At 72.2% G+C, this 225453-nt stretch carries 211 protein-coding genes, 4 tRNA genes and 3 pseudogenes (1 of these 218 only partly in view); 107 read left to right on the top strand and 111 right to left on the bottom strand.

Features of this window, described 5'->3' with window-relative positions; genetic code table 11:
- From VR894_RS09215 to VR894_RS09205, 3 genes are all read right to left on the bottom strand, one after another.
- A protein-coding gene (locus tag VR894_RS09215) for a stealth conserved region 3 domain-containing protein (RefSeq protein ID WP_324651088.1) crosses the window boundary here: on the bottom strand, positions 1-556 show its 5' end (the start). Its footprint begins 1271 nt before the window's first position; the window shows 556 of its 1827 coding nt (coding positions 1-556); the start codon lies at positions 554-556; its stop codon lies off the left edge, out of view.
- A 296-nt stretch (positions 557-852) separates the two neighbouring features.
- Positions 853-1758, bottom strand: a complete 906-nt coding sequence (locus VR894_RS09210) for an NADP-dependent oxidoreductase (protein WP_324651087.1) — start codon at positions 1756-1758, stop codon at positions 853-855.
- Positions 1759-1790: 32 nt separating this feature from the next.
- Positions 1791-3704 carry a cation-translocating P-type ATPase gene (locus VR894_RS09205; protein WP_324651086.1) on the bottom strand — a complete coding sequence of 638 codons (1914 nt, stop codon included), beginning with the start codon at positions 3702-3704 and terminating at the stop codon, positions 1791-1793.
- A 155-nt stretch (positions 3705-3859) separates the two neighbouring features.
- On the opposite strand from VR894_RS09205, the gene VR894_RS09200 reads away from it, so the two are divergent.
- The gene (locus tag VR894_RS09200) at positions 3860-4777 is read left to right on the top strand and encodes a hypothetical protein (RefSeq protein WP_324651085.1); all 918 of its coding nucleotides are present in this window, start codon (positions 3860-3862) and stop codon (positions 4775-4777) included.
- Positions 4778-4798: 21 nt separating this feature from the next.
- Positions 4799-5437 (top strand): NUDIX domain-containing protein, encoded by a 639-nt coding sequence (locus VR894_RS09195; RefSeq protein WP_324651084.1) that lies wholly within the window; start codon positions 4799-4801, stop codon positions 5435-5437.
- A gap of 3 nt (positions 5438-5440) precedes the next feature.
- On the opposite strand, the gene VR894_RS09190 is transcribed toward VR894_RS09195, so the two are convergent.
- Positions 5441-5857 (bottom strand): CBS domain-containing protein, encoded by a 417-nt coding sequence (locus VR894_RS09190; RefSeq protein WP_324651083.1) that lies wholly within the window; start codon positions 5855-5857, stop codon positions 5441-5443.
- Between the two features lie 115 nt (positions 5858-5972).
- On the bottom strand, positions 5973-6620 hold the full coding sequence (locus VR894_RS09185; protein ID WP_324651082.1) for a VOC family protein: 648 nt from the start codon (positions 6618-6620) through the stop codon (positions 5973-5975).
- A gap of 34 nt (positions 6621-6654) precedes the next feature.
- Here VR894_RS09185 and VR894_RS09180 point away from each other — a divergent pair, with 34 nt between their 5' ends.
- A complete protein-coding gene (locus tag VR894_RS09180) occupies positions 6655-7344 on the top strand; it encodes an SDR family oxidoreductase (protein ID WP_324651081.1) in 690 nt (229 codons plus the stop codon).
- On the opposite strand, the gene VR894_RS09175 is transcribed toward VR894_RS09180, so the two are convergent.
- From VR894_RS09175 to VR894_RS09140, 8 genes are all read right to left on the bottom strand, one after another.
- Positions 7328-8302, bottom strand: a complete 975-nt coding sequence (locus tag VR894_RS09175; RefSeq protein ID WP_324651080.1) for an ABC transporter substrate-binding protein — start codon at positions 8300-8302, stop codon at positions 7328-7330. The genes VR894_RS09180 and VR894_RS09175 overlap by 17 nt on opposite strands.
- An 11-nt stretch (positions 8303-8313) precedes the next feature.
- Entirely contained in the window at positions 8314-9123 is an 810-nt protein-coding gene (locus tag VR894_RS09170) for an ABC transporter ATP-binding protein (RefSeq protein WP_324651079.1), read from the bottom strand.
- 1 nt (position 9124) lies between these two features.
- The gene (locus tag VR894_RS09165) at positions 9125-9871 is read right to left on the bottom strand and encodes an ABC transporter permease (RefSeq protein ID WP_324651078.1); all 747 of its coding nucleotides are present in this window, start codon (positions 9869-9871) and stop codon (positions 9125-9127) included.
- Positions 9868-10653 carry an ABC transporter permease gene (locus VR894_RS09160; protein WP_324651077.1) on the bottom strand — a complete coding sequence of 262 codons (786 nt, stop codon included), beginning with the start codon at positions 10651-10653 and terminating at the stop codon, positions 9868-9870. Before VR894_RS09160 ends, VR894_RS09165 begins: the two co-directional genes overlap by 4 nt.
- Complete coding sequence (locus tag VR894_RS09155; protein ID WP_324651076.1) at positions 10650-12125, bottom strand: class I adenylate-forming enzyme family protein; 1476 nt, start codon at positions 12123-12125, stop codon at positions 10650-10652. Before VR894_RS09155 ends, VR894_RS09160 begins: the two co-directional genes overlap by 4 nt.
- Positions 12122-12547 (bottom strand): PaaI family thioesterase, encoded by a 426-nt coding sequence (locus tag VR894_RS09150; RefSeq protein WP_324651075.1) that lies wholly within the window; start codon positions 12545-12547, stop codon positions 12122-12124. The genes VR894_RS09155 and VR894_RS09150 overlap by 4 nt, the downstream gene beginning before the upstream one ends.
- Entirely contained in the window at positions 12544-13572 is a 1029-nt protein-coding gene (locus VR894_RS09145) for a quinone oxidoreductase family protein (protein ID WP_324651074.1), read from the bottom strand. Before VR894_RS09145 ends, VR894_RS09150 begins: the two co-directional genes overlap by 4 nt.
- Positions 13573-13921: 349 nt before the next feature.
- Complete coding sequence (locus VR894_RS09140) at positions 13922-14704, bottom strand: thermonuclease family protein (protein ID WP_324651073.1); 783 nt, start codon at positions 14702-14704, stop codon at positions 13922-13924.
- A gap of 140 nt (positions 14705-14844) precedes the next feature.
- On the opposite strand from VR894_RS09140, the gene VR894_RS09135 reads away from it, so the two are divergent.
- Both VR894_RS09135 and VR894_RS09130 read left to right on the top strand, forming a co-directional pair.
- Entirely contained in the window at positions 14845-15375 is a 531-nt protein-coding gene (locus tag VR894_RS09135) for an acyl-CoA thioesterase (RefSeq protein WP_324651072.1), read from the top strand.
- Positions 15376-15578: 203 nt separating this feature from the next.
- The gene (locus VR894_RS09130) at positions 15579-17723 is read left to right on the top strand and encodes a DEAD/DEAH box helicase (RefSeq protein WP_416380833.1); all 2145 of its coding nucleotides are present in this window, start codon (positions 15579-15581) and stop codon (positions 17721-17723) included.
- Between the two features lie 200 nt (positions 17724-17923).
- On the opposite strand, the gene VR894_RS09125 is transcribed toward VR894_RS09130, so the two are convergent.
- Complete coding sequence (locus VR894_RS09125) at positions 17924-20137, bottom strand: SpoIIE family protein phosphatase (protein ID WP_324651071.1); 2214 nt, start codon at positions 20135-20137, stop codon at positions 17924-17926.
- A 70-nt stretch (positions 20138-20207) separates the two neighbouring features.
- On the bottom strand, positions 20208-20609 hold the full coding sequence (locus tag VR894_RS09120; RefSeq protein WP_324651070.1) for a four-helix bundle copper-binding protein: 402 nt from the start codon (positions 20607-20609) through the stop codon (positions 20208-20210).
- Between the two features lie 284 nt (positions 20610-20893).
- Between VR894_RS09120 and VR894_RS09115 the strand changes: the two genes are divergently transcribed.
- From VR894_RS09115 to VR894_RS09100, 4 genes are all read left to right on the top strand, one after another.
- Positions 20894-22096 (top strand): MFS transporter, encoded by a 1203-nt coding sequence (locus VR894_RS09115; protein ID WP_324651069.1) that lies wholly within the window; start codon positions 20894-20896, stop codon positions 22094-22096.
- Between the two features lie 77 nt (positions 22097-22173).
- Positions 22174-22869 (top strand): dienelactone hydrolase family protein, encoded by a 696-nt coding sequence (locus VR894_RS09110; RefSeq protein ID WP_324651068.1) that lies wholly within the window; start codon positions 22174-22176, stop codon positions 22867-22869.
- 155 nt (positions 22870-23024) lie between these two features.
- Positions 23025-23705, top strand: a complete 681-nt coding sequence (locus VR894_RS09105; protein ID WP_324651067.1) for a hypothetical protein — start codon at positions 23025-23027, stop codon at positions 23703-23705.
- A gap of 187 nt (positions 23706-23892) precedes the next feature.
- Positions 23893-24483, top strand: a complete 591-nt coding sequence (locus VR894_RS09100; RefSeq protein WP_324651066.1) for a M15 family metallopeptidase — start codon at positions 23893-23895, stop codon at positions 24481-24483.
- Between the two features lie 7 nt (positions 24484-24490).
- On the opposite strand, the gene VR894_RS09095 is transcribed toward VR894_RS09100, so the two are convergent.
- A complete protein-coding gene (locus VR894_RS09095) occupies positions 24491-26401 on the bottom strand; it encodes an HNH endonuclease signature motif containing protein (RefSeq protein ID WP_324651065.1) in 1911 nt (636 codons plus the stop codon).
- A 394-nt stretch (positions 26402-26795) separates the two neighbouring features.
- On the bottom strand, positions 26796-28265 hold the full coding sequence (locus tag VR894_RS09090; protein ID WP_324651064.1) for an MDR family MFS transporter: 1470 nt from the start codon (positions 28263-28265) through the stop codon (positions 26796-26798).
- Between the two features lie 503 nt (positions 28266-28768).
- On the opposite strand from VR894_RS09090, the gene VR894_RS09085 reads away from it, so the two are divergent.
- Positions 28769-30199, top strand: a complete 1431-nt coding sequence (locus tag VR894_RS09085; RefSeq protein ID WP_324651063.1) for a glucose-6-phosphate dehydrogenase — start codon at positions 28769-28771, stop codon at positions 30197-30199.
- Positions 30200-30205: 6 nt separating this feature from the next.
- Here VR894_RS09085 and VR894_RS09080 read toward each other — a convergent pair whose 3' ends face one another.
- The 4 genes from VR894_RS09080 to VR894_RS09065 form a co-directional block, all read right to left on the bottom strand.
- Positions 30206-30988: a DinB family protein gene (locus tag VR894_RS09080; RefSeq protein ID WP_416380831.1), complete on the bottom strand. Its 783-nt coding sequence runs from the start codon at positions 30986-30988 to the stop codon at positions 30206-30208.
- Between the two features lie 40 nt (positions 30989-31028).
- A complete protein-coding gene (locus VR894_RS09075) occupies positions 31029-32411 on the bottom strand; it encodes an MFS transporter (protein ID WP_324651061.1) in 1383 nt (460 codons plus the stop codon).
- 62 nt (positions 32412-32473) lie between these two features.
- Positions 32474-33658, bottom strand: coding sequence for a winged helix DNA-binding domain-containing protein (locus tag VR894_RS09070; RefSeq protein WP_324651060.1), 1185 nt, complete (start codon positions 33656-33658; stop codon positions 32474-32476).
- Positions 33659-33708: 50 nt separating this feature from the next.
- Positions 33709-34107 carry a VOC family protein gene (locus tag VR894_RS09065; RefSeq protein ID WP_324651059.1) on the bottom strand — a complete coding sequence of 133 codons (399 nt, stop codon included), beginning with the start codon at positions 34105-34107 and terminating at the stop codon, positions 33709-33711.
- A gap of 95 nt (positions 34108-34202) precedes the next feature.
- Between VR894_RS09065 and VR894_RS09060 the strand changes: the two genes are divergently transcribed.
- Entirely contained in the window at positions 34203-34637 is a 435-nt protein-coding gene (locus VR894_RS09060; RefSeq protein WP_324651058.1) for a nitroreductase family deazaflavin-dependent oxidoreductase, read from the top strand.
- Positions 34638-34677: 40 nt separating this feature from the next.
- A complete protein-coding gene (locus tag VR894_RS09055) occupies positions 34678-35091 on the top strand; it encodes a DoxX family membrane protein (RefSeq protein ID WP_324651057.1) in 414 nt (137 codons plus the stop codon).
- Between the two features lie 16 nt (positions 35092-35107).
- On the opposite strand, the gene VR894_RS09050 is transcribed toward VR894_RS09055, so the two are convergent.
- A complete protein-coding gene (locus VR894_RS09050; protein ID WP_324651056.1) occupies positions 35108-35458 on the bottom strand; it encodes an MFS transporter in 351 nt (116 codons plus the stop codon).
- Positions 35459-35522: 64 nt separating this feature from the next.
- Positions 35523-36548 carry a LacI family DNA-binding transcriptional regulator gene (locus tag VR894_RS09045; RefSeq protein ID WP_324651055.1) on the bottom strand — a complete coding sequence of 342 codons (1026 nt, stop codon included), beginning with the start codon at positions 36546-36548 and terminating at the stop codon, positions 35523-35525.
- 126 nt (positions 36549-36674) lie between these two features.
- On the opposite strand from VR894_RS09045, the gene VR894_RS09040 reads away from it, so the two are divergent.
- The 7 genes from VR894_RS09040 to VR894_RS09010 all read left to right on the top strand — a co-directional run bounded on the left by VR894_RS09040 (position 36675) and on the right by VR894_RS09010 (position 43407).
- On the top strand, positions 36675-37736 hold the full coding sequence (locus tag VR894_RS09040; RefSeq protein ID WP_324651054.1) for a substrate-binding domain-containing protein: 1062 nt from the start codon (positions 36675-36677) through the stop codon (positions 37734-37736).
- A 29-nt stretch (positions 37737-37765) separates the two neighbouring features.
- Positions 37766-38776, top strand: a complete 1011-nt coding sequence (locus VR894_RS09035; protein ID WP_324651053.1) for an ABC transporter permease — start codon at positions 37766-37768, stop codon at positions 38774-38776.
- Positions 38773-39549 (top strand): ATP-binding cassette domain-containing protein, encoded by a 777-nt coding sequence (locus VR894_RS09030; RefSeq protein ID WP_324651052.1) that lies wholly within the window; start codon positions 38773-38775, stop codon positions 39547-39549. The genes VR894_RS09035 and VR894_RS09030 overlap by 4 nt, the downstream gene beginning before the upstream one ends.
- Positions 39546-40190 carry a nucleoside/nucleotide kinase family protein gene (locus VR894_RS09025; protein ID WP_324651051.1) on the top strand — a complete coding sequence of 215 codons (645 nt, stop codon included), beginning with the start codon at positions 39546-39548 and terminating at the stop codon, positions 40188-40190. The genes VR894_RS09030 and VR894_RS09025 overlap by 4 nt, the downstream gene beginning before the upstream one ends.
- Before the next feature lie 80 nt (positions 40191-40270).
- On the top strand, positions 40271-41914 hold the full coding sequence (locus VR894_RS09020) for a DASS family sodium-coupled anion symporter (RefSeq protein WP_324651050.1): 1644 nt from the start codon (positions 40271-40273) through the stop codon (positions 41912-41914).
- 52 nt (positions 41915-41966) lie between these two features.
- A complete protein-coding gene (locus tag VR894_RS09015; protein WP_324651049.1) occupies positions 41967-42278 on the top strand; it encodes an MTH1187 family thiamine-binding protein in 312 nt (103 codons plus the stop codon).
- 94 nt (positions 42279-42372) lie between these two features.
- A complete protein-coding gene (locus VR894_RS09010; RefSeq protein WP_324651048.1) occupies positions 42373-43407 on the top strand; it encodes an NAD(P)-dependent alcohol dehydrogenase in 1035 nt (344 codons plus the stop codon).
- A gap of 101 nt (positions 43408-43508) precedes the next feature.
- Here the strand turns inward: VR894_RS09010 and VR894_RS09005 are convergent, their stop codons facing one another.
- The 7 genes from VR894_RS09005 to VR894_RS08975 form a co-directional block, all read right to left on the bottom strand.
- Positions 43509-44846, bottom strand: coding sequence for an amidohydrolase (locus VR894_RS09005; protein ID WP_324651047.1), 1338 nt, complete (start codon positions 44844-44846; stop codon positions 43509-43511).
- 103 nt (positions 44847-44949) lie between these two features.
- Positions 44950-45423: a thermonuclease family protein gene (locus VR894_RS09000; RefSeq protein ID WP_324651046.1), complete on the bottom strand. Its 474-nt coding sequence runs from the start codon at positions 45421-45423 to the stop codon at positions 44950-44952.
- A 211-nt stretch (positions 45424-45634) separates the two neighbouring features.
- Positions 45635-47524, bottom strand: a complete 1890-nt coding sequence (locus VR894_RS08995; RefSeq protein ID WP_324651045.1) for an NHL domain-containing thioredoxin family protein — start codon at positions 47522-47524, stop codon at positions 45635-45637.
- Positions 47525-47558: 34 nt separating this feature from the next.
- On the bottom strand, positions 47559-48137 hold the full coding sequence (locus VR894_RS08990; RefSeq protein WP_324651044.1) for a M15 family metallopeptidase: 579 nt from the start codon (positions 48135-48137) through the stop codon (positions 47559-47561).
- Positions 48138-48250: 113 nt separating this feature from the next.
- Positions 48251-49138: a mechanosensitive ion channel family protein gene (locus tag VR894_RS08985; RefSeq protein WP_324651043.1), complete on the bottom strand. Its 888-nt coding sequence runs from the start codon at positions 49136-49138 to the stop codon at positions 48251-48253.
- An 81-nt stretch (positions 49139-49219) separates the two neighbouring features.
- Complete coding sequence (locus VR894_RS08980; RefSeq protein WP_324651042.1) at positions 49220-50143, bottom strand: nucleoside hydrolase; 924 nt, start codon at positions 50141-50143, stop codon at positions 49220-49222.
- Positions 50144-50198: 55 nt separating this feature from the next.
- The gene (locus VR894_RS08975; RefSeq protein ID WP_324651041.1) at positions 50199-50987 is read right to left on the bottom strand and encodes a GntR family transcriptional regulator; all 789 of its coding nucleotides are present in this window, start codon (positions 50985-50987) and stop codon (positions 50199-50201) included.
- A 237-nt stretch (positions 50988-51224) separates the two neighbouring features.
- Here VR894_RS08975 and VR894_RS08970 point away from each other — a divergent pair, with 237 nt between their 5' ends.
- The 7 genes from VR894_RS08970 to VR894_RS08940 are packed head-to-tail and all read left to right on the top strand — an operon-like array spanning position 51225 to position 59962.
- A complete protein-coding gene (locus VR894_RS08970; RefSeq protein WP_324651040.1) occupies positions 51225-52427 on the top strand; it encodes an amidohydrolase family protein in 1203 nt (400 codons plus the stop codon).
- Positions 52428-52456: 29 nt separating this feature from the next.
- Positions 52457-54055, top strand: a complete 1599-nt coding sequence (locus VR894_RS08965) for an ABC transporter substrate-binding protein (RefSeq protein ID WP_324651039.1) — start codon at positions 52457-52459, stop codon at positions 54053-54055.
- Positions 54056-54096: 41 nt separating this feature from the next.
- The gene (locus VR894_RS08960; RefSeq protein WP_324651038.1) at positions 54097-55131 is read left to right on the top strand and encodes an ABC transporter permease; all 1035 of its coding nucleotides are present in this window, start codon (positions 54097-54099) and stop codon (positions 55129-55131) included.
- A complete protein-coding gene (locus VR894_RS08955) occupies positions 55128-55925 on the top strand; it encodes an ABC transporter permease (protein ID WP_324651037.1) in 798 nt (265 codons plus the stop codon). Before VR894_RS08960 ends, VR894_RS08955 begins: the two co-directional genes overlap by 4 nt.
- Positions 55922-57646, top strand: a complete 1725-nt coding sequence (locus VR894_RS08950) for an ABC transporter ATP-binding protein (protein ID WP_324651036.1) — start codon at positions 55922-55924, stop codon at positions 57644-57646. The genes VR894_RS08955 and VR894_RS08950 overlap by 4 nt, the downstream gene beginning before the upstream one ends.
- A 50-nt stretch (positions 57647-57696) precedes the next feature.
- Positions 57697-58749 carry an L-threonine 3-dehydrogenase gene (gene tdh / locus VR894_RS08945; protein WP_324651035.1) on the top strand — a complete coding sequence of 351 codons (1053 nt, stop codon included), beginning with the start codon at positions 57697-57699 and terminating at the stop codon, positions 58747-58749.
- 10 nt (positions 58750-58759) lie between these two features.
- Positions 58760-59962, top strand: a complete 1203-nt coding sequence (locus tag VR894_RS08940; RefSeq protein WP_324651034.1) for a glycine C-acetyltransferase — start codon at positions 58760-58762, stop codon at positions 59960-59962.
- A gap of 195 nt (positions 59963-60157) precedes the next feature.
- On the opposite strand, the gene VR894_RS08935 is transcribed toward VR894_RS08940, so the two are convergent.
- Positions 60158-61831: an alpha-amylase family protein gene (locus VR894_RS08935; RefSeq protein ID WP_324651033.1), complete on the bottom strand. Its 1674-nt coding sequence runs from the start codon at positions 61829-61831 to the stop codon at positions 60158-60160.
- A gap of 141 nt (positions 61832-61972) precedes the next feature.
- On the opposite strand from VR894_RS08935, the gene VR894_RS08930 reads away from it, so the two are divergent.
- Positions 61973-62503 carry a class I SAM-dependent methyltransferase gene (locus VR894_RS08930; RefSeq protein WP_324651032.1) on the top strand — a complete coding sequence of 177 codons (531 nt, stop codon included), beginning with the start codon at positions 61973-61975 and terminating at the stop codon, positions 62501-62503.
- Positions 62504-62507: 4 nt separating this feature from the next.
- Here the strand turns inward: VR894_RS08930 and VR894_RS08925 are convergent, their stop codons facing one another.
- The 3 genes from VR894_RS08925 to VR894_RS08915 all read right to left on the bottom strand — a co-directional run bounded on the left by VR894_RS08925 (position 62508) and on the right by VR894_RS08915 (position 65099).
- Positions 62508-63224, bottom strand: coding sequence for an alpha/beta hydrolase (locus VR894_RS08925; RefSeq protein WP_324651031.1), 717 nt, complete (start codon positions 63222-63224; stop codon positions 62508-62510).
- 86 nt (positions 63225-63310) lie between these two features.
- Positions 63311-64273, bottom strand: a complete 963-nt coding sequence (locus VR894_RS08920) for a TIGR03885 family FMN-dependent LLM class oxidoreductase (RefSeq protein ID WP_324651030.1) — start codon at positions 64271-64273, stop codon at positions 63311-63313.
- Positions 64274-64349: 76 nt separating this feature from the next.
- Entirely contained in the window at positions 64350-65099 is a 750-nt protein-coding gene (locus VR894_RS08915; RefSeq protein WP_324651029.1) for a GAF and ANTAR domain-containing protein, read from the bottom strand.
- Between the two features lie 242 nt (positions 65100-65341).
- Here VR894_RS08915 and VR894_RS08910 point away from each other — a divergent pair, with 242 nt between their 5' ends.
- The 4 genes from VR894_RS08910 to VR894_RS08895 all read left to right on the top strand — a co-directional run bounded on the left by VR894_RS08910 (position 65342) and on the right by VR894_RS08895 (position 67944).
- Entirely contained in the window at positions 65342-65710 is a 369-nt protein-coding gene (locus tag VR894_RS08910) for an STAS domain-containing protein (RefSeq protein WP_324651028.1), read from the top strand.
- Between the two features lie 152 nt (positions 65711-65862).
- The gene (locus tag VR894_RS08905; RefSeq protein ID WP_324651027.1) at positions 65863-66282 is read left to right on the top strand and encodes an ATP-binding protein; all 420 of its coding nucleotides are present in this window, start codon (positions 65863-65865) and stop codon (positions 66280-66282) included.
- 28 nt (positions 66283-66310) lie between these two features.
- Complete coding sequence (locus tag VR894_RS08900; protein WP_324651026.1) at positions 66311-67306, top strand: asparaginase; 996 nt, start codon at positions 66311-66313, stop codon at positions 67304-67306.
- Between the two features lie 56 nt (positions 67307-67362).
- Complete coding sequence (locus VR894_RS08895; protein WP_324651025.1) at positions 67363-67944, top strand: CueP family metal-binding protein; 582 nt, start codon at positions 67363-67365, stop codon at positions 67942-67944.
- A gap of 54 nt (positions 67945-67998) precedes the next feature.
- Here the strand turns inward: VR894_RS08895 and VR894_RS08890 are convergent, their stop codons facing one another.
- The 4 genes from VR894_RS08890 to VR894_RS08875 form a co-directional block, all read right to left on the bottom strand.
- Positions 67999-68427, bottom strand: a complete 429-nt coding sequence (locus VR894_RS08890; RefSeq protein WP_324651024.1) for a hypothetical protein — start codon at positions 68425-68427, stop codon at positions 67999-68001.
- Positions 68414-68608, bottom strand: a complete 195-nt coding sequence (locus tag VR894_RS08885) for a helix-turn-helix transcriptional regulator (RefSeq protein WP_324651023.1) — start codon at positions 68606-68608, stop codon at positions 68414-68416. Before VR894_RS08885 ends, VR894_RS08890 begins: the two co-directional genes overlap by 14 nt.
- A gap of 122 nt (positions 68609-68730) precedes the next feature.
- Entirely contained in the window at positions 68731-69630 is a 900-nt protein-coding gene (locus tag VR894_RS08880) for an oxygenase MpaB family protein (RefSeq protein WP_324651022.1), read from the bottom strand.
- A gap of 183 nt (positions 69631-69813) precedes the next feature.
- The gene (locus tag VR894_RS08875) at positions 69814-71331 is read right to left on the bottom strand and encodes an SIR2 family protein (protein ID WP_324651021.1); all 1518 of its coding nucleotides are present in this window, start codon (positions 71329-71331) and stop codon (positions 69814-69816) included.
- Between the two features lie 130 nt (positions 71332-71461).
- Between VR894_RS08875 and VR894_RS08870 the strand changes: the two genes are divergently transcribed.
- From VR894_RS08870 to VR894_RS08840, 7 genes are all read left to right on the top strand, one after another.
- Positions 71462-72250, top strand: coding sequence for an SDR family NAD(P)-dependent oxidoreductase (locus VR894_RS08870; protein ID WP_324651020.1), 789 nt, complete (start codon positions 71462-71464; stop codon positions 72248-72250).
- 52 nt (positions 72251-72302) lie between these two features.
- Complete coding sequence (locus VR894_RS08865; protein ID WP_324651019.1) at positions 72303-73073, top strand: LLM class F420-dependent oxidoreductase; 771 nt, start codon at positions 72303-72305, stop codon at positions 73071-73073.
- Positions 73063-74046 carry a DUF368 domain-containing protein gene (locus tag VR894_RS08860; RefSeq protein WP_324651018.1) on the top strand — a complete coding sequence of 328 codons (984 nt, stop codon included), beginning with the start codon at positions 73063-73065 and terminating at the stop codon, positions 74044-74046. The genes VR894_RS08865 and VR894_RS08860 overlap by 11 nt, the downstream gene beginning before the upstream one ends.
- A gap of 86 nt (positions 74047-74132) precedes the next feature.
- Positions 74133-75758, top strand: a complete 1626-nt coding sequence (locus VR894_RS08855) for a RecQ family ATP-dependent DNA helicase (RefSeq protein ID WP_324651017.1) — start codon at positions 74133-74135, stop codon at positions 75756-75758.
- 323 nt (positions 75759-76081) lie between these two features.
- Positions 76082-77095 (top strand): PHP domain-containing protein, encoded by a 1014-nt coding sequence (locus VR894_RS08850; RefSeq protein ID WP_324651016.1) that lies wholly within the window; start codon positions 76082-76084, stop codon positions 77093-77095.
- Between the two features lie 128 nt (positions 77096-77223).
- Positions 77224-78294, top strand: a complete 1071-nt coding sequence (locus VR894_RS08845; RefSeq protein WP_324651015.1) for a DUF932 domain-containing protein — start codon at positions 77224-77226, stop codon at positions 78292-78294.
- 102 nt (positions 78295-78396) lie between these two features.
- Positions 78397-79365, top strand: coding sequence for a PPK2 family polyphosphate kinase (locus VR894_RS08840; protein WP_324651014.1), 969 nt, complete (start codon positions 78397-78399; stop codon positions 79363-79365).
- A 55-nt stretch (positions 79366-79420) separates the two neighbouring features.
- On the opposite strand, the gene VR894_RS08835 is transcribed toward VR894_RS08840, so the two are convergent.
- Complete coding sequence (locus VR894_RS08835; protein WP_324651013.1) at positions 79421-79864, bottom strand: acyl-CoA thioesterase; 444 nt, start codon at positions 79862-79864, stop codon at positions 79421-79423.
- A 55-nt stretch (positions 79865-79919) separates the two neighbouring features.
- Between VR894_RS08835 and VR894_RS08830 the strand changes: the two genes are divergently transcribed.
- From VR894_RS08830 to VR894_RS08815, 4 genes are all read left to right on the top strand, one after another.
- Complete coding sequence (locus tag VR894_RS08830) at positions 79920-80381, top strand: hypothetical protein (protein WP_324651012.1); 462 nt, start codon at positions 79920-79922, stop codon at positions 80379-80381.
- On the top strand, positions 80378-81325 hold the full coding sequence (locus VR894_RS08825) for a 5'-3' exonuclease (RefSeq protein WP_324651011.1): 948 nt from the start codon (positions 80378-80380) through the stop codon (positions 81323-81325). The genes VR894_RS08830 and VR894_RS08825 overlap by 4 nt, the downstream gene beginning before the upstream one ends.
- Before the next feature lie 72 nt (positions 81326-81397).
- The gene (locus VR894_RS08820) at positions 81398-82735 is read left to right on the top strand and encodes a glutamine synthetase family protein (protein WP_324651010.1); all 1338 of its coding nucleotides are present in this window, start codon (positions 81398-81400) and stop codon (positions 82733-82735) included.
- Positions 82736-82743: 8 nt separating this feature from the next.
- Positions 82744-85785: a bifunctional [glutamine synthetase] adenylyltransferase/[glutamine synthetase]-adenylyl-L-tyrosine phosphorylase gene (locus tag VR894_RS08815; protein WP_324651009.1), complete on the top strand. Its 3042-nt coding sequence runs from the start codon at positions 82744-82746 to the stop codon at positions 85783-85785.
- Between the two features lie 4 nt (positions 85786-85789).
- Here VR894_RS08815 and VR894_RS08810 read toward each other — a convergent pair whose 3' ends face one another.
- On the bottom strand, positions 85790-86230 hold the full coding sequence (locus VR894_RS08810) for a hypothetical protein (protein WP_324651008.1): 441 nt from the start codon (positions 86228-86230) through the stop codon (positions 85790-85792).
- An 82-nt stretch (positions 86231-86312) separates the two neighbouring features.
- Between VR894_RS08810 and VR894_RS08805 the strand changes: the two genes are divergently transcribed.
- From VR894_RS08805 to VR894_RS08790, 4 genes are all read left to right on the top strand, one after another.
- Positions 86313-86993 (top strand): histidine phosphatase family protein, encoded by a 681-nt coding sequence (locus VR894_RS08805; RefSeq protein WP_324651007.1) that lies wholly within the window; start codon positions 86313-86315, stop codon positions 86991-86993.
- Positions 86993-87628, top strand: coding sequence for a GNAT family N-acetyltransferase (locus VR894_RS08800; RefSeq protein WP_324651006.1), 636 nt, complete (start codon positions 86993-86995; stop codon positions 87626-87628). Before VR894_RS08805 ends, VR894_RS08800 begins: the two co-directional genes overlap by 1 nt.
- A gap of 80 nt (positions 87629-87708) precedes the next feature.
- Positions 87709-88206 (top strand): metallophosphoesterase, encoded by a 498-nt coding sequence (locus VR894_RS08795; RefSeq protein WP_324651005.1) that lies wholly within the window; start codon positions 87709-87711, stop codon positions 88204-88206.
- A gap of 286 nt (positions 88207-88492) precedes the next feature.
- Entirely contained in the window at positions 88493-88765 is a 273-nt protein-coding gene (locus VR894_RS08790) for a hypothetical protein (protein ID WP_324651004.1), read from the top strand.
- A 58-nt stretch (positions 88766-88823) separates the two neighbouring features.
- Here VR894_RS08790 and VR894_RS08785 read toward each other — a convergent pair whose 3' ends face one another.
- The 19 genes from VR894_RS08785 to VR894_RS08695 form a co-directional block, all read right to left on the bottom strand.
- The gene (locus VR894_RS08785; protein ID WP_324651003.1) at positions 88824-90824 is read right to left on the bottom strand and encodes a hypothetical protein; all 2001 of its coding nucleotides are present in this window, start codon (positions 90822-90824) and stop codon (positions 88824-88826) included.
- A gap of 1 nt (position 90825) precedes the next feature.
- Complete coding sequence (locus tag VR894_RS08780) at positions 90826-91341, bottom strand: hypothetical protein (protein WP_324651002.1); 516 nt, start codon at positions 91339-91341, stop codon at positions 90826-90828.
- The gene (locus tag VR894_RS08775) at positions 91325-91765 is read right to left on the bottom strand and encodes a hypothetical protein (protein ID WP_324651001.1); all 441 of its coding nucleotides are present in this window, start codon (positions 91763-91765) and stop codon (positions 91325-91327) included. Before VR894_RS08775 ends, VR894_RS08780 begins: the two co-directional genes overlap by 17 nt.
- Positions 91766-91794: 29 nt before the next feature.
- A complete protein-coding gene (locus VR894_RS08770) occupies positions 91795-92208 on the bottom strand; it encodes a hypothetical protein (RefSeq protein WP_324651000.1) in 414 nt (137 codons plus the stop codon).
- Positions 92209-92210: 2 nt separating this feature from the next.
- A complete protein-coding gene (locus VR894_RS08765) occupies positions 92211-92591 on the bottom strand; it encodes a hypothetical protein (protein WP_324650999.1) in 381 nt (126 codons plus the stop codon).
- Positions 92588-92839 (bottom strand): hypothetical protein, encoded by a 252-nt coding sequence (locus tag VR894_RS08760; protein WP_324650998.1) that lies wholly within the window; start codon positions 92837-92839, stop codon positions 92588-92590. Before VR894_RS08760 ends, VR894_RS08765 begins: the two co-directional genes overlap by 4 nt.
- Positions 92836-93138, bottom strand: coding sequence for a hypothetical protein (locus VR894_RS08755; protein WP_324650997.1), 303 nt, complete (start codon positions 93136-93138; stop codon positions 92836-92838). The genes VR894_RS08760 and VR894_RS08755 overlap by 4 nt, the downstream gene beginning before the upstream one ends.
- Positions 93139-93193: 55 nt before the next feature.
- Complete coding sequence (locus VR894_RS08750; protein WP_324650996.1) at positions 93194-94714, bottom strand: hypothetical protein; 1521 nt, start codon at positions 94712-94714, stop codon at positions 93194-93196.
- 8 nt (positions 94715-94722) lie between these two features.
- On the bottom strand, positions 94723-95763 hold the full coding sequence (locus tag VR894_RS08745; protein WP_324650995.1) for a phage portal protein: 1041 nt from the start codon (positions 95761-95763) through the stop codon (positions 94723-94725).
- Positions 95764-95844: 81 nt separating this feature from the next.
- Positions 95845-97200 carry a hypothetical protein gene (locus tag VR894_RS08740; protein WP_324650994.1) on the bottom strand — a complete coding sequence of 452 codons (1356 nt, stop codon included), beginning with the start codon at positions 97198-97200 and terminating at the stop codon, positions 95845-95847.
- 147 nt (positions 97201-97347) lie between these two features.
- Positions 97348-97638: an HNH endonuclease gene (locus VR894_RS08735; RefSeq protein WP_324650993.1), complete on the bottom strand. Its 291-nt coding sequence runs from the start codon at positions 97636-97638 to the stop codon at positions 97348-97350.
- Entirely contained in the window at positions 97638-98567 is a 930-nt protein-coding gene (locus tag VR894_RS08730) for a hypothetical protein (RefSeq protein ID WP_324650992.1), read from the bottom strand. The genes VR894_RS08735 and VR894_RS08730 overlap by 1 nt, the downstream gene beginning before the upstream one ends.
- The gene (locus tag VR894_RS08725) at positions 98564-99379 is read right to left on the bottom strand and encodes a helix-turn-helix domain-containing protein (protein ID WP_324650991.1); all 816 of its coding nucleotides are present in this window, start codon (positions 99377-99379) and stop codon (positions 98564-98566) included. The genes VR894_RS08730 and VR894_RS08725 overlap by 4 nt, the downstream gene beginning before the upstream one ends.
- Complete coding sequence (locus VR894_RS08720) at positions 99367-99558, bottom strand: hypothetical protein (RefSeq protein ID WP_324650990.1); 192 nt, start codon at positions 99556-99558, stop codon at positions 99367-99369. The genes VR894_RS08725 and VR894_RS08720 overlap by 13 nt, the downstream gene beginning before the upstream one ends.
- Positions 99555-99857, bottom strand: a complete 303-nt coding sequence (locus VR894_RS08715; RefSeq protein ID WP_324650989.1) for a hypothetical protein — start codon at positions 99855-99857, stop codon at positions 99555-99557. Before VR894_RS08715 ends, VR894_RS08720 begins: the two co-directional genes overlap by 4 nt.
- Before the next feature lie 181 nt (positions 99858-100038).
- A complete protein-coding gene (locus VR894_RS08710) occupies positions 100039-100230 on the bottom strand; it encodes a hypothetical protein (RefSeq protein WP_324650988.1) in 192 nt (63 codons plus the stop codon).
- Positions 100227-100559, bottom strand: a complete 333-nt coding sequence (locus tag VR894_RS08705) for a hypothetical protein (RefSeq protein WP_324650987.1) — start codon at positions 100557-100559, stop codon at positions 100227-100229. The genes VR894_RS08710 and VR894_RS08705 overlap by 4 nt, the downstream gene beginning before the upstream one ends.
- Positions 100556-101116, bottom strand: a complete 561-nt coding sequence (locus VR894_RS08700; protein ID WP_324650986.1) for a DUF6907 domain-containing protein — start codon at positions 101114-101116, stop codon at positions 100556-100558. Before VR894_RS08700 ends, VR894_RS08705 begins: the two co-directional genes overlap by 4 nt.
- Positions 101117-101118: 2 nt before the next feature.
- The gene (locus VR894_RS08695) at positions 101119-101298 is read right to left on the bottom strand and encodes a helix-turn-helix domain-containing protein (RefSeq protein ID WP_324650985.1); all 180 of its coding nucleotides are present in this window, start codon (positions 101296-101298) and stop codon (positions 101119-101121) included.
- Between the two features lie 103 nt (positions 101299-101401).
- Between VR894_RS08695 and VR894_RS08690 the strand changes: the two genes are divergently transcribed.
- Positions 101402-101941: a helix-turn-helix transcriptional regulator gene (locus VR894_RS08690; protein ID WP_324650984.1), complete on the top strand. Its 540-nt coding sequence runs from the start codon at positions 101402-101404 to the stop codon at positions 101939-101941.
- The gene (locus VR894_RS08685) at positions 101942-103033 is read left to right on the top strand and encodes a tyrosine-type recombinase/integrase (RefSeq protein ID WP_324650983.1); all 1092 of its coding nucleotides are present in this window, start codon (positions 101942-101944) and stop codon (positions 103031-103033) included.
- Positions 103034-103054: 21 nt separating this feature from the next.
- On the opposite strand, the gene glnA is transcribed toward VR894_RS08685, so the two are convergent.
- From glnA to VR894_RS08670, 3 genes are all read right to left on the bottom strand, one after another.
- Positions 103055-104479 (bottom strand): type I glutamate--ammonia ligase, encoded by a 1425-nt coding sequence (glnA, locus tag VR894_RS08680; RefSeq protein ID WP_324650982.1) that lies wholly within the window; start codon positions 104477-104479, stop codon positions 103055-103057.
- 141 nt (positions 104480-104620) lie between these two features.
- Complete coding sequence (locus VR894_RS08675) at positions 104621-104956, bottom strand: RDD family protein (protein WP_324650981.1); 336 nt, start codon at positions 104954-104956, stop codon at positions 104621-104623.
- Positions 104957-105020: 64 nt separating this feature from the next.
- Entirely contained in the window at positions 105021-105746 is a 726-nt protein-coding gene (locus VR894_RS08670) for a DUF4191 domain-containing protein (RefSeq protein WP_324650980.1), read from the bottom strand.
- Positions 105747-105892: 146 nt separating this feature from the next.
- On the opposite strand from VR894_RS08670, the gene VR894_RS08665 reads away from it, so the two are divergent.
- On the top strand, positions 105893-107317 hold the full coding sequence (locus VR894_RS08665) for a protein kinase domain-containing protein (protein WP_324650979.1): 1425 nt from the start codon (positions 105893-105895) through the stop codon (positions 107315-107317).
- A gap of 72 nt (positions 107318-107389) precedes the next feature.
- On the opposite strand, the gene sucB is transcribed toward VR894_RS08665, so the two are convergent.
- Both sucB and lpdA read right to left on the bottom strand, forming a co-directional pair.
- Positions 107390-109279, bottom strand: a complete 1890-nt coding sequence (gene sucB, locus VR894_RS08660; RefSeq protein ID WP_324650978.1) for a 2-oxoglutarate dehydrogenase, E2 component, dihydrolipoamide succinyltransferase — start codon at positions 109277-109279, stop codon at positions 107390-107392.
- Positions 109280-109305: 26 nt separating this feature from the next.
- Complete coding sequence (gene lpdA / locus VR894_RS08655) at positions 109306-110694, bottom strand: dihydrolipoyl dehydrogenase (protein WP_324650977.1); 1389 nt, start codon at positions 110692-110694, stop codon at positions 109306-109308.
- A gap of 135 nt (positions 110695-110829) precedes the next feature.
- On the opposite strand from lpdA, the gene VR894_RS08650 reads away from it, so the two are divergent.
- Entirely contained in the window at positions 110830-111156 is a 327-nt protein-coding gene (locus VR894_RS08650) for an oxidoreductase (protein WP_324650976.1), read from the top strand.
- An 81-nt stretch (positions 111157-111237) separates the two neighbouring features.
- Here the strand turns inward: VR894_RS08650 and VR894_RS08645 are convergent, their stop codons facing one another.
- Positions 111238-112716, bottom strand: coding sequence for a leucyl aminopeptidase (locus VR894_RS08645; RefSeq protein WP_324650975.1), 1479 nt, complete (start codon positions 112714-112716; stop codon positions 111238-111240).
- A gap of 84 nt (positions 112717-112800) precedes the next feature.
- On the opposite strand from VR894_RS08645, the gene VR894_RS08640 reads away from it, so the two are divergent.
- Together VR894_RS08640 and VR894_RS08635 are read left to right on the top strand one after the other, a co-directional pair.
- Entirely contained in the window at positions 112801-113154 is a 354-nt protein-coding gene (locus VR894_RS08640) for a hypothetical protein (protein WP_324650974.1), read from the top strand.
- Positions 113133-113603 carry a hypothetical protein gene (locus VR894_RS08635; protein WP_324650973.1) on the top strand — a complete coding sequence of 157 codons (471 nt, stop codon included), beginning with the start codon at positions 113133-113135 and terminating at the stop codon, positions 113601-113603. Before VR894_RS08640 ends, VR894_RS08635 begins: the two co-directional genes overlap by 22 nt.
- A gap of 48 nt (positions 113604-113651) precedes the next feature.
- Here the strand turns inward: VR894_RS08635 and VR894_RS08630 are convergent, their stop codons facing one another.
- Both VR894_RS08630 and VR894_RS08625 read right to left on the bottom strand, forming a co-directional pair.
- On the bottom strand, positions 113652-114686 hold the full coding sequence (locus tag VR894_RS08630; protein WP_324650972.1) for a quinone-dependent dihydroorotate dehydrogenase: 1035 nt from the start codon (positions 114684-114686) through the stop codon (positions 113652-113654).
- Positions 114683-115270 (bottom strand): DUF3043 domain-containing protein, encoded by a 588-nt coding sequence (locus VR894_RS08625; RefSeq protein ID WP_324650971.1) that lies wholly within the window; start codon positions 115268-115270, stop codon positions 114683-114685. The genes VR894_RS08630 and VR894_RS08625 overlap by 4 nt, the downstream gene beginning before the upstream one ends.
- A gap of 117 nt (positions 115271-115387) precedes the next feature.
- Between VR894_RS08625 and VR894_RS08620 the strand changes: the two genes are divergently transcribed.
- The 7 genes from VR894_RS08620 to VR894_RS08590 all read left to right on the top strand — a co-directional run bounded on the left by VR894_RS08620 (position 115388) and on the right by VR894_RS08590 (position 122463).
- Positions 115388-116137, top strand: coding sequence for an MBL fold metallo-hydrolase (locus tag VR894_RS08620; RefSeq protein WP_324650970.1), 750 nt, complete (start codon positions 115388-115390; stop codon positions 116135-116137).
- A 33-nt stretch (positions 116138-116170) separates the two neighbouring features.
- Positions 116171-117529 (top strand): dipeptidase, encoded by a 1359-nt coding sequence (locus tag VR894_RS08615; protein ID WP_324650969.1) that lies wholly within the window; start codon positions 116171-116173, stop codon positions 117527-117529.
- A gap of 34 nt (positions 117530-117563) precedes the next feature.
- The gene (locus VR894_RS08610) at positions 117564-118691 is read left to right on the top strand and encodes a glycerate kinase (RefSeq protein WP_324650968.1); all 1128 of its coding nucleotides are present in this window, start codon (positions 117564-117566) and stop codon (positions 118689-118691) included.
- A 76-nt stretch (positions 118692-118767) separates the two neighbouring features.
- The gene (locus VR894_RS08605) at positions 118768-119133 is read left to right on the top strand and encodes an iron-sulfur cluster assembly accessory protein (protein ID WP_324650967.1); all 366 of its coding nucleotides are present in this window, start codon (positions 118768-118770) and stop codon (positions 119131-119133) included.
- Between the two features lie 242 nt (positions 119134-119375).
- Complete coding sequence (gene coxB, locus VR894_RS08600; protein ID WP_324650966.1) at positions 119376-120194, top strand: cytochrome c oxidase subunit II; 819 nt, start codon at positions 119376-119378, stop codon at positions 120192-120194.
- The gene (gene ctaD, locus VR894_RS08595; protein WP_324650965.1) at positions 120194-122008 is read left to right on the top strand and encodes a cytochrome c oxidase subunit I; all 1815 of its coding nucleotides are present in this window, start codon (positions 120194-120196) and stop codon (positions 122006-122008) included. The genes coxB and ctaD overlap by 1 nt, the downstream gene beginning before the upstream one ends.
- The gene (locus VR894_RS08590; protein WP_416380830.1) at positions 122008-122463 is read left to right on the top strand and encodes a cytochrome c oxidase subunit 4; all 456 of its coding nucleotides are present in this window, start codon (positions 122008-122010) and stop codon (positions 122461-122463) included. The genes ctaD and VR894_RS08590 overlap by 1 nt, the downstream gene beginning before the upstream one ends.
- Before the next feature lie 545 nt (positions 122464-123008).
- Here the strand turns inward: VR894_RS08590 and VR894_RS08585 are convergent.
- The 5 genes from VR894_RS08585 to VR894_RS08565 form a co-directional block, all read right to left on the bottom strand.
- Complete coding sequence (locus VR894_RS08585; protein ID WP_324650964.1) at positions 123009-123641, bottom strand: superoxide dismutase; 633 nt, start codon at positions 123639-123641, stop codon at positions 123009-123011.
- Between the two features lie 94 nt (positions 123642-123735).
- Positions 123736-125499 carry a cytochrome bc complex cytochrome b subunit gene (locus VR894_RS08580; RefSeq protein ID WP_324650963.1) on the bottom strand — a complete coding sequence of 588 codons (1764 nt, stop codon included), beginning with the start codon at positions 125497-125499 and terminating at the stop codon, positions 123736-123738.
- The gene (locus VR894_RS08575; protein WP_324650962.1) at positions 125496-126590 is read right to left on the bottom strand and encodes a Rieske (2Fe-2S) protein; all 1095 of its coding nucleotides are present in this window, start codon (positions 126588-126590) and stop codon (positions 125496-125498) included. Before VR894_RS08575 ends, VR894_RS08580 begins: the two co-directional genes overlap by 4 nt.
- Positions 126587-127366, bottom strand: coding sequence for a c-type cytochrome (locus VR894_RS08570; protein WP_324650961.1), 780 nt, complete (start codon positions 127364-127366; stop codon positions 126587-126589). The genes VR894_RS08575 and VR894_RS08570 overlap by 4 nt, the downstream gene beginning before the upstream one ends.
- A 55-nt stretch (positions 127367-127421) precedes the next feature.
- Positions 127422-128075 (bottom strand): heme-copper oxidase subunit III, encoded by a 654-nt coding sequence (locus tag VR894_RS08565; RefSeq protein ID WP_324650960.1) that lies wholly within the window; start codon positions 128073-128075, stop codon positions 127422-127424.
- 309 nt (positions 128076-128384) lie between these two features.
- Between VR894_RS08565 and VR894_RS08560 the strand changes: the two genes are divergently transcribed.
- The 3 genes from VR894_RS08560 (at position 128385) to VR894_RS08550 (ending at position 130269) form a co-directional block, all read left to right on the top strand.
- The gene (locus tag VR894_RS08560) at positions 128385-128816 is read left to right on the top strand and encodes a hypothetical protein (protein WP_324650959.1); all 432 of its coding nucleotides are present in this window, start codon (positions 128385-128387) and stop codon (positions 128814-128816) included.
- Positions 128813-129895, top strand: coding sequence for an anthranilate phosphoribosyltransferase (gene trpD, locus VR894_RS08555; protein ID WP_324650958.1), 1083 nt, complete (start codon positions 128813-128815; stop codon positions 129893-129895). Before VR894_RS08560 ends, trpD begins: the two co-directional genes overlap by 4 nt.
- Positions 129896-129987: 92 nt before the next feature.
- Positions 129988-130269, top strand: a complete 282-nt coding sequence (locus VR894_RS08550) for an Lrp/AsnC ligand binding domain-containing protein (RefSeq protein WP_324650957.1) — start codon at positions 129988-129990, stop codon at positions 130267-130269.
- Positions 130270-130358: 89 nt separating this feature from the next.
- On the opposite strand, the gene VR894_RS08545 is transcribed toward VR894_RS08550, so the two are convergent.
- Positions 130359-132131, bottom strand: a complete 1773-nt coding sequence (locus tag VR894_RS08545; protein WP_324650956.1) for a DEDD exonuclease domain-containing protein — start codon at positions 132129-132131, stop codon at positions 130359-130361.
- 87 nt (positions 132132-132218) lie between these two features.
- Between VR894_RS08545 and VR894_RS08540 the strand changes: the two genes are divergently transcribed.
- Positions 132219-132416: a hypothetical protein gene (locus tag VR894_RS08540; RefSeq protein WP_324650955.1), complete on the top strand. Its 198-nt coding sequence runs from the start codon at positions 132219-132221 to the stop codon at positions 132414-132416.
- Between the two features lie 145 nt (positions 132417-132561).
- On the opposite strand, the gene VR894_RS08535 is transcribed toward VR894_RS08540, so the two are convergent.
- Complete coding sequence (locus VR894_RS08535) at positions 132562-134391, bottom strand: AMP-dependent synthetase/ligase (RefSeq protein ID WP_324650954.1); 1830 nt, start codon at positions 134389-134391, stop codon at positions 132562-132564.
- Positions 134392-134519: 128 nt separating this feature from the next.
- Here VR894_RS08535 and VR894_RS08530 point away from each other — a divergent pair, with 128 nt between their 5' ends.
- Positions 134520-135458 carry an ROK family glucokinase gene (locus tag VR894_RS08530; RefSeq protein ID WP_324650953.1) on the top strand — a complete coding sequence of 313 codons (939 nt, stop codon included), beginning with the start codon at positions 134520-134522 and terminating at the stop codon, positions 135456-135458.
- A gap of 28 nt (positions 135459-135486) precedes the next feature.
- On the opposite strand, the gene VR894_RS08525 is transcribed toward VR894_RS08530, so the two are convergent.
- Positions 135487-135966, bottom strand: a complete 480-nt coding sequence (locus VR894_RS08525) for a hypothetical protein (RefSeq protein WP_324650952.1) — start codon at positions 135964-135966, stop codon at positions 135487-135489.
- A 70-nt stretch (positions 135967-136036) separates the two neighbouring features.
- Between VR894_RS08525 and VR894_RS08520 the strand changes: the two genes are divergently transcribed.
- The 4 genes from VR894_RS08520 (at position 136037) to VR894_RS08505 (ending at position 140314) form a co-directional block, all read left to right on the top strand.
- Entirely contained in the window at positions 136037-136915 is an 879-nt protein-coding gene (locus VR894_RS08520; RefSeq protein ID WP_324650951.1) for a lysophospholipid acyltransferase family protein, read from the top strand.
- Positions 136916-137020: 105 nt separating this feature from the next.
- Complete coding sequence (locus tag VR894_RS08515; RefSeq protein WP_324650950.1) at positions 137021-138250, top strand: pyrophosphate--fructose-6-phosphate 1-phosphotransferase; 1230 nt, start codon at positions 137021-137023, stop codon at positions 138248-138250.
- An 86-nt stretch (positions 138251-138336) separates the two neighbouring features.
- Positions 138337-139689: a class II 3-deoxy-7-phosphoheptulonate synthase gene (locus VR894_RS08510; protein ID WP_324650949.1), complete on the top strand. Its 1353-nt coding sequence runs from the start codon at positions 138337-138339 to the stop codon at positions 139687-139689.
- 22 nt (positions 139690-139711) lie between these two features.
- On the top strand, positions 139712-140314 hold the full coding sequence (locus VR894_RS08505) for a molybdopterin-dependent oxidoreductase (protein WP_324650948.1): 603 nt from the start codon (positions 139712-139714) through the stop codon (positions 140312-140314).
- 11 nt (positions 140315-140325) lie between these two features.
- Here VR894_RS08505 and VR894_RS08500 read toward each other — a convergent pair whose 3' ends face one another.
- Complete coding sequence (locus tag VR894_RS08500) at positions 140326-140706, bottom strand: MerR family transcriptional regulator (protein WP_324650947.1); 381 nt, start codon at positions 140704-140706, stop codon at positions 140326-140328.
- Positions 140707-140762: 56 nt separating this feature from the next.
- Here VR894_RS08500 and VR894_RS08495 point away from each other — a divergent pair, with 56 nt between their 5' ends.
- Complete coding sequence (locus VR894_RS08495) at positions 140763-141986, top strand: MFS transporter (protein WP_324650946.1); 1224 nt, start codon at positions 140763-140765, stop codon at positions 141984-141986.
- On the opposite strand, the gene VR894_RS08490 is transcribed toward VR894_RS08495, so the two are convergent.
- The 6 genes from VR894_RS08490 to VR894_RS08465 form a co-directional block, all read right to left on the bottom strand.
- The gene (locus VR894_RS08490; RefSeq protein WP_324650945.1) at positions 141961-143649 is read right to left on the bottom strand and encodes an FAD-binding oxidoreductase; all 1689 of its coding nucleotides are present in this window, start codon (positions 143647-143649) and stop codon (positions 141961-141963) included. The two genes, VR894_RS08495 and VR894_RS08490, sit on opposite strands and share 26 nt — an antisense overlap.
- Positions 143646-144410, bottom strand: a complete 765-nt coding sequence (locus VR894_RS08485) for a lysophospholipid acyltransferase family protein (RefSeq protein ID WP_324650944.1) — start codon at positions 144408-144410, stop codon at positions 143646-143648. The genes VR894_RS08490 and VR894_RS08485 overlap by 4 nt, the downstream gene beginning before the upstream one ends.
- Positions 144407-145231 (bottom strand): SDR family NAD(P)-dependent oxidoreductase, encoded by an 825-nt coding sequence (locus tag VR894_RS08480; protein WP_324650943.1) that lies wholly within the window; start codon positions 145229-145231, stop codon positions 144407-144409. Before VR894_RS08480 ends, VR894_RS08485 begins: the two co-directional genes overlap by 4 nt.
- On the bottom strand, positions 145228-147495 hold the full coding sequence (locus VR894_RS08475) for an HAD-IB family hydrolase (protein WP_324650942.1): 2268 nt from the start codon (positions 147493-147495) through the stop codon (positions 145228-145230). The genes VR894_RS08480 and VR894_RS08475 overlap by 4 nt, the downstream gene beginning before the upstream one ends.
- A gap of 87 nt (positions 147496-147582) precedes the next feature.
- Complete coding sequence (pknB, locus tag VR894_RS08470) at positions 147583-149508, bottom strand: Stk1 family PASTA domain-containing Ser/Thr kinase (RefSeq protein WP_324650941.1); 1926 nt, start codon at positions 149506-149508, stop codon at positions 147583-147585.
- Between the two features lie 73 nt (positions 149509-149581).
- Entirely contained in the window at positions 149582-151036 is a 1455-nt protein-coding gene (locus VR894_RS08465) for a LysM peptidoglycan-binding domain-containing protein (RefSeq protein WP_324650940.1), read from the bottom strand.
- 166 nt (positions 151037-151202) lie between these two features.
- Here VR894_RS08465 and VR894_RS08460 point away from each other — a divergent pair, with 166 nt between their 5' ends.
- Entirely contained in the window at positions 151203-151580 is a 378-nt protein-coding gene (locus tag VR894_RS08460) for an Rv2175c family DNA-binding protein (protein WP_324650939.1), read from the top strand.
- Positions 151581-151609: 29 nt separating this feature from the next.
- On the opposite strand, the gene VR894_RS08455 is transcribed toward VR894_RS08460, so the two are convergent.
- Positions 151610-152689 carry a polyprenyl synthetase family protein gene (locus VR894_RS08455; protein ID WP_324650938.1) on the bottom strand — a complete coding sequence of 360 codons (1080 nt, stop codon included), beginning with the start codon at positions 152687-152689 and terminating at the stop codon, positions 151610-151612.
- Positions 152690-152805: 116 nt separating this feature from the next.
- Between VR894_RS08455 and VR894_RS08450 the strand changes: the two genes are divergently transcribed.
- The 3 genes and pseudogenes from VR894_RS08450 to VR894_RS08440 all read left to right on the top strand — a co-directional run.
- Positions 152806-153981 (top strand): DUF4192 domain-containing protein, encoded by a 1176-nt coding sequence (locus tag VR894_RS08450; protein WP_324650937.1) that lies wholly within the window; start codon positions 152806-152808, stop codon positions 153979-153981.
- Positions 153982-154037: 56 nt separating this feature from the next.
- The gene (locus tag VR894_RS08445; RefSeq protein ID WP_324650936.1) at positions 154038-154451 is read left to right on the top strand and encodes a universal stress protein; all 414 of its coding nucleotides are present in this window, start codon (positions 154038-154040) and stop codon (positions 154449-154451) included.
- Between the two features lie 120 nt (positions 154452-154571).
- Positions 154572-155984: pseudogene (locus VR894_RS08440) on the top strand (RNA polymerase sigma factor); the annotation flags it as partial.
- A gap of 103 nt (positions 155985-156087) precedes the next feature.
- On the opposite strand, the gene VR894_RS08435 reads toward VR894_RS08440, so the two are convergent.
- Complete coding sequence (locus VR894_RS08435) at positions 156088-156876, bottom strand: MerR family transcriptional regulator (protein ID WP_324650934.1); 789 nt, start codon at positions 156874-156876, stop codon at positions 156088-156090.
- An 88-nt stretch (positions 156877-156964) separates the two neighbouring features.
- Here VR894_RS08435 and VR894_RS08430 point away from each other — a divergent pair, with 88 nt between their 5' ends.
- The gene (locus tag VR894_RS08430) at positions 156965-157813 is read left to right on the top strand and encodes a hypothetical protein (RefSeq protein ID WP_324650933.1); all 849 of its coding nucleotides are present in this window, start codon (positions 156965-156967) and stop codon (positions 157811-157813) included.
- 7 nt (positions 157814-157820) lie between these two features.
- On the opposite strand, the gene VR894_RS08425 is transcribed toward VR894_RS08430, so the two are convergent.
- Together VR894_RS08425 and VR894_RS08420 are read right to left on the bottom strand one after the other, a co-directional pair.
- On the bottom strand, positions 157821-158807 hold the full coding sequence (locus VR894_RS08425; protein WP_324650932.1) for a GNAT family N-acetyltransferase: 987 nt from the start codon (positions 158805-158807) through the stop codon (positions 157821-157823).
- A 94-nt stretch (positions 158808-158901) separates the two neighbouring features.
- Entirely contained in the window at positions 158902-159096 is a 195-nt protein-coding gene (locus tag VR894_RS08420) for a DUF7455 domain-containing protein (RefSeq protein ID WP_324650931.1), read from the bottom strand.
- A 218-nt stretch (positions 159097-159314) separates the two neighbouring features.
- Between VR894_RS08420 and VR894_RS08415 the strand changes: the two genes are divergently transcribed.
- The 3 genes from VR894_RS08415 (at position 159315) to VR894_RS08405 (ending at position 163626) form a co-directional block, all read left to right on the top strand.
- Entirely contained in the window at positions 159315-161450 is a 2136-nt protein-coding gene (locus VR894_RS08415) for a DNA topoisomerase IV subunit B (protein ID WP_324650930.1), read from the top strand.
- Between the two features lie 42 nt (positions 161451-161492).
- Positions 161493-162512 (top strand): GNAT family N-acetyltransferase, encoded by a 1020-nt coding sequence (locus tag VR894_RS08410; RefSeq protein WP_324650929.1) that lies wholly within the window; start codon positions 161493-161495, stop codon positions 162510-162512.
- A gap of 61 nt (positions 162513-162573) precedes the next feature.
- A complete protein-coding gene (locus tag VR894_RS08405) occupies positions 162574-163626 on the top strand; it encodes a GNAT family N-acetyltransferase (protein ID WP_324650928.1) in 1053 nt (350 codons plus the stop codon).
- A gap of 151 nt (positions 163627-163777) precedes the next feature.
- On the opposite strand, the gene VR894_RS08400 is transcribed toward VR894_RS08405, so the two are convergent.
- Positions 163778-166234, bottom strand: a complete 2457-nt coding sequence (locus tag VR894_RS08400; protein ID WP_324650927.1) for a DNA topoisomerase (ATP-hydrolyzing) — start codon at positions 166232-166234, stop codon at positions 163778-163780.
- Positions 166235-166433: 199 nt separating this feature from the next.
- Between VR894_RS08400 and VR894_RS08395 the strand changes: the two genes are divergently transcribed.
- From VR894_RS08395 to VR894_RS08375, 5 genes are all read left to right on the top strand, one after another.
- Positions 166434-170144: a fibronectin type III domain-containing protein gene (locus VR894_RS08395; RefSeq protein WP_324650926.1), complete on the top strand. Its 3711-nt coding sequence runs from the start codon at positions 166434-166436 to the stop codon at positions 170142-170144.
- A gap of 263 nt (positions 170145-170407) precedes the next feature.
- A complete protein-coding gene (locus tag VR894_RS08390; RefSeq protein WP_324650925.1) occupies positions 170408-173143 on the top strand; it encodes a GNAT family N-acetyltransferase in 2736 nt (911 codons plus the stop codon).
- Positions 173125-173709 (top strand): DUF5998 family protein, encoded by a 585-nt coding sequence (locus VR894_RS08385; protein WP_324650924.1) that lies wholly within the window; start codon positions 173125-173127, stop codon positions 173707-173709. Before VR894_RS08390 ends, VR894_RS08385 begins: the two co-directional genes overlap by 19 nt.
- A complete protein-coding gene (locus tag VR894_RS08380) occupies positions 173706-174878 on the top strand; it encodes an alkaline phosphatase family protein (RefSeq protein WP_324650923.1) in 1173 nt (390 codons plus the stop codon). Before VR894_RS08385 ends, VR894_RS08380 begins: the two co-directional genes overlap by 4 nt.
- Complete coding sequence (locus tag VR894_RS08375) at positions 174878-175528, top strand: thymidine kinase (protein WP_324650922.1); 651 nt, start codon at positions 174878-174880, stop codon at positions 175526-175528. Before VR894_RS08380 ends, VR894_RS08375 begins: the two co-directional genes overlap by 1 nt.
- A 26-nt stretch (positions 175529-175554) precedes the next feature.
- Here the strand turns inward: VR894_RS08375 and sepH are convergent, their stop codons facing one another.
- Positions 175555-176646 (bottom strand): septation protein SepH, encoded by a 1092-nt coding sequence (sepH, locus tag VR894_RS08370; RefSeq protein ID WP_324650921.1) that lies wholly within the window; start codon positions 176644-176646, stop codon positions 175555-175557.
- A 91-nt stretch (positions 176647-176737) separates the two neighbouring features.
- Here sepH and VR894_RS08365 point away from each other — a divergent pair, with 91 nt between their 5' ends.
- Positions 176738-177616 (top strand): inositol monophosphatase family protein, encoded by an 879-nt coding sequence (locus VR894_RS08365; RefSeq protein ID WP_324650920.1) that lies wholly within the window; start codon positions 176738-176740, stop codon positions 177614-177616.
- Positions 177617-177843: 227 nt separating this feature from the next.
- On the top strand, positions 177844-178143 hold the full coding sequence (locus VR894_RS08360) for a DUF4193 domain-containing protein (protein WP_324650919.1): 300 nt from the start codon (positions 177844-177846) through the stop codon (positions 178141-178143).
- On the opposite strand, the gene VR894_RS08355 is transcribed toward VR894_RS08360, so the two are convergent.
- A complete protein-coding gene (locus VR894_RS08355) occupies positions 178098-178607 on the bottom strand; it encodes a DUF3093 domain-containing protein (protein WP_324650918.1) in 510 nt (169 codons plus the stop codon). The genes VR894_RS08360 and VR894_RS08355 overlap by 46 nt on opposite strands.
- Positions 178608-178699: 92 nt before the next feature.
- Here VR894_RS08355 and dut point away from each other — a divergent pair, with 92 nt between their 5' ends.
- Genes dut through VR894_RS08335 form a run of 4 tightly spaced genes read left to right on the top strand, consistent with a single transcriptional unit; the run spans position 178700 to position 180868 of the window.
- Entirely contained in the window at positions 178700-179185 is a 486-nt protein-coding gene (gene dut / locus VR894_RS08350; protein ID WP_324650917.1) for a dUTP diphosphatase, read from the top strand.
- Positions 179185-179880: a DUF3710 domain-containing protein gene (locus tag VR894_RS08345; protein ID WP_324650916.1), complete on the top strand. Its 696-nt coding sequence runs from the start codon at positions 179185-179187 to the stop codon at positions 179878-179880. The genes dut and VR894_RS08345 overlap by 1 nt, the downstream gene beginning before the upstream one ends.
- Positions 179881-179885: 5 nt before the next feature.
- The gene (locus tag VR894_RS08340) at positions 179886-180158 is read left to right on the top strand and encodes an OB-fold nucleic acid binding domain-containing protein (protein WP_324650915.1); all 273 of its coding nucleotides are present in this window, start codon (positions 179886-179888) and stop codon (positions 180156-180158) included.
- Positions 180155-180868 carry a DUF3159 domain-containing protein gene (locus VR894_RS08335; protein WP_324650914.1) on the top strand — a complete coding sequence of 238 codons (714 nt, stop codon included), beginning with the start codon at positions 180155-180157 and terminating at the stop codon, positions 180866-180868. Before VR894_RS08340 ends, VR894_RS08335 begins: the two co-directional genes overlap by 4 nt.
- Here VR894_RS08335 and VR894_RS08330 read toward each other — a convergent pair.
- The gene (locus tag VR894_RS08330; protein ID WP_324650913.1) at positions 180804-181478 is read right to left on the bottom strand and encodes a TrkA family potassium uptake protein; all 675 of its coding nucleotides are present in this window, start codon (positions 181476-181478) and stop codon (positions 180804-180806) included. The two genes, VR894_RS08335 and VR894_RS08330, sit on opposite strands and share 65 nt — an antisense overlap.
- A complete protein-coding gene (locus tag VR894_RS08325; RefSeq protein WP_324651398.1) occupies positions 181478-182125 on the bottom strand; it encodes a TrkA family potassium uptake protein in 648 nt (215 codons plus the stop codon). Before VR894_RS08325 ends, VR894_RS08330 begins: the two co-directional genes overlap by 1 nt.
- A 54-nt stretch (positions 182126-182179) precedes the next feature.
- On the opposite strand from VR894_RS08325, the gene VR894_RS08320 reads away from it, so the two are divergent.
- The 7 genes from VR894_RS08320 to pflA all read left to right on the top strand — a co-directional run bounded on the left by VR894_RS08320 (position 182180) and on the right by pflA (position 194455).
- Positions 182180-183877, top strand: a complete 1698-nt coding sequence (locus VR894_RS08320) for a hypothetical protein (RefSeq protein WP_324650912.1) — start codon at positions 182180-182182, stop codon at positions 183875-183877.
- A gap of 4 nt (positions 183878-183881) precedes the next feature.
- Entirely contained in the window at positions 183882-185177 is a 1296-nt protein-coding gene (locus VR894_RS08315) for a class I SAM-dependent RNA methyltransferase (RefSeq protein WP_324650911.1), read from the top strand.
- Positions 185178-185337: 160 nt separating this feature from the next.
- Entirely contained in the window at positions 185338-188154 is a 2817-nt protein-coding gene (locus VR894_RS08310; RefSeq protein ID WP_324650910.1) for an aconitate hydratase, read from the top strand.
- A gap of 245 nt (positions 188155-188399) precedes the next feature.
- Positions 188400-189026, top strand: a complete 627-nt coding sequence (locus tag VR894_RS08305) for a DinB family protein (RefSeq protein ID WP_324650909.1) — start codon at positions 188400-188402, stop codon at positions 189024-189026.
- 94 nt (positions 189027-189120) lie between these two features.
- On the top strand, positions 189121-191037 hold the full coding sequence (dxs, locus tag VR894_RS08300) for a 1-deoxy-D-xylulose-5-phosphate synthase (protein ID WP_324650908.1): 1917 nt from the start codon (positions 189121-189123) through the stop codon (positions 191035-191037).
- Positions 191038-191183: 146 nt separating this feature from the next.
- On the top strand, positions 191184-193445 hold the full coding sequence (pflB, locus tag VR894_RS08295) for a formate C-acetyltransferase (protein ID WP_324650907.1): 2262 nt from the start codon (positions 191184-191186) through the stop codon (positions 193443-193445).
- A 107-nt stretch (positions 193446-193552) separates the two neighbouring features.
- The gene (gene pflA / locus VR894_RS08290) at positions 193553-194455 is read left to right on the top strand and encodes a pyruvate formate-lyase-activating protein (RefSeq protein ID WP_416380829.1); all 903 of its coding nucleotides are present in this window, start codon (positions 193553-193555) and stop codon (positions 194453-194455) included.
- Between the two features lie 282 nt (positions 194456-194737).
- On the opposite strand, the gene VR894_RS08285 is transcribed toward pflA, so the two are convergent.
- From VR894_RS08285 to VR894_RS08275, 3 genes are all read right to left on the bottom strand, one after another.
- A complete protein-coding gene (locus VR894_RS08285; RefSeq protein WP_324650906.1) occupies positions 194738-196816 on the bottom strand; it encodes a 3-hydroxyacyl-CoA dehydrogenase NAD-binding domain-containing protein in 2079 nt (692 codons plus the stop codon).
- A gap of 75 nt (positions 196817-196891) precedes the next feature.
- On the bottom strand, positions 196892-198121 hold the full coding sequence (locus VR894_RS08280) for a ribonuclease D (RefSeq protein ID WP_324650905.1): 1230 nt from the start codon (positions 198119-198121) through the stop codon (positions 196892-196894).
- Positions 198122-198206: 85 nt separating this feature from the next.
- A complete protein-coding gene (locus VR894_RS08275) occupies positions 198207-198782 on the bottom strand; it encodes a DUF3000 domain-containing protein (RefSeq protein ID WP_324650904.1) in 576 nt (191 codons plus the stop codon).
- 88 nt (positions 198783-198870) lie between these two features.
- Between VR894_RS08275 and VR894_RS08270 the strand changes: the two genes are divergently transcribed.
- On the top strand, positions 198871-200124 hold the full coding sequence (locus VR894_RS08270) for a hypothetical protein (protein WP_324650903.1): 1254 nt from the start codon (positions 198871-198873) through the stop codon (positions 200122-200124).
- A gap of 94 nt (positions 200125-200218) precedes the next feature.
- Here the strand turns inward: VR894_RS08270 and VR894_RS08265 are convergent, their stop codons facing one another.
- Positions 200219-201352: a cation diffusion facilitator family transporter gene (locus VR894_RS08265; protein WP_324650902.1), complete on the bottom strand. Its 1134-nt coding sequence runs from the start codon at positions 201350-201352 to the stop codon at positions 200219-200221.
- Between the two features lie 56 nt (positions 201353-201408).
- Between VR894_RS08265 and VR894_RS08260 the strand changes: the two genes are divergently transcribed.
- The gene (locus VR894_RS08260) at positions 201409-201777 is read left to right on the top strand and encodes a metalloregulator ArsR/SmtB family transcription factor (RefSeq protein ID WP_324650901.1); all 369 of its coding nucleotides are present in this window, start codon (positions 201409-201411) and stop codon (positions 201775-201777) included.
- A gap of 90 nt (positions 201778-201867) precedes the next feature.
- On the opposite strand, the gene VR894_RS08255 is transcribed toward VR894_RS08260, so the two are convergent.
- Complete coding sequence (locus VR894_RS08255) at positions 201868-202743, bottom strand: putative RNA methyltransferase (protein WP_324650900.1); 876 nt, start codon at positions 202741-202743, stop codon at positions 201868-201870.
- A gap of 134 nt (positions 202744-202877) precedes the next feature.
- Between VR894_RS08255 and VR894_RS08250 the strand changes: the two genes are divergently transcribed.
- The 4 genes from VR894_RS08250 (at position 202878) to VR894_RS08235 (ending at position 206833) form a co-directional block, all read left to right on the top strand.
- A complete protein-coding gene (locus tag VR894_RS08250; protein ID WP_324650899.1) occupies positions 202878-203627 on the top strand; it encodes a YaaA family protein in 750 nt (249 codons plus the stop codon).
- 53 nt (positions 203628-203680) lie between these two features.
- Positions 203681-204661 carry an LLM class flavin-dependent oxidoreductase gene (locus tag VR894_RS08245; RefSeq protein ID WP_324650898.1) on the top strand — a complete coding sequence of 327 codons (981 nt, stop codon included), beginning with the start codon at positions 203681-203683 and terminating at the stop codon, positions 204659-204661.
- A 73-nt stretch (positions 204662-204734) separates the two neighbouring features.
- A complete protein-coding gene (locus tag VR894_RS08240; RefSeq protein ID WP_324650897.1) occupies positions 204735-205802 on the top strand; it encodes a lipid II:glycine glycyltransferase FemX in 1068 nt (355 codons plus the stop codon).
- Complete coding sequence (locus VR894_RS08235; RefSeq protein ID WP_324650896.1) at positions 205799-206833, top strand: lipid II:glycine glycyltransferase FemX; 1035 nt, start codon at positions 205799-205801, stop codon at positions 206831-206833. Before VR894_RS08240 ends, VR894_RS08235 begins: the two co-directional genes overlap by 4 nt.
- Here the strand turns inward: VR894_RS08235 and VR894_RS08230 are convergent.
- From VR894_RS08230 to glgX, 4 genes are all read right to left on the bottom strand, one after another.
- A complete protein-coding gene (locus VR894_RS08230) occupies positions 206823-207308 on the bottom strand; it encodes a hypothetical protein (protein WP_324650895.1) in 486 nt (161 codons plus the stop codon). The two genes, VR894_RS08235 and VR894_RS08230, sit on opposite strands and share 11 nt — an antisense overlap.
- Positions 207309-207378: 70 nt before the next feature.
- Complete coding sequence (treZ, locus tag VR894_RS08225) at positions 207379-209145, bottom strand: malto-oligosyltrehalose trehalohydrolase (protein WP_324650894.1); 1767 nt, start codon at positions 209143-209145, stop codon at positions 207379-207381.
- Positions 209138-211666, bottom strand: a complete 2529-nt coding sequence (gene treY, locus VR894_RS08220) for a malto-oligosyltrehalose synthase (protein WP_324650893.1) — start codon at positions 211664-211666, stop codon at positions 209138-209140. The genes treZ and treY overlap by 8 nt, the downstream gene beginning before the upstream one ends.
- Entirely contained in the window at positions 211663-213783 is a 2121-nt protein-coding gene (gene glgX, locus VR894_RS08215; protein WP_324650892.1) for a glycogen debranching protein GlgX, read from the bottom strand. Before glgX ends, treY begins: the two co-directional genes overlap by 4 nt.
- A gap of 68 nt (positions 213784-213851) precedes the next feature.
- On the opposite strand from glgX, the gene VR894_RS08210 reads away from it, so the two are divergent.
- Entirely contained in the window at positions 213852-214496 is a 645-nt protein-coding gene (locus VR894_RS08210) for a hypothetical protein (protein WP_324650891.1), read from the top strand.
- A gap of 84 nt (positions 214497-214580) precedes the next feature.
- Here VR894_RS08210 and VR894_RS08205 read toward each other — a convergent pair.
- The 3 genes from VR894_RS08205 to VR894_RS08195 all read right to left on the bottom strand — a co-directional run bounded on the left by VR894_RS08205 (position 214581) and on the right by VR894_RS08195 (position 216663).
- Positions 214581-214655 (bottom strand) — tRNA-Val (locus VR894_RS08205).
- A 45-nt stretch (positions 214656-214700) separates the two neighbouring features.
- Positions 214701-215564, bottom strand: coding sequence for an aminotransferase class IV (locus VR894_RS08200; RefSeq protein ID WP_324650890.1), 864 nt, complete (start codon positions 215562-215564; stop codon positions 214701-214703).
- Between the two features lie 4 nt (positions 215565-215568).
- Positions 215569-216663, bottom strand: a complete 1095-nt coding sequence (locus VR894_RS08195) for a chorismate-binding protein (protein ID WP_324650889.1) — start codon at positions 216661-216663, stop codon at positions 215569-215571.
- An 88-nt stretch (positions 216664-216751) separates the two neighbouring features.
- Between VR894_RS08195 and VR894_RS08190 the strand changes: the two genes are divergently transcribed.
- From VR894_RS08190 to VR894_RS08175, 4 genes are all read left to right on the top strand, one after another.
- Positions 216752-216824, top strand: a tRNA-Gly gene (locus VR894_RS08190).
- Between the two features lie 37 nt (positions 216825-216861).
- A tRNA-Cys gene (locus tag VR894_RS08185) sits at positions 216862-216932 on the top strand.
- An 18-nt stretch (positions 216933-216950) separates the two neighbouring features.
- Positions 216951-217022 (top strand) — tRNA-Val (locus VR894_RS08180).
- Positions 217023-217194: 172 nt separating this feature from the next.
- Positions 217195-218412: a tyrosine-type recombinase/integrase gene (locus VR894_RS08175; RefSeq protein ID WP_324650888.1), complete on the top strand. Its 1218-nt coding sequence runs from the start codon at positions 217195-217197 to the stop codon at positions 218410-218412.
- 190 nt (positions 218413-218602) lie between these two features.
- Here VR894_RS08175 and VR894_RS08170 read toward each other — a convergent pair whose 3' ends face one another.
- From VR894_RS08170 to VR894_RS08135, 8 genes and pseudogenes are all read right to left on the bottom strand, one after another.
- Complete coding sequence (locus tag VR894_RS08170; RefSeq protein WP_324650887.1) at positions 218603-218839, bottom strand: helix-turn-helix domain-containing protein; 237 nt, start codon at positions 218837-218839, stop codon at positions 218603-218605.
- 124 nt (positions 218840-218963) lie between these two features.
- Positions 218964-219977 (bottom strand): hypothetical protein, encoded by a 1014-nt coding sequence (locus tag VR894_RS08165; protein ID WP_324650886.1) that lies wholly within the window; start codon positions 219975-219977, stop codon positions 218964-218966.
- Complete coding sequence (locus VR894_RS08160; RefSeq protein WP_324651394.1) at positions 219977-220609, bottom strand: hypothetical protein; 633 nt, start codon at positions 220607-220609, stop codon at positions 219977-219979. The genes VR894_RS08165 and VR894_RS08160 overlap by 1 nt, the downstream gene beginning before the upstream one ends.
- A gap of 2 nt (positions 220610-220611) precedes the next feature.
- The gene (locus VR894_RS08155) at positions 220612-221133 is read right to left on the bottom strand and encodes a single-stranded DNA-binding protein (protein ID WP_324650885.1); all 522 of its coding nucleotides are present in this window, start codon (positions 221131-221133) and stop codon (positions 220612-220614) included.
- A gap of 174 nt (positions 221134-221307) precedes the next feature.
- Complete coding sequence (locus VR894_RS08150) at positions 221308-223074, bottom strand: TraM recognition domain-containing protein (protein WP_324650884.1); 1767 nt, start codon at positions 223072-223074, stop codon at positions 221308-221310.
- Complete coding sequence (locus VR894_RS08145) at positions 223071-223613, bottom strand: hypothetical protein (protein WP_324650883.1); 543 nt, start codon at positions 223611-223613, stop codon at positions 223071-223073. The genes VR894_RS08150 and VR894_RS08145 overlap by 4 nt, the downstream gene beginning before the upstream one ends.
- Positions 223610-224050 carry a hypothetical protein gene (locus tag VR894_RS08140; protein WP_324650882.1) on the bottom strand — a complete coding sequence of 147 codons (441 nt, stop codon included), beginning with the start codon at positions 224048-224050 and terminating at the stop codon, positions 223610-223612. Before VR894_RS08140 ends, VR894_RS08145 begins: the two co-directional genes overlap by 4 nt.
- A gap of 379 nt (positions 224051-224429) precedes the next feature.
- Positions 224430-224510 (bottom strand): annotated as a pseudogene (locus VR894_RS08135) (hypothetical protein); the annotation flags it as partial.
- Positions 224511-225066: 556 nt separating this feature from the next.
- On the opposite strand from VR894_RS08135, the pseudogene VR894_RS08130 reads away from it, so the two are divergent.
- Positions 225067-225369 (top strand): annotated as a pseudogene (locus tag VR894_RS08130) (IS21 family transposase); the annotation flags it as partial.
- Positions 225370-225453: the final 84 nt, after the last annotated feature.

Genomic DNA, 225453 nt, shown 5'->3' with positions numbered 1-225453 from the left:
ACCGAAGCCGTGCAGCGCTCACCCTCCGGGGACGGGCCTGGGCCCGGTGGGAGTCGAGCGGTACCGTCCGCCACGTCCGGTCCAGGCCGGCGGCCAGGGCCGCGCACGCGCGGGAGCGGTCGCCGCGGCGGACGACGACGGCAGCCGGTCTGCCGGCACCGGCGGGCATGACGGTCGCACGGACGCCGGCGCTGCGGAGGACCGCCAGGACGTGTGCGCGCCGGACATCCTCCTCCCTCGCGTGGTCGTACTCCACGACACGACGGGTCAGCCGGCCCGGCTGGGCAGGCGCACGACGGCTCAGTCGCTGAGCCCGGTCGGCGACGCGCGCCAGGGCGGCGCCCAGGCGGCGGGGGAGGGCCGAGACGGCGCGACTGCTGAGCATCGAGACCCGGTCGCGGGCGCGCTGGCGTCGGGAGGTCGTGTCGCGGTAGAGGAGCAGCTCGTTGCCGACGGCGTCCACGGTGTACTTGACCTCGTGGGCGTCGGGCCGACCGCGGTCCTCCACCACGAACGTCGGGTCGAACCCGGCCAGCACTCGGGGACGTCGGTGCACGGCAACCGCCTCTCTGTTCTCAGGTGCGCGCGGTGAGCGGGGGCGTGCTCGAACCGCAGCGCGGTGGGGTCCGGTAGGTGTGCGGAGTCGACCGCAGCTACCAGTGGTCGCGCATCAACGGCGATCGTCTCGGCAGGGGCCGGGAGCGCCGGTGCGGCGGGATGAGCGTCAGTATAGCGTCACGGCAGGGTCACATGTCCCTTTAGGGATGCTATGTCGCAGGTCACCGCGCCGACTCAGGGGTCGACGTCCCGCCGACTCGTGCGTCGGGACAGGACTGAGGGTCGGCTCGCTCGTCAGCCGACCTCGACGACGACCTTCCCCGCCGCGTGGCCGGTCTCGACGGCGGCCAGCGCCTCGCCGGCCCGTTCGAGCGGGTAGGTGGCGGTGACGTGCGGGTCGAGCAGGCCGTGCTGGACGACGCCGGTGATCTTGCTCAGCGCCTCCGGGTCGTGCCGGCGCATCCCGCCCCCGAGCTCGACGACGGCGGGGTCGGCGGCCGACACCACCCGTCCCGGTTCGGTGGCGAGGGGAGCAGCCTGGCGCAGCACCTCACCGCCGACGAGGTCGACGACGAGGTCCACGCCGTCGGGGGCGAGGACGCGGACGCGGTCGGCGAAGCCGTCGCCCGAGGGCACGAAGACCGCCCCGGTGGACTCGACGAGCTCGCGCTTGGCCTCGCTCGCGACACCGATGGTGCGGAGCTGGTGGACCGCGCCGATCTGCGCGGCCATCAGCCCGACCCCGCCGCCGGCGCCGAGCACGAGCATCGTCTGGCCGGCGTCGAGGTCGACGTGGTGGGTGAGGTCGTAGGCGGTCGTGCCCGCCACCGGAAGGGTGGCGGCGTCGGTGAAGGAGACCTCCTCCGGCTTGGTCACCGCCTCGACGGCGCGGACGATGGTGTGCTCGGCGAAGCCGCCGTTGCCGTTCGGCACCCCGGCGAGGACGGCGTCCCCGACCGCGAAGCCCTCCACGCCGTCGCCGACCGCTGCCACGACACCGGCCGCCTCCAGGCCCATCCCCACGGGCAGCCGGCGGCCGGTCCCGAAGAGGCCGGCGCGGACCTTAGCGTCGGCCGGGTTGACCCCGGCCGCGCGCACCTCGAGGAGCAGCTCACCGGCGCGCGGCTGCGGCACGGGCCGGTCCTGGAGCTCCTGGTGCTCGGGACCGCCGAACTGGGTGAAGACGTAGACCTTGGACATGTCGTTCCTCGATTCTCTGCGGAGCTGGGCTGTCAGGCCTGGACCGGGGCGGGCTGGGTGGGCGCGGGCTGTGTCGCCACCGGCGGGGCCGGGCGGCTGCGGCGGCGCAGCAGCCGCATGGCGTTTGCGATGACGACGAGCACCGAGACCTCGTGGACGAGCATCCCGACGGCCATGGTGACACCACCCAGGAGCACGCCGGCGAGCAGGAGGGCAACGGTCGCCAGCGCGATCACGATGTTCTGGCGCATGACCCCCACGGTGCGGCGGGCCAGGAGCAGCGCCTGGGGCAGCGTGAGCAGGTCGTCCCTCATGAGCGCGATGTCGGCCGTCTCGATCGCCACGCCGGTGCCGGCCGCGCCCATCGCCACGCCGATGTCGGCGGTCGCCAGGGCGGGGGCGTCGTTCACGCCGTCGCCGACCATGGCCACGGTGTGCCCCTCCCGCTGGAGCTCGGCGATGGCGGCGAGCTTGTCCTCGGGCAGCAGCCCGGCACGGACCTCGTCCACCCCCACCTGAGCCGCGACGGCTCGGGCGACCCGCTCCGTGTCACCGGTGAGCATGAGGACCTTCCGCACGCCCGCCGCGTGCAGCCGGCGGACCATCTCCGGTGCGTCGACCCGGACCCGGTCGGCGACCGCCACCACCCCGACGACCCGCCCGTCCAGGGCGACGACCACGGGGGTGCGTCCCGCGGAGGCGAGCGCGTCGACGACGGCCGCCGCGCCGTCGTCGTCGGTGATGCCCTCGGCCGCGATCAGGGCGAGGTTGCCGACGGCCACCCGGTGACCGTCCAGGGTGGCGACGATGCCCTTGCCGGGCACCGGCTCGGTGGTCTCGGGCAGGCCGGCGACCGACAGGCCCTCGTCCCGGGCGGCGGAGATCACGGGGCGGGCGAGCGGGTGCTCGGAGCCGGCCTCGGCACGCGCGGCCCAGGACAGCACGGCAGCGCGGTCGAGGCCGTCGTCGAGCACGACGACGTCGGTCAGCCGGGGCCGTCCCTCGGTGAGGGTGCCCGTCTTGTCGAGTGCGACGGCGCTGATGCGGGCGGAGGTCTCGAGGAACTCCCCGCCCTTGACGAGGATGCCGTCCTTGGCGCCGCGGCCGATGCCGGCGACGACCGCCACCGGGATGGAGATGACCAGCGCCCCGGGGCACCCGATGACGAGCAGCGTGAGCGCGAGGACGACGTCACCGGTGACGAGGCCGACGGCGACCGCCAGGACGATGATCGCCGGGGTGTACCAGGCGGAGAAGCGGTCCATGAAGGCCTGCGTCCTCGCCTTGGCGTCCTGCGCCTCCTCGACCCGGTGGATGATCCGGGCCAGGGTGGTGTCGGCGCCCACACCGGTCGCCTCCACCTGGAGGAAGCCGCCGCGGGAGACGGTGCCGGCGAAGACCTGGTCGCCGTCGGACTTCTCCACGGGGATCGACTCGCCGGTGATGGAGGCCTCGTCGAGTGCGCCGTTCCCGCCGATGACGACGCCGTCGACGGGCACCTTCGCACCGTTCTTCACCAGCACGGTCTCACCGGCTACGACGGCGGCCGCGGGCACCTCGGTCTGCTCGCCGTCGCGCAGGACGACGGCGACGTCCGGGGCCACGGCCACCAGCTCCGCCAGCGCGGACCGCGTCCTGGTGAGGGTGGCGTTCTCCAGCGCGTGCCCGATGGCGAAGAGGAACGTCACCGCTGCCGCCTCCCAGTACTCACCGATGACGACCGCGCCGATCGCCGCGACCGCGACGAGCAGGTCGATGCCGATGACCTTGGCCATGAGCGCGCGGACCGCCGTGAGCACGATCTGCCAGCCCGCCACGACGGCCGCGGCCACCATGAGGACGTCGCCCCACGACTCCGAGCCCACGGCGAACGACGCGACGATCAGCGCACCGCTGACCGCCGGGACCGCCCACCTGCCGCTGAGCCACGCCTGCATCTGGTTCATCTCTCTTCTCCTCCGTCCGTGCGGCAGCTGCCACTGCTCCGGACGCTACGGAGAGCGGCCCGGCCGGACCATGACGCCGGTCAATCACCCGCACACGTAGGCTGTGGCCCGGGCGTCAGCGCCCGTCCCCGTCGGCTGGAAGAAGTGGGTGAGGCATGTCGGCCCAGACGAAGAAGAGTGCGACACGCAGCAGGCAGCTCGCCTGGATGGTGCCGGCCGCGCTCGTGGCCCTCGTCCTGGTGGTGCTCCTCGCGCGGTGGGCCCGCGAGCAGCCAGCCGTCGCCGGCTTCATCGCCGACTACCCGGGGACGAGCGAGCTGCCGGAGACCACGCCGGTCGGCCTGCCGGCCTGGCTGGGCTGGCAGCACGTCCTCAACGCGTTCTTCCTCGTCTTCATCGTCCGCAGCGGCTGGCTGGTCCGCACGACGCAGCGCCCCAAGGGGCACTGGCAGCGCCGCAACACCGGCCGGCTGCGGACGAAGGGCAAGCCGGCCCGGATCAGCCTCAACCTGTGGCTGCACCTGGCCGTCGACGTCCTGTGGACGCTCAACGGCGTCGTCTTCCTCGTCCTCATCCTCGCCACCGGGCACTGGGCGCGGATCGTGCCCACGAGCTGGGACGTCTTCCCCCACGCGCTGTCCGTCGCGATCCAGTACGCCTCACTGGACTGGCCGGTGCACGACAGCTGGGTCACCTACAACGCGCTGCAGGTGCTCGCCTACTTCGTCACCGTCTTCGTCGCCGCGCCGCTCGCCCTGGTCACCGGGCTGCGCATGTCGCCGGCCTGGCCGAAGGGCGCGGTGGGCCGGGTGGTCCCGATGAGCCTCGCGCGGGCGCTGCACTTCCCGCTCATGGTTTACTTCGTGGCCTTCACGGTCGTGCACGTCACGCTGGTGCTGGCCACCGACGCCGTCGCCAACCTCAACCACATGTACGCGGCGCGCGACGACGGCGGCTGGCTTGGCCTGGTCTTCTTCGCGGTCTCGCTCGTCCTCATGGTGGGGGCCTGGGTGGTGGCCAAGCCCGTGTTCACCCAGCCAGTCGCCGCGCTCACCGGGAAGGTGACGCGCTAGCTGTAGTCTGTACAGCTCGCGGTGGTCGCGCAGACCTTCTCGCCGGGTCGCTCGTACACCGAGGCACGGGTCGACGCGCTGTGCGCGGAGGGGCTCTACGACTCGGCCACCGTGCGCTGGGCCCCGGTCGGCGAGGGCCTCCTCACCGGGGACCACAGCGGTGCGCGCTACCGCCGCGCGGCCGAGCCCGGGGACACCGCGGTCCACGGGGACGAAACGCCTCGCATGCGGGTGGCCGCCCACGCGATCGTCCGCGACGACGGCGGGTGTTTGCTCCTCATCCGGCCGACGTACGAGTCGGGATGGCTACTGCCGGGAGGAGCCGTGGAGCGGGACGAGTCACCCCGCGGAGTGCGCGCGCGGGAGCTGCGCGAGGAGCTCGGTCGCGACCTGCCCGTCGGGCCGCTCCTCGTCCTCGAGTGGATCGGTCCCCGGCCGGACCTCACCGAGGGGATCATGCTCGTCTACGACGGCCGTGTCGTGCTCGCGGGTACCGGGCTGCGGCTGCCGCCGGACGAGCTGGCCGACTCCCGGTGGGTGGCGCCCGCGGACGTCACCGCGCTGACGGGCGCCGAGCTCGGCCGCCGGGTGGCTGCCGCCCTGGAGGCCGTCCGGGCGGGCACCGTCGTCGAGCTCGAGGACGGCGCCCGCCGCGCCTGAACGTCAGGTGTTCGGCTCCTCGGCGGAGATGTCGGCCAGTGCCGAGGACGGGTCGCGGTCGATCGCGAGGTCACCGATCGACAGGATCCCCACGAGGCTGCCGGCCTGCAGGACGGGGATGCGGCGGACGGCGCGCTCCCGCATGAGCCGTACGGCCTCTGCGGTGTCGGCGTCGGGCGTCGTGGTCACCAGGTCCTGGCTGCAGGCCTGGCGCACCGGGTCCTCGGGCGAGCCGCCGGCGGCGATGACGCGCACGACGATGTCGCGGTCGGTGACGATCCCGACCACCTGGCCGTCGTCGACGACGACGACCGCGCCGACGTCACCGGAGGCGAGGATCTCCGCGGCGTCCCGGACACTGCGGTTCGCCTCGATCGTCGTCGGGTTCGGCGTCATGCTCTCTGCCACGGTTCCGGCCATGGTGTCCTCCAGAGTTCGCGTGTGTGGACACCTCCAGGGTGGGACGCGGGCGGGGCGGCCGCATCCCGAGCGCCGGTGACTGCTCGGCACGGTGGCGCGGCGCTCCGAGGGCCCGTCACGCGGTCTCGAGCACGACCTCGCCTCGCGGGGTCAGCAGCACGGCGCGCAGCGCGTCGCGGTCACCGGCGGTCACCGTCAGCGGTGCGCCGAGGGCCGCGAGCGTCCGTCCGGTCGCCGCGACGTCCGTCGCCGTGACGGAGAGGTCGAGCAGCCTGAGCTCGGGCAGCTCCGCCTGGGCCGGGTGCGGGGTGTCGCGCCAGTCGATGAGGAAGGGCTGGACGCCGCCCTGGCCGGCCGTCATCCGCCAGCGCAGCAGCCGGCCGTCAGGGGTCGTGCGCTCGGTGCTGCGGACCTCGCCGACGTCGACCCCGGCGGCCGCGGCCAGGCGCACCGTCTCGTCGAGGTCGTCCGGGCGCACCGCCCAGGTGTGAAGCGACGGCTCCGTGACATGGCCGACGCCCAGGCTCACTTGATCCGCGGGCAGGTCCTGCGCCGGGTCCGGGCCGATGACCTCGAGGTAGGTGCGGCGCGGGCCGGTGCTGCCCGGCACGCGGAGTGCGAGGAGGTGGTTGGCCGTGCCGAGGCCGGGGTGCGAGCCACCGGGCACGGCCGTCACCCCGGTGAGCTCCGCGAGGCGGGCCACGCCGGCGGCGAGGTCGGGCACGGCCCACAGCAGGTGGTCGAGGGTGGCGGGGATCGTCATGGCGCTCCTTCGGTGGTGCGTAGTCTGGTCATCGATGGCTCCTGAACCTGCCCGCCGCGTCCTCGTCACCGGTGCCGCCCGCGGCATCGGACGTGCCGTCGCCGCCGCCCTGGCCGACCACGACCTCGTCCTCACCGTCCGGCGCGCCGAGGACGTCGAGCGGCTGGGCGCCGAGGTGCCGGCGGCGCAGGTGCTGCTCCTCGACCTCGCGGACACCGCCTCGATCGCCGAGCGCGTCGCCGGGACCGAGGTGGACGCGGTGGTCCACTGCGCCGGCGTCGAGGGGGTGGCGGCGGCCGCCGAGCTCGATCCGGGCCTGCTCGCCGGCGTGCTGGCCGCCAACCTCGCCGGGCCTGTCGAGCTCACCCGCGTCCTGCTGCCCGGCCTGCGCCGCCGCGGCGGTCAGGTGGTGTTCGTCAACTCGACCGCGGCGCTGCGCAGCTTCCCGGGGTGGGGCGCCTACGCGGCGTCGAAGGCCGCGCTGCGTGCGTACGCCGACACGCTGCGCCTGGAGGAGCCGGCCGTGCGGGTGACCTCGGTCTTCCCCGGCCGGACCGACACCGGCATGCAGCACCGGATCCACGCGCGGGCCGGCCGTGACTTCGACCCGGCCACCGCGATGAGCCCGGCGAGCGTCGCGGCGGCCGTGTGCAGCGTGCTCGGGGCCCCCGACGACGTCGAGGTCCCCGAGCTCACCGTCAACCCGGTCACTCACCGGGGCTGATGACGATCTCCTCGTAGTCCGGCTCCTCGCTGATCATCCCGTACTCAACGGCGGCCTCGCCGATCACCTCGATGCTCTCCTCGTCCAGGCCCGGGGCGAAGACGTGGAGGTTGGTCTGCTCGACGAGCTCGGGGTCGAGCTCGAGCTCCTCGACGATGACCTCGCGCACCCGGTCCGGGTTCTCCGTGGCGAACTCGTTGCTCCGGCTCATCGCGCGCTGGAACGCGGCGACGACCTCCGGGTTGGACTCGGCGAAGGCGCCGCTGGTGATGTAGTAGCCGATCGTCGTGTCGGGGAAGGACTCGACGAAGTTGGAGATGAGCGGCTCGAAGCCGTGGCTGTCGGAGATCGCCTTGTGCGGCTCGACCGACCAGATCGCGTCGACGTCCCCGCGTTCGAGGGCGGCGGGCATGTCGGAGTAGTTCATCGGGGTGAACTCGATCTCTGAGGTGTCCACGCCGTTGTTCTCCAGCGCCGCCTTGATGGTGAGGTCGCCGAGGTTGTTCACCGAGTTCACCGCGATGTTCGCGTCGGCGAGGCCGTCGATGTCGGTGATCTCGCTGTCGGGCAGCACGTAGATGCGAGAGGTGTCCGCCTCGGGGTCCGAGCCGACGCCGCAGCAGTTGGCGACGAACTTGACGTCCAGCCCCTGGTCGATGGCCTGAAGGTCGCTCACCGCGTTCGCGTAGCCGATGGGGCTCTCCTGGTTGACGACCGACGGGACGATCGCCGCGCCGGACTCGGCGATCTGGACCTCGACGTCCAGGCCCTCCTCCTCGAAGAAGCCCTCCTCGACGCCGAGGTGCAGGGGACCGGCGTCCATCGTCGGGATCTGCATGACGGTGAGCGGGGTCAGGCCGTCGTCGCCGGCCGCCAGCTCGTCCCCGCCTCCGCCGCAGGCGGCCAGCAGCAGGGTGGCGCAGGCGGCCAGGGCGATGGTGGTGGTGCGTGCTCTCATGGGGTCCTCCGTCAGATGACGTACTCGGGGTTGGTGGGCTCGGTCGCATCGACGTCGCGCACGCGGTTGCGGATCTCGGCGAAGACCTCCGAGCGCAGCCGGCTGAAGCGGGTGAGCTCCTTGGTGGCGATCTGGTCGCGCCCCCGGGGCAGGTCGATGTCGACGACCTTGGTGATGCGGCTCGGCGACTTGGACACGACCGCGACGCGGTCGCTGAGGTAGACGGACTCGTCGACGTCGTGTGTGACGAAGACGACCGTCATCCCGAACTCCTCACGCAGCTTCAGGACGAGGTCCTCGAGGTCCGCCCGGGTCTGCGCGTCGACCGAGGCGAAGGGCTCGTCCATGACGAGCACCTCGGGCCGGTAGGCGATGGCGCGGGCGATCGCCACGCGCTGCTGCATGCCGCCGGACAGCTCACCGGGGTGCTTGCGGGCGGCGCTCTCCAGCCCGACGTCGGCCAGGGCCTGCGTGGTCCGCGCGGCGATGTCGGGCTTGGCCACGCCGTGGGCGCGGAGCGGGAGGGCGACGTTCTTCTCCACGGAGAACCACGGCAGCAGCGAGCGGGAGTAGTCCTGGAGGACGACGGCAAACTCGCGCGGCACGCCGCTCACCACCCGGCCCTTGTACTCGATGCTGCCCGACGTGGGCTCGAGGAGGCCGGCGAGGCAGCGCAGCAGCGTCGTCTTGCCCGCCCCGGAGGGACCGACGATGGTGAAGAACTCGCCCTCGGCGACGTCGAAGGTGATGTCGTCCAGCGCTCGGAAGGACCCGTAGTCCCGGGCGAGGCGGTCGACTCGAAGGATCGGTGAAGGTGTCATCTCACGCTCGGTGGTAGCGGCGGTCGGTGAGGCGCTCGAAGACGCCGAACAGCAGGTTGAGCAGCAGGCCGAGGATCCCGAGGAGGAGGATCGCCGCCCACACGGCCACGAGGTTGAAGGAGCTCTGGGCGGTGTACAGGACGAAGCCGATGCCGGTGTTGCTCCCCGTCATCTCGCTCGTGACGACGAGGATGAGGGCCAGCGGGATAGCGATGCGGATCCCGGCCGCGGCGCGCGGGTAGATCGCCGGGGCGACGACGTTGAGCTGCCGGAACCACCCGGTGATCCCGAAGCTGCGAGTCGTGTCGAGCAGCGTGGGGGGGAGCTGACGGCAGCCGTCGATGACGTTGAGCAGGATCGGGAAGAAGCAGCCGAGGGCGATGATGAAGATCTTCATCGACGTGCCGAGCCCGAAGAGCACCATCGCGAACGGCAGCAGCGCGGTGGCGGGGATGGCCCGGACGAACTCGAAGGTCGGGGAGACCGCCTGGTCCAGCACCCGGACCTGGCCGATGAGCATGCCCAGGCCGATCCCGAGGGCGACGGCGACCCCCAGGCCGACGCCGAGGTTGCGGACGCTGTCGAGGAGGTGCTCGGTGCCTGCCCCGCCGAGCCAGTACTCGACGAGGCTCTCCAGCACCCGCGGCAGCGGCGGGTAGAAGGGGTTGGTCGAGCCGGCCGACGTCACCCACCACACGGCGAGGGCGAGCACGGCTCCGAGCAGGCCGGTCAAGGTGCGGCGGCTCATCGGCGGCCTCCCTGCCAGAGGAGGCGGCGGGTGGCGGCGGTGAAGACGGTGTTGATGGCCAGGCCGACGACGCCGATGACGGCGATGTAGGCGTACATCCGGGTGAGGTCGCCGGCGTTGCGCGCGAGGTTGAGCCCCGAGCCGAGCCCAGGGACGCCGAGGATGATCTCGCTGGTCACGGTGATGATCAGCGCGGTCGCCGAGGCGATCCGCACCCCGGTCACCAGGCCGGGGAGCATCGCGGGCAGGGTGACCCACCGGATGGTCTGGATGCGGGTGAAGCCGAAGGCCCGTGCGGTGTCCCGGGCCACCGGGTCGACCGACGCGGTGGCGTAGATCGCCGCGACGAGCATCTGCCACACCGCCGCGTAGGCGGCCAGGAAGACCTCGCCGTCGCGCCCGCCCCCGATGGTGAGGATGACGAGCGGGATGAGCGCGATCGACGGGATCGGGCGGAGGAACTCGACGACGGGCGTGAGCAGCCACTGCACCCAGCGCACGCTGCCGAGCAGCAGCCCCACGACCGTGCCGAGCGCGACCGCGATGCCCAGCGAGGCCGCCCAGCCGACGAGCGTGCTGCCGATGTCGGCCCACACAGCGGCACCGGCGAGCATCCGCCCCAGGGAGGCGAGCACCTCGGTGGGCGGCGGCGCGTAGCTGCGCGGCAGGACGTCGGTGACCGTGAGCAGCTGGGCGAGCACGAGCAGCCCGACGACGACGGCGGCCGGCAGCACCACCGAGCGCACGCGCGACCCGCGGCGCTGGGCGGTCAGGGCGGTCACGGCCCCTCCAGGAGGCCGGCGGCGCGCTCGGTGAGCTCGGCACGGTCGGCCTTGTTCGTGCTCGAGAGCGGGATCTCGGCGACGACCCACACCCGCCGCGGGTGGGCATAGGGCTCGAGGTGGTCCAGCGCGTGCGCCTTGAGCTCCTGCTCGTCGGCCCGGTGACCCGGGCGCAGGGTGACGAAGGCGACCGGTTTGGCGCCCTTGACGTCGTCGGGCACGGGCACGACGACGGCCTGGTCGACGGCGGGGTGCGCCTCGAGCACCTGCTCGACCGAGCGCGGGTAGACGTTCTCGCCACCGGAGGTGAACATGTCGTCCTCGCGGCCCGCGAAGAAGTAGAACCCGTGCTCGTCCACGCGGAAGACGTCCTTGGTGTGGTGGAAGCCGTCGGCGGTGACGGGCACAGGCACGTCCGGCCGGTTGTGGTAGCCGCTGAGCAGGGCGGGGTTGCGGATCTCCAGCACCCCGTGGCGCTCGACCGGCCGACCGGCGGCGTCGACGAGACGCAGCTCGACGGCGGGGTTGGCGACGCCCACCGAGCCGTCGGGTGTCGGCAGACCGTCGGCGTGCGGGGCGAAGACGACCGGCCCGGACTCGGTCGTGCCGTAGCCGAAAAGGATCTCCGCGTTCGGGAAGACGGTGCGCAGCTGGTCGAAGAGCGCCGGCGCGGCGGGGGCCGAGCCCATGTAGATCCCGCGGACCGAGGACAGGTCGCGGCCCTCGAGCAGCTCGGGCCGCTGGAGGAGCATCGCGAACATCGGGGGGACGCCGCTGAGCTCGGTGACGCCGTGCTCGACGATCGCGTCGACGAAGACGTCCGGCCGGAAGCCGGGGAGCAGGACGATGGTGGCCCCTGATGCCAGCGACCGCTGCGAGTTCGTCAGCGCGTTCATGTGGTACAGCGGCGCGGAGATGAGCACCCGCGTGCTGCCCGGAGGCACGGTGCGTGCGGTCTGGTCGATGACCCACAGGTGGCTCGCCTGGGAGAGCACGACCCCCTTGGGGCGCCCGGTGGAGCCGGAGGTGTAGAGGATCATCGCCGGGTCGTGCGGCTCGGGCACCACGCTGGTGAACGACGCCGCGGGCGCGGGGGTCCCGAGGTCCAGCAGGGCCGCCCCGGTGGACGGGACGAGGGCCCGCGTCTGCTCGTCGGCGAGGACGAGCTCGACCGCGGCGTCCCGCAGCACGTGGCCCAGCGTCTCCACGGGCATCTTGTGGCTCACCGGTACCGGCACGGCCCCGGCGCGCTGGATCGCGTAGAAGGCGACGAGCCACTCGGGGGAGTTGAGTCCGAGCAGCCCGACGGTCTGTCCCGGGCGGACGAGGGCAGCGAGCTGGGCTGCGCGGGACTGCACCGCGGCCTCGAGCTGCCCGTAGGTCAGGGTGGTGCTGCCCTGCGCGGTGACCCCGATGAGCGCGGGGGTGTCGGGGCGGTCGGCCGCGATCCGGTCGCCCTGGTTGCGGCTCACGACGCCGGTCCCGTCACGCTCGGCGCGAAGGTGGCGTAGGTCCCGCGCCCGACGGCGATCTGCTTGCCGGCCTCGCTCAGCACCTCGGCCTCGGCCACCGTGAGCGAGCGGCCGAGCTTGACCGGCCGGGCGACGACGACGAGGTCCCCGGGCGGCGCGGCCCGCAGGAAGTGGGTGGTGAAGTCGATGGTCGGCGCGGGGTCGCCGAGCGACGCGACCAGCGCCCAGTCGGCGGCCAGGTCGAGCAGGGTGGCGAGGATGCCGCCGTGGGTGACCCGCTCGGTGGTGCCGTTCTCCCACTCCGGGCGCCACGTGGCGCCCAGGCGCAGCTCCTCGGGGGACACGGACAGCACCCGCAGCCCGAGCCACCGGTGGAACGGCGCGGCGAGCAGGCGCTCCTCGAGCTCCTCGGCGGTGATCACTCGCCGCTCCCCGGGGTGACGACGATCTTGCCGAGCACCTCGCGGTCGCGGACCTTGCGTAGCCCCTCGACGGCCCGGGACAGGGGCAGCACGTCGGTGACGGACGGGTCGAGCTCACCCGCCGCGATCATGCCGAGCAGGGACTCGAAGTCCTCGGTGGCGAAGCCGTTGGAGCCGATCACCTGCAGCTCGAAGGACCAGATGTAGCGCAGGTCCTCGACCGGGTCGAACCCGGCGGTCGCCCCGCACACGAGGATCCGCCCGCCGAGCTTGGTGCTGCGCAGCGTGGGGTGCCAGGTGTCCCCGCCGGTGAAGTTGACGACGACGTCGACGCCGGTCGCGTCGCTCCAGCGGCTCGGCTTGCCGTGGTGCTCCTTGACCCACTGGTAGAAGTCGACCTCGCGGTAGTTGAGCACCTCGTCCGCGCCGATCTCCAGCAGCCGCTGGGCCTTCTCCTCGCTGCCCGCGGCGGCGATGACGTGGGCGCCCAGCTTCTTGGCCAGGATCACCGACGCCGTCCCGACGCCGCCGGAGGCGCCGAGCACGAGCACCTTGTCACCGGCGTGGATCGCGCCCTTGCCCACGATCATGCGGTGGGCGGTGCCGTACGCGACGGGCAGGGCGGCGGCCTGGACGTCGGTGACGCCGTCGGGGACGGTGATGAGCTGGCGGGCGTCGACGAGGCAGTACTCGGCCATGCCACCGTCGCGCTGCTCGCCCATGAGCTTGCCCTCGTGGTCGAGCGGGTGGACGAGCACCCGGGCGCCCGGCCGCCACCCGGTGACGTCGTCGGCGACCTCCTCGACCACCCCGACGACGTCGAGCCCGATGACGACCGGCAGCGGCAGGGTGATGCCGGGCATCCCGTTGACGGTGAAGATGTCGTGGTAGTTGAAGGAGCTGGCAGTCACCCGGACGACGACGTGTCCCGGGACCAGGTGGGGCCGGGGGTAGTCCTCCTCGAGGCGCAGGGTGTCGAGGTCCCCGTGCTCGCGGAGTACGAGCGCATGCATCGTCGAGGTCACAGCCGATGTCCTTTCTGGGCGAGGAAGCGGTCTCGACCGAAGGGTCGCACGCAGACCGTCGGTCGACGGGGAGGGCGAGTGGCGGCTAGGGCCGACAGGCCATGGCGTGCGCCCGCGCGACGAGGATGTGCCCCCGCGAGGTCAGGTGCAACCGGTACATGGGGACAATATTCCCACAGCGCCGCGCACGGTGAGACGAGGGGTCCAGGCCACGAGACGCTGTGTTGGCCCGCGTCCACCCGTCGGACGGCCCGACGGGAGCGGCCCTCCTCGGGCTACGGGCCTGTGCCTACTCGCCGGTGCGCCCCTGCTGCTCCGCGCGCTGCTGCTCCTCGTGTCCGGCGCCCTCCTACTCGGATTTCGCGACGTGCTCCTCCGCGGCCCGCCGCTCGGCGGTGAGGGCGACCTCCACATCGGCGAGGCGGAGGTCGTAGGACTCGACCTCCCGCTGCAGCGTGGACGTGGGGCCGGCGTGGGCGAGCAGCGGGAAGGCGCTGTCGTCACCGGCCAGGACCTCGGCGAGGACGGAGCTCACCCGCGCGGCGGCGGACGCCGTTGCGGCCCACCCGTCGAGCGTGCCGTGCCCGGCCCGGTCCTCCAGCCGCTCGACCAGTCCGCGGTACTCACGGACCTGGGCGGGGACGGTGCAGGCGATGTCGGCGGAGAAGAGTCCCAGTCGCTCCACCTCAGCGGCCCGTTGCGCGTTGAGGACGTCGTCGTGGAACCGTCCGTTGGGCTCGACGAGCGTCGCGACGCCGAGGCCGTTGCGCGCGATCTCCTCGTTGACGAGCGTGCCGTCCTCGACGACGCCCGCGAGGACGCGTCCGAAGCGGTCGTGCTCCTCCACGTCGTACTCCAGCGTCACCGTGCTGCCGGGTGGCAGGCGCAGCTCGAGGAAGGCGGTGGCCTTGTCGTGGACGCACTCGCCGGGTTCCGGCGTGTCGACGTTGAGCAGGTGCACGCGCTGGTCGTCGCCGGCGACCCGGACGTCGATCGTGTCTCCGTCGACAATGCCGGTGACGACGACGTCGGGAGCGGGGCTGCTCGCGACGGCGACGCCCCCGAGGACGACGAGGCCTGCCGTCACCAGGGTGATGCAGAGCCGGTGGTCGGTGCGGCGCACCTCTGCCATGGGAGAACACCCTTCGATCCGTGCGAGGTCGTGGCCATCCGCGCTCGGGGCTCCTCGCATGCCTGACTATCGGCAGCCGCCCGCAGCGGGTGAGGAGAACGAGGGAAGCGACTGACGTCCGCCGGTGTACGGTGCGAGACGTGTCCCGACAGCTCCACCTGCTCCTGGCGACGGCGCTGCCCCGGAAGAGGACCGGGAGGCACGTGCTCGACCCCTCCGTCACGAGGGTCCGCGTGCTGCCGACCGACCTCGACCTGTACCTCCACGTCAACAACGGCACGTACCTGCAGATGATGGACGTGGCGCGCAGCAACTACATCGCCGACATCGGCGGTTTCCCGCCGCTCAAGGAGAAGGCGTGGTACCCGGTGGTCGCCGCCTCGACGATGACCTACCGGCGCTCGCTGCGGCTCGGGGACCGCGTGCACATCACCACCAGGGTGCTCGGGTGGGACGAACGCGTCGTCTATCTCGAGCAGGTCTTCACCCGGCGCGGCGAGCAGTGCGCGCGCGGCGTGGTGGCCGGACGGTTCCTCACCCGCGGCTCGGGGGAGCGGGTGCCCGCTCCGGCGGTCGTCGCCCGTCTCGCCGGTGAGCAGATCGAGTCGCCGGAGCTGCCCGACGAGGTGCTGCGCTGGGCGCGGGCGGTGGACGTCGCCCACCGCGCGTGACATCGCCCACGGATAACCTGAGCGCGGCGGTGGGCGTGCCGCGGTAGGGTGGCGGTGTCGCGGTGGTCGACCGGGCCGCGCCGGTCTCCGAGTCCGCTGCAGCAGCTCGCATCACGGTGCATTCTCGTGGCCGACGTCCGTCGCCCAGATGTGTCGTGCGGGCGTTCATCGCGACGAACGTCGTCATCCCGAAGGAGACATCGGTGGCTCAAGGAGCCCAGCGCCACGCAGGCGCACGTCGCGGCGCGCCGCGCAACAACCAGCGACGCACGCGTCACCGCGACAACACCGGCATCATCCCGGTGCTCGCCCAGGCCGTCCGCGAGGTCGAGGGTGCGGTGAAGCGCGGCAGCGCGCGTCCCTCCACCCGGACCCAGTTCCAGGCGATCGCGCTCCTCGTGCGCGAGGAGCGCGCGAGGCTCAAGGCGGACACGACGATCAGTGAGTCGCGCCGCGGGGAGGAGCTCAAGCGCCTCGAGGGGATCGCGACGATCCTGGCGATGACCGCCGCCCGGGACTCCAAGCTGCTCACGCTCCTCGCCGAGGACGCCGTCGTCAGCCCCGAGGCCCGCGAGCTGCGCCGCGAGATGCTCGCCGAGGCCGGCATCGACGTCCCGGCGGACCCGGAGCCGGAGCCGGTGGCCGCCTCGGACTCCCCGGTGGTCCAGCAGCGCCAGGTGATCCCGCAGTCGGTGATCTCCCGCCAGATGGCCAACCCCTTCCTCGAGCCGGACTACTCCGCGGTGAAGAAGCCCGCGGCCAAGCCGCGCCGGCTGGCCGGGTGGGAGCTCATCGAGCCGCTGCTGCGGTCCTTCGAGTACGGCGGTGAGTCGGCGTGCATGGCGCTGCCGGCGGCGCCGCCGCCGCGCGTCACCCAGGCCCTGGAGCTCATGCCGCACCAGGCGCAGGTGGTGGCCGCGGCCGCCGAGGGGCACCGCAGCTTCCTGCTCGCCGACGAGCCGGGGCTGGGCAAGACCGCGCAGGCGCTGCTGGCGGCCCAGGCCGCGCACGCCTACCCGCTGCTCGTCGTCGTCCCGAACGTCGTCAAGACGAACTGGGCCCGCGAGGCCGAGCTGTGGACCCCGAACCACCGAGCGACCGTCATCCACGGTGACGGCCAGGACGTCGACGCCTTCGCCGACATCATCATCATCAACTACGAGATCCTCGACCGGCACATCGGGTGGCTGGGCAGCCTCGGACTCAACGTGCGCGGGATGGTCGTCGACGAGGCCCACTTCATCAAGAACAAGAAGTCCCAGCGCTCCCAGCACGTGCTGCACCTGTCCGAGCAGCTCCGCTCGCGTCCCGGTCAGCCGCTGCTCATGGCGCTCACCGGTACCCCGCTCATCAACGACATCGAGGACTTCGTCGCGATCTGGGAGTTCCTCGGCTGGATCGACGAGGAGAAGCCCGTCGGGGACCTCATGCAGGCGCTGGAGGACACCGGGCTGACCCCGGCCGACCGCGGCTTCTACAGCGCGGCGCGCAGTGCCGTCATCGAGCAGGGGATCGTCCGGCGGCGCAAGATCGACGTCGCCGCCGACCTCCCGGCACGCCGCATCGCCGACGTCTTCGTCGAGCTCGACGGCGACGCGGGGCGGTCCATCCGCGACGCCGAGCAGGCACTCGCCCGCCGGCTCGTCACGCGTTACGAGCGTGCCCTGGAGACGAGGTACGGGGAGAACGTCGTCGAGGGCATCGACCACGAGCTCGTCCGCCAGGTCGCGACCTGGGAGGCGACCCGCAAGTCCGAGACGAAGTCCGAGGACAACGTCTTTGCGATGATGCGCCGCATCGGACGCGCCAAGGGCGGGGCCGCGGCCGACTACGCCGCCCAGCTGGCCCGGAACGTCGGCAAGGTCGTCTTCTTCGCCAAGCACGTCGACGTCATGGACGCCGCTGAGGAGATGTTCACCCAGCGCGGGATCGGCCACGCCTCCATCCGCGGTGACCAGACGTCCACGGCTCGGCAGCGCAACATCGACGCCTTCACGAACGACCCCGACGTCTCGATCGCGGTCTGCTCGCTGACCGCGGCCGGGGTCGGGCTCAACCTCCAGGTCGCCTCGAACCTCGTCCTCGCCGAGCTGTCGTGGACCGACGCCGAGCAGACCCAGGCCATCGACCGCGTCCACCGCATCGGCCAGCCCGAGCCGGTGACGGCGTGGCGGATCATCGCCGCCCAGACGCTGGACACGCGGATCGCCGAGCTCATCGGGAGCAAGGCGGGACTCGCCGCGCGGGCGCTCGACGGCTCGGACGAGGAGGTCGTCGCCGACGTCCAGGTCGAGATGCTCGTCGCACTCCTCACCGACGCGCTGAGCCCGGCCACCGTCATCGCCTGAGTCTGCGCCCGCGGTGCACGACGGCGGACCGGCCGGGTCCGTCGTCGTGCGGGCGGGACGACGACGAGCAGGACCAGGCGCCGTCGGCGTGCCGTGCGGGCGGGACGACGACGCAGGGACGGTCGCCGTCGTCGTGTCGTGGTGGGCCGGGTACGCACGTGCCCGGCCGCTCACGGCACCGTGGCCGTGGGGCGGAGTCGCTACTCGCGGCGCAGGACGATCGCCGTGGCGTCGTCGTCCGACCGCGGGTCGCGCACGCGCGCGAAGACGGTGTCGAGGTCCGTGGCGAAGGGCCCGCTGAAGGCCGTGCGGAGCAGCTCCAGGCCGTCGGGCAGCGGGGTGTCACGGCGCTCGATGAGCCCGTCGGTGAAGAGCACGACACCACCCCCGGGCGGGATGTGCATCGTCCCCGGGAGCGGCCGCTCAGGCACGTAGCCGATCGGCAGGGTGCCCGAGGGCGTGGGCCAGGCCGCGCCGTCGGCGGCGCCGATCGCCAGCGGCGGCAGGTGGCCGGCGCGCACGTACTCCATCACCCCCGTCGTCGTGTCGACGACGGCGATGAGGAGAGTGGCCATCTCCCCGGACATGGTCCGCCTCGCGAGCACGTCGAGGCCGATGGCGGCCGCTGCGGGGGAGTTCTCCCGCAGCAGGAGCGCGCGCAGCCCGTTGCGCAGCTGACCCATGGTCGACGCGGCTGACATGCCATGGCCGGCGACGTCCCCGACGGCCACGGCGAGGCGACCGTCCGGGAGGCACAGGGCGTCGTACCAGTCGCCGCCGACGCGTCCGCCGTCGCCCGGTGAGTAGCGCGCCTCGATGGACCAGCCGGCGACCCGGGGCAGCACCGTGGGAAGTGACGAGCGGTGGAGGATCTCCGCCGCCTTGGTGTCGGCGAGTCCGCGCAGGTACAGCGCCTCGACGGTGTGCCGGCGCAGGACGGCGGCCGTCTCGAGCTGCTCCTCGGTCCACGGCAGGCTCGCGCCGCGGACGGTCTCGCGCCAACGCTCGAAGGACTTGCGAGGGGAGAGCCGCACGGAGTCGCCTTCGCGGCGGGCGATCGCCTTGTTGTGCGGGTCACCGCCCCAGTCGACGGTCCGGGCGACCTCCCGCCGGAGCCACACGATGGCGTCCCCGTCCGCGATGTTGATCGCGAGGGCGCCCGCGACGTCGGGCGGCACGTGCGGGGTGTCACGGCTGAGGGAGTCGGTGGCCGCGACCTCGCGGCCGGTGCCGGCGGCCCAGCTGAGGATGGCGTCGAGGTTCGGCGGCGTCTGCCCGGCGCAGGCGGTGCGGCCCTGCGCGCGCACGATGACGCCGTCGGCCTCCGCGATCTCGAGGAGCGCGGGGTGCCGGACGAGCGCCTCGGTCAGCGGGAGGTCCTCGTCGCGGGTGGCGGCCACGAGCCCCGCGAGGTCGCGTGCTGCCCGGCGGGCCGCGGTGATGCGGTCCTCCTCGACCTGGGCGACGAGCCGCAGCGAGAGCACCGACCCGAGGAACTCCGCAGCGGCACGCACGCCGTAGGACGGGGTGTGGGGGCCGGAGTAGTGGTGGCATGCGATGAGGCCCCACAGCGCGCCGTCCTTGAGCAGGGAGATCGACATCGACGCCGTCACGCCCATGTTCTGCAGGTACTCGATGTGGATGGGCGAGACCGACCGGAGCGTCGCGTAGGTGAGGTCGAGCGGGGCAGTGGCGTGGCCCGGCGTCGCGACCAGCGGGCTCGGGGTGTACCCGATGTCGGAGATCAGCCGGATCCAGTTCTTCTCGTACAGGGCACGCGCCTGGGCGGGGATGTCCGTCGCCGGGTAGTGCAGACCGTGGAACGCGTTGAGGTCCTCGCGCTTCGCCTCGGCGACCACCTCGCCGTGGTGGTCGGCGTCGAAGCGGTAGACCATGACCCGGTCGAAGCCGGTGAGCTCCCGGACCGTGCGTGCGGCGACGTCGTAGAGCTGCTCGAGCGAGCGCGCGCGGTTGAGCTCGCCGATGCTGCCCCGGACCCGCTGGAAGGTGTTGGTGTGGCTCAGTGGCCGTGGCCCCTCCGCCGGCTCGAGCTCGACGACGACGGCGTCGGGACGCCCTGGCGGGCGGTGGACGATGGCGTCCCACGGCCGCCCGTCGGGCAGGTGGACGAGCACGGGGTTGCGGTCCCGCACCTCGCCGGGCGCGGCGATGTGGGCGTGAATGGCACGGGCCGCGTCCTCGCCGATCGCCGTGGCGAGGGTCGCACCGAGGACGTCCGTGACGGGAAGCCCCAGGTGGTCGACGGTGGAGGCGGAGCCCTGGACGACGACGTCGCCCTCGAGGACGAGCAGGATTCCCCGCGGCTGGATGGAGCCGGGGATGTGGATGGGCTCCCTGGCACAGTTGTCCAGGTCGACCGGGACGTCCTGCGCCAGCGTCGGCTCGTCGATCATCCGGTCAGTCTGCCAGGCAACCGGTGGCAGCCGAGGCGTCCCCTCACCGCCGGACCAGCCGCGGCGCGGGTCAGCCGATGGCGGCGAGCAGCTGGCTGCAGACCTCCTCGCATGAACGGCAGGCCTCGGCGCAGACCCGGCAGTGCTCGTGGTGGTCGGCGTGGGAGGCGCACTCGGTCCCGCAGGCCCGGCACACCTCGACGCAGGCCTGGAGCACGGCCCGGGTGACGTCGGCGTTGTAGGAGGTCTGCCGCGACAGGACACGCGCCGCGGTGTCGCAGACGTCGGCGCAGTCCAGGTTCGTGCGGATGCACGCGCGGAGCTCGGCGACCATGTCCTCGCTCAGACACGCGTCGGCGCAGGCGGTACAGGCCTGCGAGCACGCCACCAGGGTGTCGATGGTGCGGGCGAGGAGACCGGGGTCGATGCCGGTCTCGGCGGGGGTGGTCCTGAGCATCTCGGCCGTCTTCATCGGAACCTCCAGTGTCATCGGTGCAGCACCGGGACGGGCTGCCGGTACCTCCGACGCTATAAACGCCGGTCCGGTGCCGCACCCTCAGCCGCTCCTTCCGCTCCGGCCGGGGCATGCCGTGACGGATCACTCACCGCGCTGCTGCGGGCAGCGGTAGGTCGTTGCCGCAGGAACTTCTACAGTTGACAGGGAGCACATCCGTCCGGGACGAACGCGGCCCACGCCCGAGCATCCGGCTGCCGCCGACGGATCGGCTCTCCCCACGCCGTTCGGAGGACTCACCCGTGCCCATCGCCATCCTGGCCCTCGCCCTCGGAACGTTCGGGATCGGCACCACCGAGTTCGTCATCATGGGGATGCTGCCCAACGTGGCCGGCGACCTCGGCGTGGACGTGCCCACCGCGGGCGGCTACGTCTCGAGCTACGCCCTGGGCGTCGTCGTCGGTGCTCCTCTACTCACGGCCGCGAGTGTGCGGCTGCCGCGGCGGTGGACGCTCGTCGGGCTGCTCGTCCTGTTCACCGTCGGCAACCTGCTGTCCGCGTTCGCTCCCACCCACGAGGCCCTGCTCGCCACCCGGTTCCTCACTGGGCTTCCGCACGGGGCGTTCTTCGGGGTGGGCGTCCTCGTCGCGGCCTCCCTCGTCACGCCCGACCGGCGCGGGCGGGCGATGGCGACCGTCGTCGTCGGTCTCACCCTGGCCAACGTCGTCGGTGTCCCGGCGGGGACCTTCATCGCCCAGCAGGCGGGATGGCGCTGGACGTTCGCAGCGGTTGCGCTCGTGGGGGCCGTTGCCGCGGTGGCGGTGGCGGTCCTCGCTCCTCGCCGCGACGACGGCGCCGGCACCGGCTCGCTGCGTGCCGAGCTTTCCGCGTTCGCCCGGCCCCAGGTGCTGCTCACGCTCGCCGTCGTCGTCTTCGGGCTCGGGGGCCTGTTCGCGAGCTACAGCTACGTCGCGCCGATGCTCACGGACGTCTCCGGGTTCGCCGAGTCGGCGGTTCCGTGGGTGCTCATCGTCGTCGGCATCGGGATGACGGCCGGTTCCTACACCGGAGGCTGGCTCGCCGACCGGAGCACCCTCGGCACGCTCGCCGGCGGGCTGGCACTCGTCGTCGTGTCGCTCGTCGCCCTGGCGGCGTTCCTCGACAACGCAGCGGCCGCGGTCGCGCTGCTCTTCGTCCTCGGCTTCGGCAGCCTCGGGGCGGGGCCGGCGATCCAGATGCGCATCATCGAGCAGGCAGGCGGCGCGCCGACGATGGTCTCCGCCGGTGTCCAGTCGGCGTTCAACATCGCCAACACGATCGGTGCCTGGCTGGGTGGCGCCGTCATCGCTGCCGGCGCCGGGCTCCGTGCCCCGAACCTCGTCGGCGCCGGCCTCGCTCTCGTCGGCCTGCTCCTCCTCGGGTGCTCGGCAGTCCTCGAAGTGCGGCAGCGCAGGGCCGCGGCCGCGGTGACTGCACAACCGCAGCCGGTGGCGGTGGCGGCCTAACATCGGCTCCTCCGGCCCCCCGGGTAGGGTGGCCCCGCAGCCTGCCCAGGCGCGTGGCGACACGAAGGAGTGCCGGTATGACCGTGGCGACGACGACCGACGTCCGTCTCGGCGACGGCACGATGCCGGCGCACCTCTGGCTCCCACCGGGAGGTACCGGCCCCGGACTGCTCCTGCTCCAGGAGATCTTCGGCGTCAGCGAGTACATCAGGAGCAGGGCGGAGGACCTGGCGAGGCTCGGCTACGTTGTGCTCGCTCCCGAGCTCTACTGGCGCACCGACGGAACCGTGGACGAGTCACGCGCCGACGTCCTCGAGCAGGGCATGGCGCTGCAGGCGCAGCTCGAGTGGGACCAGACGGTCGGCGACTCCGTCGCCGCCCTCGACGCGCTCAGGGCACGCCCGGAGGTGAACGGCGGGACGGGCGTCATCGGGTTCTGCTTCGGCGGGGGAGTGGCGTTCAACGTCGCGGCCGTCGCCGACGTCGACGTCCTCGTCTCCTACTACGGCTCCGCCCTGCCCCAGCTGCTCCCGCTCGCGGACAAGGTCGGTGTGCCGAGCCTCCACCACTTCGGCACCGCCGACGCGTACATCCCGCCCGAGACGGTCGAGGAGATCCGCGCGGCCGTCGCCGGTCCGGAGGTGGAGTTCCACCTGCACGAGGGTGCGGGCCACGCCTTCGACAACCCGCACCCGGCCTTCGTGCACCACGCGGCCCGCGCCGACGCCTGGTCGCAGACTGTGGACTTCCTCGCCCGGCGGCTGCCCGCGTAGACCAGGCATGCGCCGGGTGCGCGTGACGTTGCTCCACCGGCTCCGGTCGAGCTCGGCACGCGCTCACGCCGGTGGATGACGACGACGGCACCCGCCGCCGGCGCCGCATGCTCGCAGCGGGCCCGATCAAGGCCCGGACGCGAACGGAGGCGACCATGACCCAGCGCACCTGTTCCATCACACCCCTCGACGAGGAGCCGCGCGGTGCCGACGTCGAGGCCCGCAGCCGCCGCCCGCACAGCGCACCACCGCCGCGGTCCGGGCAGCCGTGGACCGACGTCGAGTACGAGCAGATCCTCGCGGCTGCGCGTGACGGGGTGACCGACATCGACGAGGTCGCGTCCCGGATCGGCCGAGGGCCGCATCCCACTCTCGCCAAGGCCCGGCGGCTGCTCCCCGTGGACGAACGGGCGGCACCGGTGGACCGCGTGCTCGTGCTGCTACGCACACACCAGGAGGATCCCGGCTACGACTGGCAACGCACCACCCTCGAGGAGCCGCCGCCGCGGCCGGTCATCGCCCCGCCTGCGCTCAGCGGCCTCTCCGGGTTGCAGCCGGACGACCTCGTCACCATCGCTCACGCGCTGGCCTCGTCCATGTCGGTCGCTGACCAGGACCTCCTGGCGCGGGTCGGTGCCGAGGTGCAGCGGCGAGGACTGCGCTACGAGCTCGTGGAACACCGGGCCGGGCGGCTGTACCGGCAGACCGCGATCTCCTGGGAGCAGGCTTTGGACGAGGCCGGCTCCTGGCTGCGCCGTTCCCTGCCGGGGACCGCACTGCCGCAGTGGGACGCGGACAGCTACGGCTGGAGCGTGGGTAGCCCGCCTGACGACTGACCTGAGTCGCCCTCCTGAGGAGGACCGCGCCGGCGCTGCCCTGGCCGCGGTGTGGCGGGCGGTGACGGGCATCGTCGTCCTGGATCCCGGGCGTCGTAAAGCCGGGGCCCGCGCGGCTGGGCTCGGCGAGGCGAACCCCTCATCGCGTCCGGCCACCGGCCGATGGGACCAGGGAAGAGAGGTGACGATGGACGGAATCGGTGGGATCGCGCAACGCATTGCGGGGATCCAGGCACAGCTGACGGCTCTGTCGCCGCCGCGTCCCTCGGTCGCGACCGCCGGTGCCTTCGACCGCGTCCTCACCCAGGCGACCGCGGAGTTCGCCCCCGCGACCGGTGCTCGCCCCGTCGCTCCACCCGCCGTCCTCAACGCCGACGGCGTGCCGGCGGACCTGGCCCAGTACGGCAACGGCAAGGTCCCGCCGCACGCCCTGGCCCCGATCGACGGCACCGGGCACAAGCTGTGGGCGCCGGCAGCCGCCAAGTTCCAGGAGCTGCTCGCCACCGCGAAGGCGCAGGGCGTGGACATCGGGATCAACGACTCCTACCGCACCTACGACCGGCAGGTCGAGCTCGTCGACCGGTTGGGCCTCTACCCGGAGGGTGGTCTGGCGGCCGTGCCCGGTACCAGCCGGCACGGCTGGGGAATGGCCGTCGACCTCAAGCTCGACGGTGAGGCACTGACGTGGATGCGAGCCAACGGTGAGCGGTTCGGCTTCGTCGAGGACACGCCACGGGAGACCTGGCACTGGGCCTTCTACCCGGACCGCGTGAGCTGACACCGGGTCAGAACGGCGGTTCGTCCCCTCCGGACCAGGCAGGAGCGTGCTCGAGTCCCGGCCACGGCTGACCGGTCGCCTCTCCTCGTGGCGCCCAGCGACCGCCGACATCGGTCCCCGCGGAGACCTCGGCGAGGACGGCGTCGACGAGGCTGGCGTCGACCGGCCGACCGGAGCGGACCGCCTCCTTGCCCTTCGTCCGCAGCCCTTCGGCGGTCCGGCGCGGGAGGGTGATGATGGTGCCGTCGGGCCGCCGCAGGTAGCCGTGGCCGGTAGGGGTGGTCCAGGCGTAGGTGCGGTCGGAGGCGTAGGCGACGGTGAACGCCCCGATCGACTTGATCGCGTGGTCTCCCGTGCAGGCCGGTCCGAGGTTGTCCGCGGACGTGACCCCACCGTCCTGCCACTCGTGGATGTGGTCGAGGTCGCAGTTCCGAGCGGGTACCGAGCAGCTGGGCACGATGCACGTGCCGTCGCGTTCTCGAACGTGGTCGGCGATCGCGGTCGGTGGCTGGTAGCGCGTGCGCCCGACGTCGAGCACCTGGGTGCCCGTGGCGTCGGTGACGAGTCGCCGCCACACCCCTCCCGCGCTCAGTGCCCGCGCCACCACAGGTGGGACGGGGCCGTAGCCCTCGAGCTCGGCGACCGGTTCGGGGACACGGTCCACTGCCGTGACGCCCGGGTCCCGGGGGCCCGGGAGCAGCACGGAGATCGGGACGGTGATGCGGATGTCGGACCGCCCACCGCCCAGCATCCCGAGGCGCACCATGGGCAGACCTCCCCCCGGCAGCCGGTGCCCCGGATGGGGCGGCCCGTCCGCGAGCCGGGGCGCGGACTGTACCGGGGACGCCGAGCCGCTCGTCAGTGCTGTCCCTGCCGGCGGTGGTGCTCCGGCAGCCGGTGCTGTGCTGTCGCCGGGTGCCGCTCCACTCGCCGGCGGTGGTGCTTCGGCAGCCGGTGCGGTTCCGTCGACCGGTGCGGTCCCACCCGCCGATGACGACCGACAGTCGCACCTCTCCCTGCAGTCGCAGGTGCACGAGGGCGCCGGGTAGGGGCCGATGTGGCCGAGCGAGAGCGCAGTGTGGCCCATGAGGGCGAGGCTGTCGGCGCGCAGCTGGTCGAGCGTGCGCCGGTCACCGCTGTTCTTCGCGGACCGTGCCGCCGCCTCCAGCGCGGTGTCCAGCGCGATGGCGTCGGCCGCGGGGAGGACTGCGGACATCCGCGCCATCCCGTCCTCCATCGGCTGTGGTCGGTTGACGCACCGCTTCTTGCGCGCAGCGAGGTGACGAGCGTCGGCGGAGTCGGGGTCGACCGCGATGACGGCCCTGGCGAGGTCCTGCTGCACCTGACGCAGAGTGCGTCCCGGGGCCTTGTCGAGCACCTCCAGCTGGGCCGTCACCGCAACCTCGGCGGGCAGGTCGTGCAACGTCGTGACGATCGCCTGGGCCCGCGGGAAGTCGATGAGACCTTCCTCGAGCGCCTGACCCGTCGGTTCGAAGGCGGTCCCGAAGGCGTGGCCGCAGGCAACCAGCTTGACCGCTGCCTGCTTGCTGACCCGCAGACGCATGGCCAGTTCCGGACCGACCACGCACTCGCCCGTGGCCCGGCCGGCGACGATCGTCGGCCAGGTGGGGTTGACGGAGGAGCGCTCGGCGAGGGTCGCGGCGGCGCGGGCGGCCTTGGCCGCCGACCACGCCTCCATCCGCTTGAACGCGGCGACGACCTCGACGAGGGAGAAGTCGTCGACGTCGGCCGGGTCGAGGGTGTCGAGCAGCGTGGCCAGCCGCTCACCGGGGGGCAGGTCCTCGAGGTAGTCGCCCAGGGCGCCACGCTCGGGGAGGAGCTCGGCGAGCTTGAGCTCAGGCCAGTTCGCCGGTTCCGGCTGGTACTTGGGAAGCCCGAACGCCCACCAGTCGAGCATAGGTTCTGGAGTAGCGTCGCCACCATTAACCATCGTGGACCGCGAGAGCCACGGCGAGTCGTCGTTGACGAGGCCCACGGTTCCCTGGCGGACCAGACCAGCAATCCGTGCCTCGGTGACCGACAGAACAGTGCGGGTGGCGGGCTCAGGCCCGCTCCACGTCCCGCCACCGGTCCCGTTGAGGGGCATTGCCGTCACCTCCTGATGACACCCATGCTATCGAACACACGTACGAGTGACAAGGGCTGTGGAGGAGGTAGCAGCGACGTCGCCGTTCGAAGAGCAAGGCCCGTGGAGGAGGTAGCAGCGACGTCGCCGTTCGAAGAGCTAGGCCTGTGTAGGAGGTAGCAGCGAAGTCGCCGTGCCGCCAGCGCGGCGGCACGGCGACGCAGGGTCAGCTCGCGGCGGCTTCCGGCCTCCTCACGAGGAACGAGAACGCGACGGCGACGACCGCCAGGCCGGTGCCCCACAGGAACGCGTCGTGCACCCCTGCGGCCTGGGCGGACACCGGGTCCAGCCCGTCCCGGACCCCGGCCGCGGTCCGGGTGGACATCACGGTGATGAACAGGGCCGTCCCGGCGCCGCCGGCGAGCTGCTGGAGAGTGTTCATGATCGCGCTGCCGTGGGAGTACAGCCGCGGCTCGACGGACCCGAGCGCCGACGTCATGAGCGGCGTCATGAGCAGGCCCAGGCCGAGGCTCAGCAGCACGTGGACCGCGACGACGTGCGACATCGGGCTCTGCGCACTCAGCAGCGTCATCGACCCCAGCGCGGTGGCGACGACGATCGAGCCCGGCACCACGAGGGGCCGCGGCCCGACCCTGTCGAACAGTCGGCCGACGAACGGGGCGATGAGACCCATCGTCAGGCCGCCCGGGAGCAGCACGAGACCGGTCTCGAGCGTCGTCAGCCCCATGACGTTCTGCAGGAAGATCGGCAGCAGGATGAGCGTGCCGAACAGCGCGCCCATCGAGATGAGCATCATGCCGACGCCCACGGAGAAGGTCCGCGAGCGGAACGGACGCAGGTCCAGCAGGGCAGCGTCGGTCCGCTGCAGCCCGACCTGCCGCCACACGAAGACGGTGAGCGCGGCCGCACCCACGACGAGCGGGACGACGGGCGGCACCGCCGCGCGGCCCTCGGTGGACTCGCCGATGCTGCTGAGCCCGTAGATCAGTCCGCCGAACGCGGTCGCGGACAGCAGGATCGACAGCGCGTCGAACGGAACTGTGCGGGGCGTGGTGATGTTCTTGACCAGCGACCCGCCGACGATCAGGGCGAGCGCGGCGATCGGCAGCACGGCGAGATAGATCCAGCGCCAGCCGAAGTTCGCGAGGATGAACCCGGAGAACGTCGGGCCGGTCGCCGGCGCCACCGCGATGACGATCGAGATCAGCCCCATCGTGCGCCCGCGGCGCGCCACGGGCACGAAGGTCATCACCGTGGTGAAGAGCAGCGGCAGCATGACCGCGGTCCCGCTCGCCTGAACCACCCGCGCCGCGATGAGCACCGGGAACACCGGTGCCAGCGCCGCCAGTGCGGTGCCGGCGGTGAACGTGCCCATCGCCGCGATGAACACCGACCGGGTGGAGAACCGGGTGAGGATGAGACCCGTGGTGGGGATGACCACCGCCATCGTGAGCATGAACGCGGTCGTCAGCCACTGCGCCGTCGCCGCGGTCACCGAGAACTGCTCCATGAGGCGCGGGATCGCCACGCTCATGACCGTCTCGTTGAGGATCATGACGAACGCGGCGACGAGCAGGACGCCGATGACCAGCTTGACCTGCGCGGGGATCGTCGCCTCCGCGGAGGCGTCGACCACCGGGTCAGCGGTGGGGTTCTGGCGCTCGTCGACGCTCATGGGCAGCCTCCTGGATCACGGTTCGGACCGGCCGCGACGACCCCCACGGCTGCTGGTCGCCCGTGGAGGCAACCTCGCGCACCGGCGGAGAGTCTACGGTCGGCACCCCGCCCGCTGGCGAGCGAATTGTCCGCCGTCCATCCGTGTGGCGTCGGGTCCGGTCGCGCCGCCGGAGCGGCGGCGCCGTGTCTCAACCGGGGCCGCCACGGATCTGTTCCCGGGCCCGTGCTGGTCAGGGCTCACGACGACGACGCCCCACCCGTGCCGGCACCGTGCCGGCTGCGGGCGTCGTCGGGTGACGGAGCCGACTCGGGTGCGGGGGAGGCGTCGCCTCGGCCGGGAAGCATCACGGCGGTGTGGCGGGAGGTCGTGCGGGCCGCGGTGGAGGCGACCGACTGACCGCTGCGGCCCCGGCGAGCCTGGACGGGTCCGTTCCCGCGTTGCGGTGAATGATGTTGGCGAGGGGCTGCCCAAACGGCGCCCCGACCGTCGAAGGGAGAACCATGGCTGAGCAGGCGCCGTCGACAGGCGAGGAGACCCGCACCCTGCTGGTGCTCGGTGGGAGCGGCGACCTCGCCGGTCGACTCCTCCTCCCGGGCCTCGGGCGACTTCTCGCCACCGGGCGTACCCCGGACCTGCGGCTCGTCGGCTCGGGCGTCGACGACTGGGACGACGAGCAGTGGCGAGCACGGCTGCGGGAGGTGTTCGCCGTCGAGCCGAGCATCGAGATGGCGCCGTGGGAACGGTTCAGACAGCTCGACGGGGAGCCCGGGGCAGCCACCCTGCGACGGCTGGAGCGCGAGTCGGTCTACCGGCAGGCGGACGTCACGCGGCCGGAGGACCTGCGCCGCGTGCTGGCGGAGTGCGAGGGGCCGGTGGCGATCTACTTCGCGCTGCCGCCCGCCGTGACCGAGAAGGCGTGCCTCGCCCTCGAGGAGATCGGCCTCCCCGGGGGCACGCGGCTCATCATCGAGAAGCCGTTCGGGACGGACGGGGACTCCGCGCGCCGCCTCAACGAGGTCGTCGAGCGGCTCGTCCCCGAGACGCAGGTGCACCGGGTGGACCACTTCCTGGGCAAGAGCACGGTCCTCAACATCCTCGGGTTCCGGTTCGCGAACCGGATCTTCGAGCCGGTGTGGAACGCCTCGCACGTCGAGCGCGTCGACATCGTCTACGACGAGAGCCTCGGGCTCGAGGACCGCGCCAGGTACTACGACACCTCCGGCGCGCTGCGGGACATGATCCAGAGCCACCTCCTGCACGTGCTCGCCCTCATCACCATGGACCCGCCGGCCACCCTGGGCGAGCGTGACGTCCGGGACCGCATCGCCGAGGTGCTGCGTGCGACGCGGGCCGGTGACCCGGAGCGGCACAGCAGGCGTGCGCGGTACGGCGCCGGGAGCATCGAGCGCCGCGAGCTGCCCGCCTACGTCGACGAGCCCGGCGTCGAGCCGTCGCGCGAGACCGAGACGCTGGCCGAGGTGACCTTCTTCATCGACAGCTGGCGGTGGAAGGGCGTGCCGTTCACCCTGCGCTCGGCGAAGGGCATCTCCCCGACCCGCAAGGAGGCGCTGGTCACCTTCAAGCGCGTCCCCCACCTGCCCGTCGGGCTCCAGGGCACGTCACACCCGGCACGGCTGCGGATCGGCCTCGGCCCGGAGTGTCTGGACCTGGAGCTCGATGTCAACGGTTCGGACGACCCCTGGACGCTGGACCGCGTGGTCATGTCGACCAGCTTCGGTGAGGGGGAGCTGCCCGCCTACGGCGAGGTGCTCGCCGGTGTCCTGGAGGCCGACCCGCTGCTGTCGGTGCGCGGGGACGTCGCCGAGGAGTGCTGGCGGATCGTGGCGCCGGTGCTCGAGGCGTGGCGCGAGGGACGCGTGCCGCTGGGGGAGTACCCGGCCGGGTCGGACGGCACCGGGCACCACGCCTGACCGGGCTCAGTCCGGCGCGTCGCGGTCGGCAGCGGCGCGGGCGGCGAGGGCGTCGAGGTCGCGGACGGCGTACCGGTGGTGCTCCCACTCCTCCTCGAGGATCGTGCGCAGGCACGAGAGCACCGTCTCCTCGTACTCCGGTGCGTGCGGGTTCCGCCTGGGCTCGGCGAGCTGCTCGGCGGTGACGGTCGTGAGGACGTCCCTCACCATGAGCTGACGCTCGCCCCGGGCCTCGAGGACCTGCTCCCAGGACGGCACCACGGTGGAGAACTCCGACCCGTCGTACGCGGCGGTGTCGCCGTCGTCGTTGGCGAGGCCGGCCGGGTGGTAAGGGCGCTCGCGCTCGAGGACCGCCCGGCCGAGCCACGTGTCGGTCGCCATGACGAGGTGGCGCAGGGTCTGCGCGAAGGACCACTCCCCGTCGACGGACGCGTCCACCGTGCCCGCCGGCATCGCGGCGGCGCGCTCGAGGGTGGCAGCCCACGTCCGTTGCAGAGCCGTCCACGCGGCACGCAGGCCCTCGGGGTCGGCGGCCGTGCGCAGCTCACGCCCGGGGAAGCGGCGGTCGAGCTCGGCGTCGACCAGCGGGACGACGTCCACACCGTTGACGAGGAACCGGCTGCCGCCCTCGAGCAGCCACGGCGAGTCAACCTCCATCCCGGCGACCTCGCTGCCGCGCACGACCACACCGGTGAGGTCGCACGCCACGAACCGGGAACCCCGGAGGTCGCGGCCCCGGAAGGTCCTCCCGCGCAGGCTCTCGGGCCGGCTCTCATCCACGGGAACCATCGTGGCACGGGCGGCGGGCTCGCGGGAGGGGCGCGGCGGCCTACGTGGGCCGCACCTCGCTGCGGAGCCGTCCCGGCACGAAGACCCAGGACACCGCGGCGCCCAGCACCAGCAGGCCCGTGCACCACCACATCGCCTCCGCGTAGCCGGCGCTGTACACCTCCGGCGCGAGGGAGCCCTCACCGGTCAGTCCGACGAGCGCGGGCAGCGCGGCCACGGACAGCAGCCCCGCGGCCCGGGCGACGGCGTTGTTCACTCCGCTGGCCAGGCCCACGTGCTCGCTCGGGGCGGCGGCGAGCACGGTGGCCGTCAGCGGCGTGACGAGGAGCGTGATCCCCGCACCGAAGACGAGGACGCCGGGCAGCACCTCGGCCACGTAGGACGCTCCCGGCGGGATGCCGACGAGCAGCGCGGCACCGCCGGCGGCGATCGCCGGACCGAGCGTCATGAGGACTCGCGGGCCGGTGCGACCGAGCAGCGTCCCCACGCGCGGGGAGAACAGCAGGAGGAGCAGCGTGAACGGGATCGTCGCCGCACCCGCCTCGAACGGGCTGTACCCGGCCACCACCTGGAGCTGGAGGATCAGGAAGAACATCACCGCGCCGAGGGCCGCGTAGATGAGGAACGTCGCGACGTTGACGGCCGAGAACGTCCGGTCGGCTAAGACCTCGAGCGGCAGCATCGGGTGGCGCGTCCGCGCCTCCACGACGACGAACGCCGCCCCAGCCACCAGCCCCACCACCGCGGGCAGCCAGCCGCCCTGGATGAGCGCGACCGTGATGCCGCCCAGGGCGACGACGCCGAGCGCGGCCCCGGGCACGTCGAACCGTCCGACCCGCGCGTCTCCACCGGACTCCGGCACCCGCAGCACCGCGATCGCGATGACGACGACGGCGACCGGCACGTTGATGAAGAACACCCACCGCCACGACAGGGTCTCGACGAGCCAGCCACCGAGCAGCGGCCCGACCGCGCCGGCGACCCCCGACCACGCCGACCAGTAGCCGATCGCCCGCGGGCGGTCGTCCTCGGCGATGAGGGACTGGATGAGCGCGAGGCTGCCCGGGGTGAGCAGCGCCCCGCCGATCCCCTGCAGCCCGCGGGCCACGATGAGCTGCTCGATGCCCTGGGCGAAGCCGCACGCGACCGAGGCGAGACCGAACCACGCGATCCCGACGACGAAGATCCGTCGCCGGCCCAGGCGGTCCCCGAGCGAGCCACCGACGAGGATGAGCGAGGCCAGCGCGAGCATGTAGGCGTTGACCACCCACTGCAGGTGGGCGAGCATCGCGTCGAGGTCGAGGGCGATCGGCCGCAGGGCGACGTTAACGACGGTGCCGTCGAGGAAGGCGATCGCCGACGCCAGCGTCGCGGCGACCACCACCCAGCGACCACCGGGCGACCGGAGCGGGAGACCCTCCACCGCACCATGGTCCCGCCTCCGGCGCCGTCGGAGCGAGCCTTTACCGGCCGCGGCCGGCTCCGCTACGGCAGCCGCGCCTGCCTCATGAGCGCGGAGCTGTAGACGTTGGCGATCCGCACGCCGTCCAGCCAGGCGGTGAGCCGCGTGGCCTCGGCGTCGAGGGCGGCCCGGCCCGCTGCCCCGACGTCCGCCCGCAGGACGACCCGGACCGCGGCGTCGTCGTCCTGGACCCAGGCGCCGACGATGCGCCCGTCCCACCAGGCGGTGGTGCCGGCGTTGCCGTTCGTGTCGAAGAGGTAGGGGACGTCCTCGGGGTCGAGGTAGAAGCCGCGGCCCTTCCAGCCCATCGTCGTCGGGTCGAGGGTGGGCAGCAGCGCCGCCCACGGCTCGGGCGGGGCGACCGGGTCGACGTCGTCAGGCAGCACCCAGCCGACCTGGCCACGGTCGAGCCCGACCTCGACGGCGGCGACGGCCTCGAGGGCGGCCCGGACCGCGCCCTTGGTGGACCCGAGCCACCACTGGACGTCCTCTACCGTGCCGGGCCCGAAGGTGCGCAGCCAGCGGCGCACGAGCTCGGCGTAGCCCTCCTCGGTGGGCAGCGGCCGGGGCTGCTCGCCGAGCCACGAGTCCATGAGCGTCCAGGTGGGGCGACCGAGCCGCCAGTGGCCGGCGTTGGGGCCGCGGACGATGCGGCCCTCGGCGCCGAGCAGGGTGAGGACGCGCGGGGCGATCTGGAAGGTCCCGCCGTACTTCTTGCCGGGGCTCACCGTGAAGGTGCCGGTGAGCTCGGGGACCTGCTCGCGCAGCTCGCGCGCGGCCAGCGGGCCGGTGGTGGCGAGGTGGGCGATGACGGCCCGGGTCGCGGCGTCGACCCAGGCACCGCCGTCGTCGGCGACGCCGTGCCTCTCCACGTCCCGGACGATGATGCGCCGCTGCTCGGCGGCCACCCGGCTGGCTGCGCTGCCGAGTGCCGCGGGGAGCAGGTCGCGGGGGAAGACGAAGAGGGTGCGGCGCATGGCGATCTGCTTGACGAGGCTGCGCTCCTCGTAGAGTGCCCGGTCGACGGACTCCGGGGAGACGCCGTCGGCCCTGGCGCGGACGGCCAGGTGCACCGTCGCCGGCTCGGTGGCGTGCAGCACCGTCATCGCATGGGTCACCGCGACGGGGTCGGTGAGGCGGTGGGCGGGGTGGAGCCCGTGGCGGACAGCGAGCCTGCTTCGGCGCTCGGTGTCGTCGATGTGGCGCATGGGGGTCCACTATGCCCCTCCCCTCGTGCCTGGCGCCTGAGTGTCGCGAGCTAGCGCTCCGGGTCCTCGAGCACCGACATGACGTTGCCGGCCGGGTCGGTGAACCAGGCGATGAGCGGGCCGCCGCCGCGGAAGATGCCCTGCTCGTCGGTCTCCAGCGGAGTCCCGGCGTAGTGCTCGAAGGTGACGCCGCGCCGGCCCAGCTCGGCGACGGCGGCCTCGACATCGGGCACGGGGAAGTTGAGGACGGTGAAGGTGGCCGGCTGGTGGTCGTCCTTCGCGTAGGCGAGCACCTGCGCGCCGCCCGGGAGGTCGACGAACAGGACGCCGGGCTGCCCGGTGTCCGTCACGGTGAGGCCGAGGACGTCCTGGTAGAACGCTCGGGCGCGGTCGGCGTCGTCGACGGAGAAGCCGGAGTAGGCGGTGTCGGTGAACAGTGAGGTAGCCATGCCGGTACTGACCGGCGCCGGGGACGGAAGTGGTCGCGACGGCGGGCCGCAATCTCCCGCGCGCCGTGTCACCGCCCTGGTGTAGAACGGGTGCCATGCCACTTGAGGGGGAGTACGTCCCGAGTCCGAGCAAGCGTGCGCGCGACCAGGTCGCGCTGTACGAGCGCACCGGCGGTGAGCGGGGCGCCACGCTGGGCGGCAGGCCGGTGGTCGTCCTCACCCACCTGGGCGCACGGACGGGCAAGCTCCGCAAGACCCCCCTCATGCGGGTCGAGCACGACGGCGTGTACGCCGTCGTCGCCTCGCTCGGCGGCGCTCCCGAGCACCCGGTCTGGTACCACAACCTCCTCGCGAACCCCCGGGTCGAGCTCCAGGACGGCGCCGCGAGGTGGGACATGGTCGCCCGCGAGGTCACGGGCGAGGAGCGTGAGCTGTGGTGGCAGCGCGCCGTCGCCGCGTTCCCGCCCTACGCCGACTACCAGCAGCGGACCGACCGGGTCATCCCGGTGCTCGTGCTCGAGCGGAGCTGACTCGCGGGCGGTCCGGGGTGGCCCGCCGTAGGCTCGGGCGATGTCGACGCTCCGCACCGCCGCCCGGCTGGCCCTCGGTCTCGCGATGGTCGCCGCCGGCACCGGCCATCTCACCGTCCAGCGGGAGGAGTTCCAGGCGCAGGTCCCGAGCTGGTTCCCGGTGGACAAGGACCTCACCGTGCTCGCCTCCGGCGTCGTCGAGATCGCTCTCGGGGCCGCGTTCGTCGCCCTGCCCCGCCACAAGCGGGTCGTCGGGGCGGTGCTCGCCGTCTTCTTCGTCGTGATCTTCCCGGGGAACGTCGCCCAGTACCTCGAGGGCAAGGACGGCTTCGGTCTGGACACCGACGCGAAGCGCCTCGGCCGGCTGTTCTTCCAGCCGCTGCTCATCCTGTGGGCGCTCTATGGCGGCGGTCACCTGCGCCGTCGGGAGCGCGTGGAGCGTCCCGACGCCTGACCGGCAGTGAGCGTGCCTACCGCCCGGCGCGCCGCGGGAGACCGGCGCCGACGACGGCGGCCAGCCCGAGCAGCACGACGGCGGCACCCAGCCCGAGCACCATCGTCCGTCCACGGCCCAGCCGCTCCGAGAGCCGTGCCAGCGGCAGGACCGCGACGGCGATGGCGAGCGTGAGGACCGACACGAGCAGGCTCGCCCGCGTCGCGTTGACGTCGAGCTCGGCCGAGACCAGCGGGAGGAGCGGCTGGACGACGTAGACCATCGCGAAGGCGGCCATGCCGGTGGCGACGAGCGCGAGCAGGGCGCGTCGGTACTGACGGTCGTGCGGACGCAGACCCGCGAGGGCGGGCGACGGGTCGACGGGCACGCCGTCACTGTAGGCCGGGGTGCCCGGCGCACCGTCGACGCTGCGGACCTACCCGCGTGGGCGGCTACCCGGGCAGCGACGACCCGGGCCACACCAAGCCGCACCCGCACGAGTCGCGGTGCCGCACGCGTGCCGGGACCCGGACCGCACGAGGGGCGCGGCCGGCGCCGGCGACCCGGTCGAGGAGCAGCGCGACGGCCTCGCTGCCGATCCGCTCGGCGTCCTGCGCCACGGTGGTGAGGCGGGGGGAGAACACGTCGGCCCACTCGAAGTCGTCGAAGCCGACGAGTGCGAGGTCGGCGGGCACGGCGAGGCCGCGGTCGCGGAGCTGACGCATCGTCCCGATGACCATGGCGTTCTGCGCCGCGACGATCGCCGTGGGTGGCTGCGACCGGTCGAGCAGACCCGCGACGACGTCGTAGGTCCGCACGGCGTCCGAGCCGCCGTCGACGACGAGCCCCTGGTCGAACGCGAGCCCGGCACGCTCGAGCCCGGTCCGGTAGCCGGTGACCCGCTCGTCCGTCGTCGTCAGCCCTGCCATCCCCGAGACCATGGCGATGCGGCGGTGCCCGGTGCGCGCCAGGTGCTCGACGAGCTCGGCCATCGGCTCGACGTTCTCGGTGCACACCGAGTCGAAGCGGGGGTCGGGTGCACGGTCGACGAGCACCGTGGGCAGCGAGGTGCGCGCCAGGCGGTCGAGCAGCGGCCCGGCTCCGCTCGACGGCGCGAGCAGCAGCCCGTCGAGCTGGTACCCGCGCAGCGCCGTGACGACCTGCTGCTCGGTGCTCGGGTCCTCGTGGGTGTCCGCCAGGATCAGGGTGTAGCCGGCCGCCGACGCCGCTGCCTCGATGGCGTGCACCACCTCGCCGAAGTACAGGTTGGTCATCGCCGAGATCGCGACGCCGATCCGCTGGCTGCGGGCCCGCACCAGCGAGCGGGCCTGGTCGTTGGGGACGTAGTCGAGCTCGTCGACGGCGGCGAGCACCCGCCGGCGGGTGGGCTCCGCGACGAACCGGGTGCTGTTGAGGACGTGGGAGACGGTCGCGGTGGACACGCCCGCGCGACGCGCCACGTCCGTGATGGTGACCACGCTGCCCCGTTCCTCGTCGAGCGACGCAAACGTTACACGTAAACGCTTGCGTCCGACCCGTCGGCACTGGTTCACTCGGGCCACGTCGTTGTGACGCAGGACACACCGAACGCGAGGGAGCGTGCCGTGAACACGAACCGACCGACGACAGGAGCAGCGGGACCCAGGCGACGTGCGGCACTGGCCGTCATCACCTCGGGGGTCCTGCTCGCGGCCGCGGCCTGCGGCTCGGACGCGGAGCCGGGGGACGACGCCGGGACCGCCGGAGCCACGGGCGGTGACGGCGGCGGCGACGTCAGCATCGGTCTGGTGACCAAGACCGAGACCAACCCGTTCTTCGTCACGATGCGTGAGGTCGCCGCCGAGTACGCGGACGAGCAGGGGGTCGAGCTGACCGCCCTGGCCGGCGCCTTCGACGGTGACAACGAGGGCCAGGTCCAGGCCATGGAGGACCTCATCGCCCAGGGCGTCGACGGCATCCTCATCACGCCGAACAACTCCTCGGGGCTGCTCGGGGCGATCGAGCAGGCGCGCGCCCAGGGGATCGTCGTCATCGCGCTCGACACGGCCACCGACCCCGAGGACGCGGTCGACGCCACCTTCGCCACCGACAACCTCGAGGCCGGGCGCCTCCAGGGGCAGTACGTGCGCGCGGCGCTCGGTGACGAGGAGCCGGCGCTCATCATGCTCGACGGCACCGCCGGCGGCACGGTCGACACCTTCCGCCACGACGGCTTCCTCGAGGGCTTCGGCATCGAGGAGGGGGACCCGGCCATCCTGGGCATGGAGAACACCCAGGGAGACCAGAACAACGCGCAGACCGCGATGGAGAACCTCCTCCAGCGCAACCCCGACGTCAACGCCGTCTACACGATCAACGAGCCGGCGGCCCGCGGCGGCTACGCGGCGCTCGAGGCGCAGGGCATCGCGGACCAGGTGGTCATCGGCTCCATCGACGGCGGCTGCCAGGGCGTGCAGGACGTCGCCGACGGGAAGTACGCCGCAACGGTCATGCAGTTCCCCGCGGAGATGGTGCGGCAGGGCATGGACGCCGTCATCGAGGCCGCAGGGGGCGGCGCGGCGCCGTCCGGGTTCACCGACACCGGGAGCGTGGTCATCACCGACGACCCCGTCGAGGGGATCGAGTCCGAGACCACCGAGTGGGGTCTGGAGAACTGCTGGGGCTGAGGCGTCCGACCCGAGCGCCGGGGAGCACCATGACACACACCGCAGCCGCCACCGATCCCGAACCGCCGGCGCGCGTCGTGCGCAGCGAACAGCTCGGCCGCGCGATCCGCAACCCCGTCATCGGGCCCCTCGGGGCGCTCGTCATCGCCGTCGTCGTCTTCACCCTGACCACCGACACCTTCGCGACGGTCGGCAACGCCTCACTCATCCTCCAGCAGTCCATCGTCATCGGGACCCTGGCCCTGGGGCAGACGCTCATCATCCTCACCGCGGGCATCGACCTGGCCAACGGCGCCATCGCGGTGCTGGGGACGATCGTCATGGCCAAGCACGTGGTCGGCGGGGGAGACCCGCTCACGGCCCTCCTGCTCGGGATCCTCATCACGGTCGTCCTGGGCACCATCAGCGGCCTGCTCGTCACCCGGCTCGGGCTGCCACCGTTCATCGTCACCCTCGGCATGCTCACCGTGACGTTCGCGCTCGCGCGCCTGTACGCCGAGTCCCGCAGCTACCCGGTCCAGGACGGTCTGCTCCGGTTCTGGGGGGACGGCATGACCGTCGGCGGGGTGCGGATCACCTGGGGCACGTTCCTGCTGCTCGGCATCTTCGCGGTGTTCTGGTTCGCGCTGAGCCGCACGGCCTGGGGGCGCCACGTCTACGCCGTCGGGAACGCGCCCGAGGCCGCCCGCCTCACCGGGATCAAGACCAGCCGCACGGTGCTGTCGGTCTACGTGGCCGCCGGTGCGCTCTACGGCCTCGCGGCGTGGCAGGCGCTCGGGCGCATCCCGAACGCCGACCCGAACGCCTACCAGATGGCCAACCTCGACAGCATCACCGCCGTGGTCATCGGCGGCACCAGCCTCTTCGGGGGCAGGGGCAGCGTCGTGGGCACGCTCATCGGCACGCTCGTCGTCGGCGTGCTCCGGTCGGGCCTGACCCAGGCGGGCATCGACAACCTCTACCAGGACGTCGCCACGGGTGTGCTCGTCATCGTGGCCGTCTCCCTCGACCAGGTCTCCCGCAGGAGGGCGGCACGATGAGCGCGGAGCCGGTGCTCGTGGCGCGCGGGCTGTCGAAGTCCTACGGGCACGTGCGCGCCATGCAGGACGCGGACTTCGAGCTGTACGAGGGCGAGGTCCTCGCCGTCGTCGGCGACAACGGGGCCGGCAAGTCGACCCTCATCAAGGCGCTCTCCGGCGCCGTCGTGCCGGACGCCGGCGAGATCCGCATGAACGGTGAGACGGTGAGCTTCCGGTCACCGCTCGAGGCACGTGCCCGCGGCATCGAGACCGTCTACCAGGACCTCGCCGTCGCGCCCGCCCTCGACATCGCCTCCAACCTGTTCCTCGGGAGGGAGATCCGCCGCTCGGGCATCGGTGGCCGGCTCTTCCGCATGCTCGACGCCGGCGCGATGCGCACCGAGGCGCGCCGCCAGCTGGACGCCCTCGGGGTGCGCATCCCCGACGTGCGGCAGCCGGTGGAGACGCTGTCCGGTGGCCAGCGGCAGAGCGTGGCCGTGGCCAGGGCCGCCGCGTTCGGCACGCGGCTCGTCATCATGGACGAGCCGACCGCCGCCCTCGGCGTGCGCGAGTCCGGGATGGTGCTCGACCTCATCCGGCGCATCCGTGACCGCGGGCTGCCGGTGGTGCTCATCTCCCATAACATGCCGCAGGTGTTCGAGATCGCCGACCGCATCCACATCCACCGGCTCGGCCGTCGCGAGGCGGTCGTGGACCCCCGCGAGAGCACCATGGCCGACGTCGTGGCGATCATGACGGGCGCCCGCTCGGTGGAGGCCGGTGACGCCGGGTGAGCGGGGGGCAGCCACCTCCCACCGACGTCCTGGACCCCGACCTGCTCGAGCGGGCGAGGGCGCTGGCGGCCGGCGGCGGGCGGCGGGTCCTCGGGATCACCGGAGCGCCGGGAGCGGGCAAGTCCACGCTCGCCCACGCCCTCGTCGACGCCCTGGGGGAGCAGGCGCGGCTCGTCGGCATGGACGGCTTCCACCTCGCCGAGGCCGAGCTGCACCGCCTCGGGCGGCACGACCGCAAGGGGGCGCCGGACACCTTCGACGCGCTGGGCTACGTCGCGCTGCTGCGCCGGATCCGGGCCGCCGACGAGCGGGTCGTCTACGCGCCCGTCTTCGACCGCGCCATCGAGGAGCCGATCGGGTGCGCCATGCCGGTCCCGCGTGCGGTCCCGCTCGTCGTCACCGAGGGCAACTACCTCCTCGTGCCGGACGGTGACTGGGCCGGGGTGCGACCGCTGCTGGACGAGTGCTGGTACGTCGAGCCGCCCGAGGAGCTGCGCATCAGTCGGCTCATCGCCCGGCACGAGAGCTTCGGCCGCTCCCCGGAGGTGGCCCGCGAGCGGTCGCTCGGGTCCGACCAGCGCAACGCCGAGGTCATCGTGGCGACCCGGTCGCGTGCCGACCTGGTGATCGCGGCGCGCTGAGCCACGCAGCAGCGCCGTCACCCTGTGGCGTCCGTCACACGCTACGGTAAGCCCGAGCACGATCGACGAGGGGGCCGATGATGACTCAACCCACCGTTCCGGGCGACCACCTGCGCGGCTACGAGCCGGACCCGCACCGCGGCGCGGAGGTGGAGCAGAAGTCACCGGGGGAGCGCGCCGAGCCGCCCAAGCGCACCACCTGGCGCAACCGCCTGATCGGTCTCGCCGCCGGCCTGGCGGGTGCGCTGCTCGTGTACGTCCTCATGCCCGCCGACGTCGCGCACTCCGCCAAGGTGACCGCGGCCACCGCCGTGCTCATGGGCCTGTGGTGGATGACGGAGGCGATCCCGATCCCGGCGACGGCGCTCGTCCCGCTCGTCGTCTTCCCCATCTTCAACGAGACGACGGCGGAGGACGGCTCCACGAGCCCCGTCACCGTCGACCAGGTCGGGGCCTCCTACGGCAACAACATCATCTTCCTGTTCATGGGCGGGTTCCTGCTCGCCCTGGCCATGCAGCGGTGGAACCTGCACCGGCGCATCGCACTGGTCACCGTCCGTGCGATGGGCACGAGCCCGTCGATGGTCGTCGCCGGGTTCATGGTCGCCACCGCGTTCCTGTCCATGTGGGTGTCCAACACCGCCACCGCGGTCATGATGCTGCCCATCGGGGTCTCCGTGCTGCTCCTCGTGGCCAACCTCAAGGACGAGGTCCCGGCCGGGGCCAGGGGCGCCGACGGGCGAGTCGACATGCAGTCCGACGAGGTCAAGGACCACGTCATCGAGTCGACCTTCGGCACCGCGCTCATGCTCGGGATCGCCTACGCCGCGTCCATCGGCTCACTGTCCACGATCATCGGCACCCCGCCGAACACGCTGCTGGTCGGCTACCTCGCGGACAACCACGACATCCGGATCGGGTTCGGCCAGTGGATGCTCGTCGGCCTCCCGCTGGCGGTGGTGTTCCTCGCGATCTGCTGGTTCCTGCTCACCAAGGTGCTCTTCAAGCCGGAGATCGACCGGATCCCCGGCGGGCGCGACCTCATGACCGAGGAGCTCGCCAAGCTCGGGCCGATGTCCAGCGGCGAGAAGCGGGTGCTGGCGATCTTCGTGCTCGCCGCCGTGTCCTGGGTGTCCATCCCGCTCATCTTCGACGAGCCCTTCATCTCCGACGCCGGCATCGCCATGGTCGTCGGTCTGCTGCTGTTCCTGCTGCCCTCCGGCAGCAGCCGAGGCGTGCGGCTGCTCGACTGGGAGAGTGCCGTCAAGCTGCCCTGGGGCGTGCTGCTGCTCTTCGGCGGCGGTCTGGCGTTGTCCTCGCAGTTCGGGGCGAGCGGACTGACGTCGTGGATCGGTGATCGGGCCGAGGCACTCGGTGGTGCGCCGGTCGTGCTCGTCGTCGTCGTGCTCGTCGCGCTGGTCATCTTCCTCACCGAGCTGACGAGCAACACGGCGACGGCCGCCACGTTCCTCCCGGTGGTGGGCGGGCTGGCCATCGGGATCGACATGCCGGTCATGCTCGCCACGATCCCGGTCGCGATCGCTGCGACCTGCGCGTTCATGCTCCCGGTCGCCACCCCGCCCAACGCCATCGCCTTCGGCTCCGGCTACGTCACCATCCCGCAGATGCTGCGGGGCGGAATCTGGCTCAACCTCATCGGCATCGTGCTCATCACGATCACCGCCATGACGCTCCTCGTGTGGGTGTTCGGGATCGTCTACTGACGACGACGGCGGGGCCGGGTGACGTCGTCGGGCGGCACCTAGCATGGGCCGCATGCTCTTCGCCTTCTCCGTCGCCCCGGCAGTCTCGACCAGCCCGGACGGCTCGGTCTCCGAGGCGGTCGCCGCCGCCGTGCGCGTGGTCCGCGAGTCCGGGCTGCCCCACGAGACCACCTCGATGTTCACCACCATCGAGGGGGAGTGGGACGAGGTCATGCCCGTGATCAAGCGGGCCTGCGACGCCGTCGCCCGGTTCGGCCCGCGGGTCAGCCTCGTCCTCAAGGCCGACCTCCGGCCCGGGTACGAGAACCAGCTCAGCGAGAAGGTCGAGCGGGTCGAGGAGCACCTGGGCACGGCGCAGGGCTGAGCGCCAGGGACCTTCCGCCCGTGCCGGACTGGCCCGGGACTGAGACGCTGCCGGGAAGCCCGGCTCCACCAGCCGGCCACCAAGGAGGTTGAGGATGAAGGCACTGCAGTACCGCACGATCGGCGCAGCACCGGAGGTCGTCGAGATCGACACCCCCGAGCCGGGACCCGGCCAGGTGCGGCTCAAGGTCACCGCCGCCGGGGTGTGTCACTCCGACTCGTTCATCATGAGCCTGCCCGAGGACCAGTACATCTACGGGCTGCCCCTCACTCTCGGCCACGAGGGCGCGGGCGTCGTCGACAAGCTCGGTGAGGGCGTCACCGGCCTCGATGTGGGTACGTCCGTCGCGGTCTACGGACCGTGGGGCTGCGGTCACTGCTACATGTGCGCCCAGGGCAAGGAGAACTACTGCGAGCGCGCCGCCGAGCTCGGCATCGCACCGCCGGGCCTCGGCGCCCCCGGTGCGATGGCCGAGTACATGATCGTCGACAACGCACGCCACCTCGTGCCGCTCGGCGACCTCGACCCGGTCCAGAACGTCTCGCTCACCGACGCCGGCCTCACGCCGTACCACGCGATCGTCGGCTCGCTGCCGAAGCTCGTGCCGGGCTCCGTCGCGGTGGTGATCGGCGCCGGTGGACTCGGCCACGTCGGGATCCAGATCCTGCGCGCCCTCAGCCCGGCCACCGTCGTCGCGCTCGACCTCGCCGAGGACAAGCTGGACCTCGCCAAGGACGTCGGCGCGCACCACGCCTTCCTCTCCGACGAGGACGCCGTGGCCAAGGTCCGCGAGCTCAGCGGCGGGCTCGGGGCGAGGGCGGTCCTCGACTTCGTCGGGGCCCAGCCGACGATGGAGCTCGGTGCCAAGATGATCGCCGTGGGAGGCGACCAGGTGCTCGTCGGAGTGGGCAGCGGCTCGCTGCCCGTCGGCATGCTCGACCGGCCCTACGAGTCCCGGGTGCACGCACCGTACTGGGGCTACCGCCACGAGCTCTTCGAGGTGCTCGAGCTCGCGCGATCCGGGGCGGTCCACGTCGAGACCGAGGTCTTCTCCCTCGACGACGCGCCGAAGGCCTACGAGAAGCTGCACGACGGCACCCTGCGCGGGCGCGCCGTCATCGTCCCGTAAGGGCGCGGGTGGGAGGACGAGGGCGACCGTCCTCCCGCTCGCGCCGGGTGCGGCAGGCCGCCGGACCGGGCCCCGGTCCGGCGGCCTCGCACGTGCGCCGCTCAGTCGAAGTAGTGCGGGACGTCCAGCGGCCCGCCCTGCGCGGCGAACTCCGCGTCGACGGCGTCGCGCAGCTCCGCGTCGCAGAGGTAGTCCAGCGCGGTGAGCGCCAGCCCCACGGCGCCGTCGAGCGCGCCGGTGCGGGCGGCCGGTCCGGCGGCGGCCGCGGCGAACTCCGCGGTGTGCAGCGCGACGTCCGGCGGCGCGATCCGCAGGAGCGGGTGGATGCCGGGGATGCGGTAGCTGACGTTGCCGAAGTCGGTCGAGGCGGCGATCGTCTCGGGGACGACACCCGCGGGCAGCGGATCGCGACCGCGACGCCGCTGGGCCCGCACCCAGCGCCCGGTCAGCGCGTCGTTCGTGCGGACCGGCAGCGAGGGAGGGTGCTGGTCCCAGTCGATCTCCACCCGGGTGCCCGTCATGAGGGCCGCGCCGGCGGCGACGTCGTCGAGGCGTCGGCTGAGGTCCTTGAGGGTCTGCGGGTACTTCGACCGGGCGTAGAGCTGGACGACCGACCGCTCGGTGATGATGCTCGGACGGGTCCCGCCCTCGACGATGACGGCGTGGACCCTGTCGACGGGCGGCAGCTGCTGCCGGAGCAGCCCGACACCCTGGTAGGCGAGGGTCGCGGCGTCGAGCGCGTTGCGGCCCATGAAGGGCTGGGCGGAGGCGTGGGCCGAGACGCCGGTGAAGGTCCAGCGCAGCAGCCGCCGCCCGAGCCACACCTGGTCGGCGAGGTCGTAGCCGTAGGGGTGGACCATGATCGCCGCGTCCACGCCGTCGAGGGCGCCGTTGCGTGCGAGCACCTCCTTGCCGGAGTGCCCCTCCTCCGCGGGCGTGCCGAGGAGGACGACGCGCCCCGCGACGGCGTCGGGGTCGCGCGCGACGGTGCCGGCCAGGGCGAGGAAGGCGCCGACGGCGGCCGCCGCGATGACGTTGTGACCGCAGGCGTGGCCGAGCCCGGGCAGGGCGTCGTACTCGGCCAGGACGGCGATCGTCGGGCCGTCCCGGCGACCGCTGACCTCGGCGCGGAACGCGGTGTCGACGCCGTGGACGCCGGTCTCCGCGGCGATCCCGTGCCGCGCGAGCAGCTCGACGAGGGTGGCCACGCTGCGGTGCTCCTCGTAGGCGGTCTCCGGGTGCTCGTGCAGCCGGGCGACCACGTCGTCGAGCTCTCCGGCCAGCTCCGTCGCCGCCGCCTCGACGGCGTCGGCCAGCGGGGGAGGCGCGCCGGCGTAGGGCGAGTCCGTGACCGTGGCCCGGCTCAGCCGCCCGGCGGTCTCGCCCGCGAGGTGCGTCAGGTACGCCGTGCTCGGCTGGAAGGGCTCGGAGGGACGCATGGCGCCAATGTCGCAGATGACGCCGGAGGTCCCCGGGACGGGGCGGGCGCGTGTCTCGCAGCTCGGGGTCGTCGGCGAGCGACGCGAGATGTGACCTCCGCGCTCAGCAGCCGTTCGACGGGTCGTACAGCCCGCGGCCCGCGTCCCGCGCCTCGTCGTGGGCGGCGACGACCTCCGCGTGGAACCGGTCGTTCGGCTCGACGAGGACGGGCACACCCAGACCCTGCCGGGCGACCTCGGCGTTGACGAGGAGGTCCTCGAGGTAGACGCCGGCGAGCTGCCGCCCGTACTGGTCCTGCGGCTCGACGTCCTGCGCCAGCCGGACCTCGGTACCGGCCGGCAGCAGGTCGGCGAGGAACGCGGCCGCCTCCGCGCCGAGACACTCCGCCTCCGTGTAGGGCCCGTCGGTCTCGGGGGTGTCGATGTTGAGCAGCCGCACCGGGACCTCGTCACCGTCGAGCGCCACCCGGATCGTGTCCCCGTCGACGACCTCCGTCACCGTGACGCGTCGGCCACTGCCGTCCTCGCCCGCCGCCGCGCAGCCCCCGACCCCGAGGAGGAGGACGACGAGCGTCACCGCGCCGCGGCCCACGGCGCTCAGCGGGCGGCGGCCCCGAGGTGCCGTGGCGACCGAGTGGACTCCTGACCCGGCCCGAGGTCGGTGCCGCGCCCCTGCACGTGCGCCGGCTGCCCGCCGGCGGTCGCCGCCGTCCATCCGGCCATCCTCCACCACTGCCACCCGGGCCGCGCCCGTCAGGAGAGGGCGGGGCCGCGGCGCCCGCGTCCCGTCAGCCGTGCAGGTTGAGGACCAGCTCCTCCGGCCCGCCCTCCACGACCCGGACCGGGATGCCCCAGTCCTGAGCGGCGAGGTGGCACGCCGGGAACTCCACGCCGCTGTCCGCGTCGCACGAGGCCGCCTTCGCGGTCACCGACAGGACGGTCCGGCCGTCGTCCTCCGCGCCCAGCGACCCGAGGCCGAGCGTCACCTGGCGCTCGAGCTCGGTCCCGGTCCCGCCGCCGGCGACGAGCGCGTCGGCGGACACGGACAGCTGGGTCGACGGCCCGAAACGGTCGTCGAGCTTCTGACCGGCCGGCGGGGTGAACACCACGCGGAGCGTGAAGCGCGGCGCGACCTCCGTGACGGGCCGGTGCGTGCGGTGGGCGCCGCCGTCGTGCCGGTGCGCGGCGCCGTCGGGCACGGGGACGCGGGTGAGCCGGTGGGCGGCGGACTCGACGACGACCAGGTGCGCGCCGTCGTCGTCCACGAGCAGGCCCGAGGGCTCGGCGAGACCGGTGGCGACGGTGCTGACCTCACCGGTTGCGGGGTCGTAGAGGCGTACGGCGCCGTTGTAGGTGTCGGCGACCGCGACCCGCCCGTCGGCAAGGGCCGCGACCCCGAGCGGGTGCTGCAGGAGGGCCTGCGCTGCGGGGCCGTCGCGGTGCCCGAAGTCGAAGAGCCCCTGCCCGACGACGGTGCGCACCTGGGCGCCCGGCACGTCGACGTAGCGCAGGGCCGAGGTCTCGGAGTCGGCGAGCCACACGCGCCCGTCCTCGCCGACCGACAGCCCCGACGGCTGGGCGAACCACGCCTGGCGCAGCTCCCCGTCCACCAGGCCCTCGTTCATCGTCCCGCCGAGCCGGGCGAGGTGGCCGTCCGCGGGGTCGAAGGTCCACAGCGTATGGTGGCCGGCCATCGCGACGACCACGGCGCGAGCCTCGGCGGACCATGCGACGTCCCACGGGGAGGAGAGCCGGATGCGCCTGCCCGGGCCGTAGTCCTCGGTCGCGGGCTCCTCGCCGGGCAGCACGTTGTTCGGTGCGCCGACCATGAACTGCTCACCGGTGCCGGCGAGCGTCGTCACGGTGCCGGAGCCGAGGTGGACGCCGCGCAGCAGGTGGTTGACCGTGTCGGCGACGACGACGTCGTACCCCACCTGCTGCGCGACCTCCGGGGGCAGGAGGCACAGGCCGTTCGGCTCGCTGAGGCTGGCGGAGTCGGCGGCGCCGTCGTCACGCCCGCGCTCACCGGAGCCGATGGTGCGCACCAGCGTCTCGCCGTCGGGCGCGAGCTCGACGAGCCGGTGGTGCCCGGCGTCGGCGACGAGGAGGTTGCCGGTCGGCAGGGCGAGGGCCTTGGCGGGGAACCTGAGCAGGCCGGAGGTCGGCTCCGGCGGGACGTAGGGGCCGCTGCCCCGGTGCAGGGTGCCCCGGGCCTCGTGCTCCGCGACGAGCTGCTCGACCGCGACGGCGATGTTCGGGGTGTGCCCCTCACCGGCCATGTGACCGACGATGTAGCCCTCCGGGTCGATGAGGACGAGGGTGGGCCAGGCGCGCGCGGTGTAGGCCTTCCACGTCGTCAGCTCGGGGTCGTCGAGGACCGGGTGGGCGACGTCGTAGCGCTCGACGGCGGCGGCCAGGGCGTCGGGGTCGGCCTCGTGGACGAACTTGGGGGAGTGGACGCCGATGGTCACGAGGACGTCGTGGTAGCGCTCCTCGAGCCCACGCAGCTCGTCGATGACGTGGAGGCAGTTGATGCAGCAGAACGTCCAGAAGTCGAGGAGGACGATCTTGCCGCGCAGGTCGCCCAGGGTGAGCTCGCGGCCGCCGGTGTTGAGCCAGCCGCGGCCGACGAGCTCGGAGGCGCGGACACGGGGCTGGGTGCGGGACGTCGGTGACACCCGGACATTTTCACACGCGCCGTCCCGCGTCCGGTCAGCCGAGGGCGGACGCGTCCCGCACGAGCGGTGGGCAGGTGCCGCCGGGATCGGTCAGCGGCTCGACGTGCCACGGCTCGTTCTCGTACACCTGGCACAGGCCGAACCGTGCGCCGTGCTCGGCGAGCCAGGCACGCGCCTCGTGCGGGCCGACGTCGATCGCCAGGCCCTGGACGTGGGCCGACTGCTCCGGTGGCAGCACCCACCGGGTGGCCTCCTCCGGTGAGCCGTGCTCGGTGACCGCATCGTCGAGGAGCCGCTGCTGCTCCTCGGCGGTCCGGGCGCCGGAGGTGACGTGCAGGCTCAGGCCGGCCTCGGCGGCGGCGTCCTGCGCACCGAGGAACCGTTCGGCGAGCTCGGGGGTCAGGCCGGCCAGGCTGTCGGGCGTGAGGTCCACGGTGTCGGCCGCGAGGCCCGGCCAGGACGGTGGCTCGGTGGTCGTCGCACTGGCTCCGCGGCCCGGACCGAGCAGGTGCATGGCGGTGAGGACCGCCGCGGCCAGCAGCACGAGGGCGGTTCCGAGCGCGACGGTCACCCAGCGGGCGGGTGGTCGGTCGGGGGAGTCGTCGGTGCGCACAGGGCCAGCCTGGCGCGAGCGTCACCGTTCCCGCGTCGGCCTGGCGGTGGACACCGAGCAGCCCGCTGTCCGACCACGGTCGTAGACCGCCCCGCCCGTGGCGGCCGTGGTCGTCAGCGGGTGGTGCGCCGCCGACCGCGGCGAGGGGTGCCCTCGCCGGCGTGGGCGAGGGCCTGCTCCAGCCCCGCCGACGCCTCGAGGACCCGGATCTCGGCGGGCATGGCGATGCCGTGCTCGGTGTACGCACCCACGACGGCCGAGATGACCTGCGAGCGCGCCTCCAGCGTCTCGAGCTGCCGCGCTCCCGACCAGAAGCGCAGCTCGAGGTCGATCGTCGAGGGCCCGAGCTGGGTCACCAGCGCCTCCGGTGCGGGGTCCTCCGCCACGGCCGACAGCCCGTGCATCGCGGCCAGCGCGACCTCGCGCGCCTGTGCGAGGTCGGCGTCGTAGGCGACCCCGACGACGACGGCGGTGCGGACCTGCTCGTACCCGGTCTGCACCGTGACCACGCCGTCGTGCACGACGCTGTTCGGGATGACGACGCGGCGGCCGTCGAAGGTGCGCACGATCGTCTCGCGCAGGTTGATGCTCACCACCGTGCCGCGGACGTCCCCGATCGCCACCTGGTCCCCGCCGCGGAACGGCTCCCGGACGAGGAGGATGACCCCGGCGAAAAGGTTGCCCAGCACCTGCTGGAAGGCGATGCCGGCGGCGATCGAGATGACTCCCAGGCCGCCGAGCACGTCGACGGGCCGCACGCTGGGGAAGGCGATCGTCAGTCCTGCACCGAAGCCGATGAGTGTGACGAGCCACTTGGTGAGCATGGCGAACACCGTGGCGAAGCTCGGGCTGCGGCCGCGCCAGCGCCAGTAGGGCCGCAGGGCAGCCTCCAGCAGCCGGCCGAGCACGTACGCGCCGACGAGGACGAGCAGCCCCACCCCCACCTGGGCGGGCTCGATCGGGGGCAGACCCCAGTCGACCTCCACGGTGTGCGGCTCCATCCGGCTCATGATGCCAACGGCGGGCGCGACCCACGAGCGGGACGGCAGCGGACGGCCGCGCCGGTCACGGCACCGGCGGCATCAGAGCAGCGAGGTCAACCTCTCGGTCATGAAGGAGGCGTAGGCCTCGAGGTCCACGTCGAGCAGGACTTCCACCGACGCCGGGCGGCCCATCTTGCGGTCGAAGTCGGCGACGGTCGCCCCCCGGGTGAGCGGGCTGGTGATCTCGATCTCGACCGCCAGCACCTCGCTCGTGAACATGCCGGGTTCCAGGAGGTAGGCCAGGCACAGTGAGTCGTTGAACGGCAAGAAGGACTCGGCAGTGAGCGCCCCGCCCCGCAGCCGCCAGTGGTGGCTGAAGATCTGCCAGAGGAACTGTCCGCCCTCCGACGTGCTGTCCTGGAACTGGAGCAGCGTCTCTCCCCGGAGTCCCGCGTACCTGCACACGTCCATCCCCACCTGCACGACCGGGACGCCGGACCGGTACACCACAGCCGCCGCCTCCGGATCGCTGTAGTGGTTGAACGTGGCCGCCGGCGTGGTGTTGCCCCACGTGAGCACGGCACCGCCCTGGACGATCACGCGCTCGATGTTGGCTGCGATCTCGGGGTCGGTGAGCAGCGCCGCCGCCAGGTTGGTCAGCGGCCCGAGCCCGATGAACGTGACCGGAGTCGGGCTGGACCGGATGAGCGAGGACAGGTCGAGCCGGCTGTTTGCAAGCTCGGGCTTCGGCAGGCCGGCAGTGATTCCCGCCAGGCCGTCGTTGCCGTGGATGTGCGGCGCGTGCACGGCTTCGCGGAACAGCGGACTCGCGGCGCCCACTGCCACCGGTGTCCCGGCGCGGCCGGCGGCGCGCAGCACGAGGTGGAGGTTCTCGGTGGTCCGCTCCAGCGGCACGTTGCCGAACACCGTGGCGAAGTGGTCGACGGGAACGGGATCGCCGGCGAGGGCCGCCAAGATGGTGACTGCGTCGTCAATCCCCGGATCCGTATCGATGATCAGCATGTGGCATTCCTTCACTGGGGTGCTGGGCCGGACTTCGGCGGAGTTCGGTGGGCGTCTAGTTCCCCGCGACGCTCCACGGCGGTCGGATGCTGCGGACGAATGAGTAGGTCAGCAGGTCGGGGTGGTGCAACTCCGCGGAGTGCAGGATCCGCCGTCCGGACAGGGTGACGCCGACGACCTCCCACTGCTTCGCTGCGCCCCCCTCGGTCAGGTCGAGCCACTGCGCCTCCCGCGGGCCGAGCACGCTGACACCGGCGGTGACGACCTCCCAGGCGATGTCCTCGCCCCAGACGTCGCGAGCGGAGTCGAAGACCGAGTCCGTCGGACTGAAGTCGCCCCGGTGTCCGACAGGAAGGGGCAGCGTATAGAGCCCGACCATGGCCGGTTGGTGATCGGCGAACCACCGCAGGCGCACCCGGATGCAGCGGGTCCCGGCACTCATCTCCAGGAGGGTGGCCATCTTCGCGTCGAGCTCTCCGACTCCCGAGCTCATCACCTCGGCCGAGGCTGCGTACCCCATGCGCGCCAGGACCTCGGAGTACTCGACGCGTGCGTCGAAGCGGGAGCTGAGCCGAAGGGCGAGCGGGTCAACGGTCGTCGGAGCGCCTTGGCTCCGTCTGACGATGCCCTGCTGTTCGAGGACCGCCAGGGCGCGTCGCACCTGCTGCCTGGAGCAGCCCAGGCGTTCAGCCAGCGGCAGCTCCCCGAGCAGCGGACGCCCCGCCTCTGCCGCCTCACGGATGCACCGCAACGCACCCGAGAGTACGCGCTCGTCCTCGGTGATCACGGGCCTGGGGACCACCGGCCGGCTGGCGCGACCGGAGGCGGTCAGGGCATCGGTCACGTCGCCCCCTGCGCTGGTACCCGCCCGCCAGGGGGCGTCCTGTCCTCCATGTCGCTCCTTCGTCCGTCGATGGACCACACCGCCCGTGCCCGGCTGCCGGATTGGGGGTTGAACTTGTCACCAAGTATGTGCCACAGTTCACAAACTTGTAAACAAGTGCCGGCCAGCGAGGGAGCCTCATAGGCGAGGTGGACGGCCCGGACGTCGTGCGACTGCCGGATCCAGGAGGGAGAGCGAGTGGCCACCAACGAGGTGCGCGCCGTGGCGCTGTGGGACGGGAAGCAGGCCCACGAGAGCGTCGACCTGGCGTGGGACGGAAGCCGGATCGCGGCTGTCGCGCCGTCGAGCCGGGACGTTCGGGAGCCGCAGCTCAGCGTCATCCCGGGCCTCATCGACACTCACGTCCACCTCGCCGGCTACGCGGGCGGTGGGAGTGCCGACTGGGTCACCTGGCCCCTCATCACGCCATGGGAGGAGCAGGTCTTCCACATCGCCAAGCACGCGCAGGACGCGGCACGCGGCGGCGTCACCACGCTCCGCGACCTCGCCGGTGATGAACGGCAGCTCGCAGTCAAGCGCGCCTTGGACGACGGACTCGTGCAAGGACCCCGGCTGCTGGTCCACGGAGCTGTCGGGATGACCGGAGGGCACGGTGACCTGTTCATCCCGCCTCACTATCCTCATCGCGCGCCTGTCGCCGACAGTCCGGACGAGTGCCGCAAGCTCGTCCGCCGGTACGCCCGCGCCGGCGTGGACGGCATCAAGATCTTCACCAGCGCCGGCGTGCTGTCCATGGGCGACAGGATCGGGTGGCGGAACCAGACACGTGCCGAGATCGAGGCCACCATCGACGAAGCACACGCCCTGAACCTGCCTGTCGCGGCGCACAGTCACACGACAGCCGGCAACGACATCGCCATCGAGCTCGGTGTGGACTCCATCGAGCACGGCACCGGCCTCACCATGGAGCAGGTGCCCAGAATCTTGGACGGCGACATCTCCGTGGCCCCGACACTGATGATCAACAACGCGATAGCCGAGGCTCGCATCCCGGTCAGCGAGGAGGCGCAGCTCAAGGGGATCGACGTCGTCCGTCGCCGGGACGAGACCTTCCCCGCAGCCGGACGCGCGGGGGTGCGCTTCGTCCTCGGGACGGACGCCAACGGCGCGTTCGTCCGGTTCGGGGACCAGATGGAGGAGGTGCGGCTCATGGCCGAGCTCTTCGGCTGGACACCCGCCGAAGCGTTGTGCTCGGCGACCGTACACGCCGCACAGACGGTGCGGCTGGACGCGTCGATCGGCCGGCTCGAGCCCGGCTACGACGCCGACTTCGTCGTGATGCGGGGTCGGCCATGGGAGCGCATCGAGGACCTCCGTACCGAGAACATCGTCGCGGTGGTCTCTCGCGGCATGGTCCTACACGGCCAGCTGGCCGCCTGAGGAACCCAGAGAAAGTGACGTCAAAGATGATGACTACAGCGAACCAACGCATCACCGCGCGCACCGTCACAGTGGTGGCCTCCCTCGCGCTGCTCGCCGCCTGCTCCGGTGGTGACCCGAGTGAGCCTCCCGAGGACGCAACTGCCCAGGCGGGCGGCGACCTCGTGATGGCGGTCCAGGACGACCCGGTGTGCCTCGACCCCCAGCAGGTCACCCTCACCACCGCGCTGAACATCGGGCGTCAGCTCACGGACTCGCTGCTCGACCAGGACCCGGAGACGGGGGAGATCGTGCCGTGGCTCGCGGAGGGCTACGAGACCAACGACGACCTCACCGAGTTCACGTTCACGTTGCGCGACGGCGTCACCTTCTCCGACGACACCCCGCTCACCGCCGAGACGGTGGTGAAGAACTTCGACGCGCTGAGCGAGCTGGGGTCCACGGCCCCTCTCGCCTCGCAGTACCTCGCGGGCTACAGCGGCGCCGAGGCCGTCGACGAGAGCACCGTCCGGGTCACGTTCGAGGCGCCGAACGCCGCGTTCCTCCAGGGCGCCACGACCATCACCCTCGGTCTGGTCTCGGACGCCACCACGGAGCTCAGCGCCGAGGAGCGCTGCCAGCAGGTCGTCGGCACGGGCCCGTTCGTCCTGGACTCCTACACCCCGAACAACTCGGTCGAGATCTCCAAGCGCGAGGGCTACGACTGGGCCTCGGAGCTGCGCGAGCACGACGGGGAGGCGCACCTCGACACGGTCACCTTCCCGGTCGTGCCCGAGAACGGGGTACGTGCCGGTGGTCTGGGGACAGGGGAGTTCGACATGATCCAGACCCTGCCCGCCGTCGACGAGCCGCGCTTCACCACCGACGAGTACCGCATCTACGCCCGCGCCAACCCCGGCGTGGCGCACTCGCTCGTCCCGAACACCGAGCGCCCGATCGTCTCCGACCCGGCGGTCCGCGAGGCGATGATCCTCGGCACCGACCGCGAGGAGTTCATCGCGATCGCCGGCTGGTCGCAGAGCGTGCCCGCCTCGGGCCCGCTCACGTCGGCCACGCCGGGGTTCGTGAGCCAGGCGGAGGCGCTCACCCACGACCCCGAGCAGGCCGCCGCCGTGCTCGAGGACGCCGGCTGGGTCATGGGAGCGGACGGGGTGCGCGAGAAGGACGGCGAGCCGCTGACCGTCTCGGTCACGGCCTTCTACGGCCAGGACATCCTGGAGTCCGTCCAGGCGCAGCTCGCGGAGATCGGACTCGACCTGCAGATCAACTCGGTCACGGCGGGAGAGTTCTTCGGCGCCATCGCCGAGGACGACTACGACTTCCTCGGGGCCGGGCTGACGCAGACCGACCCCGACGTGCTGCGGGCGATGTTCTCGGTCGACGCCGTCTCCCCCTGGGCGGTCGTCGACGACCCGGAGCTGGAGGAGATGCTCCAGGAGCAGACCCGGCTCGCCGACCCCGAGGAGCGGCAGCAGGTCATCGCCGACATCCAGGCGTACCTCATCGACAACGCCTACATCGTGCCTCTCTTCGAGCCGATGCAGGTGCACGCGTCGGTGGCCGACGTGTCCGGGCTGACCTTCGACTCCTCCTCCCGCATCCACCTGTACGACGTGCGGTTCAACTGAGCGGGTCCCGCGGTCCTGCGAACGAGGTGAGGAGGTAGGCGATGTCGGCGACGAGAGCGTGGACGGGCTTCGTGCTGCGGCGGCTCGGGCAGTTCGCGTTCGTCATCCTGGCCACCTACACGCTGACCTTCGCGCTCATCCACTTCCTGCCCGGGGACCCGCTCGTCTCCGCGCTCGCCGCCAAGGGAGGTTCGGGCACGGTCATCGACCCGGCCGAGCTCGATGAGCTGCGCGTGCGGTACGGGCTGGACGGCTCGCTCTGGGAGCAGTACGCCCGCCACCTGGTCGACCTGGCGCGCGGGGACCTCGGCACCTCCATCTCGACCGGTGCCCCCGTCTCGGAGATGATCGCCCGGGCGCTGCCGTACAGCGCCCGGATCGGGGGGCTCGCGCTGCTCCTCGGCGTGCTCGGGGCCGTGGTCATCACCTACCTGGCCTACGTCGCGCCGAAGAAGTGGATGCATCGGGCGCTGCTGCAGATCCCCCCGTTCGGGGTGGCGATCCCCGCCTTCCTCAGCGGCCTGGTGCTGATCTCGATCTTCGCCTTCACGCTCGGGTGGCTCCCGTCCTCGGGTACCCGGGCGCCGGGCAGCATCATCCTGCCGAGCATCACCCTGGCGCTCCCGGTCGGCGCAATGTTCTTCCAGGTCTTCTCCGCGGCCATCTTCGAGGCCGGCAGCAGCCAGTTCACCTTCATCGCGGTCGCCAAGGGCGTGCCGCCGCACCGGATCTTCGTCAAGCACCTGCTCCGGAACGCGGCGCTGCCCTCGATCACCATCATCGGTCTGGCGATCGGCTACCTGGCCGGGGGCACCGCCGTGGTCGAGACCGTCTTCGCCCGGGACGGCATCGGGACGATGACGGTGGACGCGGTGCTCGCCCGGGACATCAACGTGATCCAGGGCGTGGTCCTCATGGTCGGTGCCGTGTACGCCGGCGCCAACCTCGTGGTCGACATCCTGTACGGCGTCATCGACCCACGGATCCAGATCGGCGGGGGCGGCGGGCGGCAGAAGCCGCCGCGCGACGCGGCAGCGGTGGCCGGCACCGTCGAGACCGAGCGGCGGCAGCCATGAGGTACCTGCGCCAGCCGGGCTTCCTGCTCGCCGGGTTCGCGGTCCTCCTCGCCGTCGTCGCCGCGGCGGCCCCCGGTCTGCTCGCCACCCACGACCCGTTCGCCTCGGTGCCCGCCGAGCGGCTGCTCGGCCCGAGCGGCGACCACTGGTTCGGCACCGACAACCTCGGCCGGGACGTGTACTCCCGGGTCGTCCACGGCGCGCGGCTCTCGCTCGTCGCCGCCGCTCTGGCGGTCGCCGTCGGGGTGTGCGCCGGTGCCCTGGTCGGTCTGCTCTCCGGCTTCGTCGGGGGCCGCGTCGACTTCGTCATCATGCGGTTCGTCGACGTCCTCATCGCGGTGCCCGGCATCCTGCTCGCCCTCATCGTCGTGGCGTCCCTGGGGTTCGGCCCGCTGCCCATCGCCATCGGTGTCGGGCTCGGCGCCGCCGGCAGCTACGCGCGCGTCATGCGCTCGGAGGTGCTCCGTATCCGTGGCGAGGAGTACGTCGAGGCGGCCCGCACCCTGGGAGCCCGCGGACCGGCCATCGCGTTCCAGCACGTCCTGCCAAACGCGGCCAGGCCCATCGTCGCCATGGCGGCACTGGAGCTGGGGCAAGCGGTCCTGTCGGTGTCCGCCCTGACGTTCCTGGGGTTCGGGGCTCCACCGCCGTCGCCGGAGTGGGGCGCCCTGGTGGCCGCGGGCCGTGACTTCGTCGCCGTCACCCCGTCCATGAGCATCCTTCCCGGCATCGTCATCCTGGTTGTCGTCCTCGCGGTGAACCGGATCGCTCGATCGATCGGAGACCAGTCATGAGGAATGGACCAGCCGGCCGTACCCGCGCGCCGAGCGACGAGACGGCGGACGTCCTGAAGGTGCGGGACCTGTCCATCTCTTACGCCGGACGCAAGGCGCGCACCAGAGTGGTGCACGAGGCCGCGTTCACGGTCAAGCAGGGCGCGATCGTCGCGCTGGTCGGTGAGTCGGGGTCGGGCAAGAGCACGATGGCGCAGGCGCTCATCCGGAAGCTGCCCCGCGGAGGTCAGATCGACGAGGGGTCGATCGTGTTCGGCGACCGCGACCTGCGCACGCTCTCGGAGCGGGCGATGCGATCGGTGCGCGGGGGGCAGATCGGGTTCGTGCCGCAAGACCCGAGCACCTCGCTCAACCCGCTGATCAAGATCGGCGAGCAGGTCGCCGAGGTGCTGCGCCTGCACCGACGGCTGAGCCGTCGGTCGGCGGCGGAGGAGGCCGTGCGGATCCTCGGTGAGGTCGGGATCGACAACCCGGGCGCCCGGGCACGGCAGTACCCGCACCAGCTGTCCGGCGGTATGCGCCAACGCGTCCTCATCGGGATCGCCTGGGCGTGCGAGCCGCAGCTGGTCATCGCGGATGAGCCGACGAGTGCGCTGGACGTCACCGTGCAGCGGCATGTCCTCGACGCGATGGACACCCTGGTCGAGCGGCACCGGACGGGTGTGTTGCTCGTGACCCACGACCTTGCGGTGGCCGCGGACCGGGCCGACTACGTCCTGGTGATGAGCCAGGGGCGCGTCGTCGAGCACGGGCAGACCGGTGAGATCCTCTCGGATCCGACGCACGCCTACACCCGCGCCCTGGTCAGGGCCGCTCCCGGGCTGGCACCGCGACGCCTGGTCCCGCGCCGTCGTGCGGACGGCCCCGGCTCGCCGGAGCGGGAGTTCGTCGGTTTTCAGCAGCGCGCCGTACGGTCCCCGTCCGCGCCGGACGGACCGATCCTCCAGGTCGAGGGGCTGCGGAAGAGCTTCACGCTGGCAGGGCCCTCGGGTCGGGAGACACTGCGCGCGGTCGACGAGGTGTCGTTCGGTGTTCGCCGAGGATCGACCTTCTCGATCGTGGGGGAGTCCGGCTCAGGGAAGACGACGACCGCGCGGATCGCCGCGCGTGTCGGTGACAAGCCCGATGCGGGCAGGATCGAGTTCGACGGCGAGGACATCACCGACCTGGCCGGTGAGGACCTGCGCCAGCTGCGGCGCCGCATACAGGTGGTCTACCAGAACCCGTTCGGCTCGCTGGACCCGCGGATGTCTGTCGAGCGGATCGTCTCCGAGCCTCTCCGAGCGTTCGGTGTCGGGAGCCGCGCGGAGCGGGCGCGACAGGTTCGAGACATGCTCGGGCACGTGCGGCTCAGCCCGGAGCTGGCCGAACGCCGGCCGGCAGAGCTCTCCGGCGGGCAGCGTCAGCGGGTGGCGATCGCCCGGGCCTTGATGATCGGTCCGGAGCTCATCGTGCTCGACGAACCGGTGTCCGCTCTGGACGTCTCGGTCCAGGAGCAGGTCCTGCAGCTTCTGGTCGACCTCCAGGCAGAGTTTGAGCTCTCCTACCTGTTCATCTCCCACGACCTCGGCGTGATCCGCCAGGTCTCGGACGACATCGCCGTCATGCGCTCCGGGCGGCTCCTCGAAGCCGGTACGACCGAGCACGTGCTCGGATCACCAAGCCACGAGTTCACCCGAGAGCTCATCGCCGCCATTCCCGGGCAAGCTGCGTCGACCTGACCACTGCCCGGAAGGCTCCCCGTCATCGGGGCCCTTTCGAAAGGATCCTCATGCGTGCACTCGTGAAGCCCCACGCGGGGCCCGGACTCGAGCTGAGAGACGTGCCCGAGCCCGTGCCTGGTCGCGGTGAGGTGAAGATCCGGGTCCTACGAGCGGGGCTGTGCGGTACGGACCTGCACATCGAGAGGTGGGACGACTGGGCCGCCTCGGTGCTGCGGCCGCCTCTCGTTGTCGGCCATGAGTTCTACGGCGAGATCGTCGAGCTCGGGGAAGGCGTGCCGACCGGTGACCGCTGCGGCCTGGAGGTGGGGCAGCGTGTCTCGGTGGAAGGGCACGTCATCTGCGGGACGTGTCGTAACTGCCGAGCGGGTCGCCAGCACATGTGCGCGCACACCTCGAACCTGGGGGTCGACCGCGACGGCGGGTTCGCCGACTACGTCGTGGTTCCCCACACCAACGTCTGGGGCCAGTCCGACAGCATCGATCCGGAGCTCGGTGCCCTGTTCGACCCGCTGGGCAACGCGGTGCACACCGCCCTCTCCTTCCCGCTTGCCGGGGAGGACGTGCTCATCACCGGTGCGGGGCCGATCGGGGTCATGGCCGCGGCGATCGCGCGGCACGCAGGGGCGCGACATGTGGTGGTGAGCGACGTGTCCGCGACACGGCTGGAGCTCGCCCGAGGTGCGGGCGCGGACGTGGTTGTCGACGTGCGCAAGGGGCGGATCGTTGACGCGCAACGAGAGCTGGGCATGGTGGAGGGCTTCGACGTCGCGCTCGAGATGTCGGGTAGCGCCGACGCGGTCACCGAGCTCATCGAGAACTGCACGCACGGTGCCAAGGTCGCGCTGCTCGGGCTGCCACCGGAGCCGTTCGCCATCGACTGGAGCACCGTCATCACCCGCATGATTACGATCAAGGGGGTGTACGGGCGGGAGATGTACGACACGTGGTACAAGGCGACGTCGATGCTGATGACATCTCACCAGCTCCGCGATCGGGTGCGTTCGGTGATCACGCACCGCGTCCCGGCCGAGCAGTGGGAGGACGCGTTCACCGCTGTCCGATCCGGCGAGGTCGGCAAGGTCATCATGGACTGGAGCTGAGGAGAGAGAGATGTACCGAGTCAAGGAGCAGCTACGCGCCGAGCTCGACCAGATCGACGCGGACGGGCTGACGAAGAACGAGCGGCTGATCACCACGCCGCAGTCTGCCCACATCGGCACGACGACGGGGGACGCGCTCAACTTCTGCGCGAACAACTACCTCGGCCTCGCCGACCACCCGGACATCGTGGCCGCTGCCCGCCAGGCACTGGACGACTGGGGCTTCGGGATGGCCTCGGTTCGCTTCATCTGCGGCACCCAGACCCAGCACCGCGACCTGGAGAGGGCCATCGCCGACTTCGTCGGGACGCAGGACGCCGTCCTCTTCCCGTCCTGCTTCGATGCCAACGGTGGGATCTTCGAGGTGTTGCTGGGGGCGCAGGACGCGGTGATCTCCGATGAGCTGAACCACGCCTCGATCATTGACGGCGTCCGCCTGTCCAAGGCGCAGCGCTACCGCTATCGCAACCGGGACATGGACGACCTGCGCGCCCAGCTCGAGGCCGGTCGTGCAGCCGGAGTGCGACGCACTCTCATCGTCACGGACGGCGCGTTCTCGATGGACGGCTACCTCGCGCCGCTGCCGGAGATCTGTGACCTCGCTGAGGAGTTCGGCGCGCTGGTCATGGTGGACGACTCCCACGCCACCGGCTTCGTCGGGTCCGGCGGCCGCGGCAGCCACGAGGCGTGCGGCGTCTTCGACGGCGTCGACAACCGCGTCGACATCCTCACCGGGACCTTCGGCAAGGCGCTGGGCGGAGGTTCCGGCGGGTATGTCGCGGCGCACCAGGAGATCGTCGACCTGCTCAAGCAGCGGGCGCGGCCCTACCTTTTCTCCAACGCCGTCGCGCCGTCCGTCGTGGCCGGTTCGCTCAAGGCCCTGGAGATCGCCCGCGACTCGGGCGAACCGCGGCAGGCGCTGCGGCGCAACGCCGCGCTCTTCCGCGAGCTCATGACCGAGGCCGGCTTCGACCTGTTGCCGGGGGAGCACCCGATCGTGCCGGTGATGTTCCCCGGTGAGAACGGGGCACGCGTGGCGTCGCAGATCGCCGATGCCATGCTGGCCAGAGGTGTCTACGTCATCGCCTTCTCCTACCCCGTCGTGCCGAAGGGGAAGGCACGCATCCGGGTCCAGCTCTCGGCCGCGCACTCCGTGGACGACGTCCGTGCATGTGTCCAGGCGTTCACGGCCGCCCGCGACGAGGTCGGCTGACCTGCCGCCCCTGACATCACAACGAGGACGCGGGCGCGGTGGACCGCCGGTAGTCGTGTCCGTCGGGCTCAGCTCGGGCGGCGTCGAGCACTCCGCCGACCCGATCGCGCCGGGGTGCGGGCAAGCGTCTCCTCGTAGCCCAGTGAGATCTCGAGAGTGGGGGTGAGCTGCCGCGGGTCGGGAGGCGATGGAGGGTCACGGCAGCCGGAGCTTGTGCGGCGGGTGCACGTGGAACCACCGGTAGCCGTAGCCGTCCAGGTCCAGCTGCACCGCGCCGTCGTCGTCGGTCTCGTGCTCCTCGCGGCTGAGCAGGCTCTCCAGGACCGACCCGCCCGGGATGTCGAGGCGCAGCGGCACGGCGTGCGCGTCGCCGCTGAGGTTGTGCACGGCGACGACGATGCGGTCCTCCCACGTGACGCAGTGGGCGAGCACCTCGGGGTGCGGCTGGTCGAGGACCTGGAAGCTGCCGCGACCGAGCTCGGGGTGGGAGCGGTAGATCTGCACGAGGTGGCGCACGAAGTTCCACAGCGAGTCGTGGTCGCGCATCTGGTCCCAGGCGTTGACGAACTGCGGACCGTAGCCGTCGGGCACCGGGCGCGCGACGAGCTTGGAGGGCGGGGCGGTGGAGAAGCCGCCGTTCTTCTCCGGGGACCACTGCATCGGCGTGCGCACGGCCATGCGGCCCTCCGCCTCGAGGTCCTCGCCCATGCCGATCTCCTCGCCGTAGAACAAGGAGGGTGTGCCCGGGAGCGAGAACAGCAGCGAGTAGACGAGCCGGACGCGGCGCGGGTCGCCGTCGACCATCGGGGGGACGCGCCGCTTGAGCCCGCGGCCGTAGAGCTGCATGCGCTCCTCGGGGCCGAAGGCGGCGAAGACCTCCTGGCGCTCCTCCTCGGTGAGCTTGTCCAGGGTGAGCTCGTCGTGGTTGCGCACGAACGTCGCCCACTGGCAGTCCTCGGGGATCTGCGGACGCGCGAGCAGGGCCTCGGTCAGGGGCCCGGCGTCCGCGCGGGCGAGGGACAGGTAGAGCTTCTGCATGGTGACGAAGTCGAACATCATGTGCAGCTGCTGCCCGTCGGCGAAGTACTTCACCTGCTCCTCGTGGGGGACGTTGACCTCGCCGAGGAGGATCGCGTCGCCCCGGCGCCGGGAGAGGAACGCGCGGATGTTCTTCAGGTGGTCGTGCGGCTCGGCCATCGCGTCGGCGTCCTGGCCGCTCATGCCGACGTCCTCGAGGAAGAAGGGCACGGCGTCGACCCGGAAGCCGTCGATCCCCAGCTCGAGCCAGAACCCGATGACCTTCATGATCTCGTCGCGCACCTTGGGGTTGGCGACGTTGAGGTCGGGCTGGTGGGAGTAGAAGTGGTGGAGGTACCACTCCTCGGTCCGCTCGTCGTACGTCCAGATGCCGTCCTCCTTGTCGGGGAAGACGGCCATGTCCGACGTGTCCGGCGGGGTGTCCGAGCGCCACACGTAGTAGTCGCGGAACGGGTTGTCCTTCGACTTGCGGGACGCCTTGAACCACGGGTGCTGGTCGGAGGTGTGGTTGATGAGCAGGTCGGTGATCACCCGCATCCCGCGGTCCTTGGCCGTGCGGATGAGCTCGACGACGTCGCCGTGGTTCCCCAGCCGCTGGTCCACCCCGTAGAAGTCCATGACGTCGTAGCCGTCGTCCCGGTCCGGCGTGGGGTAGAAGGGCATGAGCCACAGGCACGTGACGCCGAGCTCGGCGAGGTAGTCGATGCGCTCGACGAGACCGGCGATGTCGCCCACGCCGTCGCCGTCGGAGTCGAGGAAGGTCTCGACGTCGAGGCAGTAGATGACGGCGGTCTTCCACCACTGGTCGGAGGTCTCGGTGATGCGGGTCATCGTGCGGTCTCCCTGGAGGTGGGGGTGGGTCGCCCCCCTGTGTACCGGTGGGGGAGCGCGTCGGCATCCGGTGGGGGACGATCACCACGCTCGCCCTCGTCGCGGGTGCGGACGAGGATCGACGTGCGGGAGAGGTGGCGCGTGGCGGACCGGCAGCGGTGGGCGGTCGAGCTCGTGGCGGCGTCCGGGCCGGAGACGGTGCTGGAGATCGGCTGTGGGCCGGGGGCCGCGCTGGCGCTGCTCACCGAGGTGCTGCCGGCTGCCCGCGTGGTGGGGGTGGACCGCTCGGCGACGGCGGTGGGACGTGCCGCGGCACGGCTGGCCGGGGTGCCCGGCCGGAGCCGGGTGTCGTTGCAGCAGGTGGCGATCGCCGACCTCGACCTGCCCGACGCCGGGATCGACGTCGCGTTCGGGGTGAACGTCAACGTGTTCTGGACGTCCGACGCCAGGCACGAGCTCGCCGCGCTGCGGCGTGTGCTGCGGCCCGGGGGAGTGCTCCACCTCGTGTACGAGCCGCCCGGTGCGGACCCGTGGGTGGTCGGGGGCGTCGAGGCGTCCCTGGCGCGCGCCGGGTGGACGTCGTCCGTGAGCCGGAGGACGGCCGTCACGGTACGCAACGCCATGCCCGCCAGGCGGCACCTGGTGGCCGTGTCCGCCGTGCCTGGCGCCTGAGCGGTCAGCCGCGTGCCTCCATGGCGGGAGCGATGATCTCGCTGGCGTAGCGGTCGAGCAGCACGGCCACCTCGGCGGGGCGGCTGAGCATGGCGCTGTGCCCGCCGTCGATCTCGTCGGGCGTGATCCCGAGCCGCTCGCGCGCCAGGCGGTGCTGGAACTCGCGGGGGAAGAGGCGGTCCTCCCGAGCGGTGACGACCCGGGTGGGGACGTCCGGCCACCTCGTCAGCGGCCACGGCTCCTCGAACGGCCGTCCCGACTGGTCGCGCATCCGCCGGCCGCTCTCGGCGAAGAGGTCCGGTTGGACGTCGTGGCCGTAGAGGACGGCCGGGTCCTCCAGGTCGTTCGGGTCCAGGCCCAGCTCGCGGGCGTGGGCGGCCATCGCTGCCGCCTGACCGGTGGTCTGCCACCACTCACCGCCGGTCTCTCCCGGGCTCGGGATCATCGCGTTGAGCAGGACGAGCAGCCGGACCGGCAGGTGGGTGCAGACCAGGGGCGCGGTGAGCGCACCCATCGACTGCGCGACGACGGCGAGGTCGTCGCTGCCGGGCGGCACCGCCCCGACGACGGTGGCGACGTACGTGCCCAGCCCTGCGGCGTCGTCGTCGGCGGGAAGGTCGACGGGGATGGTGCGGTGGCCGCGGGCCTCGAGCTCGTGCGCGACGAGGTGCCAGGACCACGCCGAGCCGCCGGCGCCGGGGACGAGGACGAAGGTTGCCATGGCCGTACCGACCAGGTGCGTCGGCAGAACTCATCGGCGTGCCGACGAGTCGCGGGCCGTACGTCGGGGTTCGGCCCAGCGGCTGGTCAGCCGCGGAGTGCCGGCAGCAGCTCCCGCTCGGCCAGCTCGAGGAACGGTCGCTGGTCCTGCGCGACGTGGTGGAGGTACACCTCGTCGAACCCGAGCTGCTCGAACTCCCGCAGCCGCTCGACCAGACCCGCCACGGAGTCGGTGACGACGACGGCGTCGGCGATCTTCTCGTCGGGAACGAACTGGCCGATGATGTCGAAGTCCTCGGGGGTGGCGGTGTCGTGGGGGATCGGCTCGGCGAACGGGTGGTTCTGCCACTGGTCACGGGCGATGTCACGCGCCTCGCTCATCGTCGGTGCGATCGAGACGTGCACCTGGAGAGCGAGCGTGCCGGTGCCGCCGTTCTCCCGGTAGGCGTCGACGATCTCGCGCATCGCCCCGAGGTCGGTGTTGATCGTGATGAGACCGTCGGCCCACCGTGCCGCCCGCGCCGCGGTGGTGGGGGACAGCGCCGGGCCGATGAGCCGTGGCGGGTCCTGCGGCAGCGAGTAGACGCGGGCACGCTCGACGACGACGTGCCGTCCCCGGAAGGTGAGCTCTTCACCGGAGTGCAGCCGCCGGATCACCTCGACCGCCTCCTCCAGACGTTCCTGGCGCTGGTCCTTGCCGGGCCACTTCTCACCGGTGATGTGCTCGTTCATGTTCTGCCCGCTGCCGAGGGCCACCCAGAACCGTCCGGGGAACATCTCCGCGAGCGTGGCCGACGCCTGCGCCACGATCGCGGGGTGGTAGCGCTGACCCGGCGCGTTGACGGTGCCGAGGCGCAGGTTCGTCGTCGCCAGTGCGGCCCCGAGCCAGGACCACGCGAAGCCGGAGTTGCCCTGGCGGGTGGACCAGGGGGCGAAGTGGTCGGAGCACATGGCCATGTCGAAGCCCGCGCGCTCCGCCTGCTGCACGTCGCGCAGCAGCTGGGAGGGGGCGATCTGCTCGTGCGAGGCATGAAATCCGTAGGAGGGCATGGCACCTGTGTAGCGTGGGTGCCGCGTGGCGGCACGTCGACCCGGTGCCCCGCACCCGTCCGGGTCGCCGCCGCGGTCAGCCCCGCGCTGCAGGTGGGCCGCCCCCGGCTGCGCTGTCCGTGACGGATGTGACGATCTCCTGCGCCACGACGCGCAGCTTGACGTTGCGGTGCTGGGAGGCCGCGCGCAGCACCGCGAAGGCCTCCTCCGCGCTGCACCGGTTCTGTCCCATGATGATGCCCATCGCCTGGTCGATGACCGACCGCGACGTCATGGCGGCCCGGAGCTGCTCGGTGAGCTCGACGTGCTGGACCAGTCGCACAGCCAGGCTCAGCGCCCGGGAGGCCTCGTCGGCGAACCGCTGTGCCTCGGCCGTCTCGCGTTCGCCGAAGGCGTGGGATCTCCGGGAGTAGAGGTTCAGCGCCCCCACCGCCTGGTCTCCGCCGTCGAGCGGCAGGGAGAGGATCGAGCGGATCCCCATGGCGAGGGCCGGGAGCCGGTACTGCGGGAACTGGTCGTCGGTAGCGAGATCGCCGATGATCGTCGTCTCACCTGTGCGAAGCGAGGTGAGGCACGGGCCCTCGCCCCTCGCGTACTGCACCTCGTCGTACTGCGCTGCCTCGGCGTCGCTGCTGGCCACGGTCATCGCATGACCGTCCCGGGAGACCGTCACGCCCGCGTGGACCTGGCCACTGACGACGGAGGCCGCCAGCTCGGCGAGCTCCTGGAGGAAGCCTTCGACGTCCTCGGTCCCGAGGAGCAGGCTCTGGAGGGTGTCACGCACGGCGGTCTCGGTCGATGTCGCGGTGTGGTCGTGCCGGGCCATGACTCACGGACGATCCCTGGGGTATGGGCCCAGCGTTGTCGTGCACCGGGGACGGCGCGCCGCTGTCGGCGCGTTCGGGGAGACACCAGCATCTCCATCATCACACAGGTCCCGATTCTCTGTCCCGCCGCGTCCGCATGCCTTATGGTTGCCGCAACGGTTCGGACCGGAGCCGCGGCGGATTTCGCCGGCCGGGGTGCTTGCTGCCACCCGGAGACTGCAAGGTCTGGGAGGTGGCGGCCGTGGCACTGGAGCCCGTTCGTGACGCACCGCCGTGGGCGTCCGCAGGGCAGCTGACGGTGGAGGCCGGGGACGGCTTCGGCGGCCCCCACGTCGTGGTCAGCGGGGAGCTCGACGCCAGCACTGCGACCGCCCTGGCAGCGGCCCTGGTTCCGAGCCCCGAGCCCGACGGCGGCGACCTGGTCGTCGACTTCCGGAAGGTCAGTTTCTGCGACGTCGCCGGGCTCAACGTGCTGGCCGAGGTCGGATCCCGCCTACGCCGCCACGGACGGCGGCTCGTCGTCTACGGACCGTGCGCGTCCCTGGAGATCCTGCTCGACCTCGCGGGCTCGGCAGCGCCAGTGGAGCTCACGCCCGCGCCTCCGTCCTGAGCGCGGCCCGTCTCGCGATGCCTCAGCGCTCGCGTACACGTAGCCTGACGGCACAGGGCTCGTGACGTCATCGGCGCGGGAGCCGCAGGCTCACCGGAGGGGAACGCCACGTGCCAGCAGGGCCCAGTTCCCCACCCGAGGAACGACCCCCCGTGGCGACGGACGCGGCGCTCGGACAGTGGTCGTTCTCGCACGTCGGTGACCTCTCCGAGCTGCGCGCGCGGACGGCCGAGGCCGCGTCGGGGGACGGCCTCGAGCAGGCCGGCCGAACCGCGCGACAGCTGCTCGTGCTCGCGGTGAGCGAGCTCGCGACCAACGGGCTCAAGTACGGTGCCCCACCCCTCGTCATCAGCCTGTACCGGACTCATGAGGGCTGGCTGGTCGACGTCCAGGACGGCAACGTCGACGAGGCCCCGGTACCCCGCGACCCCGTGCCTGGGCAGGCGGGCGGCCACGGCCTGCGGGTCATCGGTCGGGCGAGTACGGCCTGGGGCTGGTACCGCGAGCACACCGACGCACCGCGCAAACACGTGTGGGCCCACCTCCCGGCAGCTCCGGACCTCGACCGCTGAACCCGGCGAGCGATGGCATCCTGTCGGGATGCAGCGCACCCTCGCCGTCGGCGCCATGGGCGGGACCATCGGCATGACGGCTCCCGCTCCCGGGGCCGCCGCCCAGCCCCGCCTCGACGCGGACGCCCTCGTCCGGGGCGTTCCCCAGCTCGCCGACCTCGCCGGCCTGCGCACGACGACGGTGTGCACCAAGCCCTCGGCCTCCATCGACCTCGTCGACGTCCTCACCGCGCTCGGGTGGGCACGCGACCAGGTTGACGACGGCGCACACGGCGTCGTCCTCACGCACGGCACCGACACCCTCGAGGAGACGGCCTACCTCCTCGACGTCCTGTGGGACCGCCCGGCACCCCTCGTCGTCACCGGGGCGATGCGGCAGGTCGACCTGCCGAGCACCGACGCCCCGGCGAACCTCATCGCCGCCGCACGCGTCGCCCTCGCGCCGGAGGCCCGGGAGCGGGGAGTGCTCGTCGTGCTCAACGACGAGGTCCACCTCGCCGCCCGTGTCACCAAGCACAGCTCCACCGCGCTGGACGCCTTCGGCTCACCGGGCTTCGGCCCGGTCGGCCGGGTCCACGAACACCACCCCCGCTTCACCGCGCCGAGGACACCACGCCCGCCGGCCCTCCCGGCACCGGGCCCGGGACCCGTCGACGTCGCCCTCGTCGCGGCGCCCCTGGCCGACGACGGCCGGCTGGTGCGGGCCGTGCTCGACGCCGGTTTCACCGCCGTCGTCGTCGAGGGCACCGGGCTCGGTCACGTCTCGGCCGACACGTTCGGTGAGCTCGCGGCGGCGCTGGGACGCGGCGTCGTCGTCGTGGTCGCGTCGCGGACGGCGCGGGGCGGCACCGGCCGGGCAACCTACGGGTACCTCGGGTCGGAGACGCGGCTCATCGAGGCGGGTGCGCTCATGGCGGGGGAGCTGACCGGCCCCAAGGCCCGGCTGCTGCTCCATGTGCTCCTCTCCGCCGGGTACCGGGACGCGCAGCTCGCGGCGGCGCTCGAGCAGCGCTCCCTCGTGTGAGCGCCGTGGGACCAAGGACCCTGCACGCGGCAGCGACAATCACGCAGACTGGACATATGCCTCGAAACCGCACCGCGGCCGCCGCAGCCGCCGCCCTGCTCCTGTCCCTCACCGCCTGCTCAGCGACCGACGCCCCGGGCGACGCGTCCGCGCCGGCTGCCGACGCGCCACTGCTCGCCGCGTACGACCTCGACGGGCTGAGCGGCAAGGAGATCGTCGACCACCTCGACCGTCTCGGTGGTGCCGACCGGCCCGCCGACCTCATGGCCTCGGTCCGAGCCGAGGAGCTCGTCGTCACCGACGGGAGCGAGGAGCTCGCCGTCGAGCTGCCGGAGGAGGAGTTCTACGTGTCCTTCGCGCCGTACGTCGACTCCACCCACGAGTGCTACTACCACTCGCTCACCACCTGCCAGGGGGAGCTCGTCGAGCAGGACATCGACGTCACCCTCACCTCGAGCGACGGCGACGTCCTCGTCGACGAGACGACGACGACATACGCCAACGGGTTCGCCGGCTACTGGCTGCCGCGGGGCTTCGAGGGAACCCTCGAGGTGAGCTACGACGGGTACACGGGCGAGGTCCCGATCGCGACCGGGCCCGAGGACCCCACCTGCATCACCACGCTGCAGCTGACCTGAGCCGGGCAGCGCGCGGGCGCTCGGCAGGCCGTGCGGTCCGCTCGTCGAGCGCCCTCAGCTGCGCCGGTTGATCACCGCGAACGCCACGGCGAGCGCACCGATCTCGGCGAGCAGCAGGACCGCCAGGGCCGCGGACGTGTCGACCCCGAGGGCGACGGCGATCCCTGCGACCCCGGTGAGCGGTAGCGCCAGCAGTCCCAGGACGGCGAGCGAACGGGTGAGCACGGCGTCGTCCCGCTCGTCGCCGGACTGCGTCCAGCCTCGCTCGAAGGTGGTCGTCTGCTCCGGCCGGCGTGCGGTCCGCCACGCCATGACGGCGAAGCCGACCAGTGCGATGCCACCGCCGGCGAGGAAGCCGTTGCCCATGTTGCCCGGCGCGTGCTCGCGCAGGAGCAGTCCGACGCTCACCAGGGCGGCGACGGCGAGCAGGCAGAGGCCGGCGACGAGTGCCTTCTGCCTGGTGGTGAGCTCAGTGACCGGCATGGAAGATCTCCTCGACGTGGCGGTTGAAGTGGCGCGCGATCGCGATCGCGAGGGGGAGTGACGGGTCGTAGCGGCCCGTCTCGATGGAGTTGACCGTCTGGCGCGAGACCTGCAGCGCCTCGGCGAGTGCGGCCTGGGAGAGTCCGGCGGCGAGCCGTAGCTCGCGGACGTCGTTGCGCATCCGGCCTCCAGTGACAAGCCTGCTTGACCATGGAAAGTGTGCTTGACACGCGGCAGGGTGTCAAGGTCCCTTGTCGGGCCGGCGTGCGAGGAGGCCCCTCCGGTGCCCAGCGGGGACGGCCGTTACCGGTGCCCGGCCGCGGAGGCGCCGTCGTCCGCCGGCTCCTCGACCGGTGCGACCCCGCCGAGGACCCAGCGCAGGCTGCCGGTCGCGACGTGGCCGGCGAGCCGCCCGCCTGTTGCGTCGCGCAGCGGGTGGTCGGGGAGGCGCAGCGGCTCACGCGCCCACCGGGGCAGGGTCGCGACCGCCGCGCGCCCGATGAGGGCGTACCCCGCACGTGCCGTCCCGGTCACGGGCGGGCGGTGGAGCAGGAACTCCGCCGCCTCGAGCGCCTCCGGGGTCGACTCCAGCTCGGGGCGGTAGGCCGCGAGGGACTGCTTGAGCTCGGCGTACGACGTCGGCACCGACTCCCCGCCCAGGCGTCGGGCCACCCCCGCGGCCTGCGCCACGTAGGTGTCGGTCTCCGCGGGTGTCAGCGCGCGCGACCCGAAGCGCTGGTGCGCGGTGAGGAAGCTGTCGATCTCGGCGATGTGCACCCAGGTGATGAGGTGCGGGTCGTCGGCGCGGTAGGGACGGCCGTCCGCCGTCGTCCCGCTGATGTGCCGGTGGACCGCCCGGACGACGGCGATGGCGCGCTCGGCGTCCTCGACGCGCGCGTAGGTCGTCTCGGCGAGGAAGGTGCTCGTGCGCGCCAGCCGCCCCCACGGGTCGGTGCGGTAGTCCGAGTGCTGGGCCACCGCCGCCATCGCGAGCGGGTGGAGCGACTGCAGCAGCAGCGCGCGCAGCCCGCCGACGTACATCGACGCGTCCCCGTGCACGCGCTGGATCGGGTCTCCGGCCGCGAACCACCGCGGCCCGGGCTCACCGTGGATGCGCTGGCGCGCCTCGTGCGCCTCCGGACCAGCCACCCGGGACAGGAGCACGTCACTGAGCCGCTTACGCGCGGCATGCACTGGCGTCATGCCCTCCAGTGTGCGGGGGCGCTGCGCCTGCCGCGCGCCCGAGACCCAGGGATGTGAGTCTCGCCCCGAGCCGTGTGCGCACGCGGGCACGACCACTAGTGTCCGGGTGGTGACGGCAGACCAGCAGCGACCGCCCGAGCGGCTCCTGACGGTCTCCGCGTGGGGACGGCTCCAGCTGGACCGCTAGTCCCGGTCGGCGCCGAGCCGGCCGAGCACCTCCCCAAGCTCGCGCCACCCGCCGTCGAGCCGGGCGACCCGGTCGTGGAGCCGCCGTGCGGCAGCTGCGGTCTCCCGCTCCTCGTCGGAGGCGAGCAGGTAGTCGTAGCGCCGGTCGAGCAGGTGGGCGGTGCCTGCTGCGTGCGCGGCCAGGAGGTCGAGCACGATCGCCAGGTCGCGCGACTGCTCCTCGGGCCGCTCGCACGTGGAGGCCGCGACGTACTCGAAGACGCCCTCCCACAGCCGCGCCTTGCCCTCGACCCGCCGGCGGTCCAGGACCGTGCCGAGGGGGGCCCGTGGCTCCTCTCCCGAGGGGCCGTGCTGCCGGAAGTCGACGACCTCGTGCGCCAGCCGGAGGAAGTTGTCGTCGGTGAGCGAGGCGCCGACCACGAGCAGGTGCCGCGTGAGCATGAGCGACTGGACCACCGAGCCCATCGGTCGGGAACGGGAGTCGTAGCGGACGAAGTCGCTGCGGGTGAGGACGATGCTTGCGGGGTCGTTGACGTCGCCGTGCATCTTGAGCAGCCAGGGGCTGTCGCTGCGCGGCTCGTCGTAGGGCAGCACGGGTACCGGACCGGTGCCGCTGATGTCGCGGACGGCCTTCTCGTAGAGCGCGTCGTAGTTCGTCGTGACGACCTCCCGGCAGCCGAGGGCCGCGAGGAGGCTGTGGGTGATCGCGTACCGGCTCACGCGGGAGGACTCCTGCGCGACGGCGTCGCCGAAGTCCTCACCGAGCTCACGGCGGAGCAGCTCGGCACGGTCGAGGGCGGAGGGGACGTCGTCGAGGTCGATGTCGTGGCGCTCGGCGATGGTCGAGATCAGCGCCTCCCACGACGGGAGGCCGGCGGCCATGCTCACCCCGGCACCGATGAACAGCGCCAGCTCCCCGCACCGCGCCCGCCCGGCGAGCTCACGGGCCGCGGCCGCCGTGTCGCGACCGAGGTCCGGCTCGAGGCCCGTCGCGAGCCGGGCGCCCTGGAGGGCGGTGTAGTCCGACGCGCTGGCGGCGACGACGACGACGTCGAGGTCGTGCCGCGAGACGACGTCCCGGCACGTCGCGAGCTGCTGGTCGACGACCGTCCCGGTGATCTCCCCGAAGCCGCCCCCTCCCGTGCCGAGCGTCGGCAGCGCCACGAGCACCTTCTCGCGTCCGGCGCCGGGAGCCGGCCGGGTGGCGGCGATGTCCTCCAGCGCGCCACGCAGCCGGTCCATGACAGCGGCGAGCTCCTCCACGGCGGGGCCGGGGCCGCGGACGACGTCGACGAACCACGCCGGCTGAACCAGGTCCGGCGACCGGCCGCGCCCGAAGCCGCGCTCGCGCCATCCCTCCGGTTCCAGACCTGCGACCTCGTCCTCCGCGACCCCGCCGAGAGCGGCGTGCCACGGGGGCTCCACGACGAAGTCCCGGTCCGTGGGCACGACGATCGCATCGCAGTCCAGGTTCCCGATCCGGCCCTGGACGACGAAGACGTGACCGCCACGCATGCCTCGACGGCACTCGGAGCGATCCTGAATCGCGCATGCACAACCCGTGGACAAGGGTGTGGACAGGATATCCCGCGCGTCCCGGAGCCGACGCGCCTACCCTGTCGCCACCCGACCCCGGAGGACCGCCATGTCTGCCACCGACCGTCGCCCGTTCGCCGTCGTGACGGGAGCCTCGAGCGGGATCGGCCGCGAGGTCGCCCGCGTGCTCGCCGAGGAGGGGTACGACCTGCTCCTGTGCGCGGAGGACCCGGCCGTCGAGGAGGCGCAGTACGACATCCCGGAGCTCGCCGTCGAGTCCCTCCAGGCGGACCTGGCGACCTACGACGGTGTGGAGGACCTCGTCGAGGCGGTGGGGGACCGGGCCGTCGACGCCCTCGTGCTCAACGCCGGAGTCGCCGTCGGCGGGCCGTTCGTGGAGACCGCGCTCGACGACGACCTCGAGCTCATCGCGCTCAACATCACCTCCGTCGTCCACCTGGCCAAGCGGCTGCTCCCGCGGATGGTCACGGCCGGCAGCGGCCGGGTGCTCGTCACCGGCTCGGTGACGAGCATGTTGCCCGGCCCGTACTACGCGACCTACAGCGCCTCCAAGGCCTTCGCGCTCAACTTCGCCCAGTCGGTCCGGTACGAGCTCAAGGACACCGGGGTCACCGTCACGACGATGATGCCCGGCCCCACCGACACCGAGTTCTTCGAGCGCGCCGGGATGGAGGAGACCCGCGTGGGGCAGAGCGACAGCAAGGACGACCCGGCCGAGGTCGCCCGTGACGGCGTCGCCGCGATGCTCGCCGGCAAGGACGACGCCGTCGTCGGGTCCACGGTGCGCAACACCCTCATGTCGCGGGCCTCCAAGGCGCTGCCCGAGCAGGTCAAGGCCGCCACGCAGGCGCGGCTGACGAAGCCGCAGGACGACTGACCGCGAGGCGCGTCGTCCGGCGTCACCTGCTCGGGCTGGCACGATTGGCACCATGACACGACAGGTCAGGATCGCCGTCCAGCTCCAACCGCAGCACGCCGACTACTCCCAGATCCGCGACGCCGTCGCCCGAGCGGAGGAGGCGGGCGCCGACATCATCTTCAACTGGGACCACTTCTTCCCGCTCACGGGCGAGCCCGACGGCAAGCACTTCGAGTGCTGGACCATGCTCGGCGCCTGGGCGGAGCAGACGAGCCGGGTGGAGATCGGCGCGCTCGTCACGTGCAACAGCTACCGCAACCCCGAGCTGCTCGCCGACATGGCCCGCACCGTCGACCACATCAGTGGCGGGCGGCTCGTCCTCGGGATCGGCGCGGGCTGGTTCGAGCGGGACTACGACGAGTACGGCTATGAGTTCGGCACGGCCGGCTCGCGACTGGCCGACCTGTCCCAGGCACTGCCGCGGATCGAGGAGCGCTGGGCCCGGCTCAACCCCGCGCCCACCCGCGACATCCCCGTGCTCGTCGGTGGCGGAGGAGAACGCAAGACGTTGCGCTACGTGGCCGAGCACGCCGACATCTGGCACAGCTTCGCCGATCTCGAGACGCTCCAGCGCAAGAGCGAGGTGCTGGCGCAGCACTGCGCGGACGTCGGGCGGGACCCGGCCGAGATCGAGCGGTCGGTGGCCGTGCGTGGCTCCCCGCGGGACGTCGGTGACGCCCTCGTGGCAGCCGGCGCCACCCTCTTCACCGTGTCCGCCGGCGGCCCCGACTACGACCTCTCGCAGCTGCGCGAGTGGGTCGCCTGGCGCGATGCACGCTGAGCCGCGCGGCGCCCAGCCGCGTCCCGAGGACCACCGCCGTGCCGAGCCGCCCGCGGCGGACACGCGTGGGTCCCAGCCGCTGCACCAGCTCGGCCGCGGCTTCCTCATGGGAGCTGCCGACATCGTCCCCGGTGTCTCCGGGGGCACCATCGCCCTCGTCCTGGGGATCTACGAGCGCCTCGTCGCGGCGATCTACACCGCGGCCTCGGCGCTCGGCGCCCTGCTGCGCGGCGACGTCCGGGAGACCGGGCGCCGTCTCGCGGCGGTCCCGTGGCTGTGGGTCATCGCCCTGGTCACCGGGATCGGTGCCGCGATCGTGCTGCTCTCGGGCTCGCTCGAGCGGCTGCTCACCGAGCGGCCCGAGGCGATGGCCGGGCTGTTCTTCGGGCTGATCGTCGGTGCCGTCGTCGTCTCGTGGCGGCTCGTCAAGCGGCCGGCGCCGCGGCTGGCGGTGGTGGCGGTCGTCGCGGCAGCAGCGTTCTTCCTGTTCCTCGGGCTCCAGGACTCGACCCACGCCTCGGGGACCGAGGCGGTCACCCGTCCCGCCTGGGCGTTCTTCCTCGCCGGGGCCGTGGCGATCTGCGCGATGATCCTGCCCGGGATCAGCGGCTCGTTCATCCTCGTCCTGCTCGGGATGTACACCGAGGTGCTCGGTGCGGTGAACGACCGGCAGATCGGGGTGCTGCTGCTCTTCCTGCTCGGGGCGGGGCTCGGCCTCGCGGCGTTCTCCTCGCTGCTCACCTGGCTGCTCAGCCGCTACCACGACCTCGTCCTCGCGGCGCTCATCGGGCTCATGCTCGGCTCGCTGCGGATCCTGTGGCCGTGGCCGCACGGGCTGGACAGCACCGAGCTCGGCGCACCGGGTGACCCGCTGCTCGGACCGGTGCTGCTCGCGGTGCTGGGGTTCGTCGTCGTCGTCGGGGTGGACCGGCTGGGACGGGTGTTCGCCGACCGTCACGACCGGGCGGCCTGACGCCGGACCGTGGCCGACTGTCGTCGCGGACGTGACGGCAGCCACGTCCGCTTGCCGAGCGTGGCGGTGCGCCGGACCGTTGGGGGATGACGAACGAGCAGCGGCTGCAGCGGATCGCGCGGGAGCAGTTCGGCTGGCAGGACCTGCGCGGCGGCCAGCTCGAGGCCATCGAGGCGGCGGTCTCCGGCCGCGACGTCCTCGCCATCATGCCGACCGGCTACGGCAAGTCCGCCATCTATCAGGTGGCGGGCGTCGTCCTCCCGGGGCCCACGGTCGTCGTCTCCCCGCTCATCGCGCTCCAGGGGGACCAGATCGCGGGCATCACGGAGGCTCCCGAGGCCCCGGAGGCGGTCGCGGTGAACTCGGCGCAGCGCGCCGCGGCGCGTGACGAGGCGTGGCACGCGGTGACGAACGGGGACGCCGAGTACGTCTTCCTCTCCCCGGAGCAGCTCGCCAAGGACGACGTCGTCACGCGCCTGGCCGAGATCTCGCCGTCGCTCGTCGTCGTGGACGAGGCGCACTGCGTGTCGGCGTGGGGGCACGACTTCCGTCCCGACTACCTGCGCCTCGGGCACGCGATCGACCGTCTCGGGCGCCCGACCGTCGTCGCGCTCACCGCGACGGCAGCCCCGCCCGTCCGGGACGACATCGCCGACCGCCTCGGCCTGCGCGAGCCGGTCCTCATCACCCGCGGCTTCGACCGCCCGAACCTCGAGCTGCGGGTGGTCCGCCACACCGACGACGCGGGCAAGCGGCGGGCGGTCCTCGAGGACGCGGCCACGCTGGAGGGGCCGGGCCTGCTGTACGTGGGGCGGCGCAGGGACACCGAGCGGTACGCCGCCGAGCTCACCGAGCGCGGGCTGCGCGCGGAGGCCTACCACGCGGGCCGGCGGGCGGCCGACCGGGCCCGCGTGCACGAGGAGTTCTCCGCCGGCGCCCTCGACGTCGTCGTCGCCACCTCCGCGTTCGGCATGGGCATCGACAAGGCCGACGTCCGGTTCGTGCTCCACGCCGACCCGCCCGGGTCGCTCGACAGCTACTACCAGGAGGTCGGGCGCGGGGGACGCGACGAGGAGCCGGCGCTGGCGCTGCTGCACTACCGCCCCGAGGACCTCGGCCTGCGGAGCTTCTTCGCCACGGCCGGTGCGCGGGACGAGGACCTCACCGCGGTCCTCGCCGAGCTGCGGGCCGCGGGGCGGGCGGTCCGGCCTACCGCGCTGCGCGAGCGCCTCGACCTCCCGGCACGACGGGTCACCGCGGCGGTCAACCTCCTCGAGGACGTCGGCGCGGCGGCACGCACCCGGACCGGGGTGGTGGCGCGCGGGGACGACCCGGTGGGAGACGTCGTCACTCGGGCGCAGGAGCACATGGAGGCCCGGCAACGGGTGGAGCGCTCGCGGGTGGAGATGATGCGGGGGTACGCCGAGACGCTCGCGTGCCGCCGGGAGTTCCTCCTCGGCTACTTCGGGGAGGACTACCCCGGCCCGTGCGGGAACTGTGACACCTGCGCCGCGGGCACCGCGCAGGAGCGCGGCGGTGGGGAGGACGACGGGCTCGGCATGCAGGCGGAGGTCGTCCACGAGCTGTGGGGCCGCGGGACCGTCATGCACGCCGAGGAGGACCGCCTCACCGTCTTCTTCGCCGACGAGGGCTACAAGACCTTGTCGAAGGCGGTCGTGGAGGAGGAGCACCTCCTCCACAGCACCGAGTAGCCCCCGCCCGGGCGCCACCGGCGCCGGCAGGTGGACGCCCCTCGTGCCACCGACAGGCGGACGCCTCCTCATGTCGCCGACAGCCGGACGCCTCCTCATGTCGCCGACAGCCGGACGCCCCTCATGCCGCCGACAGCCGGACGTCTCCTTGTGCCGCCGACAGCGGAGTTGTGTCCGCGAACCGGCGGCCGCGCCCCACACGCGGTCGGCCCGTCGTCTCCGCCGACAGCCGGATCGTGGGGCCGGTCGGCGCCTGCGGTCGTGCCAAGGGCGGGACCGACACCGGCGAGCACCGGCGCAGCGCCCGCCGTAGCCTTCCGGGGATGGACCCCGCCGCAGCACTCAAGCGCGTGGCCTACCTCCTCGAGCGGGAGCGGGCCGAGGCCCGGCGTGCCACCGCGTTCCGCAAGGCCGCCCGCAGGCTCGAGGAGCTCGCGCCCGCCGAGCTGGAGCAGCGGCTGGCCGCAGGGACGCTCACCGAGCTGCGCGACGTCGGCTCCAGGACGGGCGCGGTGGCGATGGAGGCGGCACGGGGTGAGGTCCCCGGCTACCTGAGCACCCTCGAGGAGCGCGCCGGCGGGACGCTCGCCGAGGGCGGGGAGACGGTGCGCGGCTGGCTCCGCGGGGACCTGCACTCCCACTCGGAGTGGTCCGACGGTGGCACCCCGATCATCGACATGGCCCGCGCCGCAGTCGAGCTCGGCTACGACTACCTGGCGATGACCGACCACTCACCGCGGCTGACGGTGGCACGCGGGCTGAGCCCGGAGCGGCTGCGCGAGCAGCTCGACGCCGTCGCCGCGCTCAACGCGGACCTCGCCCCCTTCCGGATCCTCACCGGGATCGAGGTGGACATCCTCGAGGACGGCGAGCTCGACCAGGAGCCGGAGCTGCTCGCCCGCCTCGACGTCGTCGTCGCCAGCGTCCACTCCAAGCTGCGGATGGACCGGAGGGCGATGACCCGGCGGATGGTCGCGGCGGTGGAGCACCCGCTCGTCGACGTGCTGGGCCACTGCACCGGCCGGCTCGTCACCGGGGGGCGCGGCACGCGCCCCGAGTCGGAGTTCGACCCCGAGGCCGTCTTCGGCGCCTGCCTGGACAACGACGTCGCCGTCGAGATCAACTCGCGGCCCGAGCGCCTCGACCCGCCCATGCCGCTGCTCGAGCTGGTCGTGGACCTCGGCTGCCTCGTGTCCATCGACACCGACGCGCACGCTCCGGGCCAGCTGGAGTTCCTCGACCACGGCTGCGCCCGCGCCCAGCAGGCGGGTGTCCGGCGTGACCGGGTCGTCAACGCGCTCCCCACCCCCGAGCTCCTGGCCTGGACCAACCGGTAGCGCGCCCCCACCCCCCTCTCTCGCCGAGAGCGGGGTACTTGCCGAGCCTGTGGACGACGACCGCGTCCACACCCGCGTCCTGGCGTGTCGGTGGTCGGTGCTTGGCTCTGGTCAAGGAGGGCAGAGCAATGACGACCGAGACCCTGACATCACTGAACACCAACACGCTCATCGGCAACACCAGCCACCGGGGTACCGCCTGGCACTACCGGGCCGAGGAGCAAGGAGAGGAGTCCAACCACTACCCGGGACCCGTCCCGCCGGATGACGTCGCCCGGCGGCTGTTCGGCTGGAAGGCACTGTCGCTGCCGATCGCCGTGGAGCGCCCCGCCGACATCCTCACGATGACCCACCGCGGTGACGACGGCATGCCCATGCGGTGGGTCCAGATCGACGGACGCCAGGCCATCGCCCGCAGCGACGAGGACGACGGGCACGTGCTGGGCGTCTTCACCGACGCCTACGAGCCGCACCAGTACACCGAGTACCTGCTGACCGCGGTGGGCAACATCCTGGACGACTCACTGTCGATCAGCTCGGCCGGCGTGCTCCGCGGCGGGGCGGTCGCGTGGGTGGAGGTGAGCGTTCCCGAGTCGATCACCACACCCGAGGGCGTGGAGTTCCGGCCCAACCTGCTGGCGACCACCACGCTCGACGGGTCCCTGGCCACGACGTACAAGCGCACGGTGACCGACGTCGTGTGCGACAACACCCGCGCGGCGGCTCTGCGGGAGGACGGCGAGACGCTGAAGATCCGGCACTCGCGCCACTCCCGGCTGAGGCTCGCCTCGGCCCGGAGCGCGCTGAGCGTCGTCCACGGGCTCGCCGACTCCTTCGCCGCCGAGGTCGCCGAGCTGTGCCGCATCGAGGTCGACGCCCGGACGTGGGACCGGTTCCTCGACTCGTGGGTGCCGCTCGCCGACCCCGACGGCGCGCCCCTGTCACGCCGTCGGCGCCGGCTCGCCGAGGCAAAGCGGGACATGCTGGCCGAGGCCTACGTGCACGACAGGCGCGTGGCGCCCTGGGCCGGCACAGCCCACGCCGTGCTCCAGGCGGTGAACACCTACGAGCACCACCACAGCCCGACGACGTCGTCCCGGTCGGACCGCAACATGAGGCGCGCGGTCACCGGTGCCTACGAGCGGCTGGACCGGCGGGCATGGGACGTGCTCGAGAAGGTGCTCGCCGTATCGGGCTGACGGCGGTTGCGCGGCAGGGGGGGCGTCCCCGCGCCCTCAGGAGGGGCACACCCGGCGGCGAGCCGTTAGCGTGCCCGGAACACCCCGAACGGAAGGACCGGCATGGCACGCAAGACGAAGGACGGGTGGAGCGAGCATCCCGCACGGCTCCTGCGCGTGGATGACGACTTCTCGCTCGAGCAGCTCGACCGGCGCAGTACTCCCGGGTGGACGGGCACGAAGCAGCAGGGCAAGGAGGCAGCGAAGGCGCGCGGACCGCTGCTCTCCGAGCTGCAGGAACGGCTGTTCGCCCACGGACGCACCGGCGGCACCCGCTCGGTGCTGCTCGTCGTCCAGGGCATGGACACCTCCGGGAAGGGCGGGGTGGTCCGGCACGTCATCGGGATGGTCGACCCGCAGGGAGTTGCGCTGCGTGCCTTCGGTCGCCCCACCGAGGAGGAGCTGCGCCACCACTACCTCTGGCGCGTACGCAAGGCGCTGCCCAGCGGCGGGTACATCGGGGTCTTTGACCGCTCCCACTACGAGGACGTCCTCGTGCCCAGGGTCGAGGGGCTGGTCGAGCCCGAGGTCTGGGACAAGCGCTACGAGGAGATCAACAAGTTCGAGCGGGAGGTCGTCGACTCCGGCACGACGGTCATCAAGGTGGCGCTGATGACCTCACGCGAGGAGCAGGGGCTGCGGCTCATGGAGCGCCTCCAGCGCGTCGACAAGCACTGGAAGTTCGACCCCGCGGACGTCGACGCCCGGCGCACGTGGGACGACTACCAGGAGGCCTACGCCGACCTCTTCGCGCGGACGAGCACCGAGGTCGCCCCCTGGTACGTCATCCCGGCCGACCGCAAGTGGTACTCGCGCCTGGCCGTCACCGAGCTGCTCACGCGAGCGCTCATCGACCTCGACCTCTCCTGGCCCAAGCCGCGGTGGAAGGTGGAGACCCAGCAGCGCCGCCTCGCCGAGACCATGGAGGAGGCGACGCTCGCCGAGGCCGAGCGGTCCGCGAAGAAGGTCAGGAGGAAGGTCGAGGAGGACGAGAAGGCGTTCGCCGCCGCCGTCGCCCGGGCGAGAACCTGAGCTCGCCGATGCACGGGTGCCCCGGCGACGTCCCGACAGATTCCTGCGAGCGGCGTCAGCGCGCCCGGGGCTCGTGGACGTCCGGTCGCAGCCGCTCGGGGATCCGGTCGCGCTCGTAGGTGATCGTCGTCTGACCGTGCGGGGCGGGGCTGCCGTCGTCGGACAGGTTGACGAAGACGATGGAGTCGATGGTGAGGATCCGCCGTCGGGTGAAGAGATTGCGCACCTCGGCGCGCATGGTGAGCGACGTGGTCCCGAACCGGGTGGCGAGCAGGCCCATCTCGACGATGTCCCCCTGCTCCGCCGAGCTGAGGAAGTTGATCTCCGACATGTACTTGGTGACCACCCGCTCGTTCCCGAGCTGGATCATTGCGTAGATCGCCGCCTCCTCGTCGATCCACCGCAGCAGGCTGCCACCGAACAGCGTGCCGTTCGCGTTGAGGTCCTCCGGGCGGATCCACTTTCGCGTGCGGAAGCTGATGTCGTCGTCGGAGTGCATGAACCTCAGCGTAGGGCGGCGCGCCGACCGCGCACCTGCTGCCATACTCGGGCCCATGCCGTCCCCGCCGCCCACGGTCACCCCCTCCGCGGCCGCGCTCACCGCGGGACGCCAGGTCTGTGCGCGTCTCGACCCGCTGATGACCGCCGTCGGGTCCCAGGCCGGCTCGGTCGGCTACGGCGCCGACGAGGTCGGGGTGGTGTTCTGCGCGCAGCATGCGGAGTTCCGCTCCCGGTTCCCGGGTGTGGCACCGGACATCGACCAGCCCGACGACAATGCGTGCACGGACCTCAACGTCTACGTCGACGTCCGGAACCAGCCCCGGCTGGCCGAGGTGCACCTCGACGGCCACGGCGTGGACACGCTGCTCGCCGACGTCGGCCGCGACGACCTCGTCACGGCGGCGCACGCCCTCGGCCGGCGCACGGTTCGCACGGACCTGGACCGGCTCCACGGCCTGCTCCTCGAGATCTTCGGACGCGCCGCGTCCCCTGCCGCTCGGAAGGACTGGGAATGACGACCAACCACCCCGGCCCCCTGCTTCTCCTCGACTCCGCCGCGATGTACTTCCGCGCCTTCTTCGCGCTCCCGGAGTCGATGACGGCGCCCGACGGCACCCCGATCAACGCCGTGCGCGGCTTCCTCGACGCCATTGCGCGGCTCGTGGTCGCGCACCGGCCTTCCCGCGTCATCGCCTGCTGGGACGACGACTGGCGCCCGGCGTTCCGGGTCGCGGCCATCCCGTCCTACAAGGAGCACCGGCTCGCGGGCGACGGCGGCGAGGAGGTGCCCCCGGGCCTCGCCGTCCAGGTACCGGTCATCGTCGACGTGCTCACCGCGCTGGGCATCACCCGCCTCGGCGCCCCCGGGTACGAGGCCGACGACGTCATCGGCACGCTGGTCACCCGCGAGGTCGCCGCCGCGGACCGGGCACCGGAGGTGCTCGTCATGACCGGTGACCGCGACCTGTTCCAGCTCGTGGACGACGCCGCCGGCGTCACGGTGCTCTACCCCCTGCGTGGCCACAGGGAGCCGCAGCGGATCGACGAGGCGTGGCTGCGGGAGAAGTACGGCGTCGCCGGGGGACAGGCCTACGCGGACATGGCCACGCTGCGTGGTGACCCGAGCGACGGGTTGCCGGGTGTCGCGGGCATCGGGGAGAAGACGGCGGCCACGCTGCTCGCCCAGCACGGCACGCTCGCCGGGGTCGTCGCCGCCGCGCAGGACACGGGCTCCTCGCTCACCCCCACCCAGCGAAAGCGCATCCTCGCCGCGCACGACTACCTCGCCGTCGCGCCGACGGTCGTCCAGGTTGCCCGGGATGCGCCCGTCGCGGACGAGCGCGGTGAGCTCCCGGCCGCCCCGGCCGACCCCGACACGCTCCTCGAGCTCGCCGAACGCTGGGGGATCGAGTCGCCGCTCAAGCGGCTGGTCGACGCGTGCTCCGAGGTCGCGGGCTGACGCGGCACCCGTGAGCCGGGGCGGGAACTGTACCCTCGGCGCAGAGGGGTGACGACGAGAGGACAACCGCCGATGGACAGGCAGCAGGAGTACGTGCTCAGGGCGATCGAGGAACGCGACATCCGGTTCATCCGGCTCTGGTTCACCGACGTCCTCGGCGTGCTGAAGTCCGTGGCGATCGCCCCGGCCGAGATCGAGGCGGCGTTCGCCGAGGGCATCGGCTTCGACGGCAGCGCCATCGAGGGACTCACCCGGGTCTACGAGGCGGACATGCTCGCCAAGCCGGACCCGGCCACCTTCCAGCTGCTGCCCTGGCGCGGGGACGAGCAGGGTGTGGCACGCATGTTCTGCGACATCCTCACCCCGGACGGCGAGCCCGCGCGTTCCGACCCGCGCAACGTCCTCAAGCGCACCCTGGAGAAGGCGGGCGACGCGGGCTTCACCTGCTACACCCACCCGGAGATCGAGTTCTACCTCTTCGAGCAGCAGCAGAGCCCGGAGGACCCGCTGGTCCCGATCGACACGGCCGGCTACTTCGACCACGTCGCCCGCGGCACCGCGCACGACTTCCGGCGTGACACCATCACCCTGCTCGAGTCCATGGGCATCTCGGTGGAGTACTCCCACCACGAGGCCGGCCCGGGCCAGAACGAGATCGACCTGCGGTACGCGGACGCGCTGTCCACCGCGGACAACATCATGACCTTCCGGACCGTGGTCAAGGAGGTCGCCCTCCAGCAGGGGATCATGGCCACGTTCATGCCCAAGCCGCTCATCGGCGCGCCGGGCTCGGGCATGCACACCCACTTCTCCCTCTTCGAGGGCGACCACAACGCCTTCTACGACCCGGCAGGGGAGTTCCAGCTCTCCTCGACGGCGCGGTCCTTCCTCGCGGGCCTCCTGCACCACGCCGCCGAGGTCACCGCCGTCACCAACCAGTACGTCAACTCATACAAGCGCCTGTGGGGCGGGCTCGAGGCTCCCAGCTACGTGTGCTGGGGCCACAACAACCGGTCGGCGCTGGTCCGGGTCCCGATGCACAAGCCGGACAAGGGCCCCTCCACGCGCGCCGAGTACCGGGCGCTCGACTCCGCCGCGAACCCCTACCTCGCGTTCGCCGTCCTCATCGCCGCGGGGCTCAAGGGTGTGGAGGAGGGGTACGAGCTGCCCGAGGGTGCGGAGGACAACGTCTGGGCGCTGTCCGACGCCGAGCGCAAGGCCATGGGCATCAAGCCGCTCCCCGGCAGCCTCGAGCAGGCGGTCGAGGCGATGGAGTCCTCCGAGCTCGTCGCCGAGACCCTCGGGGAAGACGTCTTCGAGTTCTTCGTGCGCAACAAGATCCAGGAGTGGACCGAGTACCGCGCACAGGTCACGCCCTACGAGCTGCGCAGCCTGCTTCCCGGTATCTGAGCCAGCCCGTGCGCGCCACTCCCACTCAGGAGCTGCTCCGCCTCGGCTTCACCGACGCCCGGCGTGCCGAGGGCATGCTGGCCGACCCGGTCCTTGCCGACGTCGTCGCCCGCGCCGAGGACGCCGGCGCACCGTTGCCGGTCGCCCTGTCTCGTGTCGCCGACCCGGACCTCGCGCTCCTCACCCTGCTGCGTCTCCTCGAGGCGTGGTCCGCCGACGACGGCGTGACCGACCTTCCCGCGGTCGTCGCCACGGACGGGACGCACCGCCGTCGGCTGCTCGCCGTCCTCGGCAGCTCCAGCGCCCTCGGCGACATGCTCGTCTCCCGACCCGGGGACGTCGACCTGCTGGCCGACGGCGACGGCACGGGCATCCTCGAGCTCACGGAGCAGGACGAGCGGCACCGCGCCCTCGCGGCCGTCGGCGCGGACCCCGCGGGCCCCGTCCCCGTCGCCACCATCAGCGGCACGGCCGGCGTGGAGGCCCTGCGCCGCTGCTACCGACGCCGGCTCCTCGAGGTGGCGGCCGCGGACCTCACCAGCCCGGACCCACTCGCCGCCTTCCCCGCCGTCGCGGCCGCCCTGTCCGACCTCGCCGCCGCGGCCCTCGAGGCCGCCCTCGCGGTGGCCCGCGCCGACCTGCCGGACCACGGCCGCGGGACCCGGCTCGCCGTCATCGGGATGGGCAAGACGGGAGGTCGGGAGCTCAACTACATCTCCGACGTCGACGTCGTCTACGTCGCCGCCCCCGAGGAGGGGGTGGAGGAGGACGAGGCCGTCGCCGTCGCCACCCGGCTGGCCGGGGCACTCGCCCGCAACGTCAGCGGCGCCGTCGGCTCCGAGCCGCCCCTGTGGCCGGTCGACGCCAACCTGCGCCCCGAGGGCCGGGACGGACCGCTCGTGCGGACGGTGTCCTCGCACGTGGCCTACTACGAGCGCTGGGCCAAGACCTGGGAGTTCCAGGCGCTGCTCAAGGCCCGCCCGATCGCCGGGGACCCAGCGCTCGGCGCCGAGTACGTCTCCGCCGTCGGCCCGTTCGTGTGGGCGGCGGCCGGGCGGGAGAACTTCGTCGAGGACTCCCAGGCGATGCGGCGTCGCGTGGAGGACACCATCCCGGCGGCGGAGGCCGAGAGGCAGCTCAAGCTGGGCCGGGGAGGGCTACGGGACGTCGAGTTCACCGTCCAGCTCCTCCAGCTGGTCCACGGCCGCACCGAGCCGGCGATCCGCACCGCAGGGACGCTGGAGTCCATCGCCTGCCTCGCTGCGACCGGTTACGTCGGCCGGGACGCGGCCACCCGGCTGGACGAGTGCTACCGCTTCCTGCGGGTGCTCGAGCACCGCATGCAGCTGCACCGCCTGCGCCGTACCCACGTCATCCCCACCGACGAGGCGGACCTGCGGCGGCTGGCGCGGGCCCTCCCGGGTGACGGGCTCCACAGCGCCGAGACGCTCGAGCAGCGCGTCCGCGGTGTCCGGCGCGAGGTCCGGGCGCTGCACGAGGACATCTTCTACCGGCCGATGCTGCCCCTCATCGCCCGGCTGAGCCCCGAGGACGCACGGCTCAGCCCGGAGGCGGTGCAGCAGCGGCTCGCGGCGATCGGCTACCGCGACCCGGCCGGCGCCGTGCGTCACCTCGACGCGCTCACTTCCGGCGTCACGCGCACCGCCGCCATCCAGCGGCAGATCCTGCCCGCCATGCTCGGCATGTTCGCGCGCGGCGCGGACCCCGACGGCGGCCTCCTCGCCTTCCGCAAGGTGTCCGAGCGGCTCGGCCGCACCCACTGGTACCTCCAGATGCTCCGGGACTCCGGGCTGGCCGCGCCGCGGCTCAGCTACCTCCTGGCGACGAGCAGGTACGTCTCCGAGGGCCTGGAGGCGCTGCCCGAGGCGGCCGCGTGGCTGGGTGAGGACGAGTCGCTGCGCCCCCGGACGCCCGAGCAGCTCGGCCGGGAGGCCTCGGCCCTGGTCGCACGGCGACCCGACGCGACCGAGGGGGTCCGCGCCGTGCGGTACCTGCGGCGCCGCGAGCTCCTCCGGGCGGCGATCGGGGACGTGCTCGACGGCGTGCGTGACGGCCGCGACCGCACCATCCTCACCGTCGCCGCCGATCAGGCGCTCCAGACCACCCTGGACGTCGCGTTGCGCCTGGCATGTGCCGAGCACGCCCTCGAGGACGCCCCGCTCCGCTTCGGCATCATCGCCATGGGACGGCTGGGCGGGCGGGAGATGGGCTACGGCTCGGACGCCGACGTGCTGTTCGTCCACGAGCCGCGCGCCGGGGTGGCCGACGACGACGCCCAGCCCTTCGCCGTCGCCGTCGCCGGGCACGTGCGCGCCCTCCTCGGTGACACCGGCCCCGAGCCCGCCCTTCCGGTGGACTCGGCCCTGCGGCCCGAGGGCCGCAACGGCCCGATGGTGCGCTCGCTCGCCTCCTACGCCCAGTACTACGAGAGGTGGGCGGAGCCCTGGGAACGGCAGGCGCTGCTGCGGGCCAGACCCGTCGCGGGGGACCCCGACCTGCTCGACCGCTTCGCGGCCCTCATCGACCCGTTCCGCTACTCGCCCGACGGCGTCAGCGAGCGCGAGCTGCGGGAGCTGCGGCGCATCAAGGCCCGGGTCGAGTCGGAGCGGATGCCCCGCGGGGTCCCGGCCAGCCGCCAGCTCAAGCTCGGCCGTGGCGGCCTGTCCGACGTCGAGTGGACGGCCCAGCTGCTCCAGCTCCAGCACGCCGGCCGGGTCCCCGAGCTGCGCACCACCGCGACGGTCGACGCCCTCCACGCGGCGCGGGACGCGGGCCTGCTCGCCGACCGTGACACCGACCGGCTCGTCACCGCCTGGACGCTCGCCTCGCGGGTGCGGGCCGCGATCGCGCTGGCCACCGGCCGGGTCAGCGGCGGGAGGATCGACGTCCTGCCGCACGACCCGGTCCAGCTCGCCGGGGTGGCGCGGCTGCTCGGCTACGGGCCGGGGCAGACGGCGGAGTTCGAGGAGGACTACCTGCGTGCGACTCGGCGGGCGCGTGCCGTGGTGGAGCGCGTCTTCTTCGAGTGAGGTGTCACGTCCACTCCGCGACCCGCCCGGCGTGACGGACCAGCTCGTCGAGGACCTCGAGGTCCAGGGCCGCGGCGGAGGCGAAGGAGATGCTGGCCGAGCCGACCTTGGTCCTGCCCAGCCGCTTGCCGTAGGCCTTGGAGAGGTACGCCCCGTCCTCGGCCGCGTTGACGTAGAGGCTGAGGTAGTTCTGCTGCCGGGCCAGGCCGACGAGGAACCACTCGACGCTCCTGCCACGGGGCCGGGGCTGCACGGTGGCGCCGTACCCGATGATCGACTGCTCCGTGCCGCCCCAGAACACGCCCTGCCACAGCACGCGGGTGGCGCCCGGGAGGGCCGCGGTGATGACGCCGTCGAGGGTCGCGAGCGAGCCGTCCGGGTCGTTGGCGGCGATGAACTCCTCGACGGGGGTGGAGGTGCGGTGCATGGGGGTTGAGTCGGCCATGGCGCCAACCTACTCGGCGCGGACACGGCAGCCGGCCCGCTCCGTTCGCCCGACCTTCGCCCGGCTGGGTCATCATGGATGCATGCGTCTCATCCTCATCCGCCACGGCCAGACCAGCTCGAACGTCGCCGACCTGCTCGACACGGGCGATCCCGGGGCGGACCTCACCGACCTCGGGCGGCAGCAGGCAGCTGCCGTGCCACGGAGCCTGGCCGGGGAGCGGATCGACGTCGTCTACGCCTCCACGCTCGTCCGGACCCAGCAGACGGCCGAGCCGCTGCTCGCCGAGCGTGGCCTGGAGCTGCGCGTGCGAGAGGGCATCCGCGAGATCCGCGCCGGGGACCTCGAGATGCGAGGTGACGAGGAGTCGATCCGCGCGTACGTCGGCACCATCTTCAGCTGGGCGGACGACCCCCGACGTCGGGTCCCGGGCGGGGAGAACGGGCACGAGGTGTGGCAGCGCTACGACGACGTCGTCGCGGAGGCCCACTCCGACGGCGTGGAGACGGCCGTGCTGTTCAGCCACGGCGCCGTCATCCGCTCGTGGACCGCGGTGCGCGCGGAGAACGTCACCGGCGAGCACGCCGCCTACCACCCGATCAGCAACACCGGCGCCGTCATCCTCGAGGGCAGCCCCCGCGAGGGCTGGTGGGCCCACCTGTGGGAGGGCCGGCCGCTCGGCGGGGACAGGGTCGCCGCTCCCGCGACCGACGGCCCCGCCGCCGACCCCGCGCCCGCAGAGGCCGTCCCCAGCGAGCGCTGATGCCCGTCCGCGCCGGGCGTCCCGACGTGCTCACCGTGGATCGCTACCGACCGGCTGACCGGCCGGCGCTGTACGACGTGTGCCTGCGCACGGGCGACTCCGGCGCGGACGCGTCGCACCTGTACGAGGACGGTGACCTGCTCGGGCACGTCTTCCTCGGGGCGTACCTGGCCCTGGAGCCCGGGCTGGCACGAGTGCTGCGCCGCCAGGACGGGTCCGCCGTCGGGTACTGCGTCGCCACGGCCGACACCCGCGCGTTCGAGGAGCGGTGCGAGCACGCGTGGTGGCCCGAGCTGCGCTCCCGCTACGACGCGCCGACGGACGACGACGAGTCGCCCGACGCCGGCATGGCCCGGCTCATCCACCACCCTCCGCGTACCGACGGCCCGTGGCTCCCCGAGTTCCCGGCTCACCTGCACGTCGACCTGCTCCCGGAGGCGCAGGGCGGCGGCCACGGGCGCCGCATCCTCGAGAAGGTTCTCGACGCCGTGGCGCAGACCCGCGCGCCCGGCGTCCACCTCGGGGTGTCCGGCCGCAACGCACGGGCCGTCGGCTTCTACGAGCACCTCGGCTTCGCCGTCCTCGAGCGAGGCCCGGAGGGGATGACGATGGGCATGACGCTGCCGCGGCGATGACGTCGGGTCCGGGCACGCCGCACGGGACCCGGACGGGCGCCGGCGAGATCCCGGCCACCGCAGCATGAGACGGTGAGCCGATGCGCGTGCTCCTTGTCGCCGACACCCACGTCCCCCTGCGGGCGAAGCAGCTGCCCGGCCAGGTGTGGCGAGAGGTCGAGCGCGCGGACGTCGTCGTCCACGCGGGGGACTGGGTCGTGCCCGAGCTGCTCGACGAGCTCGAGGAACGCTCGGCCGCACTGCTCGCCTGCTGGGGCAACAACGACGGCGCGGAGCTGCGCCGTCGTCTTCCGGAGGTCGCCACCACGCAGCTCGAGGGGGTGCGCATCGCTGTGGTGCACGAGACGGGCCAGTCCCGCGGGCGGGACGCACGCGTGCGGGCGGCGTTCCCGGACGCGCAGCTGGTCGTGTTCGGTCACAGCCACATCCCCTGGGACACCACCCATGAGGGGCTCCGGCTCCTCAACCCCGGCTCCCCGACCGACCGGCGGCGTCAGCCGCACTGCACGTACATGACGCTCACGCTGGCGCAGGGTGACGTCTCCGACGTCGAGCTGCACCAGCTGCCGCGGCGATGACCTCACGAGGAAGCGACCCAGCGCCCGGCGCGAGGGACGGCCTCGTGCCGGGCGCTGGGTCGTTGGCGACCGGTCGTGCTAGATGTCGAAGTACATCTCGAACTCCACGCCACTTATGGACGATGGTGGGCGAGCGTTGACTTCCGCGAGATAGCGGGGTTTCGGTTGTTGGATGGCGATGGCGTTGCCGTGGCTCTGGCGGGCTTCTTGCGGACTGAGTGCGGACTCGTGGCGCTGCGTACCGTTTCGCGGCTAGTCGCGACTCACCCATGGGACGATCACACGCATGATTGACACCAAATTCGAGACCGTCATTGACAACCTCCGGCTGGAGGAGGTGGCCCCTCTGGCCCACATCGGCGCAAAGTTAGGGCTCGACACTAGCTTTTTCGGCGAGCAGGGCGGCACCTACTGCATGACTTTCGCAGCCGACGATTGGGATGTCCTGAAGGCGGCAAAGGCAATGCTGGTGATCTACGCCGTGGGTAGCGGCACCGGTAGGGCGCCGACCCTTGACCAGGAGGTCGCTAGCCTCATCGAGCTCAACAAGTTGTCATAGCCGTTGGTTGCGGTCCCCTGGCGAGGGACTGGCCTCCGCCCGCCAGGGGTCCGCGGTCTTAGGCCAGTCCAGACATGCGGCTGAACATGCTGCTCTGGTGTTCGCGCTCGAGGATCTCGTCCTGAGCGACCACGCGCATGCGGTCGGTGATCTGCTCGTCGCCGAGGTAGACGGTGAGGTGGATCGGCGGTAGTTGTGCGGGAGCCTGTGCCGGGGTGATGCCCTGGCCCTCGTTGAGTGCCTGGAGGACGCCGGGGCCGATGCGCTGGGTGGCTTGGGCGTCCATGACGAACTCGCCGGGTGACAGCGGTGTCATCACCATGTCTTCGACGTCGGAGCCGCGGCCGGTGATGTAGCGGCCGGAGGCGGCTCCGGGGACCTGCCCGCCGGAGTTCATCGCGGCGTTGCCGTACTGCTGGATGGCGACGGCGGCGGTGACGGTGCGGCCGTCGATGGTGTTGAGGGTGCGGTCCAGGGCCTCGAGGCGAGACATGGCTTCGCCTGTGTGCAGGACTGCGGTGGTGGAGATCTCGCCGGGGACGAGGCCGTACTCGTCGGCGAGTCGTTCGGCGGCCGCTCGGGTGAGGCCCATCTGTTCGGCCACGCGGATGAACTCGTCCCGTGCCGTCTGGGTCTTGTCCCGCAGCTGGTCGGTGCTGGCGCCCTGCTCGCGGGCTGCCTCGACCATGTCCCAGCCGGCTTCGGCGGTGCCGATGAGGGTCTCGTTGGCCTTCTGTCCTGCGTCTGTGTAGAGGTCCAGGGCGGTGCCGCCGTCGGTGACGGCGTCGGTCTGGGCGCGGGTGGCCTCGGTGGAGGTGTCGATCAGCTCGTTGAGCTCCTCCAGGGCGGTGGCGTTGTCCATGGTCTGCTGAGCCCAGGCGGCGTTGGCCTCGGCGGCGGACATGTTCATGTCGGCCTCCTCCTGGAGCAGGCCGATCTTCTCTTCCATCTGGTCGTTGTAGGCGTGGATGGCTGCCTCGGAGCCCTCCAGTGCTTGGCGGTGCAGCTCCTCGATCTCGACGGCGTTGGCGGTCGCGTCGGTGGCGTCCTCGAGCTTGCCGCGGTAGTCCTGGAGCGCGATGACACCGGCTTCGACGGCGGCGTCCATCGGGTCCATGCCGTCGTCGTGGAGGCGCTGGGCCTCGGCTGTGGCGGAGGCGAGTGCGGCGTCGATCTCACCGAGGGCCAGGGCGGCGTCTTGCGAGGAGCCGGCCATGCCCCTGAACAGGGTCTCGTAGGTCAGGCCGAGTTTCTCGGCGTCCTCGGCGATGACCTCGGCGTTGGTGCGCGAGGCTTCCTGCCAGGGCTCGAACCACGACTTGGGGTCGGCGATCTCGTTGCCGAACTCCCGGAACTGTGCGCCCCAGTCGATCTCGTTGATGTTGCCGCCGGCCTCGTTGATGGCGTCGGCAAGGGCGATGACCTGTTCCTTGACCTCGGCGGCCTTGTCCGCGGACTGCTGGAGGAAGGCCACACCGAGGCCGATGCCGGCGGCGACGAACGCGCCACCGACCATGCCCGCGGGTCCGAGGTCGGCGACGATGCCACCGAACGTGCCCTGGATGCCGTCGAGTAGCCCTTCGAGGGAGCCGTCGAAGGAGGACATGGTCTCGGAGAAGTTCTGCCCGGCTTCTTGCTTGAACGTGTCGGAGGCTCGTTCGCCCTCGTCCATGCCGCGTTTGATGTTGCGGCCCAGGGCGTCGCCGGTCGTCTTGGAGTCTGCGGTGACCTTGTCGAAGGACTGGCGGAACTTCTTCTCGCTGCCGTCGGCGGCCTTCTCCAGGCCCTCCCCGGCGTCCTTGGCGTGGTCCTCGACGCGGTTGAGCTCGCGCTTGGCGGTGTCTTCGACGTCCTTGAGGGCACGTTCGGTGTCCTTGGCGCCGTCCTCGATGCCGTCCTTGAGGCCGTCGCCGGCCTTCTTGCCTGCCTGCTCGCCCTCCTTGGCGACGTCGTCGAGGGAGTCTGCGACCTCGTCCAGGGCGCGGCCGATGTCGTCGGTGCCGCGAATGAACTTGGAGACGTCGGAGACGAAGTCAATCTGGATGCCCTTGCCGGCCATCTCAGGCTCCCTTCTCGGCGGCCTCGTGGTACTTGCGGACGATCATCTGCACCCACAGGGAGACCATGCGGGGGCCGATCTCGGCGAACGCCGGGTAGACGGTGCGGCCCTTGCGGGTGCGTGGCGGCAGGTGGCGCATGGTGCGCCGCTCCACGACGTGGTAGCCGGTGCGGGTGCGGTTCTTGCGCTCATACCTGGAGTAGGCGTTGCGGTCGGCGCCGAACTCCCAGCCGGCGTAATCGACTGCTGGGATGATGCGCTTGCCGTCTCCCACGCCACGCTTGGAGTTGGCGGCGTGCGCACGGGGCGGGTTGCCACCAGCGATGCGCACGCCCTTGTTGAGGACCCGTTCGGACATGATGCTGGTGCCGCCGAGGTTGGCCTGGACTAGGGACTTCCAGACGGGGTTCATCGTCTGTCGGGTGGCCTGGTTGATGTCCTTGCGCAGGTCCCTGTCCGCGGCCTTCATCGCGAGGACGGCGGCCTGGAGCTTGCGACCGTCACCCACTGACAGCATCGCCTCCCACCTCCTTCCAGTCGCCCACGATGGGCTCCTCGAAGCACGGGAGTGTGACGATGGCGGTGAGGTGCTGGTTGGGTACGCCGCCGATCTGGGCGGGGAGGACCATGACCTCGGCCTGCACTGCCCTCGTGCCGTCGTTCTTGTTGGGCACGAATGTGATGGTGCGGGTCTGGGCGGCGTGCTCGAGCAGGTACAGGGTCAGGCTGTCGGGGGTGGTGAGGTCCTGAGCGAAGCCGATGGTCACGGTCCAGGCCACGCCTTCGAACATCGGGGTTGGTGACTGGCACAGCTCGTCCACCCAGGACCAGCGGACCTGGGGGGTGAAGATGACCTGCGAGATCGCCTGGCTGTAGTCGTCCTCGGCGACGGTCAGCGTCGCGTCCTTCAACGTGATGGGCTGTAGTCCGACGACGCTCACCGTCGCCTCCCCTCGGTCTGCTCAGTGGGTCAGGGCGTGGGGTCGGCGAACGAGGGGCGTCCGTCGACGGCAAGGCTCACGCTGGAGGTGGCCAGGTCCGCGCCGGCCGTGCCACCGATGTCACCCGGGGACATGACCAAGGTGGCGGTGACCGTGGGGCCGGCGGCGACGGGGGTGAAGACGACTTCCTTCTTCTCCCCGTCGTGGTCCAGGAGGTAGCGCAGGAGGCCGGTGGGGGCGAGGTCCTGGGCGAAGGCGAGGGTGCAGGACCACTCGGCCTTGGACTGGTCCTTGACGACGTTGCCGCCGATGCCGCGCCACGTGGCCGTGGACGTGGAGGGCGTGAACTGCACCTGGCTGATGGCCGCGGTGTACTCGTCGGCCTCGATGGACAGGGTCGCGTTCTTGAGGGAGTACGGGGTGGTCAGGTCGATGACAGCCATGGTCAGGCTCCTTCGGGTTCAGAGATGGTGGCCACCGCGGTGACCTGGATGTTGTAGCCGTGGAAGGCGTCACCGAGTACGCCGCGGCTGGCTTCGGTCCACTGCACCCAGGTGACGGGCTGTAGTGCGGCGAGGACGTCTTCGAGGGCGTCGTCGAGCTCGTCGTCGGCACGCTCGGGGTCCTGGGGGCCGACGAGGAGCCACACCTCCAGGCCGACCGCGACGCGGGTGGGGCCGAACTCCTCGCGCCGCTGGATGGACTGCTGCCACACCGCGACGGTGGGGCGCGTGATACCCGACGGCATGAGCGCCGATCCGGTGACCCGGTAGCCGGCGGGCAGGTTCGCCTTGAGGTCGGCGACGAGGCGGGTGCGTGCACTCATCTGGCCACGCCCCAGGTCGGGGCGAGGTACTGGCGGGTGTACCAGTCCAGCGGCACCTTCTGCCCTGCCGCGGCGACGACGGCAGTGTGCCGGTCGGTCGCAAGCTGGAGCCGAGCATCGCTGACGTGCTTGGTGCCCACGTGGGCCTTGATCTGCCGCTGGGCGACCTTACGGGCGTCAAACGGCTCAGGGGTCTCCTGGGGGCCGTCCAGCGGGCTCTGGTCGGTGGTCTTGCGCCTGGGGCTCATCGGACGCTCAGCCGTCCCTTCTTGGGGCGTAGGAGATTTCGGACAACCCAGTCCATCGGAAACACGGTGACGGTGAAGCCCTCGGCGCCGATCTGGTTGTTGTCGCCTGCGAGCGCCGAGCGGTACAGGGCGCGTGCCTGCATGGCCTGGGCCAGACGCCAGTTCTCCGGCACCACAGCGGCCTCGTCCAGCGCGGGCGCGTACTCCTCGCACTGGACGCGGGCGGAGGTGAGCAGCCCCTCGACGTCGTAGTCCTCGAGGTACGGCGCGTCAGGCCAGTACGCCTGCAATTCGGTCACTGTCAGCCACCCAAGGGCCATGGCTGCTCACCTCCTCCCGTCGCTGTCGTGAGGGTCAGACCCCGGCCGTGACGAGGGCCAGGCCCTCGGCGTCGTGGACGTTGACGGCGTAGTAGCCGAAGACGCCCTCGTCGATGCCGCCCTTGGCGATGTCCTGGGCCTCGACGCGGATGGGTGCGCCGCCGCCGAGCTCGTGGACGGTGACGCTGTCCTTGGCTCCGACGAGGGTGCTGCCGGCGGTGAGGGCCGCGGAGGGGACCACCCGGAACGTGGACACGGTGCCCTCGTCCAGGCCCAGGGCCGCGTTGAGGTAGGCCAGGGTGTCCTCGTTGCGGGTGAGCATGACCTCGCGCCAGATGTCGGCGGCGACGACCGCGAAGGACGGGACGGTGTCGGTGGCGGTGAGGACCGCGAGGGCGCCGTCGACGATGGACGTCATGCCGGGCGACACGTCGGTGGGAACGGTGCCGCGGGTCACCGGGGTGGCCGCGGCGAGGATGTCGGCGAGGACCTGGGCGTCGGAGACCTTGGCGTAGGACTCGGTCATCGCGGCGAAGTAGGCGGAGAAGAACGCCTCGTCGTTGAAGTCCCGGTACTTGCGGTCGATGTCGTGCGCGCCTGCGATGCGCTCGGCGTCGATGTCCACCTGCTCGGTGGAGACCGGGTTGGAGGGCACGTCGGTCTTGTTGCCGGCGTAGGGCGCGACCTCGGGCTTGTTGACCCAGCGCCAGCCCTTCACCTTGTAGGAGGTGAGGTCGGCGTGGTTGAACAGCGGGATGATCTTGCGCTGGTAGGCGCGGCCGTTCCACAGCTCCCCGACGTACTGCGGGACCTCGGTGCCGGGGGTGTTGGCCGGGACGATGTCGGAGAGCGCGGCGAGCATGCGGCGCTCCCCACCCTCCCGGTGCGCGGTGGCGAGCATCCGGAACAGCTCGTTCGGGTGCTGGACCTTGGTCTCGGTGCGGGACGCGGCGAGTCCCCCGACGGGGGCCGTTGCGGTCGCGGTGCTGTCGGCCATGGTGGCCTCCTCCTGGGTCTCGGGCTCGTCGCCCTCGGTGTTGTCCTCGATCACGTCGAGGGCGGTCTGTAGTGCGTCCTTCACCGCGTCCGTGGCGGCCTCGGGGAGTTCCCCGACGTCGGCGGCCACGAGCTGGGCGGAGGGGAACGCGGGCGCCACCACGGCGGCGGCACCGGACAGGACGCCGGCCATGAGCTGGCCGGAGCGGGTGACGATGTCGTCGACCTCCACCGAGACACCGGCTCGCAGGCCCTCGGCTGCCTCCTCCAGGAGGTCGTCCCCGGCCCGGGTGCGGGCCACGCGGAACGTGGCCTCCAGGCCCGTGTCGGTCTCGCTGATGGCCACGCCCTTGCCCACGGGCCGGGTGCGGTCGTGCTCGAGGTTCAGCGTCAGGGCGGACGGGTCGTCGGGGACCTTCACGGCGCCCTTCGACGCGGTCAGGCGGCCCATGTTCGTCCGGCCGGTCTCCCCGTAGGGCAGCAGCCGGTAGGTCAGCGTGCGGTCCTCCACCGAGGCGGTCAGCAGCGTGCCTGCCGCCTTCATGGTCGTGGTGCTCATCGTGGCTCCTAGTCCTCGTGTGCCGGACCCTGGACCGGCTGGGTCGGGGTGGACAGGTACTCGACGTCGAACGCGGTACGGGTGCCCGCGGGCACGACGTCATCCATGGACAGGCGCGCCTCCACCGGGGTCGCCCAGAACGCCAGGGACAGGTCGACGAGCTCGTTGCGGCTGGTCTCCTTGGTGGAGTACGTCAGCGACGCGGTCGCCGTCGACCCCTCGAGGAGCGCGGCGGGCAGGTTGAGGAAGTTGGCGAAGTCCAGACGCGAGGCGTTGCGGCCCTCGACGTACAGGTCGGTCTTCACGTCGCCGAGGACCTTGGCCTCGATCTCGGCCGGCGTCAGCGCGGTGCCGCCACGCTTGCGGGCCTCCTCCCACTGCGCGACGAGGGCGTCCTGCTCGTCGTCGGTGAGGTTCGCGTTCGGGTCGGTGATGTGCAGCTCGAGCATCGGGATAGGTGTCTCCACGCGCTGGGACCACGCCCGCGACATGTTCCGCGCCGCACGGATGTCGTCGGCGCCGATCTCCAGGAGCCCGTCCTGCGGTCCCTCGATGAGGATGACTTCCTCCGAGGACACGGGCTTGCCGTTGACGAGGATGCGCAGGTCCGGGTCTACCTCCCACCACTCAGGGGGGACACGTGCCGCGTCGAGGATGCGGTCGCGGGTGCCGCGCTGCACAGCCCACAGGGAGGAGCCCTTGAAGATCAGGTCGTCCAGCGTCCACAGCATCCGGGTCCGCGGGGAGACCGCGGTGTCGGTGCGGTACATCCACACGTCGGGGTCGACCATGGCGTCACCGCGGAACTTGGCCAGCGGCTGCCGCGACAGGGTCCCGCAGATGAGGGCGCGGCCCTTGGCCACGGCCGGGACCTTCATCGCCTCGGCGCGGGTCACCGTCTTGACGTCACCGCCGAAGATGTCGGAGAACGCGATCTTCGTCAGCTGGGTGGTCTGCCACGGTGAGGCGATCGTGGTGACAGGATCGGAGGAGGGCGCGTGGGTGCGGGCGACGTCACGGGCGAACCGGAATGCGTCCCACAGAGCCATGCGCCCTCCTACGGATTGACCACCCTCACCACTGCATAATCATACCGCGTAGTGCATATCTATGCGAGGACCCGGGGTGTGTCACGACGCCAGGGAGGAACGGATCGCCAGCGGCCGGCGCTCCGGCGTGGAGTCGAACTCCCACAGCGCCAGGGACGCGGCCACCAGCGGGGAGATGTCGTTCGCCGACGCCTTGCGGGCGAAGTACCGACCGCCCTCGCCCTGCCGCCACGCCGCGCCCTCAGCAGCCGACGTGAGCGAGCCCTGACCGAAGTGCCGCAGTTCCCCGTCGGCGAGTGCCGAGACGATGCGCTGGGCCGCGGCCTGCGCCTCCTTGGCGGTTCCCGGCACCAGCTTCACACCGCGCAGTCGGGCGATCTCCTCCGCCGGCCCGTGGTTCGCGCCGATGCTGTCGTACCTCACCGGCACCCTGTACGTGCGGGCCAGCCGGTGCACGAACCGCGCCAGCCACGACACGCCCTGTCGATGCTCCAGGACCCCGACGTATGCCAGGCCCTCACCATCACGCCACGCCGCGAGAACGGCCGCCGAGGACCCATCCGGGGCACAGTCGAACGCGAGGGCGAACCGCTCCGGGCGCGGCACCTCCGGGACCTCGCCGGCGGCCCACGCCTCCATGTCGATCGCCGAGGACGACGCATCGAAGGGGAACCGGCACAGGTACTCCCGTTCGAACGTCGGCAGGTCCATCTTCCGGAACCGCTGCTGCATCTTCGCCATCGTCGTCAGCGTCCCGATCCCCGGGTGCACCCGCCGCAAGACGTCCTCGTTCAGCACCGCCGGTCCGTCCGGACCATCGGGGTACAGCACGCTCTCCTCATCGTCACGGATCGCGTACTCCACGATGCCCGTGCCCGGCTCCCCTGCCCTGCCCTCCTCGAGCGTGTCCCACAGCAGACCCGCCCGGGTCTTCGCCGGCGTGCCCACGATGATCGCCTGCCCCAGCGGACGGGTGTCCAGCAACGGCAGCGCGCCAGCCAGGAGGTCCTCCGACTTCACCGGGTCGAGCTCGCCCGCCTCGTCGAACAGCATCGCGTCCGCGGCCTCCTGCCGGAACGCATCCGCACGCGGCGGCACCACCCACAGCAGCGACCCGTTGGAGAACTCCAGCGCCTCGTCGCCATTGGCCCACCGGATGTTCCCCGTCCCATCCTCGAAGCCACGGCCCTCCAAGACGCGCGCCATCTCCCGGAACTTCCGCCGCGCCCGCGTGCCATCCTGCGCTGTCGTGACCACCCGGTAGTCCGGGATCGTCGCACACCTGCCGATGAGCGTGGCCCAGATCGTCGTAGTCTTCGCGGCACGCCGCGGGACCAGGCCGGCCACCGTCGGGTACATCGGCATGCCATCCACGTCCCGCGCTTCAAGCACCCCCGCCAGGACCTCACCCTGCGGAAGCAGGTCGAAGCCGATCATGCGCGAGCCAACGCGAGCAGCCTCAAGGTCCACTTCAGCGGGTGTCGGGGACAGGTGCGTCGGCTCAGCCACGGCAACCGCCACGGAGGGGGAGAAAGAGAGGGGACGACGAGCGCGGACTGTCCCAGCGATTCAAAAACGGTCGGGTCACCATTTCAATCTCCGTTCTTCGAGGCGGCGGGTGGCGACGGGCTCGCGTCTGCTGTTGGTGATCGCGGCTCCGGTCTTGCCGCCTGCGCTGGTATTGCAGCGAGCGTGAGATACCCACTGGTTCGCTACGCCGTGGTCTCCTCCCATGGCGCGGTCGATGATGTGTTCGACGTGCCAGTTGTGTTCGGGCAGGACGGGCTTGCCGCAGCGGTAGCAGGGCAAGGGCAGGCGGGCGCTCCAGTGGGCGCGTGCGGCACGGACAGTGGTGCCGGCCCATCGCTTACCCATCAGCTCGCCTTCCGCTCTGCTCGGCGGGTTGCGCGGTAGTGCTTCTCGCACAGTGACCGGGCCTTGACTGGGGCGCCACAGTCGGGCACCTGGCAGCCTGTTGCGTGTGCGTAGGCCCGTGCCTGCCACGTGCCGGCGGCGATGCCCTCTCGGCGTGCCCGGTCGTAGTGCTGCTTGCACCAGCCGCGGGAGTAGGCGACGAGGGGGCAGTCGTCCTCGCTGCATGTGGCGGCACCGTCGGCTCGGCCCCAGTGCTTCATGTGCTGGCGGTAGTGGCGGTCGCAGTAGCCGCGCTTGCCGGTGGCGGCGTGGGTCATGCACCCGGGTTCGATGCAGTAGATGGACTCGGTGGTGTAGCTGGGTCCGCCGTGTTCGGCGATGTGGCGTTCGGCCCTGTCGAGCTGCTCGGTGAGGTGGAGCATGCGGAAGTAGACATGCTCGGGGTCCCCGGTGAAGAGGTCGTGGCCGTGTAGCCGTACAGGTAGCCAGTCGTCGCCGTTGTCCTCGGTGAGGCGCTCGAGGGACTGCTGACCGTGATGGGCGGCCTGGGCCTCCTCGGACTTGCCCACCATGTCTCGGAAGTGGAAGCGGGCTTGGTCCTTGAGGGAGACGGTGAGCCAGGTGCGCCACCGTCGGGTGAGGTCGTCGGCTGGGACGGGATCGGAAGGTGCCCAGGTTTGGGCGAGTTCGACGGCGCGGACGATGAGCCAGTCCTCGAGGTCGGCGCGTAGGGATACGTCGTGGTGGGCGGCGTAGTACTTGGCGCCGACGATGCGGAACACCATGTTGCAGACGTCGAGGGTGGCGTGGGCGAGCTCGTCGCCCCAGGTGAGGAGCTGCTGTCGGGCCTCTTCGGCCGTGAGGGGCTGGGGGCTGGTGTAGTCCTCGATCAGTTCGTCAAGGGTCCGGGTGCTGTGTCGGCGGCTCATTCGGGCTCCTTGAACTGGATGTCGCAGACTCGGCAGCGGAAGGTCGTCGGGAGGCTGTTGCCGCACTGGGTGCAGCTGTACCCGGTGCTCTCGTCGTCGAGGAGGCCGATGGGGAAGGAGTCGTACTGGGTGCCGATCTCGCAGGCCTTGAGGTACTCGCTGAAGGTCCTGTTCCAGTCCTTGCGTTTTTCGTGTGCCATCTGGAGTGTGAACTCGTCGGTCGCGTCGGACAGGTCGACGCCGAGGTTCTCTGCCTGGACGAGGTGGCTGTGAGTGGGGTGCCAGGAGTTGGGTAGTCCGATGGGTGTCGCGGTCGCGGCGTAAGCCGTGACCGAAGTAGAAGATGATGAAGGACCTGATGTAAGGACCTGATGGGGGGGCACTGGGTGTACCCCTTCGGCTGCACCGGATGTACCCCTTGGGTGCATGGGATGTACCCCTTCGACCTCGTATTCGGTGAGTCCTCCGTGAGTGCTCACTGAGCCGTCACTGTCCAGGCCGCCGGAAGGGGGCCACTGGATGTCCCCCTTGGGAAGGGTGACGGCGTAGACGTTCGCCGCTCCCTTCCGCACCTGGTTGCCGCCGGCCTCGACGAGAATCAGATAGCCCTTGTCGATCAGTGACGTGGCGGCTCTCTTGATGGTGCGAAGATCGAGGTGCGTGTCGGCGACGAGTCGCGTCCAGCCCGGGTGCGCGTTCTGCATGTGCCTGTCGGTGTAGGTCGCCAGGGTTGAGAGCACCATGTACTCGGTGGGCGTCAGGTCGGCGCCGCGTAGAGCCTTCTGCCAACCCAGCTTTGTCATCGTGGCCATGAGGTGACCGCCTTGCTGATCTCGTCGAGGTCGATGTGGACCGCGCCGTCGTCGTCGGCGTGCTCTGCGATCCATTGGGCGACTAGGAGTTCGTCGTGTCCGAGTCGCGGGTCGGCGGCTACTGCCGCGAGCCACTGTTTCCGCGCTCGTGACAGCAGCCGCCTCTCCGCTCGGTTCACGCCGCGGCCTCCTCGGGGGCTGGGATGCCCTGCCAGACGCGGCAGACGCCGCCTGAGCGGGTTGGCCTGCGGGACTGGTGGTAGCCGATGGGCTGGATGAGTCCTGACGTGTAGGCGGCTCGGAAGAGGGCGCCCCAGCGTGCGGGGTGGTCGGGGTCGGGGACGCCGAGCTCGGTGATGTCGAAGGCGTCGAACGGCTGACCTGACTGTGCCCACCAGCGGAGGGCGCGTTCGGCGCTGTCACGCCACCAGTCGTCGGCGTTCTCTTGGACGGTGCCGAGGTCCTTGGTCGTTGCCATGGTCACCGTCCCCGGTTCGCTTGACGGTCTAGCTTGAGCAGGGCGACTTCGTAGGCCCGTTCGTGGTCGTCTGCGCAGCGGGGGCAGCGGCTGGGGGAGATGGTGCCGCCGTCTACGCGGCAGTACTTCCCGTCGAGCGTGCGGATGTGCTGCGGACGGCCTATGAAGGCGTAGGGACGTGTCATCGGTGGCCTCCTGCGTGTGAGTGGAGTGCGAGTGCCCAGACGATGAGGCTGCCGACGATGAGGTTGGAGCCGAGCTGGCCTTGGACGAGGGACGCGGCCTCGAGGTTCGTGGCGCCGTTGTTGAACACGAAACCGGCGACGAGCATGAGCCCGCCGAGGACCCACAGCGCGATCGTGGAGCGGTTCATCGGGCGCCCTCCTGCTCGATGAGCGCCTGCTTCTCCTGCTCGATGAGATCCTGCTCGATGAGCTCGAGGGCGGACTCGATCGCGGCAACGACTCTGCGTGCTTTGTCCGGGCCAGCGTTCTGCATGTTGAAGTAGATCGCCGGCTCCCGGTCGTCGTCGCCGGCCCCGGGTCCGGTGTGGGACTCGAGCGTCAGGTTCGTGGTGTCCCATCGCTCAAGCAGCGGGTGCCAGGTCTTGGTGATCTCGAACTTCCGCATGTGCTTGGTCACGTAAGGGGTGATCTCCCAGCAGTCTTCGCACCAGGAGGGGCACTGGATCTGCGCGCTCATCGACCCTTCTCCTGTCCGTCGATCAGTTCGGCGTGTTCGAGGAGCCGGGTGGCGAGCTTCCGGGCGACGGACGGGGTGAGCAGCGCCCGGTTCGCGGAGTCGGTGTCGATCTCCAGGACGACGAACGGACCGCGGTGAAGCGGGTCCTCGTCCGCGTCGGTCTGCTCGGCGAGCACGTAGGCGATCCGCTCTTCCGTGTGCTCGTAGGTGCGCACGCCGTGCACAGGGACGGAGAGCGTCCAATGGCACCGCCACACGTCGGGCGTACCCTCGTCGTGGATGTCGGCTCCGGCGGCCCAGGGCGGCGCGGTGGGCGTGTGGGCGGTCTGCGATAGGGTGGACATGACTTCTGCTCCTTCTTGAGGGTTGGGGTTGTGGTCGTTGCCCTCGGGTCCGTTGCCGCGGATTCCGGGGGCGTTCTCATGGCCGCGCAGCGTGTTGCGGGCGTCCGCCTTAGACGGGAAGCCGCCGAAGGTGACGGCCCCGCAGTCGGGGTGCTCGCACGCGGCCGCGTAGCCGTTGCCACGCTCGAACGTGACGATCCTGTGGGCGGTCATGGTCAAACCGCCCGCTCGTACTGGCGCTGAAGCCAGTTCTCGACGTCGTCCTCGGAGTAGACGACGCGCCGGCCGAGCTTGAACGACCTCGGCCCTTCGCTGCCGTTGTGGCGCCACCACCTCAGGGTGGCCTCAGGGACTCGGATGCGCTCCGAGACCTCCCTGATGGTCAAGATCTTCATCGCCTCGCTCCCAACTGTCGGTTTCGTGTTTGCGTGCCAACACGAGAACGGTAGCACACGGATCGTGTTGGCGGGCAGTGCTGAAATGTGGGAGTGTTGGCCCGTGGCAGAAGATCTGGAGTTCGCGGAGTCGGATGATGAGCGCTTCGCAGCGAACGTCCGCCGTCTCCGCGAGCGTCAAGGGTGGAGTCAGGCCGAGCTGGCGAAGCGGCTGCGGGAGGCTGGCTACGACCAGTTCCACGCGACAACGATCTCCCGCATCGAAAACGGCGAGCGGGGCGTTCGGCTCAGCGAGGCGCGGGCGATCTCCGTGATACTCGGTACGGCTTTGAGCGTCATGCTGGAGCCCTCGGGTGACGCCAAGGCCATCCAGGACTTCGTCGACACGTGGCAACGGTTCGTGAGAGCCCGGCAGCGCCTGGCTGCCGCCACCCTCGACTTCAACGACGCAAGGTCGTTGCTGCGTGACCAGTTGCGCGAGATATCTCCCGTGGTCGACCGCGGCATCGAGTGGTTCGATCCGGAAGCTGGCTCCGCCCTACACGACAAGATCGAGACGATCGGGAAAGTGCTCGAGGTAAGCGCCGAATCGGTCGTCCGCGATGCTCAGGAAGAAGAGTACGGCGAGGGGGCCGGCGAGTAGATGGCGTCAATCCAGAAGCGCCCTAACGGCAAGTGGCGTGCCCGCTACCGGGATGCTGCTGGCAAGGAGCACGCCCGCCACTTCTCGCGCAAGATCGATGCGCAGAGGTGGTTGGACGAGGTCACCGCTGACGTCGTGACGGGCCGGTACGTCGACCCGCGGACTGCGCGTATGACGTTCTCGGAGTGGGCGGAGACGTGGCTGCGTGGCTATGAGGGGAAGCGGCCGTCGACGGTGCGGCAGGCGCGGGTGCATCTGCGGCTGCTCGAGGCGGAGTTCGGGGACATGCCGCTGGCGTCAATCAGGCCCTCGCACGTGAAGGCGTGGACAGCGAAGCTCGCGAGCGACGGGCGTGCCCCGTCCTATGTATACGCGGTGTACCGGCGTCTGGCGCAGGTGATGGGCGACGCTGCCCATGACGGCATCATCCCGCGGTCGCCGTGTTCGAGGCGGACGTCCCCGCAGCAGGGCGAGCAGCGGCCCTACGTGGCCACTGAGGCGCAGGTGTGGGCGCTTCACGACTCGATGCCCGCACACCTGGCGCCGGCCGTCCTGCTGGGCGCCTTCGCTGGTCTGCGGGTGTCTGAGGCCGCGGGCCTGCGAGTGACTGACATCGACTTCATGCGGGGGACGGTGACGCCTGCGGTGCAGCACGGGGACGCGCCGTTGAAGACGAAGGCGTCAGCGGCGTCTGTGCCGATCCCTCAGGACCTCGCGCTGATGCTCGCAGCGAGCGTGGAGCGGGCGACGGACTTGGCGGGGGACAGGGCCACGCACGTCGTGACGAACGAGCTCGGGCGCCCGACGTCGCCATGGGCGATTGAGAGGGCTATCCGGGCCGTCCGTGAGTCGGTGCCTGGGTTGCCCGTGGGCTTCCGGCACCACGACTTGAGGCACTTCTACGCCTCGACGCTGATCGATGCTGGCCTGTCGGTGAAGGTGGTGCAGTCGTGCCTGCGGCACAAGTCCGCGACGACGACGCTGAACACTTACGGGCACATGTTCCCTGACGCGGACGAGTCCGCACGAGCGGCCATCGCTGCGGCGTTGACTGCTCGTGCGGACTCTGTGCGGACTGAGGCCGCTACCTAGTCCGTTGACCTGCGGTGATGTCTAGATGTCGAAGTACATCTCGAACTCGTGCGGGTGCGGGCGCAGCCGCAGCGGGTCGATCTCCTGGGTGCGCTTGTACTCGATCCACGTCGAGATGAGGTCCGGGGTGAACACGTCGCCCTCGGTGAGGAAGTCGTGGTCGGCCTCGAGCGCGAGGAGCGCGCCCTGCAGCGAGTCCGGCACCTGCTCGATCTGCGCGTGCTCCTCCGGCGGCAGCTCGTAGAGGTCCTTGTCGATCGGCTCCGGCGGCTCGATGCGGTTCTTGATGCCGTCCAGGCCCGCCATGAGCATGGCGGAGAAGGCGAGGTAGGGGTTCGCCGACGGGTCCGGCACACGGAACTCGATGCGCTTGGCCTTGGGCGAGGTGCCCGTCACCGGGATGCGGATGCACGCGGAGCGGTTGCGCGCCGAGTACACGAGGTTGACCGGCGCCTCGAAGCCGGGCACCAGCCGGTGGAAGGAGTTGACCGACGGGTTCGTGAACGCCAGCAGGGCCGGCGCGTGCTTGAGCAGACCGCCGATGTACCAGCGGGCGAGGTCGGACAGCCCGCCGTAGCCGCGCTCGTCGAAGAACAGCGGCTTGCCGTCCTTCCACAGGCTCTGGTGGGAGTGCATCCCCGAGCCGTTGTCACCGAAGATCGGCTTCGGCATGAACGTCGCCGTCTTTCCGTGCTCCCACGCCGTGTTCTTGATGATGTACTTGAACTTCATGACGTCGTCGGCGGCCGCGCGCAGCGTGTCGAAGCGGTAGTTGATCTCCTGCTGACCGGCCGTGCCGACCTCGTGGTGGGCGCGCTCCACCTGCAGCCCCACCTGCTGGAGGACGGTGACCATCTCGTCGCGCAGGTCGGCCATCTGGTCGTTGGGGGAGACGGGGAAGTAGCCGCCCTTGTACCGGGTCTTGTACCCCTGGTTGCCGCCGTTCTCCTCGCGGCCGGTGTTCCACGCGGCCTCGTTGGAGTTGATGAAGTAGAAGCCCGAGTGCTGGTTCGTCGCGAAGCGCACGTCGTCGAAGATGTAGAACTCGGCCTCGGCACCGAAGTACACGGTGTCGGCGATGCCGGTGCTCCGCAGGTACGCCTCCGCCTTGGCCGCGATGTTGCGCGGGTCGCGGGAGTACGCCTCGTCGGTGAAGGGGTCGACGATGGAGAAGTTGACGACGAGCGTCTTCTCCTTGCGGTACGGGTCGACGAAGGCGCTGCTGACGTCCGGGATGAGCTTCATGTCGGACTCGTGGATCGCCTGGAAGCCACGGATCGAGGAGCCGTCGAACATGAGGCCGTCGGTGAACGCGTCCGCCGCGAAGGACTCGACGGGGATGTTGAAGTGCTGCATCACGCCCGGCAAGTCGCAGAATCGGACGTCGACGAACTTGACGCCCTCCTCGCGGGTGAAGGCGATGGCCTCCTCGGCACTACTGAACATGAACGGCTCCTCTGGCTGGCGTGGGGTCCGGGGACCTGCGCGGTCCGGCAGCGACGACGCTAGCCGCGCTCCGTTTCGGCTCGGTCACCCGAATGTGTCCGGCATGTTACGCGCCGGGCGTCGGGCGACGACGACGGGGCACTACCGGCGGACGATGTCCGTGCCGGCCCACACGTCGTGCAGTCCGCGTCCGTCCAGCCCCCACACGACCGCGGGGATGACGAGGCAGAGGCTCGCCGTGCGGACGAGCACCTGCGCCGGGCGCGCGACGCCGCCGTCGACGGCGCGGACCCGCAGGCCGAGAAGGGTGTGACCGATGGTCGCCCCGCGGGTGGCGAGCAGGATCCAGGTGATCGCGGCGAAGACACCGAGCACCGTGAGCGGGTGGTCGTTGACGAAGCCGTAGGAGATCGCCGTGGCGATCGCCCAGTCGACGGCAACGGCGAGGACCCGGCGTCCGAGTGGTGCACGGGTCATGGTCGCTTGCGCAGGCACTGCTCGAGTCTATCGCCGGCGCGCCCCGCCTCAGCACCCGGCCGGCTCAGCGGCCGCGCATGCCCTTGCGGTCCGGGCGGGCACGCAGCGGGTCGACGCCCTTGGGGATCGGCGGACGCGAGGACTGGAGCGCGCGCAGGCGCTTGGAGACCGCCGCGACCTCCGCCTTGGTCAGCGTCGGACGCAGCTTCTGGATCTTCTTGACGAGCTTCGGCAGCGGCGTCTGGCCCTCCTCGCGGCCGACCTCCACGAGGTGGACGGTGACGTTCGGGGCGACGCGGGCCACCTTCCTGCGCTCGGACTCGAGCAGCCGCTTGACGCGGTGGCTGGGGCCCTCACCGATGAGGACGACGCCCGGCCGGCCGACCGCACGGAAGACGACGTCCTGGTGCCGCGGGTCGATCGCGACGGGCTGCTCCTCGATGTTCCACCCGCGCCGGATGGTGCCCAGCGCGGAGCCGGCGGCTCCGGGGGTGCCCTCGATCCGCGAGTACGCCGCCCGCTCCGCACGGCGCGAGAGCAGCAGCATGACGACGATGAGCGCGATCGGCAGGCTGAGGAGCGTGACGTACACCGGGTGCCCGACCGCGAAGCCGATCGCGAGACCCACGACGAGGATCCCGACGAACGCGCCGAGGAGCCACCAGACGATCGAGGGCTGGGCCTCGCGGGTCATCTGGAAGACTTCCCACAGCTGGTGGTACCAGCGCTTCTTCTTCGGCTTCGGCGCGGCGCCCTCGACGGCGTCCTTCTTGGTTCTCTTCAGGGCCATGATCGGCAATCCTACCGGCCCCCACCGGGCCCTCGGGCGGTGCGTCACCTCATCCGGCCGTCCACAGGTCCGGGTCCCCGTGGCGCGGGCGGCAGAGCCTGTGGACAACCGCAGCAGGTGGGCACGTGATGCACTTGGCTGTGCGCATGGGACGACGACGGCGCACCCGGCCCGGGACGGCGACGGACCCTGCGGGGCCGCCGGAGCTCACCGGCCACGACATCGTCGGCCCGGTCGGCTTCGGGGCGAACGGGGCGGTGTGGGCGGCACGTGACCGGGCCGGCCACGACGTCGTCGTCAGCGTGCTCCCGCTCCCCCCGGGGGAGGCGGGTACCGCGCGGCTGCGCCGGCTGGCTGCCCTGCGGCACGGCACCCACCCGCACCTGGCGCGCATCCGCCAGGTCGTGAGCCTGGGGGGCGGCAGGTGCGCCGTCGTCAGCGACCGGGTCCCCGGACCGACGCTCGCCACCGTCGTCGCCGCCCGCGGGCGGCTCGCGGGTCCGGAGCTCGCCGCCCTGCTCACCGGCGTGGGCAGTGCGCTCGGGCACCTGCACGAGCGGGGCGTCGTGCACGGCGACGTCTCGCCGGCGAACGTCGTCGTCACGGACGACGGCGTGCCCGTGCTGGTCGACCTCGCGGGCCACGGGCACGACCTGGGCACGCCGGGCTTCGTGCCGCCGGAGTGCAGCCGCGGACGGGCCGCGGGAGCACCTGGTGACGTGTGGACGCTCGCCCGACTCGTTGCCTGGGCCGCCGGCAGCGCGCCGAACGTGCTGCGGCTGCTCGGCGAGGCGCTCGACGTCGATCCGGCGAACCGGCCCGCGGCCCGTGACGTCGCCAGCCGAGCGCCGGCCCTCGGCGCCTGCCGCGCCATCTCCGTGCCGCCGGCGGGCGTGCTGGCGCAGGCGCGCATGCGCGACGACGCCGCCCCCACCCGCCGTCGACCGGGCACGCGCCCCCGGGGTCCCGGCCGTGCCGCACGGCCCGTCACCCGTCCCCGGGTACCCCCGAGACCCGGACCGGCGCGGGCCTCCCCGGCGGCCGCCCGCCACGTCCGCGGCCGGCCGGTGCCCTCGGTGTGGCTGGGAACGGCGGCGAGCATCGGGGTGGCGGCACTGCTCGCCGGGCTCCTCGCGTGGCCGGCGCCGGGCGACCGCGCCGGTGGGGCCGACGTGCGCGCGGACACCGGGCAGCCCGGGCCCGCCGAGGCCGTCGTCGAGCTGCTCGCGCGCCGCGACGGAGCACTCGTGGCGGGTGACGCCACGGCCCTGGCCGCCACCACCGTCCCGGGTGGCCCGGCGGCCCGTGCGGACGTCGCGCTGCTCGAGCGGCTGGAGTCCACGGGCACCACGCTGCGGGAGCTGCGCACCGAGGTGGCGCGGATCGACGCCGTCACGCCGCTGGACGACGGCACGGCCGTCGACGTCGTCCTGGTCCAGGGCGCGCACGACCGCGTCGTCGCCGGCGCGCGCGCGACCGTGCCCGCCCAGCCAGCAGCGTGTGCGCGGCTCGTGCTCCGGGAGGGAGTGCCGGGCACGTGGCAGATCGTCGACAGCGGCCCGTGCCCGTGACATCGCCGCCGTCCCCGAGAACGTCGTCGGGGCCCGCACCGGTACCGGTGCGGGCCCCGACGGGGGGAGGTCCTACAGGCCGAGCTCGGCCTCGAAGGCGCCCTCCTCCAGGCGCTTCTTCACCGCCGTCATGAACCGGCCGGCGTCCGCACCGTCGACCACGCGGTGGTCGTAGGTGAGGGGCAGGTAGACCATCGAGCGGATGCCGATCGTCTCGTTGCCGTCCGCGTCCGGGACGACGACCGGCCGCTTGACGATGGCACCGAGCCCGAGGATGGCCACCTCCGGCTGGTTGATGATCGGGGTGTCGAACAGCGCACCGTTGGACCCGAGGTTGGTGATGGTGAAGGTCGACCCGGACAGCTCGTCCGGCTTGACCTTGTTGTCCCGGGTGCGGGCGGCGAGGTCGGCGACCCGCTTGGCGATGCCGGCGAGGGTGAGGTCCCCGGCCTCCTTGATGACCGGGACGAGCAGCCCGCGCTCGGTGTCGACCGCGATGCCGATGTTCTCGTCACCGTGGTAGACGATCTGGTCGCCGTCGATCGAGGAGTTCAGCTTCGGGTGCGCCTTGAGCGCCTCGGCGGCCGCCTTGATGAAGAACGGCAGGTAGGTGAGCTTGACGCCCTCCCGGGCCTGGAAGCTGTTCTTCGCCTGCGCGCGGAGCTTGGCGATCCGCGTGACGTCGACCTCCACCACCGTGGTCAGCTGCGCGGAGGTGTCGAGCGACTCGTTCATCCGCTTGGCGATGACCTTGCGCAGGCGCGACATCTTCTCCGTGGTGCCGCGCAGCGGCGAGACCTCGGGGATGGTCGGCGTCTTGGCCGGGGCGGCAGCGGGGGCCTCGGCTGCGGCGGGCTGCTGAGCCGCCTGCGCCGCCTTCTCGGCCGCCTCGAGGACGTCCTCCTTGCGGATGCGTCCACCGACGCCGGTGCCCTGGAGCGAGTCGAGGTCGACCCCCTTCTCCTTGGCGAGCTTGCGCACGATCGGCGTCACGTAGGACGTCTTGGCGGTCTCCGCCGCGCTCGGGCGCGACGGTGCCGGCGTGGTCGAGGCCTCCTGGGGCGGGGTCTGCGGCTGCTCCGTGGGCTCCTCCTGGGCGGGCGCGGCCTCCTCGGAGGGGACCGCGGACCGGGCGGCACCCTGGTGCTGCTCGGCCCGCTGCTCGGAGGGCTGCTCGGCCTCCTTGGCCTGCTCCTGCTCGTCCTGCGGGGTCTCCTCCGCGGCGGACGGGGTGGGCTCGCTGTCGGTCGTGGCGGAGCTGTCGTCGCCGGTCTCGCCGCCGATGACGGCGAGGTCGGTGCCGACCTCGACCGTCTCGTCCTCCTGGACGAGGATCTTGCTCAGCACGCCCGCGTAGGGCGAGGGCACCTCGGTGTCGACCTTGTCGGTGGAGACCTCGAGCAGCGGCTCGTCGACCTCCACCTGGTCACCCTCACTCTTCAGCCACCGGGTGACGGTTCCCTCGGTCACGGACTCACCGAGGGCGGGCATCTGGACGGCCTGTCCGCCCGAGGAGTCCGAGGAGCCCGAACCCGCCTGCTGCTTCGCCTCCTGCGCGACCTCCTGCTCGGAGGGCTCCTCCTCGGAGGGCTCCTCCTCGGAGGACTGCTCCTCGGCGGGCTTCTCCTCCTGCTCCTGCGCGGGCTCGGGCGCCTGCTCCTCGGCGGGCTCCTCCTGCTCCGCGGGCTGCTCCTCCTCGGAGGACGAGGTGTCGCCACCGCCCTCACCGGAGCCGATGACGGCGAGCTCGGCGCCCACCTCGACGGTCTCGTCCTCCTGGACGAGGATCTTCTCGAGGACCCCGGCGAACGGGGAGGGGACCTCGGTGTCGACCTTGTCGGTCGACACCTCGAGCAAGGGCTCGTCGACCTCGACGCTGTCGCCCTCGCTCTTCAGCCAACGGGTAACGGTTCCCTCGGTGACGGACTCGCCCAGTGCGGGCATCTGCACGGAGTCGGACATGACCAGGTGTCTCCTTCGATCGAGGGTCAGTTGTGGGAGTGCAGCGGCTTGCCCGCGAGGGCGAGTGCTGCCTCGCCGAGGGCCTCGTTCTGCGTCGGGTGGGCGTGGATGAGGGAGGCGACGTCGTCGGGGTAGGCCTCCCAGTTGACGATGAGCTGCCCCTCACCGATGAGCTCACCGACCCGGGACCCGATCATGTGGACGCCCACGATGGGGCCGTCCTTCTGCCGGACGAGCTTGACGAAGCCGGCGGTCTGCAGGATCTGGCTCTTGCCGTTGCCGGCGAGGTTGAAGTCGACCGTCTCGACGCCGTCGTCCCCGTGCTGCTCCTTGGCCTGGGCCTCGGTGAGTCCGACGGACGCGACCTCGGGCTCGCAGTACGTGACGCGCGGGATGCCGGACTCCACGATCGCCGGCGGGTTGAGGCCGGCGATCTCCTCGGCGACGAAGACGCCCTGCTGGAACCCGCGGTGCGCGAGCTGCAGTCCCGGCACGATGTCGCCGACGGCGTAGATGTTCGCCACGCCGGTGTGCAGGCGCTCGTTGGTGAGGACGAAGCCGCGCTCCATGGGAACGCCCTGCTCCTCGTAGCCGAGGTTCGCCGTCGCCGGCCCGCGGCCGACCGCGACGAGCAGGAGGTCGGCCTCGTAGGTCTTGCCGTCCTCGGTGCTGACGACGACGCCGGAGTCGTTCTGCTCGACGCCGGAGAACCGGGTGCCGGTCGCGAAGGCGATCTTGCGCTTGCGGAAGGCGCGCTCGAGCGCCTTGGACAGGGCGATGTCCTCGTTCGGGACGAGGTTCGGCAGCGCCTCGATGATGGTGACGTCCACCCCGAAGGACTTCCACACGGAGGCGAACTCCACCCCGATCACGCCGCCGCCGAGCACGATCGCGCTCTTCGGGACCTCGTCGAGGGTCAGTGCCTGCTCGCTGGTGATGACCCGCCCGCCGATCTCGAGCCCGGGCAGGGAGCGCGCGTAGGAGCCGGAGGCCAGGACGATGTTCTTGCCGCGGTAGGTGGTGCCGTCGACCTCGACGGTGTCCGTGCCGGTGAGCGTCCCCCAGCCGGTGATGTAGTCGATCTTGCCGGCCTTGACCAGGCCCTGGAGGCCCTTGTACAGGCGTCCGACGACGCCGTCCTTGTACTTGTTGACGGTCGGCATGTCGATGCCCTCGAAGGAGCTGTTCACCCCGACGGCGGCGCTGTGGTTGATCTCGTCGGCGACGGCGGCGCTGTGGAGGAGGGCCTTGGTGGGGATGCACCCGCGGTGCAGGCACGTCCCGCCGAGCTTGTCGGCCTCGATCAGTGCGATGGACAACCCGAGCTGGGCGCCGCGCAGCGCGGCCGCGTAGCCCCCGCTCCCGGCTCCCAGGATGACCAGGTCGTAGACGGTGTTGTCAGGGCTGTCGGTCACAAACCTCTCCTCGAGCGCACATCGACCCGGGGCAGGCTGCCCCGGTGCTTGCGCACCATCTTGTCATCGTCCGGACCGCAGGGACCACCGCACACGGTGTCCGGCCCGTCACAGCGGGACCGTACGCTTGGGGCCATGCGGCTGTTCTCCCGACGCAAGAGCCAGGGCACGTCGAGCCCCGAGATCCCCTCCGCGCAGCGCCGCGCCGAGGTCACCGCCTACTTCCGGGACTTCGTGGCGACCCGTGAGGGGGTCGAGGCCTACATCGAGCCCCCGACCCCCAACGACCCGACGACGATGGTGCTCGTCGCACGGACGGGGGAGTGGACCCGCCGGCGGGTACCGGACGAGAAGGCGGCGCGGACGCTGGCCCGCGACCTGTCCATCCCGGTGTACGACGTCAACCTCACCGGCTACCCGTCGAGCATGCGCCGCTGGAGCGCCGCCCAGCGACGGAAGTAAACAACTCCGCTCTCGGCGAAGGAGGGGACGGCGCGCGAGCGCGCGCGCCCACCTTGTCGCCGAGAGCGGAGTTGTTGCGGGTCAGCGGGTGGCGGCGCGCTCGAGGACGGTGAGCAGCGTCCGCAGACCGGTGCCCGTGCCGCCCTCGGGGGTGTAGCCGCGCGGCTTGCCCTCATTGAAGGCCGGCCCGGCGATGTCGAGGTGCGCCCAGGGCGTGTCGCCGACGAACTCCTTGAGGAACAGGCCGGCGACGAGCATGCCGCCGAACCGGTCACCCATGTTGGCGATGTCGGCGACCTGCGACTTCATCGACTCGGCGAGCTCGGCCGGCAGCGGCATCGGCCAGAACTGCTCACCCGACGTCGTCGCCGCGGTCACGACCTCCTCGCGGACGTCCTCGGTGCCCATGACGGCGCCCACCTGCGAGCCGAGCGCGACCATCTGCGCACCGGTGAGGGTGGCGATGTCGATGATGAGGTCGGGGTTCTCCTCACCGGCGGCCACGAGCGCGTCGGCCATGACGAGCCGGCCCTCGGCGTCCGTGTTGAGCACCTCGACGGTCTTGCCGCCGCGGATGGTGATGACGTCGGAGGGACGCTGCGCCGAGCCGGACGGCATGTTCTCGGCCAGGGCCAGCCAGCCGGTCACCTTGACCGGCAGCTCGAGGGCGGCAGCGGCCAGCACGGTGTGCAGCACGGTGGCGGCACCCGCCATGTCCATCTTCATCGTCTCCATGCCCTTGGCGGGCTTGATGGACAGGCCACCGGAGTCGAAGGTGATGCCCTTGCCGACCAGCCCGACGTGGGCCTTGGCCCGTGCCGGCGAGTAGCTGAGCTTGACCAGCCGCGGGGGGCGCGCCGAGCCCTTGCCGACCCCGGTGAGGCCTCCGTAGCCACCGGCCTCCAGGGCCTTCTCGTCGAGCACGGACACCTTGACCTTCGCGCCCTTGGCCGCGGCCGCCGCCTCCTCGGCGAAGGACTGGGGGTAGAGGTCCGCCGGGGAGGCGTTGACGAGGTCACGCACGCCGGCGACCGCGTCGGCGACGACGACGGCCCGGGCGTGGGCGGCCTTGGCCTCCTTGGACCGGGCGATGTCGGTGACGAGCTCGAGTCGGGCGACCGGTGCGCGGTTCCTCGCGCGGTAGCGGTCGAAGCTGTAGGCGCCGAGCAGCGCGCCCTCGGCGACGGCGCCGACCTGCGCGGCCGTGGCCGCCGGCAGGGCGAGGGCGACGTCGGCGGTGCCGGCCAGCGACCTGGTCGCCGCACCCGCGGCCCGGCGCAGCGCCTCGAGGTCGGGACCGGCGTCGTCGACGGGGCCGACACCGGTGAGCACGACGACGTCGGCGGCGAGCTCCTTGCCGGCTGCGACGCGCACCACCTCGTCGGCCTTCCCGGAGACCCCGAGCGGCCGGAGGAGGCTCTGGAGCGTCGAGACGGTCGCGGACGGCAGCGGTGCGCCGGGGACCAGGACGGCCTCCTCGCCGCGCTGTCCGACGGCGACGACGACGGCGTCGGCCGGGATGCGAGCAGTGTTCTTCGTGGTCAGCGTCAGTTCAGTCACGCCACCGATGCTATCCGTCCGTGCCGCACCCTGGCCCGGTCGGGCGCGGCGTCCGCCCGGTGCGGCCGCCGTTAGGATGACGCGGTGCTTCCCGTCGTCGTCCTCGTCTCGGTGCTGTGTGCCGCGCTGGGCGTCTGGGCGACCGTCTTTGCGGTCGTCGACCGGGCCGTCGTCCTCCGGCAGCTCATCGCCGGCGGGGTCGTCGAGGGCGCGCTCGTCGTCCAGGGCCTCGCCATCGCCGTCCTCCAGCTGGGCGGCGCGGAGGTCGCCGACCCGGTCACCCTCTGGGGCTACCTGCTCGTCGCCCTGCTCCTGCTCCCGGGTGCCGCGGTCGTGGCGTTCGTCGAGCGCACCCGGTGGAGCTCGATCGTCCTGGCGGTCGCCGCCACGACCATCATCGTCATGGAGTTGCGGATGTGGCAGTTGTGGCAGGCATGACCGACGGGCCGTTGCACACGGCGTCCGCGACCGACGACCGGCCGCCGGCGCGGGGTGCGGGCCTGCTCGTCGTCGCCGTCTACGTCGTCTTCGCGCTGGCCGCGTCGGCCCGCGCAAGTGTGCAGCTCATCCGCGACGCCGCCGAGGCACCGCTCGCCTACGGGCTGTCCGGCTTCGCGGCGCTCGTCTACGTCCTCGCCGCGATCGGGCTGGCGCACAACGGCCGGCGCATGCGCCGCCTGGCCTGGACGGCGGTCACCATCGAGCTCGTCGGCGTCCTCGTCGTGGGTGTGCTCAGTCTCGCCGCACCCGAGCTCTTCCCGCGCGACTCCGTGTGGTCGCGCTTCGGCAGCGGCTACGGCTACATCCCGCTCGTGCTGCCGGTCCTCGGCCTCGTCTGGCTGTGGCGTTCGAGCCCCGGACGGGTGGCCCGCGCGAGCGAGCGCTGACGTCTGCGGCCGGGCCCCGGCCCGAGAGGGGCCGGGCGGGACCGGCCGTCAGCGCGCGAGCCGCCGGTTGAGCGCGCCGGGCCACGTCGGCCCGTTGTAGACGAAGCCGGTGTAGGCCTGGAGCAGGTCGGCGCCCGCGGCCAGCATGGCCCGCGCCTGCGCCTCGTCCCCGATCCCGCCGACGCCGATGATCACGGGGCCGGGACCGAGCCGGGCGCGGAGCAGCCGCACGACTTCGACGGCGCGCGCGTGGAGCGGCCGGCCGGAGAGCCCGCCGGGACCGTGGTCGTGCGCGATCGTCGTGTTCGTGGCGACGACCCCGGCGAGGGACAGCTCGGTGACGAGGTCCGCGACGGAGGCGACGTCGTCGTCGTCGAGGTCGGGCGCCACCTTGACGAGGACCGGGACCCGGCGCCCGGCCGCGGCGTCGGCCTGCCGCTGCACCGCCGTCAGGATCGGTCGCAGCGTGTCGACGGCCTGGAGGTCCCGCAGGCCCGGGGTGTTGGGGGAGGAGACGTTGACGGTGAGGTAGTCCGCCCAGCGCGCCAGCAGCCGGGCCGAGGTGGCGTAGTCGCCCACCGCGTCGTCCACCGGCGTGACGCGGGACTTGCCGATGTTGACGCCGACGACGACGGAGCGGCCGCGCCGCGAGCCGCGCAGCTCGCGCAGCCGTTCGGCGGCGGCGTGCGCCCCGGCGTTGTTGAAGCCCATGCGGTTGCGCAGCGCCTCGTCCTCAGGGTGGCGCCACAGCCGCGGTCGCTCGTTCCCCGGCTGGGCGTGGGCGGTGATCGTCCCGACCTCGACGTGCCCGAAGCCGAGCATGTCCATCCCCAGCACCGTGCCGGCGTCCTTGTCCATGCCGGCGGCCAGGCCGAGCACGCCGCGGACCGGTCGCCCCAGCCCGGTGGCCACGGCCGTGGCGGGGCGTCGCCCGAGGGTCGCGCGGACCACGCGGGGCAGGACCGGGACCGCTGCGGCCCCGCGGATGAGCCGCAGGGCGAGCTCGTGGGCGCGCTCGGCGTCGACGCGGACGAGCAGGGTCCGGAAGGCGAGCCGGTACAGCCCAACCCCGGGCGCCGTCACGCGGGCTGCTCGCCGCGCTTGACCTGGGGCTTGGGAGCGCGCAGGAAGCGCGGCTGGAAGAGCCGGCTGAAGGCGTAGATGCCGGTGAAGCGGGGGATCTGGTCCTCGTCGAAGCGTGCCCGCAGCTTGCGCCTGATGATCATCGCGTAGCCGATCGCGAACGCCAGCGAGATGGCGAAGGCGACGTACATGACGATCATGCCGATGACCGCGACCTCGGGGAACATCGAGGCGAAGAACAGCAGGACGATCGAGGCCATCGCCAGCGGCAGGAAGTACTCGCTCGGGCTGAAGTGGCTGTCGACGTAGTCGCGCACCCAGCGCCGCACCGGTCCCTTGTCGCGGACCGGCAGGTAGCGCTCGTCACCGGTGCGCATCGCCTCCTGCTGCTTCGCGTACATCTCGTTACGGCGCTCACGCATCTCGCGCTTGGCCGCCTTGCGGTCCGTGGGGACGAGCGGACGCTGGTTGCGCGCCTCGGCCTCCCGGCGCTTGGGGGTGGGGCGGCCCTTGCCCGCGGCTGGGTGCTCCTCCGGCGCCACCGGGCCAGGCGCTGGGGTCTCCTTCTTGCTGCGTCCGATCACGCCTCGAGGGTAGTCGACGCACGGCCCCTCGCGGCCCGCGTGCAGGGGCGCGGGCCCGGCGGGATAGTGGACGGGCGCCGGGCGACGGTCCGGCGCCGACGAGAGGAGCCCCGGTTCATGAGCGCCACCGTCCGTGAGGTCGCCCCCGGCGTGCACCTCGTCTCGCACGCCCACGTCAACTGCTACCTCGTCGAGGACGACGACGGCGTGACCCTGGTGGACGCCGGGCTGCCGTCGGTCTGGCGACCGCTGGGGTGGGCGATCCGGGCGATCGGCCACCGTCCGCGCGACCTTCGTGCGCTCGTGCTCACCCACGCCCACTTCGACCACGTCGGCGTGGTGCGCCGGCTGCAGCAGCGCCTCGCGCTGCCCGTGTGGGCGACCGCGGAGGAGCACAGCCTCGTCTCCCACCCGTACAGCTACGCCCACGAGAACCCGCGCGCCCTCTACCCGGTGCGTCACCCCGCCGCGGTCCCGATCCTCACGCGCATGGCCCTCGCGGGCGCGCTCACCGTGCGCGGCGCCACCGGCATCCGGACCCTCGCGACCGGCACCACCCTCGACGTGCCCGGACGGCCGGAGGTCCTCGCCACACCGGGGCACACCTACGGACACGTCGCCCTCCACCTACGCGACCGCGACGTCGTCATCTCCGGTGACGCCCTCGTCACCCTCGACCCGTACACGGCCCGCACCGGACCCCGGATCATCGCCGGTGCCGCGACGGCGGACTTCACCATGAACCTCGCCACGCTGGACGCCATCGCCGGCACCGGTGCCGGAACCGTCCTGCCCGGGCACGGTGAGCCGTGGACCCAGGGTGCGGCAGCCGCCGTCGAGCGTGCCCGCGCCGCCGGCACGGCCTGACCCACCGCCGTGCGGCGCGGTTAGGCTGCCCTGGTGACCATCGAGGACCTCTCCACCCGCACCGCCGCCGAGTTCCCCCGCATCCGCCGCGACCTCGAGTCGCTCGTGCGCATCCCGAGCGTCTCGGCGCCCGCCTTCGACCCCCAGCACCTCGAGGACAGCGCGGCCGCGGTCGCCGAGCTCCTCCGCGGGGCCGGCCTGCCCGAGGTGGACGTCGTGCGCGTCACCGGGGCGGACGGCCGCGCCGGGGCGCCCGCCGTGCTCGCCCACCGGCCTGCTCCCGCAGGGGCGCCGACCGTGCTGCTCTACGCCCACCACGACGTCCAGCCGCCCGGCGACCCCGCCGGCTGGACCTCGCCCCCCTTCGAGCCCACCCAGCGTGGCGAGCGCCTCTACGGACGCGGCGCCGCGGACGACAAGGCCGGGATCATGGCCCACGTGGGCGCGCTGCGCGTGCTGGGGGACGAGCTGGGCGTCGGTGTCACGGTCTTCAGCGAGGGGGAGGAGGAGATCGGTTCGCCGACCTTCCGCACCTTCCTGGAGACCTACCGGGACCGGCTGGCCGCCGACGTCATCGTCGTCGCGGACTCCTCGAACTGGAAGGTCGGCGGCCCCGGCCTCACGACGTCGCTACGCGGCCTGGTCGACTGCACCGTCGACCTGGCCGTCCTCGACCACGCCGTCCACTCCGGCATGTACGGCGGGCCCGTGCTCGACGCCGTCACGCTCCTGTCCCGCCTCATCGCCACCCTGCACGACGACGCCGGGGACGTCGCCGTCGCCGGGCTCGTCGCGGACGACCACGCCGCGGTCGACTACCCCGAGGAGGACCTCCGTGCCGACGTCGGGGTCCTCGACGGCGTCCGGCTGGCCGGCTCGGGCCCGCTCGCCGCGCGCCTGTGGACCAAGCCGGCGATCTCCGTCATCGGGCTGGACGCGACGAGCGTGGACCACGCCTCCAACACGATCATCCCGGCGGCGCGGGCCAAGCTGTCCATGCGCATCGCTCCCGGCCAGGACCCGGCAGCCGCGGAGCGCGCCCTCCACGACCACCTCCGCGAGCACGCTCCCTTCGGGGCCCGCGTGACGGTGACCGCGGGGGAGACGGGCCAGGCGTTCCAGGCGCCGGAGGACTCGGCCGCCATGCAGTCGGCTCGCTGGGCCTTCGCGACCGCGTGGGGCACCGTGCCCGTCGACCTCGGCGTCGGGGGCTCCATCCCGTTCATCGCCGACCTCGCCGAGGTGTACCCGGAGGCCGCGATCCTCGTCACCGGGGTGGAGGACCCGGACTCGCGGGCGCACTCGGAGGACGAGTCGGTGCACCTCGGGGAGCTGCAGAAGGTCGTCCTCGCCGAGGCGCTGCTCCTGTCCCGTCTCGCCGACCGGCTCTGAGGATGGTCACCACCGACCGGGGACGGGAGCGCGCGTGCGGCTGCTGGTGAGCCCCGGACCGTTCTCCGGAGCGCTGAGCGCCGCGCAGGTCGCAGCCGCCGTGCGCCGCGGGTGGCTGCGCACCGCCCCCGACTCCGACGTGCGGGTGCTGCCCATGTCGGACGGCGCCGCCGGCCTGCTCGACGCCGTCCACACGGCTCGCGGGGGGCGCCTCGTCTCGGTGACCGCTCGGGGACCCCTCGGTGACCCGGTGCCGGCGACGCTGCTCCACGTCCCCGGAACGGCCGGAGGCACCGCCTACCTCGAGGCCGGCCAGGTCCTCGGGCGCCAGCTCACCCCGCCCGGTCAGGAGCTGACGCACGCCGAGCGCGGCACCAGTGCCGGCCTGGGTGAGCTCCTGCTGGCGGCGCGGGACCTCGGGGCCGGGCGCCTCGTCGTCGGGCTCGGGGACAGCGCGCCGCACGACGGCGGGGCAGGCCTGGTCCGCGTCCTCGCCGGGGTGGGCGACGACGCCGACATCGACGCGGCCACGCTCGCCGCCGCGCACCGCGTGCTGGACGGCAGCGAGGTGGTCGTCGCGGCTGCGACGCAGGTCCCGCTCCTCGGCCTGCACGGCGCCGGGGCGCTGCTCGGCGAGCGGATCGGGCCGGCCGAGGCCCAGCGGCTCGACACGCGTGCGGGTGAGCTCGCGGCCCGGCTCGAGCGACTGGGCCGCGAGCTCCCCACCCGGACGGCGCTCCTCCCGCTGCCGGGTGGGCACGGGCACGGCTCTTCCACCCGTCCGGGCCGCGCGGACGGCACCGGCGCCGGGGGAGGGGCCGCGTACGCCCTGTCCGTCCTCGGTGCGCGGCTGCTGCCCGGACCGGACGTCGTCGCGGCGGCCATCGGCCTCACGGACGCGGTCGCCGAGGCGGACGTCGTGCTCACCGGGACGTCGGTGCTGGACGCCCCCGCCGTCGACGCCTCCGTCGTCGCGACCGTCGGCCAGGCCGCCATGGCGCTGGGCCTTCCCGTCGTCGTGCTCGCCGAGGAGGTCCACACCTCGCGCCGCGAGGTCGCCCGCTCGGGGATCAGTGCCACCTACGAGACCGGCCGCGGCGACCTCACGGCGCTGGAGGCGTGGGCCGAACGTCTCGCGCGCACGTGGGCACGCGGGGCGTAGGCTGGTCGGGGAACAACCGCGGACCATCCGTGGTTGCCCCGATTGACCCACACCGACCACCCGCGGAGATTCCAGCATGAGCGAGACGACGGCCACCACGCCCACCGAGGTCCCGACCCACGAGGTCGAACTCACCGACGTCGCCGCGCAGAAGGTCAAGACGCTCCTCGCGCAGGAGGGTCGTGACGACCTGCGGCTGCGCATCGCCGTGCAGCCCGGTGGCTGCTCGGGCCTCATCTACCAGCTCTACTTCGACGAGCGCCTCCTCGACGGCGACTCCGTCCGCGGGTTCGACGGCGTCGAGGTCGTCGTCGACCGCATGAGCGTGCCCTACCTCGCCGGCGCGACCATCGACTTCGCCGACACCATCGAGAAGCAGGGCTTCACGATCGACAACCCCAACGCGGGCGGCTCGTGCGCCTGCGGCGACTCCTTCCACTGAGTCCGCCACGCCGGAGTCCCGGCGTGCGTCGAACGACGCGACGGCCCGCTGTGAGCGGGGGTACACCCACCCCCACGGCGGGCCGTTTCGCGTACCAGGGCGGTGTTCACGGTAGGCTGGCTCGCGGGACGTAGGTCCTGTCTGAAATGCCCTAATGCATCGTGTCGGAAGGTCAACAAGTGCGATCACCGTCCTCCGGTAGCCGCTCGTCCCGCGGGTGGCGACTGGTAGCCCTGGGCCTTGTGGCGGCCCTCACCCTTGCCGGCTGCGCCGAGCTCGGTGCGCCGAGCAACGGCTTCCTGCCCTCCCAGCCGGGCCTGACCGACAAGACCGGGTCGATCATCGACCACTGGAACGGGGCGTGGGTCGCCGCGCTCGCCGTCGGGGTGCTCGTGTGGGGCCTGATCATCTGGTGCGTCATCGCCTACCGGAAGCGGAAGAACGACAGCTCGCTGCCCGTCCAGCTGCGCTACCACATCCCGCTCGAGCTCATGTACACCGTCGTGCCGATCCTCATGATCGGGGTGCTGTACTTCTACTCGGTCCAGGTCACCGACGAGCTGACCGACGTCACGGCCGAGCCGGACCTCACCATCGAGGCCTACGGCAAGCAGTGGAGCTGGGACTTCAACTACCTCGACGACGAGGTCTACTTCGAGGGTGGGCGCATCGAGCTCACGGGTGAGGGGGGCGTCGAGGAGACGCTGCCGACGCTCTACCTGCCGGTTGGGGAGACGGTGGAGTTCGTCCTGGAGACCCGCGACGTCAACCACGCGTTCTGGATCCCGGCCTTCCTCATGAAGATGGACATGATCGCCGGCAAGACGAACTCCTTCCAGGTGACGCCGCAGGAGATCGGCAGCTTCCAGGGCAAGTGCGCCGAGCTGTGCGGGGAGTTCCACTCGGAGATGCTCTTCAACGTCGAGGTCGTCGACAGGGAGACCTACGACGCCGAGATGGACGCGTTGCGCGAGGCCGGCAACGTCGGCCGGCTCGGTGAGGAGTACAACCGCGTGTACGACCAGCGCGGCTACCTGCAGGACGGAACGGGGAACAACTGATGGCGACCACGCACGAGGCACAGACCGAGCTGGTCCCGGGACTGCGGCCGGAGCGCCAGAGCATGGGCCGCACGGTCGTCAGCTGGCTGACCTCGACCGACCACAAGGTCATCGGCTACCTCTACCTCATCACCGCCTTCGTCTTCTTCATCATCGGCGGCATCCTCGCCATGGCGATGCGGCTCGAGCTCTTCGGGCCGGGCATGGACCTGTTCCAGTCCAAGGAGCAGTACAACCAGTTCTTCACCATGCACGGCACGATCATGCTGTTCCTGTTCGCGACGCCGCTGTTCACGGGCTTCGGGAACGTCTTCGTGCCGCTGCAGATCGGTGCCCCGGACGTCGCGTTCCCACGGCTGAACATGTTCAGCTACTGGCTGTTCACCTTCGGTGGGCTCATCGCGCTGGCCGGCTTTCTCACCCCCAAGGGCGCGGCGAGCTTCGGCTGGACCGCGTACACACCGCTGTCGCTCGCGCCCTTCTCGCCGGGCAACGGCGGGGACCTGTGGGTGCTGGGCATCGCCCTCACCGGTTTCGGCACGATCTTCGGCTCGGTCAACTTCGTCGCCACCATCATCACGATGCGCATGCCCGGCATGACGATGTTCCGGATGCCGATCTTCAGCTGGAACATCATGATCACCTCCCTGCTGGTGCTCATGGCCTTCCCCGTGCTGGCGGCCGCCCTGTTCGGCCTCGCCTTCGACCGTGTGCTCGGCGGGCAGATCTACAACCCGGAGAGCGGCGGGGCGCTGCTGTGGCAGCACCTGTTCTGGTTCTTCGGGCACCCCGAGGTCTACGTCATCGCGCTGCCGTTCTTCGGCATCGTCAGCGAGATCCTGCCGGTCTTCGCCCGCAAGCCGATCTTCGGCTACAAGGGCCTGGTCTTCGCGACCATCGCGATCGCGGCGCTGTCGATGACGGTGTGGGCCCACCACATGTACACGACCGGTGGCGTGCTGCTGGACTTCTTCGCCCTCATGACGATGCTCATCGCCGTCCCGACCGGCGTGAAGTTCTTCAACTGGATCGGCACCCTGTGGCGGGGCAAGCTCACCTTCGAGACGCCGATGCTCTGGTCGCTCGGCTTCATGGCGACGTTCCTCTTCGGCGGTGTCACCGGCATCATCCTGGCGAGCCCCGCGATGGACTTCCAGGTGCACGACTCCTACTTCGTCGTGGCCCACTTCCACTACACCGTGTTCGGCACCGTGGTGTTCGCGATGTTCGCGGGCTTCTACTTCTGGTGGCCGAAGATGACCGGCCGCATGCTCAACGAGCCGCTCGGCAAGGTGCACTTCTGGATGCTCTTCTTCGGCTTCCACGGCACCTTCCTCATCCAGCACTGGCTCGGCGCCCAGGGCATGCCCCGGCGCTACGCCGACTACATGGTCGAGGACGGGTTCACGCTGATGAACCAGGTCTCGACGGTCGGCGCCGCCCTGCTCACGCTGTCCACGCTGCCGTTCCTGTGGAACGTCTACATCACCGCGCGGGGACCGCGGACGGTCTTCGTCGACGACCCGTGGGGCTTCGCGAACTCCCTCGAGTGGGCGACGAGCTGCCCGCCGCCACGGCACAACTTCACCTCCTTGCCGCGGGTGCGGTCCGAGCGCCCGGCCTTCGACCTGCACCACCCGGAGGTCGCCGCGATGGACCAGGCGGCCGTGCCGGACCAGGGTGTGCTCGAGCAGGTGCTGGGTGACGCGCAGCGCACCGGTGGCGGCGGCGAGGCGGCTCAGCCCGAGCCCGGCCGTACGTCCACCGCCGTGCTGGAGCGCGACGAGGACGACGACGAGAAGGGTCAGGCCTGATGGCACACGAGAAGGACCGCGCACCGGGGGAGCCGTCCGCGGTGAACCCCACGCCGATGCGCGTGGAGAAGTGGACGTTCCTCGCGGGTGTCGTCTTCTTCCTGCCCGTCGCGCTGCTCTACGGGTTCTGGAGCAGCTGGGAGCCCGTGGGCACGGTGGCGCTCCTCCTGCTGGTCGGCCTGTACGGGCTCGCCGGCGGCTACCTGGCGCTGCTCGCCCGCCGCGTCGACCCGCGCCCCGAGGACAACCCGACGAGCGACGTCGACGAGCACGCCGGTGAGATGGGCGTCTACTCCCCGCACTCGTGGTGGCCCCTCGTGCTCGGTGTCGCGGCAGCACTGGCCTTCGCCGGTATCGCCGTCGGCTGGTGGGTCTTCGGGATCGGTGTGGCCGTGGGCGTCGTCGGCCTCATCGGACAGACCTTCGAGTTCTCCCGAGGGCCGCACGCACACTGAGGCGCCCGCACAGCCGTAGCGGAAGGGCGGTGCTCCCGGCAGGGGGCGCCGCCCTTCGGCGTCTCCCGGCCCGTGAGGCGCGCTCCGCGCGCATGTGTGGCCGAGGGGAGGCGACGGTCGCCCCGCGGCGTCAGGAGGCCGCAGAGCGTGTGTGGTCCGGGTCCCGGGAGGACCCGAACCACACACGATCGGCGATCGGCCGGCGGGCCGGGCGAGGCGCGGCCTTCGGTGGAGCGGGCCGCACGCCCACTGGGGCGCCCGCACAGCCGTAGCGGAAGGGCGGTGCTCCCGGCAGGGGGCGCCGCCCTTCGGCGTCTCCCGGCCCGTGAGGCACGCACCGGCCGCATGTCTGGCCGAGGGGAGGCGACGGTCGCCCCGCTGCGTCAGGGAGCCGCAGAGCGTGTGTGGTTCGCGTCCTGGGAGGACCCGAACCACACACGATCGGCGATCGGCCGGCGGGCCGGGCGGGACGCGATCCCGGCGGCAGCGCGAAGGCCCGGCGCCCCAGGAGGGGGCACCGGGCCTTCGCGGCGGCTGCGGTCGGCTCAGACGACGGCAGGGACGATGAGTCCCGCGGTCTGGGTCCGCGCACGCTCGAGGCGCGCGGCGACGTCGCGCCAGTTGACGATGTTCCAGAACGCCTTGACGTAGTCGGCCTTGACGTTGAGGTAGTCGAGGTAGAAGGCGTGCTCCCACATGTCGAGCATGAGGATCGGGGTGAGCCCGAGCGGCACGTTGCCCTGCTGGTCGAACAGCTGGAAGATCGAGAGCTTCTGCCCGATGGAGTCCCACGCCAGCACGGACCAGCCGGAGCCCTGGATGCTCGTGGCGTTGGCGGAGAACTGAGCCTTGAAGCCCTCGAAGGACCCGAGCTGGTCCGTGATGGCCGCGGCGAGCTCGCCCTCGGGCTCACCGCCGCCCTCGGGGGAGAGGTTGTTCCAGAAGACGGTGTGGTTGACGTGCCCGCCGAGGTTGAAGGCGAGGTTCTTCTCGAAGAGGTTGATGGCGGCGTTGTCACCACTCTCGCGAGCGGCAGCCAGCTTCTCCAGCGCGGTGTTCGCGCCGTCGACGTAGGTCTTGTGGTGCTTGTCGTGGTGCAGCTCCATGATCTTGCCGCTGATGTGCGGCTCCAGGGCGCTGTAGTCGTACGGGAGCTCCGGCAGGGTGTACACGGTCATGTGTCCTCCTCATGTCGTCCCGGTGCGGTTCCGCACCGGCTGCTGCGAGCCCGTGCCCGGCGTGACGCCGGACACGGGCCTCTTCATTGCCAACCTACGACGACGCGGGGTTGTTCCGCTCGTCGCGTCCGGCGGTGACAGCGGCCTTCTCCTGCTCGGGGCGCTCGAAGGCGTCCTGCAGCCCGCTCGACTCGACCATCGCGGGAGCGCCGTTGCCGCTGCCGTTGCCGTTGCCGTGCGCCCCGTGGGAGGCGTTCGCGGCCGCGAGCTCGGCGGGGGTGGCGGGCTGGACGCGGTCCTCGTAGAAGAAGCGCGAGATGCGCTGCATGCCCTTGTCCCTCTGGTACCCGGGCCGGCGCACGCCGTTCTCGTCCTCGGGCGGCCCGATCTCGAGCATCCGGTCCGCCTCGTGCTGGACGAGCAGCCAGCGCTCCTCCTGGGAGAGGGGCTGGTGGACCTCCATGTACTGCCCGGACGGCATGCGCACGATGCGGCCGGTCTCGTGGCCGTGCAGCGCGAGCTCGCGGTCACGCCGCTGGAGCGAGAGGCAGATCCGCTTGGTGAGCCAGAAGGCGAACACGGGCGCGATGAAGAAGGCGGCACGCAGGAACCACGTGATGCCGTTGAGCGAGAGCTCGAAGTGCGTGGCGATGAGGTCGTTCGCGCCTGCCACGTTGAGCACCATGAACGCCGTGATGATCGAGACGCCGGTGGCGGTGCGGATCGGGGCGTTGCGCGGGCGGTCGAGCAGGTGGTGCTCGCCGCGGTCCTTGGTGACCGCAGCCTCGATGAAGGGCCACAGCGCGATGGTCGTGAAGAGGATGCCCGGGATGACGACGCCGGGGATGAGCACGTTGAGCGACAGCACGTAGCCACCGATGACGAACTCCGGCCAGCCCGGCATGAGCCGCAGCGCCCCCTCGAGGAAGAGCATGTACCAGTCGGGCTGGGCACCCGCACCGACGGGGGAGGGGTCGTACGGCCCGTGGATCCACACCGGGTTGATCGACACGAGGGCGCCGAGCATGGCGAGGAAGCCGAAGACGATGAAGAAGAACCCACCGGCCTTGGCCGCGTACACCGGGAGCACCGGGTAGCCGACGACGTTCTTCTCCGTCTTCCCGGGCCCGGGGTACTGGGTGTGCTTGTGCACGACGACGAGGATGAGGTGGACCGTCACCAGCGCGATGATGAGGCCGGGCACGAGCAGGATGTGCACGGTGAACAGCCGCGGGATGATGTCGGTCCCCGGGAACTCCCCGCCGAAGAGGCCGAGGGAGACGTACGACCCGAGGATCGGGATCGCCCGCGCCACGCCGTCGGCGATCCGCAGACCGTTGCCGGAGAGGACGTCGTCGGGCAGCGAGTAGCCGGAGAACCCGGCGAGGAGTCCGAGGATGAGCAGCGTGAAGCCGATCAGCCAGTTGAGCTCGCGCGGCTTGCGGAACGCGCCGGTGAAGAAGACCCGCAGCATGTGCGCGACGATCGCGGCCATGAACAGCAGCGCCGCCCAGTGGTGGATCTGCCGCATGAGCAGGCCGCCGCGGACCTCGAAGGACAGCCGCAGCGTCGAGGCGAAGGCCTCGGACATGCCGACGCCCTGCATCGCGACGGGCAGCTGGTCCTCGGGGTAGGTCACGTGCCCCATGCTCGGCACGAAGAACATCGTGAGGAACAGGCCGCTGAGGATGAGGACGATGAAGCTGTAGAGCGCGACCTCACCGAGCAGGAAGGACCAGTGGTCCGGGAAGACCTTGCGCGCGAACTCCTTGACGGCCTTGCCGATGCCGGTGCGCCGGTCGAGGTAGTCGGCGGCCGGTGCCGCCTTGCTGGGCTTCCGGGCAGTCGTTGCGCTCATCGGTTCTCATCCAATCGCTCGCGCTCCCAGAAGCTCGGTCCGACCGTCTCGTGGAAGTCGGAGCGGGCGACGAGGTAGCCCTCGGTGTCCACGGTGATCGGCAGCTGGGGGAGCGCACGGTTGGCCGGGCCGAAGACGACCTTGGCCTCGTTGGCGAGGTCGAAGGTCGACTGGTGGCAGGGGCACAGGAGGTGGTGGGTCTGCTGCTCGTAGAGAGCCACGGGGCAGCCGACGTGGGTGCAGACCTTGGAGAAGGCGATGATGCCGTCGTAGCTCCAGTCCCGGCGCTCGGGGGAGATGTTGAGCTGGGACGGGTCGATGCGCGTCATGAAGACGACCGCCTTGGCCTTCTCCTCGAGGTAGTGCTCCTCATCCGGCAGACCGTGCGGGATCACCTGGAAGGCGGACCCGTTGGTGACGTCGGCGGCGCGGATGAGCCGGTTGTCGGGGTCGACGGCCAGCCGCCGACCCATGGTGCCGTCGGGCAGCCGTCCCCCGGTTCCCTCGGGGACGTCACCCCACGCGGTGTGACGGAAGCGCCGGGTGTCCCACGTCTCCGACAGCTCACCCACGAGCGGCACGACGAAGGGCAGCGGCGCGAGGGCCGCGGCACCGACGAGCGCACCCTTGAGGACCGGCCGGCGCGCGATGTTGGACTCGTCGACGCCCGTCTCGAGCATCGTCACGGCCTCCTCGCGGACCTCGGGCGAGGAGTAGGCCGGCTTGCGCTTCTCGACGTACTCCTCGTTCGACATGAGCGCCTTGGACCAGTGCACCGCGCCCAGGCCGATACCGAGCATGCCGAGACCGAGCCCCACGCCCAGGACGAGCGTCGAGAGGCGCACGTCGACGAGCGTGGTGCCGACCGGGATGAGGAAGAACCCGACGATCCCGCCGAGCGAGGCGAGGACGGAGACGAGGAGCAGTGCGACGACCTGTCGCTCGGCGCGCTTGGCCGCCTTGGGGTCGCGGTCGGACATGCGCTCCGGGTGCGGGGGCAGTCCGGGGTTCTCGAAACGGTCGGGGACGTCGGCGACCGGCGCGCCGTCCGCGGCGCTGGTCAGCTCCCCAGAGGGACGATTCGTGCTCACGAGGACCTTGCTCCCATCCACACAGCAATACCGATGATGCCGCCGATGCCGACGATCCACACCCAGAAGCCCTCGGACACGGGGCCGAGGTTGCCGAGCGTGATGCCGCCCGGGCTGACCTCGCGCTGCTCCATGATGTAGGCGATGACGTCACGGGCGCCCTCGTCCGTCACCGACGCCTCGTTGAAGATCGGCATCGACTGGGGACCGGTCCGCATGGCCTCCCAGATCTGGGTGGGGGTCGCGTCGTCGAGCGGCGGGGCCACCTTGCCCTCGGTCAGCGCACCGCCGGCGCCGACGGCGTTGTGGCACATCGAGCAGTTGGTGCGGAAGAGCTCCATGCCGCTGGCGGCGTTGCCCTCCTCCGGGTCGACCTGGTCGCTGGAGGGGATCGAGGGGCCCGGGCCGAGGCTGGCGACGTAGGCGGACAGGGCCGCGGTCTGCTCCTCGGTCATGAGCGGGTCCTTGCGCTCGGCCTGCGGGGAGTTGTTGGCCATGGGCATGCGGCCGGTGGACACCTGGAAGTGCACCGACGCCGCACCCACGCCGACGAGCGACGGCGCGAGGTCGGTGCCCTGGGCGTCCAGGCCGTGGCAGGTCGAGCAGTTCGTGCGGAACAGCGCCTCGCCTGTCTCGATCTCCTCCTGGCTGGCCGTCTGTGCGGTGGCCGGCTCGGAGATGACGGCGGAGTACGCCACCCCCGTCAGGATCAGGGCCAGGAGCAGGAGGACCACCGGTGCGAGCCGGTGCCTTCTGCTGGCGGCGAGTGCCTTCACGGTGTTGTGTCCTTGTCTAGCGTGTGCGGGTGGACGGGGCAGGTCGCCTACGTCCTCAGCCGAAGAGCTCGAGGAAGTAGATGATGAAGAACATGGCGACCCAGACGACGTCGACGAAGTGCCAGTAGTAGGACACGACGACGGCGCCGGTGGCCTCGAGGTGGCCGAAGCGGTTCGCGGCGTAGGAGCGGCCGAGGATGAACAGGAATGCGACGAGGCCGCCGAGCACGTGCAGGGCGTGGAAGCCGGTCATGATGTAGAAGACCGACCCGTAGGGGCTCGAGGAGACCGTGAGGCCGTGCGAGACGAGCTCGGCGTACTCGAAGGTCTGCCCGGAGACGAAGAACGCCCCCATGATGAACGTGAGGACGAACCACTCCTCCATGCCCCAGCGGCGGATGTCGAGGAGCGAGCCGGTGCGGCGCGGCTGGAAGCGTTCGGCGGCGAACACGCCCATCTGCGCGGTCACCGAGCTGGCCACGAGGACCAGGGTGATCGTCAGCGCCCACGGGATGTTGAGCAGTGAGTAGTTCTCCGGCCAGATCTCCGCGGACACCGACCGGTGCGTGAAGTACATGGCGAAGAGTCCGGCGAAGAACATCAGCTCGCTGGACAGCCAGACGATGGTGCCCACCGACACCGAGTTCGGTCGGTTGACGTTCACCTGGGGGGCGCTCAGAGCAGCCGTAGTAGACGACACGCTTGCCATTATGGCCTGAAACTAGGTGTAGGTGCCCACTCCGTCGGTGCGCGATTCGCACAGGCGTCCACCCTGAGGCTAGGACTTCCGCGCCAACCCGCGCCTGAGCCTTTGGTCCCGAGCCGGAGTCGCCGCAACACGCCGGATCCGGGGATGTCTGTTTCGTGCGATTCGCCCCATCTCGACGTCGTCGTGTCGGCGCGTGGACCGTGACGGCACCGGGCCGGGACGGTGTCCGCGCCGGAGGCCGACCGTGACTACCATGCGGGGAGGACACCGTCTCTCGCGGTGTGTCCAGAGCGATCTTGGAGGACGACGATGACGCCCGCGCAGCCCGACGCCGCCGCGACCACAGCCACTGACGTCGTGGACGTGCTGCTCTACAGCGACGACGTCGCCACGCGTGAGCAGGTGCGCCGGTCGGTCGGCCGGCGGGCAGCCGCCGACCTGCCTCGCATCCGCTGGACGGAGACGGCGACCCACGAGGCCGCGGTGGCCACGGCGAAGCAGGGTGGGTTCGCCCTTCTCGTCCTCGACGGCGAGGCGGCCCGGGCCGGTGGGATGGCGGTAAGCCGGCAGCTGAAGAACGAGATGTACAAGTGCCCGCCGGTCCTCGTGCTCACGGCCCGCCCTCAGGACGCGTGGCTGGCGACGTGGGCCCAGGTCGACGCGATCGTCGAGTCACCGCTCGACCCCATGCGGATCCAGCAGGAGGTCGCACGGCTGCTGCGCTCTGGCGGCGCCCTGTGACGGCCGACGCCGACGGCGTCGAACCGGTCGTGCCCACCTGGGCCGACCTCATCACCTCGCTCATGGCGGGGGAGCACCTCAGCGCCACGCAGGCCGGCTGGGCGATGGACCAGGTGATGTCCGGTCTGGCCAGTCCCGTCCAGCTGGCCGGGTTCCTCGTGGCGCTGCGCGCCAAGGGAGAGACGGTGGCGGAGCTCACCGGGCTGGCCGACGTCATGCTCGAGCACGCCGTCCCGATCGACGTGCCCGACGACGTCGTCGACATCGTCGGGACGGGTGGCGACCGCGCCCGCACCGTCAACATCTCGACGATGTCCTCCCTCGTCATCGCCGGCGCCGGCGTTCCCGTCGTCAAGCACGGCAACCGCGCCTCGAGCTCGGCCAGCGGGTCCGCGGACGTTCTGGAGCGGCTCGGGGTGCGCCTGGACCAGAGCGTCATGGAGGTCGAGGCGACCTTCCGTGAGGTCGGCATCACCTTCTGCTTCGCCCAGACCTTCCACCCCTCGATGCGGCACGCGGCCGTGGCGCGGCGTGAGCTCGCGGTCAGCACGGCCTTCAACGTGCTCGGCCCGCTGACCAACCCGGCACACCCGCGCGCGGCGGCGATCGGCGTGGCCGACCGGCGGATCGCGCCGCTCGTCGCCGGTGTGCTGGCCCGGCGCGGCACCCGTGCCCTCGTCTTCCGCGGTGAGGACGGCCTCGACGAGCTGACGACGACGGCGCCCAGCAGGGTGTGGTCCGTCGCCGACGGTGAGGTGACCGAGCAGGTCATCGACTCGCGCGACGCCTTCGGCCTCCCCGGGGCGACCCTCGCGGACCTCCGCGGGGACGACGCCGTCTTCAACGCCGGGGTGGCCCGCGACCTGCTCGCCGGGGCGACCGGGCCGGTCCGGGACGCCGTCCTGCTGAACTCCGCGGCGGCACTGGTCGCCCACGCCGGTCTGCCCGGCACCGCACCCGCCGACGGTGACCTCGTCGCACGGCTGCGGGCCGGCATGGATCTCGCTGCCGCCGCGATCGACGACGGGCGGGCACGGGGCGTGCTCGAGCGGTGGGTGGCCGCGAGCGCGCGGCGCTGACAGCAGCTGGAACAACGGGCGGCGCCGGACCGGCCGTCCGGGAGATGATGAGGCCGGCGGCGCCCGCCGGCCATCGAGACGAAGGAGACCCCATGCTCACCGCCATCGTCCTGATCGACACGGACGCGAGCCGCGTCCCGGAGGTCGCCCGTGAGGTGGCCGAGCTCGAGGGGATCAGCGAGGTCTACTCGGTCACCGGTGACGTCGACCTCATCGCCATCGCGCGGGTCCGCCGCCACGAGGACCTGGCCGACGTCGTCGCCGACCAGGTGGGCAAGGTCCAGGGAGTGACGAACACGCGCACGTACATCGCCTTCCAGGCCTACTCCCGGCACGACCTCGAGTCGGCGTTCGCCATCGGCCTCGGCGACTGACGACCCCGCCACGGCACACCTCCGGGTGCGTTCGGGCGGACCCAGGGCCGAACGAGGGCACCCGTCGCGGCGGGCCGGCGGTGTGGCGCTCAGGCGGTCGGTGGGAGCGGGTACTTCGCCGCGCCGTCCAGCGGCCAGGCGAAGGGCTCCTCGCCGGGGTCGTGCTGCACGAGCCGGGTGGCCGGGTTCTCGATCCAGTCCGCGAGGAGCTCGGTCTCCTCGGCCGTCGCGGCACCCAGCGCGGCGGCGGGCGGCGCGACCTCCTCGCCGGTGGCCACGAGCGAGTCGATCGCGGGCATCGGGTCGACCCCACGGGGCACGGTGCAGGTGCCGGCCAGCCGCCCGTGGCGGACGAGGACCACCTCCCACCCGCCGTCCTCGAGTCGTCGCGCCGCGACGAGCTGGGGGCTGCGCCACAGCGGTCGCAGCCGCTGGCTGCGTCGGGCGGCGACGAGGAAGGCACGGAGCCGGTCCCGCTCGGTGGCGGCTTCCTCGTACCGCTGCTGCGCCGCGAGCGTCCCGATCCGGGTGCGGAGCGCGGCGACGACCGGTCCCGCGGCAGCGGCCAGGCCGCCCCGTGCGGCCCGGACGATGCCGGAGTAGGTCTCGACGCTCTGGCCGCCGGTGCACGGCGCACCGCAGTGGCCCATCTCCGCGAGGGCACAGGCCCGCGCCTCGGGGTTGGGGACGACGGGGAGCCGTTGCGTGCACCGGCGGAGCGCGAACGCCTCCTCCAGGGCCTCGAGAGCCGACTGTGCTGCCGCGCGTGAGCTGAACGGACCCAGCGCGTCGGTGCCGCGCTCGGCGGGCACGCTGCGGACGATGGACAGGCGCGGGAAGGGCTCGTCGGTGAGGCGGACCCACGGTCGCTTGTGCGGGCGGCGCGACCGTCGGTTGTACGGCGGGTCGAGCTCGGCGATGAGCCGGAGCTCGCGGACCGAGGCCTCGAGGTCGGTGGCGCAGGGGATGACGTGGACGTCCTGCGTGAGGTCGAGCATCTCCCCGATGCGCTTGCGCTTCTCCCCGGCCGTGAAGTACGAGCGCACCCGTCGGCGCAGGTTGACCGCCTTGCCCACGTAGAGGACCTCGCGGCCCGGGCCGAGGAACTGGTAGACGCCTGGCCCCGTCGGCAGGGTGTCGGCGAGGGTCGACTTACGCCGGCGGCCGTGGGGGACGGGGTCGGCGATGGTCGCCAGGTCCTCGAGGTGGGTGGCGCCGAGAGGCGCGAGCCGGCCGAGGAGGGCGTGGAGCACGTCGACGGTGGCGCGCGCGTCGTGCAGCGCCCGGTGGTCCGGGCTGGTCGTCGCGCCGAAGAGGGCGGCGAGGGTGCCGAGCTTGTGGTTCGGCGCCTCGTCCTTGGTCACGACCGTGCGCGCCAGCGCGACGGTGTCGACGACGGCGGGGGAGGGCCACGTGAGGTCGAGCCGGGTGGCCGCAGCGCGCAGGAACCCGACGTCGAACCGGGCGTTGTGGGCCACGAGGACGGTCGTCGGCCCGAACCCGGCGAACTCGAGGAAGGAGGGCAGGACCTCGCCGATGCGGGGGGCCCCGACGAGCATCGCGTCGGTGATGCCGGTGAGCACGGTGATCATCGGCGGCACCGGGCCGCCGGGGTCGACGAGGGTCTGGAACTCGCCGAGCACCTCCCCGCCCCGCACCTTGACCGCGCCGATCTCGGTGATCTCGCACTGGGTGGGCGAGCCGCCGGTGGTCTCGAGGTCGACGACGACGAAGCTCACCTCGGACAGGGGCACACCGAGCTCGTCGAAGCCCACCTGGAGCGGTGTCCCTGTTCCCGCCCGGGTCGCGTCCTCGAGGCCCAGCCGCCTCCCGGGGGCCGGTGCAAGCAGGTTCGCAGTCACGTGAGCGACCGTACGTCGAGGCACCGACATCCCCACCGGCGGCGCACCGGCGGCGGGGATGTCGGTGGTCGGTCCTACGGTCGCGTCATGATCATCGACTGTGGTTCGTGCACCATGAAGCACATCGCCTGCGACGACTGCGTCGTCAGCTTCCTCACCGACCCGTCCCGTGGTCCCGCACCGGAGCCCCGGGACATCGGGGAGGACGAGCGGACGGCGTTGGCCGTCCTCGCCGACAGTGGGCTCGTCCCGCCCCTGCGCCTGCGCCGGACCGGCGCGGGCTGAGCCCGCGCCGGACCCGTCGTCGGGTGGCTGCCGGTGTCGGTCGCCCGGCGTTGCCGGCCAGGGGTGTGCCGCCGCCGTGGCCGGTCGTCAGCGTGCGTGCCGACGTGGCCGGCGGTCAGCAGGTGCCCGCCGGCGTGACCGGTCGCTAGGAGGTGTGTGCCGAGATGGCCGCCGGCTCGGCGTAGATGGCGTCGATGATGTCCGCGTAGTCCGTGAGGACCGCGTTGCGGCGCACCTTGAGCGACGGGGTGAGGTACCCGTTGTCGATGGTGAAGTCCTCGTCGAGGATGACGAACTTACGGATGGACTCCGCGCGGGAGACCTTCTTGTTCGTCCGGTCGATCGCCATCTGGAGGTGCTCGCGGACCAGCGGGTCGTCCTTCGCCTGCGCGACGGTCATCGGCTCCTTGCCGTGGTTCTTCAGCCAGCTGGGGAGCATCTCGGCGTCCAGCGTGATGAGCATGCTGATGAAGTGGCGGCGGTCTCCGATGGCCAGGCACTGGGAGACCAGCGGGTGCGCGCGGGTGGGGTCCTCGAGCTGGCTCGGGGCGACGTTCTTGCCGGCGGCCGTGACGATGATCTCCTTCTTGCGCCCCGTGATCGTGAGGTAGCCGTCCTCGTCGAGGGTTCCGACGTCCCCGGTGTGGAACCAGCCGTCGGAGAAGGCCTCCGCCGTCGCCTCGGGATTGTTGTGGTAGCCGCGGAACACCGGGATGCCCGTGGCGAGGATCTCCCCGTCCTCGGCGATCTTGATCCCGACGCCGGGCAGCGGGGTGCCCACGGTCCCGATCTTCACCCGTCCCGGCCGGCCGACGGTGACCGGCGCGGTCGTCTCGGTCAGCCCGTAGCCCTCGAGGACGACAAGGCCCAGACCCCGGAAGAAGTGCCCGAGGCGCTCGCCCAGCGGGGCGCCGCCGGAGATGGCGTAGACGGCCCGGCCGCCGAGGACGGCGCGGATCTTCTTCAGCACGAGGGCGTCGGCCACCTTGTGGAGCGCCTTGAGGCGCACCCCGGGGCCGCCCGGCTCGTCCAGTGCGCGCGAGTAGGCGATGTTGATCTTCGCTGCCCAGCGGAAGATCTTCACCTTCCCGCCGGCCGCGGCCTTCTGCTCCGCGGCGTTGTACACCTTCTCGAACACGCGCGGGACGGACAGGATGAAGGTCGGCTGGAAGGTCCCCATGTCGGCGACGAGGTCCTTGCTGTCCGGCGTGTGCCCGAGGCTCACACCGGCCGCGATGACGAGCACCTCGACGAAACGCGCGAACACGTGGGCAAGCGGCATGAACAGCAGCGTGCGGGCACCTGGGTAGTCGAGGACCTCGTGCAGGTCCTCGATGGAGTTGCGGCACAGCTCGACGAAGTTGCCGTGGGTGAGCACGGCGCCCTTGGGGCGGCCGGTGGTGCCCGAGGTGTAGATGATCGTGGCGACGTCGTCGAGGCCGACCGCGGAGTGCCGGGCGGCGAGGTCGGCGTCGGTGACCTCCCGGCCGAGGGTGATGAGCGTGTCGAGGGCGCCCTCGTCGATCGTCCACACGTCCTTGAGCTCGGGCAGGCCGCCGTTGTCCGCGCGGGCCTCGGCGACGACGGCGGCGTGTGCCGGGGTCTCGACGATCGCGGCGACGCAGTGGGAGTCGCCGAGGATCCACGCGCTCTGGTCGGCGGAGGAGGTCTCGTACACGGGGACCGGGACCGCCCCGGCGTGCCAGATCGCGAAGTCGAGGATCGTCCACTCGAAACGCGTGCGCGACATGATCGCCACGTGCTCGCCCGGGCCGACACCGGCGGCCATGAGGCCCTTCGCGACCCCCTCGACGAGCTCGAGGACCTGGGCCGTCGTGTACTCGCGCCAGACCCCGTTCTCCTGCTTCTCGATGAGCACCTTCGACGGGGAGGACGTCGCCTGGGTGATGAGGAGGTCACTGATGCTCGCTGACGCTTCGGACGTCACGGCAAGGGGGACATGGAACTCGTCCATACTGGCTCCAGTGGCAGCGGTTGGAGGGATGACTACTGCTCAACGATATGGCAGATCTGGGCGAACAGACGCAGGTCCACATGGGAAACTTCGTGTTGGCCGGCGTGACGACGGGACGGGAGTGATCGGTGACGACAATCGGTATCGACATCGGTGGGACGAAGATCGCCGCCGGTCTGGTGGACGAGGACGGCCGCGTGCTGGCGCAGACACGCCGCGCGACCGACCCGCAGGACCCGGAGGCGATCGAGAGCGCGGTCATCGCCGCGGTCGCCGAGCTCCGGGCCGACCGGGAGGTCGCCGGGGTCGGTGTCGCTGCCGCCGGGTTCGTCAGCCCCACCCGTGACGGGATGCGGTTCGCGCCCAACATCGCGTGGCGCGACTACCCCCTGCGTGAGCGTCTCGCCCGCGGTATCGACGTCCCGATCGTCATCGAGAACGACGCCAACGCCGCCGGGTGGGCGGAGTTCCGCTTCGGTGCGGGGCGTGACGCGCGCTCGATGGTCATGCTCACGCTCGGGACCGGGCTGGGCGGCGCCATCGTGCTCGACGACAGGCTGCTGCGCGGTGCCTTCGGTGCTGCCGCCGAGCTCGGTCACATGCGCGTCGTCCCCAACGGCCACTACTGCGGCTGCGGCCACGAGGGCTGCTGGGAGATGTACGCCTCCGGGCGGGCGCTGACCCGCGCGGCGCGGATGGCGCTCATCACCGACGAGGACCGCGCGGGCCGGCTCCGTGAGCTCGCGGCCGCCGACGGCGCGCGCGTCAAGGGCCAGCACGTGACCGCCGCGGCAGCGGAGGGCGACCCGCTCGCCCGGGACCTGGTGGCCGAGCTCGGCCGGTGGGTGGGAGCCGGGATCGCGGACCTCGTCGCCGTGCTCGACCCCGAGCTGTTCGTCATCGGCGGCGGTGTCGCCGACACCGGTGACCTCGTGCTCGAGGCCGCCCGCGCCTCGTTCCGGGCAGAGCTGTCGGCCCGGGGCTACCGCCCCGAGGCGCAGATCCTGCTCGCCGAGCTCGGTAACGAGGCCGGGATCGTCGGTGCCGCCGACCTCGTCCGGCACTGAGGCGGCCGGGGCGCGGTGACGCGACCGGTCAGACGACCGCGCCGTCGTCGTAGTCGTCGGCGTCCCGGCGTGCCGGCATGCGCCACAGCAGCAGGCCGATCCCGACCGCGAGGGCGGCCACGGCGGCCAGCCAGACGATGCCCGGCGCGCCACGCCAGGCGAGCACGCACACGACCATGAGCGTCAGCCCGCCGAGGACACCAGCCCAGCCGAGCACGACGACCGGCTCGGCCCGTGACAGCGGGTCAGGGTCGGGCTGGACGAAACCGTCGACGACGTCGCGCGCCGGGTCGTCGTCCTCCGTCTCCGCCGTGGGCGTGTAGTCGCGCGGGCCGGGGGACGGGGCTGCCACCTCCGGTGCGGGGCCGGGTGCCGGGGAGTCGGCGTCGTCCTGGGCCGGGGGCAGCCGGAGCTCTCCCAGCCGGGACGTGAGGTCGGCCCACTGCGCGTCGAAGTCGTCGTCGGGTGGGTTGCCGCTGTCCGCGGCTCCCCGGGTAGGACCAGCCATGGAGAGCACTCTAGAGTGCTCGGGAACGCGCGGCTGAGCAGACGGCCGGCAGAACTGCGGAGGGTCACGGGTGTTCTACGGCTTCATGAAGGCGACGCTCGGCACGACGCTGCGTGTCTTCTACCAGCCGTGGATCCGCGGTACGGAGAACGTCCCCGAGGAGGGCAGCGCCATCCTGGCGAGCAACCACCTCGCCGTCATCGACTCGTTCTTCCTGCCGCTCATGCTCCGCCGCCCCGTCGTCTTCCTCGGCAAGCAGGACTACTTCACCGGGCGTGGCGTCAAGGGCAGGCTGGTGGCCGGCTTCATGCGCGGGGTGGGGACGATCCCCGTCGACCGCAGCGGCGGCCGGGCCAGCGAGGCGGCCCTCAACACCGGCCTGCGGCGGCTGCGTGAGGGCGAGCTCTTCGGCATCTACCCCGAGGGGACCCGCAGCCCCGACGGCCGGCTCTACCGGGGCAAGACCGGCGTGGCCCGGCTCGCCCTCCAGTCCGGTGCCCCCGTCATCCCGGTCGCCATGATCGGCACGAACATCGCTCAGCCCATCGGCACCCGCATCCCGCGGCTGCACCCGGTCGGCATCGTCATCGGCGAGCCGCTCGACTTCAGCCGGTACGCCGGGCTGGAGGACGACCGCTTCGTCCTGCGGTCCATCACCGACGAGATCATGTACGAGATCATGCGCCTGTCCGGCCAGGAGTACGCCGACGTCTACGCCGCCAGCGTCAAGGCGCGCGCGGCCGCCGGCCGGGCACCCGCCACGCCCCCCGTCACGGCACCGGCCGCGCCCGGTGGACGTCGGGTGCCGGGCACGGGCGTGCCGGAGCCCACCGAGCAGGAGCTCGCCGAGGGCAAGGAGCGCCTGGAGGCGGCGACCCAGGACGGCCCGGCCGTGGCCGGGGACGTCACGGACGGCGACGACGCGGGGGAGCACCCGCCGTCGTCGTGAGCGGTCCCGGAGGAGTGCGCGTGGCCTCACTACACTGGACCCAGCACGCGAGCACCGAGCTCGCCGGCCGCCGCCAGGTGGCCGCCGTTCGATGAAAGGTTGCCGATGTCCGTACGCCGTGTCGCCCTGCTCACCGCGGGAGGCTTCGCCCCCTGCCTGTCCTCCGCCGTCGGAGGTCTGATCGAGCGCTACACCGAGGTGGCGCCGGACGTGGAGATCATCGCCTACCAGTACGGCTACCACGGCCTGCTGACCGGGACCAAGATCGTCATCGACGACGACGCCCGCGCCAAGGCCGGCGTGCTGCACGACTTCGGCGGCAGCCCGATCGGCAACAGCCGCGTCAAGCTGACGAACACCAAGAACCTCGTCGAGCGCGGCCTGGTCCAGGAGGGCCAGGACCCGCTGCAGGTCGCGGCCGAGCAGCTGCGCGCCGACGGCGTGGACGTCCTGCACACCATCGGTGGCGACGACACCAACACGACCGCCGCCGACCTCGCCGCCTACCTCGAGGACAACGGCTACCACATGACCGTGGTGGGCCTGCCGAAGACGATCGACAACGACATCGTCCCCATCCGCCAGTCCCTCGGCGCGCACACCGCCGCGGACCAGGCCAACCGCTTCGCGCAGAACATCATCGGTGAGCACCGTTCCAACCCGCGGATGCTCATCGTCCACGAGGTCATGGGCCGGCACTGCGGCTGGCTCACCGCGGCCGCCGCCCGTGACTACCACCAGTGGGTCGCCGAGCGCCCGGAGTGGAACCCGAGCGCCGGGCTGAGCAAGGAGCGCTGGGACGTCCACGCGGTCTTCCTGCCCGAGATGAAGCTCGACCTCGAGGGCGAGGCCCGGCGCCTGCGCGGGGTCATGGACGAGATCGGCAACGTCAACATCTTCCTGTCCGAGGGGGCCGGGGTGCCCGAGATCATCGCCGAGCTCGAGGCCAAGGGCGAGGAGGTCCAGCGCGACCCCTTCGGCCACGTCAAGCTCGACACCATCAACCCCGGTCAGTGGTTCGCCAAGCAGTTCGCCGAGCTCATCGGCGCCGAGAAGGTCATGGTGCAGAAGTCGGGGTACTTCTCCCGCTCGGCCCCCGCCAACGCCAAGGACCTCGACCTCATCCGCACGATGGTCAACCTGGCCGTCGAGAGCGCGTTCAACGACGTGTCCGGGGTCATCGGGCACGACGAGGAGAACGACGACGAGCTGACGACCATCGCCTTCCCGCGCATCGCCGGCGGCAAGGCCTTCGACATCACCCAGCGCTGGTTCACCGAGCTCATGGCGAGCATCGGCCAGGACGTCACCCCGGCGGACGCCGCCGCGCACTGACTCCCGGGCACGCCGCCGGTCCGCACCGATTCCCACGGTGCGGACCGGCGGCGTTCCACGTTCCGGACCTCCCGTATCCTCGACGGGTGAGTATCGAGGCTGATCCCGCGGTCCTGCGCGGGCTGGACCACTGGCGCGACCTTCCTGCTTCCCAGCAGCCCGAGTGGCGCAGCGCCGAGGAGCTGCAGGCGGTGACCGAGGAGCTGTCGGTGTCGCCGCCGCTCGTCTTCGCGGGCGAGTCGGACAAGCTGCGCGCGCTGCTGGCGCAGGCTTCCCGTGGCGAGGCGTTCCTGCTCCAGGGCGGCGACTGCGCCGAGACCTTCGCGGAGTCGACGGCGGACAACATCCGCAACAAGATCCGCACCATCCTCCAGATGGCGGTCGTCCTCACCTACGGCGCGAGCATGCCCGTCATCAAGATGGGGCGCATGGCCGGGCAGTATGCCAAGCCGCGGAGCAACACGATGGAGCTCCGCGACGGCGTCGAGCTGCCCGCCTACCGCGGGGACGCCGTCAACGGTCACGCCTTCACCCCCGAGTCGCGGGTGCCGGACCCCCACCGCCTGCTCTCCGCCTACCACCGCTCGGCGACGACCCTCAACCTCATCCGTGCCTTCACCGGTGGCGGGTTCGCCGACCTGCGCCTCGTGCACGAGTGGAACCGCGGCTTCACGAGCAACCCGGCCTACAAGCGCTACGAGGCCCTGGCCGCCGAGATCGACCGCGCCGTGCGCTTCATGGCTGCGGCGGGCGCCGACTTCGACGCCCTCAAGACGGTCGACTTCTACTCCAGCCACGAGGCGCTGCTCCTCGACTACGAGCGTGCGATGACGCGCATCGACTCCCGCACCGGCCTGCCGTACAACACCTCGGCCCACTTCGTGTGGATCGGGGAGCGCACCCGGCAGCTCGACGGCGCCCACGTCGACCTCCTCTCCCGGGTGCGCAACCCCATCGGGGTCAAGCTGGGCCCGACGACCACCCCGCAGACCGCGCTCGAGCTCCAGGAGCGGCTCAACCCCGAGGGCGAGCCCGGCCGGCTGACCTTCATCACCCGGATGGGCGCGGAGAAGATCCGCGATGTGCTCCCGGGCCTGCTGTCCGCCGTCGCGGCACAGGGCGGCCCCGTGACCTGGGTCTGCGACCCGATGCACGGCAACACCTTCGCCTCTCCGAACGGCTACAAGACGCGCCGGTTCGACACGGTGCTCGACGAGGTCAGGGGCTTCTTCGAGGCCCACGAGGAGGCCGGCACCGTTCCCGGCGGCCTGCACGTCGAGCTCACCGGTGACGACGTCACCGAGGTCCTCGGCGGTGGTGAGGAGATCGACGAGGGGGCGCTGAGCCGGCGCTACGAGACGCTCGTGGACCCACGCCTGAACCACCAGCAGTCGCTGGAGATGGCCTTCGCGGTCGCGGAGATGCTGCGGGGCAGCTGATGAGCACGGCACGGGGGGCGTGATGAGTACCGCGGGGGCGATCGAGGTACCGCCGGAGCGCAGCCTGCCTCCGGGGCAGCATCTCGTGGCGCAGGCGCCGATCATGCACTACGGGCCGGTCCCGCGGCCGCGGCCGGACCGGTGGGACTTCACCGTCGGCGGTCTCACCCGTGCCGGCGTCGAGCGGCGCTTCACGCTCGAGGAGGTCCTCGGGATGCCGCGGGTCGACGTGCTCGCCGACCTCCACTGCTCCTCGCGCTGGAGCACCCTGGACGAGCCGTGGTCCGGTGTCGCCGCGCGGGCGCTGGTCGAGGCCGTCCCTCCCGCCGACGGCGTGGAGGACGTCCTCGTCTTCGCCGAGTACGGCTACAGCGCCTGCATCCGCGTCGAGGACCTCATGTCCGCGCGCGCCGTGCTCGCCACCCACCACGACGGTGAGCCGCTGACCCAGGAGCGCGGTGCGCCGCTGCGGCTCATCATCCCGCACCTCTACTCGTGGAAGGGCCCCAAGTGGGTGCGCGGGTGGAACTACACGGCGGGCCCCGAGCGCGGTTTCTGGGAGGAGCGCGGCTACCACGTCCGCGGGGACGCGTGGCGCGAGGAGCGGTACGCCTACCAGGAGTGAGGGCGGCGCCCTCAGCGGGCGGCGTCGAGGACCGAGCGGTGCTCGGTGCGGGCGAGGAAGTCGCGGATGGTGTCGCGGCTCCTGGTGAGGCACGCGATGCGTCCCTCGATCTCGTCCAGCTCGGCGGCGAGCTGCTCGGCGACGCCCCGGGTGCACGTCTCGACGAGCGCGTCGCACCGGGCGCTCTCCAGCTCGAGGATCGCCCGGACCAGCCGGGTCGGAACCCCGGAGCGCACCAGGCCCGCCACCCGCTCCACCCGCTCGACGTCCTGCTCGGCGTACTCGCGGTAGCCGTTGTCCGCGCGGGCCGCGGAGATCAGGCCCTGCTGCTCGTAGTAGCGCAGCAGCCGGGGCGCGACACCGGTGCGGCGGGCGAGGTCACCGATCTTCACGGTACGGCACTCCAGGGCTTGACATTGACATTAATGTCAGACTTTACGCTCCGTCCATGGACGAGACAACAGTCACCCGCACCGCCCGTCCCGCGCACGGGAGCACCCGGCTGCCGTGGCCGGCGCTGGTCACCATGTCGCTCACCGTGTTCGTCGTCGTCAGCGGGGAGATGATGCCGACCGCGGTGCTCCCGGCCCTCGCCGCCGACCTCGGGGTCTCCCTGGCGCGTGCGGGGCTGCTCGTGTCCGCCTGGGCGGCCACCGTCGTCGTCGCGAGCTTCCCGCTCACCCGCCTGACGGCCCGGCACGACCGCGCGACCGTCGTCGCCGGCGCACTCACGGTCGTCGCGATCGCCACCGTGGTCACTGCCGCGGCGGACTCCTACGGTGCCGCGCTGGGGTCGCGCCTCGTGGCGGCCGCGGCCACGGGCGTCCTGTGGTCCACGGTCAACGCCCACGCCGCCTCGATCGTCCCGGAGCGGGCCATCGCCCGGGCGACGTCCGTCGTCCTGTTCGGGGGCACCTTCGGCACCGTCGCCGCCATCCCGGCCGGGAACGCGATCGCCGCCGCCGTCGGCTGGCGGGTGCCGTTCCTCCTGGTCGCCGGTCTCGCCCTGGCCACCGCGGTGGCCGTCGTCGTCGTCCTCCCGCGGTACCCGGTCCTCACCCACGACGACGCGGCGGGCTCCGCGGCCCGGGCTCCGAGCCGGCCGCTGTGGCCCGTCCTCGCCACCGCGAGCCTCGGTGGCGTCGTGTTCATCGCCCACTTCATGAGCTTCACCTTCGTCGCGGAGCTCTTCGCGCCGAGCCGGGTGCCCACCCCGGTGCTGCTGCTCGTCTTCGGCGTGGTCGGTGCGGGCGGGGTCGTGCTCGTCGGCGCGAGCAGCGACCGCTACCCGGCGGCCGTCCCGGTCGCCATCTCCGTGGGCATGGCCGCCAGCCTGGTGAGCCTCGTCGGACTGGGCCGGAACGCGGCCCTGGACGTCACCGTCGTCGTGGCGTGGGGGACCGTCGTCGGAGCGGTCGGTCCCGCGGTCCAGGCGCAGGTCATGCGCCTGGCGGGGACCCGGCACCGCGCGACGGCGGGGGCGCTCATGCCGGTGGCGATGAACCTCGGCATCGCCGTCGGGGCGGCAGCGGGCAGCGGCGCCGTCGACCGGTGGTCGCCGGCCGCCCTGCCACTGCTCTCACTGCTCCCCGCGGTCCTCGCCGTCGCGGGCTTCCTCGTCGTCGCCGGCGCTCAGCGCTCGGTGCTCACCACTCCCGGTGCGCGGGGATGATCGTGCCCGGGTTGAGGTTACGACCCGGGTCCACGCCCTGGAGCAGCGCCACCTGCAGGTCCACCCCGGCGGGGGAGATGTCCTCCTCGAGCCAGTGGGCGTGGTCGGTCCCGACGCCGTGGTGGTGGGAGATGGTCCCTCCGTTGTCGATGAAGGACTGCTGGATCGCCTTCTTCACCACCCAGTACTGGCGCAGCTGCTCGTCCATGTCGGCGCTGCGGGAGACGAGGGCGAAGGTGAAGTACAGGCAGGCACCGGAGTGGTAGCTGTGGGACAGGTGGCACATGACGTAGCCCCGCACGCCCAGCGCGTCGAAGGCCTCGCGGGCCGCCCGGATCGTGCGGTGGTAGACCTCCATGAGGCGCGACCACGGCATGGCCGTCTCCGAGACGTCGGCGAGGGCGCCGATGTCCAGAAGGAAGTCGCGGATGTAGGGGGTGTCGAACTTCTTCTGGTCGTACAGCGCACCGGGGCCCTTGCCGAGCTTGATGCCGCCGTGCTCGCGCACGATCCTGCCGACCGTCGCCTTGTCCGCCTTGACGCGGGCGCTGCCGCCCTCGTAGCCGACGTAGCTGAGGCAGACCTTGTCCAGGTCCCAGCCGCGCTTGTCCAGGAACCCGAAGAGCCCGTCCTGGACGAGCTTCTTCCTGCCGGTGGACGCCTTCTGGGTGGAGAAGGAGAACGCCGTCTCGTTGCCGTCGGACACCCGGGTGACCGATGGGCGGGCGTCGGAGACGGAGATCGCGTGCATCGCCTGGATGGCGCTGCCCCAGTTCGGGAAGAGGTAGGCGACGATCTCGCGGTTCTCCGGGAGGCGGTGGACGTGCACCCAGGCCTCGGTGATGACGCCGAGACGACCCTCGGAGCCGAGGATCATCTCCCGGACGCTCGGGCCGGAGGAGGTGCTCGGCAGTGGCCGCAGCTCGACGACCCGGCCGGGCAGGACGACGCGCATGCCGCGGGTGATGTCGGCGATGTCCCCGTACTTGTCGGACTGCATGCCCGAGGAGCGGGTGGCGATCCAGCCGCCGAGCGTCGAGTGCTTGAAGCTGTCGGGCTGGTGCCCCATGGTCCAGCCGCGTGCAGTCAGCTGGTCCTCGAGGTCCGGGCCGAGCGCACCGGTCTGGACCCGGGCCAGCCCGGCGTCCTCGTCGATCTCCAGCACACGGTTGAGGCGCCCGAGATCCAGCGAGACGACGGTGCGGGACTCCTTCGGGGGCGGGGTCAGCGACCCGGAGATGTTCGAGCCGCCCCCGAACGGGATGAGGACGCCGTCGGCCGCGACGACGGCGTCGACGACGGCGCGCACCTCGTCCTCGCTGCCCGGGTAGACGACGACGTCGGGGACGCGGGGCAGGTACCCGGCGCGGATCCGGACGAGGTCGACCAGCCCCTTGCCGTAGGTGTGGACCACGCGGTCGAGGTCCTCGATGACGACGTGCTCCTCACCCAGGGCGCTGCGCAGCACCGAGCCGAGCTCGGCCGGCAGCTGGGAGGCGGGGACGGAGAGGTCCTCGAAGGATGGTGGGGGAGTGCCCGGTACCGAGAGGTCGATCCCGATCTTGTCCAGGACGAACGGCGCCATGTTGGGCTTGTCGCTGTAGTTGAAGGCGATGCCCTCGACTCCCCAGCCCCACCACTTCTGGTGTGTCACTCCCGTCACGAAGCCTCCTCCTGGGAGCGGCCACCGTGGCCGCCTCTCCTTGTGTCGCCGACGACGTACGGCGTCTGCATGGTCATCATGGTGCGGATGTGCCCGGCGACCCGGTCACTGAACTCGCGGGCGCTCTCGCCGGCCGCCGGCCGCATGGGGCGGCCGATGAGGACGCGGACGGGCGGGCGTCCGGGGGCGGGCCAGAAGCGCCCGACGGGCATCGCGTCGTGCGTGCCGACGAGTGCCACGGGGACGCACGGGACGCCCACGGTCATGCACAGCACAGCCGCGCCGGGCTTGAAGCCACGCATGACGCCGTCGCGTGAGCGGGTGCCCTCGGGGAAGAGCATGACCGGGAGCCCGCTGCCGAGCAGTCGCTGGGACATCCCCTTGCCGCGGCCGCCGCTGCCTGCCCGGTGGACCGGGTAGGTGTTGAAGAAGAGCGAGGTCGCCGCCTTCATCCACCAGCGCGAGTAGAAGTAATCTGCGGCGGCGCCGACCGCGAGCTTCTTCGTCAGCCGGTAGGGCAGCTGGGAGATGAGGACCCCGGTGTCCAGGTGGCTGCAGTGGTTGGCGACGAGGACGAACGGGCCGTTCAGGCCCTCGACGTTGTCGGCGCCCTCGACGGTCGTCGTCGTCACCGCCGAGACGACCGGGCGCAGCATGAGGCGCTGCGCGACGAAGCGCATCATCCGGTGCCAGCGTGCGTGGTAGCGCCCCACCTGCGGAGTCGCGCCGTCGCGGTCGCGTGCCTGCTTCCCCCCGGTCACGAGCGTCCTCCCCTGATCATCGCGGTCGCGCGGCGCACGACCGGCCGCGGGGCGTGCGCGGCGAGGAATGCCAGCACGCCGAAACGCTTGGAGGGCACCGAGCGCACCTTGCCGCGCTCGACGTCGTCGAGGGCGGCGGCGACGACGCTGTCGGCCTCGAGCCACAGGAAGTCCGGGATGGCGGTGGTGCGGATCTGCGCGCGCTCGTGGAACTCGGTGCGGACCCACCCGGGGAGCAGGGAGGTGGCCTGCACGCCGGTCCCCGCCAGCTCGATGGACAGCGACTCGGAGTAGGTGTCGACCCAGGACTTGATCGCCGAGTACGCACCCATCGGGACGCGTCCGGCCACCGACGCGACGTTGATGATGGCACCGTGCCCCCGCGTGACCATGGACCGGCCGGCCGCGTTGCCGAGGACGAGGACCGCGCGGACCATGACGTCCAGCGAGCGGTGGTGCTCGGTGAGGTCCTCGGCGAGGAGGGGCACGTGGACACCGTGCCCGGCGTTGTTGACGAGGACGTCGACGGGCGAGGCGTCGTCGCTCAGCCGCGCGGCGACGGCGTCCACGTCGTCGCGCGTGGCGAGGTCGGCCACGAGCGTCTCCACCTCGACACCGTAGCGCCACCGCAGCTGGTCGGCCGTCTTCTCCAGCCGCTCGGGGTTGCGTGCGACGAGGACGAGGGACAGTCCGCGCGCCGCGAGGGCGCGCGCGAACTCCAGGCCGAGACCGGACGTGCCGCCGGTGACCAGGGCCCGTCCACGCAGCACGGACGACGGCGCGCCGGGTGCCGTCAGGGGACGCCGAGGGGTCTCGCTCACGGCTGCACCGCCTCCTTCAGGCTGCGCAGGACCGGTGCGAACCGGCCCTCGACGGGTGTCGTCCACGAGTGCACCGGCCAGCGCTGTGTCCGCGCGTAGCGGTAGAGCTGGGCGTCCGGGTTGACGACGTTCGGGTTGCCGACCACCTCGAGCCAGGGGCGGTCGGCGTAGCTGTCGCCGTACGCGTAGGACCCGGTGAGGTCGAGCCCCTCGTCACGGGCGTAGCGGGTGAGCCACGTGGCGCGCGACTCCCCGACGAGGGGTGAGGCGAGCAGGTGCCCGGTCCAGCGGCCGTCGTCGTCCTTCTCCATCTGCCCGGCGACGACGACGTCGAACAGCGGCGCGACCGGCTCGACGAACACGTCGATCTCCCCGGTGACGAGCACGGTGCGGTGCCCGGCGCGGCGGTGCGCGCGGATCTGCGCGGCCGCTTCGGTGAGGACGTCGCGGCGCAGCGACTCCTGGACCCGTTCGGCGATGGCGGCCCGTAGGTCGCCCTCGTGGGTCCCGGCGTAGCGGCGCATGAAGGTGCGGATGAAGTCACCGCGGTCGCGCATCTCGGCCTGGAGGTAGCGGGGGCCGAGGGCGACGAGGTTGCCCAGCGCCTTGGGCCAGCCCGCGGGCGGCTGCGTGGCGAGCTCCACCCACAGGTACTGCTCGACGAGTGTCGCGGCGATGACGGTGCGCTGGAGGTCGAAGACGGCGACGACGTCGGCGCGGTGGGGCAGCTCGGCCGGGCGACCCGTGCCGGCCTTGGGACGCTCTCCCCGCATGAGGCCCGGGACCCCGGGGATGTGGACCTCCTGGAGGTACTGGCGCCAGTCGATCTCGGTGACGTCGAAACCGTGCTCGAGCTGCCGCTCGGCGGGCAGCGACGCGTGCAGGGCGCGGGTGCGGGCGTCGTCGAAGATGACCTCGATCTGCGTGTACGGCTGGTAGAGCGAGGTGAACTTGCGCAGGGTGTCGAGGTCGCGCCGCGCCTTGTACAGCGTGGAGATCCACTCCCGGGTCCGGGGCCGGGCGGGAAGCCGGCCCACGGCGCGGTCGGCGAGCCCGACCGCCCGCTCCCGGCGGCGCAGCGCACGCTCGACGGCTCCGCGGTGCGGGAAGGACCACGACGGCACCGTGACGTGCGAGCCGCTCGAGTCACGCAGCGGGTTGGCCGAGAAGTACTCCTTGACGTACTCGTAGAGCTTGCCGAAGCGCAGCGGGTTGGTGATGCCGGAGGACACCTGGAAGTAGTTGGCCTCACCCGCCTCCGGGTCGGTGGCCGCGGCGGCCAGGATCGCGTTGACGACGAAGTCCACCGGGATGACGTCGAGGACGGTGTCCGCCAGCGCGGGGAACTCCGGGAGCAGGCCGCGGCCGTAGGCGGCGATGAGCGGGTCGGCGACCTTGAAGCCGTCGATCCAGCCGGGGTAGGGGTGGCGCAGCGAGGACTCGATGATGGTCGGGCGCACGACCGAGAGCCGGTGCCCGGCGCCCTGCCACAGGTCCTCGGCGACCCGCTCGCCCATCGCCTTGGTGAAGGTGTACACGTCGGTCCACCCGAGCGACATCGCCCGGGTGCGGGCGTGGGAGACGAGGGTGTCACGCACCCATGCCGTGCGGGCGGCCTCGGCCGCGGCGGCGACGGCGCGCGGGCCCGCGCGCCGGTGCTCGGCCTCGGCCTGGCGCAGCAGCGGCTCGAGCACGTCGGGGCGGCGCGAGGCCTCCTCCGCCGACTCCCGTGCCGCCAGCGCGGACCGCAGCTCCGCGGCGTAGTCGACCTCGTGGTCCAGGCTCCGCTCCTCGGCCACGCCCTTGCGCAGCCCCGCGACGTAGCTCGTCGAGACGTGGACGACGTGGGGGTCGGAGCCGGTGGCGAGGAGACGCTCGTAGAGACGCTGCGGCCCGGCGACGTTGACGCTGAAGGCCTCGTCGACGGGCAGGTCGAAGGAGACGCTGGAGGCGGAGTGGATGACGACGTCGAGGTCCTCGGGCAGCTCGGGCACGTCCTCCAGGTCCCCGGAGACGACGGTGACGCGCTCGGCGAAGGCCGTCAGGGCGTTCTCCTCGCCCACGGACTCGCGCCAGCTGCGGAAGACCGGCTTGCGCAGCATCTTCTCGGCGCGGCGCTGCGCGGTGAGGTCCCCTCGGGGGCGCACGAGGATGCTCAGTCGCGTCGTCGGGTAGGCAGCGAGGAGCTTCTCGACCACGGCCTGACCGACGAACCCGGTGGCGCCCGTGACGAGGACGTGCGCGTGCTCCAGCGGTGAGTGCATTTGCCGAACTCTAGCGCCGACCGGGCTCCGACCTGAACACCGCGGGGCGGCTGGCGAGCCGTGTGGCGCCGTTCCCGGGACGTCGGCTCAGACGACGGTGAGCGTGACGGTGGTGCCCGGGACCGCCATCTCCCCGGCACCCGGGGACATGCTGCGCACGGTGCCGAAGATGCCGCCGAGCACCCGCTCGACCTCGACCTCGAAGCCGGCGGCGCGCAGCTCCTGGGACGCGGCGTCGACCTGTCGACCCACGAGGTTGGGCAGCTCGACGGGCTGCGGCCCGAGCGAGACCGTCACGGTCACCTCGTCGCCGCGGTAGAGCTGCACCCCGTCGCCGGGCGACGGCGCCTGGCTGATCACCCGGCCGGCGGGCACGCTGGCGTGGTAGCTCTCCTCGACGACGGTCCCCAGCCCGGCGGCGTCGAGGTCGGCGGCCGCGGTCTCGGCGTCCGCACCGACCACTGAGACCAGCTCGACGGGCTCCCGGCCGGCGGACACGACGAGGTCGACGGGCTGGTTGTACGGGATGACCTCCTCCGGGGCGGGGCTGGCGGAGATCACCTGTCCCTGCGGGACCTCGTCGTCCCACGGCGTCTGGACCTCCCCGACCCCCAGCTGGGCCTCCTCCAGCGCCTCGGTGGCCTCGTCCTGGCTGAGCCCGACGACGGGTGGGACCGTCACCATGAGGATGCCGCGCGACACGTGCAGGACGACCGTGCCGTCCTTGCGTACCTGGTCGCCGGGCTCCGGGTCGGCGGCGACGACCTCCTGCTCGGGGGCCGTGTCGTGGTGCTCCCGCTCGACGCGGAGGTCGATCCCGGCGTCGGTGAGCACGCCGACGGCCTCGTCCTCCGACAGGCCGACGACCTCCGGTACCGCCACGTAGGCGCCGGGGCCATGGCTGAACCACCACCAGGACCCTCCGCCCGCGACGGCGAGCAGCAGCAGGAGCATGGTGAGGGCGAAGACGCGTCGGCGACGGCGCCGCCGGCCACGCCCGCCCGGCACGGCGTCGGGCCCGGCGGGCCCCGGCGCGATGGCGCCGATCGGCAGCGCGACGGTGCCCCCGCTGACCGGCGTGACGTCGGTGGCGGCAGAGTCGCTCCCGGCGTCCGTCTCGGACGGCTCGCAGGGCTCGACGTCGGCACGGCGGGCGAGGGTGGCGTCGTCGAGCGCTGCCCGGGTGCGGCGCAGGAGCGCGAGCGCGGCGTCGGCGTCGGTCGGCCGGTCCTCCGGGTCGCGGGCGGTGAGGGCCGCGACGAGCTCGTCGACCTCGGCGGGCAGCCACTCCAGCCGCGAGGACGGCACCGGGACGCCGTCGTTCACGTGCTGGAAGGCGACGCGGATCGGCTGGTCGGCGACGAAGGGCGGGCTGCCGACGAGGAGCTCGAAGAGCACGATCCCGACGGCGTAGACGTCGGCCCGCGCGTCCGCCACACCGGAGGTGACGATCTCGGGGGCCAGGTATGCCACGGTCCCGAGCACCGTCCCGGTCGACGCGGCGGTGGCCTCGGTGACGGCGCGGGCGAGCCCGAAGTCGGTGACCTTGGGCCGGCCCTCGGGCTCGATGAGCACGTTCTCGGGCTTGACGTCGCGGTGCACGACACCGGCCCGGTGCGCGCACGCGAGGGCCGCGAGGACCCCGTCGACGACCTCCAGGGCCCTCCCGAGGGGGAGTGCGCCGGCGCGCCGCAGCTCGGCACGCAGGTTGTGCCCCTCGATGAGCTCCATCGTGAGGTAGCTGGCGTCCTCGGCGGTGCCCTGGTCGTAGATCGCGACGATCCCGGGGTGGTTGAGACGCGCGGCCGACCGCGCCTCCCGGCGGAAGCGGGCGACGAAGTCCGAGCTCTCCGCGAGGTGCGGGTGCATCACCTTGAGCGCGACCGTCCGGTCCAGTCGACGGTCCACCGCCCGGTAGACCGTCGCCATCCCGCCGCGCGCGACGCGCGAGCGGACCTCGTACCGGCCGTCGACGAGACGGCCGAGGAGAGGGTCGCTCACGGTGCGCTGCACGGGGCCGAGTCTAGAACCGCGGGGCGCCCCGGCCCGGCAGGCGGGCCGGTGAGGCGCCCCGCGGCGGCGACGGTCAGAACTGCCGCATGAGGTTCTTGATGCCTGCGACGTAGTTGCGCGTGTCGGCGTACATGCCGTTGCGCCGCACACCGGCCAGGCCCTGGTAGTACCCGGCGACGGCCTGGTCGAGGTTGTCGGCCGTGCGCACGAGCTGGCGCAGGATGGCCACACCGGCGGTCACGTTGTCCTGCGGGTCCAGCAGGTTGAGCCGGCGCCCGACGAGCTCGGAGGCCCAGTCCCCGGAGCTGGGGATGACCTGCATCGCGCCGACGGCGTTGGCGGGGGAGACGGCGCGCGCGTCGAAACCGGACTCCTGCTGCGCGATGGCCAGCGCGAGCGCCGGGTCCACGCCCATGCGGACGGCGGTGTCGCGCACCATGGCCCTCATCCGGTCCCGCGAGGGGACCTCCATCGACACGAGCGTGGCCTTGTTGGTGTTCGCCGCGGAGACGACGTCGCGTGCGTAGGTCCGGCCGAGGAAGGTGTCACCGACGAGCTGGCCCGCGGGGCTGCTCGCGCCGCCCGTGCTGCCCGGGATGGCCAGCTGCTGACCGACGTAGATGAGGCTCGCGCTGCGCAGGTTGTTGCGCTTGACGATCGCGGAGACGCTCGTGCCGTAGGTCGTGGCGAGGACGGAGAGGGTCTCACCGGAGCGCACCACGTGGGTCCGGGCGCCGGCGGCCGGGTTGCTCACCGGGGTCGTCGCGGGGGTGGCGGGGCGGCTCGCCGGCGCTCCGCCCGAGGTGCCCGGGATGGTGAGGCGCTGTCCGATGTGGATGAGCCCGGCGTTGCGCAGTCCGTTCGCGGACACGATCTGGGCGACGGTGGTGCCGTACTGCGTGGCGAGCCCGGAGACGGTGTCGCCGGAGCGCACGACGTGCGCCCGTGCCGCCGTCGGGCCGCTCGAGGAGCCGCCGCTGCTCGGGGCGCCGCCGGAGGGGCCGGCACCGCTCGCCGGTGCCGTGCCGGGGATCGTCAGCCGCTGTCCGACGATGATGAGGGCGCGGGAGCCGAGCCGGTTCGCCGAGACGATCTGCGCGACGGTCGTGCCGTACCGCTTGGCGAGCGCGGAGACGGTGTCTCCCGCCGCGACGGTGTGCGTCGTCGCGGCGGCCGGGCGTGCGGGTGCGGGTGCGCCGCCGGAGGACGGCAGGCGCAGCACCTGCCCGGCCTTGATGAGGGCCGCGGGGCCGAGGTTGTTGGCGGCGACGATCGCCGAGACGCTCGTGCCGGCCCGCGCGGCGATGGCACTGACCGTGTCGCCCGCGCGGACCTGGTAGCTCGACGCCGGCAGCGCGCGGTGCGGCGCGGGCAGGGCGAGTGCCGTCGCGCCTGCGGTGGCCGTCGTGACGGGTGCCATCGTCGCGGCGCCCGCCGGGACGGTCATCGCGGCGACGGTGGTGGCAGCGAGTGCCAGTCCCACGCCGGTGCGGCCAGTGGTACGGGTTGCCCGGGTGCGAGCCTTCATCGATGTCCTCCGCGACGGGTCGTGTCGGCGTGTTGCCGCGCGCGACCACAGTGACTGGTGTTAATGGTGGGACGAGTGTGATCGCTGTGACAGTAGCGTTATCGCGCTGAGACGTAAAGGCGGACCGGCGACGGCGGACCGGCGGCTGTCTCAGTACGCTGCTGGGATGACCGTCAACGACCCTTCAGGCACCCGCTGGTACTCGCTCCCGGAGGTGGCCGAGCTGCTCGACGTCCGGCTGCGGGACGTGCGGACGCTGCTGCGCGACAACGCGCTCGCCGGCACCCGGCGCGGTCAGGAGGACGGGCCCTTCCTCATCCCTGGGGACTTCCTCCTCACGGCCGACGACGGCGCCGCCAAGCCGGGTCCCGTGCCCTCGCTCCGGGGCACGCTCATCCAGCTCACCGACAGCGGTTTCACGACCGAGGAGGCCGTGCGGTGGCTGCTCACGGAGGACCCCCAGCTGGGGACCACGCCGATCGGTGCGCTGCGCGCGCGTCGCATCCACGAGGTCCGTCGGCTCGTGCAGACGGTCGCCATCTGAGGGCCCGGCAGCTGAGCGCCCGGCGGGCGTCAGGCGCTGCGGGCGGTGAGCATCCGGGCCAGCTCGGTGAGCAGCTCCCGGCTCCGCGCCGGTAGCCCGAGCTCGGCCAGGACCGCCAGGCCCTCGTCGAGGTGTGCCTCGATGAGGGCCTGGTGCGCGGCGACGGCCCCCGTGCTCTCGAGGATCTCCCGGACGGCCGCGACGTCGTCGGCGGACAGGTCGGCGCGGCCGACGTCCCGCTCCAGGCGCGCCCGCTGGGTGGCGTCGGCTGCGCGCCTGGCCAGCGCCAGCAGCACGGTGCGCTTGCCCTCGCGCAGGTCGTCACCGGCGGGCTTGCCGGTGACCTCCGGCTCGCCGAAGACACCCAGGACGTCGTCCCGCAGCTGGAACGCCACGCCGAGCGGGAGCCCGGCCCGGCGCAGACCGGCGAGCGCGTCCTCGTCCGCCCCGGCCAGCGCCGCCCCGAGCACCAGCGGGTGCTCCACGCTGTAGCGCGCGGACTTGTGGCGCACGACCGTCAGGGAGCGCTCGACGTCGTCGTCGGTGTCCCAGGGGAGCACCTGGGACCGGACGTCGAGGTACTGGCCGACGGCCACCTCGGTGGTCATGAGGTCCCAGGTGGCACGGGCGCGACGCGACGCGTCGGCGTCGACGTGACTGCGCGCGAGGTCGAGCTCGACGGAGGAGATCGACAGGAGGAGGTCACCGAGGAGGATCGCGCCCGCCGAGCCGTGGTGCTCGGGGTCCCCGAGCCAGCCGCGCTCGGCGTGCTCCGTGGCCATGCGGCGGTGGACCGCTGGGATCCCGCGCCGGGTGAGCGAGCCGTCCATGAGGTCGTCGTGGGCGAGCGCGGCCCCCTGGAAGAGCTCGAGCGCGCTTCCCGCGAGCACGGGTGGCGACCCCGCTGCCACCGGCTCGGCGGTGAACGCCGTCCAGCCGGCGGCACAGAACGCCGCGCGCAGTCGTTTGCCGCCCCCCAGCAGCGCGTGCCCGGCGGCCAGCAGCTCGTCCACCCCCTCCAGGGAGTGGAAGGACGCCGTGTGCTCCCGCAGTGCGGTCGACACGCGTTCGCTCACCTGGGCGGCCAGGCCGGGTACGGGTGCTGCCATGGCCGCCACCCTACGGCGACGGGGGACTGCTCCCCAGTCGTCGTCACCGTGCGGGCCGTCCACCTCCGGGGCGGTGCCCCACGCGGACGGCGCCGGCGCGGGTGTGGCATGACGGCATGGAGACCCCAGCGAGGATCACGATCAGTCGGGCCGAGGATCTCGTGGCCTACCTGCCCTACCAGCTCGGCTTCCGGCCGCGTGACTCCGTGGTGCTCCTCGGCCTGGGCCCAGGCCGCCGGCTGGGGATGGTGTCGCGGGTGGACCTCGCCGACCTCGGCCACCCGCGGCTGGGTCCCGGCATCGTCCGCGAGATGGCCGCGCTCATGGCCGACGACGGGTCCGCCGACGTGTTCGTCGTCCTCTACAGCGACCTGCCCCGCGGGCAGCTGCACCGTGACCCCGTCGTCCGTTGCGCCCTGGACAACCTCCGGGCCCTGACGGGGTGGTGCGACCCGCCCGGGCCGTGGGTGGTCGGTACGCGCACCTACGGCTGCTGGGGCCTGGACGAGGAGTGTGCCCACGCCACGGGCGCGGTCGCCGAGCTGGAGCAGGGTCCGCTCGCGGCGACCATGGTGCTCCACGGCTTCAGCGTCGCTGCCGACCGCGCCTCGCTGACCGTGCCGCGGGGTACGGATCCGGGACGCCGGCGCACCGCGACCCGCGCCGCGCGGGAGGCCCGTCGCCGCCGCGCGGAGGTGCAGGCACGGTGCGGCGGGGGAGCGGCGAGTCCCGGGGCGGCCTTCGGCGCGGTGGGTGCCGTGCCCGCCGTCGACCAGCAGGAGATGGCGGAGTGGCGGGAGGCCGAGCGGCGCCGGTGGGTGCGGCTGGTCGCGCTCGCCCGGGCGGGCTCCCCCCTGCCCGAGGCCGAGCTCGGGCGACTGGCAGTGGGTCTGGAGGACAACGCGGTTCGTGACGGCGTGCTCTGCTCGTTCGTCCGTGAGCTCCCTCGGCTGCCCGACCCGGCGGCGGCCGCGCAGACGCTCGACCTCGCGATGCTGCCCGGTGGCCCCCCGCCGGAGAGGGACCGGGTCGAGCCGGCCAGCGCAGTGCTGCGCGCACTGGTGGCGTGCACACCCCAGCGCTCGGGTGCCCTCGCGCTCGGGCTCCTCGCCTGGGTCGCCTGGTGGTGCGCCGACGGCGCACGCGCCGACGTCCTCGCCCAGCAGGCGCTGCGGGCCCGACCGGGGACGCGGCTCGCCGAGCTCGTCGACCGCGCGCTGGCCGCCCACCTGCCACCCGGATGGGCCCGCAGCACCGCCGAGGACGCAGCCCGAGGAACGGTCATCCGGTAGCGTCACCCCCAACCGAGCACGGGACGTCCGGCGGGAGCCGGGGGATGGAGCGCTGGATGACGGTCGTCGTTGGCTATCTCGCCACCCCCGAGGGTGAGGCGGCCCTGGAGACCGGCGTCGCCGAGGCCCGCCGGCGCGAGGCGCGTCTCGTGGTCGTCATCTCCCGCCGCTCGCGGCACGAGCAGCACGCCGACGTCGACTCCGAGCTCGACGCCCTGCGGGACCGGCTCGACGACGCCGACGTCGCCTACGACGTGCGTCAGCTCGGCCGGGGCAACGACGTCGCCGCGGACCTCGTCGCGGCCGCGGAGGAGACCGACGCCGAGCTCATCGTCATCGGCCTGCGGCGGCGCTCGCCGGTCGGCAAGCTCATCCTCGGCTCCAACGCACAGCGGATCCTGCTCGACGCCCAGTGCCCGGTCCTCGCCGTCAAGCCCGCCGCGTCACCGAGCGACCAGTCCGGCTTCTGACGCCGCACCCAGGGGGAATGAACCCGCCCGTCGCGCCGTTGTGACGAGTGGCTGAGGCCAGCAGCGCTGATTTCGTGTGCTCCGGGGTCCACAAAGTGGGCCGGCCGGTTATAATTGTAGACAGCGCACCGGTCAGCAGCCGGAACCCACACCCCCTCCGAAAGGCTCTCTGTGTCGTCGCACGCCCGAAACACCTCCAGCCGTACGCACGCTGCGAGCGCCACCACCGGCCCGAGCAGCACCGCGTCGGTCGAGGAGAAGCCGAGCACCCGCAGCACGACCGCCACGAAGCCCAAGGCCAAGGCGGCGGGATCGACCGCCGCGAAGAAGACCTCGCCCGCGAAGAAGCCGGCCACCGAGTCGGCCACGGCCACCACGGCGAAGAAGGAGACCGCGACGAGCACCGCGACGAAGCGCACCCCCGCGAAGACGACCAAGAAGGCGGCGAGCGGCCGTGCGACGGCCGCCAAGGCCGAGCTCAAGGCCGTCCCGGACGTCGCGGACGCCAAGGAGACCGAGGAGGTCGACGCTCCCGAGGTCACCCCTGAGTCCGGCAAGGAGTCCGGCTTCGTCGTCTCGGACAACGACGACGACGACGCCCCGATCCAGCAGGTCGTCACCGCCGGCGCGACCGCCGACCCGGTCAAGGACTACCTCAAGCAGATCGGTAAGGTCGCCCTCCTCAACGCCGAGCAGGAGGTCGAGCTCGCCAAGCGGATCGAGGCAGGCCTGTTCGCCGAGGAGCAGCTGGCCAAGGACGAGGTCAGCGGCAAGCTCAAGCGTGAGCTCGAGTGGATCGCCAACGACGGCCGGCTCGCCAAGAACCACCTCCTCGAGGCCAACCTCCGCCTCGTGGTGTCGCTGGCCAAGCGCTACACCGGCCGCGGCATGCTCTTCCTCGACCTCATCCAGGAGGGCAACCTCGGCCTCATCCGGGCGGTCGAGAAGTTCGACTACACCAAGGGCTACAAGTTCTCCACGTACGCGACGTGGTGGATCCGTCAGGCGATCACCCGCGCGATGGCCGACCAGGCCCGCACCATCCGCATCCCGGTGCACATGGTCGAGGTCATCAACAAGCTCGCGCGGGTGCAGCGTCAGATGCTCCAGGACCTGGGCCGCGAGCCCACCCCGGAGGAGCTGGCCAAGGAGCTGGACATGACGCCCGAGAAGGTCGTCGAGGTCCAGAAGTACGGCCGCGAGCCGATCTCGCTGCACACGCCGCTGGGTGAGGACGGGGACAGCGAGTTCGGTGACCTCATCGAGGACTCCGAGGCGGTCGTCCCGGCGGACGCGGTGAGCTTCACGCTCCTGCAGGAGCAGCTGCACCAGGTGCTCGACACCCTCTCCGAGCGGGAGGCCGGTGTCGTGTCGATGCGCTTCGGCCTCACCGACGGGCAGCCGAAGACCCTCGACGAGATCGGCAAGGTCTACGGGGTCACCCGGGAGCGCATCCGGCAGATAGAGAGCAAGACCATGTCCAAGCTGCGCCACCCCAGCCGTTCGCAGGTGCTGCGCGACTACCTGGACTGACCCCGCCCCCACCCCCACCCCCAGCGCCGAGAGCGGAGTTGTTTCACGAAACAACTCCGCTCTCGGCGTTTGAGGGGGGCGCCGTTGGGGGAGGGGTCGCCTGCTACGCCTTGTCGACCTGGCGGTCGGCGTTGGCGTGGATGGCGTCGCGCACGTACCGGGCCAGGCCCGGCCGGATGTCCTCGTACGTGGCGGTGAACCGCGGGTCGGTGACGTACATGTCGCCGAGGTGGCGGTGGAACTCCGGGGTGAGGTCGTAGAACCGCTCGTGGATCTGCAGCCGGGCCCGCTCGGCGGCGTCCATGGCCTGCGGGCTGGTGGCCGGGAGCCCCGCGTCCATCGCCGCGACGAACGCCGCGTTGACGGCGTCCGACTCCTCCTTGATCTGCTCCCAGTCCGCCTTGGTGTACCGCGAGGTGCGGGCCCGGGACTGCTGCCAGGCGGCCGTGTCGCCCCAGCGCTCGCGCGCCTCCTCGGCGTACTCGTCGCTGAAGCCGTCCCCGAAGAGCTCGCGCTGCTCCGCCTTGCTGAGGTTGACGCCGTTCATCTCTCTCTCCAGTGCTCGGTCGATGGCCGTGACGAGGTGGTGCATCTCGTCCAGCCGGGACATGACCGTGGCGCGTTGCCGCCGCAGGTGGTCCACCAGCGCGGTGCCGTCGGTGAGCAGGTCGGCGATCGCGTCGAGCGGCAGCCCCAGTCGCCGGTAGACGACGACGTTCTGGAGCCGGGTGACGTCCGCCTCGGTGTAGAGGCGGTAGCCCGCGCTCGTGCGCTCGCTCGGGCGCAGCAGCCCGATCTCGTCGTAGTGGTGCAGCGTCCGCACCGTCACGCCGAACTGCCGTGCCACCTGGCCCACCGTGAGCACCGTGAGAACCCCTGCCGTCTCGGTCATGTCGTCCACCGTGCCGCCTCACGCCGCGTGAGGGTCAAGGCCATTGTCGCTCGTCCTCGCCGCCGCGGACGGCCGCTAGTCTCGTGCGGTGACCGAATCCCAGCAGCCCGCGTCCCTCCCCCTCGGCCTGGCGCCGGGCGACCTGGCGACCGCCGCGATGACCGGGCTCCTCACCCTTCCCGACCCGGCGCGCCGCAGCCCGCTCGGCCGGTTCGCGCTCCGGAGCGCTGCCGCCGGCACCGTCGCGGTGGGCACGTGGGTGGCACTGGGGCAGGACGCGCGGTCGGACGTCACCGGCCGAGTCGCGTTCACCGTGGGCGCCGCCGGCCTCATGTACGGTCTGGCCGAGCTCGGCGAGGCGATGGACGGCGCGGTGCACCGCCGGCTTGTGCGGAGCGGCGTACGGCGGCCGCGGGTCGCCATGGCGCTCGCCGGCGTGGGGCTGGCGCTCGCGATGTCCGTCCTCGAGCGACGCGAGGACGACGGCGAGGTGCACGACCATCTCGACGAGCCGGTCCTCGGCGAGCTGCCGGTGCCCGTGCGCGCGCTCATCGGCGCGATCCTCGAGCAGACCGAGGACCACGACTCCCTGCGGCTGCGGGCCCAGCTCGCCGTCGCGGGGGAGGCGCGCTGGGGCGAGGAGCCCGACTCCCACGTCGTCGACCTCGTCGTGCCCGACGACGTCCCGCTCGCCGTCCCCCACGCCTTCACCTTCCCGGTGAGTGCCCGTTTCGTCTCCGCGCGGGGCGTCCCGTGCACGGCACGGCTCATCGTCGCGGACGGGCGCCTGTCCGTGCTGGTCGTCGACGTCGACGACGAGGCGTGGGAGCCCGTCGCCGCTGACTGGGACGCTCAGGGCGGGGACCCCGACCCCCTCGCCGACATCACCGTGCCACGCGTGGAGGACGTCACCTTCGTCACCGAGGGACACTCCTGAGCCGCCGTCACACGTCCTTGCCGTAGGCGAACGACCGCCGGGACTCCCGGTAGCCGAGCGCCGTGTAGAGGTCCAGCGCCCGGTTGGGGTTCTCGACGTCCACGCCGAGGTCGGCGCGCTCGATGCCGTCGGCCTGCAGGGCCCTCATCGTGGCGGCGAGGAGGGCGGAGGCCACGCCCTCGCGCCGCCAGGGCCGGCGCACGCCGAGCAGGTCCGTCCAGCCCGCCGAGTACCCCTGCGCAGCCCAGTCCTGCTCGTACGCCGACGTGAGGCTGTACCCGACGACGTCCTCACCGTCGAGGACGGCGAAGCTCCAGCCCGGGCGGAAGTAGCGGCCTCCCACGCTCTGGCGTTCCCAGTTCTCCCGGTCCCGGGGCTCGCTGCCCCAGTGGTCGGCGAAGGCCTCGTTGTGTGCCAGGCGCATCCGCTCGCTCAGCGCCGGCTCGTAGGGAACCAGCCGCAGGCCCTCGCGCAGCGGCGCCGGGGCTACGTCGTCGTCGAGCGGCCGGGTGAGCTCGAGGTACACCCGCAGCCGGCGGAACCCCGCGCGGTCGAGCAGGCGCTGCGTGGCGGCGAGCCCGTCGTCGACGTGGACGAGCACCCGTCCGGGGCCGGTGGAGCCGGCCGCGGCGATCTTCTCCCGGCCGAGCCGCTCCTGCCAGGACAGCAGCTCGCGGCCGATCCCGCGGCCGCGCCACCGGGGGTGGACCCCACCCCAGCAGAACGCCCGGATGGTGCGCACGTCGCCCGGGAGCACCTGGACGTGCCCGAAGGCGCGGGGGACGCCGTCGTCGTCGACACCCAGGGTGCTGTCGCGCGCCGGGTCCTTCCACGAGCCGTCGAGGAGCTCGTCGTGGAGGTCCTCCTCGGTGTAGCGCTCGGCGGGGTCGTCGACCGCCTCGATGGCCTGCACGAGCCGGTGCCACTCGGGGACGTCCCCGGCGGTGATCGGACGCCAGCGCAGGCCGGCGACGGCGGAGGGGGCTGCGGTCATAGGCGGGAGGGTACGGCGCAGCGGCACCCCGGTCACCCGAATAGACGACGGCGCCGGTGCCCCGTGGGGACACCGGCGCCGTGCGTCGTCGGGGTCAGCGCGCTGTCTCGTCCTCGGTGAGGCGGTGCGTCTCGTCCTGGATGGCGGTCGCGACACCCTCGAGGGCCTCGGCGTGCTTGCGGGCGTGGTGGGCGCAGAAGAGCAGCTCGCCCACGGGCAGCGCCACGCGGACGTACGCCTGGGCGTTGCAGCGGTCGCAGCGGTCCTGTGCGGTCAGGGGGGCGGTCATCGTTGCGTTCACACCTGCATACAACCACGAACCGGACAGAAACTTCCCGCGCTGGGGCCGCCTTTCGCTGCCAGCGGACCGGCGAGCACCCGGCTGTGAGCGCCACCACGCGTCCGTGCCCGCGGCGCTGCTCCCCACCGCGCGCCACCCGGGCGTGATCGCCACCGCGCGCGGGTGGGTTCCGCGGAACGGGGCCGCGGCCTTCGTATGATCACAGGGTGCCTCCCAAGTCGACCGCGTCCCCCGCCCAGTACACCGCCCGTCACCTCTCCGTGCTCGAGGGGCTGGAGGCGGTGCGCAAGCGCCCCGGCATGTACATCGGCTCGACCGACTCGCGCGGGCTCATGCACTGCCTGTGGGAGGTCATCGACAACGCCGTCGACGAGGCACTCGAGGGGCACGGGGACGCCATCGACGTGCTGCTCCACCCGGACGGCTCGGTCGAGGTGCGTGACAACGGACGTGGCATCCCGGTCGACACCGTCGACTCCGTCGGGCTGAGCGGCGTCGAGGTCGTCTTCACCAAGCTCCACGCCGGTGGCAAGTTCGGCAACGGCTCCTACGCCGCGTCCGGCGGGCTCCACGGCGTGGGGGCCTCCGTCGTCAACGCCCTGTCCGCACGGCTGGACGCCGAGGTCGACCGCGGCGGCAAGACCTACCGGATGACCTTCCACCGCGGCGAGCCCGGGACCTACGACGACCGCGGCGGCGCCGGGCCCGACTCCCCGTTCAGGCCCTTCGTCGAGTCCAGCGAGCTCGCCGTCGTCGGGAAGGCGCCGCGGGGGCGCACCGGCACCCGGGTGCGGTACTGGGCCGATCCGCAGATCTTCCCCTCCACCTCCCACTTCTCCTACGACGAGCTCGTCACCCGTGCCCGCCAGACGACCTTCCTCGTGCCCGGGCTGACCATCACCGTCCGCGACGAGCGGCGGATGCCGGGAACCCCCGGTGAGGACGGACCGGTGGAGGAGGTCTTCCGCCACGACGGCGGCGTCGTCGACTTCGCCGAGTTCCTCGCCACCGACCCCGCCATCTCCGACGTGTGGCACCTCACCGGCAGCGGCACCTTCACCGAGACGGTCCAGCACCTCGACTCCTCCGGGCACCTGCGGCCCAAGGAGGTGGAGCGGACCTGCGAGGTCGACATCGCGCTGCGGTGGGGTCAGGGCTACGACACGACGGTCCAGTCCTTCGTCAACATCATCGCGACCCCCAAGGGCGGCAGCCACCTCGCCGGGTTCGAGCAGGGGCTCGTGCGCACCGTGCGCAAGCAGATCGAGGCCAACGCCCGGCGGCTCAAGGTCACCGGCAAGGACCCGAAGATCGAGAAGGACGACGTCCTCGCCGGGCTCACCGCCGTCGTGACGGTCCGGCTGCCCGAGCCGCAGTTCGAGGGGCAGACCAAGGAGATCCTCGGGACCGCGCCGGTGCGCGCCATCGTCGCCGGTGTCGTGGACACGGAGCTCACCGCGATCCTCACGTCGAGCAAGCGGCAGGACAAGGCGGAGGCCGCCTCGGTGCTGGAGAAGGTCGTCGCCGAGATGCGCGCCCGTGTCCAGGCGCGCCTCACCAAGGAGATCTCCCGGCGGAAGAACGCGCTGGAGAGCTCGCGGCTGCCGGCCAAGCTCGCCGACTGCCGCACCGACGACATCGAGACCTCCGAGCTCTTCATCGTCGAGGGTGACAGCGCGCTGGGAACCGCCAAGCTCGCCCGCTCGAGTGAGTTCCAGGCACTGCTGCCGATCCGCGGGAAGATCCTCAACGTCCAGAAGGCCTCGCCGGCCGACATCCTGCGCAACGCCGAGGTGGCCTCCATCATCCAGGTCATCGGAGCGGGCTCGGGCCGCACCTTCGACCTCAACGCCGCGCGCTACGGCAAGGTCATCCTGATGACCGACGCCGACGTCGACGGCGCCCACATCCGGACCCTGCTCCTCACCCTGTTCTTCCGCTACATGCGCCCGCTCGTCGAGGCGGGGCGCGTCTTCGCCGCCGTGCCGCCGCTGCACCGGGTCGAGATCGCCGGCTCCGGCGGGAAGAAGGGCGAGAAGGTCTACACCTACTCCGACGCGGAGCTCGAGCGCCTGCTGCGCAAGCTCGAGCGGCAGGGCAAGCGCTACAAGGAGCCGATCCAGCGGTACAAGGGGCTGGGGGAGATGGACGCGGACCAGCTCGCCGAGACGACCATGGACCCCGCCCACCGCACGCTGCGTCGGGTGAGCATGGCCGACGCCGAGGCGCTGGCCGAGGCCGAGCGCGTCTTCGAGCTCCTCATGGGCAACGACGTCGCCCCGCGCAAGGACTTCATCGTCGCGGGCGCCGCCCAGATCGACCGCGAGCGCATCGACGCCTGAGCCGCGCCCGGATGCCTCCTCCCAGCCGTTTAGGATTCCGCTATGCCCGACCTGCTCCCCGACCGCGCTGCGCCGCCCGCCGAGGCGACCATCCCCGGCGCACATCTCGGCCTCACGTGGCGCCCGCTGACACCCGACGACTCCGACGCCGCCATGGCCCTCGTGGAGCGGTGCGAGACGGTGGACCAGCCCGTGCTGCGCACGAGCCGGGCGCGCGTGGAGGAGATCCTCGCCCGCCCGTCGACCGGGATGAAGGCGGACAGCCTGGGCGGTTTCGACACCGGGAACGAGCTCCGGGCGGCCGCGTTCGTCTACTCGCCCCGCGGTGACGAGACCCACGCCCGCGTGTTCATCGCCGCCTCCATCGACCCGTCCTGGCGGGGCCGGGGCATCGGGCGCGCGCTGCTCACCTGGCAGGACGACCGCGCGAGGCAGATCCTCGCCACGCTGGACCCGGAGCTCCCCGGCCGCATCGCCGCCTACGTCGACGAGCACCTCGAGGACCGCCGCCGGCTCTACGCCGCGGCCGGGTTCAGCCCCAAGCGGACCTTCCGCGAGATGCGGCTGCCGCTCACCGAGGAGCCGCAGGCGGTGGGCGTGCCCGAGGGCTACGAGATCCGGCAGTGGTCGCCGGAGATCGACGGTGCGGTCCGCCGGGCCCACAACGAGGCGTTCCGTGACCACTGGGGCTCCCAGCCCGTCGACGAGGGCACCTGGTCGGCGCAGCTGCGTGACCTCGAGCCGTCCTGGAGCATGGTGGCCGTGCACGTGGACTCCGGCGAGGTCGCCGGCTACGCGCTCACGGCACGGCACGAGCACCAGTGGGAGGCGCTCGGGCACAGCGAGGGGTTCACCGAGCTCCTCGGCGTGCTGCGGGAGCACCGCGGCTCGGGGGTGGCCCGCGCGCTGCTCGTCTCGGTGCTCAGTGCGCTGCACCGCGACGGCGTCGACGTCGCGGCGCTGGACGTCGACATGGAGAACCCCTCGGGGGCCTACCACTTCTACACGCGGATGGGCTACGAGCCCCGGACCGCCCGGATCCTCTACACCATCGAAGTGTGAGGAAGCCCGCCCGGAGCGGCAGGCGGTAGGCCTGGCAGGGACGAGCACGTATCGTCGGACCATGCTCGAGGACTTCGACGACGGCCCGCGCCCGCCCGCGCCCGGCACCGGGGGCGCCGTGGCGGGTGGCCTGGGCGCACTCGAGCTCCCGCACGGGCACGAGCTGCGCTGGCAGTGGCTCACCCTCGCCGAGAACGACGCCCTCGTGGCACTCCTCTCGCGCATCGAGGAGCACGACGACCCGCCCTACCGCACCACCGCGGAGGAGTCCGCCGAGACCTTCGCGCGGGTGAGCGCCGACGTCGGCACCGCGAAGGTGATCGGCATGGACGCCGACGGCGTGCCTCGCGCGTACGCGATCCTGCGTGTGCGTCCCACGGCGGGGACGTGCCGCGCGCTGTGCGACGGGGGCGTCGACCCCGCGTGGCGGCGGAGGGGGATCGGCACCACCCTCCTCGAGTGGCAGCTGCGCGCCGCCCGCGCGATCCTCGACGAGGCCGGGCGCCCCAACGCGTTGGCGGTGGTGCACGTCGAGGACAACATGAGCGACGCGCAGGACATGCTGCGGCTCGCGGGCTTCCTCCCGACGCGCTGGTACACCGAGATGCGCCGCGACCTGTCGCTGGAGCTGCCGGACGTCCGTCCGAAGGGCAAGGTGACGATCGAGCCGTGGGATCCCGCCCTCGACGACGCCGTGCGCCGCGCGCACAACGACGCCTTCAAGGACCAGTGGGGAGGCGAGCTGCACACCCCGGAGACGTGGCTGCAGGGGCGCACCTACTTCGCGCCGGCATGGAGCTTCGTGGCACTGGACCGGACGAGCGACCGGGCCCGGGTGGCTGGCTACCTCATGTCGGGGCGGTACGAGGGCGACTGGGCCGCCCAGGGCTGGAGCGAGGGGTACACCGAGATCCTCGGGGTGCGCGAGGAGTGGCGCGGCATGCGGGTGGCGACGGCACTGCTGGTCCGGGCCATGCGCGCATACGCTGCCGACGGGATGCAGTACGCCGGGCTCGGCGTCGACTCACCGGAGCCCGGTGGGGACTACGGCCTCTTCGGTCAGCTCGGCTTCGAGCCCACCCGCGGCTCGCTGATGTTCACCCGCACCGTCTGAGACAGCACCCCCTCGCCGCGCCGCACCCGGCGCGCCGCCGGGCGCCCAGCGCTGGGTCGCGTGCCGTGAACGGATACAACTCCGCTGTCGGCGCAGGTGATCCCGCTGTCGGCGCGGGTGATCCCGCTGTGGGCGCAGGGGAGGGGTGGTGTCAGCCGATGGCGGCGATGGGGGCCGGGAGCGGCCGGCCCGAGCCGTCGCGCCGCTCGTCGACGTCGGGCAGGTCGACCGGCTGACCGCCGGAGCCCACTGCGCGCAGCGGTTCGAGCCCGACCCACGCGGCGGTCAGCGTGTCCTCGCCGCGCAGGAAGCGGTGTGCGCGCACCCCGCCGGTGGCCCGCCCCTTGCCGGGGAACCGGTCCAGCGGGGTGACCTTGGCGCTGCCCGCCTCGGTGCCCGGCAGGGCGGCGGAGGACCCGGCGACCGTGACGACGAGGCTGCGGGAGACGTCGTCGGGGTCGACGGCGCTGAAGCCGACCACCCGGGCGTCCTCGGGCAGCTTGATGCCGGCCATCCCGCCGGCGCCGCGCCCCTGCGGACGGACGGTGCCGGCAGCGAAGTGGAGGAGGTGCGCCTGGCTGGTGACGAGGACGAGCCGGTGCTCGTCGGGCGCGTGCGCCACGCCGACGACCGCGTCCCCGGGCTTGAGGGAGATGAGCTCCCACGCGTCACGGTTCCCGGGACGGTCGCTCGTCGCGACCCGCTTGACCGTGCCCGCGGCCGTGGCGAGCGCCAGCGGCGGGGCGTCGTCGTCCAGCCGCGTCAGCCCGACGACGCGCTCGCCCGGCTCGAGCTGGACCAGCTCGGCCATCGGCGTGCCGCCGGAGAAGCCGGGTGCGGAGTCCGTCGCGGGGAGCCCCGGGGCGTCGAGCACCGAGAGCTTGACGCACCGGCCGCTGCTGAGCACCACGCCGACGTCGCCGCGGGTGCGGGCCGGGACCGCCGAGGCGATGGCGTCGTGCGCCACCCGTGGCCCCTGGCGCGGTGGTTCGTGGGCTCCGCGGGCGATGAGGCCGGTGCCGGACAGCGCGACCCAGCACGGCTCGTCGGGGATCTCGAGGGGGACGCTCGTGCCGCCCTTGCGGGCGGACGCGGCCGAGCCGGTCGCGGGCCCGCCGGCGTGCTCGAGCAGGACGGTGCGACGGGGAGTGCCGTGCGTGGCGGCGACCTCGGCGAGCTCGTCGCTCACCACCTTCCGGAGCAGGGCCTCGTCGCCGAGGATGGCGCGCAGCTCCTCGATCTCCCGGAGGAGGTCGGCCAGCTCGCCCTCGAGCTCCAGCCGGCTGAACTTCGTCAGCCGGCGCAGTCGCAGCGCGAGGATGTACTCGGCCTGCGGCTCGGAGAGGTCGAAGACCATCATGAGGCGGGTGCGGGCGGCATCGGCGTCGTCGGAGGACCGGATGACGGCGATGACCTCGTCGATGTCCGCGATCGCCCGGATGAGCCCCTCGACGAGGTGCGCACGTTCGGTGCGCCTGTCGAGCCGGTGGCGCGTGCGCCGGCGTACGACCACGAGGCGGTGCTCGACGTACACCGACAGGAGCTCGCGCAGGCCGAGCGTCTGCGGCTGGCCCCCGACGAGCGCGACGTTGTTGATCCCGAAGGACTCCTCCATCGGCGTGTAGCGGTAGAGCTGCTCGAGCACGGCCTCGGGGTTGAACCCGTTCTTGACGTCGATGACGAGCCGCAGCCCGTGGGAGCGGTCGGTGTAGTCGGCGACGTCCGTCACGCCCTGGAGCTTCTTGGCGTCGACCGCCTCCTTGATCTTGACGATCACCCGCTCGGGCCCCACCTGGTAGGGCAGCTCGGTGACGACGATCGCCTTGCGGCGGGCGGTGACGTTCTCCACGTGCGTGGTGGCCCGGGTGCGGAAGGAGCCGCGTCCGGTGGCGTAGGCGTCCCGGACGCCCTCGAGCCCCACGATCTTCCCGCCGGAGGGCAGGTCCGGCCCCGGCACGAAGCGCATGAGCTCCTCGAGCGTCGCGTCCGGCTGGGCGATGAGGTGGCGCGCCGCGGCGATGACCTCGACGAGGTTGTGGGGCGGCATGTTCGTCGCCATCCCGACGGCGATCCCGGAGGCACCGTTGACGAGCAGGTTGGGCATCGCGGATGGCAGCACCGAGGGCTGGGTCAGCTGGTTGTCGTAGTTGGGGACGAAGTCGACGACGTCCTCGTCCAGGTCCGCCGTCATGAGCATGGCGGCCGGCGCCAGCCGGGCCTCGGTGTAGCGGGGCGCCGCCGGCCCGTCGTCGAGCGATCCGAAGTTCCCGTGGCCGTCGACGAGCGGAACCCGCAGCGAGAAGTCCTGGGACAGGCGCACCATGGCGTCGTAGATCGCGGTGTCGCCGTGCGGGTGGAGCTTGCCCATGACCTCGCCGACGACGCGCGCGCACTTGACGTGGCCGCGGTCCGGGCGCAGGCCCATCTCGTCCATCTGGTAGAGGATCCGGCGCTGCACGGGCTTGAGGCCGTCCCGGGCGTCGGGCAGGGCGCGCGAGTAGATGACCGAGTAGGCGTACTCGAGGAACGAGCCCTGCATCTCGCTGGAGACGTCGATGTCGACGACTCGCGACGGCACGGGAGGCGGCGGGGTGCTGCGACGTGGCATGTGCTCCATTCTCACCCCGCCGGGCCGATCGGCCGTGCAGCGGGCGGCGCCGTGTCCCCAGCGGTGACCCGACGGGGCGGGGGCAGGGGGCTGGCCGGGCCGTCGGGGCTCTGGTACGTTCGATGGCACGCCCGATGTAAGCGTTTCCGCACAGTCGCGGACACCGGGGCGGACAGCACAGGACACGACGAGGAGTCTCATGCGACTGTCACGCAGATCACCCGTACGCCCGGCACTGGCCACGCTGGCCGTCGCCGCACTGGCCGTGGCTGGGCTGGCCCCGGCGGCCTCCCTCGCCGTCGCGGACGAACCGGAACCCGGCCAGGTCCTCGACGTCTCGACGATGGAACCGGGCGTGTACGACGCGCCCGTCACCGTCGGCGTCTTCACCGTCACCGCGACGGGGGACAAGACCGTCGAGGTGGACGCCAACGCCAAGACCGGCGCCAACGGCGCCGACTTCACCCAGCGCCTCAAGCTGGGGGGTGCCGGCGAGGCCGACTTCCGGTCCGTCCGGTTCGCCACCCTGGGCGCCGCGACCCTGGACGTGCACGCGCTGAGCTCGAGCTCGAGCTCCGACCGCGCCCTCGCGCTGTACGCCGTCGGGACCGGCGCCGTCGTCGAGGAGGTTCCCGCGTTCGGGGACCCGGGTGACGTCATCCCGACGCAGACCATCGAGGTCCCGGAGGCCGGCGAGTACTACCTCGCCTCCCCGTCCTCCGGCGTCAACATCTACGCCCTGGAGCTGCGGGCCGGGGAGGCTCCGGAGCGGCTGCCGTGGCAGGAGGTCGCCGCGCCGCAGATCGACGGCGTCGCGGTCGACGAGTCCGACCCCTCCCGCCTCGGGGTCGACTACACGGGCGTCGTCGGCGCCGACGGGGGCGACTACGCCAGCGCCACCCTGCTCGACGAGGCCGGTGACGTGGTCGACACCGCGATGAACGCCGCGGCCGGTGGGTCCGGCACGCTCGCGCTGACCCCGCCCGCCTCCGGCAGCTACAGCGTCCAGGTCGCGCTGCACCGGCAGGGCGAGGAGCCGTTGAGCTCCGCGGCCGTCGACGCCCCGGCCTTCACGCTGCCCCTCGGCGCCAGCGAGGTCACCTCGGTGCTCACCAGCGCGGTCACCGGCGGCTCCGCCACGGTCACCGTCGAGTGGACCGAGGTGCTCGAGGCCGAGGCCTACTCGGTGGCCTACCGCGCGGCCGGCGAGGAGGACCTCGTGACCGCCGCCGCCGACGTCACGGGCCTGGAGGCCGAGATCTCCGGGCTGGTGCCCGGGGAGGACTACGAGGTCGTCGTCACCGCCCACCGCGGCGAGGAGACCACGACGTCCGAGCCCTACCCGGTGACGGTGTCCGGCGAGGTGGAGCGCTGGCTGCTCGCCCACGCGGGCGTCGGGTCGGGCGGCTCGGTGACCGAGCTCGAGGACGGCGCACTCCGCTTCGACACGCGCGACCACAACGGCAAGATCGCCGACTCCGAGGACGGCTTCCACTACTACTACACCGAGATCGACCCGGAGACGGAGAACTTCACGCTCTCCGCCACCTTCACCGTCAACGACGCCGAGTCCAAGGACAACCAGTCCGGGTTCGGGGTCGTCGCGGTGGACACGTTCGTCCCCGGAGACGCCTCGGCCCGCTACTTCAACTCCGCCGGCTCGATGGCGGCGAAGTACGTGCGCGACGTCGACGGCACCACCGAGACCCGCTACGGCACCCCCGGCGGCAAGTTCGTCACCGGCTACACCGAGGCGCCCACGGTCTCCTCGCCCGACCGCGACATGTCCACGTCCGAGCCCTTCGACTGGGACTACCGCGACGGCTACACGGAGGGCACGAACGCGAACCCGCCGCGCTTCCAGACCGGTGACGTCTACGAGCTCACCCTGCGCCGCTCCAACACCGGGTTCCACGCGATCTGGCACCGGGACGGCGAGGTGGAGGAGATCATCACCTACGACCCGGACCTGCTGCTCCAGCAGACGGAGGACTCCTTCTACGCCGGCGTGTTCGTCACCCGCAAGATCGACGTGACCGTGAGCGACATCGAGCTCACCACGATCCGTCCGGAGGACGACGAGGAGGCGGTCGACCCGCCGACGACGTACATCGAGCCCACGCTGGGCGCGGACGTCACCCGCACGACCCCGCACCGCTCCCTCGAGGTCCCGCTGGTGAGCAACGTCCACGGCACCGCCGTCGTCACCGACGCCGACGGCGAGCCCGTCGGGGAGCCGGTGACGGTCGCTCCCGGCGCGCGCCCGACCGTCACCGTGCCCCTGTCGCCCGGCGTCAACGAGCTCACCGCCCGGCTCACGCCCGCACCCAGGGAGGAGCAGGACCTCGGTGAGTACGAGGACCTCGCCTCCTACGACGACGTCGAGCTGCCGCTGCGGATCACCGTCGCGAGCTACGGGGAGGCCGGCCAGGCGATCCACGTCGCGCCGGACGGCACGCCCGACGCGGACGGCACCCCGCAGGACCCGCTCGACCTCCACACCGCGGTCGGCTTCGCGCAGCCCGGTCAGCAGGTCGTGCTGGGGGAGGGGACCTACCGGCCCGACCGGGCCGTCGTCATCGAGCGTGGCAACGACGGCACCGCGGTCGCGCCGATCACCCTGATGTCGGCGCCCGGCACCCGGGCGGTGCTCGACCTGTCGGACTCGGAGACCGGCGGCATCCTGCTGCGCGGTGACCACTGGCACCTGTACGACCTCGAGCTCACCGGCTCCCAGGGCTACCACAAGCCGCTGCTCGTGCAGGGGCACCACAACGTCGTCGAGCGCATCGAGTCGCACCACAACGGCGACACCGGCGTGCAGATCTCCGGCAGCTCCGACGAGCCGCCGAGCATGTGGCCCTCGGACAACCTCGTGCTCTCCAGCGTCGCGCACAACAACGCCGACCCGCTGGGCAACGACGCGGACGGCTTCGCGGCCAAGCTCACCGTCGGCGAGGGCAACGTCTTCCGGTACAGCATCGCCCACCACAACATCGACGACGGCTGGGACCTGTACGCGAAGTCGACCGAGGGCCCGATCGGCGTGGTCGTCGTCGAGGACTCCGTCGCCTACCGCAACGGCTGGCTCGAGGCCGACGAGGAGCTCGAGACGGTCGGTGAGGGCAACGGGTTCAAGCTCGGCGGGGAGAGCATGCCCGGGCGGCACCTGCTGCGGAACTCGGTGTCCTACGACAACCTCGCCAAGGGGGTGACGAGCAACTCCGGCCCGGACGTCCGCGTCCACGACGTCACCGCCTACCACAACGGCCAGGTGAGCGAGGAGGACGGCCGGATGAACCTCCAGCTGACGACCGCCGCCCCGACGACCGACTACGAGGTCTCCGGGTTCATCTCCTACCGGGGGCGGCAGGCCGACGACATCGAGCTCAAGGAGCAGGAGGACACCATCACGACCGACGAGAGCAACTACCTCGACGGGCGTGACGTCACCGACGACTGGTTCGTCAGCCTCGACCTGTCGATCGTCCCGCGCATCGCCGAGGACGGCAGCATCGACATGGGCGGGCTGCTCGAGCTGACCGACGCCGCGCCGGCGGACACCGGTGCGCGTCTGGCGGCGAACCCCACGCCTACGCAGATCGAGCTCCTCCCGCCGGTCGGTGCCGGTGACGGGAACGGCGACGGGAACGGCAACGGGAACGGGAACGGGAACGGCAGCGGCAACGGGAACGGGAACGGGAACGGCAACGGGCCGGGCAACGGGAACGGGAACGGCAACGGGCCGGGCAACTGGAACGGACCGGGTGCGGGGAACGGACCGGGTGCAGGGAACGGCCAGGGCACGGCACTGCCGGTCACCGGGGCGCCGGTCCTCGTCCTGGCGGCGGTGGCCGGCCTCCTGATGCTCGGCGGCGTGGGCGTCGGCGTCGTGCACAGGCGGAGCTAGCGCGCAGCGGGGCCGCGCGGGATGCCGCCGGCCCCGCCGCGCGGCCGGCTCCGCCGCGCGGCCGGCTCCTCCGTACCGTGAAGGGTTCGGGTCCCTCCAGGGCCCGAACCCTTCACGTCGTCGCGCCGCCCACGCGCGTCGTCCCGGGCCCGGGTCCGGTCGCCGCGGTGCCGGCAGGTCGCGGGTGCACGGCACGCCGGGCCGCCGGGCACCCCGCGCCGGCCGGCGGGCGTGGCGCGTGCCCGGCGAACTAGGGTGGGACCATGAGCGAGGACGTCACCGGCCCCGCGACGCCCCCCGAGGACCCCCCGCCCTACCCGGCGCACTGGGAGGCCGACGTCGTGCTGCGGGACGGGATCCCCATGCACATCCGGCCGATCACGCCGGAGGACGCCCCGGCCCTGCAGGAGCTGCACCAGCGGCAGTCCCCGCTGTCGCAGTACTACCGCTTCTTCGCGCCGATGGCCCGGCTCAGCGACAAGGACCTGCACCGCTTCACGCACGTCGACCATGACGACCGCGTCGCCCTGGTCCTCACGAGCGGTGAGCGGATCCTCGCCGTCGGACGGTACGACCGCATCGAGCCGGACGTCGCCGAGGTCGCCTTCTACGTCGCCGACTCCGAGCACGGCCGCGGGCTCGGCTCGGTGCTCCTGGAGCACCTCGCCGCCGCCGGCCGCGAGCGAGGCGTCGCCCGCTTTACCGCGGAGGTGCTGCCCGCCAACGCGCGGATGATCCGCGTCTTCCGCGACGCCGGGTACGAGGTGCGCCAGGAGCTGGACGACGGCGTCCTCCACGTCGACTTCCACATCGAGGAGACCGGGCGCTCCTGGACCGTCATGGCAGAGCGTGAGCAGCGGGCCGAGTCGCTGAGCATGCGCACGATGCTCTCCGCGGGATCGGTGGTAGTGGTCGGCCTCGGGGGGCCCGAGCAGGTCTTCGCCGAGCGCGCCGCCGCCACGATCCGTGCCGGGGACTTCACCGGGCCCGTCCACGTCGTCGGTCTAGACGACGCCGCGGCGTACCCCGCCCTGGTGGACCTCGCTCGCGACCTCACGGAGTCCGGCCGGGCCGGGCCCGAGCTCGCCGTGGTCGCGGGGGAGCCCGACGCCGTCGTCGCGGCGGTCCCCGACATCGCCGCCCTCGGCGCGCACGCCGTCGCCGTCCTGTCCGGCGGCTTCGCCGAGGAGGGCCCCGTGGGCCGGCAGCGGCAGGAGGAGCTCGTGCGTCGGACGCGCGCGGCCGGGATGCGGCTCCTCGGGCCGGCCTCCTACGGGCTGGTGGCCAACGGGCAGGCGGGTCGCCTGGACGCCACCCTGCGCCAGGGCATCGGCCGGGGCGGCGTGGCGCTGTTCACCCAGTCCGGTGCCATCGGCAGCGCGCTGCTCGCCGCCGTCCAGCAGCGCGGGATCGGGCTGCGCAGCTTCGTGTCCGCCGGGAACCGCGCCGACGTCTCCGGCAACGACACCATGCAGGCGTGGCAGGACGACCCGGAGATCGCCGCCGCGGTCATCAACCTCGAGTCGGTCGGCAACCCCCGCAAGTTCTCCCGGATCGCGCGCAGGCTCAGCGCCACCACGCCGCTCATCACCGTCGCCAGCGGCCGGACCGGCCAGCAGGTGCCACCGGGACACACCGTGCGGACCACCCGCGAGCCCCAGCGGGTGTTCGGGCAGATGCTCGACCAGGCCGGGGTCATCCGCGCCCGCACCACCCAGGAGATGCTCGACCTCGCCCAGCTGCTGGCCGCTCAGCCGCTGCCCCGCGGCCCCCGCACGGCGGTGCTGAGCAACTCCGGCGCCCTGACGAGCACCATCGCCGGGACGGCGCGCAGCCACGGGCTGCGACCCAAGGTCTCGGGAGCCGGGCTGCACGCACTGGCGGGCGCGGAGGACTACGCCCGCGAGCTCGCGCGGCTGCGGGAGGACGACACGTGGGACGCGCTCGTCGTCGCCCACGTCCCGCCGTTCGGCGGGGGAGACCCGGGCGTGTGGCGGGCCGTGGCAGCCGCGGCCGCCGGGGAGCAGCGGCCGGTCCTCGCCGCCGTCGAGGGACTTCTCGGGCTGACCCCGGAGCTCACCGCCGAGGGCAGGGTGGTGCCCGCCTTCGCCACCCCGTCGGACGCCGTCGCGGCGCTCGCGGGTGCCGTGAGCCACACGCGGTGGCGCCAGGGGGACCGCGGCGAGCTCGTCGACCCCAGCGGCCTGGCACCGGCACGGGCCCGGGAGCTGCTCGCACCCGTCCTGCGCGGGCTCGACACGGGCGACGTCGTGCGCCTCGAGCAGGATGCCGTCGCGGAGCTGCTCGCCTGCTACGGCCTCACCCTCGTGCCCTCCCGCGCGGTGACGAGCGCCGAGGAGGCGGTCGCCGCCGCCGAGGAGCTCGGGTGGCCGGTGGCCCTGAAGACCCGCGACGAGATCCTGCGGCACCGCGCCGATCTCGGTGGCGTCCGGCTGGACCTGCGGACCGCCGCGGAGCTCACGTCCGCCATGACGGTGATGGCCCGTGACCTCGCCGCCGTGGGCCGGGAGCCGAACGGCTTCGATGTCCAGGTGATGGCCCCCTCCGGTGTCGCCTGCGTCGTCCGCGGGACCGAGGACGAGCTCTACGGTCCGGTCGTGTCCTTCGGCCTCGGAGGGGACGCCGTCGAGCTCCTCGACGACGTGTCCTACCGGATCCCGCCGCTCACCGATGTCGACGTCGCGCAGATGATCCGCTCGGCCAAGGCCTCTCCCCGGCTGTTCGGGCACCGGGGCCTGCCGGTCCTGGACGTCAGGGCGCTGGAGAACGTCGTGGCGCGGGTGTCGGTGCTCACCGACGACCTGCCCGAGGTGCGCCAGCTGCTCCTCAACCCGGTGCTCGTCGGTCGCCGCGGCGCCGCCCTGCTCAGTGCCGTCGTCGAGGTCGCGCAGCCCGGCCGCGCCGACAGCGGACGTCGCGTGCTTCCCGGTGTCGGCGCAAGTGGTGCCAAGATGGACCAGTGGACCGCCGCAACGTGAGGAACGACCTGCAGGCCCAGCTGAGTGCTGACCTGGACCGTGCCGGGTACTACCCGCGACTCGTCCAGGGCGTGCTCGACATCGCGCTCGCCGGCGAGGAGGTCCGCGCCTACCTCGTCCACCCCGAGACGACGTTCGACTCGCGCGAGGTGCGGCGCCACCTCACGGCGCTGGCGCTCACCCCCACCCGGCTCGTGATGGCGCACGTCGACGACGTCCCCGGGAACGAGGTCCCGTCCGCGGCCGCGACCACCGAGGCCGTGCCCATCGACCGGATCGCCTCGGTCGCCCTGACCCACGGCGTCAGCGACCCCGCGAGCACCCACGGCGGCCTGCGGTCCGACGAGCTGACCATCGCCGTCACCTGGGGAGGCGCGCAGCAGGTGGACCTCGCCCCGGCCGGGTGCAGCGACCCCGAGTGCGACGCCGACCACGGCTACACCGGCCTGCTCACCCCGGAGGACGTCGTCGTGCGGGTGAGCGCGCAGGCAGAGGGCAGCAACGCCCTGGATCAGGCCCTCGACTTCGCCCGGGCGCTGTCCGCCGCCACGGTGGCGGCGTCGTGATCGAGCCGCCCAGCGACCTCCGGCTCCCCGACTATCAGGGCGCCAGCCTGCGTGCCGTGCTGCCGGCCGCGCTCGACGCCGTCGGCGCCCCGACCACCAGCGGGGGTCGCACCTCCGCCGAGGACAGGAGCACCCTCGGGCTGCCGCAGGCCCCCAAGGTCTGCGTCGTGCTCGTCGACGGCATGGGTGCCCACATGCTCGCGGCACGCGGCGGCCACGCACCGTTCCTCCGCTCACACCTGCCGGACGCGCTGACCCTCACCAGCGGCTACCCCTCGACGACGGCCGCGAGCCTGACGATGTTCGGCACCGGGTCCTGCCCCGGGCAGACCGGCATGCTCGGCTACACGGTGCGCAACGACGCGGACGGCTCGCTCCTCAACCTCGTCAGCTGGGAGGAGGCCACCATCTCCCCGCGCGAGTGGCAGCCCCAGCCCACGCTCGTCGAGCAGCTGGGGACGACCTCCTGGGGGCGGCGCGTCGCCAGCGTCGGACCGGCGCGCTTCGTGGGCTCGGGCCTCACCGAGGCGGCCCTGCGCGGTCCCCGCTTCGTCGCCGCGGACTCCCTGGCCGACCGTGTGGACGCCACCTGCACCCTGCTGAAGGCCCGCGACACCGACCTCGTCTACCTCTACTGGGGGGACGTCGACAAGATGGGCCACCAGCACGGCTGGGGGTCGTGGCAGTGGGGGGAGGCCGTCGAGCTCGTCGACGCCGAGATCTCCCGGCTCGCGCGGCTGCTGCCCGCCGGGACCCTCCTCCTCGTCACCGCCGACCACGGCATGGTCGACCTCGGACCCGACTCCCGGATCGACGTCGCCACCACACCCGAGCTCGACCGGGACGTCGTCCTCGTCGCCGGTGAGCCGCGCGCCGTCCACGTGCACGTCGAGGCGGGTACGGCCGGCGCCGTCGCGGACCGCTGGCGTGACGTGCTCGGCGACTCGGCCTGGGTGCTGCTGCGGGAGGAGGCCGAGCAGATCGGTCTGTTCGGGACGCTCAGCGAGCGCCACCGGACGACCGTCGGTGACGTCGTCGTCGCCACCCGGGGCACCCGGGCCGTGGTCGACTCACGGACCCAGACGCCGTCGTCGATCGCCCTCGTCGGGGTGCACGGCTCGCTCACCCCCGCCGAGCTCGAGATCCCGCTCCTGCGCGTGGTGGTGTAGTGGCCGAGCTCGTCTTCTTCGCCGGGACGATGGACTCCGGCAAGTCCACCCTGGCCCTGCAGATGGACTACAACTACCGCCGCCGCGGCCTGGAGGGGCTGATCTTCAGCCGCAACGACAGGGCGGGGCTGGGGGTGCTCTCCTCGCGGCTCGGTCTGGCAGTCGCCGCGGTCGAGGCCGACGACGCCACGGACTTCTGGCAGGAGGTCGTCGACCGGCGCACGCACGGTCGGCGGGTGGACTACCTCGTCTGCGACGAGGCCCAGTTCTACAGCGAGGACCAGGTGGGCCAGCTGGCGCGGCTGGTGGACGACATGGACGTCGACGTCTTCGCCTTCGGGATCACCACAGACTTCCGCACGCGCCTGTTCCCGGGCTCCGCCCGGCTGCTCGAGCTGGCCGACCGCGTCGAGCAGATCCAGGTGGAGACGCTGTGCTGGTGCGGACGGCGTGCGACCCACAACGCACGCACCGTCGACGGCCGGATGGTCACCGAGGGCGAGCAGGTCGTCGTCGGCGACACCGAGGCGGAGACCGCACCCGGCGCCGGCGTCGGCTACGAGGTCCTGTGCCGGCGCCACCACGTGCGGCGGATGACAGCGGTCGTCGCCGGGGCCGTGGAGCTCAGCCCACCGACCCTGCTCGAGTGAACGGGGTCGCCGTCAGGCGGTCAGGGTCACTCCGGCTTCGCGCCGAAGACGATCTCGTCCCAGCTGGGGACGCTCGCCCGCCGCCCGCGGCGCCGCTTGGCGTCCTTGGACTCGGGCTCCCGGCGCTGTGCCGGGAGCTGGGCGCGGCGCTCCGCGGGAGCGGCCGGTTCCTCGGCCGCGGGCTCTGCGGACGGCGGCGCCTCGGCGGCCGGCGCGGGGCGGGCGTCGCGTGGCATGGGGAGGACCTGCGCGTCGACGGCCTCGTGCTGGCGGGACGCCGGTGGGTGCGCGGCCGGCGGCAGACCCCAGTCGTCCTCGTCCTCGGCCTCGGCCGGGTCGAGCTCGGGACGGGTGCCGCGGGTGGCGCGCAGCTCGGCGAGCAGGTCGTCGGTGCTGGCAGCGGGCAGGTCGCCGAAGCCGAGGTCGTCGCTCTCCTGGTCGGCCGCGTCCTCGGTGAGGTCGGCGTCGACCGCGGCGAGGGCGGGACCGAGGTCACCGTCCGCCTCGACGTCGTAGAACCGTACGGGGGTGAGGTGACGGTGCGCGGGGGCGGCAGGGCCGACGTCCGTCTCGGACAGCCAGCGGGCCTCGTCGTCGACGGCGTGGGTCGTGCGGGCGGTCATGTCGACCTCCCAGCGCGCCTCGCGGCGCCTGTCGCCGGCAGCGAACCGGGCGATGAGCTCCCACGGCCGGTCGAGGTTGCGGACGGCGTCCCAGCTGATGTCCGGCTCCCGGACTCCGCGCGTGGCGAGCCGGTCGAGGACGAGGTCACCCAGCGGAGGGGAGTCCTCGGCGCGCCCGACGGTGAACCGGCGGGCCTGGTCGACGACCCAGTTGCGTTCGGCGAGGACCGGGCCCTCGTACCGCTGGACGTGCTCGACGGGCAGGCCGGCAGCCTCCGCCACGTCCTGCGCCGTGGCGCCGGCGCGGATCCGCGCCTGGATCTCCTTGGGCCGCAGCCCGCCACCGGCACGGATCTGCTCGAGCTGGGGCCGGTCGCGCCGGACGGCAGCACGCAGCGCGTCGTCCACGGGCAGGCGGTAGCGCTGGCCGTCCGGACCGGCGAGCGTGAGGTGCTCGCCGTCGCTGTGCAGCCCGACGAGTTCGAGCTCTAGCATGTCGTCCCCCTTCGAGGTATGTACCGAGGGTGCCACCGCTCGCGGCCCAGATGCCGGATTGCGGCCGGTGTGTTCGCCCGACCCTGACAGCATGGACCACGCCCGCGCCACCGGCCGCCAGGCGCCCCGGCGTGCCACGACCCAGGAGGACGTCACCATGACCGACCCGGACGCCGTACCCACCGAGCTCATGCGGACCGCCGAGCTCGTCGCACGCGAGGCCGGTGACCTCGTCCGCGAGGCGTTGACGGGCACGGTCGCGGCCGCGGAGACCAAGAGCAGCGGCGTGGACCTCGTCACCGAGGTCGACCGGGCCGCGGAGGCGCTCATCCGCCGCCGGCTCGCGGAGCTGCGCCCCGACGACGGCGTCCTCGGTGAGGAGGAGGGCAGCCTCGCCGGCTCCTCCGGACTCACCTGGGTGGTCGACCCCATCGACGGGACCACCAACTTCGTCTACGGGCTGCCCAGCTACTCGGTGAGCGTCGCCGTCGCCCGCGCCGAGGGGGAGGACCCGTACGGCTGGCCGCTCCTCGCCGGTGCCGTCCACGCCCCGGCGACCGGGGAGACGTGGACGGCGGCCGCCGGGCACGGTGCCTTCGCCGACGGCCGGCGCCTCACCGTCACCGGCGCACCCGCCCTCGCGACGTCGCTCCTGGGGACCGGCTTCGCCTACACCGCGGACCGTCGCTCCGGCCAGGCCCGCATCCTCACCGCGGTGCTGCCGACGGTGCGGGACATCCGCCGGCTCGGGTCCGCCGCCGTCGACCTCTGCCTCGTCGCCGAGGGGCGGCTGGACGTCTTCTACGAGCAGTACCTCAACCCGTGGGACATGGCCGCCGGGGCGCTCGTCGTCACCGAGGCGGGGGGCGTGGTCCACCGTCTCGGCTCCGGCGAGGACGGGCTGACCGTCGCCGGACCCGCCGCCCTCGTCACGGAGCTGCTCGAGGTGCTCCGTCCCGCCCTCGGCTGAGGGGTCGGCACGGCGAGATTCCGGTCACATGCCGCCCGCCCGCGAACCGCGGCATTCCGCGGATCCGCGGACGTCCTGCCCACCGAGGCCCCGGTCCACCGCGACGTGCCGGGGCTCGATGGTGCACAATCCGGGTGCCGCGGGAACAAAGAGAGGCGCTTTGCGTTCCTGAGGTACGGCACGATCCGTGCCCCACACGACGAGACGAACCGGAGCGTGACGTCTACATGGCGACCGACTACGACGCGCCACGCAAGAACGAAGAGGACCTGTCCGAGGACTCGATCGAGGAGCTCAAGGCTCGCCGCGCGGAGAGCAGCTCGCCCGCGGTCGACGAGGACGAGGCGGAGGCCGCTGAGGGCTTCGAGCTGCCCGGCGCGGACCTCAGCAACGAGGAGCTCTCCGTTCGCGTGCTGCCGAGGCAGGCCGACGAGTTCACCTGCTCGCGCTGCTTCCTGGTGCACCACCGCAGCCAGCTGGCCTATGAGGACGGCGGCCAGCTCGTCTGCTCGGAGTGCGCTGCCTGACCTGCTCGTCCGAGCGCAGCAGCAAGCTCCGTAGGGCGCCGGCTGGCCACGAGCCAGTACGGCGTCGGGTCATCCGGGTCGACGACGGCGACGCGCACAGCCTGCCGCACCCACGGGCGGTGGCAGAGGTACGCGCGGGCGTCGGCCTCCGGACCCATCGCAGCTCTCATCGCATCGGCGTCGAGCACCTCGGCCGTCCCGAGGTGCTCGACGCCGATCCGTGCGTTCCCGGCCCGGAACGTCGGGCCCTCCCCGACGGCGGGCTCGCCGAGGTCGACGACGACGAGCGGGGCCGTCGCCACGAGCGCGCCGACGAGGGCCGCCACCGCGAGCGCGCCGACGACGTACCCGGCCACCTCGTGGAAGGGCCAGACGAGGGCACCGACGACGACGCCGGCCAACGCAGCCAGCACGAGGTTGACCGGCCGCGGCCGCAGCCGCTCACGGAAGATCGAGGTGTCCACGGCACCAACTCTGCCACCACCCGCCGTCCCACCCCGCTCCGCGCCGGGCAGGTGGGCCGTGCCGCCCCGCGGAAGTCAGTACAGTCGCGTGCGTGACTGACTACGACGTGGTCGACGTGCCGCTCCAGCGGCTCGACCCCGACCTTCCCGTCCCCCGCTACGCGCACCCCGGTGACGCCGGGGCCGACCTCTGCGCGCGGCACGACGTCGAGATCGGCCCCGGGGAGCGCGCCGTGGTCCCGACCGGGGTCGCGATCGCGCTTCCCGAGGGCTGGGCGGCCTTCGTCCACCCGCGCTCCGGGCTGGCGGCCCGCCACGGGGTCACGGTCGTCAACGCGCCGGGTACGGTGGATGCAGGATTCCGCGGTGAGATCCAGGTGATCCTGCTCAACACGGACCTCCGGCAGCCGGTGCGGCTCCTTCGCGGTGACCGCATCGCACAGCTGGTCGTCCAGCGTGTGGCGCAGGCACGGTTCACCGAGGTCGAGGACCTGTCCGAGTCGGTACGCGGCGCGGGCGGACTCGGGTCGACAGGTGGCTGGGAGGCCACCGGAGCAGCAGCGGGAGGCACGAACTGATGGCGCTCTTCTCACGACGACGCGCGGCGGAGCCGGACGAGCCCGGGACGACGGACCCGGAGCCGGCGGCGCCGGAGCCCGCGCAGGAGCACGGACCCTGGGACGTCGCCGACGTGCCCGAGCTCGGGCAGCGGCTCGACCTCGGGGCGCTGCGCGTCCCGGCGCGCCCCGGGCTCAAGGTGCGGATGGAGCTGGAGAAGCGGACACGGCAGGTCGTCGCGGCGAGCGTGTCGATCTCCGGGTCCGCGCTGCAGGTGCAGGCCTTCGCGGCACCCCGCTCGGGTGGGCTGTGGGAGGAGCTGCGCCCCGAGATCGTCGCCTCGGTGACGAAGCAGGGCGGGACCGCCGACGAGGTCGACGGCCCCTTCGGGCGCGAGATCCTCGCCCGGCTCCCGGTCACGACCCAGGACGGCCGCATGGGGCACCGTCCGGCGCGGTTCATCGGCGTCGACGGCCCGCGGTGGTTCCTGCGCGGGGTGCTCAGCGGGAAGGCGGCGATCGACCCCGACGCCGCGAAGGAGCTCGAGGACCTCTTCGCCGACGTCGTCGTCGTCCGTGGGCAGGAGGCCCGCCCGCCCCGCGACGTGCTGGCGCTGCAGATGCCGGGCAAGGCAGGCCCGGCCGAGGCGCAGGAGGCGGAGGGCTCGTCCCTCGACCCGCTCACCCGCGGGCCGGAGATCACCGAGATCCGCTGATCGTCGTGGCTCAACCGGTAGCGGAGACCCGTGCACGGCAGCGCACCCGCGTCGCGGGTGCACTCGTGGCCGTCACCTACCGTCCCTCGGGCACCAGCCTCGTCGCCCGGCTGCACGACGGGACGGGGGAGCTCGACCTCGTGTGGCTCGGCCGGCGCCACATCCCCGGCATCACCCCCGGACGGCGGCTGCTCGCCGAGGGCGTGGTCTACTCGGGGGACCACCGACCGACCATCTTCAACCCGGCCTACCGGCTGCTCCCGGAGGACTCCCCATGACCACTGGCTCCACCGACCCGGACGCCGTGCCGGAGGCCGTCCCGGAGGCGGTGGCCCGCTCGCGGATGAGCCAGCTCGCCGGGGAGGACTTCTCCCTCGCCGAGGCCATCGGCGGCGTACGTGGGCTCGTCGAGTCCGTCGCCCCCGGGCTGGTCTTCGTCGTCGTCTACCTCGCCTCCGGGCAGGAGCTGGTGCCGCCGCTCGTCGCGTCGCTCGCCGTGGCGGTCGTCCTCGTCGTGGCGCGCCTCATCGGCGGGACGCCGGTGACCCAGGCGCTCGGCGGGATCCTCGGTGTGGGGATCGGTGTCCTGTGGGCGTGGCGCTCGGGACAGGCGCAGGACTACTTCGCCTTCGGCCTGTGGACCAACGCCGTGTACAGCGTCGCCCTGCTCGTCAGCGTCCTCGTGCGCTGGCCCGTCGTCGGAGTCGTCGTGGCGCTGCTGCGCCTGGAGGGATTCGCCTGGCGCACCGACCCGGCCCAGCGGCCCCGGCTGCGCCGCTACGTGGCCGCGACGTGGCTGTGGATCGCGCTGTTCGTCGCCCGCCTCGCGGTCCAGGTGCCGCTCTACCTCGACGCATCGACGGCGTGGCTGGGCACCGCCCGGCTCGTCATGGGGGTGCCGCTGTGGGCGCTGGCCCTGTGGCTCACGTGGCTCCTGGTGCGGGAGCGACCAGCTCCTGCAGTGCCGCCGGGTCCGCCTGCCCGCTGAGCACGAGGACCAACCGGTCCCCGGCGACCACCTGCTCGTCGCCGTCGGGTGGGATCGCCTCCCCGGCGCGGATGATGGCAGACAGGAAGCAGCCGGGTCCCCAGTCCACCTCCCGGGCCGTGCTGCCGGCGACCGGTGAGCCGGCGGCGAGAGTGACCTCGTGCAGGCTGGTGCCCGAGCCGTGGAACGTGAAGATCCGTACGAGGTCGCCGACCGACACGGCCTCCTCGACGAGGGCCGTCATGATCCGCGGCGTGGACACCTGGACGTCCACCCCCCACGCGGAGTCGAACATCCACTCGTTCTTCGGGTTGTTCACGCGCGCCACGACGCGGGGCACCGCGAACTCGGTCTTGGCGAGCAGCGAGACGACGAGGTTGGCCTTGTCGTCCCCCGTCGCCGCCACGACGACGTCGCAGGAGTCCACGCCCGCCTCGGCGAGGCTGGAGATCTCGCACGCGTCGGCCAGCTGCCACTCGGCGTCGGCGACCGACGCGACGCGCATGGCGGCGGGCTGCTTGTCGATGAGGGTGACGGTGTGCCCGTGGGCGAGGAGCTCGCGGGCGATGGACCGGCCTACGCTCCCGGCGCCGGCGATGACGACCTGCATCAGGAGACCTCCGGGGGTGCGGCCGCGAGCACCCGACGCGCCGCCTCGATGTCGTCGGTGCGGGTGAGGACGTGGAGGAGGTCACCGTCCTGCAGGACCGAGCCCTCCTCGGGCAGGAGCGCGGTCCCGCCGCGGGTGAGGTAGGCGGTGCGCGCACCCGACGCGGCGTCGAGGACGGTCAGCGGACGGCCCACCCAGCCGCTGTGGACGTCCATCTGCACGAGGGAGACGTGTCCGGAGGCGTCGCGGAAGTCCGCCGCCGCGCCGGGCATCATGCGGCGCAGCACCTGGTCCGCCGTCCACCGCACGGTGGCGACGGTCGGGATGCCGAGCCGCTCGTAGACCTCCGCCCGACGGGGGTCGTAGATGCGGGCGACGACGTTCTCCACGTTGTAGGTCTCCCGTGCCACACGGGCGGAGAGCACGTTGGAGTTGTCGCCGTTGGAGACCGCCGCGAAACCGTAGGCGTCCTCGATCCCCGCCTGGGAGAGCGCGTCGCGGTCGAAACCGAGCCCGGTGACCCGCTGGCCCGAGAACTCCTCCGGAAGCCGGCGGAAGGAGTCGGGGTTCTGGTCGAGCACGGCGACGGAGTGACCCTGCTGCTCCAGCTGGGTGGCGATCGTCGCGCCCACCCGGCCGCAGCCCATGATGACGAAGTGCACATCGGCACGCTATCGCGCTCCGCCCTAGCATGAGTCCCCGTGAGCCATGACCCCGCAGCCTTCCACCGTGCGCTGCTCGCCGGGTCCCGTCCGCTCCGGCGTGAGTGGCACCCGGTTCCCGTCGCGGCTGCGGCCGTCCTGTGCGGCGACGCCGTCCTCGGCACCGGCTGGCCCCGGGAGGCCGTCGGCTGGGTGGTGCTCACGCTCCTCGGCGGGGTGGCGCTGCTGCTCCTCGGCCTGCGACGCGTGCCGGAGCGCCCCGCGCTGCGTCGTGACCTGGGACCGTTGGGCACGCCGCTGGCCGCGGCCGCCATCCTGCTCGGCCGGGTCCTGCTGATCGCGGCGTGCGCCTCGCTCGCCGCGACCCTGGTGGGCCTCGTGGCCCCGGTGCCGACCGGAGGCGTCCCCGTGGTCGCCGTCCTGCTCCTCGCCGTCGTCGGCGCGGCCCGACTCGTCCGGTGGGGCTGGGCCCGTGGCCGGGTGCTCGCCGTTGCCGAGTGGTGCGGCGTGCTCGCGCTCGCGGCGACGGTGGTCGCGGGGGCGCTCGTCGTCGGGACGCACCCGCGCGAACCCCTCCCTCGCACGGTGCTGACGGGCCAGGACGTCCTGGCGGTGCTCGCGGCCGGTGCGCTCGGTGGTCTGCTCATCCGTCCCGCGCTCGAGGGCACCCGCCGCGGGTCCGAGCAGCAGGCGGGGCAGCGGGTCCTCGGCGCGGTGGCGGGTGTGCTGGGCCTCCTCGCGGTGGCCGCTGCGGGCGCCGGCGGCACGAGCGACGCGGCGCGCGGTCTGACCCGTGTGGTGGCTGCCGCGGGGCCGGTCCCCGGTGCGGTGCTGGCCGTGCTCCTCGCCGTCGTCGTCCTCGTGGGCGCGGCGACGGCGCTGTCCGCCCCGCCGCTCCGGTGGCGCTCCGGCGGGCGTGCCGCGCAGCTCGGCAGGCCCGCGGACGAGGCCGGCACCGTCGCTGTCACGCTCTCGGCCGCGGTCGCCGTGTGGCTCGCCGCGGGCGACGTGCCCGTCCTCGTCGCCTGCTACGCCGTCACGGTCCTTCTGCTGGCCGTCCTCGCCCTCGGCACGGGTCGTCGCCTGTGGCGTCGGGCGCTGGACGCCATGTACCAGCCCGCCGCGCGCCGGCGGGCGTGGCAGGGACGGACCGTCACGGGTGTCGGCACGGTCGTCGCGAGCGTGCTGCTCCTGCTCGCCGCCGTGCGCGGCTGGGCCGTCGTCCCGGCACTCCTGCTCCTGTCGGCGATGATGTGGGGTGTGAGCCGACACGACCGCGAGCTGGACGCCCGCCTCGTCCCCGAGGGTGAGGACCGGGCGCTGCCGACGGTCGTGCGCGCGTTCGTCGTCGCCGCGTCGCTCGACCGGCCCGCCCTGCGCGCCGTGACCTACGCCCGGGCACTGCGGGCGACGTCCCTCGAGGTCCTCACGGTGCCTCCGGACGACCGCGCAGCGGCGACCGTGCGTGACCAGTGGGCCGCGGCCGAGCTGCCCGTGCCGCTCGTCGAGCTCGCGGCCCCACCGGGTGAGGCGGCCACCGCGGTCGTCGAGCACGTCGCCGCGGCCCTGCGCGCCGAGCCGTCCGGCCTGGCCGTCGTGTACGTGCCGGAGGTGTGGGCCAAGTGGTGGTGGCGGCGGCTGCTCGTCGGGCGCGAGTCCCGACGGCTGCGCAGGCGGCTGGTCGCCCTGCCCGGGACCGTCGTCACGACGGTGCCGTGGACCACCGAGGAGAGCTGATCACATGGATGTCCTGAGCCGCGTCACGGTCGGGCCGCCCGCCCACGGGGGGCACTGCGTCGCGCGTGTCGAGGGCCGCGTCGTGTTCGTCCGGCACGCCGCGCCCGGTGAGGTGGTCGACGTCCGCCTCACCGACGCGGGCGAGGGGCGGCGGTTCTGGCGGGGCGACGCCGTCGCCGTCCACGAGCCGTCCCCGGACCGCGTGCCCAGCCGCTGGCCGGAGGCCGGGCCGGGGGGAGTCGGCGGGGGAGAGCTCGCGCACCTCACGCTGCCCGCCCAGCGCCAGTGGAAGGCCGAGGTCGTGCGCGACACGCTCCGCCGCATCGGGCACCTCGAGCTCACGCACCTCGCCCCGTTCACGGTCCACCCCCTGGGCGACGACGACGCCGGGGACGGCCTGGGCACCCGCACGCGCATCGACCTGGTGCTCGACGGCGAGTCCCGGGCGGGCATGTTCCGCTACCGCACCCACGACGTCGTCCCGCTCGGCGAGATGCCGCTCGCCGTCCCCGCGGTCACCGAGCTCGAGCTCTTCGCGCCCGGGCGCTGGGAGGGGCTGCGGCCCGGCACGCGCATCGACGTCGTCGCCCCGAGCGGCGGCCCCGTCGTCGTGCTGTGCGACGGCCGGCCGGTCGACCCGCAGCACCCGGCCCGCTCGCTCCGGGCGTCCGGGGAACGCCGGGGACGTGGTCGGGGACGGAGCGCGCCGGCGCGGGTCGCGGTGCACGAGCAGGTGCCCTCGTCCGTCGGGGACCTCGCCTACCGCGTCGATGCCACGGGGTTCTGGCAGGTGCACCGTGACGCGCCGGCCACCCTCGTCGAGGCCGTCCTCGCCGCCGTCCGGCCCGAGCGCGGACAGCGCGTCGTCGACCTGTACTCGGGCGCCGGCCTGTTCACGCTGCCGCTCGCCCGGGCGGTCGGCGAGGAGGGACGCGTCGACGCCGTCGAGCTCAACGAGCGCGCCGTCAAGGATGCCCGCCGCAACCTCCACGCCCAACCGCAGGCGGTGCTCCACGTGGCCGGCGTCACCGCTCCCGTCGTCGACGGGCTCGCCGGCCCGGCCGACGCCGTCGTCCTCGACCCGCCGCGGTCGGGTGCCGGCACGGACGTCATGACGTCGCTGACCCGCCTGCGCCCGCGCCGCCTGGTGTACGTCGCCTGTGACCCGGCCGCGCTCGCGCGTGACCTGGGGACCGCCGTCGAGCACGGCTACGACGTCGTCTCGCTCACCGGCTACGACCTGTTCCCGCACACGCACCACGTCGAGTGCGTCGCCGTGCTCGAGCCGCGGGACGGGTAGCGGACCGCCCGCGCCACGCCACGCCGTGGCGTGACTTCGCCGCCCGGACAAAGTATCTTGATGTCGAGATAACCTGTGGGTGGTGGCTGCTGCGACGGCACCACCCGCGTGGGACGATGGCCGACAGGAACGCAGCAGCGAAGCGGCAAGAGGAGCAGATGTGAGCGTCGACAGCTTTGGAGCCCGCTCCACCCTCACGGTGGGCGAGAAGAACTACGAGATCTACCGACTGGACGCGGTCGAGGGGCTGGAGCGGCTGCCGTACAGCCTCAAGATCCTCGCCGAGAACCTCCTGCGCACCGAGGACGGCGCGAACGTCACCGCCGACCATGTCCGCGCACTCGCCGGGTGGGACTCGCAGGCGGACCCGGACACCGAGATCCAGTTCACCCCCGCCCGCGTGGTGATGCAGGACTTCACCGGTGTGCCCTGCGTCGTCGACCTCGCCACCATGCGCGAGGCGATGGCCGACCTCGGTGGCGACCCGACGAAGATCAACCCGCTCGCGCCCGCCGAGCTGGTCATCGACCACTCGGTCATCGTCGACGTCTTCGGCAACTCGCAGGCGTTCTCGCGCAACGTGGAGATCGAGTACGAGCGAAACGGCGAGCGGTACCAGTTCCTCCGCTGGGGCCAGACGGCCTTCGACGACTTCAAGGTCGTCCCGCCCGGCACCGGCATCGTCCACCAGGTCAACCTGGAGTACCTCGCCCGCACCGTGATGACGCGGGACAACGACGGCGTCACCGTCGCCTACCCGGACAGCTGCGTCGGCACCGACTCCCACACCCCGATGGTCAACGGGCTCGGCGTGCTGGGCTGGGGCGTCGGCGGCATCGAGGCCGAGGCGGCCATGCTCGGCCAGCCGATCAGCATGCTCATCCCGAAGGTCGTCGGCTTCAAGCTCACCGGGTCCATCCCGGACGGCGCGACCGCCACTGACGTCGTCCTCACCATCACCGAGAAGCTGCGCGACCACGGCGTCGTCGGCAAGTTCGTCGAGTTCTACGGCGAGGGCGTCGCCGAGGTCCCGCTCGCCAACCGCGCGACCATCGGCAACATGAGCCCGGAGTTCGGCTCGACCGTCTCGATCTTCCCCGTCGACCAGGTCACCCTGGACTACCTCACGCTCACCGGCCGCGACGAGGACTCGATCCGGCTCGTCGAGGCCTACGCCAAGGAGCAGGGCCTGTGGCACGACCCGTCGCGTGAGGTGCAGTACTCGGAGTACGTCGAGCTCGACCTGTCGAGCGTCGTCCCGTCCATCGCCGGACCGAAGCGTCCGCAGGACCGCATCGCGCTGAGCAGCGCCAAGGACCAGTGGCGCGCCGACATCAAGAACTACATCGTCAACGGCAACTCGATCGAGAAGAGTGAGCTCGACGAGGAGCTGATGGACACCTTCCCGGCGTCCGACGCGACGACCCCCGACCCCACCCACCACTCCTCGGAGCGGGGCCGGCCCGTCCACTCGGCCGCCCCGCCGCACGGGTACGAGCGTCCGAGCAACCCGGTCCGGGTGACCATGGAGGACGGCACGGACGTCGAGCTCGACCACGGCGCCGTCGTCATTGCCGCCATCACCTCGTGCACCAACACCTCCAACCCCTCGGTCATGCTCGGCGCGGCCCTGCTGGCGAAGAAGGCGGTGGAGAAGGGCCTGAAGACCAAGCCCTGGGTCAAGACCTCGATGGCACCCGGCTCCCAGGTGGTGTCGAACTACTACGACAAGGCCGGCGTGTGGCCCTACCTGGAGAAGCTCGGCTACCACCTCGTGGGCTACGGCTGCACGACGTGCATCGGCAACTCCGGCCCTCTCCCGGAGGAGATCTCCGAGGCGGTCAACGACAACGACCTCGCGGTGGCCGCCGTGCTGTCCGGGAACCGGAACTTCGAGGGCCGGATCAATCCGGACACGAAGATGAACTACCTGGCCTCCCCGCCGCTGGTCATCGCCTACGGCCTGGCCGGCTCGATGGACTTCGACTTCGCGAACGAGCCGCTGGGACAGGACACGGACGGCAACGACGTCTACCTCAGCGACATCTGGCCCAGCCCCGCCGAGATCGACGCCGTCATCGCCAGCTCGGTCAGCCAGGACATGTTCGAGGACGACTACGCCGACGTGTTCGCGGGCGACGAGCGGTGGCAGTCGCTGCCCACCCCGGAGGGTGACACCTTCGCGTGGGACGAGGAGTCCACCTACGTCCGCAAGCCCCCGTACTTCGAGGGCATGGGCGCCGACCCCGAGCCGGTGGAGGACATCTCCGGTGCCCGGGTGCTGGCCAAGCTCGGCGACTCGGTCACCACCGACCACATCTCCCCGGCAGGCGCGATCAAGCCCGACAGCCCGGCGGGCACGTACCTCGCCGAGCACGGCGTCGCCCGCAAGGACTTCAACTCCTACGGCTCACGCCGCGGAAACCACGAGGTGATGATCCGCGGCACCTTCGCCAACATCCGGCTGCGCAACCAGCTGCTCGACGGCGTCGAGGGGGGCTTCACCAAGAACTTTCTCACCGGTGAGCAGGAGTCGATCTACGACGCCTCGATGGCCTACCAGGAGGCCGGCGTCCCGCTCGTCGTGCTCGGTGGCAAGGAATACGGCTCCGGGTCCTCGCGAGACTGGGCCGCGAAGGGCACGACGCTGCTCGGCATCAAGGCCGTCATCGCCGAGAGCTTCGAGCGGATCCACCGCTCCAACCTCATCGGCATGGGTGTGCTGCCGCTCCAGTTCCCCGAGGGCGAGAACGCCGACTCCCTCGGCCTGGACGGGACGGAGACCTTCGCGATCTCCGGGATCACCGAGCTCAACGAGGGCCGCACGCCGCGCACGGTCCACGTCGAGGCGAGCAAGGAGGACGGCTCCACCGTCGAGTTCGACGCGCCCCTGCGCATCGACACCCCCGGTGAGGCGGACTACTTCCGCAACGGCGGGATCCTGCAGTACGTGCTGCGGAGCCTCGTCAAGGCCTGACCCAGCCCGTCCCGCACTCCGGTGAGAGCCGGGTTCCTCGGGGCACCGCCCGGTGCCCGCAGGAACCCGGCTCTCGTCGCGTGAGCTGCCGTGGCCACGTCGGCAGGCACGCTCCCGTCGGGAGCCGGATGCCGCGCACGTCGCGTGTGCCGGCCCGGCGGACCAGAACCCTTCCGACCGCGGGACGGCGGCCCTATCGTGGGGGCGAGCCGGCACGAGCCGGGCCGCGACGACGAGGGGGCGACATGGCTGTCGAGGGCGACTACGGGCCCGCGGAGTTCGACTGGTCGATCCTCGGTGTGCCGACACCCAAGGCGACGGTCCTGGGTCAGCTCGGCTTCTCCTGGATGAAGCTCAGCGCCCGCCTCGCGACGGTGACCCAGGAGGAGTTCCACTGGGAGCCGAGCGCCGGCGCGCTGCGCGTCGTGCACCGTGGCGAGGAGCGGACGGCGCGGACCCTCGGGACGGGTGCGTGGGTCGCCGAGTGGCCGGACGGCCCGGACGAGCCCGGCCCACGGACGATCGCCTGGCTCGTCGCCCACCTCACCGAGGCCTTCGCCGAGCGCTGGGAGTGGACCTTCGGGGAGCGGCAGTGGCGACGTGCCGACGTCGAGCTCCACGGAGAGGTCGGTCCCGCCCGGTCCGCCCTCACCCACTGGGTGGAGGCCTGGCGCGACGGAATCGCAGCCCTGCCGGACGACGAGCTCATGACCGTGGGGCTGAGCCAGGCCACCGAGGTCGACGCGGGGGCACCCTTCGCGCACCTCGTCCTCCACATGAACCGCGAGCTCATCCACCACGGGGCGGAGATCTTCGTCCTCACCGACCTGCGCCGCACCTCCGGCGCGGGGGAGGGCCCGCGGCCCGGGTGAGGAGGGAGGCGCTGCTCACGGCCGGCGTCCTCGCGCGGGGGCGTGGCGCGTCGTAGGGTGAACCAGCGCCTGTCGCCGATCGGAAAGGGGCGCGATGAGCCAGCTCGGACGCATCCGCAGGCCCGCGGACCTCAGCTCCCTCACCACCGCGGAGCTCGAGGTCCTGGCCAAGGAGCTGCGTGACTACCTCGTCGACTCCGTGTCCAAGACCGGAGGACACCTCGGACCCAACCTGGGTGTCGTCGAGCTGACCCTCGCGATCCACCGCGTCTTCAAGTCCCCCCGCGACCGCGTCGTGTTCGACACCGGCCACCAGGCCTACGTCCACAAGCTGCTCACGGGCCGGCAGGACTTCACCGACCTGCGCAAGCGGGGCGGCATCTCGGGCTACCCGAGCCGGACGGAGTCCGAGCACGACATCGTGGAGAACTCCCACGCCTCGACGGCGCTGTCCTGGGCGGACGGCATCGCCCGCGCCCACGAGCTCACCGGCCAGCGCACCAGGCACGTCATCGCCGTCATCGGCGACGGGGCCCTCACCGGTGGGATGGCCTGGGAGGCGCTGAACAACATCGCCGAGGCCCAGGACCGTCGGCTGATCATCGTCGTCAACGACAACGGCCGCTCCTACGCGCCGACGATCGGTGGCCTGGCCCACCACCTCGACGCCCTGCGCACCGCGCGCGGCTACGAGAAGGTGCTCGGCTGGGGCAAGCGAGCCCTGCAGCGCAGCGGCCCGCCCGGCCGGATGACCTACGACGCCCTCCACGGCCTGAAGAAGGGTGTCAAGGACGTCCTCGCGCCCCAGGGCCTGTTCGAGGACCTGGGCATCAAGTACATCGGCCCGGTCAACGGCCACGACCTGCCCGCCATGGAGTTCGCGCTGCGCCGCGCCAAGGCCTTCGGCAGCCCCGTCATCGTCCACGCCATCACCGAGAAGGGCCGCGGCTACAGCCCGGCCGAGGAGGACATCGCCGACCGGTTCCACGCCGTCGGCGTCATCCACCCGGAGACCGGCCTGCCCGTCGCCCCCTCCCGGTTCGGCTGGACGTCCGTCTTCGCCGAGGAGATCGTCCAGATCGCGCGGCAGCGCAGCGACGTCGTCGCCGTCACCGCCGCCATGCTGGCGCCGGTGGGGCTGGCACCGCTCGCCGAGGAGTTCCCCGACCGCGTCGTCGACGTCGGGATCGCCGAGCAGCACGCGCTCACCTCCGCGGCCGGGATGGCCTTCGCCGGGCTGCACCCCGTCGTGGCGCTGTACGCGACCTTCCTCAACCGCGCCTACGACCAGCTCCTCATGGACGTCGCGCTGCACCGCGCCGGGGTGACGATCGTCCTCGACCGTGCCGGCATCACGGGAGACGACGGCGCGAGCCACAACGGCATGTGGGACCTCGCGCTGCTGCGCACCGTCCCCCGGCTGCGGCTGGCCGCGCCGCGCGACGAGCCCACCCTCCGCGCCGAGCTCCGCGAGGCGATCGACGTCGACGACGCCCCCACGGTCGTGCGCTACCCCAAGGGCGCGCTGCCCGACCCGCTCGCCGCCGTCGGGCGCGAGGGCAGCGTCGACGTGCTCGCCCGCACCGCCGGTGACGGCGGGCCACGGGTGCTCGTCGTCGGTGTCGGCGTCATGGCGCACACCGCCGTGTCCGTGGCCGAGGCGCTCGAGGCCCAGGGCATCGGCTCCACGGTCGTCGACCCGCGGTGGGTGCTGCCGGTGAGCGCCGACCTCGTCGGGCTGGCCACCAAGCACGACCTCGTCGTCGTCGTCGAGGACGGGCTCGGGACCGGTGGGGTCGGCAGCGCCGTGCGTGACGCCCTCGCGGAGGCCGGCCACACCCTGCCGGTCCAGACCCACGGGCTGCCCCACGAGTTCCTCGACCACGCCAGCCGCGCGCAGGTCGTCGCCCAGTACCACCTCCAGGCGCAGGACGTCGCCCGCCAGGCCGCGGGCGCCGTCGTCGCCCTCGGTCCGGTCGCGGAGACGGTGGAGCCCGAGGCCCGCGGCTGAGCGCGCAGCCAGTGCTGCGCGTCACACCCGTCTACCCTCGTGTGAGACGGCTTACGTAGGTACTCGGGCCTAGGTCCCACGGCCGGGAGCCGATCGGTCCGTACGGTGAAACCACCGGCAGGAGCCGGGCTCAGAGGGAGGCAGCAATGGCCACGACAACGATCCACCAGGCCCAGCAGTCCACGGGCGCATGGCGGGGTTTCGCCCCCGGTCCGTGGCAGGAGTCCGTCGACGTCCGTGACTTCATCCAGCGCAACTACACCGCCTACGACGGCGACGACGCGTTCCTCGCCGGGCCCACGGAGCGCACCACCCACGTGTGGCAGACGCTCGCCGCGATGTTCCCCGAGGAGCGGGAGAAGGGTGTGTACGACGTCGACGCGACCACGCCGTCGACCATCACCGCCCACGCGCCCGGGTACATCGACGAGGACCGCGAGCTCATCGTCGGCCTGCAGACCGACGCCCCGCTCAAGCGGGCGATCATGCCCTACGGCGGCTGGCGGATGGTCGCCACCTCGCTCGAGACGTACGGCTACGAGGTCGACCCGACCCTGGAGACGGTCTTCTCCACCTACCGCAAGACCCACAACCAGGGCGTCTTCGACGTCTACCCCCCGGACGTGCGCCGCGCCCGCAGCGCCCACATCGTCACCGGGCTGCCCGACGCCTACGGCCGCGGCCGGATCATCGGCGACTACCGCCGCGTCGCGCTCTACGGCGTCGACGCCCTCATCGAGGCGAAGCAGGCCGAGCGCGCGGTGCTCGACGCGCAGCGCTCGGTCGAGGACGTCATCCGGGACCGCGAGGAGAACTCCGAGCAGATCAGGGCCCTCCAGGAGCTCAAGCAGATGGCGGCGTCCTACGGCTACGACATCTCCGGGCCCGCCCGGACCGGCCGCGAGGCCGTCCAGTGGCTCTACTTCGCCTACCTCGGCGCGGTCAAGGAGCAGAACGGGGCGGCCATGTCCCTGGGCCGCACCTCGACGTTCCTCGACATCTTCCTCGAGCGGGACCTCGCCGACGGCGTGCTCACCGAGAGCGAGGCGCAGGAGATCATCGACGACTTCGTCATCAAGCTGCGCATCGTCCGGTTCCTGCGCACCCCCGAGTACGACGAGCTCTTCTCCGGCGACCCGACGTGGGTCACCGAGTCGATCGGCGGCGTGGGCAACGACGGCCGGCACCTGGTGACCAAGAACTCCTTCCGGATGCTCCAGACGCTGTACAACCTCGGCCCCGCGCCCGAACCGAACCTCACGGTGCTGTGGAGCGACGCGCTGCCCGAGGGCTTCAAGCGGTTCTGTGCGCAGGTCTCGATCGACACCTCCGCCATCCAGTACGAGTCCGACTCCCTCATCCGTGAGCAGTGCGGTGACGACGCCGGGATCGCGTGCTGCGTGTCGGCGATGGCCATCGGCAAGCAGATGCAGTTCTTCGGCGCCCGCGTGAACGTCGCCAAGGCGCTGCTCTACGCGATCAACGGGGGCCGTGACGAGAACAGCGGCAAGCAGGTCGCGCCGGTGAGCGAGCCGGTGACCGGCGACGTGCTCGAGTACGAGGACGTCCTGGCGAAGTACGACTCGCTGTTGGACTGGCTGGCCCAGACCTACGTCGACGCCCTCAACTGCATCCACTACATGCACGACAAGTACGCCTACGAGCGGCTGGAGATGGCACTGCACGACGGCGGCGTGCTGCGCACCCTGGCCTGCGGCATCGCCGGCCTGTCGGTGGCCGCCGACTCGCTGTCGGCGATCCGGTACGCCACCGTGCGTCCCGTGCGCAACGAGGACGGGCTCGTCGTGGACTACGACGTCGAGGGCGACTTCCCGACGTTCGGGAACGACGACGACCGGGTCGACGACATCGCCGTCACCCTCGTCGAGCGGTTCATGGAGAAGATCCGCCGCCAGCCCACCTACCGGGACGCCGTGCACACCCAGTCGGTGCTCACGATCACCTCGAACGTCGTCTACGGCAAGCACACCGGGAACACCCCGGACGGGCGCCGTTCCGGTGAGTCCTTCGCGCCGGGTGCGAACCCGATGAACGGACGCGACACCCACGGCATGCTCGCCTCGGCGCTCTCGGTGGCCAAGCTGCCGTACTCCGAGGCACAGGACGGCATCTCGCTGACGAACACGGTGGTGCCGTCGGGGCTGGGGCGCACCAAGGACGAGCAGGTGACCAACCTCGTGGGCCTGCTGGACGCCTACATGGTCTCCCAGGGCTTCCACATGAACGTCAACGTCCTCAACCGGGACACCCTCGAGGACGCCATGGAGCACCCCGAGAACTACCCGCAGCTGACGATCCGCGTCTCCGGGTACGCGGTGAACTTCGTCCGGCTCACCCGTGAGCAGCAGCTCGACGTCATCTCGCGGACGTTCCACGGCAGCGTGTGACCGGCCGCTGAGCTCCCCGGTTCTCCTCCGACCTCCCTCCTCGGGAGGGCGTGAGGTGAGGAGAACCGGGGAGCTCATCCACGACGGACCGCGACGGAAGGAGACCGATGAGCAAGGAGCAGTCGCTCGTCAGCGGGGTCGTGGCGCCCGACGGGATCAACGGCGAGTACGTCGCGGTGCCGGAGGACGCGGTTCCCCGGCTGCGCCGTTCCGCGGGCACGGCAGGCCTGGCGCACGTCGAGGACATGTCACGCAGCGAGCACCTCGCTGCCGTGCGCGCCGGGGACATCGGCTCGCTCCACTCCTGGGAGCTCGTCACGGCGGTCGACGGTCCCGGCACCCGGATGACGACGTTCCTCGCCGGCTGCCCGCTGCGGTGCCTCTACTGCCACAACCCGGACACGCTGCGCATGCGCGACGGCGAGGCGGTCCACGTCGACGAGCTGCTGCGGCGGGTCCGCCGATACGTCCCGGTGTTCAAGGCGACCGGCGGGGGGCTAACCGTCTCCGGCGGCGAGCCGCTCATGCAGCCCGCGTTCCTCACCCGGCTGCTCGAGGGCGCCAAGGAGCTGGGCGTGCACACCGCGATCGACACCTCGGGCTTCCTCGGCTCCTACGCGAGCAGCCGCCTGCTCGCCGCCCTGGACCTCGTGCTGCTGGACGTGAAGTCCGGCATCCCGGAGACCTACAAGCGCACGACCGGGCGGGAGCTGCAGCCGACCCTCGACTTCGGACGGCGACTCGCGGACCTCGGCAAGGAGATCTGGGTCCGTTTCGTGCTCGTCCCGGGCCTGACCGACGCCGTGGAGAACGTCGACGCCGTCGCCGACTACGTCGCGGGCCTCGCCTCGGTCAGCCGCGTGGAGGTGCTGCCCTTCCACCAGATGGGCCGCGACAAGTGGCAGCGCCTGGGCATGACCTACCAGCTCGACGACGCCGAGCCCCCCTCGCTCGAGCTCGTCGACCGGGTCCGCACCCAGTTCCGTTCGCGCGGCCTCACCACCCACTGACACATCACGCCGAGAGCGGGATTGTTGCAAGGGCGCACGGACACAAGTCCGCTCTCGGCGTGAACGGGGGAGCGTGAGGGGGTGCGGCACCGCCACGGGCGCCTCCCATGCGCCGAGAGCGGGATTGTTGCAAGGGCGCACGGACACAAATCCGCTCTCGGCGTGAACGGGGGAGCGTGAGGGGGTGCGGCACCGCCACGGGCGCCTCCCATGCGCCGAGAGCGGGATTGTTGCAAGGACGCGCGGACACAAGTCCGCTCTCGGCGGGAAAGCGGGTGTGGGTTACGGGAGGCTGGCGATGCCGGGGGCGAGGAAGCGGCGGCCGGTGGTGGCCTCGCTGGCGCCGGAGCGGTCGAGGTAGGGCGCGATACCGCCGTTGTGGAGCGGCCACCCGGCTCCGAGGACCATGCCGAGGTCGACGTCCCGGACGTCCGCGACGACACCGTCCGCCAGCAGGAGCCCGACCTCCTCCGCCAGCGCGTGCTGGACACGCCGCAGCACACCGTCGGCGTCCAGCGGCTCGGGCAGCGGGCGGGAGCCGAAGAACTGGTCGAGGTCCTCCCGGACGGCCGAGGCGGCGCCGGGCCACTCGTCGACGGTGAAGCGCTCACCCTCCTCGACCATGCGGGCGAGACCGGGGGAGTCGGGGTAGCGGTCCCCGAGGGAGCGGCGCAGCTCGTCGAGGACGTGCATCGCCACCGCCGGCCCGACCAGCTGGATGAGCTGGAAGGGCCCCATCGGCAGCCCCATCGAGCGGAGCGCGCGATCCGCGTCCGCCACGGAGGTGCCCTCCTCGAGGGCGCCGAGCACCTCGCCGAGGAGCCGGATGAGGATCCGGTTGACGAGGAAGCCGGGGGCGTCCTGGCACGCGATCGCGCTCTTGCGGGCGCCGGCGGCCACGGCGAAGGCCGTCGCGTAGGCCGCGTCGGACGTGTGCGGGGTCCGGACTACCTCCACGAGCGGCATCTGGGCGACGGGGTTGAAGAAGTGCAGCCCGACGACCCGGTCCGGGTGCCGGAGCCCGCCGGCCATGTCGGTGACCGACAGTGCCGAGGTGTTGGTGGCCAGGACGCAGTCGGGCCCGACGACCGGCTCGACCTCGGCGAAGACCCGCTGCTTGACGGAGAGGTCCTCGAAGACCGCCTCGATGACGAGGTCGCACCCGGCGAGCTCGGCGAGGTCCGCGGTGGCACTGATGCGTGCCTGCAGCTCGCCGGCGGCCGACTCGTCGATCCGGCCGGAGCGCTGCAGCCGGGCGACCTGGCTGCGGACGTGGTCGAGGCCCGCGGCGGCGCGCTCGTCGTCGAGGTCACGCATGACGACCGGGACCCGCAGGGTGCGGGCGACGAGCACCGCGAGCTGGCTGGCCATGAGCCCGGCGCCGAGGAGGCCGACCCGCCGCACCGGACGGGCGAGTGACTCGTCGGGCGCGCCCTGCGGCTTGCGGGCCCTGCCGCGGGTGAGGTCGAAGGCGTAGAGCGACGCCCGCAGCTGGTCGGACATGATGAGCTCGGTGAGGGCGAGGTCCTCGGCCGCGAAGCCCTCCTCGCGGGACGCGGTGCGCGCGGCGGAGACCAGCTCGAGGGCGCGGGCGGGCGCGGGTGCTCCGCCCTCGGCGCGGAGAGCGACGGCGTCGCGACGGGCCGCGACCGCGGCCTCCCAGGCGGCGGCGTCGGCGGTGTGGTCGGTGCGCGCGGGCTCGATCGCACCGGAGAGGACCTCGGTGACCCACGCGAGCGCGCCGTCGCGGAAGTCGTCCTCACCGGACCGCTGGACGCTGTCGACGACACCCAGGTCGAGGGCCTGCTGCGCCGTGAGGGTCCGCTGTCGCGCCGGGTTGTCGATGATGACGCGCAGCGCCTCCTCCGGGCCGATGAGACGGGGAAGCAGGTAGCAGCCGCCCCAACCGGGCACCAGGCCGAGGCCGGTCTCCGGCAGCCCGAGCGGGGCGGCGTCGGAGGTGACCACCCGGTAGCGGCAGGCGAGGGCGAGCTCGAGCCCGCCCCCGAGGGCGAGACCGTTGACCAGCGCGAAGCTCGGCAGGTCCTGCAGCGTCGCGACGATGCGGTGCCCCGCCTCGGCCACGCTCCGGGCGTCGTCCTCGTGCACCATCGCCCCGACGGCGCGGAGGTCGGCACCGGCCGCGAAGCAGCCGGAGGTGCCCGTCACGGCGACGGCGGTGAGCTCGCCGGACTCCACGCGGGCGGCGCACGTCCGCAGTGCCTCCTCCAGGGCGGCGATGCTCTGCGGGCCGAGCGTGGCCGGCCGACCGCCGGGCCCGGTCAGGGTCACCAGCGCGAGTGTCCCGGTGGCCAGCGCGACGTCCTCGACGGCGATGGTGGTGGTGGACTGCGATGTCATCGTCACTCCCTCGTGATGCGGGTACCGACGACCGACAGTACCGGGTAGTGCGGTGGCGCGTGCACCACCCGGCGCTCAGGAGGTGCGCAGCGCCGTCGTGAGCGGCTGGAGGGTCAGCTCGATCTGCCACGGGCGGGCCCCCTGGGCCTCCAGCGCCGTTCGGACCGACGCCTCGTCGACGACGTCGGGCGGTGTCCAGGCGAGCTGACGCTGGGTCGCGGGAGCGAGCAGGTTCTCCTGGGGGAGGTCGTGGGCCTCGGCGAGCGACCGGATGGTGGCGCGCACCGCCTCGAGCCGCGCAGCCGCCTCCGGGTGCTTGTCCGCCCACGCGCGCGGCGGCGGCGGTGTCCCGGTGCCGGCCGCCAGCCGGCGAGGTGGCAGCTGGTCCGCGGGCAGCGCCAGCGCACGCTCGACGGCGGCCCACCAGTACGCGCTCGAGCGGCGGGTGCCCTTGCCGGAGAACTCGGGCAGCGCCACGAGCGCGCGCTCACTGCGGGGAAGGGCCATCGCGGCGGCGACGATCGCGCGGTCGGGCAGCACCCGGCCGGGGGAGCGGTCGCGCGTGCGGGCGAGCTCGTCACGCGCGTGCCACAGCTCCCGGACGACGGCGATCCCGTGTGGGCTGCGGACGACGTGCATGCCCGACGTGCGCCGCCACGGGTCGACGCGGGGCGGGGGCGGTGGCGCGAGACGGACGGCCTCGAACTCCTGCCGTGCCCACTCGAGCTTGCCGGCCTCCTCGAGGGCGTCGGCGAGGAGGTCGCGCAGCTCGACGAGGAACTCGACGTCGAGGGCGGCGTAGCGCAGCCAGTCCTCCGGCAGCGGGCGCTGGGACCAGTCCGCGGCCGAGTGCTCCTTGGCCAGCGAGTAGCCGAGCTCCTCGGCGATGAGGGCGCCGAGACCGACCTTGCTCCGTCCGAGGAGGCGCGCTGCGAGCTCGGTGTCGAACAGGCGGGAGGGGTGCAGGGCGAGGTCGTGGAAGCCGGGGAGGTCCTGGTTGGCCGCGTGGAGCACCCACTCGGCGTCGCTCAATGCGTCGTCGACCTCGCTGAGCTCACCGACGGCGATGGGGTCGATGAGGACCGTGCCGACGCCCTCACGGCGGAGCTGGACGAGGTAGGTCCGCTGACCGTAGCGGTAGCCCGAGGCGCGCTCGGCGTCGGCGGCCACCGGACCCGTGCCAGTGGCGAGTGCCCGGGCGGCGCCGGTGAGCCCGGCCCGGGTGGTGATGACCGGGGGCGTTCCGTCGCGCGGTGCGGTCACCGGCACCAGCGGCGTGGTCTGGGCATCGACGGACTCGGTCATGGGGGTCACGGTATGCCGGTGCGGGCGCCGCGGCCCGAGCGGCACGCGGCGAGGGCCGTGGGCGTGACGAAGACCGCTCCGCTCGCTACCTGCGTGGCGCGAGTGCGGTGACGCCGTCCGGTAGCGGCTCGAGGCCCGAGGCGGAGCAGGCGAGCGCGGTCCACGCGTCGAGGTGCGGCCCGAGGTCCGTGGTGTTGGGCGACCAGGAGGCACGGATCTCGATCTCCACCTCGCGGCCGTGCAGGGACAGCCCGCCGAAGCTCTCGGACAGCACCCGGGTCACGGTGCCGGACAGCGAGTGGTACCCGGCGCCCGCCGAGGCGAGCGCGTCGGTGAGCCAGGCCCAGCCGACCTCCCCGAGGAGCGGGTCGGCTCCGAGCTCGTCCTCGAGCTGGGCGCGGGCCATGATGATGACGCGGAACGTCCCGTCCCAGGCGCTCTGCCCGTCGGGGTCGTGGAGGACGACGAACCGGCCGCTGCCGAGGAGCGTCTCGGGGTCGGTGGTCGGGTTGACCTCCGCGGTCAGCGCGAGCGCGAAGGGCGCGATGCGGGTGGGCGCCGGGATCTCCTCCAGCCGCACCTCGGACCGCTGCCGTCGCCCACGCAGGCTGAGCAGCGCCTCCTCGAAGTCCGGCGGGACATGCGCACCGTCGCTGTTCACACCGTCAGGCTAGGACCGCCGGCTCCGATCGGGGCCGTGGCGCGCCGGATAGACTCACCGCGCCCACCACCCACCAGGAGGAGTGCCCGTGGCCGACTTCCGACCCGTCCTGCTCGGCACCGACCTGGGTGTCTACTCGATCGCCCGGTCGTTCCACGAGGCCTACGGGGTGCGGTCGATCGTCGTGTCGAACCAGCTTCGCGGCCCGATCGACCACTCGCGGATCATCGACAACGTGCTCGTCGGCGCGGGTGCGGACGAGGAGCAGACGGTCGCCGCGCTCGTCGACGTCGCGCGCGGGAACGCCGGCACGCCGCTCCTCCTCATGGTCAATGCGGAGCACGAGGTCGAGCTCCTCGCCCGGAACAGGGCCCTGCTCGAGGAGCACTACGTCATCCCGTTCGCCGCCGACGACGTCCTCGCCGCCGCCGCGGACAAGGAGGTGCTGGCCCGCGTGTGCGAGCGCCTCGGCATCGCGACGCCCGCCACGCAGGCGGTCGACCTCGCCGCCGCCGACGACGCCGGATGGTCACCCCCGCGACTGGGGCTCACCTTCCCGGTGGTGCTCAAGCCCGCCGTGAGCGCCGAGCACCTCCTGCTCTCGTACGCGGGCAAGCGCAAGGTCTACACCGCCGACACCCAGGAGCAGGCGGACGCCGTGCTGCGCCGCCTCGCGGGTGCCGGGCTCCGGGACGTCGTGCTGGCCCAGGAGCTCATCCCCGGTGACGACACCCAGGGACGCACGGTCACCGGCTACGTCGACCGCTCCGGTGAGCTGACGCTCATGGCTTCCGGCCGGCTCCTGCTCCAGCTCCACGCCCCGACGATGATCGGGAACTCGGCGACGATCCTCACCGAGGCGCAGCCGGAGGTCGAGCGGCAGGCGGGAGCGATCCTGCGCGAGCTCGGCTTCACCGGCTTCGCGAACTTCGACGTCAAGGTCGACCCGCGTGACGGCCGCGCGCACTTCCTCGACCTCAACCCGCGGATCGGGCGACCCAACTACTACCTCAACGTCGCCGGCCGGAACCCGGCCCGCGCCGTCGTCGCGGACTTCCGCACGGAGCTCGGCATCTCAGGAGCGTCGTCGCCGCTGTACCGGCCCGAGCAGGATGTCGGGGTGTACTCCTACCTGCCGTGGCGGCTGGTGCGCCGATACCTCACCGACCAGGAGCTGCGCCGCCGGGTCGGGCGGGTCCACCGGACGAAGCGCTTCACCCATCCCCTGGCCTACCCGCTCGACCGCGACCCGCGCCGCACGCTCTACCGGGCGGCGTCGACGGTGAACCTGGTCCGCGACTTCCGTGAGCACTACCCGGAGCCGACCGCCACGGGGCTGTAGGGCCGCGGTCCGACGGCAGGGGCGCACGACGTGGGCCTGGGAGCGCGGTGGGACGCGCGGACCACGTCCAGCGGGTCCCGGTCGTGCAGTGCCGTCACGCGGTTCGTGGGTCCACCGGGTGCTGCGACCCTCGCGCTTCCGGGTGGACCCGGACGACGGCGCGGTCCAGGTGCGGGACCGTCCCCCGCAGGTGGTGGTCCACGGCGTCGGCGATGTCGTCTCCCGCGCGGACGGACAGGTTCGGGGCGACCGTGACGTTCAGCTCCGCCTCGAGGCGGTGGCCGAGCCAGCGGGCGCGTACGCCGTCCACCGCGACCACTCCGGGTATCGCAGCCGCGGCTGTCTCGACGAGGTCGAGGGTGCCCGGCTCGACGCCGTCCATGAGCCGGCGCAGGACCGTGCGCATCGAGCTGACGAGGACGGCGATGATGACCGCGGCGATGACGAGCCCGACGACGGGGTCGACCCACGGCAGCCCGGCCCAGGCGCCCACGACGCCGATGACGACGGCGAGGGAGGTCAAGGCGTCGGTGCGGGCGTGCTGGCCCTCGGCGACGAGTGCGGCGGACCCGATGCGCCGTCCGGCGCGGATGCGGTAGATCGCCACCAGCTCGTTGCCGGCGGCCCCGACGAGTGCTGCCGCGAGGACCCAGCCCAGGTGCGTCATGTCCCGCTGGGTCGTCAGCGCTCTCAGCGACTCCCACACGATGAGCGCGGCAGACATCGCCACGACGGCACCGATGAGCAGCCCGACGAGGTCCTCGGCCCGTCGGAACCCGTAGCTGTAGTGGCGGGTCGGGGCACGCCGACCGAGGCGGAAGGCGATGATGAGGGGGATCGTCGTGGCGAGGTGCCCGAGGTTGTGCAGGGTGTCCGCGAGCAGGGCGACCGATCCGCTCAGCCACACGATGACGACCTGGAGCAGCGCCGTGGCTCCCATGCCGCCGAGGCTGACCCAGGCGGCCCGGATCCCGATGGAGCTCGTCTCGTCGGCAGTCTGGATCGCGGCGGTGTGGTCGTGGCTGTGCGGGACGAGCGCGTGCCTGACCCGTGCCCAGACGCCGCGCGGGCCGGGTCCGTGCTGGTGGGGACGTCCGTCGTCGTGACTGTGACTGTGGCCGCCGGCGTGGCCGTGGCCATGGCCGTGACTGTGGCCGTGGTCGTGGCCGTCGTCGTGGGGGTGGCCGTGCCCGTTGTCCGGCCGGTGGGTCTCACGTGTGCTGCTCACGGTGACAACATATCTGCACAGATATGCAGGTAACAAGCCTGGCTAGACTCGGGGCCGTGCACGACGAGCCCGTCCGTCCCGTTCCCGACGACGAGCACGCCCGCATCGCCACGGACGCGTTCCGCATGCTCTCCGACCCCACGCGGGTGAAGATCCTGTGGGCGCTGTTCCAGGGGGAGTCCAGCGTCAACGCCCTGGCCGAGGCCGTCGGAGCCGCCCCGACGGCGGTGAGCCAGCACCTGGCCAAGCTCCGCCTGGCCGGGCTGGTACAGAGCAGGCGCGAGGGCACCTTCGCGTACTACACGGCCACCGACGCGCACGTGTACCGCCTCCTCGCCGAGGCCCTGTCCCACGCCGAGCACATGACCGGCGCCGCCGTGGGACGTGACCCTCACAGCTACCGTGCCCAGGCGCCGCGCACCTGACCGGCCAGTCCCCACGTCGGGTGCCACGATGCGCCCGGCTCCCGGGACTCCGGGGTCCGCGCGGCCGCACCGCGCCGGGGCCTGTGACGTCTACCGCGGAGCTGGGACGCGCCCGGCGCGGTAGCTCGTCACGGTGACGGACACGGTGACACCCACCGGCTCGGTCAGGCCGGTGACGGCGGCGGTGAGCGCGGCACGGTCGACGTGGTGGGCGCTGGGGCCCATGAGGACCTCGTGCGTGACATCGGCCCGGCTCATGTCCGCGCGGTAGCGCAGCACCTGCTCGTCCACGGCCGTGAACTCGGCGAGCTGACGGGTGAGCCGCTCGGCCTTGTCCGGGGCGACGGCGAGCATGCCGAGCGGCCCGACGAGCTCCCGCAGGTGGTCCTGGTCGGGGGCGACGACGACCAGCCGCCCCTCCTCAGCGAGGACCCGGGCGATCTCGGGTGCGTTGCGCGGACCGAAGACGCTGAGCACCGCGGCGGCCGAGCCGGTGGCGACGGGAAGGCGCTGCCACACGTCGGCCCGCACCGCGGCCATGCGCGGGTGTGCCCGCGCGGCGCGCCTGGCGGCGTAGGTGGAGAGCTCGAGGTCGACGCCGACCGCTGACGGCAGGGTGTCGAGCACGGCCGCGAGGTAGTACCCCGTGCCACCGGCGAGGTCGAGGAGGAGTGGAGCGCCGTCGTCGGTGACGGCGGGCACTGCCGCGACCGCCTGGGTGAGTGCCTCGGCGATGGGGGCGTAGTGCCCGTGCTCGAGGAACGCGGCGCGGGCCGCCACCATGTCCGCGGTGTCACCCTGCCCGGCCCGGCCACCGCCACGCAGGAGGGTGAGGTGGCCCTGGCGTGCCAGGTCGAAGCGGTGCCCGCCCGGGCAGCGCACCGTCCGTTCCTCCCGGGTCAGGCTCTCGGTGCACACCGGACAGCGGAGGGAGGGCAGGACGAGGTCGATGCGCGGGGTGTCCATGTCGGCCGCCAGCCTATGCGCAACAATCCCGCTGTCGGCGACGGGGGTGGCTCGGTGTCGCCTCGGCTGCGTATCCGCAACAATCCCGCTGTCGGCGACGGGGGGTGGGGCTTGGTGTCGCCTAGGCTGGGTCGGTGCTCATCCTCCTGCCGCCGTCGGAGTCGAAGTCCACCCGCAGCAGGGGGAAGCCGGTGGACCCGGCCGGGCTGAGCCACCGGGAGCTGGTCGGACCCCGTCGGACGGTGGCCGGCGAGCTGGCCGCGGTCAGCGCCCGACCGGACGCGCACGAGGTGCTCGGCGTCAGCCCGGGAGTGGCGGACGAGGTCGCCCGCAACACCCGGCTCGACACCGCCCCCGCCCTCCCGGTGCGCGACCTCTACACCGGCGTGCTGTACGACGCGCTCGACCTGGACGGGATGGACGCCGCGGCCCGTCGCCGCGCCACCCGGTGGGTCCTCGTCGTCTCGGCGCTGCACGGCGCGCTGCGGCTCTCGGACCGGGTCGCGCCCTACCGCCTGGCGATGAACGTCACCCTGCCCGGCACCGGTCCGCTCGCGCGCTTCTGGCGCACGCACCTCGACGGGGTGCTGACGACGACGGCGGGCACCGGCGTCGTCGTGGACTGCCGTTCCTCGACCTACGCCGCCGCCGGCTCCCCGCAGGGACCGGCGGCGAAGGACTGGGTCCAGGTCCGCGTCCCCGGAGCCAGCCACATGGCCAAGCACACCCGCGGCCTCGTCGCAGGACACCTGTGCCGCACCGGCGTGACGCCCCGGACCCCCCGCGAGCTGGCCGACGCGCTCGCCGGCGACCTCACCGTCGTCGCGCTCCACGAGCCCGCGCGCCCGGGCAAGCCGTGGGTGCTGGACGTGACCGCGGAATAGTTCCCCACCGCGCGGGTTGGACAGGTGTAGGACTACCTGACGAAAGGCGCCCGATGCCCCTCCCGCTCTCCATCCTCGACCTCGCCACCGTCGGCCGCAGCCAGACTGTCGCCGAGTCCCTCGCCGGGACGGTGGCCCTTGCACGCAAGGCCGAGGAGACCGGCTACACGCGGGTCTGGTACGCCGAGCACCACAACATGGCGGGCATCGCCTCAAGCGCGACGTCGGTCCTCATCGCTCACGTCGCCGCCCACACCCGCAGCATCCGGCTCGGCTCCGGCGGCATCATGCTGCCCAACCACTCGCCGCTGACGATCGCCGAGCAGTTCGGCACCCTCGCCACGCTCCACCCCGGTCGCATCGACCTCGGCCTCGGTCGCGCGCCGGGCACCGACCAGAACACCATGCGGGCACTGCGCCGGGACGCCTCCTCCGCCGACACCTTCCCCGAGGACGTCCTCGAGCTCCAGGGCTACCTCCGCGGGCAGTCCCGCATCCCCGGCGTGGACGCCTACCCGGGCAAGGGCACCGACGTGCCCCTCTACGTCCTGGGATCCTCGCTCTTCGGTGCGGGTCTCGCCGCCACCCTCGGGCTGCCGTACGCCTTCGCCTCGCACTTCGCGCCCGCCGCGCTCCACGAGGCGATCGCGCTGTACCGTCGCGAGTTCGAGCCCTCGGCGCAGCTCGACACGCCGCACGTCATCGCCGCCTACAACGTCGTCGCGGCCGACGACCAGGCGGAGGCCGAGCGCCAGCAGCACGAGATCATGCGCAGCCGGGTCGCCCTGCTGCTGCGTCCAGGCACCGAGTACACCGACGAGCAGGCCGACGCGCTCCTCGCCTCACCGCAGGCCCGGCACCTGCACCAGATGATGACCTACAGCGCCGTCGGGACCCCCGACGTCGTCCGCGCCAAGGTCGCCGAGTTCGCCGACCGGACCGGCGCGGACGAGCTCATCATCGCCCACCAGAGCCCGACGGTGGAGGAGCGCCTCAGGTCCGTCGAGCTGCTCGCGGAGGCCTATCTCTCCTGAGGCACGGGGCCCCGCCTGCCGCGCGCCCCACCGCCCAGCACCTAGGGTGGGGGGCGATCTGAAAGGGGATGACGTGGAGCGCAGCATCAGGCTCGTGCCACTGGACGAGGACGGGTTCGCCGCGTTGACGACGGACGTCGTCGTGCCGGTGGAGCAGTCCCTCGCCTGGGACGACTACGACCGTGCGGTGCCCGGGCGCCGGCCGTGGAAGCGCTTCGCGTGCTACGTCGACGAGGAGCCGGTCGCCGTCCTCGCGCTGTCCGAGTACCTCGGCCGAGGCTTTCGCTACCTCTGGGCCAAGCACGGTCCCGTGTGGCTCGTCGAGCCCACCCCCGAGCTCGAGTGCGCGCTGCGGGAGCGGCTCGTCGCCGGTGCCCGTGCCGTCGACCCCAGGCTCGTGTTCGTCCGCCTGCACGCCACCCACCCGGCCGAGGACCTCCACGAGCTGCTCCAGTCGGTGACCTACGACCGCACCGTCATCGTCGAGCTCGGCGGACGCACCGACGACGAGATCCTCGCCGGCATGAAGAAGCGCGGACGACGCGACCTGCGCAAGGGCCTGCGTGAGCAGCCGGTCGACTGCACCGAGGAGACCGGCCTCAGCGCCGAGGACTTCACCGAGCTCTACGAGGTCCTGCGCGAGACCGCCGAGCGCGACGGCTTCGGCGTCCACCCGATGGGCGTCTACACGACGATGCTGGACGCGCTCGGCCCACAGCACGCCCGCCTGTTCGTCGGCCGGCACGACGGCGAGATCCAGGCCTGGGTCATCGTCACCGTCAACGACGGCGCGGCCACCGCGTACTACGCGGCCAGCACCGCCAGCGGTCGGGCGTACGACGCGCCGACCCAGCTGTACTGGCACATCATCCGGACGCTGCGCGACGAGGGCGCACTCACCTTCGACTTCATGGGCGTCGGCTCCCCGCTCGCGCCGTCGCTGGAGGCGCTGACGACGATGAAGACCAAGTTCAACCCCGAGGTCGCCGAGGTCCCACCGGCGTGGGACACCCCGGTGCGCCCGTTCGCCTACGCCGCCCTCGTCAAGGCACTCGCCGCGAAGCGCGCCACCCTGGCCGGGGCCCGCCGCGCCGTGCCCGCGGTACGCCGCGCGACCGGCCGCGAGGAGGGAGCAGCGTGACCCTGCGCCCCGTCGACGACACCACCTACCTCCGCCTCGCCGCAGGGACCCCGCTGCCGATCGAGCAGGCACCGGTCTGGGCCCGGTTCGACGCCGTCGTCGACGGCCGGGACCACTGGGGCCGTCTCGTCTACCGCGACGACGACGGCACGCCCGCCGCCGTCGTCTCCTTCGCCGTCGTCCGAGGGCCGGGTGGCTTCCGGTACCTGTGGGCGAAGAACGGGCCGGTGTGGCTCGTCGAGCCGACGCCCGAGCGTGAGGCGGACCTGCGCGGCCGGCTCGCCGCCCGGCTCGCCGACATCGACCCCCGGCTGGTCTTCGTCCGCCTGCACGCGACCCACGAGGCGCCCGACCTGCGGCCGGTGCTCCAGGGGATCACCTACGACAGGACCGTCGTCGTCGACCTCGACCGCAGCGAGGAGGACATCTTCGCGGCGATGAAGCAGCAGGGGCGCCGGGCGATCCGCAAGGCCCTCAAGGACGAGAGCCTCACCGTCGCCGAGGAGACCGGCCTGGACGAGGCGGCCTTCGCAGAGCTCTACGAGGTGTTCGTCGAGACGGGGGAGCGGGAGGGCTTCGGCCCCCACCCGGCGCGCCGGTACCTCGACATGCTGGCCACCCTCGGCCCGGAGCACGCGCGCGTCTTCGTCACCCGCCGTGAGGGCAGGGTGCTGGCCTGGGCGTTGGTCCTGGTCAACGACGGCGCCGCGCTGTACTCCGTCGGTGCCTCCAGCGCCGAGGCGCGCCAGGCCTACGCCGCGGACCTCCTGCACTGGCACGTCATCCAGACGCTGCACGCCGACGGGGTGCGCTCCTACGACCTCGCCGGAGCGGGCTCGGACCGCTTCCCCGGGCTGTCCGGACTCACGCAGTTCAAGACGAAGTTCGAGAAGGAGATCACCGAGGTCGCTCCCGCCTGGGACGTGCCGCTGCACCCCCACGGCTACGACGCGCTCGTGCGGGGCCTGGCCGCCAAGCGGTGGGCCGCGGCCACGGCCGGAGAGATCAGGGCGCGCCTGCTCAGCCGATGATGCTCGAGCCCGTGTAGAGGTGCAGGACCGGGAGGCCCAGGGCCTCGCGGGCACGGGAGGCCCAGTCGCGGCGGAACGTGTCGTCGAGCATCTTCGGGCGGGTGACGACGACGACCTCCGCGGCGGAGTGGTTGTGCACCGCCTGGGTGAGGGCGGGCAGCGGGTCGTCCTGGACGACGACGCCGTCCGCCGTCGCCCCGGCCGCCTCGAGCCGGGCGAGGGACAGGCGCAGCGCCTCGGTCGCCTCGACGCGCGCCTCGGCGTCGTCCGGGTCCGGCTCGGTGATGTCGTGCCACAGCCGGCGCAGGTTGAGCAGCCCGAGGTCGTTGATGACCTCCTGGACCACGTTGTGGTCGGTGTCCGCGGGCACGAGCACCTGGAAGCGCACGTCGCGGCTGGCGTAGTGGTCGACGACCTGCCTCACGTCGGTGTCCAGCAGCGTGTCCTCGGTCAGCACGATGACGGTCTGGGTCACGGGTCCTCCTCCTCGTTGCGGTGTCTCGACGCTACGTCGTTCGCGTCGGCGCGGCTCCCCGACGAGGCGCTCAGCGGCAGATGACGAGCACGTCGTGGGCGGGCAGCGTGACGACGTCGCCGGCCACGTCGGCCTTGCCGCTCCACCCCAGGACGACGTCGGACACCGCCCCGCGGAGCGGCACCTGTCGTGGCTCGTCGGCGAAGTTGACGACGACGGCGTGCGAGCCGCGGTACATGACGAGCCAGTCGCCGTCCTCGCCGGCGATCACCGCGGTGTCGGCGCGGATGCCGCTGGCGAAGTCCGGCTCGCGGTGCCGCAGGGCGATGACGTCGCGGTGGAAGCCGAGGAGCCGGGCGTGCCGTTCCTGCTCGTGCTCGGACCAGTCGAGCTTGCTCGCCAGGAACGTCTCGCGGGCCTGCGGGTCGGGCACCTCGACGTCGCCGCCGTAGACCTCCTCCCAGCCGTGGGAGGCGAACTCCTCGGTCCGCCCGGTGCGGATCGCCTCGGCGAGCTCCGGCTCGGCGTGGTCGGTGAAGTACTGGAAGGGCGTCCGCGCGCCCCACTCCTCGCCCATGAACAGCATGGGCGTGTAGTGCCCGAGCAGGGTGACCGCTGCGGAGATGGCCAGCTGCCCGTCGTCGAGCACCCGGCCCGGCCGGTCCCCGGTCGCCCTGTTGCCGACCTGGTCGTGGTTGGAGGAGAAGACGACGAAGCGGCGCCCGTCGACGTCCGCGGGCACCGGGGCACCCCAGACCTTGCCGCGGAACTCGGAGTAGGTCCCGGCGTGGACGAAGACGTCCGTCAGCGCGGTGCGCAGCGTCTCGGTCGTCCCGAAGCTCACGTAGTACCCGTGCCGCTCGCCGGTGAGGCGGGCGTGGAGGGCGTGGTGGACGTCGTCGTCCCACTGGGCGGTCATCCCGAGCCCGCCGTCGGCGGTCGGCGTCACCATCCGGGCGTCGTTGAGGTCGGACTCGGCGATGAGGGAGAGGGGCCGGCCGACCTCCTGCTCGAGCGTGGCGACGGCGTCGGACAGCTCCGCCAGCAGGTGGGTGGGGGAGTCGTCGATGAGGGCGTGGACCGCGTCCAGGCGCAGCGCGTCGACGTGGAAGTCGCGCAGCCAGCGCAGGGCGTTGTCGATGACGTACCGCCGTACCGGCCCGGCGTCGGGGCCGTCGAGGTTGACCGCGGTGCCCCACGGGGTCTCGTGGCGGTCGGTGAAGTACGGGCCGAACTCGCCGAGGTAGTTCCCGGACGGGCCGAGGTGGTTGTAGACGACGTCGAGGCACACGGCCAGTCCGCGCGCGTGGGCGGCGTCGACGAACCGCTGCAGCGCCTCCGGTCCGCCGTAGGCGTGGTGGACGGCGTAGAGCGCGACGCCGTCGTAGCCCCAGCCGAACTCCCCGGGGAAGGCGGCCACCGGCATGAGCTCCACCATGTCGACGCCGAGCCCGGCGAGGTGGTCCAGCCGGTCGATCGCCGCGTCGAGCGTGCCCTCGGGGGTGAAGGTGCCCACGTGCAGCTCGTAGACGACGGCGCCCAGGCTGGAGCGTCCCGTCCAGGACGAGTCGCTCCAGGTGAAGGCCGTCGCGTCGAAGACGCGTGAGGGCCCGTGGACGTCGTGGGGCTGCCACGCACTGCGGGGGTCGGGCCGGCCGGGGCCGCCGTCGACGTGGAGGAGGTAGTCGGTCCCCGGTGCCAGCGGCTCGGGCGCCTGCCACCAGCCGTCCTCGCGCGCCACGAGCCGGACGCGCTCGCCGTCCTCGCCCGGACCGGTGGGCAGGCTGAGCTCCACCGCGCGTGCGGCCGGTGCCCAGACGGTCAGGGGCTCAGTCATCGGCTCGCTCCAGGAGTGCGACGGGGTGGGGGTCGAGGAGGTCGGCGAGGCGGCACGACCCGCCGGGGACCTCCCGTCCGGTCAGGACGTCGCGCCAGTGGCCGTCCGGCAGCACGACCGTGTGGTCCCCGAACCCGCCGACGGCCTCCAGGCCGCGGGCGAGCCGGGTGACGACCGTGACGGCACGCGGGCCGGTGTCGTCGGCGCGGGCGAAGGCGATGCTGTGCCCGGTCGACGTCGGCAGCGGCAGGTACTGGGCCTGCGCGCCGACGAACGCCGCGGCCTCCCGGCGCCGCAGCCGCAGGGTGCGTGCGGTGAGGGCGAGCTTGACCTCGTCCAGGCCGGTCGGTGTCGCCCCGGCGTCGAGGCGCTCGAGCTGGCGGGCCAGTACACCGAAGTCGACGGGGCGACGGTTGTCCGGGTCGACGAGGGACGTGCGGGTGATCTCGCTGCCCTGGTACACGTCCGCGACGCCGGCGATGGTCAGCTGCACGAGCTTGGCGCCCAGGACGGCCGCGCGCACCGCGGCACCGGTCGTGCGGCCCCACTCGGTGAGCGCGGTGGCGACCTCCGGGTGGTCGAGCAGTGCGGCCGCGTAGTCGAGCAGCGCCTCCTCGCGGGTGGTGTCGGGGTCGGTCCACGTGGTCCACGACTTCTGCTCGCGGACGGCCTTGGTGAGGTAGCCGCGGAGCCGGTCGGCGTCCATCGGGTCCTGCTCGGTCCACGTGCCGACGAGTGTCTGCCACAGGAGGTTCTCCGCGCGCCCGTCCAGGCCGGTGGGCCGGACGTCGGCGGTGGCCTCCCGGAGCCGCTGGAGAAGGTCCAGCCACTCCTCGGCGTACTCCGACAGCACCCCGATGCGGGCCCGGACGTCCTCGCCGCGCTTGGTGTCGTGGGTGCTGCCCGCCGTCATCGTCGCGGGGTGGGCGGCGAGGGTCTGTGCGGCCCAGGCGTGGAGCTCGTCGACGCTGATACCGAAACGTCGGGGAGCGCCACCGACCTCGCACAGGCTCACGAGGTGGGTCCAGCGGTAGTAGGCGGTGTCCTCCACGCCCTTGGCCATGACCGCGCCGCACACCTGCTGGAAGCGGATGATGACCTCGGCGCGGTGCGCGTCGTGGATGCGGCCGGCACTGCCGACCTCGTGCCCGAGCAGCAGGTCGACGACGACGTCGAGGGTCTCGTGCCGGTCCTCGTCCAGCCGCGTGCGGGCCTCCTCCGCGGCCGCCCGCACGACTCGCTCGCTCAGCGGGGGAGCGGGCTCCCCGGGCACGACGTAGGCCCGGTAGCGGTCGAAGGCGACGAGCAGCTCGACGACGCAGTCCTCCAGCGAGCGGTAGGTGTGGTCGCGCAGCCGCACGTCCTCGTCGCACAGCTCGCGCAGCAGCGTGGCGAGCCGGTGGACCTCCGCGTACAGCGAGGTGCCGATGATCTGCCGCTTGGACTCCGCGATGAGCCCGGTGAGCTCGCCGCGGGCGTCCCCGGCGAGCTCGGTCATCGCCGTGCCGAGCCCGCCGGAGCCGGCGGGGTCGGTGAGCACGGAGTTGATCCGCCAGGCGGCGTCGTAGCCCGTCGTGCCCGCGACCGGCCAGTCGGGTGGCAGCAGCTCGTCGTCCTCGAGGATTTTCTCCGCGACGACCCACGCACCGCCGGTGGCCTCGTGCAGCCGCTGGAAGTAGCCCCGCGGGTCGGCCAGGCCGTCCGGGTGGTCGATCCGCAGCGCGTCGACGTGGCCGGAGTCGATGAGCTCGAGGAGGAGTGCGTGGCTCGCGTCGAAGACCTCCGCGTCCTCCACCCGCAGCGCCGCGAGGGTGTCGACGTCGAAGAACCGCCGGTAGTTCAGCTCCTCGTCCGCCACCCGCCAGTACGAGAGGCGGTAGAACTGACGCTCGAGGAGCTCGGCGAGGGGCAGGTGCTCGGTGCTGGGCCGCACCGGGAAGGTGTGCTCGTAGTAGCGCAGGACCGGCTGCTCGCCGAGCTCGGGCTCGGTCGGCACGACCATGTGCTCGACGCGGAGCTCGCCGGCGGCCAGCACCGCGCCGACGCGTTGCCCGAGCACGGGCATGAGGATCCCGGGACGCTCGGACTGCAGGTCGACGTCGAACCAGCTCGCGTAGGGCGACTCGGTCCCGTCCTTGAGCACCGACCACAGCGCGCGGTTGTGCCAGGCCGGGGTGGGCACGGCCATGTGGTTGGGGACGACGTCCACGACGATGCCCAGCCCTGCCGCGTGCGCCGTCGTGCACAGGCTCTCCAGCGCCTGCCTGCCGCCCATGACGGAGGAGATGCGGGAGTGGTCCACGACGTCGTAGCCGTGCGTGGAGCCGGGTGCGGCCTCCAGCACGGGGGAGAGGTACAGGTCGGTGACCCCCAGGTCCCGGAGGTAGGGGACCTGCTCCTCGGCCTGGGCGAAGGTGAGGTCGGGGCCCAGCTGGAGGCGGTAGGTGCTCACCGGGAGCCGGCGGCCTGGCGCCGGGAGGTGGGCGGATGCTGCGGTGGCGGGTGTCGAGGCGTCACTCATGCCTCGTCCTCCTTGGGGCACACGAGGATGACGGTGTTGTGGGGGAGGACCTTGACCGTGTCTCCCGGCTCGTACTCCCCGTTGTCGCCCGCGGTCGGGTCGGTGTTGATGGCGGTGCGCCACACGCAGCCGTAGGTGTCGTCGGGGATCGTGAAGGTGACCGGCTCGGCGGCCGCGTTGAGCATGACGAGCAGGTTGTCGTCGGTGACCCGCTCGCCACGCCCGTCGGGCTCGGGGATGGCCAGGCCGTTGTAGAAGATCGAGATGGAGCGCGCGCTGGACTGGTCCCAGTCCTCGTCCTCCATGGGCTCGGCGGAGGGCTTGAGCCAGGCGATCTCCCCGATGTCGGACTGCCCGCCGTGGCCGGGGTCGCCGGCGAAGAAGCGCCGACGGCGCAGCACCGGGTGGGCGGCGCGGAAGTGGACCATGCGCTGGGTGAAGTCGAGCAGGTGCTCCTGCTCCTCGGTGAGGTCCCAGTCGACCCACGCCAGCTCGTTGTCCTGGCAGTAGACGTTGTTGTTGCCCTGCTGGGTGCGGCCCAGCTCGTCACCGTGGGCGATCATCGGCACGCCCTGGGAGAACAGGAGGGTGGCGAGGAGGTTGCGGTGCCGACGCAGCCGGAGCGCGTTGACCTCCGGGTCGTCGGTCTCCCCCTCGGCCCCGCTGTTCCACGACCGGTTGTGGCTCTCGCCGTCCTGGTTGCCCTCGCCGTTGGCCTCGTTGTGCTTCTCGTTGTAGGAGACGAGGTCCCGCATGGTGAAGCCGTCGTGGGCGGTGACGAAGTTGATCGAGGCGACCGGCCGGCGGCCGGAGTGCTCGTAGAGGTCGGCCGAGCCGGTGATCCGGCTGGCGAGCTCGGCCAGCGTCGCCGGCTCCCCGCGCCAGTAGTCGCGCACGGTGTCGCGGTAGCGCCCGTTCCACTCCGTCCACAGCGGCGGGAACCCGCCGACCTGGTAGCCGCCCTCGCCGAGGTCCCACGGCTCGGCGATGAGCTTGACCTGGGAGATGACCGGGTCCTGCTGGATGATGTCGAAGAAGGACGAGAGCCGGTCGACGGCGTGCAGCTCGCGGGCCAGGGTCGAGGCGAGGTCGAAGCGGAAGCCGTCGACCCGCATCTCGGTGATCCAGTACCGCAGCGAGTCCATGATCATCTGCAGCGTGTGCGGGGAGCGCATGAGCAGGGAGTTGCCCGTGCCGGTCGTGTCGAAGTAGTGGGCCTTGTCGTCCTCCACCAGGCGGTAGTACGAGGCGTTGTCGATGCCCTTGAAGGACAGCGTGGGGCCCAGGTGGTTCCCCTCGGCCGTGTGGTTGTAGACGACGTCGAGGATCACCTCGATGTTGGCCTCGTGCAGGGCCTTGACCATGGTCTTGAAGTCCTGCACCTGCTGTCCGCCGCCACCCAGGGAGCTGTAGCCGTTGTGCGGGGCGAAGAAGCCGATGGTGTTGTAGCCCCAGTAGTTGCTCAGCCCCTTCTCCTGCAGGTGGGGGTCGTTGACGAACTGGTGGACCGGCATGAGCTCGATCGCCGTCACGCCCAGGGCGGTGAGGTGCTCGATGACCGACGGGTGGGCGAGGCCGCCGTAGGTCCCGCGCAGCTCCTCGGGGACGTCGGGGTGGAGCTGGGTCAGGCCCTTGACGTGCGCCTCGTAGATGACCGAGTCGTGGTACTCGTGACCCGGCGGACGGTCGAACTCCCAGTCGAAGAACGGGTTGATGACGACCGACAGCATCGTGTGGGGGGCCGAGTCGTCGGTGTTGCGCTTGGTCGGGTCCTCGAACTGATAGGAGTACAGCGACGGGTCGGCGGTGATGTTGCCGTCGATGGCCTTCGCGTACGGGTCGAGCAGCAGCTTGGAGGGGTCGCACCGGTGCCCCTGCTCGGGGTCGTAGGGGCCGTGGATGCGGTAGCCGTACCGCTGGCCCGGCTGGGCCGATCGCAGGTAGCAGTGCCACACGTGCCCGTCGACCTCGGTGAGCTCGATGCGCTCCTCGGATCCGTCGTCGTCGACGAGGCAGAGCTCGACGCGCTCGGCGACGGAGGAGAAGAGGGCGAAGTTGGTGCCGGTGCCGTCGAACGTGGCACCAAGGGGATAGGGACGTCCAGGCCAAGGCTGCATGGGCGATAGGTTCTCATCACTGTGGCGATTCGGCCCGCAGAAGAGGCGACGGCGTCCGGAGGCTAGACATGATCGATCTGTCGCCGGGGTGGCAGGTGGCCCTGGAAGCGGTCGGGTGGATCGGCTCGGGCGTTGTCGTGTGGTCGATGATGCAGCAGCGGATCCTGCGGCTGCGCCTGTACAACCTCGTCGGCTGCCTCATCCAGGTGCTCTACAACGGGGTCCTCGGGGTGTGGCCCGTCGTCGCGCTCAACGTCGTCCTCGCGGTCGTTCAGGTGGTGAATCTCACCCGCCTGCTCAGGGGCCGGGACGACCCGGCCACGTACGCCGTCGCCGGGGTTCCGGCGGACGGTCCGCTGCTCGGGCAGGTGCTCGAGCGGCACCGCGAGGACGTCGCACGCTTCCAGCCGACGTTCACCGCGCCGTCCCGCGACGCCGAGGCGTACCTCGTGATGTCCGGGGACGAGGTGGTCGGCTGCGTCGTCGTGCACGACGAGGGCGACGGTGTGGCCCAGATCGAGCTCGACTACGTCACCGAGCGGTACCGCGACTTCACCCCCGGCCAGTTCGTCTTCCGACGCAGCGGGGTCCTCGCGGAGCAGGGGTACCGGACGGTGGTCGCACCGTCGGACACGGTGGACCCGTACTACGGTCAGATCGGCTTCGAGCGGCGCGGGGACCGGTACGTGCTCGACCTGGAGCCGGCCGCCTGACGCGCGAGCGTCCGTCGGGCGGGGGAGCCGGCCGCGAGACGACGAGACCCCCGACCGGGTTCCGGTCGAGGGTTCGTGTCGTGCTGGTGGGCGATACTGGGTTCGAACCAGTGACCTCCTCGGTGTGAACGAGGCGCTCTACCACTGAGCCAATCGCCCGCGAGCACCGATGCTAACGCACCGGGCGACCTGCTCCCAAACGGCTCACGGGTCGAGGTCCTCGGCGACCCGCTCCGCGAAGACCTCTTGCATCCGCAGGGTGACCGGCCCGGCCGCCAGCTCACGCCCGTCGATGGTGTCCACCGGGACGATGCCGCGGGTGGCCGACGTCACGGCGGCGTGCCGGGCGGTGCGGAAGGCGTCCAAGGGGATCGTCGTCTCGCGGACCGGCAGGCCCGCCGCGAGGCCCCACTCCAGGACGAGCTCCCGGGTGACGCCGGCCAGGCAGCCCGATGTCAGGGGCGGGGTGAGCAGCTCGCCGTCCGCCTCGACGAAAAGGTTGCTCCACGACCCCTCGCACAGCTCCCCGCGGGTGTTGCCGATCGCGGCCTCGGTGCCGCCGCGGCCGCGCGCGTACTCGAGGGCGAGCACGTTCTCGGCGTACGACGTCGACTTCACGCCGACCAGTGGTGATCGTTCGTTGCGGACCCACGGCACGACGACGACGGCGGTGCGCACCCGGGCGGGGGCGGCGCCGGGGGCCGGGTGGGGGACGGCCTCGTCCTCCGCCGTGATCAACAGGGTCGGCGGGCCGTGCCCGCGGCCCGGGCCACCCTCCGTGGCGCCGGCCGTCCACGTCATGCGCAGCCGCCCGGTCGTGCCGTCGAGGCGCGCGGCGAGGTCGAGGGCGGCACGGGTGATGACGTCGGCCGGCGGCACGGCGAGCCCCACCAGGGCAGCGGAGTGCTGCAGCCGCGCGAGATGGCGGCGCAGCGCGAACGGGCGCCCGTCGACGATGACGCACGTGTCGAAGACGCCGTCACCGACCAGCAGGCCGCGGTCGAGAGCCGTGACGACCGGCTCGTGCGCGGCGTGGACCTCCCCGTCGAACCACACCAGGGTGCTCATGACCTCAGCCTGCCACCGTCGATGCCAGCCTGACGAGCCGCGCGGCCTTGAGCTCGGTCTCGCGCCACTCCGCGTGGGCGTCGCTGCCCCACGTGATCCCGGCACCGGTCCCGAAGTGCAGCGCGCCGCCTGTTGCCCCGTGGCCGGGTGTCCACCAGAACGTCCGGATGCCCACGGCGAGCTCGGCACGGCCTGCGTCGGCGTCGACCCAGCCGACCGCGCCGCAGTAGGGGCCGCGGGCGGTGGGCTCCAGCTCGGCGATGAGGCGCAGCGCGCTCGACTTCGGCGCACCGCTGACCGACGCCGGCGGCAGGGTCGCGTCGAGGAGCGCGGACCAGCCGTCCGGGTCGAGCGGTGCGCGCAGCGTGCCCGCCACCCGCGACACGAGGTGGACCAGCCCGGGGTGCTGCTCCACCGCGCACAGGTCGAGGACCTCGACGGAGCCCGGCAGGCACACCCGCTGCAGGTCGTTGCGCACGAGGTCGGTGATCATGAGGTTCTCCGCGTGGTCCTTGGCTCCCAGGTCCTCCGGCCGTGTCGCCGTGCCCTTGATCGGACCGGAGACGACCCGACCGTCACTCACGGACAGGAAGAGCTCGGGGGAGGCGGAGACCACCCAGGCCGACCGCTCGGCGGTACCCGCGGGGACGTGGAGCATCCCGCCGTACGGCGCCGGGTTGCCTGCCGCGAGGACGGCTGCCAGGGCCTCGGCATCCGGTTCGCCGTCGTCGCGGCCCCACGGTGCCGACAGCACCCGGCAGATGTTGGCCTGGTAGACCTCGCCCTCCCGGACGGCCTCCCGGACCCGGTCGACCGCCGCGACGTAGCCGCTCTCGTCCAGCGAGCTCTGCCAGGCCGATGCCGCGGGGCCGTGCCACGCGGAGGTGGTCCTCCTCACACCCGGGCCGTCCCGGACGACGTCGGCGAAGCGCCAGCCGGTGATCTCACCCTCGAACGACGCGACGACGGCCCACCAGCCGGACCTCAGTGCCTCAGGGTGTCTGCGCAGGTCAGCGCACTCGACGACGGTCGTCGCACGGACTCCGGCGAAGTGGGCGCGGGCACCCGTCGACGCTCCCGGAGCCGTGGTGGGGGTCACGGACGCCACGCTAGTCGCCGAGTTGGACTCACGGCCGTTCCCTCGGCTAATGTTGTCAACGCAGCACGGCGGGAACGTCAGGTTGCATGCGGATGTGGCTCAGTTGGTAGAGCATCACCTTGCCAAGGTGAGGGTCGCGGGTTCGAGTCCCGTCATCCGCTCGGAGGCACCACCCCCCGGTGGGCAGATTGGCCTCAGGGTGGCGTGGCCGAGAGGCGAGGCAGCGGCCTGCAAAGCCGTATACACGGGTTCGAATCCCGTCGCCACCTCGGTATGGAGCAAGGCAAGGGCGATTGGCGCAGCGGTAGCGCGCTTCCCTGACACGGAAGAGGTCACTGGTTCGATCCCAGTATCGCCCACTAGATCGATGGGGCCCCTGACCAGCGAAAGCGCAGGTCAGGGGCCCTTCGCGTGTCCGCCCCAGATGGACCTGAGAGGACCCGAATGCCCCCTGTGGGCCTCCCGGAGGCCCACCAGAGGCCCACGGACTGGTGATCGACAGACACCTAGCCCGTGGGAGGCGAGAAGCCAATGGCAACAGGAAGCAGGCGAGGGTTCGGCAACACCGAACGTCGCAAGAACGCGAGGACCGGCAAGACGACCGGATGGCGTGCGCGGTACTTCGGGCCCGACGGAGGCCGGTACCACCAGACCTTCACGACCAAGCTCGACGCCGAGGCATGGTTGCACTGCGAGGAGGCGCTGATCGCGCGTGGGGAGTGGCTCCCGCCCGACCAGCGGGTGTCGCGCGTCACGGTGACCCTCAACGAGTACATCGCCGCCAACCTGAGCCTTCGCGATCTCGCCCCTCGCACCCGCGAGGAGTATGAGAGCTACGTGGAGCGGTTCCTCGCCCACGACGAGCTCGGCAGGAAGTCGCTGAGGGCGATCTCCGCTCGCGACATCACGTCCTGGTACACGAGGCTGCAGGACCAGACCGGCAAGACGATGACCGCGCGTGTGTACGGGTTTCTGTCCTCGGTCTTCAACGCCGCGGTCCGCGACCGGCTGATCGACCACAACCCGTGCACAATCCGGGGTGCCTCCGAGGCGCCGCGCAGGTCGAAGAAGACCATTGCCACCCCTGAGCAGATCGCCGAGGCGCTGCTTCACCTCGACGAGCGGTACCGGGCCATGATTCTCCTGGCAGCCTGGTCGGGCCTGCGATCCGGAGAGTTTCGCAACCTCCGTCGGCGAAACATCGACCTCGTCGGCCGCAGGGTCGTCGTCGATGAGCAGATCCAGAACCTGCGCGGCCAGGGCAAGGTCGTGCGGGCGGTCAAGACCGAGGCCGGTGCGCGGATCGTTCACCTGCCGGCATCGGTGACGAAGGTCCTCGCGACACACATGGCCGCGTTCTCCCAGGCCGGTCCCGACGGGCTGGTCTTCCCTTCCCACGTCGGCACGCCGATCTCTCAGTCAGTGCTTCACGAGGTGTGGGATGAGGCGCGACGGGCGATCGGCCGGCCGGACCTGCGCATCCACGACCTGCGTGCGACCGCAGCGACTCAGGCGGCACGCACCGGGGCGACGATCGCGGAGCTGCAGGCGCGACTGGGGCACACCACACCCAACGCGGCCATGAAGTACCAGACGGCCGCCGCGGCGCGCGACGCTCACATCGCCGACGCGCTGGATGACTTCATCCTGGTGCCGATCGACCTGACGGCGCCGAAGAAGAAGTCGCACGCGCCTCATGGCAGGAAGAACTCACAACCGAACGCCACCGGTGACAACCAGTCCAAGTGAGCGCCACGGGTCGTGTGGAGGCCCACAGTTTCGACGGGCGTAGGCCCACGGCGTCGGACTCTGACGGACAACGGACGGCCGGTGACGCGGCACGTGACCAGGACCGATGCAGGAACCCGTTGGTCGTGTGGGCCCACGGGCCGGATCCGTAGGCCCACAGGAGTCCCGCTACGACCAGTGTCGCCCACTCTCAGGCAACGGTCCGCGTCGTGGTGATGGTCGTTATCAGGCACCGGGCGACCTCGTCGAGGTCGACCCGGACCATCCGGCCAATGCGATATCCGGTGAGAGTGCCGTCGGCGATCCGCCGGCGCAGCGTCTTCGGGTGGACGCCGATATGTTCGGCGGCGACTGCCAACGAGACGAGGTTGGCCGGAAGCGCAGCGTTTCGGACAGTGGTGGTCTTCGAGGACCGCATTGTGCTCATCTCCTATACGGGTCGGGAACCTGATCGGACGCCGGTGCTCAGCCCGGGGCGTTCGAGGAAGGTCGCACGCAGGACGGAGAGGCGGCTCCCCGCCCGGCGAACCCTTCTCGGGTGTCGTCGACGGTCATCGGTCGAGCCCGGTGCGGCGGTGGATGTGGCGGGGGTGGGGGCGTGGCGGGGTGGCTGCTGCCTGGCTGTCGCGCTGGCGGATCAGCTCGGCGACGGACGGCTCCTGCGGCCTCGGACGGATCGCGTCTGGCGCATAGGCCAGGCCCGTGCGGAGCCCGTGAGCGGTGACGTTGCCGAGGCCTTCGGCGAGGTCACGGTCGAGTCGGTCGGGTGTGCTGGAGACGGTGACGGCGGCGGGTCCCCAGGCGAGAGGGTCGGCGCCGACGGTGCCGAGCACTTGGCCGATGTTGTTCTCGAAGTAGGTGTTGATCTCCACGTCGCGGTCGTCGACGTGGATGGTGGTGGTGTGCTCGAAGTCCTGCGACCGGCTGCTCTGACCGTCGGGCCGGTGCCGAAGGACAAGCAGGTCGGTGGGCAGGTCCAGGCCGGGGAGCCCGCGGTGGGCGCCGGCCGGGAGGCGGACCGCACCGAGCAGGTCGGCGACAAGGTGCAGGTGCCGGCGCGCTTCGGGGAACGGCTGGTCCATCAGGTCGTGGGAGGCCAGGAGGATCGTGTACCCGCCGGGGCGGGTGAGTCTGTGCAGAGTGAGGGCGAGCTGGGCTTGTACGGCGCGCCGAGCGACGACATGCTGGGGGTCTTGGAGGCGCACGTCGTTGTAGGGCAGGGACGCGATCACCACGTTGAACCGGTCGTGCACCTTCGGAAGGCGCCGCTGCACCGAGAACCTGGTGCCTGGGGTGTGGGCATCGGTGATGTCCGCGACCACGGACAAGGACAAGGAGCCGTCTGTGTGCGGCAGCCCGATGAAGGTCGCGGCGCCGTCACCGACGGCCAGCACCTGCCCCTCGGTGAACCCGAGATCGCGCAGCATGGTCCACAGGTGGGTCGCCATGATTCGGTGCGCGTGCTGGGCGGAGGTCGAGGCGTGGTCCTCGAGAGCGATGTGGTCAGCCGCCACGCGCAGGGCGCGCCGGTCTTTCCCGTCGTCGCCGTAGGGCTCCCGGTTCATCACACACCTCGCCATTCCCCGGCAGCGCGGGTTCTGCGGGCCGCGCGTGCCATGGTGGCGCGGCGGAAGTCGAGGTCGGCGGCGACGAACCCCGCGAAGTCGGCCTGCCGGTCGGTGATGGGCTTCTCCTCGGCCGGGGCTACGGCGGGCTCGCCGGGCCAGGAGGTGGCGCGGGTGGGTCGGTCGCGGTCCAGGCGGGTGCCGCAGGTGGCGACCCACTCGCGCAGGCGCTCGCGGGCGTCGGCGAAGTCGGCGTGCCAGGCGAGGGGTCCTGAGCCGGAGCTGCCGGGTTCGTAGCACGCCAGCCGGTGGGTGTGGAGGGCGGAGAGCTCTTCCACCAGCTCGGGATGGCGGTGCCACAGTGGCGGGACCACGGTCGGTGGCAGCCCGTAGGTAGTGCGCAGCCAGGTGACGAACTCGTCCAACGCCCGCCACTGAGCCTCAGCCTCGGCCGCGGTCAGCCTCCGCCACTCGACCGGCTCGACCGGCCCGTCCCAATCACCCGAGCCGCCGAGACGGTCGAGGCCATCGGCGAGTTCGGCCTCAAAGATCGCGAGCTGCCCGTCAGAGAAGGGTTCTGCGGGCACGTCGACCGGCTCGGCATCGAACTGCCAGGGCACCTCGCCGTCCATGATCACAACCCGATTCCTTGGCCGGTCGAGGTGCCGGAGCGCGGCGCGGTCGAATACGTTGCACCGGCTGGCGGTGTCGTGGGCACGCGCTGTGTGTCGTGGGGCGGCGGGGTTGTGGCACCGGCCGCGGCCTGGTCGAGCTGGTAAGGAGTCTGCCGTGCGGTGGCGGGGGTGCGGTCCACCTCGTAGGCAGTGCGCGCCAGGTCGTGCCCGATCTTGCGGGCGACGAACGCCTCGCGTTCGGCGGGCCGGGCGGGCGGCTCGGCGGGTCGGGTGTCGACGTACCCGTGGGCGACGAACTGGTCACCCTTGCGGAACCGCGCCGCGGCCCGTTCGGCGGTCTTGCCGAAAATCAGGAGGTCATGGAACGAGTTGTCGAGCTTGGTGAAGGTCCCGTCCTGCTCGCGCCGCCAGTGCTCAACTCCGGCGCGGAAGTGGACACGGGTGATGCCGGCGTCGGTGAACGAGACGTCCGCGTCACTGGCGATGAATCCCGCCAGGGACTGTTGTACCGGGATGGTCATGACGAGCCACGGTCCTCATGTCGGGCGGGGCCCTCTGTCTGGGCGACCGCTTCGACAACCAGGTGTGCGAGGCTCGACACGGCCCCTTTCAATGGTTGGAGTCGTGGGCTCACGAGCACGGCCTCCCTTCGCTGCGCGGAGATCCGTGCCTGCTCGACACTGTTGACCGCGAGGCTAGGCCCGGCGCAGGGTCTGTTCGATCGCTGCGCGGTCGGCGGCGAGCTGCTTGGCGTCCGGGCGGCTGGTCCAGGCGTGGAGGTCGGTGACGAGTGGGGGTGCGGAGCGTAGGAGCACGAGGGCTGTGCCGAAGGGCAGCATCCGGATGGTCTCGGGTGGCATGACTGGGACGCGGCGCACGGATCGTTGGACGGAGCGAGAACCGTGGTCGCCGGTGGAGGTGGAGTGGGTGATCTCGTCGCGTTCGCCGAGGAGGGCGGAGACGTCCTGGAGGTCTTTGGCGACTGAGGCTCCGCCGAGGACGACTTTGACGATGGAGGCGTCCCAGATCGCTCCGGCGTTGTGGTCGCCCCACCTGGCGCGGGCTTGGGACAGGGATTGCAGGACGGGCATGGTGGTGATCCCGGTGCCGCCGCCTTCGGCCATGAGCACGGGCAGGGACGGCAAGGGGGAGAGGTTGCCGATCTCGTCGAGCGCGAGGAGCAGTGGTGGGTCCAACCGGGCGCCCGGTGAGGCGGCGGCCAGCGCGCGGGCGGTCTCGACGAGGTCTTCGAGGAAGGCGGCGACCAGCGACCAGGACGCGGAGGCGCCGGCTCCGGTGGACAGCAAGTACATCGTGCCGTTGTCGCGCAGGAACGTGGCGGGGTCGAACGACTCGCCCGGCCCGGGGGAGACGGCGTCCATGACGCGCGGGTCCGCCAGGCAGGTCAGTGCGAGGGAGACGCCCATCCAGATCGAGTCTCGGGTGCGGGGGTCGGAGTGGATGGTCGATTCCAGCGACTCGGCCCAGCCGGGTGCGGCGTGGGGCTGGGAAGACAGGATCGCGACGGCGTCGGCTGCGGCCGAGGGGGACAGGGACCAGGCAAAGAGGTCGCGCGGTGAGCAGTGCCCCAGGGCGGCGGCGTGCAGGAGGGCTTGCAGGGCGGTGCGGGTCTTGCCTTCCCAGAACCCGCCGGACTCGACCCCGCCGGTGGACAGCCCGGTGGCCGAGCTGAACCCGGTGGCGCGAATCATCGCGGTGAGCGGGTTCTCGCACCCGCGCACCGGTGACCAGCGCAGCCCTGTGGGCAGTCCTTCGGCCAGGTGCTGGGGATCGAAGACGGCGACCGGGCCGCGCCGCTCGCGGGCCTTCATGGTGGCGGTGAGGTTGTCCGGGCGGGTGGAGGTGGTGATGACGGCACCGGGCGCGTCGAGGATCGCGTTGATGACCAGGTGCAGGCCCTTTCCGGATCTGGGCGGGCCGAGCACGAGCACGGAGTCCTCCACCGAAGCCCACACGTCTCGCCCCTTGGCGGAACCAAGCAGATAGCCGACGTCGGACGGCGCGGGCTTGCTCAGCGAGGGCCGCAGCGCTCCGGAGCGGGCGAGCAGTGCCCTGGTGGATGCCACCTTGGCGACATCGCGGCCGGTGGCGGTTCCCACGAGCCGGTGCGGGTCACGCGAGACCCGGGTCCTGTCGCGGCGGGACAGGCGCCACACCGCCCAGGCCGACGCGCCGAGGCAGGTGAGCAGGGCGCCAACGACCGCCCAGTACAGCACCGGGTTTAACCCGGGTGCGTCAAGGGCGGCGCCCGGGTTACCGGGAGAGAGCAGCACTCTGATCCCCGCCGCGAAGCCCGACGTCGGTGGGTCGATGCCGGTGATGTAGGCGGCGGCCGTGCCGGCCACCCGCAAAAAGGCGGCGATGGCGACCGCTGCAACGAGGATGATCAACCCGACGTTGGTCAGCTCGTCGCCGCCGCGAGGCGAGGACGGGATGCTCACGCCACACCCTCGGCGAGCACATCCGCGGCGGGGTCGTGGATCACCAGGGTGCCCGAGGTGCGGCCGAGCAGCACAAGCGTCGACGGGAGCCGCTCCAGGAGCGGGGTGGGCAGAGGGAGGTCTGCCCGGCCGTCCGCATCGGCCTCACGGGTAGCGACGACGACGGCGATGCACACCTGCTCACCTGGCAGGAATCCCTGACCGACGATCCCGAACGGGACCTCGACAAGGGGCACGGGCACCACCTCGGAACGTGGGACCGCGGCCGAGCCCATGACCGGCTTTGAGCTGGGGAAGGGGTCGGCTTCGCAGATTTGCGTGTAGATCCCCCCTTCGGGGTTGACCGCGACCACGTGCACGGCCTCGCCGAGCTCGAGCGCGACCAGGCGGCCCACGTCCCGGGGGTCACGCGCGTTAATCGGCACCGGCGCCTCGGGCAGCTCGTACGGCTTGCCGGCCACCGTCACCGTCGGGGTCCAGTCCGGCTGGTAGTCAATGCGCACCTTGGTCAGCTTGGTCTGTGGGTCGTTGCGGTTCACCGGGTCACAACCGCCGCTCGTGTGCTGGGTCCGCGCCGTCTGGCCGGCCGGGTGGTCTCGCGCTCTCGCGCGGCCCGCTGGTCGCGGGCAGCGGCGATGCCGGGCGGCTCACCGTTGCTGATCTGGTGGGTGTTGAGCGTGTCGAGGATTGCGGTCGCGGTCTTGCGGGCGCGTTCCGCCGTGGCCGTGACGACGTCGAACGCGGTCTTGTTCGGTACCGAGCTGGCCCACGACGTCACGTACGGCACCGAGTACTGCGAGGTGTCCAGGCCGTGAGCAGCGCCGATCATCAGGGCGACCGTCTCGGCCTCGACCTCGACGACGCCGCGATGAGCGCGAGCGTCGGCCGCGTCGGGGGAGTGGAGCCGCACATGTCCCAACTCGTGCGCCAACGTCTTGACCTGCGCGGCGTCGTCCATGTCGCCGCGGACGGTCACGGTCTTCGCAAAGGTAGTCGGTCAGGCCGTTCGCCCCTGCGATGTCGGCCGATGTCGGGGCTCGACGAAGGGTGTACCCGTCGCCGGCAACCTGTGCGGCCAGCCCGTCCCACAGTCCCGCCGGTGCCTCACCGCGCAGGAGTTGTGGCACCGGCTGTTGCGGGATCGGGTCGCCCTCGGTCTGGCTCACGTCCCACACGTAAACGGGCTTAGTACCCTTCAGACGCTCGCGCACGACCTCGCCCGGCCCCGGCCGCTCACCGCGGGCCAGAAGCCGCCACGGCCCGCCCGCGGGGTTGTCGGTTGCGTACCTCGCGGTGACTGGAGCCAGGATCACGTAACCGGACTGCCCCTTCATCACCTGCCGGCCCAAGTGCTGCCACTGCTGATATCCGGCGACGAGTGCAGGTTCCGGCGAGGGCACCCGCCCAGCCCGATATGCCGAAGCATGCTGGACCATGATCAACAGCGTGTTGTTGAACGAGCGGGTGCGAAACCGCGCCGCAAACTCGATCGCCCGTCGGAAGCCGTCACCGCTGGCCATCGCCTCGACCGCGCCGGCGAGGCGCGTGTGCGCCTCCTCGAGCTTCGCATCCCGGGCCGCGGCCACGGCCCCAGCGTCCGCTTGAGTCCACCGTCCCATCCCGCACCTCCAGCCAGTGTTCGCTGGCTAGGTGCGCGATCGCCGCCACGCATCCCTCCACCCGAGTGACAGCGCCTCAGAACGCATATGCGTCGCCGGTGCCTGCACACGTCCTGGCGACACGTGGGTAGCCCACAGAGGGCCCCTTCACCGGACACTCCACCGGACGGGTCTTACGCGAGTGACGGCGGCCGCGGGAGACTGCCCGGAGGCGGCCAGATAGCTGCCCGGTGGCGGTCGTGAGAGTTGCCCGCTGGCGGTCATGGGATCTGCCCGACACGACATTCCTGCCCTGCCGCGCTGACGCGGTTCGGGGCCCCTCCTCGGGTGCGATGGCGGTGCTGAAGCGCCCATCGCCCCGAGGAGGGACAACGTGAAGTCTGCCGAGGAGATCATGGAAATTCTCGAAGCGTTTGATCTGACTGGTTCGTACAGGGACGCCGGCGAGCTCGCCGGGGTCTCGCACCACACCGTCGCCCGCTACGTCACGGCTCGTGACGCGGGTCGGTTGAGCGAGAGGCCGGCTGCTCGGCCGCAGCTGATCGATGAGTTCTTGCCCAAGGTCGAGGAGTGGGTGGATAAGAGCAAGGGCAAGATCCGCGCCGATGTGGCTCACCGCAAGCTCGTCGCTGTGGGGTTCACCGGTTCGGAGCGGACCACCCGTCGGGCGGTCGCGGCGGTGATGAACCGTCACGGCTTCTCTGCCGCTTCTATGCGGGTTGCGGCTCTTGGTTGACTGCAGCGTAGTGGGCTTGCTCGT

This window comes from Georgenia sp. H159 (genome assembly GCF_035607575.1).
Classification (GTDB): Bacteria; Actinomycetota; Actinomycetes; order Actinomycetales; family Actinomycetaceae; genus Oceanitalea.
This window is presented reverse-complemented; position numbering and strand designations above follow the sequence as displayed.

Bases quoted from the DNA above. Each gene is read 5' to 3' on its own strand.
- VR894_RS09210 (WP_324651087.1), bottom strand. From the start codon at position 1,758: ATGTCCAAGGTCTACGTCTTCACCCAGTTCGGCGGTCCCGAGCACCAG.
- VR894_RS09205 (WP_324651086.1), bottom strand. From the start codon at position 3,704: ATGAACCAGATGCAGGCGTGGCTCAGCGGCAGGTGGGCGGTCCCGGCG.
- VR894_RS09200 (WP_324651085.1), top strand. From the start codon at position 3,860: ATGTCGGCCCAGACGAAGAAGAGTGCGACACGCAGCAGGCAGCTCGCC.
- VR894_RS09190 (WP_324651083.1), bottom strand. From the start codon at position 5,857: ATGGCCGGAACCGTGGCAGAGAGCATGACGCCGAACCCGACGACGATC.
- VR894_RS09185 (WP_324651082.1), bottom strand. From the start codon at position 6,620: ATGACGATCCCCGCCACCCTCGACCACCTGCTGTGGGCCGTGCCCGAC.
- VR894_RS09180 (WP_324651081.1), top strand. From the start codon at position 6,655: ATGGCTCCTGAACCTGCCCGCCGCGTCCTCGTCACCGGTGCCGCCCGC.
- VR894_RS09175 (WP_324651080.1), bottom strand. From the start codon at position 8,302: ATGAGAGCACGCACCACCACCATCGCCCTGGCCGCCTGCGCCACCCTG.
- VR894_RS09170 (WP_324651079.1), bottom strand. From the start codon at position 9,123: ATGACACCTTCACCGATCCTTCGAGTCGACCGCCTCGCCCGGGACTAC.
- VR894_RS09165 (WP_324651078.1), bottom strand. From the start codon at position 9,871: ATGAGCCGCCGCACCTTGACCGGCCTGCTCGGAGCCGTGCTCGCCCTC.
- VR894_RS09140 (WP_324651073.1), bottom strand. From the start codon at position 14,704: ATGGCAGAGGTGCGCCGCACCGACCACCGGCTCTGCATCACCCTGGTG.
- VR894_RS09125 (WP_324651071.1), bottom strand. From the start codon at position 20,137: ATGATCGACGAGCCGACGCTGGCGCAGGACGTCCCGGTCGACCTGGAC.
- VR894_RS09120 (WP_324651070.1), bottom strand. From the start codon at position 20,609: ATGAAGACGGCCGAGATGCTCAGGACCACCCCCGCCGAGACCGGCATC.
- VR894_RS09110 (WP_324651068.1), top strand. From the start codon at position 22,174: ATGACCGTGGCGACGACGACCGACGTCCGTCTCGGCGACGGCACGATG.
- VR894_RS09105 (WP_324651067.1), top strand. From the start codon at position 23,025: ATGACCCAGCGCACCTGTTCCATCACACCCCTCGACGAGGAGCCGCGC.
- VR894_RS09100 (WP_324651066.1), top strand. From the start codon at position 23,893: ATGGACGGAATCGGTGGGATCGCGCAACGCATTGCGGGGATCCAGGCA.
- VR894_RS09095 (WP_324651065.1), bottom strand. From the start codon at position 26,401: ATGCTCGACTGGTGGGCGTTCGGGCTTCCCAAGTACCAGCCGGAACCG.
- VR894_RS09090 (WP_324651064.1), bottom strand. From the start codon at position 28,265: ATGAGCGTCGACGAGCGCCAGAACCCCACCGCTGACCCGGTGGTCGAC.
- VR894_RS09085 (WP_324651063.1), top strand. From the start codon at position 28,769: ATGGCTGAGCAGGCGCCGTCGACAGGCGAGGAGACCCGCACCCTGCTG.
- VR894_RS09080 (WP_416380831.1), bottom strand. From the start codon at position 30,988: ATGGTTCCCGTGGATGAGAGCCGGCCCGAGAGCCTGCGCGGGAGGACC.
- VR894_RS09070 (WP_324651060.1), bottom strand. From the start codon at position 33,658: ATGCGCCACATCGACGACACCGAGCGCCGAAGCAGGCTCGCTGTCCGC.
- VR894_RS09065 (WP_324651059.1), bottom strand. From the start codon at position 34,107: ATGGCTACCTCACTGTTCACCGACACCGCCTACTCCGGCTTCTCCGTC.
- VR894_RS09060 (WP_324651058.1), top strand. From the start codon at position 34,203: ATGCCACTTGAGGGGGAGTACGTCCCGAGTCCGAGCAAGCGTGCGCGC.
- VR894_RS09055 (WP_324651057.1), top strand. From the start codon at position 34,678: ATGTCGACGCTCCGCACCGCCGCCCGGCTGGCCCTCGGTCTCGCGATG.
- VR894_RS09035 (WP_324651053.1), top strand. From the start codon at position 37,766: ATGACACACACCGCAGCCGCCACCGATCCCGAACCGCCGGCGCGCGTC.
- VR894_RS09030 (WP_324651052.1), top strand. From the start codon at position 38,773: ATGAGCGCGGAGCCGGTGCTCGTGGCGCGCGGGCTGTCGAAGTCCTAC.
- VR894_RS09020 (WP_324651050.1), top strand. From the start codon at position 40,271: ATGACTCAACCCACCGTTCCGGGCGACCACCTGCGCGGCTACGAGCCG.
- VR894_RS09015 (WP_324651049.1), top strand. From the start codon at position 41,967: ATGCTCTTCGCCTTCTCCGTCGCCCCGGCAGTCTCGACCAGCCCGGAC.
- VR894_RS09010 (WP_324651048.1), top strand. From the start codon at position 42,373: ATGAAGGCACTGCAGTACCGCACGATCGGCGCAGCACCGGAGGTCGTC.
- VR894_RS09005 (WP_324651047.1), bottom strand. From the start codon at position 44,846: ATGCGTCCCTCCGAGCCCTTCCAGCCGAGCACGGCGTACCTGACGCAC.
- VR894_RS08985 (WP_324651043.1), bottom strand. From the start codon at position 49,138: ATGGAGCCGCACACCGTGGAGGTCGACTGGGGTCTGCCCCCGATCGAG.
- VR894_RS08980 (WP_324651042.1), bottom strand. From the start codon at position 50,143: ATGCTGATCATCGATACGGATCCGGGGATTGACGACGCAGTCACCATC.
- VR894_RS08965 (WP_324651039.1), top strand. From the start codon at position 52,457: ATGACTACAGCGAACCAACGCATCACCGCGCGCACCGTCACAGTGGTG.
- VR894_RS08960 (WP_324651038.1), top strand. From the start codon at position 54,097: ATGTCGGCGACGAGAGCGTGGACGGGCTTCGTGCTGCGGCGGCTCGGG.
- VR894_RS08955 (WP_324651037.1), top strand. From the start codon at position 55,128: ATGAGGTACCTGCGCCAGCCGGGCTTCCTGCTCGCCGGGTTCGCGGTC.
- VR894_RS08950 (WP_324651036.1), top strand. From the start codon at position 55,922: ATGAGGAATGGACCAGCCGGCCGTACCCGCGCGCCGAGCGACGAGACG.
- tdh (WP_324651035.1), top strand. From the start codon at position 57,697: ATGCGTGCACTCGTGAAGCCCCACGCGGGGCCCGGACTCGAGCTGAGA.
- VR894_RS08940 (WP_324651034.1), top strand. From the start codon at position 58,760: ATGTACCGAGTCAAGGAGCAGCTACGCGCCGAGCTCGACCAGATCGAC.
- VR894_RS08935 (WP_324651033.1), bottom strand. From the start codon at position 61,831: ATGACCCGCATCACCGAGACCTCCGACCAGTGGTGGAAGACCGCCGTC.
- VR894_RS08925 (WP_324651031.1), bottom strand. From the start codon at position 63,224: ATGGCAACCTTCGTCCTCGTCCCCGGCGCCGGCGGCTCGGCGTGGTCC.
- VR894_RS08920 (WP_324651030.1), bottom strand. From the start codon at position 64,273: ATGCCCTCCTACGGATTTCATGCCTCGCACGAGCAGATCGCCCCCTCC.
- VR894_RS08915 (WP_324651029.1), bottom strand. From the start codon at position 65,099: ATGGCCCGGCACGACCACACCGCGACATCGACCGAGACCGCCGTGCGT.
- VR894_RS08900 (WP_324651026.1), top strand. From the start codon at position 66,311: ATGCAGCGCACCCTCGCCGTCGGCGCCATGGGCGGGACCATCGGCATG.
- VR894_RS08895 (WP_324651025.1), top strand. From the start codon at position 67,363: ATGCCTCGAAACCGCACCGCGGCCGCCGCAGCCGCCGCCCTGCTCCTG.
- VR894_RS08890 (WP_324651024.1), bottom strand. From the start codon at position 68,427: ATGCCGGTCACTGAGCTCACCACCAGGCAGAAGGCACTCGTCGCCGGC.
- VR894_RS08885 (WP_324651023.1), bottom strand. From the start codon at position 68,608: ATGCGCAACGACGTCCGCGAGCTACGGCTCGCCGCCGGACTCTCCCAG.
- VR894_RS08880 (WP_324651022.1), bottom strand. From the start codon at position 69,630: ATGACGCCAGTGCATGCCGCGCGTAAGCGGCTCAGTGACGTGCTCCTG.
- VR894_RS08875 (WP_324651021.1), bottom strand. From the start codon at position 71,331: ATGCGTGGCGGTCACGTCTTCGTCGTCCAGGGCCGGATCGGGAACCTG.
- VR894_RS08870 (WP_324651020.1), top strand. From the start codon at position 71,462: ATGTCTGCCACCGACCGTCGCCCGTTCGCCGTCGTGACGGGAGCCTCG.
- VR894_RS08865 (WP_324651019.1), top strand. From the start codon at position 72,303: ATGACACGACAGGTCAGGATCGCCGTCCAGCTCCAACCGCAGCACGCC.
- VR894_RS08860 (WP_324651018.1), top strand. From the start codon at position 73,063: ATGCACGCTGAGCCGCGCGGCGCCCAGCCGCGTCCCGAGGACCACCGC.
- VR894_RS08855 (WP_324651017.1), top strand. From the start codon at position 74,133: ATGACGAACGAGCAGCGGCTGCAGCGGATCGCGCGGGAGCAGTTCGGC.
- VR894_RS08850 (WP_324651016.1), top strand. From the start codon at position 76,082: ATGGACCCCGCCGCAGCACTCAAGCGCGTGGCCTACCTCCTCGAGCGG.
- VR894_RS08845 (WP_324651015.1), top strand. From the start codon at position 77,224: ATGACGACCGAGACCCTGACATCACTGAACACCAACACGCTCATCGGC.
- VR894_RS08840 (WP_324651014.1), top strand. From the start codon at position 78,397: ATGGCACGCAAGACGAAGGACGGGTGGAGCGAGCATCCCGCACGGCTC.
- VR894_RS08835 (WP_324651013.1), bottom strand. From the start codon at position 79,864: ATGCACTCCGACGACGACATCAGCTTCCGCACGCGAAAGTGGATCCGC.
- VR894_RS08830 (WP_324651012.1), top strand. From the start codon at position 79,920: ATGCCGTCCCCGCCGCCCACGGTCACCCCCTCCGCGGCCGCGCTCACC.
- VR894_RS08825 (WP_324651011.1), top strand. From the start codon at position 80,378: ATGACGACCAACCACCCCGGCCCCCTGCTTCTCCTCGACTCCGCCGCG.
- VR894_RS08820 (WP_324651010.1), top strand. From the start codon at position 81,398: ATGGACAGGCAGCAGGAGTACGTGCTCAGGGCGATCGAGGAACGCGAC.
- VR894_RS08810 (WP_324651008.1), bottom strand. From the start codon at position 86,230: ATGGCCGACTCAACCCCCATGCACCGCACCTCCACCCCCGTCGAGGAG.
- VR894_RS08805 (WP_324651007.1), top strand. From the start codon at position 86,313: ATGCGTCTCATCCTCATCCGCCACGGCCAGACCAGCTCGAACGTCGCC.
- VR894_RS08800 (WP_324651006.1), top strand. From the start codon at position 86,993: ATGCCCGTCCGCGCCGGGCGTCCCGACGTGCTCACCGTGGATCGCTAC.
- VR894_RS08795 (WP_324651005.1), top strand. From the start codon at position 87,709: ATGCGCGTGCTCCTTGTCGCCGACACCCACGTCCCCCTGCGGGCGAAG.
- VR894_RS08790 (WP_324651004.1), top strand. From the start codon at position 88,493: ATGATTGACACCAAATTCGAGACCGTCATTGACAACCTCCGGCTGGAG.
- VR894_RS08785 (WP_324651003.1), bottom strand. From the start codon at position 90,824: ATGGCCGGCAAGGGCATCCAGATTGACTTCGTCTCCGACGTCTCCAAG.
- VR894_RS08780 (WP_324651002.1), bottom strand. From the start codon at position 91,341: ATGCTGTCAGTGGGTGACGGTCGCAAGCTCCAGGCCGCCGTCCTCGCG.
- VR894_RS08770 (WP_324651000.1), bottom strand. From the start codon at position 92,208: ATGGCTGTCATCGACCTGACCACCCCGTACTCCCTCAAGAACGCGACC.
- VR894_RS08765 (WP_324650999.1), bottom strand. From the start codon at position 92,591: ATGAGTGCACGCACCCGCCTCGTCGCCGACCTCAAGGCGAACCTGCCC.
- VR894_RS08760 (WP_324650998.1), bottom strand. From the start codon at position 92,839: ATGAGCCCCAGGCGCAAGACCACCGACCAGAGCCCGCTGGACGGCCCC.
- VR894_RS08750 (WP_324650996.1), bottom strand. From the start codon at position 94,714: ATGAGCACCACGACCATGAAGGCGGCAGGCACGCTGCTGACCGCCTCG.
- VR894_RS08745 (WP_324650995.1), bottom strand. From the start codon at position 95,763: ATGGCTCTGTGGGACGCATTCCGGTTCGCCCGTGACGTCGCCCGCACC.
- VR894_RS08740 (WP_324650994.1), bottom strand. From the start codon at position 97,200: ATGATCGGCTTCGACCTGCTTCCGCAGGGTGAGGTCCTGGCGGGGGTG.
- VR894_RS08735 (WP_324650993.1), bottom strand. From the start codon at position 97,638: ATGGGTAAGCGATGGGCCGGCACCACTGTCCGTGCCGCACGCGCCCAC.
- VR894_RS08730 (WP_324650992.1), bottom strand. From the start codon at position 98,567: ATGAGCCGCCGACACAGCACCCGGACCCTTGACGAACTGATCGAGGAC.
- VR894_RS08725 (WP_324650991.1), bottom strand. From the start codon at position 99,379: ATGGCCACGATGACAAAGCTGGGTTGGCAGAAGGCTCTACGCGGCGCC.
- VR894_RS08715 (WP_324650989.1), bottom strand. From the start codon at position 99,857: ATGGCAACGACCAAGGACCTCGGCACCGTCCAAGAGAACGCCGACGAC.
- VR894_RS08710 (WP_324650988.1), bottom strand. From the start codon at position 100,230: ATGAACCGCTCCACGATCGCGCTGTGGGTCCTCGGCGGGCTCATGCTC.
- VR894_RS08705 (WP_324650987.1), bottom strand. From the start codon at position 100,559: ATGAGCGCGCAGATCCAGTGCCCCTCCTGGTGCGAAGACTGCTGGGAG.
- VR894_RS08700 (WP_324650986.1), bottom strand. From the start codon at position 101,116: ATGACCGCCCACAGGATCGTCACGTTCGAGCGTGGCAACGGCTACGCG.
- VR894_RS08695 (WP_324650985.1), bottom strand. From the start codon at position 101,298: ATGAAGATCTTGACCATCAGGGAGGTCTCGGAGCGCATCCGAGTCCCT.
- VR894_RS08685 (WP_324650983.1), top strand. From the start codon at position 101,942: ATGGCGTCAATCCAGAAGCGCCCTAACGGCAAGTGGCGTGCCCGCTAC.
- glnA (WP_324650982.1), bottom strand. From the start codon at position 104,479: ATGTTCAGTAGTGCCGAGGAGGCCATCGCCTTCACCCGCGAGGAGGGC.
- VR894_RS08675 (WP_324650981.1), bottom strand. From the start codon at position 104,956: ATGACCCGTGCACCACTCGGACGCCGGGTCCTCGCCGTTGCCGTCGAC.
- VR894_RS08670 (WP_324650980.1), bottom strand. From the start codon at position 105,746: ATGGCCCTGAAGAGAACCAAGAAGGACGCCGTCGAGGGCGCCGCGCCG.
- VR894_RS08665 (WP_324650979.1), top strand. From the start codon at position 105,893: ATGGGACGACGACGGCGCACCCGGCCCGGGACGGCGACGGACCCTGCG.
- sucB (WP_324650978.1), bottom strand. From the start codon at position 109,279: ATGTCCGACTCCGTGCAGATGCCCGCACTGGGCGAGTCCGTCACCGAG.
- VR894_RS08650 (WP_324650976.1), top strand. From the start codon at position 110,830: ATGCGGCTGTTCTCCCGACGCAAGAGCCAGGGCACGTCGAGCCCCGAG.
- VR894_RS08620 (WP_324650970.1), top strand. From the start codon at position 115,388: ATGAGCGCCACCGTCCGTGAGGTCGCCCCCGGCGTGCACCTCGTCTCG.
- VR894_RS08605 (WP_324650967.1), top strand. From the start codon at position 118,768: ATGAGCGAGACGACGGCCACCACGCCCACCGAGGTCCCGACCCACGAG.
- ctaD (WP_324650965.1), top strand. From the start codon at position 120,194: ATGGCGACCACGCACGAGGCACAGACCGAGCTGGTCCCGGGACTGCGG.
- VR894_RS08590 (WP_416380830.1), top strand. From the start codon at position 122,008: ATGGCACACGAGAAGGACCGCGCACCGGGGGAGCCGTCCGCGGTGAAC.
- VR894_RS08585 (WP_324650964.1), bottom strand. From the start codon at position 123,641: ATGACCGTGTACACCCTGCCGGAGCTCCCGTACGACTACAGCGCCCTG.
- VR894_RS08580 (WP_324650963.1), bottom strand. From the start codon at position 125,499: ATGAGCGCAACGACTGCCCGGAAGCCCAGCAAGGCGGCACCGGCCGCC.
- VR894_RS08565 (WP_324650960.1), bottom strand. From the start codon at position 128,075: ATGGCAAGCGTGTCGTCTACTACGGCTGCTCTGAGCGCCCCCCAGGTG.
- VR894_RS08560 (WP_324650959.1), top strand. From the start codon at position 128,385: ATGACGCCCGCGCAGCCCGACGCCGCCGCGACCACAGCCACTGACGTC.
- VR894_RS08550 (WP_324650957.1), top strand. From the start codon at position 129,988: ATGCTCACCGCCATCGTCCTGATCGACACGGACGCGAGCCGCGTCCCG.
- VR894_RS08540 (WP_324650955.1), top strand. From the start codon at position 132,219: ATGATCATCGACTGTGGTTCGTGCACCATGAAGCACATCGCCTGCGAC.
- VR894_RS08535 (WP_324650954.1), bottom strand. From the start codon at position 134,391: ATGGACGAGTTCCATGTCCCCCTTGCCGTGACGTCCGAAGCGTCAGCG.
- VR894_RS08525 (WP_324650952.1), bottom strand. From the start codon at position 135,966: ATGGCTGGTCCTACCCGGGGAGCCGCGGACAGCGGCAACCCACCCGAC.
- VR894_RS08515 (WP_324650950.1), top strand. From the start codon at position 137,021: ATGTCCGTACGCCGTGTCGCCCTGCTCACCGCGGGAGGCTTCGCCCCC.
- VR894_RS08505 (WP_324650948.1), top strand. From the start codon at position 139,712: ATGAGTACCGCGGGGGCGATCGAGGTACCGCCGGAGCGCAGCCTGCCT.
- VR894_RS08495 (WP_324650946.1), top strand. From the start codon at position 140,763: ATGGACGAGACAACAGTCACCCGCACCGCCCGTCCCGCGCACGGGAGC.
- VR894_RS08475 (WP_324650942.1), bottom strand. From the start codon at position 147,495: ATGCACTCACCGCTGGAGCACGCGCACGTCCTCGTCACGGGCGCCACC.
- VR894_RS08465 (WP_324650940.1), bottom strand. From the start codon at position 151,036: ATGAAGGCTCGCACCCGGGCAACCCGTACCACTGGCCGCACCGGCGTG.
- VR894_RS08460 (WP_324650939.1), top strand. From the start codon at position 151,203: ATGACCGTCAACGACCCTTCAGGCACCCGCTGGTACTCGCTCCCGGAG.
- VR894_RS08455 (WP_324650938.1), bottom strand. From the start codon at position 152,689: ATGGCAGCACCCGTACCCGGCCTGGCCGCCCAGGTGAGCGAACGCGTG.
- VR894_RS08450 (WP_324650937.1), top strand. From the start codon at position 152,806: ATGGAGACCCCAGCGAGGATCACGATCAGTCGGGCCGAGGATCTCGTG.
- VR894_RS08445 (WP_324650936.1), top strand. From the start codon at position 154,038: ATGACGGTCGTCGTTGGCTATCTCGCCACCCCCGAGGGTGAGGCGGCC.
- VR894_RS08435 (WP_324650934.1), bottom strand. From the start codon at position 156,876: ATGACCGAGACGGCAGGGGTTCTCACGGTGCTCACGGTGGGCCAGGTG.
- VR894_RS08425 (WP_324650932.1), bottom strand. From the start codon at position 158,807: ATGACCGCAGCCCCCTCCGCCGTCGCCGGCCTGCGCTGGCGTCCGATC.
- VR894_RS08420 (WP_324650931.1), bottom strand. From the start codon at position 159,096: ATGACCGCCCCCCTGACCGCACAGGACCGCTGCGACCGCTGCAACGCC.
- VR894_RS08410 (WP_324650929.1), top strand. From the start codon at position 161,493: ATGCCCGACCTGCTCCCCGACCGCGCTGCGCCGCCCGCCGAGGCGACC.
- VR894_RS08405 (WP_324650928.1), top strand. From the start codon at position 162,574: ATGCTCGAGGACTTCGACGACGGCCCGCGCCCGCCCGCGCCCGGCACC.
- VR894_RS08400 (WP_324650927.1), bottom strand. From the start codon at position 166,234: ATGCCACGTCGCAGCACCCCGCCGCCTCCCGTGCCGTCGCGAGTCGTC.
- VR894_RS08395 (WP_324650926.1), top strand. From the start codon at position 166,434: ATGCGACTGTCACGCAGATCACCCGTACGCCCGGCACTGGCCACGCTG.
- VR894_RS08390 (WP_324650925.1), top strand. From the start codon at position 170,408: ATGAGCGAGGACGTCACCGGCCCCGCGACGCCCCCCGAGGACCCCCCG.
- sepH (WP_324650921.1), bottom strand. From the start codon at position 176,646: ATGCTAGAGCTCGAACTCGTCGGGCTGCACAGCGACGGCGAGCACCTC.
- VR894_RS08365 (WP_324650920.1), top strand. From the start codon at position 176,738: ATGGACCACGCCCGCGCCACCGGCCGCCAGGCGCCCCGGCGTGCCACG.
- VR894_RS08360 (WP_324650919.1), top strand. From the start codon at position 177,844: ATGGCGACCGACTACGACGCGCCACGCAAGAACGAAGAGGACCTGTCC.
- VR894_RS08345 (WP_324650916.1), top strand. From the start codon at position 179,185: ATGGCGCTCTTCTCACGACGACGCGCGGCGGAGCCGGACGAGCCCGGG.
- VR894_RS08335 (WP_324650914.1), top strand. From the start codon at position 180,155: ATGACCACTGGCTCCACCGACCCGGACGCCGTGCCGGAGGCCGTCCCG.
- VR894_RS08330 (WP_324650913.1), bottom strand. From the start codon at position 181,478: ATGCAGGTCGTCATCGCCGGCGCCGGGAGCGTAGGCCGGTCCATCGCC.
- VR894_RS08325 (WP_324651398.1), bottom strand. From the start codon at position 182,125: ATGGGCTGCGGCCGGGTGGGCGCGACGATCGCCACCCAGCTGGAGCAG.
- VR894_RS08315 (WP_324650911.1), top strand. From the start codon at position 183,882: ATGGATGTCCTGAGCCGCGTCACGGTCGGGCCGCCCGCCCACGGGGGG.
- VR894_RS08305 (WP_324650909.1), top strand. From the start codon at position 188,400: ATGGCTGTCGAGGGCGACTACGGGCCCGCGGAGTTCGACTGGTCGATC.
- dxs (WP_324650908.1), top strand. From the start codon at position 189,121: ATGAGCCAGCTCGGACGCATCCGCAGGCCCGCGGACCTCAGCTCCCTC.
- pflB (WP_324650907.1), top strand. From the start codon at position 191,184: ATGGCCACGACAACGATCCACCAGGCCCAGCAGTCCACGGGCGCATGG.
- pflA (WP_416380829.1), top strand. From the start codon at position 193,553: ATGAGCAAGGAGCAGTCGCTCGTCAGCGGGGTCGTGGCGCCCGACGGG.
- VR894_RS08285 (WP_324650906.1), bottom strand. From the start codon at position 196,816: ATGACATCGCAGTCCACCACCACCATCGCCGTCGAGGACGTCGCGCTG.
- VR894_RS08280 (WP_324650905.1), bottom strand. From the start codon at position 198,121: ATGACCGAGTCCGTCGATGCCCAGACCACGCCGCTGGTGCCGGTGACC.
- VR894_RS08255 (WP_324650900.1), bottom strand. From the start codon at position 202,743: ATGGACACCCCGCGCATCGACCTCGTCCTGCCCTCCCTCCGCTGTCCG.
- VR894_RS08245 (WP_324650898.1), top strand. From the start codon at position 203,681: ATGCCCCTCCCGCTCTCCATCCTCGACCTCGCCACCGTCGGCCGCAGC.
- treZ (WP_324650894.1), bottom strand. From the start codon at position 209,145: ATGACTGAGCCCCTGACCGTCTGGGCACCGGCCGCACGCGCGGTGGAG.
- treY (WP_324650893.1), bottom strand. From the start codon at position 211,666: ATGAGTGACGCCTCGACACCCGCCACCGCAGCATCCGCCCACCTCCCG.
- glgX (WP_324650892.1), bottom strand. From the start codon at position 213,783: ATGCAGCCTTGGCCTGGACGTCCCTATCCCCTTGGTGCCACGTTCGAC.
- VR894_RS08210 (WP_324650891.1), top strand. From the start codon at position 213,852: ATGATCGATCTGTCGCCGGGGTGGCAGGTGGCCCTGGAAGCGGTCGGG.
- VR894_RS08200 (WP_324650890.1), bottom strand. From the start codon at position 215,564: ATGAGCACCCTGGTGTGGTTCGACGGGGAGGTCCACGCCGCGCACGAG.
- VR894_RS08175 (WP_324650888.1), top strand. From the start codon at position 217,195: ATGGCAACAGGAAGCAGGCGAGGGTTCGGCAACACCGAACGTCGCAAG.
- VR894_RS08170 (WP_324650887.1), bottom strand. From the start codon at position 218,839: ATGAGCACAATGCGGTCCTCGAAGACCACCACTGTCCGAAACGCTGCG.
- VR894_RS08165 (WP_324650886.1), bottom strand. From the start codon at position 219,977: ATGAACCGGGAGCCCTACGGCGACGACGGGAAAGACCGGCGCGCCCTG.
- VR894_RS08160 (WP_324651394.1), bottom strand. From the start codon at position 220,609: ATGGACGGCGAGGTGCCCTGGCAGTTCGATGCCGAGCCGGTCGACGTG.
- VR894_RS08155 (WP_324650885.1), bottom strand. From the start codon at position 221,133: ATGACCATCCCGGTACAACAGTCCCTGGCGGGATTCATCGCCAGTGAC.